This is a genomic window from Margalitia sp. FSL K6-0131, assembly GCF_038008735.1.
In the GTDB taxonomy this organism is placed as follows: Bacteria; Bacillota; Bacilli; order Bacillales; family Bacillaceae_C; genus Margalitia; species Margalitia shackletonii.
Genome location: NZ_JBBOZS010000001.1, coordinates 921,811 through 1,152,496, shown reverse-complemented (window position 1 = coordinate 1,152,496; position 230,686 = coordinate 921,811). Strand labels below are relative to the sequence as shown.

Genomic DNA, 230,686 nt, shown 5'->3' with positions numbered 1-230,686 from the left:
GGTCAGACCATCCTGTATCTTCTTTAATCATATCCGTTAAATCTAAGGCTTTTCCCGCTCGGGCAAAATTATAGGCAAATTCACCGCTCCAGGAGAAGAAAATGTCAGGAGGATTGCTAGATCCTAATACAACACGAATCTTTTCTTTATAGGAATCATTCAACACAGCTTCCGTCTTGATCTTAATATTAGGATGCTGCTTTTCAAATTCTTTAACAGCTTTCTCAAAGAAAGCCTTTTTGGGCTGTGTTGGCCAGCGATGAAAGAAATTGAGCTGGATTACCTTCCCATCCTTTGAAGATGATGTGGAAGAAGAACATCCAACTAATACGGAGATACATAAAACAAATACAGTAAAGACAGTAAGTATTTTCTTCATTCTTTCTCCCCCTTTTTCACCTATTAAAGACTAGCGGAAAAGTGGTCTCCCACTTTTCCGAAAAAATGAAAGATTAATATTCTACTTTCCACATATAGCGACGTAAGGATAAAGGATGATTCCGAATTTCAGCCAACTTATCGGCATACTGGCGCAATACATAATTAAGTACTAACGGTGCAATATATCCTTTTACCTCATCATCAATATCCGATAGATCATATTCTTTTGCATCAAGTACCGTTAATTTTTCTCCATATTTCTTGGAGAAAGATAAAGCTCTCTCTTCAAGATGTCGTGTTTCATCGAGACCGAGCAAGATGATAAATGGAGTTTCTTTATCCAAAATTTCAAATGGTCCGTGGAAATATTCACCAGCATGAATAGCATGGGAATGAATCCATTGCATTTCCATTAAAATACAGATAGCAAAGGAATACGCAACACCATAATTTGCCCCGCTTGCCATTGTATAAATAATTTTTTCATCTTTATGCTTTTCTGCAAATTGGGTTGCAGCAGCTGCTGTTTGCTCTGCAGCTTTATGGTAAGTAGCTTGCAGCTTTTCAAGATTTTTCTCTATTAGCTCATATTTTTCGTTACCTTCTAGCAAGTTCAAAACACCAAAGACAAGCTGGTACATAACAGAATAATTAGTAGCAAAAGCATCTGCCTCTTTGCCCCATTCATACTTCAAATAAACATCAGATTCCTTCGCTAATGGAGATTCTGGCTCATTTGTTAATGAAATTGCCAGAGCTCCTTTGGAACGGGCAAATTTTGCTGACTCTACTGTTTCAGGAGTTGTACCAGAATGAGAGCAAAGAATAACAAGAGAGTTTTTGCCGAGTTTAACAGGATTACGGTAGATAAATTCATTGGAACTATAAAGATATGAATCTACCCCTTTTGCTTCACGATCCATCACATATTTACTTGGATACATGAGTGCTGAAGATCCACCACATGCTACAAAGAAAACATTTTTAATATCTCTTTTATTAACCTCTGCCAATGCTGCTTTTATTTGCGATTTTACACCTACGTTAATTTCCGTCGTCATAAAACATCCTCCTTATTTTTTATGTAGAAAGGTCTATTACAAAGAGAACCTCCCTTCTGAAATAACGTTATGCAATTTAATATAACATTATATATCGTTATATTAAATTCTATCTTACGACCACATCATAAGGTTGTCAATATATTTTTCTGATAATTTAAATTAAAAGGAATAGACAAAATAATTGGTTGAGAGGGTTGTTTTTTCGACATACACAAATTTTAAATCATCATCTAGCTAAACCTCTCTTTTTTATGTTAAAATAAGATAAATATTCGTACTATGGTTAGAGATTAAGAGAGACCATACAATGTTCTGGAGTTTACTCCAAAATATTTGTATTGGTCTCTTTTTATTTTTTCCTTCCACACATAAGTATATAAAGATGGAGAATTAAGGAGAGGAATCTGCATGAGCGTACAATTTTCAGGAAGTACAAGAGCAAACATTTTAGAGGCGATGTCACAAAAACAATATGATGTATTGATTATCGGTGGAGGCATTACTGGTGCAGGAATTGCTTTGGATGCAGTTACACGTGGGCTGAAGGTTGCTCTTGTGGAGATGCAGGATTTTGCGGGCGGCACCTCAAGTAGATCCACTAAATTAGTACACGGAGGACTCCGTTATTTAAAGCAATTCGAAATTAATGTCGTGGCAGAAGTTGGCAGAGAAAGGGAAATCGTTTATCGAAATGGTCCACATGTTACCACACCAGAATGGATGCTGCTCCCCATTCATGAGGGCGGGACTTTTGGACGTTTCACTACCTCCATTGGTCTGCGTGTTTATGATTTTTTAGCAAGAGTAAAAAAAGAAGAAAGGCGAACGATGCTAAGTGCTGCAGATACACTTGTGAAAGAACCTTTAATTAAACAAGATGGATTAAAAGGCGGCGGTTATTACGTGGAATATCGCACCGATGATGCCCGCTTAACCATTGAAGTGTTAAAAGCAGCAGGAGAAGCAGGAGCTGACATCATTAATTACACAAAGGCGGAAACATTTTTATATGATTCTGCTAGAAAGGTTAACGGATTAATTGTCAAAGATACACTTTCCGCCCAGTGCTACACCATTCATGGAAAGAAAATCGTCAATGCTGCCGGCCCATGGGTGGATGATATCCGCGGAAAGGATTTTTCTAAAAATAACAAGCAGCTCCGCTTAACAAAAGGTGTTCATATTGTCATTGACCAAAGTGTCTTTCCTTTAAAACAATCTGTCTATTTTGATACTCCTGATAAACGGATGGTATTCGCTATCCCACGAGACGGAAAGACATATGTCGGCACTACTGACACCTTCTATGATCAGGATATTCAGCATCCAAGGATGACTGCAGCTGATCGGGAATACCTAGTTAATGCCATTCACTATATGTTCCCGAATGTTGCTATTTCCGAAGACGATGTGGAATCGAGCTGGGCGGGGGTTAGACCGCTTATTTATGAAGAAGGCAAGGATCCTTCCGAAATTTCGAGAAAGGATGAAATATGGGAATCCGAAAGCGGTCTGATTACGATTGCTGGCGGTAAATTAACAGGATATCGAAAAATGGCAGAAAATGTCGTTGATCTTATTGCCAATCGATTGGCTGCAACAGATGAAATGACCTTTAAGCCTTGTCAAACCATTCATTATCCTATTTCAGGAGGAAACATCGGTCATTATGAGGATTTTGTTAATAAAAAATCCAAAGAAGCCCTGCAATATGGTTTAACTGAAGTGGAAGGGAACAAGTTGGCAAAGAAATATGGGGCGAATGTTGATCACTTATTTCAATATGCAATGGAAACGGACGGCCGCTTGCCTCCTTTTGTCTATGCCCAATTAATCTATAGCATCGAACACGAAATGGTTGTGAAACCAGTCGACTTTTTTATCAGAAGAACCGGCAGCCTTTACTTCGACATCCATTGGGTACACGAATGGAAGAATCAGGTGGTGGAAGTAATGCAAGAACGGATGAATTGGACCGTTGAAGAAGCGGAATTTATGAAAAAGGAATTGGAGCAGGAATTGCACTATGCGGTATCTCCGCAAGATTGAAGCTCAGATCCCTTTTTTTACCTGATTCCAACTTTTTTGAAAAAAATAAAATTGGATCGGTGAGATTTGGGGCAGTACACATCTAGGACTAAATACCCAATTCGGGCAGTTTATGCACATTTTCGGGCCATTGCTTTAGAGTTTTGGGCGGTTTCTTAAGGGTTTTGGTCCGTTCATTACACGTTTCGGACCATTGCTCGCAAATGAAGGTCGGTTTAGTAAATCAGTGGGACAAAGGGTCCGGTCCCCTGTCCCACAAATTTAACGATGGAAGGAGGAAATTTCATTTCGATTGTCGAAACAGGAATATATACCCGAACTGACAAGGAGATGCATCTGATGAATATAGTCGATCTAGTTCAGTCACAAGTAATCGCATCTATTAAAAATGAAGAGGATATCGATAAGGCGATTACAAGCAATTCTAATATTGTATTTCTTTTAACAGGTAATCTGCTAAATATGACAGACCATCTGAACAGATTAAAGAAGGCAAAAAAGCAGATATTTATTCATATTGATTTTATAGAAGGCCTTTCCAATACAAAGAGTGCCATCAAATATATAGCGCAATGCTGGAAACCGACCGGGATCATTACAACGAAAAATTCGTTAATTAAATACGCAAAAGAGGAAAAGCTGATGACGATTCAGCGTATATTTTTAATTGATAAAACTGCGATACAAAAAGGGATTGATATGTGCAAAACATGCCATCCCGATGCGATTGAAGTGTTGCCGGGATTAATGCCAAGTATCATTGACCAGCTTACTACACGAATAAATCTGCCAATCATTGCCGGCGGATTAATAAGTTCAAAAGAGGAAATTTTACAAGGATTAGAAGCGGGAGCTCTAGCGATTTCTTCCGGCGACCCCGCTCTTTGGAATTTGGATATTTAGAAAAAGCGAACCATCTTGCATAAGGAGATGGTTCGTTTTTTTATCCGCTAATTTCCGTTCGATAAATCTTATTAATTTGAGATACTCCGTCATAAATAGCGGAAGTGCTTTTACGATAGCTTACTCTAACCTTTAATTCTAGCAAATAAGTTTGGTCTTCCATTTCTTTAATATGGACATGATCCATCGTCATCTCTTTTTCCTGTAAGGCTTTAATAACGTCTTTAATATCTTCCCGATTCTTTAAAATGAGTTTTAACAAAACTTCCTTAGAATGAAGCTTTTTAAAACCGATTAATTTGATGAGACTAGGAATTAGTTCCACACTGATCATTAATAAAACGACGCCGGCAATCGCTTCAATATAAAATCCGGCACCTGTTGCAATGCCGATACCAGCAGCTCCCCAAACCATTGCGGCAGTTGTAAGGCCAGAAATGGTATCGTCCTCTTTCCTAAGGATCACTCCTGCTCCCAAAAATCCGATTCCGGAAACAATTTGTGCGGCCAATCGAAGGGGATCCATTTGAATCTTCATCACATCAGATGAAGGAAAGGAGTAAGCAGCTTGAATGGAGACAATCGTTAACAAACAACTAACGATGGATATAACTAAACTTGTTTTTAACCCTAATGGTTTTCTTTTCAATTCCCGTTCAAGGCCAATGGCCAGACCAAGAATAGCAGATATCAGAAGCTTGATAAGCATTTCTAAATCAAAGTGTTCCAAAACTACCTGCATCTCCATCCCCCTTTATCATTAAATAGGACTTGATACAATTTCTTGTAAATGCGGAATATCCTTTATGCTCTCTAGGATATAAGTCGGTTTCATTGCTGAAGCTTTCACCATATCAATTGTGGTAATCCCTGTTAAAACCAAAATAGTATTTAATCCATTTTCCTTACCCATTCGAATATCCGTTTCTAAACGGTCCCCTATCATAAAGCATTTTTCTGGGTTTAATTGTAAAATCTCATTGACTACCATTTCCGCCGCAAGTTTAGAAGGCTTCCCCATGATAAGATCAATGGCTACTCCTGTTGCCCCTTCTAATGCACCAATCATGGAGGCGCAATCAGGAAGCTGGCCACCTGCAACAGGACATGTACGGTCAGGATTAGTTGCCACTATAACCGCATTATTCTTTACCCATGCTTGATATGCATTATTCAATTTTTCATAGGTAAATGCACGGTCCCAACCAAGGACAATATAAGTTGCCTCATTTGAATCCATGGTAATTCGGATGCCTTCCTCTTTTAATTCCTCCAATAATGCCTTTTCCCCAATCACATATGCAGCATCAGAGCTAATCATATGCTGTTTTAAATACTTTGCTGTAATAAAATTGGAATTTACTATATCATCGATTGTTGCCTCAATTCCAAGGTCATTTAATTTTTTCACATAATCCTGGCGTGTCGAGATGGACTTGTTGGTAAAAAAAACGACCTTATGTCCGTTCTCACGTAAATACCGAATCGTCTCGATACTCCCTTCAATGATATGATTATCCAAGTACACCGTTCCATCTAAATCAAAGATAAAGCCTTTTGTCACTCTAATACCTCCAATAAAAAATAAAATCCTCGAGCTTAATTAGGCCTAAAAAGTTAGGCCTGTAAAAAGCTTGAGGATTTCTCTTAAGTCTCTTTCCTATCGCTATTCTTTTTTATACATTTACCTTTGCAATGTGGTTTAAGATATCCTGTAAAGAATATTTATAAGGATTAATTTCATAAACGACTGGCCCTGAAAAATCAATATTTTTTAAATAATCGTGTAAACCTTTAGAAAGATTATTTCCTTCACCTGGAAGCTGATGGAGATCCGCCTTCCCGTCATTGTCTGATAAATGAACAGCACCTAAAGAACTGCCCAGTTTCCCAATCGTCTCTTCCAAATCATTCCCCATAACTGCCAAGTGTCCGATATCCAAGCAGGCTTTTATGTTGGCGAATTGGATTAAATCCAACCATTCCTCTACATTCGATGCAATGTGGTGACAGTAGTTTAATTTGTCCGGGATGAGGTTTTCCAATAATAAGTCTATTCCATACTGCTTTGCCTTTTCATCCAGCTGCAGCAATCGTTTTTTTACACGAACTAGCGTTTCATCCCGTTCCTCTGAGGACCAGGCATATCCGCCATGGAAGGTTGCATGCTGTCCCCCATATTCAGCTAGTGTTTCTAACCATTCTGTTAAAACATTCAACGTTCTTTCATATACAACAGAATCGGGAGTTGCCAAATTTAAATCATGAAACGGAAGATGGATTCCAATTTTTAATTCCATTTGTTTTGCATAATCTAAATATTCCTTCGATCGATATTGCTCTGCCCATATTTCAATGCCATCAAAACCGGCATTTTTAATAGCCTGAAAATCACTTAATGTACCTTCTTGACCTATCGACCAAAGACTAAGCCATTTTTCCATGATTGCCTCCTATGTTTGCCTTGTTGTTCAGTGCTGAAGTTACATCTTGATTTAGTTCCTCTAAATTTTTACCTTTCGTTTCAGGTGCTAAAATGGCTGAGATAATCAAGCCTGCTAACCCAGCAACGGCAAAGAGCCATAATGCTTTGCTATTTCCCCAAGCTGCTACAAGCTGCGGAAATACTAATATACCTAAAATAGAACCAATCCTGCTCACACCAGTTGCCAAACCGGATGCACTTGCGCGAATACCTGTAGGGAATAACTCTGTTGGATACACAAAGTTCAGTATTCCTCCACCCATATTCGCGAATAAAACAGCAAGACTGAATAAAATAACTAGAAATGCCATCGTCGGGCTAGGGTTAAGCGCTAAAATAATTAGGGCGATCGATAATCCTGTAAAAGAAGTAATAATAAGCGGTCTTCTTCCGATTTTCTCTACAATATTCATACCGATAATGGCTCCCAATAGTCCCAGCACACTAACAGTACCGGAGCCGATATACGCCATCATTTGTGACCCATGCGTGAATGGTTTTAGAATAGTTGGTGAATACATGGAGATACCGTAATATGCAACCGCGTAACAGAACCAAAACCCGCAAACGAAGAATGTACGACGGAATAAAGTTTTGGAAAAGAGATCCCCTATTTTTTGCTTTTTATCCGTATTTGGTTTGATAACAACCTTTTTACCAGTAATTTTAAACATAATTTCTTCCGCTTCCTTCTCACGGCCTCTAGAGGCAAGCCACCTCGGAGATTCAGGAAGTGTTACCCTAAAATAGAAAACAATAAGTGCAAATACAGCTCCTACTAATAACATATATCTCCACGCGCTTGGTCCAAGCGGTTCCAATATAATTCCGAAAATATAAGCAACAACGGCCCCTACAAACCACATTGCTCCTAAAGAGGTACTATGCTTACCGCGGCTTTTCGTTGAACTAAATTCGGAAACGAGGGTTGCTGAAATCGGGTAATCTGCTCCAATTCCGATTCCCAGTAAGAAACGGAATAGTATAAGCTGCCATGGTGCTTGAGCAAAAGCGGTAAGGGCTGCAAACACAACAAAGGCTAATAAATCAATGACATACATCGCTTTGCGGCCATATTTATCCGTCAAATTTCCAAGCCATAACGCTCCAATCAAAGAACCGATAACGGCAGATGATGTGATCAACCCTTGCAGTCCTGGCCCGATATCCCACTGATTCAAAATTAAGGGCATCGCAACAGCAATAACCGTTAAATCAAAGCCATCCAGAAAAGTACCCGCAGCAGATAATAGCGTTATCTTTCGCTGAAAGCGCTTTAACTGCGGTGAATCCAAATGCTCAAAACTCATCAAAATCCCCCCTGAATTTTCATTTATAGTACAAGAATAAGATAATACTAAGGTGTTAATGTGGTATTAATAGATTGTTAAAGGTTTATTAATGTTCGATTCATAAAGAGAGATCACATGATAGTAAGATTTCCCCTTCCCCACTTATGAGTAATCAAATAGCATGAAGAAACAACAAAAGCCATAGTCAAAAAAACACATGAAACATGTTTTTCCTGACTATGGCATCTCTTCATCTCCGGCCATAAAATTACTCAAAATTATAGTTTGATAAATTATTTATATAATATTTAAATTAGTCTGTCAACTATTTTTGTGAGACAGAGTTTGGGAGCTGTCTACTCATTTCCTTTCTTCTTTTTCCATATCTCTATCATCTTTCATTAAAGTTTTCATATCTATCTTTAGCATGCGATCTCTTGGATATGTGCCGGTGTAACGATATTTGTTGGCTCCGGATTCGAATGAGACATAGAGGTCGCTTTTGACCAGAACTGCACCTTCATTCATTGGGATAGACACTATACTTTCCCTTGGCTTAGTTGTCTGTCCATCAAGGAACCAGAGTGGCACTTCTTTTTCCCCTATTTTCACATGCGTATGGGGCTCTTCTTTTAGCGGGGCTTCATAACGATAAAGTACGCTATCATTAGCTCTTCCATAAGAAGTAACTAAAGATATTCCCTTCTTCTGAACAATTGCCCCTTGAACCTTCCCAATCGTGGATAAAACATAATCAGGAGTTGCCGGCATACCAGACTCTTTATTCCATTGATCACTGGAAAGCATGTCTAAATTGCTCTTCAGCTTATAACCTACCATCCACGCATATTGCATTTCCCCAGCTCGATTCACCAAATGGTGGGATGGATCAGTTGGATAACTGTTTGGTTCGTAAAATTCACCGACCCACAGAATTCCATTATCATCATCATATACATCGTAAGCGGCTTCTACTGGAACCGGAATTTGATTGGTAAATTGCAGTTCATCGTTATTTTGAGCTGACACTAAATCACTTATATTTAATGTAAATAAGTAATTCTCAGATGAAATCCAAACATGGTCTTTACTAACTGCTACTCCACCTGCGTGTCCTGTGTATGGCGTACCATCTTCGTTATATAACTCAACAGATTTAATCAATTTTTCCGTTGTTGCATCAATCACACATAATGTCCCTGGTCTGCCATCATCCAGATAATTAATGGTAAGCAGCCAATTCTTTTTCTTATAGTATCCCAGCCCTTGCGGAACAAGATCCTGAACTAATCCGGGAATGACCGGCCCATCCTTGCTTATATCCCACAAGCCTTGATATTTAGGATCACGATCGTTCGAAGATCTTTCTTCCTGTGTAATTATTTGATGCTCTGGTGTAACCGTTATTGGTGAGGATTTTTCGGATTCATTCCCCGATGTATCAACCGCAGTCACTTGCAGCGTAACATCCCGATTCCCAATAAGAGAGTAAAGTGTAAAATCATGTTTGGATGGAGATACCGAGAACTCCAGTGCCCCATTTTTATACACATTATAACGGTAGAGGTCTGTTTCTGGATTCTGATCCCATGTTAATGATACTTCCCCGTTTCCTGCATTTGCTTTAATATTTGCTGGTACTTTGGGTGCGATTTCATCTTGTTTTGGTCTTGGTGGTGCCTGATTAGGATCTATCCAGCCTGGTGTTGGCTTTTGATTACCGGAAAGAATTTTCATCTGTGTGCTGCCATCCTGTGGATAGGTGAATGTAATAGATTTATTCAAGAAAAAGTCATTGCCCGTATACTTTGCCCGAACGACTTCCTTACCATTAGGATCAAAAACAGACACGGTCTGCGTATTGCTATTAACCAGCCCACCAATATTATCTAAGGTCTTTAATTTGCCTTCATCTACATATTTACTTTGGTAAGATGCGAAGTAATTATGATTGAAAGCTTCTAAGGTAATAGGCTGAATTTCTTGCCTTCTCGTCCAAAAAAGCTTCGTATCCCACGGTGCAATTTTAGTGGAGGTTTCCAATTCTACATTCCATGATCCGGATTGTATATGGTATCCTTTTAAGTCTATCTCTTGACTGCTGTTATTATAGATTTCGACATACTCAAACGCATCATAGCCGGCATAATTATCTGTATCTGGCACCACCTCTGTAATTAGTAAATTAGGAACAGAGGGAATCTCGGTTGCATTTGATTTAGAAGTATGAAAAATGAATACATTTCCCAATGTCAAAACAAAAGAAGTAACAAAAATGAACCACTTGTAAGACCTAGCTTTCCCCATTCTTTATCCTCCCCTATTCGAAACATGGGAACGTTTCTTGCGTTTCTATGAAACAGGAGAAACGTCCCAGTGTTTCTCTTCATCACAAATAATTGTAAAAGCAGCATCATTTAGGATAAAAGAAACACAAAACCCTATGAATCCTAAAATGTACTACAAAAATGTAATACAGATTAATCATCATAGGGTTCTCTTAGCATCTCTACCCAAAAGATAAAATCCGCGTTTATAATTATCTGATTATTTTTAATGGTACAAGGCTGTTTAAGAGTTAGCAAGGGGCTTTTTGCATGGGGCTAGGGACGGAGGATCCGGTCCCGCACCCACTTTAGTAATTAATTGAAATTAGAACCTATCCCCTTATCGTGGCTCGAATGAGAAACGGAATGGTTTCCAATTTAAAATTTGAAGAAAAAAACTAGGACGAGGAACACGATCCCTCATCCCACTATTTCAACATCCTATTTACCTCTTCAATATCAAACTCTCGTTCTCCCTGCGTTCTTGCCCAATTGATCGTGTGATCATAATCAGGGTGATTAGGATTTTCTATTGTAGCGAGAAATGCTGCATACCCATATTTTCCTCCAACATCTTCAGGTGGTGTTTTTCCTTCCCCATCGAGGCAAGTAGGATAAGGCAAATCATAATCTTCAATGATTTGTTCTACTTCAATAACATGCTGCCAATCATCACCAAAATCATAGCGATACATTAAGTTTTTATATAAAGGAATGTACTCTGACAGCGGTATTCCTTTTTCCAGCCTCATTGGTATCTTACTTGGAAATTCAAACGCCTCTTCATCACATACGAGATTCGCGATAGGTTTATCCGAAGATGCTTGGTCATAGATATAAAATTCATGAAGGTGGTAATTATTCCAGCCAAAGGCTGTCTGAAGTATGTCATGGAAATTTTCGAATGTCCTATTAATTGGTACGATAAGTCTACGCCAAACATGATGTTTTTCAAGTTGTAAGGTAACTTTTAATTGAACGGCAACAGCAGAGAATATTGGTTCGCCAGCAAAAGTTTCAAGATTCTCATACAATGTTTCATTCGGCTTAACATAACTATTTTTCCCATCCCCTACCAAGAGGCTGCTGATTCGTGTACTTAAATCTGATTGAAAAACTGCTCCATCATCCAAATAGTCGCTAAAATATTCTACATTTTCACAAGCCTTATTCAGCCTTGCTACAAGAGTACGATTCTTAGTCTTCGAAAAGGTAGTTCCTTTTGAGTGAAATAGATATTTTTCAATAAGTTCTTCTTTTATCCCTTCTTTTCGGAATACTTCCTTAATTCCTTGTAAAAATAGCTCGTCCAACTTTTTGAAATCCTTTGCCTTAAGGCCATGCAAAATCATCACATACCGGTTTAGATCATTAGTAAACACAACCGTTTTCTTTCGGTTAACCGTAATCAAATTAGCATGCCAAGAAAAAAGCGCCTCTTCTTCACCAGACTCTGGTTTTACTCCAAGCTGCTCTAAAAGTTTCTTCGTACAATGAATAAACATATTTGAAAACCTCCTTCATATGAAACTACCTTTAATTGAGAAGTAAGGATAAACGAACGAAGATAGCAAACGTGGCCCGGTGGATCAGTTCCCTCATCCCTACTCCCCAAAAACATCCTCCAACACCAGCGCAGCTGCCCCCATTATGATAGATCGTTCTTTTAATTTTCCTGGAATAATAGACAGCTTCTTTTGAAATACTTCAAACGCTCGATTTCTGGCAATTCCCGCTGATAATTCAATCATTCTCTCATATTTTTCAGGGAGTTTGCCGCCGATAATGATGAGATCAGGGTTAAAATTATTGATAACGTTGGTTAAACCAATGCCTAAATAGTTGGCGGCTTCATCTACTATTTTTAAAGTAAAGGGATCATTGCTTTCAATTGCCTTCAAAACATTGGAGAAGGAAATTTGTTCGCTTTTTGGATACGGATAATTGGATGGATAACCTAGCTGCAGTCCTTCCTTGACCTTTTTCACAATCGCTAGTCCGGAAGCTTTTAATTCTAAGCATCCATAGTTTCCGCAATTGCAGCGTGGGCCGGCACTGTCAATGGTGCAATGTCCAATTTCACTATTCCCCATTAATGTTCCATTTAAAATAACCCCGCTGCCGATTCCTTCTCCTACGAATAAATAGACTAAATTGTTAACCTCTTTTCCCGCTCCGAACCATTTCTCGCCCAACGCAGATAGATTGGCGTCCTTTTCAATTTTAATAGGAATATGAAGTTCTTTTTCTAGCATTCTCTTTAATGGAACATTTCTCCAAAGAGGCAAATTAGGCGGGGAAACAACCTCTCCAGTTGTTGTATTAATTGGACCCGGAATCGAAACCCCTATCCCTAAAATTTTTTGGTAATCGATTTTTTCATGATCAACAAGGGTCTTCAAACCATTTTTAATTATCTTAATATATTCATCGGGACCTTTTACCGCAGGTGGATCCATACATAATTCATATACTAAAACAGTATCGAACGTAAATAAGCCAAATCTTATCTGTTCGTCAATGGACACATCAATACCTACAACATATAATGCTTCGGAATTTAATTCATAAAGAAGTGGCTTTCTGCCGCCGCTTGATGCCCCTTCCCCACATTCTTTAATCATTCCCGCCTTCATTAATCCATTGATTATATTGGAGATAGCTGCAAAAGTGAGGTTTGTTTCTTCCGCTAATTCAGCCTTTGTCACTTTGCTCTTTTTTCGTATAAAATCAAGGGTTTTTGTTGTATTTCCATTTTTCAAGTTTTGTTCTACATATTCTTTCATCGTTCATACCTCTTACGTGTACTGGTTATTTATGATCATACCACAAGAAACGCAGGGACGGTTCTGCTACTTCCATTTACTTGAAGCACCAAAACCGTCCCCTTTTTGAGTTCTTATTTTCTATTTCATAAGGTTCGTCTAGCTTAAATGGGGAGAGGCACGCAAATAAAACTGTTTCTAGGAGAATGGTAATAAAAAAACTGTTCAAATCTTTTGTTAAACCATAAAAGGATCATACAAGGAATTGGATTGTTCCAATTGTCCTTTTTGCAGCTACTTACAGACAGTACACGGGGGTTGTTCCTTCCATTTGGTCTCTTGAGTCCTTATAAGGACATTGGACTCGGCTTTTTTACAGCTCTTGGTCTTTTGATCCTTTATAAAGGACATTGGGCTTCGATTTTTTCTTCCTCTTGGCCTTTTGAACCCTTATAAAGGACATTGGACTTGGCTTTTTTCCCGCTCTTGGTCTTTTGATCCTTTATAAAGGACATTGGGCTTCGATTTTTTCTTCCTCTTGGCCTTTTGAACCTTTATAAAGACAGCGCGGCGAATTTTATCATTTATGGACCGATCAGTGTATCAATCAAAGACGCGACTCTTTTGTTTTTCAGCGATAGTGTCCTTCATCTCACTTATGAAGGACATCTGTACTTATTTTTCCTTCCAACTTGTCCTTCATTAGAGTAATGAAGGACAACTTTCCTGTTATTTTAAGCCAAGCTGTCCTTCATCAAGTCCTTCTCTTAATAATAAAAGCCTCCAAACAGTTTTTTACAAACATACATTACCGATTGAAAGAAAGGTCATCTCCACTTTTGAACTATTCCTTTTCAAAAAAGACGGAAGAACCAGCCTGCCTTCCCACGCAAAACTGGCTCTTCTTCCTAACGCAAACTCTTTATTCCCGATTTAGTAAAACAATCAACTGATTAGCATCTGCAGATAAAACCTTCTTTGCTTTTGCAGAGATACTGTCCTGTAAGCCTTTGTTATTCAAGTGTTTGATGAAATCATCAAGGTGTTTGATAGCCTGATCTTTATGCTCTTTTTTATAATGATCAAGCGAGCTCTTTAGACTGTTGGTTAGTTGGACAACCATTGGTCCTGTGATTTCTTTTTCTGATTTCAAGTCGTCGATTAATTTTTGCACTGAGTCATAGCTAGCTGTTAGATCGTCATAACCAAGCAGCTCTAATTCTGCTAATGAAGTGCTGTCCGCTCCGCCGTTTTCCTTAACTTCGAGTTTATAATAAGCGTATTTCCCAGGATTTTTGATCACAAATGCTCTAGTATATAAGCGCCATTGGAAGGTCTCATTTTTCCGATCATCTAGTACGGTCCAGTTCTCTCCATCATTGGACCCTTTTAATACCCATGATTTCGGATCCTTCTCTGCCCCCGAACTGGAAGACGTTACGGTATACATTTTCACCAACTGTTTGCCTTCCTTAAATTCATAATCTACTGTCGGCGTTTTGCTATCCAATGTCACCTGGGTATTAGAATTATTATCAAACAATAACTCACCCTTGTCAGATACTTTCCCCTTGCCATCCGCTAACAAATGATCCGTCATGTCTCTTAATGGAAGTGCTTTTAGCGTTGTTCCATCCGTCAATCCGGAAGTAATGGATTGAGGAACATCATGATCTCCACTGCCCCATTTCGATGGCTTTGGTCCCATATCAAAATCAATGACAGCACCCTTCACAAGGTCCGCATGTAAGATGGAAGTTTTATCGTACGCTTTTCCATTTACCTTCACACCTTGCACATACTTGTTCTCCTTGCTATTGTTTGGTGCATTAATCACGATCGATTTTCCATTTTCAAGATGAACGGTAGCCTTTTTAAATAAAGGTGCACCAATCGCATATTCCGGAGTTCCCATCTGCAAAGGATAGAAACCTAGTGAACTGAAGATATACCATGCGGACATTTCTCCGTTATCTTCATCCCCTGCATACCCTTGGCCGATTTCACTTCCAATATACAAGCGATCGAGAACTTCCCGAACTAATTCCTGTGTCTTCCATGGCTGACCAGCATAATCATACATGTAAATAATATGGTGTGCAGGCTGATTGCTGTGGCCGTACATGCCCATGCGGACATCACGTGCTTCTCTCATTTCATGAATGGTTCCACCATAGGATCCCGGATATAGTCCGGTTTCCGGTGTGTTAAAAAATTCATCAAGTTTACCAGCCAATGCTTCTTTTCCACCATATAAATTAGCTAGCCCCTGTCCGTCTTGCGGCACATGGAACGCCATATTCCATGCATTGGTTTCAGTATAATCATAGCCCCAAACTGCCGGATTAAAATTATCTGCAGTGGATCTCCATGCTCCATTTGCTGTTCGACCGTTGAAAAATCCAATTGCCGGATTAAACATATTCACATAGTTTTGGGCACGATTGATAAAATATTGATAATCTGCTGCATAGTTCGCTTGGTACGGATCGTTCTTATCGCCTTTTTCGCTTAGTGCCTTTGCTAAATTGGCAATACCGAAATCATTGATATAGCCATCCATTGCCCATGCCAAGCCTTCACCTGTTGAAGTATTGGTGTAACCGTCAAATATGGAGGTTGTTAATCCTTTTCGCCCTGTACCCGCATTTGGACTCACCACTTCAGCATTTTTAATGGCAGATTGATAAAAACTCTTCACATCAAAATTGGTAACACCTTTTAAATAAGCATCTGCAAACGCGATATCCGAGCTAGTTCCCGGCATTAAATTTGCATAACCTGGTGAAGACCATCGAGCAATCCAGCCACCATCCCGATATTGCTGAACAAATCCGTCAATCAATTCCCCGGCAATGGTCGGAGTTAACAACGAATAAGCTGGCCAAGCAGTTCGATAAGTATCCCAAAAACCGTTATTTACATAGGTCTTTCCATCAACAATCTTGGCGCCAGTCTTCGCCTCCGTATTTTGTCCAGTCGCTGCTGAATATGGACTTGCGTATTTATACTCTGGATTGTCATTAGTACCTACATTTTCAAAGGCTGAGTTTGGATACAAGAATAAGCGATACATATTAGAGTAAAGGGTTACTAACTGATCCTCCGTTGCCCCTTCCACTTCAATAGTGCTTAACTGTTGATCCCATTGTTTTTGCGCTCTGTCTTTTACACTATTAAATGTATCATTTGGACCAATTTCCTGTTCCAGGTTTTTCTTAGCCTGATCGACACTAATTAAGGAAGTAGCAATTTTCATCGTTACCACTTTGTCCTTAGCAGAATCAAAGCGAACAAATCCAGTCACATTGTTTCCGCCGCCACCTGTCAGCTTTCCGCTTTTTACAATAGGTTTATCAAATGTAGCATATACGAAAAGCCTTGTAGCTCCCGTTGATAAACCGCTTTTTACATCGGAGTAGCCAGTGACTTCACCCGTTTCCTGATTAATCGTGAGACCGCCATTATTGTTCACATTGTCAAAAATAAGATTGGAGGTGTCTCCAGTAAAAGTAAATTTAAACATCGCTGCATGATCTGTCGGTGTCATTTCCGTCTGAATTCCGTTTTCAAATTTGACGCTATAATAATGAGGCTTAGCAATTTCATTTGAATGTTTAAAAGCCAATGCACGTGCCGAACGGCTAGCATTTGGTTTATCTGCACTAGAATCGGATGGCATCACCTGAAAGGTTTGGCGATTCCCCATCCATGGGCTTGGCTCATGGCTAAGGGCAAAAGCTTGAATTTGCGGAAGATTATCCGCATTATTACTTTCATTGTATTGATAGATCCAATCTGATCCTGCATTCGTAGTCGGTGTCCAGAAGTTAAACCCATGCGGAACCGCTACGGCTGGGAAGTTATTTCCGCGTGAGAAAGTACCGTTCGATTGTGTCCCTCTAAGGATATTGACATAATCAGAAACTGCGTCATATTTTTTTGCAACCGGATTCCCTTCAATTTTTACATCGTCGATACTTCCTCTGAAAGCACCAGGTCCTTTCGGGTTATCGTAAGCAACAAGAATTCTTTTAATCGTTTTGCCCGCTGCTACATCGCCAATCTTGGATTTGATAAAATTCCATTGGTTCACATATAAATATTTTGAATCTCCTTGGTCTTTCGGGTTTAGTCCTACCCCATGCTCGTCTGTGGCTTTTAAATCATGAAGATAGGTTCCATCTGAGAATGCTAAATCTATGGATGCGTATGTGCTGGAGTAGTCATTATGATTTTTATCTGTAAATTCTGGGGCGATATAATAGGAGAGCTCTGAATTTTTCGTTACTGGGATGTCGACATCATATATTTTGTTATAAGAATAGGCTCTGCCTTTTGTAAGATGGGTTCCGGAATACATTAGTGCTCCTAATCCTGTCCATCCTACATTTGTTTTAGCCGTATAGGAGGATGTCGGTCCTTTGCCTATCTGTGACTTCATATCTCCTGGCGGCGGATCTGGAACCTCGATTCCATTTGAAAAAGCAACCTCCGCAAGCTGTGTAATACTGTCACCGGAGTTCTTGGTGATGTCCACTTTGTAATATTGGTAAGCAGTTGTATTGGAAAAATCATAAATTTTTCGTTGGAAACGATCCTTAAAATCTTCCCCTTTTCTTGAATCTAAGGAAGTCCAGGTAGATCCATCCTTAGAACCATAAAGAGTCCAATCTTGAGGATCTCTTCCTTCAAAATCGTTCGCAGATGTTAAAGCATATTTCACAACGGTTACTGGTTCCGAAAACTTAAACACGATATTTGCCGTTTTCTCGAATGCCAGCCATTTTGTTGTCGGATCCCCATCAATTAATTTCGTATCTACTTCGTTTGGCGGATTGTTAGCGCTTGCATTTACTTCCACGACCTTATCTGTAATATCTCCAAGAATGGAATCGCGCTTTACATTTCCATCAATTCCTTCGGTCATTTTCTTCCCATTTTGATCCGTTTCCACGGTATTCACCCAATCAAGCTGCGGTTCTGATTTCTCAAAAGAGGAAAAGAAATCTGTTTTCGTTGCATCATTGCCAGCCGCATGTACAGCTGTTTTTGGCATGATGGGAACACTCGTCATCAATACAAGCGATAATGCACTTAAAAGAATTTTTTTCATTGGCTTTCTTTTCATATCCCCTGCCCCTTTCACCTTTTTCAAGTAACTTTAAAAAGTACTCAACTTAACCGACTGAATTCACCTCCCTAATGCCATAAAAGGATGGTTTCAAGATGATTGAAAATCGTATAAAGTATTCACCACTTTTTAAAATGACTTTAATAAGCTACACCAAGAGCATATTATATTCAGAAATATCTGTCTACAATAAGAAGAAGGGGATTGTAAAATTCATACAAAACTCCTAGTTGAGAGTAGGCATTTGGAAATAGTGTACTTGTTAATTGTGCAGTTTCCTTTAAAAGTCATGCAGTTCCTCGCAGATCTGGTGCAGTTGAGGTGCCAATTCATGCAGTTCCACCCTGTTTTCATGCAGTTCTCATAATCAGGGGAAGTTCCAAATAAAAAATAGGGAAGCAAGTGCAGTTCCACTTGTCTTCCCTATTTCGCACGATGTACGGTCAATGTAACTCTATTGGTTTCACACATAAAAGTAGAAAGGTGAACAGGCTCATCGTTAGAATCAAAGGCAATCTTTAAAATTCGAAAAAGATTTGCCCCAATATCGCATTCTAATAACTTAGCATATTCAGGAGTTGCTCCGATTACGTCAATGATTTTGTCATTGCTAACGATTTCTGTACCATATTCTTCATGAAGTATCTTATAGGTTGATTCATCTCCCGCGATTTTCTTTTCCAAATTCGGAAAGTGAATTAACGAGTAATGGGCAATATCGTAGAAAAGGGGCCGATCGTTTACATACATAAGTCGTTCCAGTTCGAGAATGGGACTTCCCTCTTCTACTTTCAATCGTTCAGCAACTTCTTTCGTCGCAGGGATTACGTCACTGCGTAAAATGCGTGAATTTGGGATCATCCCTAATTGATGACTAAACTCCGAGAAACCGCTTACAGATAGCAATTCATTTTGAAACTTATTAGTAGCAACAAAAGTTCCTCTTCGTGGAATACGTGTCAGTGTACCATCCTTCACCAGTTCTTCTATAGCCTTACGAATGGTGATACGGCTTACATTATAAATTTCACAAAGTTCTGCTTCTGTAGGAATCTGTTCTTCCGGTTGATATGTCCCATTTTGAATATCATTTTTTAACATTTGCCGAATCTGCATGTATAATGGCTGGGGTGTTGAAGGATTTAATTTCATCTAAAATTCGTCCTTTTCCATCAAGGTATATACACCATTATACATTGATTTCCAATATTCGTCACCATGCCCCAAAATATCTTATCGTTTTTGCAGCAGTCTCTGAACCTAATTTCAAGCACTCTTGAATAGAATATCCCTTATGTGTTCCAAAAATGAAACCGGCAATAAAAGAATCCCCTGCCCCCATCGTATCGACAACATTCGTTTCCAACACCCCACATGTAAAAAATTGCTCCCCATCATACGCTAGGGACCCATTTTCTCCTAATGTTGCCACGGCTACTTTGGAACCTAACGCATGCACTTCTTTTAAAAAGCTTCTAATATACGCATCATCTTTTGTATAAGAAAAAAATGGGTAGTCAACGAAAGCTGGCAGTGTTTTTACAAGACTATGATTCAATTGATCGGAAAAATCAAAGAATGTAAGCATTCCTTTTTCTTTAAAAATAGGGTAATACTCCTCTGTATGCCCCCAAATACCGGCATGTACAGAATCGAAGGTTTGAATAAAATCAAGATCTTCTTTCGTTAAGGAAAAAGAAGCCATAACACCCTCATCATAGTCCCCAAAGCGACGATCATTATCTACTAATTCAACAAAGGTAACGGCTGTTTTTCCTTCTTTTATTGTGATACGAGAAGGATCCACCCCTTTACTTTGAATCGCTTGGATCATGGTATCGCCATATTGATCGGATCCGACCCAACCGACATATGCTGTTTCAGCCCCAAGATTTTTTAAATATACACTGACATTTACAGGGTTCCCACCAGGATATGCCTCCCCGCTAGTTTGATAGACATCCATACAGTTATCTCCTACTGTTACAACTCTCATTCCATGGCCTCCCTTTTTTACAGAAACAAGCACTACAAAGTAGTGCTCATCGTTCCATTAATATTCCATTTTTCGATAATATCTGCGAAGGTCTAATGAATGGTTTCTTTCTCTCTCAAGGTACACACTAATACGGCTTAGAACCGACCAGTTAATGCTAACGGCAAAGTGCTTTCTAAATTCTTCGCTGATGCCTTCCATAGCAAAGTCTTTCGTATCGATAATGGTCAGCTGTTTGGTGATTTTTTCAGCAAATCTCTCCACTCGGTCCATTAGCGGTCTTGTTTCATCTTCCCCTTTTAATAAAATCACGCTTGTATCTTCTACCACCATTTCAAGCGTACCATGGAAAAATTCCGCAGCATGAATCGATTTGGCATGAATCCATTGCATTTCCTCTAAAATACACATTGCATAGGAATACGTGTTACCCCACAAATTCCCTGACCCAACCATCATATGGTAGTCCGTATCTTTATGTTTGATCGCAAATTCTTCTGCTTTTTTATCAAAGGCTTTTACTGCACTTAAGATGGCTCTTGGCAGCAACGAAACTTCCTTCGTAAATTGCTCGTATTGAGGAAATTCATTACGGTTGTACATGAAACGGAAGACAAACATATACAACAGCATGAAGAACGTATCAAAGGAATGCTTTTCGGAACCGGTTGTGATGCAATAATCTACCATTTTAGTTAATGGTGTATCCGGTTCTGCCACTAGCGCAATGGTGGTAGCTCCTTTTTCCTTACAGAATTCTGCGGCCTCTAACGTTTCTTTCGTAGTCCCTGAAACAGATGCAAAAATACACACAGAATCCTTACTAAAATGTTTATGATTCATCACCAAGAATTCTGCGGCAATTTCCGCATGAACATCAATAGTAGAATTGGATTTTAATATGTATTCATACGGATACATCATCGCAATTGTTCCACCGGCACCGATCATAAATATATTGCTATATCCCTTTTTGGAAATAGTATCGACTATTTCTTCAATTTGCCCTCTAAATTGAAGACCTTCTTTTTCTACTAATCTAAGAAATAATTCCTCATCAAATTTTAGCATAGATGCTTCCTCCTTGTAGGACATAGGGTCTGATTCCTCGTCCTAATATTCGTTTTTCACTTTACTTGGAAGTATATTTGTTATGTCTTGTATTGTAACAAACTGATACATCAAATACAATTATTTTTTAATTCTAGGGAAGTGTCCCTCTACTAAGCTATTAATTGATCATCATCCTTATTCCGGCCATATTTCTTTTGCCAGTAAAAGTAGACTGGAAGACCAGTGGCAATTACAATTAACGCTGCCAGCATTCCTTGCCAAGGTGCCCAGGTGAAAGTTCCCCACGCAAGCCATGAAGCACCAAGGATCGCTAAAATGGTGGTAATTTTCCAAAACGGCATCCGGTAAATTGGGTTATAGTCATCTCTTTTACGGCATTTATATACGGCCACAAAATCCAAAATATTGATGACGAGCTGAATAAGGGTAAAATAGCCAAGCAATGCTGTTAAACTACTGGAAAATACCAGAATACATGCATATGTAACTTGTATAATAATGGAGAAGCTTGGTGTTTCGTATTTAGGATGGACCTTTGCAAAGCGTTTAAAGAATAGGCCATCCTTCGCCATCGCATACTCTAACCGCGGTTGAAACATAACACACGAGCTTAATGACCCTAAGATTACGATGATGGCTGTTATCCCTACAAAAGTAGAAGCAATATGTGACAGACCCGGTATAAATTTCACGGCATCCGATACTGCTGCTTGAGAATGCAGTAATTTATCAAAAGGCATTAGACCAATTACACAAACTGCTAAAAGGGTATACAAGCCCATTACAATAAATACGGAACTAATAAGCGCACGCGGAAGAATTTTTCCAGGGTTTTTAAATTCACCTGCCATAAAACAAATTGCCGCCATTCCTGTATAGGCCCAAGTAGTCGCAGAAACGCCGCCTATTAAACTTGTTTTTACTGCTCCATGTGTAGGAGTATAAGAAAAGTTTCCCACCTTCATATACATGAACCCCAAAATAATTACTATAAGGAAAGGTATGATTTTAACAGCTGTAATAATGACTTGGAAAAGTCCGCCTTCCTTCACACTCCGGTAATGAATAGAGGTAATGACAAGAATAATTGCGACCCCCAGCAACTTTCCTGCAATACCCGTAAAGAATGGAAAAAAGCTTGCTACATAAGAGACGATAGCCAATGCCATAATGGAGATAGAGGGTGGATCTAGAGCCCAGAACGTAGCCCATCCATATAAAAAGGCAAGGGGTCTCCATCCTGCTTTATTCAGATAGACGTAACCGCTTCCATTTTCAGGGTAAGCAGTAGATAATTCCGCCAACACCATCACTTGCGGGATTGCAATGATTCCTCCAATGATCCAGGCTAGAATGGAAATGGACGGAGTTCCCGCTGCTTTTGCAACATCACCAGATGAAACGAAAATACCTGATCCAACTGTAGTGCCTACCGCGATGGCTAATGCGGACCAAAAACCGAGTTTTCGTGTAAGTGTGCTATTCCCCATAAGAGTTCCTCCACATTCAGATTATTCAATTCCCAATTCTTTTATTTTCTCGTACGATTTCCGGACTGCTTGTTGTGGATCTTGATAATAACTAGAACCCATAATTTCTAAGGTGCAGGCTCCTTGATAATGATGATTTTGAAGACTCTTTATATATTCCCGCCACGGTAAAATTCCATCATCCATTCCCAAATGGGCATCTGAATGACCATCCCCATCCATTAAATGAAAATGGCTTAATTCAGGCAGAATAGAAAAATAATCATCCGGCGTTTCACCAGCTAATTGCATTGCTACCGTATCAGTCATTCCCTTTATGGAAGAAGATTGTATTTCTTCTATCATTCTTTTTACCCCTTGCGTATCCATGACTAGATTTGATTCAAATTTCGTTAAAGGTTCTAAGGCAAGCGTCATTCCTTCCCTTTCCGCAACCTTCGATAATTGATAAATAGAGTCACATGAATACTTCCAAGATTCCTCCTGCGGCAGAGAAAAATCCCCAATTCCAGAAGTGATCAACATCATATTCGTTTCTAACTCCATGGCCGCATACATGTTTTCAATAAAATAATCCATGCTCGTTTTTCTCCATTGAGAATCCGCGGCAGCAATATTGTATGGATAGACACATTGTTCGGGAGTATAGCAAATAATATCCATATTTCTGGATTTCACTTCTTTTTTGATACTCCTAATACTTTCCAATGCATTTCGATAAACATATAAATGCGGCTCCCCTGCCCATAGTTCAATGCTGGTTATTCCGAGCTGTTCCATACTGTTTAAAAAATACGAAAACGGAAAATGCTTAAACGTAATATTCATCCCTGCAACTTTCATTCATATCACCTCCATAGCTTTGAAAGCGTTTTTATTTGTTATATCTTGTATTATAATTAACAGATACAAAACTTGCAATCTATTTTTTTGTATGTCTGCTCCTGAAGTTCCTTTTCCCACATAGAAAAAGGACAATTCCACTGCGTTAATTAAGCAGTGGAGCTGTCCTATTTTCATATCATTTCTTTTAATTCTTCATATATACTACTAGAAAGCCCATCTATTTGATTTAAATCCTTATCCCAAAATAGATCATTTCCCAAAAATTGCTTAATCAAATTCTGAAGTGAAAGCTCGTTCTTTTTAAATTGAGACCATCGTTCACACATAAAAGAAAGTACTTGTTCATGATCTTTTACGACATATGAATCCCCGTTGAATTGAAATCCAATATAACCATCTTCCATTTTTTCTATTTGATAAAAGCGAATAAGCGCTGCAAATGCACGTATTAAATTATCCGGCAGTTTTTGATTCTTTTCATAATAGGACTCGATGGTAGGGAGAAGACGAACTTTAAATTTAGAGATGCTATTTAATGAAATATCCGCTAAACGGTGTTGAACAAATGGATTCATAAAACGCTCAAACACACTTTCTGCATATTCCATTATCTCTTTACGGTCAAATGCTAGAGTTGGAATAATCTCATTATCCACCGTTTCACGCAGAAATTGATTACTTTCTGATTGTGACACCCACTCCCCAACCGTATCCATTCCAGATAAAATTCCAAGAAGAGCCATTAAAGTATGAGAACCATTTAAGATACGCACTTTCCTGATTTGATAGGGAGCTAAATCCTTCACCCATTGCACGTTTAAACCTGATTTTCTTAATGGAAGCTTCTTCTCTAATTCAGGATTACCTTCTATTGCCCAAAAATGATACGGTTCAGCAGTGTTCAGCAATAAATCTCGATATCCCCATTTAGAAAATAAACATTCCGCCTCCTTTTCAGGAAAACCCGTGACTATCCTATCAACAAGAGAATTAAGAAATAGATTATCCCGCTCTACCCATTCCATAAAGGTCAGTGGCAACCCCCAGTCTTTACTGTGCTGAAGGACATATCGCTTCAAAATGTCACCGTTTTTTTCCAAAAGCTCACACGGAAGCATAATGAGACCTTTTTTCGGATCCCCATTAAAGTGCACATAACGTCTATATAAAAAAGCAGTAAGTTTACCCGGAAATGATTCTATTGGTTCCCCATCTTTCCAAGGTAATGTTTGATAGGAAAGTCCCGCTTCCGTGGTATTGGATACGATAAATTCTAATGTTGGGCTGCATGCTAATGCCAAGAATTCTTTCCACTCTTCATATGGATTTAGTGCTCCTGCAAAAACAGGAATAATCTCCTTTTGTTCTATCTTTGCCCCGTTCTGTAACCCACGTATCATCAATGTATATAGACAATCTTGATTGGCCAATTTTTCAATCATGCCTTTTCCAGATGGCCGTGGTTGGGTAACCACAATACTCCCTTGGAAATTCCCTTGTTTATTACATTCATGTATCATCCAATCAAAGAATCCACGGAGGAAATTTCCCTCTCCGATTTGCAGAACCTTTACTGGATAATCCTGTCCCCTATAATTTCTTTTTATGGTTTCTGTCTGTTCATTTAGAAGGTTTGATGACGAGTGAATATTGTTCATTCTACAATATCCTTTCTATTTTAACTTTAGCACTGCCGTTCCATTCATCTTTATCACTGGTAAAATCCCCTATTTGTTGGGTTATCAACGCTCCTTAAAGCTCCACAATCGCTTTGATCACTTTTGCCTCAGGATTCAACCATCCCTCAAACTGTTCTATCATGTGATCGAAATGGGTGCGATGAGTAATATATTTCCTTAAATCTACTAATCCTTCGTTTAGTGCATTCACTACATACTGAAAATCCTCACGAGTTGCGTTACGGCTCCCCATCAAAGTTAGCTCCTTTGCATGAAAATCAGGGTCATGAAAGGTAATATCCGTTTTTACTAAACCGACAAAAATTAATTTTCCGCCGTGAGCAGGATAGTTAAAAGCGTCTGTCATGGACTTTGCGTTTCCTGTTGCATCAAAAACAACGGTTGGCATTTCCCCATTCGTCAGCTCCGCCAATTTTTCCAAAGGTTGTTCCAGTACATTGACTGTTTCATCAATATTTGCCCACTCACGAGCAAATGCAAGTCGTTCATTATTCACATCCATGGCAATTACTTTTGCCCCCTGGTTCTTTGCAAATGCCATGACACCTAAACCAATCGGACCAGCCCCAATCACTAGTGCGTATTCTCCTTTTTGAATAGCTGCCCTTCTTACTGCGTGAGCACCTATACTCAAGGGTTCAATCATCGCAGATTGATCAAGTGTCAGCCCTTCCGTTTTTACTAAATGGTCAGCAGGAACAGTCATCCACTCACTCATTCCGCCATCAATATGTACACCCTTTACCTTCATATTCGTACAGCAATTTGGTTTTCCGTTCTTACAAGCAATACATTCCCCACACTCCATGTATGGAATAATGGAAACTTGATCGCCAACCCTTAATCCTGATGCATTATCTGGAATAGATTCAATAATCCCCGACAATTCATGCCCAAGTACACGTGGGTACGTGAAAAATGGCTGATTGCCTCCATATGCGTGAATATCCGTTCCGCAAATCCCAATACGTTGAACCCGAATGAGCGCTTCGCCTTCTTGAGGAACAGAACGTTCTGCTTCCACCATTTTAAATTGCTTTGGTTTTTCACAAACAATTTTTTTCATAAAAATTCCGCTCCTTTTTTTATCTGCAAGTTTTGTACATTCTTTGTTCTTTTCAAATTTCCAGGTTTCTTGATAAGTTGAATTGGCGGTACACGGGACCTGGCCCCCTAATCCCACCTAAAGAATTACTCCATCTTTAAAAATACTAATCTCTTTAAATCCGAATTGTTCGTTATTGGTGCGTTTTTGTCCGGAGGCTAGTGAAAGAATATATTCATATAAATCTTGTTTTAAGCTTTCCATTGTTTGGCCTTCCAATAGCTGCCCAGCATTGTAGTCAATCCAGTGTTTCTTGCGTTTAGCCAATTCTGAGTTCGTTGCTATTTTCACTGTAGGAACCGGCCCTCCAAACGGCGTTCCTCTACCTGTTGTAAACAAAACAATATGGGCACCAGCCGCCGCAAGGGCTGTCACGGAAACTAAATCATTTCCAGGGGCATTCACCAAATTCAACCCGTTCCTTGTCACTCTTTCCCCATAAGGAATAACATCTACCACTGGTGCGTGCCCGCCCTTTTGCGTACAGCCAAGTGATTTTTCCTCTAGCGTACTGATACCACCTGCTTTATTGCCGGGGGATGGATTTTCATAGATTTCTTGATCGTGACGGATAAAATATTCCTTAAAATTATTGATTAACTGTACGATTTTATGAAAGGTTTCTTCATCCTTTGCCCGATTCATCAAAATAGTTTCGGCACCAAACATTTCCGGAACCTCTGTTAAAATCGTTGTTCCGCCTTCCCCTACAATGAGATCGGACACAGCTCCCACTAATGGATTTGCCGTTATACCGGAAAATCCATCTGAACCGCCGCATTTAAGCCCTACTTTAAGCTTCGATACCGGAATAGGCTGACGTGCAAATTGTTCCGCATACTCCACTAATTCTTCTATTAAGCTCATTCCAATTTCCAGCTCATCCTCAACATCCTGAGCCCTCAAGAACTTTATGCGATTCGGAGAAAAATCACCGATTACCTTTTTGAATGCTTCAATTTGATTATTTTCACATCCTAATCCCACAATTAAAACACCAGCAGCATTTGGATGCTGAGCTAAGGAAGCTAATAGTTTTTGCGTATTAGAAAGGTCATCCCCCAATTGGGAACAGCCATAAGGATGCGGAAAATGATAAACTCCATCTATGTTACGATCTTTAAATTGTTCATTCCCCATTTTAGCCAGGATTTCGCAAGTCTTATTAATACATCCAACCGTATTAATAATCCATATTTCATTTCGGATTCCTGCTTCTCCGTTCTCCCTTAGGTATCCTTGAAAAGTATGTTGTACATTTTCCGTTGGAAACTTATGATTAGTAGGTTGATAGGAATAATCTAAAATCCCCTTTAACCCTGATTCCAAATTATGTGTGTGAACCCATTCCCCAACCGTTAAATCTCTTTTGGCTTTTCCTATCGAATAGCCAAACTTTAATACATCTTCTCCGGATTTTACTGGATTTACTAAAATCTTATGCCCTTTTGGAATATCCTCTGAGACCTCCACTTTTTTCCCCGTACTTGGAATCTCGAGAATTTCCCCTTTGTTCATATCCTGTAGGCAAATTACCACATCATCACTGGAATGTAATTGTACTATTTTACTCATATCGGTCCCTCCTTAAATGATGAAAGGGACGGTTCTTCCGTTTCCATGGAACAGGAGAACCGTCCCTTCGTTCCCTGTAAGCCCTTTCAATTCATAACTCTATTTTATCATCAAGAAATGAAATACAAATGGCATATTTTGCTGTAATTGTGCTCATTTTTGATATAATAAATACAAGGTGATAAACGGATGAAAAATATTCAAAAAGTGTCAAATCAAAACTTGCTGTTCCCTTTTTCCTTTGTCTTCCGAGATACAAAGAGCCCACAAAGGGAACTGTCTAACCATGTGCACGATTATTATGAAATTGTATATGTTTATAGCGGCCAAGGAACTTTCTTTATTGGTGATGTATTTTATCGAATGCAGCAAGGTGATGTATTTCTGATTCCAAATAATACAATTCACAGAGCAATGCCCGATAAGGATAATCCCGTTACATCAACCATTATCTTTTTTAGCCCAACCCTGCTATATAATAATCCAGTAGACGAATTTTTTTCCTATATACATTTATTTGAGGAAACAAAGAAGTTTAATATCTATCAAATATCTTTGCCATCCGAAGCACAACAAAAAATAGAAAAACAACTATTAACGATTCAACAGGAAATAACGAACGAGGAGCTTGGGGCAAAGCATGCTTCATTGATCATACTCCACCAAATAATTCTCGATTTATATCGCATTCGCATAAAAAGCAACGCGAAAAGTAGAATATACAACTCGGATTGGATAACCGATATCTTGGCATATATAAATGAACATTTAGGGGAATCTTTATCCTTAACAGAGCTTGCCAATAAATCTTTAGTGAGCACCTCCCATTTCAGCAGAATATTTAAACAAAAAACAGGAATTGGATTAATCGAATATTTGAACACCAAAAGGATCATTAAGGCAAAAGAGCTTTTATTAACTACTACTTACACGGTGTCACAAATAGCTGAAAAATGCGGCTTCGAAAGCGTGTCCCATTTTCATCGTATTTTTAAAAAATATCTAAAAATGACTCCAGCAAGCTATCGAAAAAGTGATAAAAAGACCAGAAACACATGATGAATTTCGATGTCTCTGGTCTTTTCTTTTCTATTTACTCTTACGTTGTATGAAACAGGAGAACCGTCCCCATGCTCCCATTACGCCTCTTTCACAATCGGACGAACAAATCGAATAACTGCCAGAGAAGCAACTACTGCTAAAGCACCGGCAAGAATAAATGCAGCAGTAAAAGTTCCTGACTTATCAACAAGGTAGCCAGTTAAGGTTGGCCCAATAATTCCTGCTGTATTCGCTAAAAAGTGCATGAAACCGCCAACAGATCCAACATTGTTTTGATCGACAACATCATTGATGATTGCCCAGTAGATTGCACCTGTTAAATATAAGAAGAAAACAGAGAGCGCTACCAAAGTTACGGCACCAACGGTCGTCGTTACCACGCCGGCAAAGCCGATACAAACTGCTGATAAGAACAGACATGTAACAAGGACGAGCTTTCTGGAGAACAAGACTCCCTTTTTGATGAATTTCTTGTAGAAGAAATCGGATACAATTCCGCCTAAAGCGAGACCTAAAAAGCCTAGTATCCACGGAATAACCGTTACCACACTCATATCCTTAACACTTAATCCGCGGGCATCTACCAAATAGCTTGGGAACCAAGTTAAAAAGAAAAATAGAATATAGTTGTAAGCAAAGAATGCAAAGGCTGTAAATAATACGGTTTTTTGTTTTAGATAAAAAGTCAGACTGTATTTTTTACCAGATTGATCCCTTTCTTTTGCCGCAGCAATTTCCAATTCTGCAGAAGTCGAATCCGATGGTTTTTCTTTTACAAACTTCCACCAGAACAGTGCCCAAATTAGACCAATTAACATAATCGCAATAAAGGAATATCTCCATCCAAATGAAATAGCAATAAAACCAACGATTGGTCCTGAAATGGCACCGCCGAGTGGAGTCCCACTGTTTGTTAACCCAACCACTGATGCACGATTACTCGGCGGAAACCAGTTATTGACCATTTTATTAATCGTTGCTGAAAGCGGACCTTCGCCCATTCCAAACAATACGCGAATGACAATCATGCTGACAAAACCAACAGCAAGCACGATAGCTCCGCTGAAAAGCGACCAAACAATCATTGCAACAAATAGGGTAAGTTTGGCGCCAAATCGATCCGATGCCATCCCTCCCAAAAAGTTAAAAATCGCATATCCAACAGAGAAACTACTGAAAATAATTCCCATTTGTGTATCTGTTAAGGTTAAATCATGTCTAATAAATGGAGCCCCAACGGATAATGCAGAACGGTCTAAATAATTGACCACTCCAGCTAAAAACAAGAATAGAATTACAACTCCTCTTCCTTTAGAAAACATCCATACTCCCCCTGGAATAAATTTTATATTTCTCTGAATACAGAAAGCGTTTCCATTTAATAACAGAAACATGTTAGTAGTTTATATTTTTGAAAAATGGATAATAAACCGATTTAGTTTTTCAAAAAACGAAAGATTCTAATTTAACAGGAAAATCTTGGGATTAATGTTGGTTTAAAACGATGTACACCTGTATCGATAACCCTTTCTTGTTTAATCTGACTAAGAAGCTGTTCTGCAGCTAAATGAGCCATTTCTACAGTCGGCTGTTTAACAGTGGTAATCGTTGGAGTATAGAAATCAGCAAATGGCACCTCATCAATCCCAATTACCGCAACATCATTAGGAATCTTTAAATTACGGTTTTTGATAAATCTTAACACTTCGTTTAGGACAATATCATTCCCAGCTAATACAGCTTCAGGAGGTGTATCTAACGAAAATAACTCCGTTAATGCCTCTGAAATTTCTTCCGCTGGAGCTGTCTTAATATATTCTTCCTTAACAGGGAATCCATACGATTCAAGCGCCTCTCTGTATCCTTGAATACGTTCCACACGCGGACTAATATTCCGGATAATAGAAGTGGTCACTATCGCAATATTCCGATATCCTTTTTCAACAAAATGATCAACAGCCAGTTTTGCAGCCAGATGATTATCGAGCATAACCGTTGTAATATCCAACTCTGCAATCGTCCTATCCATAAACACAATCGGAAACTGATCGCGAATCATTTGCTGATACAAATCAAGATTATCCCCTGTTGGAAAAATGATAATTCCATCTACTTGCTTTGCCCTCAGCATTTCAATATAATTCTTTTCCTTTTGCGGCTCATCATCCGCATTACACACAATTATATGAAACCCTTGTTGATAAAAATATCCTTCGATTGCGCGAATGATATTTGTGGAAAAAGTGTGGACATTATTAGCCACGACCACGCCGATCGTAAAAGTAGATTTCTGCTTTAAGCTTCTTGCTAATATGTTAGGTTGATAGTTTAACTCATCAATAGTATCTTTAATTTTCTTTCGTGTTTTTTCACTCATATATTCAAATCGTTCATTCAAATATTGTGAAACGGTACTTTTGGATACATTGGCATGTTTTGCAACATCCGCAATGGTTATTTTCTTCATCAATTTGTTCATTCCTTTTGTGTAAACCGTGTGATAATTTTATATTTATAAAAACGGTCCCATTATAATTAAAGATAATTCTATTATAATTGGAACCGCTTTACAATTTATTTTCAGACTCATTTAACACATTATCCACGGAAACAATGGGTAGGAAGCCCCTTAATATCAAGCTTCATTTTAAATAATGCACCCGCTAATGGTTCTTCTTTTAATTGATCATCATCCATGCCAATTCTTGCAGTTGTTATATATAGTTCATTCAAATCTTTTCCACCAAAAACACATGAAGTCACGCGAGAAACCGGGACTGGTATACTGTCAATTTTGGATCCTGTTTGAGGATTCCATCGCGACACTTGATGCCCGCCCCAATGAGCGATCCAAAGCATGCCTTCTTCATCAACTGTCATGCCATCCGGATTAGCATGTTGACCATGGAAATCGATAACCACTCTTCGGTTACTAATACTTCCGGTTTCTAGATCATAATCAAAGGCATATATCTCTCTTTTAGGTGAGTCGATATAATACATAACTTTATTATCTGGGCTCCATCCCAATCCATTAGAAACGGTAATATTCCCTAATGTTTCTTTTACGGAAAGATCTTGGCCAAGACAATATAATTTGGCATTATTTCTTTCTTCAAAAAAGGAAGTAGTTCCTGCCCAAAACCTTCCTTTCTCATCGCATTTGCCATCATTAAAACGAAACGTAAATGGATCATAATTTGGCGGTTGAGCAAGTAATGTAAATACAGCATCGCCATTATCCAATGTGTAGAAACCATCCTGCATTGCTAAAGCAATCCCCCCACCTTCCTTTGGAACGATGCAGCCAACATATTTTTTTGTATTGATCTCATGAACAGACCCTGTTTCTGGATAATAGGTATATATCTTTCTTCCTACAATATCTACCCAGTATAGGCAATTATTTTTTGAATCCCAGCTTGGCCCTTCTCCTATTAGTGATTTCACATCAGCAATTAGTTCTAATTCTCGAGACAATTTTTGTTCTCTCCTTTTTCTATTTATTCCGCTTTAATGGAAGCCTTTTCTCCAGCAGTTTCTCGAATTAAATAAATAGGAATTAACGCTAACAAACTAAAAGCTGAAAGCATAATATAGTTCCATGTCCAACCAAAATGTTCGATAAAATACCCTGCAACTGGAGTAACTAAAGCACCTGAAAGACCTAAACTAACCCCTATTAATATACCCAATCCGGCACCAGCGGATTTTTTAGAGGAGTCAACTGCAAGTGAAAATACGACTGGATAAGGTGAATTACGAAAAATTCCCCAGATAATAAGAATAACCCATGCAAATGTAGCGCTATGAATAAAAATACATCCTAAAACACTTACAGCAGAACCAACAGCTAAAATACTTAATGAAAATTTTCTACCTAAATGATCACTCACTGTACCCCATACAATTTGACCAATCCATCCCGTAATACCAGATGCACCAGATATTACTGCCGCGTGTGCTAAAGACAGACCAACATTGGAAGTAAGCTGTAAAGTTAAGAATGTCGCTGCTCCCATTTCCGTCCATAAGAACAAAAAGTTAATAGACATGCCTAACATAACGTTCCTATTTTTAATTGCTTCTAATGCGTTTTTAAACGGATTTTTTGTAACAGTTACATGAGTGTCTCGAGGTAACGTTAAATTCTTTTGATTAATCCAATTATAAACTCTTTGCTCATTCTTTTTTGTACCAACGAAAACTTGTAATAGCATAATAACTATCCCGATAATAGGTATCCATAAAAATGTGGTTCTCCAAGTACCTACTGCTAAAATAACTCCGATAAGTACCGGGCCTACAAATTGTCCAATTGGAAGACCGGTATGATGTGTACCGATTGCAAATCCTCTATTTTCTTTATGCCAGAAATCACTTACAAGAGCAACGTTAACTGGCTCCATTGCACCTGTACCAAATCCCATAATAAATCTCCAAAATTGTAATCCACCGACTCCCTTTGAGAAAAAGGTAGCTATTCCTGCAACAGCGGTGATAATACATGTTCCCATCCAGGACCATGCACGCCTATATCCTCCTCCTAAACTATCAGCAAGTACGCCAACAAGAATAGCTCCGATAAAAGAACCAATAAAGTTTAATGAATTCAAAAATCCTGCTTCTACAGAATTTAACTTGTAATCTTTCATTATATCAGGTAATACAGTAGGAAGTATTTGTCGGTCAATGGAACAAAGTAACATTGCTAATGTTGTTACAAGAAGCATTAGCCATGATACCGGGTGTGCTTTTGGAACCCAACTTCTTTTTCGTAGATCTTGACTAAAAGGTCTTTCATTTACATGTTGTACCTTCTCCATTTCATTTCTTCCTTTCATTCAACCTAAAAAATTTCTCCTATACAATGGGTTTATTCAGAGGTATTTATACCCCTGAATAAGCCATAAACCCTCCATCAACAGGCACCGTAACACCTGTCACAAATCCCGAATATGATTCATCCAAAAGCCAAAGCATTGTTCCAAGTAGATCCTCTGGTTGTCCAAATCGTTTCATCGGTGTTCCTGTTATAATTTTCTGTGAACGCGGAGTATAGCTTCCGTCTTCGTTTAGCAGCAAATCGCGGTTCTGCTTGGTTAAGAAGAACCCTGGAGCGACCGCATTTACACGTAAGCCTGCTTCCGCAAAATGGACCGCCATCCACATCGTGAAATTATTAATAGAAGCTTTTGCGGCACTATAAGCCGGCACCTTTGTCATTGGAGCATAGGAACTCATAGAAGAAAAGTTTAAGATAACAGGTGCTTTCGCTTGTAATAACAATTTTCCAAAAACTTGGCTTACTAAAAATGTGCCGGTGAAGTTGCTGGCGAAAACAGTTGAAAATCCGCGTTCATCCAAATCAAAAAATGATTTCCCTTCAGCATCTTCCTCATAGGTTTCAGGCCCTGTGATAGCATCCGGATGGTTGCCGCCTGCACCATTAATTAAGATATCAACTCCGCCAAACTCTTCTACGATTCGTTCTTTGGCTTTTTCTAAAGAACTTCGATCCAATACATCCGCTACAATGGAAATAGCCGTTCCACCGGACTCTTTAATTTGATCGACTACTAGTTTTCCACTTTCAGCTGTTCTATTTAAAATGGCGATTTTCACTCCATGGCGAGCTAATTCACTCGCCATTTTGGAACATAGAACACCGCTGCCACCTGTGATAACTGCCACTCTGCCTTCTAAGTTTTCATGAATTGGAATCATGCTTTATTACCTGCCTTTTTAGCCTCATATGCATCCCATAAACCTAGTAAATACATAATTCCTAAAGCACGGTCGTATAATCCATAACCTGGGCGGCAAACCTCTCCCCAGATATGGCGGCCGTGGTCAGGTCTGACGTAGCCATTATAATCTTGATTATGTAACGCCTCGACGACCCCTTTTACATCAATGGAACCATCTTGTGTATAATGAGAAGTCTCTTCAAAATCCCCATTTTCATAGATTTTCACATTCCGAATATGTGCGAAAGGAGAGCGATTAGCATATTCTTTAGCTATTTCCACCATATTATTGTTAGGATTTGCCCCCATAGAGCCTGTACATAATGTAAAACCATTCAATGGTGAATCAGAAATTTCCATTAGCTTTTCATAGCTTTCTTTGCCGGTGATAATGCGTGGTAATCCAAAGATAGACCATGGTGGATCGTCCGGATGGATGGCCATTTTAATATCACAAGCCTCTGCTACAGGTAAAATTTCGTTAAGGAAGAAAGCTAGATTCTCCCAAAGTTTTTCTTCATCGACGGTTTTATAAGCATCAAATAGTTCAGAAATACGCTCAAGCCTTTCCGGTTCCCAGCCTGGCAATGTTAGATTAGACGACTTTGCGACTGTTTGAATAAGTTCCTGCGGGTCAATTTGATCTACTTTTGCTTTTTCATAGAATAGTGCCGTCGATCCATCTTTTAAAGGATGGAACATTTCTGTACGTGTCCAATCAAACACTGGCATGAAATTATAACAAATAACTTTTACTCCAAATTCTGCTAGATTTCGAATAGTTTCCTTGTAATTCTCGATATATTTCATGCGGTTTTCATTGCCTAGTTTAATAGATTCATGAACATTAACACTTTCTACGACATCGGTATGAAAACCAAATGATTGGATATATTCAATTTCCTCTTTAATTTCTGCCTTTTCCCAAACTTCTCCGGCTGGTTTTTGGTGTAATGCCCAAACAATTCCTTTGACTCCTGGGATTTGTTTTATTTGTTCTAATGTAACGGTATCATTCTCTCTGCCATACCATCTGAATGTAATATTCATCATGACACCTCCACTTTTTCTTCACTTTTTTGGATATAATTTCGGCTTAATTCTACAACAGCATCGTAGCCGCCGCTTTGATAAGCTTTGTTTAAATCACTGCCGATCCCCACTGCTACCGCTCCCGCATCCAGCCAATTTTTTAAATTGGATAAATTAATTCCACCCGTAGGCATAATTCGTACATTTGGAAGCGGTCCATTTACAGATTTTATAAAGGACGGTTCAAAATGATTAGCCGGGAATAATTTCAGTACATCACATCCAGCTTCCAACGCCATTGCCATTTCCCGAATTGTCATACAGCCTGGCATGTACGGGATACCGTAACGGTTGCAAAGAATCGCAACTTCTTCGTTAAAATATGGACTAACAATGAATTTAGCGCCATTTAACATTGCATGCCTAGCAGTTTCGGCATCTAATACAGATCCTGCACCAATTAGTGCATCCGTATGTTGAAGAACCTTAAATGCCTTTTCGATTTGAGGAGTGGTATAAGTTAACTCAATTACTTGAATACCGCCATCTATTGCCGCTTTCGACAATTGGCCAGCTTCTTCTCCAGACTTGCCCCGAATGACTGCTACTACTTTCTTCTCTACTAATTGTTGAGTGATAGTTTCTTTATTCATCAAATCATAACCTCCTTACTCGAATTCGATAAGGGCTTTGCGTACTTGTTCCGGATGTTGTTCTATAAAGTCAAAAGCTTTTTGAACATCTTCTAATTTGTAAGTATGAGTAACGAGTCCGTTATGACGAAGCTTTCCTTCATTTAATAGCTTCACGACCTTCGGGAACTGGTAAGTTTGTAATCTTGAACCTACTATCGTCACTTCCCCTTTTGTAATTGGAAGTTGTGAAATAGCAGCTTTTCGTTCATCAAACCCAAGCACAACCACTCTTCCGGCAGGAGAAACAACATCAATCCCCAATTCGAATGTCATTGGCAAGCAAACGGCATCAATTACAACATTTGCCCCTTCGCCATTTGTCCACTCCTCTACACGTTTTCGAACGTCTTCACTTCCGGCATTCACTGTTACATCAGCGCCATTTTCCTTAGCGAAAGTTAATCGTTCCTCACTTAGATCCGTGATCATCACCGTTGCACCCAGCAACTTAGCCATTTTTAAAACACAAATTCCAATTGGACCTGCTCCTTGAATTAACACGGTATCTCCTTCTTCAACATCGCCTCTCCATGTCGCTTGTGCACCAATCGTATAAGGTTCTGCGAGAACAATTTCTTCCCAAGGTAAAGAGGAATCTACCACATGAAGTTGTTTTTCAGGTAAAACGAGCCATTCCCTCATTCCGCCATCTTCATGTACACCAAATACGGATAAATTTTCACAAACATTCGGACGACCTTTTCGGCACGAATAACATTCGCCGCAATATCGGATTGGTTCCACTACCACATGGTCGCCAACTTTTATTCCCTTCACTTCTTGGCCAACCTCTTCTACTTCCCCGGCAACCTCATGACCAATTACTCGCGGTAAAGTAGCGAGCGGATTCGTTCCATGATAGATATGCATATCTGAACCGCAAATCCCCACACGTTTTACTTTTACAAGAACGTCTGTTGTATGTACAATCTGTGGTTTTTCGATTTCATTAATGATAAGTTCATGTGCTTTTCTAACTTGAACCGCTTTCATTTATTGCACCTTCTTTGTTAAAAATTCATATACGCTTGAAGCGATGGTAATCCCTTGCTCAAGATTTCTTGCTTCATGCAATTGTTCAATTTCCCCAGGCACATATACCCGATCAAATCCCGGTGCAGGCGGTACCTGTTGTAATTCTTCCATCATCCGGTCCATTTGCTCTAAAAAGACGTCTGGATCCGTGAAGAAAGCAGGGTTTATCGCACAGAAGTAATGTCCCAGTTTTCTTTTCTTATCAAGATCATCGTACATTTTTCCAATGTGCGGACCGAATGCCGCACCTGCTAATAGTCCGGAGAAAATGTCTACTATCACGGCCAAACCGTACCCTTTAGGTCCTCCAAATGGGGTAAGAGAAGCGACTTTGTTTGGATCCGTTACGGGAGCTCCATTTTCATCTACCGCCCAGCCTTCCGGTATTTCTTTTCCTTCCTCACGAGCTTGGAGAATTTTCCCTAAAGCTACGTTCGATGTCGCCATATCAAGGATAAATGGCTGCTTCGTCTTGGCCGGAACCCCATATGCAATCGGATTAGTACCGAGAAATTGTGTTTTCCCTCCAAACGGAACGACAATTTTATCCGTATGTGTCATGGCAATTCCTATTAGCTTTTCCTCTGCAGCCTTTTGAACAAAATAGCTTAAAGCCCCGCAATGGCTGCTGTTCATTGCCGTTACCATCCCAACTCCACTTGACTTTGCCATTTCAATTGCATGATCCATCGCAATATCTGCAACTACATGACCAAAGCCATCATCTCCATCTACAATGCCTGTTACAGGTCCGGTAGATTGAAAAGTGATGTTTGCGTCAGGTTTAATCCCCCCTGCTTTCAAACGATTGATATAATGTTCTGTTCGCAAAACACCGTGGGAATTTACATTTCTTAAATCCGCATGGACTAAAACGTCCGCTATTTTCATAGCATGTTGATCATTTAACCCTGCTTCTTGTAATTTCTGAATGACTAGCTGCTTTGCTTCCTCTGCTTTTATGGTTACAGTCGCCATGCTTCCATCTCCTTACTTTAGAAACTATAAAAACGCTTCCAATCAGTTCATTACAATTATTGGTATTTATCTTTCTATCACTGCTTCGTTTCGTATAAAAGACCAAACTTCCTCTAAATAAGGTAAGCCTTCGTTATCTCCCGAGACAGTCGTCACTAATGCACCGACCCCATTTGCAAATGCTAATCGTTCTTCCATATGTAAATCATATAAATACCCATAAATATAGCCCGCATCAAAACCATCGCCGGCTCCAACCGTGTCTACTGGTTTAACCGCAAAAGCTTCTTTTTGAAACCATATTCCACGATAAAAAACCCTTGATCCGTTTGCACCATCTTTTATAACAAGCTGATCAATGTTATAGCGTTTTGCCAAGTTCACAAAATCTTCTTCTGATGAAGAATCTAATATTAGCTTGATCTCATCTAGACCTGTCAGCAAGATATCCACGTATGGTAACAGTTCAAAATAAGCTTTTCTTGCCTCCTCGATGGTCCATAATTTCAAACGAATATTAGGATCCATAGAAACAGTTATGTGCTTTTGCTTCGCTAGTTCTAAAACTCGCTTCACAATTTCGATATTTTTAGGGTCTACCGCTAAAAAAACACCCGTAATATGGACCAGATTGATACCATCTAACATATCCTCTGTTATATCATCCGGAGTTAACGTTAATATGGGAGATTGATAGCGGTAATAAAAGGTTTTTCCCGAACCATCCTCCCGAATCTCTTTAAAATTCAATGAAGTTGGATATCCTTCCACAAACTGGACATCTTCGGTATTCACCCCTTCGCCACGTACGAAATTATAAATATATCGTCCAAATTCGTCCTTTCCTAAACGACTTACCCACTTTGAACGTAACCCGAGACGAGAACAGCCGATAGCAAAATTAAGCTCAGCTCCTCCCACTTTTCGTTCAAACTGAGGGACGTATCGCATTGGTCCGGTTTGGGACGGATTAAAGGTGATCAAAGCATCCCCTATCGTAAAAACACTAAAACTTGGTGGCATTTTAATACCTCCTTCTTTCGTTTCCTTCTAAGTTGATTAGATAAACCGGTTTAGTATCGAGCAAAAAATAAAAGATTTATAAATCGGTTTAGTTACCAAATAAAAAATAAATCGATTTAATAATTCTATGTAACTTGCCATACTAATCTAAGAAACTAGTATGCAAAAATTTAAAATAATTAGTAAATCGGTTTAGTAAGAGTATATCTGAAACCCTTTTCATTTTCAATAATAATTTGAAAGTTTTTTTAGTTTGTGAGGATTGTTCCCATGTTTCCACCTCTGGTTTAAATAAGTGAAATGTAAGAACCGTCTTATTATTAACCATTATAAAGGACAGTGGACTTGGATTTTTTCTTTCTCTTGGTCTTTTGATTCCCTATAAAGGACATTGCACTCGGATTTTTCCTTTCTCTTGGCCTTTTGATTACCTATAAAGGACATTGCACTCGGATTTTTTCTTCCTCTTGGCCTTTTGAACCCCCTATAAAGGACATTGCACTCGTTTTTTTTTCCTCTTGGTCTTTTGATCCGGTCCCTCTTCTCACAAAAAAAGGGTGTAGTGTTGTTAGTAATTTTGAGAAAAGAGAACCGCCCCCCAAACCCAATCGAGTAGGAGGGGGTGACTAACCCCCGACCTCTCACACCACCGTACGTACCGTTCGGTATACGGCGGTTCACTTAAGTATGACGCAAATGGTTGTATCTATCTAACAGACTTTTAAGCTTTTGATTTCTCCAAAACTTTAGATTTAGTGTTGTGTGTAAGATAGGACTATTCGAAATGCGCCAATATTTCTTACGAGAATTTCCCCATTCATGGGCCTTCTCTCTTGGAACGCCAAGGGATATGAGCCTTTTAATTTTTGTTTTGGGTAGTTTCCATTGTTTCCAAAGGCACATTCGGAGTCTTCTTCGAATATGTTCATCCAGTTGTTTAAAGGGAGTTGGCGTGTCTGCCAGCGCAAAATATCCGCACCAACCAACAAGGTATTCATTTAGTTTCTCAATACGCAATTCCAATGGAATGGGTTTTGACCTTGATGTTAGTTCTTTTATTCTACTTTTAGCTCTCTTTATACTTTCTTTTGCGATACGGATTTTTGGATTACGGTTTGATGTGAAGCTGAATCCAAGAAACTTTCGTTTCCACGGTCTGTCCACCGCACTTTTCTCTTCATTTACTTTTAGTTTAAGCTTCTTTTCAATGAAAGTAGTGATAGAACTCTTGACGCGTAAACCTGCCTTCTTGGTTTTTACGTAAATATTACAATCATCTGCGTAGCGGACAAATTTGTGTCCTCTTTCCTCTAGTTCCTTATCTAATTCATCTAACATGATATTGGAAAGTAGTGGACTTAATGGTCCACCCTGAGGAACACCTTCTTCGCTGATAGTTTCCACACCGTTTATCATAATCCCCGACTCTAAGTATTTTCTAATTAACTTTAGAATCGTCTTATCCTTGACTCTTTTTGCTAGGAGTCCCATAAGCATATCGTGATTTACCTTGTCGAAGAACTTTTCTAAGTCCATATCTATTACCCATCTGTAGCCCTCTTCTATATATTGCCTTGCTTCCCTAACGGCATCATGTGCCCTTCTTCTGGGTCTAAACCCATAGCTATGTTCGGAAAAGGTTGGGTCATAGATTGGGGTTAATATTTGGGCAATCGCTTGTTGGACAAAACGGTCTGTCACGGTAGGAATACCTAATAAACGAACGCCGCCATTTGGTTTCGGGATTTCGACTCGTCTGACTGGCATAGGCTCATAGGTTCCGTCCTTTATTGAATTTCGGATTTCTTGCCAATTTTGTAGAATATGCGCTCGTAGGGATTTTACAGGCATTTCATCTACTCCATGGCTACCCTTATTCTTTTCGACACGTTTCAATGCCGAAAGTAGATTGTCCCGTGACAGTATTCGTTCCATCATTTCGATACATCCTTTCACGTGAATATACGTGCTATTTGTGCCATTGTTTATTCCACCCTCTTAAAGTCCCCTGTGGAATTCACCACTTCCTCCTTTAAGTAAGTCCAATTGGATTGTCTGTATCATCATAAACAATGAACGCCTAGTGTATATTCTCCTTAAATGTTCAGTCCTTCCCTAACCATCTTAAGCTAGTCAGGTACTATGACCTCTGCTGACTTCTGGCTGTTCAATTACCCTTCACAAAGTAAGTTACCGAGTGTGCTCGGCATTTCAGCCAGACCTCCCCAGGTAAGAGTACAGTCTTTCTCCCCATCTATCTGCTTCATTTACTCTGTATCATCTTTGGCAGAAAGGACTTCGTTTTGTTTGGCAAACTCATCCAATGATACCTAGCCTTATATGAAGTTCGTGTCCCTCAGACCGGAGATTTGCCGCCCGCTTCCTTCAGATTCTGCGTCACCACAGACACCCTTGCGTTTAGCTACTGCTACTTCTGCCTTCACAGTTCGGGACTTTCACCCTATAGACTGCACCCATGCTGGGCGCACCAAGAAAAAACAGGGGCTTGCAACCCCTGTTCTCCTTACAATTTAAATTGCGATATTACTTCTTCCAGTTCCATTGCCATTTTGGCGAGTTCTTGTGCCGCGGAAGATACTTCGTTCATGGATGCACTCATTTCTTCGGAGGATGCGGCAACGTTTTGGGAGTGTTCATTTACACCCATTGACGTTTTAAAGACTTTTTCAAAATGGGTAAAAACTTCTTCTATACTTGCTTTCATTTTGTTCATAGATCCGCTGACTTCAGCGATACTTTTGGTTACGTTCACAACGGAATTATTAATATTTTCGAAGGCAGTACCGCTTTTATTCACTAAATCGAGACCTTCTTTAGTGGAATCGGAACCTTTGTCCACCAGTTCCATAGATTCATTGATTCCTTCTTTAATGTCCGTAATGATTTCACTAATTTGCGATGCAGATTGGCTTGATTGTTCTGCCAGTTTTCGAACCTCATCGGCTACAACAGCGAAGCCTTTTCCTTGTTCTCCTGCTCTTGCCGCTTCAATGGCTGCATTAAGCGCCAAAAGATTCGTTTGTTCGGAAATGGATTGAATCATAAGGCTTATTTGGCTAATTTCATTAGATTTTTCTTTTAGTTCATTTATTTTTTCTGCAGAAGATGCAACATTTTGATCGATTTCCGCCATTTGTTGGACAGTTTGATTTACTACCTCGCTACCGAGACTAGCGGTTTCTGCAGATAGATTAATAGATTTGTGGACATTTTCCATGCTTGTTGTTACTACTTCCACATTTTCTAATACTTCTCTCATAATGTTAACCGCATCATTCATTTCTGCATTTTGTTCATCCGTGCCTGAAGCCACACTCTGAATGGATTCGGATATTTGCGTAGATGCTTTTAGGTTTTCTTCAGAGCTTGCAGCTAGTTCCTCTGATGTAGCGGATAGTTGCTGGGACCCATCGGAAACCTTTGTAATCATTTCTTTTAAATTATGAGCCATCAGATTAAAATTAGATCCTGTTTCGCCAATTTCATCGTTCGATTTGATATCCACCTGCTGGGTCAAATCACCTTTTGACATGGATAAGGATAGAGCACTTAACTTCTTAATATCACGTGTAATCCTTGAACTCATAAAGAACGACACGATGATCGCTAAAATAGCGACGATTGTACCTAATAGAAGAAGAATATTCGTGATATGTTTCGCAGATGCTAGAAACTCACTTTTTTCCACAACGGATATGTAATTCCAGCCTTTTATTTTAGAGGAAATGGTTGTGAACACATAATCCTTTCCGTTAAGCTTTGCTTCAATACTAGTATCTTTGTTCAATTTTTTTAACTCTGGAACTTTTAATGTAGATATCGGTTTGAAATTTAGCTTTGGATTTTTCGGATCGGCAAGAATCGTTCCATTATCCTCCGCTAAAATAACATAGCCATTTTTCCCAATTTTAATTTGCTTGATGATGCTAGTTAATCCATTTAAGTCAACATCTAATCCAAGTACACCTTTTTGTTGTCCATTTTGTTCAATGGTAACAACATTACTTACAATGATCGAATCCGATCCATTTGCGGCATAGGCACTTGTCATATTAACTTTACCAGGATTTGCTGTCGCCGTTTGATACCAAGGACGTTCACGCGGATCAAAGCCTGCCGTTGTAGGACCTTCAGGATATTGAATATAGCCGCCATCAGGAGTTCCCATATATACATAAGCTGCATTTGGGTGTGAAGCGCCAAACTGGGCAAAAATATCAAATATTTCTTTTTCCTTTTTGCTGTTTTTGGAAGGGGTCATATCAACAGATTGACCCGAATCCACACCCTTTACTTTCATATAAGATGTAATGGATTTGTCCGCGCCTATGACAGAAGGATTGGTCGCTAATAATTTGGCATTTTCATGAATCGTATCAAAATATAAGGAGATCGCATTATCGACTTGATTAATTTCCTTTTTACTAGATTCTGTATAAGCATTTTGAGTGGTTTTACGTACTTCATTATTGATAAAAAAGGAAACGATAAAAATAGGAATAATGGATAACAATAAAGAATAGACTATAAGCTTAGTTTTAAATGAACCTCTTTTTTTCTTCATATAAAAACCTTTATAAAGCAAGAAAGGCATATTTCTATGCCGTAACTTGCTTTCCTTTCTCTTATTCTTGAATTAATGGAACAAAATATGGTGTTCTTCTAGAGAGAAGCAATTTATCTTGGTTAAACCACCAGTCATTTTGTAATGTTTCATATTTCACGACCAATGCTTCCTCTTTATCACTTGGTGCTACAACAGGCTGATCTAAACCATACAATGGATCAAGCGTGTACAAGCTGCTGCCGCCTAAATAATGTTGATCGCTTCCGACATAGTTAGCAACAACCGTATATGCTTGTGCACCAATTGCTACGGCATCCCAAGTAACCATGGCGTCATCCGGATATTTATTGACAGACATTTTTTTGCTGATTTCCATCTTTCCTCCGTATTGTCCATTCCAAGCGGAAGGAATGGCAATTGTATCAGCTCGTTCCACTGCTAAAACTCCTGAAGCTTCCGGAAATTGAGCATCTTCGCCTATTAAAATACCGATTTTACCTAATTCCTTTGTTTCAAACACTGGTAAAGAAGAGCCTGGTGTTGCCCATTTTTTATCCATTTTGCTTAGATGAGTTTTTTCATATTTCCCTGCAATGCTGCCATCTGGAGAAATGAAGAAGGCTGAATTAAATAAGTTATTATTTTCTTTTTCAATTAGTCCTGCTACGATTGAAACTTGGTATTTCTTTGCAAGATCAGCGAAAAATTGCGTTGTTTCCCCATCAGCACTTTCAGCGAAGCTTGCTGCATCTTTTTTATTATCAACCGGACCTGTTAAAGATAATTCAGGAAGAACAACTAAATTTAAATTACCATCTTGTTTCTTTGCGTCTTCTAATAGAGAAACAATTTTTTCTTTATTTTTTGCTTTATCACCCAATACAGGCTCATATTGAAGAGCAGCTGCTACAATTTTGTGAGGTGTTGTATTTTTCGTATAATCCCATGGCTCTACATATTGCATAAGCTCTTTATAAAGCTCTGGTCTTCTTTCCTTCAATGCTTCTTTATTTTTATTATCGTATTGCTTTGGATCAATGGTTGCATATGTAATCGTCGGTTCATCGACATCTTCTTTTTCTGTCATGACAACAGGAGCTTCCGCAAGCTTATGTCCTTCCGGAGACCAAACGGCACTTCCGCCAATCATATGAAAGCCATGCTCTGTATTGGAACGGTTTGCACTGACAATATACATTCCATTTTGTTGTGCACGAGCAGGAAGAGCAGAAATCGCTTGAGCAGATGAATTCGTTGGGAATGCTAGAATGTCTGCACCTTGAATACCTGCTAATCTTGCAGTCTCAAAATAAGCAGAGTCCATACAGATGTTAATAGCAATTTTACCTAATTCTGTATCAAAAACAGGTACGCCTAAGTCTCCCCAAGCTCCCCAATGTGTTTCTGTTTCCCACATTTGTGTTTTGCGATACTTGCCAACGTATCCATCAGGACCTACCATTGCTGCTGAGTTATAATATAGGTTTGTTTTTTTATCAACTTCCGGCATACCAAATACAATGTAAGCATCGTATTTTTTCGTTAATTTCGCGAATACATCCGTCGTTTTACCAGGAATCGTATCAACAAATGGCTCAATAGACTTACGATTAGCATAGTAATATCCAGTAGTAGACATTTCAGGAGCTACAACAAGCTTTGCTCCATTTTTAAATGCTTTTTCCGTTAACTTTGCTAATGCCTCTACGTTCTTATCTCTTTCATTTAAAATTGGATTAAACTCGATAGATGCTACCCTAAAAGGCTTTGTAACTTTTTTGATTTTCGTTTCCTTTGCATGAACAGGTGTGTCATTTTGTGTATATGGATACACACCAGCTGTTATTAAAGCTAAAATAAGTACAATTCCAAATACAATCTTCTTTGCTGACATTTCATTCTTCCTTTCTTGATGTTGATTTTACATATTAAGTGCAGGATGTTTATTTCTACATTTCCCCTTTCGATGTGTTACATTTTTTCATCCCAAATGAACAGCAGAAACTGTTTCTAAAGCATCTAATGTTGAAAATAGCTTTTCGATATTCAAGATGGATATCATACGGTTGTCTATTAAGGCAACTCCTTTAAAAATTTCGGAAGTGGCGTTAATGGAATCAATCGGTTTTATTTCCGCTTCATCGATACTCAAAATTTCATTTGTCTTCGAAACCATCAGAGCAATATCAGATTGATGAATGTCTAAAAGAAGAAATCTTGTACTTTCATCTATTTCAATAGATTGATTGAATAGTAATGTGGCAGCATCAATGACTCCTTTCATTTGCCCCCTTATATTGGTAATCCCTTTGATATAATCAGGCATTTGCGGAAGACAGGTGATCTCCGTTACCTTTTCAATGGAAATGACGTATTGGATTTCGATACCAAAGTCATTATCTCCAACACGAAAAATGACATAGTTTGATTTCACTTTCATCCCCCTATCTTATTTTTGTCATTCGTTGATATTTTCTTTGAACGCTCGTTTTTGTCCTCGACAGCCTCTTCGCTACCTCGGAATAGGAATACCCTGATAGCACCATCATTTCTAACACTCTTTCTTCTTTTACACTCCACACTTTATAATGTTCTTCTTTCCGGCAATTTCTTTCATGTCTTACCCATTCGGGTTCAGGAGCGATAGTATTGCATTCTATCTTTGAAAAATCTATTTTTTCGCGGTTTCTTTCTGCCCATTTCCAAAAATCTATTGGATCGATAAAATAAAAACTCTTGGTGGTACGTGTAACCTTTTTGGTGAATTTTAGGCCGTGTCTTTTCATCCAACCGATAATCGTATTTCGATCAACGGAGAGTAATTCGGCTAATTGATACGTGGATAAATGTCCAGTTTGATTTTTGGTATAAGCAATACCCAGTCTCTTCATTTTGCTAATAACAGACCCTTGTGATCTATTTAACTTTTGGGAAACCGTTTCGATTTTCATCTTACCCACGTTTTCTTTTAAAAATAGAATTTCCTCATCTGTCCAATTTCTTCTGTTCATAACATTACTCATTTCCTTTACAACGTTTCATAAGCGATGCGGCTTTGCAATAAAGTATCCCTGCAGTAAAGGCACACCCAGTTGCTTTGCTACTACTAAATCATCATTCGTTTCAATCCCTTCTAAGACCACGACCATTTCCTTAAAAGTATCAGAAACAAAATATTCGACGTGCTCCTGCTTTTCTAAAGAATCCGCTAAATTTTGAGAACACGATCGATCTAATTTCGTAAAATCCGGAACATAGTGATGAATTTTCCTTATGGATGACTGGGTATAGGTTAAATCATCATAAGCAATAAAAAATCCCTTATCCCTAAGGAATGACAAGCGATTTTTAAAATGGGGTTCTTCCCAATAATGATCTTCTGCAGGATCCTCATTTATTTCAAACACTACTCTGTGTTTGATTTCTTCATAGTTCCGTAATAGTCCATTAATAAAGGCAGGGAAATCTGGGTGAATAATCGTAGAAGGAAAAACATTTACGAAAAGTAAATATTTATCTAAATGGCCGTATGGATATTCTTTAACGGCATTCGATATGGATGCAGTATCTAATTCGTAAAGGACTCCCATATTACGCGCTTGATAAAAAAGTTCCAAAGGATCTGTAAACGGGTTTGTCCTAATAAATGCCTCATAGGCAAATATAGTATTTTCCGAGGTATTCCAAAGAGGTTGAAACTCGTTGTAAAATAAGCGATCTTTAATTAAATCATGTAGATTAAGATGCTTAGTATCCATTCGTTTTTAACTCCTTTGTCATTATCTATCAGAAACAAATTTGTTTCTGTATAAAAATACTTTTTTTAAAATTCCTTTTTACAAGAATACAACAACAATAAAAGAGACTATTTTACTATTAAAAAAGGAATACTTAAAAAGAATTTTTTTACATACAAAGAAGATTATAACAACCAAAATGAAATTTTCAACATTTTTAGACAAAAAAATAGTAAAAATTTTATTTTTGTATTTTTTTGTCGATATTGTCAACCTATTCATAGTTTTTACTTATATGGTAAAATATACCCAGAAAAATATAGGAAGAAGGAAACAACATGAAACGACAAATACCAAGACATAATGCAATTGGAAAAAAAATAAGAGCAGCCAGAAAATCAAGAGGAATGACCTTAGAGGAATTAGCAAAAGGGATTTGCTCTTTAGGGAAAATGAGTCAAATTGAGAATGGACATCGCCCGGTCACGAATGAAGAGTTAGAAAAATTGAGTGAACGGTTAGATTTCCCGATTAGCCACTTTTCAGACCCAGACATAGACGAAAAGATTAAAGAATTAGATAATAGGAAACAAAAAATAGGTGATTTAATTGGATTACATCATTGGAAGGCAGTAAAAGGCGAATTAACTCAATTTAAAAACAAAATAGAAGAATATGAAGTTACCACACGAATGATTGATTATTATTATTTATCGGGTAATTATTCTTTAAGATTATCTCATTATGATGAAGCAAATACTTTTTTTAACAAAGTCCTCCACGAGCCCGAAAACAAATATAATTTAAAACTAAAAATGAAATCATACAATGCTTTAGCCAGCATGTCTTTTGCAAGAAAAAAGGGAATGAAAAGTATTGATTTATTAAATAGAGCATTAGAAATCTCCAAAGAAAATCCAACTAACCTGAAGGAAGAAAGAGATAATATTCATTTTAATCTTTCTATTTTATATTTATATATTGGATCATTTAACCAATCATTGTTCCATATCAATCAAGTTAACCATCATATTATTCATCCCATGGAAACGGATTATATCAAACTTCTTATTCAATTTTCAGATGGAGATGCCGATAATTCTCTTCATAATGGACTTTTGACATTAAGGGAAAAACTCCATCAAACAAAGGATCAGGAAGGCATTCTGCGAGGATGGGCACTTACCATTTACTCTTTATTAAGATCACAACCAAATCAAGAACACCTTAATAATTTAAAAGATAATTTTTTATATGATATTGATACCATTGCGGAAGTTCCACAGCTTCAAAAACAAGCTTTAGCAATCTATCAATTAGCAATTCAATGCTGCATGTCCACAAATGTCGAAGATTCTTTTATTGAAAGGCTTTTAGACAAAACCAAATCACTTTTACCTACGGTTTCCAACAACTTTTTACATGCGAGAAATTTATATTTAGAAGGGAAATATCACTCCCACGCTGATCAAATTTCACTCGCTCTCTTCGAGGAGGCGCTTTCCTTGCTAGAACCAGACTACGAAGGGCTCCTAAAAGCGGATATTCTTTATGAAATAAGTAAACGAAAAGAACCGGAAAGTCGAACCTCTTCAGCACAGGCTTTGGAAATTTATCACCAACACCAAAAAAGAAATTACCTATTCAGCCAATTCTATGAACTAATTTTGCCTTGTTTTAGATATTAACAGTACGAATGGGTCCCTCTCTCCTAGTACTGGGGCTTTACATCCAAAATCAAAGGGTAGACTCACTGCTTATATGAAGCAGGAGAACCGCCCCTTCCAAACAGATGTAATAGTCTTTATATATGGCGAATTTGAGAAGAGGAATCCTACTATGTCTTTAAAATGAAAACAGAGCAAGAAAAATTCTAACGGTTTTACTTATGAGGTGCAAAAAGGTAAATCGAAGACTAAATCAAATAGCAAATCACATAAACTCCATAGCATAATTCACAGTCAAAAAGGCTTAGAGATGCAAATATCTCAAAGCCTTTTTTTTACGAAGTCATCCGTAAGTTGTACAAGTACCATTAGATGCTAAAGAGTATTGAAAAATAAGCGGAGAAATTTCTCTTAATGAGGAAATAGCACTGAAAATAGCTTAAAATAGACGGAAAGATTCCGACTATTGACTCAAAAAAACATGAAAATAGGTAATTTTCCTTTGCTTAATCGGAAAATCTCCGCTTATATACCACGAACCGGGTTCTATTCTGCAGTCTAACCGGAAAATCTCCGCTTATTTTAACGATCACTGGTTACTCCATTAAGAATATGTCTTCTTATGTTTCAAAAAACCAAGTGAACCTTATTTAGATGCGATGCGGGGAGCATTCACAATGGCATCTGCGGGGTCGGTCTCTTCAGCCCCACTAATCCTGAATGTGTCTGCATGCATATGAAAGTTACCCATTAAAATTAAATCCAACACAACAGTTCCATCATCGCTTAAGGGTGATTTTCTTTTCCGTGATAAAGTGTGTACTGCTGTTAACTTCTACTAGGATTCGGTTCAAATCGGCGAGTATGCTGGCAATGTCTCTTAGTACGGTGAGGTCATCCAATTGATGAATAATATGTAAGCATTTATTTTGGTAGCTTTTTGCTTGTTCAATGGAAAATGCTAATTTTTCTTTAAGTTCCGCTGAAGGGGTTATTTCCCGTTCGGCAAAAAGTCCAACACATATAGCCGTATCGCTTATTGCCTTTATTAACTCTTCCATTGGGCTGTTTCTTCTATCAAGATCAACGAGTCCGCGCGCAATCCCACGAATTTGAACGGTGATGAGTTCATACCTGCCAATAACTTTGGCTAAAGCAAGAAATTGCGAGCGCCTCTTTTGCAAAATGGGACTGAATCGTAAACTTTGCTGTGCAAATTGAACTGCTTGATAGGACTTTTCCGTTTCACTAACTAATTCCTGAACATATGGCATATCAATCGGTTTCAAACATTGCTCTCGGTAAGCAATCGCTAAATTTTTGAGAACGTTACTGGCATGTTTGCTTAAGTCTAAAACACGTTTCTCTGCCTCTGGGATTGGGTTCGGAGGAATGAGGAAAATATTCAATAACACAGCAATGATACAGCCAATAAAAGTCTCCAGAATTCGATCAACGGAATAGCCGGGTTGTCCACCAAACGCAAGAACAAGTATGGAGCTGACACCTACCTGAGAAATAATTTGCGAATTTAATCGGAACGCAGTAAAAATGGCCATTCCAACGAGTACCACTAAGGTAATGGATCCAGCATTTAAAGGGAGGAATTCCCTAATAATGACACTAACAAATACTCCTCCAATAATACCCACGACACGGTAAACTCCCTTATTAATTGAATCTACGACTGTCACCTGGACAGTAAGAATACCGCCTAATGCTGCAAAATAAGGAAATTGGTTATGTGAGATTAGCGATGCTGCATACCATGCCAGCCCTGCTGCCAATGCTGTCTTTATAACATAAAGCGTCAAACCAAATCGATTGAAAATTCGCCAATTCATCTAAGCTTTCTCCTTGTAAAAATCCCGTACGACATTTTTATTGTATTTGACCTACCGTATAATTCTGTCCTCCTTTACTTCTCCTATACTCACCATCCAGGTGTACAAACCAGATCAGGTTCTAAGAGTCTGTATCTTTTGCTTTTTTCAATCTTTCTAAAGCCACCATAATGTTTTTTGTCGGGCACGGTAAATTCATACGCTCAAATTCAATGCCTTCTTCACCAAATATATATCCTTCAAAAAGAATAATTCAGACTCGTGCATTTGTTTTTCAAGTTTCGTCTTTATCTAAACCAAGTCCATTAAAGTCCATCCACTGTAAATAGGTTCCCTGAATGTTAATTTCAGATATTATTATTTCGATGTAATTTTTTAATAAAATTTAAAAAAGCGAACACCTTTCAAATGTTCGCCCTAGCCCTAACGTACAGTTGTGTATTTATACCAATGCAATTGAGAACCCTTTACATTTTCTAATTTTATTCCTTATTGCTGGTACTTCCCCCCGTAAGATTAAACAAGCAACTTAATTTTCATTCTCCATCTACAAAAATATCTTTCCATTCTTCTTTTTTAGCAAGCAATTCACGAGCAAGCTCCTGCGCCCCTTCAAGGCTGTGACTTGCAGCCCAACCGCATTGTACTTCATTGCAAGCCGGAACTTCTTTAGCAGCTAATACGTCATTCAATGTTTTTTCCAGTGCAACCAGAATTCCATCATAATCATCATGGTTAAGGACGGCTAAATAAAAGCCAGTTTGACAACCCATAGGGCTTAAGTCGACAACATGATCAAGATGATTGCGGACATTTTCTGCAAGTAAATGTTCAAGGGAATGAAGAGCAGGCATTTTCATATGCTCTTTATTGGGCTGTTTTACTCGAATATCATACTTATGAATAACATCTCCATTTTTCCCGTGAGTGACGCCAGCTAATCGGACATAAGGTGCTTTTACTTTCGTATGATCGAGATTAAAGCTTTCTACATTCATTTTTTGTACCATTTGATTTCACTCCTAAATAATATTTTTTTGCCTGAAACTTAGAAACAAAAATTTTCTCTCCTATTAACTATCATAAAGATTTTTCTTCTAAAGAAGGATTTGCCTTACTATTTATTCCTTTTTCTTTGCTTTGTAGCTTTGGATATCCAATTAAAATGGCTACTATCCCACAAATCCCCATTAATATTGGATAGAACGAGTAAGGAATAATGCTAACAGGTGAGATGGAAGCTAAACCTGCTGCAGCTAGCAACTGCCCACCATATGGAACTATCCCTTGCCAGCAGCTGGAGAACAGATCGAGTATACTAGCTGACTTTCTTAAATCGATATGGTATTCATCTGCAATATTTTTCGCTAAAGGGCCTGTAATGACAATGGAAATCGTATTATTAGCCGTCGCAATATCAGCCACACTAACCAAGCCTGCAATCCCAAATTCAGCACCCTTTTTAGATTTAATTTTACTAGTTACGAAATTTAATAGAAAATCAATTCCGCCATTATATTTAATAAGTTCAACTACCCCGCCTATCATAATAGCTACAATGGCAAGATCCTCCATACTCATGACACCTTTGGCAACGGTTTGCAAAAAGCCGAGCAAATCATAAGATCCATAGGCCATACCAATTATGCCAGCAAATATCGTTCCTCCAAGTAATACGATTAAAACATTCACTCCTACAAGAGCTGCTATAAGGACAGCAACATAAGGAAGAACCTTAATGATTTCATAAGGATGTTCCCCACCTATATTTGCATGATTACCAAGTGTGATAATTCCAAGAATGATTGCAGTTAGAATGGCCCCAGGCAGCACAATAAAGAAATTGACTTTGAATTTGTCCTTCATTTGCGTGTTTTGAGTTCTTACTGCTGCAATCGTTGTATCTGAAATCATTGATAGGTTATCACCAAACATTGCTCCTCCAATAACAGTAGCCATCGCCAATGCCATCGAAATATCTGTTTGTCCTGCAATTCCTATCCCAATAGGAGCAAGTGCAACAACTGTGCCCATTGAGGTTCCCATCGAGGTGGAAATAAAGCAGGCGATAACAAATAGTCCCACCATTAATAAATTTGCGGGAAGAAAGGACAATCCAAGATTAACCGTTGATTCTACAGCACCCATTTCCTTAGCAACACCTGCAAAAGCTCCGGCCAAAATAAAGATTATTACCATTAAGATAATATTTGGGTGCCCAGCCCCTTTACAAAAGATATCAACCTTTTTCGATAACGTCTCTTTCCTATTCATTAAAAGTGCAATCGCACCTGCAACAATAATCGCGACACTTAATGGCATTTTTGAAAAGTCTTTTGAAAGTAGCCCTGTACCGATAAAAAGCAATACAAAGATTAGCAAGGGCAAAAGAGCAAGTGCACTTCCTTTATTTTCTTTTTGTATAGTAGGCATTTCTATTCCCTCCAGTTTATGGATCATTAGTGCATTGTCATACCACCTGTTACATTAATCCCTTGGCCTGTCATATAATCGGAGTATTTTGATGCTAGGAAAACAACGACATTGGCAATATCTTGAGGTGTTGCTGTTCTTCCTAATGGTACTTGTGAAATATCCTCATCTTTAATAGCTTCTGCATTTAATCCTCTCAACTTACCTCCTATAACTCTTTCATTTCTTTTCATATCTGTTTCAACGATTCCAGGACATACGGCGTTAACATTTATTTGATCTTTTGCTAATTCGATGGCCATAACCTTTGTAAAACCTAATACAGCATGTTTAGAAGCTACATAGCTCCCCATTAATCGATAGCCATTTTTACCTGCTTGCGAAGAAATATTAATAATTTTTCCTCCTTCACCTTGTTCTTTTAAGTAACGTGCGACGGCTTGACTGCATAAGTAAACTCCCTTTGCATTCACATCCATTACACGATCCCAATCACTCTCTTTAATATCGACGGCATAATCCAAGGAAGAAACTCCGGCATTATTGACTAAAATATCTACCCTTCCAAAAGTTTTGGTCACCGTTTGCACCATTTCTTCGACTTGTTCACTTTTTGCAACATTCGCCTGAAGATAGAGCAAATGATTAGTTGTTTGTTGTGGGTCAACGTTTATATCGATTGCTGCTACCTTTGCTCCACAGTCTAAAAGAGCATCGACAATTGCTTTACCGATTCCTTGTGCTCCGCCAGTTACAATGGCTACTTTCCCAGTTAGGTCCATACAATACATAATAATTCTCCTTTAAAAGCATTAAACATATTGGAATAATCGGATTAAAATGTGGTTAAATTTTGTTTTTTTACCTTCTTTTTATAGACGATATGCCTTATTTAATGAAGAAGGAATTAGTAAAAAGGAGCATCATTAATCCAAAAGTTAAAAAGAAAAGGCCGCTCATAAATAGAGAGGCCTTGGATTAACAAGTAGGTACGTCCTCTCTTATCTTTCAAAACTAATGTTTTGCAGGATTTAGCACCAATTCATGTTAAACATGAAAGGTTGCCGAGCTTCATAGGGCCAGTCCCTCCACTACTCTTTATAAGAGATACAATATGAAATTAAATTTACATCCTATTTGTATAGGATACACAATGGTTTCAGAAAAGTCAATTTTATTTTTATTGTGAAAATATTTTTTTTGGATTAATGGCATGCTCTTTTTTATTCAAATATTTATAGTTAGATAATTGTCGTTAGGTGACATGGCTGTGCTTTAGTAAATTATTTCACAATCTTATCGCATATCATAAATTATGATTAATAGACTCTTCCATTCGATCCAACCATTCATTTACTAAATGATTAAAAAGGTGTGGTTGTTCAATTTGCAAATTGTGACCAGCTCTATCCAATATAGCAAATGTACCTCGTGGATACTTGTTTAATAAACCAAGTGCATCTTTGTATCCAACTGAAGAGTCTTGTCTTCCTAAAAGGAATACACTAGGTTTATTAAAAACAGATTGATCAATCTCAAAAGTAAATCCATATTTATTCTTAACCTTATCTAAAAACTTTTCATCTCCAATTTTACAGCCACTTAAAATCTCTTGGTTGTATCTTAACCAAGTGTATTCATCAAGCACAACATTATTATTTCTAAAATCCTCTAATTCTTCCTTTGATAATTTTTCAATAAATCTTTCATCTGTTTTCAATATTTTATGTTTCTCAACTGTTCTTCCTTCTGAAAAAGGAATGATAACAGGACAAATAAATGCTGCACCTAGTACCTTTTCTTTTTGCTTTTGAATAACGCCCCTAGCTAAGTAACCACCATATGATTCTCCTGCGATTATGTACTCTTGATTAGGAATTATCGTTTGAATAAATTCTAAAACAGCATCCAACATTTCATCAGAACTACTTATGACATGATAATTTTTTGTTAAACCCATACCTGGCAGATCAATATAAATACGTCTCCATCCATCTCTCTTTGTAAATATAGGTTCCATACATCCAGTCATTAATCGATGGTCGGGTGTATAACCGTGTATCATAATAATTGGTTTCCCTTCCCCAAATTCTTCATAGTGTATTTCTGCTTGACGAACTTTGCAATATGCCATATCCTATCCCTCTTTTTTAATAAAATTCTTAACTAAAATTATATAATAGAATACTGCCAACCCCTTCTTGAAGATTCCCAATCTTAATTTGAACATCCAACTCCCTTTCTTTTTCGCTACACTCTTCTACTAAATTCACCATTGCTTCATAAGGAGCGATGAACAGCACTTTTACTTTCATTATCTTTTCCACCCATATCTTATAAATTCTAATTCAGTCATAGCATACATCCTAATGGAATGCAATTATGAGAAATGATGTCGGGTTGCTCATCCTAGATTAATTATTTTTAAAACAACCTTCCTATTATACGAATTAGTAATGAATTATCCCTTTATGCAGCAAGCGAGCTTTTCCCTATATCCAATATATAAATTGGTATTGGACATTCCTTTGAGATAACATAATAATTTGAATTATATAAACAGGAGGTGATAGGATGCGTGCACTTGCAAAAGTTAATCCTGGCCCTGGTGCCACCATACAACATAGGGAAATTCCCATCCCTAAGGATAATGAAGTATTGCTTTCTATTAAAATAGCAGCGATTTGCGGTACTGACTTGCATATTTATGACTGGAACCCTTGGGCTGCTAATGCAAACATCCAGATTCCAGGAATTATGGGACATGAATGTGTTGGAGAAGTAGTGGATATTGGAAGAAAAGTTACCTCTTTATCGAAGGGAGACCGTGTAAGCGTCGAGACACACATCCCATGTGGTCATTGTCAGCTTTGTTTGAGTGGGAATCCCCATATTTGTGAGAACCTACAATTATTTGGCTTGCAAACAAACGGTTGTTTTGCAGAATATGCAACAGTTCCGGCGATTTGCGTCAGAAAAATCCCTTCCAGTATTCCGGATGAAATTGCCTCTGTATTAGAACCATTAGGAGTAGGGGTTCATGCTGCTCAGAAAGCGGATATTACAGGGAAACGAGTGGCTGTTCTCGGAGCCGGTCCTATTGGAATATTTTCAGCATGTTCTTGTATGGCACTTGGAGCGGAATCCGTTTCAATTAGCGACATCCAGCCAAATCGCTTGAAGATAGCTTCTGAATGCGCGGATGTTACAGCTTGGAATCCCCTTACATCAAAGAGTACCGATGTATTAACTGGCACTAATATTCCAGATGTCATCATAGAGACCACCGGGAATGAACGGGCACTTCAAGAAGCACTGCCTCATTTGCGAAAGGGTGGGCAGGTCGTACTAGCAGGTCTATTTCCTGGCAATGTTTCTCTTAATCTATCAAATGATCTTGTTTTTAAAGAGGCAACTCTTTATGGAATACATGGACGAAGAATGTGGAGCACTTGGGACTTGATGGAAGACTTAATTTCGAGTAAAAAGCTCAACATACAGCCTGCCTTAACTCACCACTTACCACTAGAGGACTATAAAGAAGCTTTTCAAATTTCCCATAGTGGCGAAGGGGTAAAAGTTCTCCTAACACCTTAAAAATAGTATATCGAGGAGGTTTTTCAATTGAATCGTAACAAAATTGCATTGATCACAGGAGCTGCACAAGGACTTGGTTTTGCCATTACAGATGTACTATCCTCATCCGGGTACAAGGTTATTTTGTTAGACCGAAATGAGGAGCAGCTCCAAGTGGCCACTAACAAACTTGTTAATGAAGGAAAAGATGCCCACGGGATAAACCTAGATTTGAGCTTCACAGAAGATATCAGTCGGATTGTAACAAAAATTCATGAAGACTTTGGAGATTTTCATGTACTAGTCAATAATGCGGGTGTTAATTTCGTTAAACCAGTTGAAACCGTGACGGAAAAAGATTGGGATTTTGTGATGAATATTAATTTGAAAGCAGCCTTCTTTATGATTCAATCAGTAGCTCCATATATCTCTAATGGAGGATCTATCATTAATATTTCCTCTATTGCTGCAAGTAGTCCTCGTCCACTATCGGTAGCTTATGCAGCATCAAAAGCTGGAATAATCAGTTTGACCAAAACAGCCTCTATTGTCCTTGCTCCCCGGAAAATTAGAGTAAATGCCGTATGCCCTGGTGCAATGGAAACGGATCTTCTTGCAAAAATGGCTGTGGATATGAGTGACCTTGCCAGTGTTACACCAGAGGAATCGATGAAAAATTACTTAGGAGACATTCCGCTTGGTCGTATCAGTTCACCAGAAGATGTTGCAAAAACAGTGGGATTTCTTGCCTCTGAGGATGCCTCTTATATTACAGGGCAAGCACTTAATGTGTGTGGTGGATTAACAGTCAAATAGGGATAGGAGCTTTTCATGTATGATACGTTTTTTGCAAATTTTGATTACGAGGTTTCTGCCGCTTTGGATAATTTGTTGTGCTTATATTGGGTATACATTTCCCGAATGGTTTACTGGGATAAAAAATTGGACTTCATTTGCCCTAGCTTTTATCCTCTTTATCATGGGACTCACCTTATCAAGAGATAGCCTGAAGCGGATTATGACACATCCTAAGAATGCCATTATCGGTGTCATTGGGAAATGGATAGTCACTACTGGAATTTCTTTTTTCCTTGCCTGTCTTTTTTTTAGTCATCAGAATGATCTTAAGGCTGGCGTTATTCTTGCCGGCTCCGTTCCAAGTGGAACCTCTGCTAACCTATATTCAATGATGGCAAATGGAAATGTTGCACTAAGTGTCATGATGTCTTCCTTAGATACATTTGTCAGTCCGTTCTTCACTCCCGTCATTATGAAAGCGGCAGTAGGGAGTGTAGTGTACGTTGCCATTACACCTCTTGTTTTAAAAATGGTATATGTTGTATTGTTGCCCATTTCACTAGGACTGTTGGTTCAATGGAAGTTCCAAGAAAAAATCACTGCTATTCGGAGCATCATTCCAGTTTTATCCTCAATCGCATTGCTGATTGTAGACTTGTCCGTCGTTTCAAATGCTCATAATATGCTCCACGATAATATGAATCAATTACCCAAGTTATTTTTATGTGTCTTTTTACAAATCACCATTCCGATGATTCTTGGTTATCTCTATAGTGCCCTATTTAAAATGGAAGAGCCGGAAAGACGTTCCATGGTCTATGAATTTGGCATATGCAATACGGCATTGGCAGCCCTGCTTGCAATGGTGAGCATTAGTCCTATAGCTGCCGTACCTGCTGTGACCAATATGATCGTCAATACATCATTGGGAGCTTTAATCGCTATATTATGGGAACCCGCTCATTCAAAATGGAAAAACCTATTTCATTCTCATAGAAAAAACAAGTTAAAGGTAAGTTAATTCAAAGAAATGGCCCCTGCTATCGGCATTGGGCCATTTTCTATTTATGAAAAAACAGCTTCCTGAATCCCTTCCACAATAGAAGGGTGTGGAAATACCATATTCTTTATTTCATCTATGGTAGATTCTAATGAGAGACCCAGAGTTGCGTGAGAGATGATTTCCGTTGCATTTGGGCATAATAGATGAATTCCAAGAATTTGTCCATATCTTTTATCCGATATCACCTTTATGAATCCTGTAGATTCCCCTTCAATCAATGCCCTTCCGCTTGCTCTTAGGGAAAAGTATCCCTCGTTCACATGAAATCCTCTCTTTTCTGCTTCTTCTTTTGTTAATCCGACCATTGCTGCTTCTGGATGAGAATAAATACATTGCGGAACTAAATCATATTGAATCGGATGTGGGGCAAATCCAAGTGCATGTTCTGCTGCTACTTTTCCTTCTGCCATTGCGACATGAGCAAGCATAATTGGACTTGAACAATCTCCAATGGCGTATATTCCATTTACATTAGTTTGTTGAAAGGTGTTTACTTTTACTTTATTCCCTTCTTTTACAACTCCAACTCTTTCTAGATGGAGCTGATCTCCAACTGCTTCTCTGCCAACTGCAACCAACACTACTTCAGCTTGAATGGAAGCATATTCAGATAACCTAAGGGTCACGCTATTTGATTCTCTTTCAAGCTTTTTTATTTTTTGGGAAAGACAGAAGGAAACCCCCTTTTTTTCTAAATGTGATTGGATATTGAAGGAAATATCCTTATCCATATTGGGTAGGATTCGATTCGCCGCTTCTACTACATGTACTTTTACCCCTAACTCCGTATAGATGGTGGCAAACTCAATCCCAATGACACCGCCGCCAATGATTGCTAGACTCTCTGGCAAAGTTTTTTGGGTTAGTAGTCCGTCACTTGTGAATACCCCTTCTGAATTAATCCCTTTGATCCTAGGTAAAACAGGACGACTTCCGGTGGCAATAATAATTGCATCCGCCGCAAATTCATAAGTTTCCTTTCCTTCTACTAAAACTTTCTTATCACATGTGAAGGAAGCAATTCCATTTAAAACATTAATTTTTCCTTTTCTTAAAAGTCCTTCTACCCCTTTTCTTAACTGGAGCACCGCTTCGTTTTTTCGAGAAAATATAGAATTCCATGGTACCCCTCCCATTACATTTTCGGGAAACATCGTCTTGCTTTTATGCCATATATGAGAGGATTCCAGTAAACTTTTTGTAGGAATGCATCCTTGATTTAAACAAGTACCGCCTAAATTATCTTTTTCTATCAACGTCACTTCGGCACCTAATTCACTTGCACGCAGCGCAGCCGTATATCCGCCTGGGCCACCGCCAATCACAACTACCTTCACGCTATTTTCCCCTCGCTTTCATCAGTAAACGAATGGGTTCTTGTATATAAAATTCGACGGTTTGGAGAAAGTTTGCTGCTTCAGCACCGTCTAAGGCACGATGATCAAAGGAAAGTGAAAAGGACATAAACGAGCGGCGGACAATGCCATCACCGATAAAGACTGGTTTCTCTATTATTCTGCCAACCCCTAAAATCCCAGTTTCCGGAGGGTTTATGATAGGGGTAAATTGCTCTACTCCCATCATTCCAAGATTGCTAATGGTAAAGGTTCCTCCTTGTGTCTCATCTAAGCGAAGCTTTTGTTCTTTGGCTCTGGATGTTATATCAGACATTAACTCTGCGATTTCAAGAATATCCATTTGATCCACTCGCTTTAAAACCGGAACAAGCAGGCCTTCAGGAACAGAAACTGCTATTCCCATATTTACCTCGTGGTGATAAAGGATCTCCTTATCTTGAAACCAAGCATTTAAAACAGGATGTTTTTGCAATGCCGCAGCGATAATTTTAATTAAGAAATGGGTGATGGATATTTTGAAATTTTTATCTAAGACCGCTTTTGCCGACAATAACGGAGTAACATCCACTTCCCTTGAGATCGTTACATGAGGTATTTGCTGCCAACTATTGCTCATCCGTTCAGCTATTACCTTGCGCATTCCCGTTATTGGCTTAACAGTTGCTGCAGGCATATCGATCGCTGCTGCAACTGCAGCTGATCCTTCCAGTTCCTTTTTGATCACATCCGGCAGCATAATCCTTCGTCCTTGTTCTATTTGTTGCCATTCAATCTCTTGTTCTTCTGCATATTTCTTTGCGAGCGGGGAAATTGCAGGAGAAACAGATTTTTTCATGACATCATGAGAAAGGATTATTCCTCTCGGCCCTGATGCCTCAACATCCTGCATAGAGATCCCTTGCTCTCTAGCAAGTTTTTTTGCATAAGGCGTCGCTCTCGTATAAGTATCAGAATAGACTTCCTCCACAACATTCTGCGCACCTTTTTCTTCTACCAGTCCATTACTTTTAGATTCTTCTTCTGGACCTTGCAAATCTAGTAATTCTGTTATATCTTCCGATTCCTCTGCAATAATGGCGAGAGGCGCGCCAACTTGAACGGTCTGTCCAACCTCTGTAAAAATATATCGAATTACGCCTTCCTGTGGCGCCTCAATCTCATTCGTAATTTTATCTGTTTCCACTTCATAAAGTGGTTCTCCTTGCTCCACTCGTTCCCCAACGGATTTATTCCAGTGGGATAAAGTTCCTTCTGTCATGGTTAAACCAAATTTCGGCATAGTAATGATGGATGCCATTTCAGATCCTCCTCTCTTTTAAGCACTTTATCTATTACCACTTTGCTTTTAACACTGCTTCCACGACACTTTCTACTTGTGGAATAACATGCTTCTCTAGTGGCGGGCTAAAAGGAATCGGTGTAAAGGCTGCCCCCACCCTTATAATCGGTGCATCTAAATACTCAAGAATGTTTTCACTGACTTGTGCAGCGATTTCTCCTCCTACACCACCCGACTTAACTGCTTCATGGGCAATGACAAGTCTATGAGTCTTTTTTACAGATTCGTATATTGTTTCCATATCCATCGGGACAATGGTTCTTAAATCGATTACTTCCGCACTAATACCATCTTGATCTTGTAATTGCTCTGCAGCCTCTAAACATTTTCCAAGCATGGCGGAGTAAGAAACAATGGTAATATCTTTTCCTTCTCTCACCACTGCTGCTTTTCCAATTGGGGTGACATAATCGTCGTCTGGAACCGATCCTTTTTGGCTAAACAAATTCTTATGTTCAAAAAAGATGACAGGATTTTGATCCCGAATGGCTGCTTTCAAAAGTCCTTTGGCATCTGCAGGATTCGATGGAATTACCACTTTTAGGCCAGGAATATGAAGAAACCACGCTTCAAGGGATTGAGAATGCTGAGCGGCAGCTGATTGGGTTACTCCATCTGGTGCCCGTAATACAAGGGGCATAGTTGCTTGGCCGCCAAACATATAGCGAATCTTTGCCATTTGATTCAGCACCTCGTCCATCGTTACCCCAATAAAATCAGCAAAATGCATATCAACAACCGGAACCGCTCCAGCTAGTGCCGCACCAATACCAGCACCAACTAAAGCAGTTTCTGAAATAGGAGTATCACGAACGCGATCGAGCCCAAATTCCTTTGGTAAACCTTTAAATTGACCGAATATACCGCCTTGGCTGGCGATATCTTCCCCCATAATAAAGATTCGTTCATCCCTGCGCATTTCTTCTTGCATCGCTTCCAGTGTAGCTTGGGAAAAGGTAATATTACGCATGACTCATGACCTCCTCTACGTATAAATCTTCGAATGCTTCTTCCGGTTTCGGGAATGGGCTTTCTTCCGCAAACTTCACTGCCTCTTCTATATCAATGGCTACTTGCTCTTCTATATCCTTTAATTGGATTTCATCTAATAAATTTTCACCCAGCACCCGTTCTAAGAACTTTTTCAACGGGTCATTGGATTCCATTTGTGCCATTACCTCTTCTCTAGTCCGATACTGCTCCGGATCCCCAACAAAATGTCCTTTTACTCTATAAGTTTTGCATTCTATTAAAGTTGGACCTTCGCCTCTTCTCGCTCTATCCACAGCCTTTACTGCCGCTTCATATACAGCAAAGACATCATTTCCATCCACCATTTCACTTGGCATTGCATAAGAGGTCGAGCGAACTGATATATCCGTAACCGCTGTCGCTTCATGAAGAGGAGTAGTGGAAGCCCATTGGTTATTTTCACAGACAAATATAACTGGGAGGTTCCAAACAGATGCCATATTCAGGCCTTCATGAAAAGTCCCACGGTTGCTTGCACCGTCTCCAAAAAAGCAAACTGCAACCCCGTCATCATTCTTCCTTAATTGAATGGCTAGTGCGGCTCCGACTGCCAAGTTGAATCCTCCTCCAACCACGCCGTTTGCCCCCAACATACCAATTCCAAAGTCGGCTATATGCATGGAACCTCCTTTTCCTTTACAATACCCTGTCCTTTTTCCATAAAGCTCTGCCATGCAACGTTTGACATCGGCACCTTTTGCAATAGTATGTCCATGCCCTCTATGTGTACTTGTAATATAATCCGATTTTCTCAACGTGGAGCATACTCCTACTCCTGTTGCTTCTTCACCAATATAAAGATGAACAAATCCTGGGATATCCCCAGCTAAAAACTTTTCGTTAATCACTTCTTCGAACCGTCTTATTAAAAGCATTTTATAGTACCAATGTTTGATGAGCTCCTTAGAGATACCTTTATTTCCCATATTAACCCTCCATTTGGTTCATGATTTTTCTTTTCATATCAATGGTAAGAAAAATTAAAACGCTTTCATATAACCAATATTAAAATTGGTATTCTTTATATTCCAAAATGGTATGATGAAGTAGCTTAATCCCCTTTTTCAACCATTCAAGTGAAGGGTGTGTATAAGCAAGGCGAATATAGTTTTCAAACATGCCAACCCCGCTCATCCAGTTCCCCGGAACAAAGGTAAAACCATTTTTCACCGCAAACTCTAATAATCGGTCTGTCGGTATTTCCTTCGGTACTTTACACCAAAGAAAGACTCCACCTTCTGGCAATTTGCAATGAATATAGGGACCTTCGTTCAATAGTTCCTTCATCAGGTGAAGGCGCTCCAAGTAAGCGCTCTTCAACTTCCAAATATGATTTTCTAGATTTCCTTCTGAGATATAGGCATGTAAGGCAATTTGCGTTAAATTATTGCTATGTAAATCTACCCTTTGTTTCACTTTCGATAGATTATGAATAATGCCTTCATTAGCAACTAAAACAGCTAAGCGAATCCCTGGATATAGATATTTGGAAAAGGATTGAATATAAATGACATTATCCGATCCTAATGATTTTATAGGAGGAGCCGGCTTGTCTTCAAAATAAAGCAAGCTAAACGGATCGTCTTCCACAATAAGCACTCCATATTTAGAACATAGCTCCAAAAGCTTCTTCCTTCGTTTTAAGGACATCGTGACGCCAGTTGGATTTTGGTAGGTCGGATTCACATAAATAAATTTAATAGGAAATTGCATTAACATATTCTCTAAACTATCCAAGCGAATTCCTTCCTCATCAAGAGTGATCCTTAGAATTTTCGCTCCAGTAGCCTTGAAAGCGTCAGCTGCTCCCAAAAATCCCGGCTCCTCCATTACCACATAATCACCTGGTTTTAAAAACAAACGACTGATTAAATCCAGTCCTTGCATAGCACCGGAAACAATCATAATTTCATTCAGCTTTACCTCGATTTTCACTTTTTTTAGCCACGATATCATTTCCAATCGCAGAGGCTCATATCCCTGTGTAGGGGAGGGTAATTGAAGTAAGATGGGATTCTTTCGCAAATGCTCGGAAAAGCATTGGCTAAGTTCAATTCCCGGATGTACTTCCGGAGCAGTACCTACTCCTGCAAGGTTAATGAGATGGGTATTTTCCCCGTGTCTCATGATTTCATCCATTCCTTGATTAATTTCACCAGTTGGATAGGCAAACTCCACTGGAAGGTCTAAATCCCTTTCCACTTCTTTAGCCCTTGGTCCACGCAATATAAAGGTTCCGCTTCCTTGATGGCTGCGAACCATTCCCCTTGCTTTCATTTCTTCATTGGCTAAGGTAATCGTCATTCTACTAACATTCAGTAATTTAGCCATTTTTCTTTCCGATGGCAACCGGGTACCTGGTTTTAATCTCCCATCATGAACCATTCCTTCTACTTGATGAATGATTTGTTTATAAAGAGGCATCTTATCCTTCGCATTAATTGCGAATTCTTCCCAAATGTTTTTCGTCATTGTTATCCCTCCCAAGCATGAAATTCTTTTTACCAAGATACTTTTAATAATATTTTAAATATACTGAATACTAATCGAAAGAAAAGGAGCTATTCTCTCATTTACAAAGAATAGCCCCACTTTTATCAATAGATTTCTGCTTTCACTCTTATGCTATTTTGTTACTAATTGCTTGCTATTTTGATGAGCATCCAAATTTTTCACTCTCGATTTATTTAGTGCTGCAAAGGTAAGAACAATAATGGACCCTAAAATGAGGAAGAATCCTAAAACATAGAAGCCTTCTAATAAATTTTTCCCTTGTGCAACCGCCCCAACGATAATCGGTCCGACAATCCCACCAAAATTACCAACTAAATTAATTAAACCATTTGCCGTACCAGCTTGGTTATTTGGTACAAATGACATCGCCCATGCCCACCATGGGCCAAATGCAGCATAGATCCCAATACCTGCGATGATTAGCATAATAAGATTAGTCGTAAGGTTTACACCGAAAATATGCTGAAGAACTAATGCCAGACCGCCAATCAATAATGGAATGGCAATAAAGAAGGAGCGTTTACTAGTATGAGAATCAGACCATTTTGCATTAAAATACATCGCAATAGCAGCTAATACAAACGGAATAGCTGTTAACCATCCGACCGTACCAATACCTGTACTGCTTAATTCCTTCATTAAACTAGGCATCCATAACCCGAAACTATACAATCCAGTAATCCAAAGAAAGTACACAACACAGAATACCCAAACACGATAATTGCCAATGACTTCAAGAAAAGATCCCTTTTCTTTTAACTCTGCAGTACGATTCTGTTTGATATAATCTAGCTCTTCTTTTGAAACATAGCGATCTTTTTCAGGAGAGTCTGAAGCAAACCAAGCAAAGAAAATAGCCAATACGATAGGTAAACTTCCTTGTAAGATAAACATGACATGATAATTCCAATTTTCAATCATCCATCCTGCTAGAGGGGCCATAATAATAGAAGAGATTGGCAGAGACATTTCGGAAAAATTTATCGCTCTTGCTCTTTCTGAATTGGCATACCAATTAATAAAATAAATGGCAAAAGCTGGCCATAATACTCCTTCAGCAAGACCCATTATAAAACGAACTACTAACAGCCCATCGTAACTCTTCACAACACCTGTTAAAATACCGGTTATCCCTAATAGTACTAGAGAACCGACAATAATTTTTTTCGCACTATACTTACTTGCTAATAGGCCACTTGGTATTTGGGTAATGACATATCCCCAAAAAAATGCAGATAATAAAACACCTGTCGTAGTAGAAGAAAGTCCAAGAGATTTAACCATTAATGGTGCAGCCATCCCAATATTGGACCTATCCACAAATGCCACTAGATAGGTTAGAAATAATAACAATCCAATCCTATACCATCTTGCCTTTGGAATACTCATTTTTTTCTCTCCTTTACCCCTAAATAATTTTGTCTCATAAATATTGCCTAAAGAAATAATATAACCCCTCTAATTTTTTGGCAGCGCTTACTTTCATTTATTTTAGAATAATCAAAATTTCCACCTCTAAACATAACCACTTTCAAAATTGGATATATAGAGATTACGAGACGGGGCCATTTCTTACAATCGGAACCCAAACACTTTATAAATACTAGAAATAGGTGCTTTTGCTTTCCCCTTGAGATGCCCCTATCAAATTACAGTAATTTTTTTTAATCACATTGTTATACTTCTTAATTTGCTAGTAATCGTTTTTTAATAATTCTTTATTATCATTATTTACAAATCCATATAAGAAGGTGATCCCCATGAAAAAGTTAAGAGCAATAGTTTGTTATATCCGTGGATTTCATAAATATAACTATTATTCTGGTGAATGTATAAAGTGTGGGAGAAAAGCATTTAAAGAAGAAATAAAAGATAAAGAATAAGTTTCAAACATCATTTTGAAATTCCCATATTTCAGGTAAAAAGAAATAGACTAGACAATCAATTTGCCTAGCCTTATCATTTATCCCGCTCATGAAGCAGGGCTGAAAAATTTAATTTATTTTTCGGAAGATTCATAGGAAATGTGCCGGTTATGAATGTTGAGTAGGCCATGTCGAGGACTCCGTCTCCTGACATTTATTATGAAACAGTGAATTGTTTTTCATAAACGGTATATTTTTTTACTTTTTCCTTATCTACGGTATAGCCTATTCCATTCCCGCTTGGCAGTTGAACAATGCCGTTCTTTACTTCTACCTCCGGCTGAATGATATCCTCATGCCAATATTGCTGAGATGGGCCTGTGTCTCCCGGAATAAGGAATTGACTTAATGATGTAATAGCAATATTATGAGCACGCCCTATTCCAGCTTCTAACATTCCGCCGCACCATACTGGAATGTTATGTTCTTTACATAGATTGTGAATTTTAATCGATTCAGAATGTCCTCCAACACGTCCTATTTTGATATTAATAATTTTGCAGCTTCCTAATTCAATTGCATTTTTGGCATCTTCATAGGAGCAAATGCTTTCATCCAGGCATATTGGAGTTTCGATTTGCTTTTGAAGCTTACTATGATGAATAATATCATCGTGCTCCAAAGGTTGTTCGATCATTAAAAGATTAAATTGATCCAGTTGCTTAAGAAGGTCGATATCCTTTAAGGTGTAGGCGGAATTAGCGTCTGCCATTAATGGAATATCCGGAAAAACCTTTCTTATTTCCCGAATAACCTCCACATCTTTTCCAGGCTTAATTTTGACTTTAATTTTATGGAATCCTTTATCCATTTTTTCCTCAATAGTTTCTAATAATTCTTTAATAGAATCTTTAATCCCAATACTTACTCCTACTTTAATATCCTTCTTTTCCCCGCCCAGCACTTTATACAATGGAACACCATTGTTTTTTGCATACAAGTCCCAGATGGCTGTTTCCACTGTTGATTTTGCCATGCGATTACGGCGGATGTACGAAATCTGCTGGTTAAATTGGTCGGGATGATCATACGAATTTCCTAAAATAGAAGGAATTAAAAAGTCCTCTAATATATGCTGATTGGTTATCGTGGTTTCTTCATTATAGCCTGGGAAAGTAAGCGCTCCTGATTCCCCCCAGCCGATATTTCCATTCTTATCTTCTACTTCTAAAATGCAAAACTCTTTTTCCGTTTGAGTGCCAAAGCTAGTCGTAAATGGTTGTTTTAATTTCATTTGTAGTTTGCGCAAAGTAATCTTCTTTGGCTGAATAGGTTTCATAGTCATATCATTCTTCCCCACTTTCTTTGGAAAATGTCCTTAATACGGCAGTTGTTAATATATCAATCCCTGAAAGAATAGCATTCCTGTCAAATGTCATATGTGGATGATGGAGTCCAGGCTCCAATCCGCAGCCAAGGCCAAGCATGGTTGCATGGATGTGCGGCCGGTTTAATTTATAATAATGAAAGTCTTCCCCGCCAGTTGTCACAAGGGCATCATCGAGGTTTTCACTTCCCAGTACCTCTGCAATAGAACTCGCCATAATGTTTTCCGCGACAGGATCTATCGTTGCCGCAGCTAAACTTCCTGGGATATCCAAATCTATTTTCACTTTATGAAATTCTGCAATGGAATCGACCGCAGCCTTAACATGCTCCTCTAAAGTATCCATTGCTTCATTTGTTTGTGCCCGAAGATCCAGGCTGAAGGATGCTTGACCAGGAATAATATTGGAGCTTTCCCCTCCTGCATGAAGCTTCGTCATTTTCACAGAATAAGGAATCATTGGATCAATATGAATAAAGCCAAGTTCATGGATTATCGAAGCAGCTACTTCAATAGCATTGGTTCCAAGATGCGGTCTTGCACCATGTGCATCTTCTCCAATAATCGTGCCGCTGATATGCTGGCTTGCTCCATGTAAAATTGCCGGAGCCGCCCTGCCGTTTAAGGTTTCTTGGATTGGCCGTACATGAACGCCGTACAAGTAATCAACGTCATCCACTACTCCCTTTTTCAGCATCGTTTTCGCCCCCAGCCCAATCTCTTCAGCTGGTTGAAAAATAAATCGAATGGTTCCGGATGGTAATGTTTTTTGCCTTTTTAGAAGCATAGCGGTTCCAAGCGCCATCGTCATGTGTGAATCATGGCCACAGGAATGATTCGCTTTAAACTTCCCATCTACCTCTTGCCACAAAGCATCCATATCCGCACGAACAGCAACAACAGGCGAGCCTTCCCCCAATTCCCCTATTACACCTGGGCAATCATCGAAGGTCTTCGTTCTGTACCCAAGCTCATCTAGTTTCGCCTTAATAAATTGTGTCGTGTTATATTCTTTCATGCTTAATTCCGGATGTTCGTGCAGGTAATGAAAAATATCCAATACCTCATCTTTTATCTCTCGTATATTGCTAGTTAAAGTTTTCATGAACATATTCCTTTCTAAAGTTGTCAAAATTACTGTACAAAAAAGTCCATTATTTTATCCTCTTCTTTAAAATCTATATTGGCGTTGCTTTTTACAGAAATACCGGAAAGCAATGCATTCATCATGGAAAAAGTAACAGGTGCAAACTGCAGGATGGATCTCGTTGGTATTTCCAAAGTAAATACAATATCAGCATATTCCGTAATCGGTGAGATGGTGGTATCTGTAAAGGCAATGACAAATAACCCTTTTTCCTTTGCCTTTTCTGCCAGTCGAATAGGGTGCAAAGAATAGCGATAATAAGAGAAAACAACTAAAACACTTTGGTCTGTAAAAGCGCCTAAATGCGTCGAAAACTCCGGTCGGTAAAGATGACAATTCTTTTTTAATAGATCCAGTGCAAAGGTAAACCAATGTGCCATCGGAAACGCTGCGTGAAGACCCGCCACTAATACTGCATCGGCATCTACTATTTTGGAGATTGCTGCATCCATATCCTCTGGATTCATATGATTTGCCGTATTCTCAATGTTGGTTTGATCCCAGCGCATAATTTGCTTGAAAGAATACGGAGATTGATCACTCTCTTTTCCATCATTACTCCATTTAGCCGTGCGTATATCATAGATTACTTCCCTAATCTCCTGCTGTAGCTCACTATACCCTTGGTAGCCGAGAGCATTGCAAAAGCGAATAATCATCGTTTCACTTACACCAATCGACTCGCCAACTGTTTTAGCAGAACGGGCTGCAAATGCAGTGGGGTCAGCTAATAACAAATCTGCTACTCTTTTCATTCCCTTCGTTAATTGATCGTATTTTTCTTGTACTTTCTTTTGAAAATGAAACAGTTGACATCACCTCGAAGGATTTTTTGCAAAATGTATTGATTTGAAGGAAAACCTTTAATATAATCTAACACATACCCTAAATATTCGCAATATTCCGTTATGAATGTTTATTCCAAACCTTTCTAAAAATCATCTCAGCACAAAGGAGGAAATTGAATGAGCTTACAAGCCGAAACAAAAAAACCTATGCAGCATAAATCGAAGTTTAAGATGCCTGATGCATATGTATTACTTTTCTTAGTGGCATTAATTTGTGCGATTGCTACGTATTTTGTTCCTGCAGGAGAATTTAACAGGGTAATGAAAGGAACCATCTCCACCACCATTCCGGGAAGCTACCATACGGTTGCTCAATCACCTGTTAGTTTTGTGAACTTTTTCTCATCCATTGGACAAGGAATGTCAGCCGCATCTTCCATCATCTTTTTAATTCTTTTCACCGGTGGTACCATCGCCATCCTGGAAAAAACAGGGGCAATCAACGGATTAATTTATCACGTCATTAACAAGTTTCGAACACGCCAACTTCTATTCGTTTGTATCGTTGCTGCATTATTTTCTATTTTAGGAACAACAGGAATTGTGGTGAACTCGGTAATCGGCTTTATTCCCATCGGAATCATCGTTGCCCGTACCTTAAAATGGGATGCTGTTGTAGGTGCAGCAATTATTTATTTAGGTGCCTACGCCGGATTTAATGCCACCATTTTATCGCCATCGCCATTAGGGATTTCACAAACGATTGCGGAGCTGCCTATGTTTTCAGGCATGGGCTTGCGAATTGCCATTTATGTCTGCTTCCTGATCGCAACCATTATTTATATTTACCTTTATACAAAACGACTTAAGAATCCGAATAAAGGGAGCGTTCTCGGTAAGGATTGGTTTCCAAGCAAGGCTCTTCTAAGTGATGAAAAAACGAATGAAAGTGCCGTTTCTTGGACCATTCGTCATAAGCTCATTTTACTTATCACAGCGTTATCGTTGATTGGATTTTTAGCGGGAGCCCTTTGGTTAAAATGGGGCGATATCGAAATGACTGGAACATTTATTTTCATCGCTATCGCTGCTGGAATTATCGGAGGATTAAAAGCAAATGATATCGCTTCTACCTTTTTACAAGGTTGCCAACGACTAGTTTACGGTTCTTTAATTGTCGGAATGGCCCGCTGTATATCAGTTATTTTAGAAAACGGAAAATTATTGGATACTATCGTAAACGGCTTAGCTCACTTATTACAAGGACATAGCCCGCTCTTTGGTGCAATCGGCATGTACTTAAGCAGTGCAGCCCTGCATTTCCTGATTTCCTCTGGAACAGGGGAATCTGTCGTCTTTATTCCAATTCTTGCTCCATTATCTGACTTAATGCATATTACAAGACAAGTGGCGGTCGAAGCAGTCATGCTCGGAGAAGGAGTTGTGAACTGCCTGAATCCAACATCCGGAGTTCTCATGGGGGTTCTTGCCGCAAGTGGCATTCCTTATGGAAAATGGCTGCGTTTCATGGCTCCATTAGCACTCATTTGGTTTTTAATTGGACTTATCTTCCTCATCGTTGGTGTCTTGATTCATTGGGGACCTTATTAAGAGGAAATTTTTATAGGCGATTTACCTGTTAGAAAAGGTAAATCGCCTTTTTGATTGAAAAGGTCGGCTTCGATTCATTCAATCATTCATTCGAGGTTTTATATTGTGAAAAGGCATCATATTTTTATATAAATATGAAAGGAGAGGGATACATGAATTCTAACGAACAGCAGGATCCACAATGGGATGATCTAGATGAATTAGATAATCTTCGTCCCCTCCAAAAAAATTATAAAACGCTAACGGAGATCGTACATTCCAAACTTGATTTTAAATTATCAAAAAAAGTAAAAACGAACGGAACCGTTAATAAAATTTTGGACCTTAATTGGTCCATCCACCCTGTAAAATACCAAATCAACTTTTCTGCAAACCATCTCTGGATCTCCGGCAAACTTATTGGAGAAATTACTTATACAAAAGGAAAAGATACTCAAGTACATTTTCAAATGATTAAGTTACCTTGGAAAACAACATCCAAATTGGAGTATTTGTCCCCTCCGTTTTATACACAAAGTAATCAAAAAAGGCAATACGAGTTTACGGAAAAAGAAAATAATCAGGAAACCATTCATTATGAGCAAATTATTTATAACAATGAAAGCCCCCAGTTCGAAGTCATTAAAACAAAAGTGATTACTTCTCAATCAATGAATAAAAAAGAAAAAAATGCATACCTCTTACTGGATATACATTGTGAAATGGAATATCGAATTCTCCAATACCAAATCCATCCTTTTGAATCCTAAACAAGCCTATATCATCGATAAATGTGCTAATCCTTCGGTCACTTTGTCCAAGCTTTATGTCATTTTCATCATACACTGAAATGGAAACCAACAAATTATTTGAAAGGAGAAAAAATATGTCCCGGTACAAATCGAAGGGTAGCCATAAAAAGGTAGTGAAGTCATCCGTACAACAGGAAGCAAGCAATCGGCCGGTTGAGCCACGTGTTATTAATTCACACCCCTATATGAAAGTACCTGTTGTTTTAGGTGAACAAACGGTTCAAATTGATTTGGACTCTGTTATTGAATTCCCAGAACCAGTTCTGGAAATTAAAAGGATCAAAAAGAATTTAAAATTGGTACAGTGCCGCTTATTATTGCCTACTAATAAACTATTTTTAAAGGGGTTTGTTCGCAAAAATATTCAGTATGCGACACCAAAACGCGGCGGAAAAGATTATGTTTCCTCTGCTATTCATTCTTTAACGGTAGATGTACCTTTCCAAGTTGTGACAAGAATTGATCTCATTAGCGAGCCTGACTTTAGATCTACTCCACCAGAAAAAGAATTCAATTATTTTAGATCCTCTCATCTTCCAAAAGGATTTTCACAAAAAGAACACTTACTTTCAGGTGATTTCACAGAACACAATCAAATAAGTGAAGAAATCTTAAATGAACTGCCATATTGCGAACTACTCTCCAGCAGATTTATTGAATACGATGAAGTCCTAGATAGGGAGATGGGTATTGTAAAGGGCCATTCTGGAAAAAGAATGTCCGCCCCATTTGAAGAAGGAACCTTTAGGAAAATAGAGGAAAAAATGGTTGTTGAAATAACGTTTAAAGTCTTGCAAAATCAACAAGTATTATTACACAATTATAATAAGAAAGACGAGGATGATTGGGAGTCTTCATAATAGGTAAGGATACTTGATAAGACGTTTTTAAAGTTAGTGGGGACAGATTCCTTGGCATTGGGATGAGGGACTTGTCCCATCATCCCTCTTAATTACCGAACATTAGCCGTCTGATGCCGGCTTTTTTTATTTTATCCAATGTTTCGAGTTTTATGGTGTAACATTTTTCATGGATATTTTATTTGGATATGCACATTATAGTAGCACACCAAAATGTTAGGAGTGCAGTTCCAGTGAGAGATGAGAAAAGGGAAGAAAAAACATTTGCAGACCTCTTTGGGGTTGATGCGGATATGAGCTTGCAGTCAGTTCATTTTGCTGCAACTTCTGAGAATCGATATTTGAATGAGCATGTTCAGGAGGAGAAGGAGTAACAATAGTGAAATTTCGTGTTGCTCCCAGATCTTTTAATAAGTTTAGAACATAATTTTTGGATAAACTCGCTAATTGTAGAAAAGAATGGGCACATTGAAGTAGCGAACGTGACCGTTGACAATTTTGAATGTTCCCTTCCTTCAATAAGTATCCGCGGTGAAACCAGCGGATACTTACTTTTGTAAAGAAACCGAGAAAGGTTATTTCCTCTGAAAATGTATTTTTCTTTTATTCATGTATATCGTAATAATCACCGTAATAACTAAAAAATAACAAGCATAAATTCCAATAGAAAGGATTTTATTATGTTCAAATAAACTGCCAGCGAATGTTGAAATTACGATATTAGGAAGCTTCCCAATTATGGTTGCTGCCAGAAACGTTATCCATGAAACTTTGCTTACCCCGCTTAAAACATTTAATAATGGCGATGGAATAACAGGAACTAATCTCAGAAATAATATACCCAGAAATGCATTCTTCTCAAAATATGTTTCATATTCCTTTGATCTCGGAAACTTTTGAATTGTCCTTTGTACCCATTGCTGGAATCCATATCTCGCCATTAAAAACATGGTAAAGGTTCCCACCATTACCCCGAGGAGGGAAATGAAGATTCCCTGCCAAACTCCGAATACCGATCCAATTAAGCCTGCCACTAGAGGGTAAGGCATGACTGGGAAGAAGACTAGGAGGGCTACGAATAGGATGCTGATAAGGAATGCAGAGGTGTGGCCGGTATGAATTTCGTGTAGAATGGTTTCTTTTTGGGTAAATGCCAAAACTATAATCACTATTGCTGTCAAAAGCATCGCCAATTGTTTCATTTTCTCAATACCTCATTTTTAATAAAAATAAAAACGTATCCAACTAGAATACGTAATTATAATAAGTTTAGTTTCATTTTATATCAACTGCTCTTTTTCTTTTAAACAAGTAAAACGAACTTCCTCCAATTATTAATATAATTCCTCCTGCCATAGCATTTAAAACATTGGACCCTGTATTAGACAAAAGACTTTTGTCTGCTGGTAAAATTCCGCCTAATGTACCTTCTACATATAATTTTATGGTAAATTTGCAGGTTAACCCTTGATATTCATTTCCCACTTCGGTAGGAACGTCTACTCGAAAGGTTAAAGTCTCTTCATCTGCTTTTGCCAACTTTCGATAATCCAATTTATTAAAATCCGCTAATTTCCCGCTGTATAATTCACCTTTTTTATCACTAACCTTTAATTTAAGTGCTTTAAAGAATAGTTTGGACCCGGATTCAAAATGAATAGATGTGGTATATTTAAAATCTTGTTTTCCTAAGTTTTGCACATGTAAGTCCCGAGTTGCCCAATCACCAGGCTTTAAATTGTCTACATCAAATAAAACCTTATGAGGAGAAGTCGCGATATCGATTTCATTTGTATTTGACGCTGCCCATATCTTTCCTATAGGACTGATAATGATAAAAATCACCGTTAAAACAAGTGGCAACGATATGATCCTTTTTTTCATCCACTTTCCACCCTTTGTAATCATATATAAAAGATGGGATACCCCATCTTTTATTAAACTGATTTCTCTATTGATTCTGGAGGATTTTTCGTTTTATCATCAATTTCTGCAATTGCTTTCCAGATCGAAAACACTGCATAGCCAAGTAATAGAATCCCAGGTAATATCAGTAATAAAGCACTGCCATTTTTCGTTTGAGTAAAGTTTATAAAATAACCTAAGTAAGGAATAGTAAACCCTGTATACTTTGCGATAACATTTTGTGAAAGAACTGGGTTCAAATCGGCGGTTTTGTTATTATCTCCTTTTGTACGATACAACACTTGGCCACCACTTTTTTCTACCTTCACAATTCTATGAGTGACAATCATTTTCTCGTCTGCTTTAAAAGTTATAATGTCACCTTTTTTAAAGTCTGCCTTATCCTTTGCGGGCTTTACCGCAATGATAGATCCTGTTTTAAATGTTGGCTCCATGGAACCAGATAGAACGGTTTTTAACTCGTAACCGAGGAATTTTGGTGACCCTCCGGATGCTTTCGAAGAGATTACAACAAAAATCATGAATATTAATACAAGAAATAAAATGATGGATGTAAAGTTACTTATCCATTTTACTATTTTGGAAGACTTCATTTATTTGCACCATCCTTGTTTGCATTCTGTGAATTGTCATTTGCCTGTTGATTGGCATTTTCTGCAGATTCAACTTTTTCTGCATTATTTTTACTTGAACTAGTATCAGATTGGTTATCTGCATTATTTTGCTTATCTGATTGTTTTGACTCTGTATTCTGCTGGGAATCTAAATTGGATTGATCGGAATCAGTTTTGTTTGGATTATCTTGATTCTTATCAGTATCCTTTCCATCATTTGTAGAAGATGCATCACTTTGTTTATCACAGGTTATGGAAATAGTTTGACTCCACAACTCTCCCTGTCCAGGATGACCAGGGCGTTGATATGCCTTGAATTTGTAGTTTCCAGGTTTTTCAGCATCATAGGAGAGACTTATTGAATCATTGGAAGAAATAGCTAGTATTGTCCCTTCCCCTACCTTAACACCTTTTTTAGGATTACCATTTTCAGCATAATAGACTTCATAACTTGCTTGCCCTTCCATATTGTTCCCTGAGTTCTTAATATCTACAGAAATATTCGTAGTACTGCAACTATTAATTGTTTGATCATTACCATTAAAGCTTAATGAACTTTTATCCCAAGGGCCGTTATCAGGGTTTTCCTTCTCCCAAGTACCAGCTTGGAGGACACCGTTAACTTCAGATGTACTACTAAAATAGGCACTGGTGTTTGACGACAAGTAGCTGCCCGTAAAAATGGCGATATACCAAATAGCCAAGATTTTTATCATAAGTAATAGTTTCTTATTTTTGCGTTTGAATTTATTTAGACGTGAGGCTCTAATTCTAATTACCTCCTTTATGACTTCTTGAATAACTTATTCCTTTAACCAACCATTAAATATTTATATTACTCTTCTAAACATTAATGACTCGTTAAAAGAATAATTAAACAGGACAGAAGGTGGTGCTTCCACCTTCCATCTTTTCTTATTATTTGCTTTGACCAGCAGTTTGTTTTGCATCGAAATTCCAAGTTAATTTAAGCTGATCTCCTTGGAACTTATTTTGGTCTTTTCCATTATCATTAAAAGTAAATCTAACGCTAAAGCTATCTGTATCTCCCGCTTTTAATCCGGAATTTTCTCCACCGAGAATCCATCCAAGTACATCTCTTTCCGTTACATCAGTAGTAGAAAGTTTATCTAATGTAGTTTTATAAACCTCTGTTGTTTTTTTATCTTTATTCACTAAGAATGCTACTTCAATATATTTTCCAAAATCTTCTCCCGCATTATCACCTTTTGCATCAATTACTTGATAACTGGAAGTTAATAAAACTTTTGAAATATCTAGTGAACCATCATTTTTCAATGTAAACTCACGATCCATCCAGTCACCAGGTTTAATATCCTTTACATCAATGATGGTTGTTGGTTTTGCAGTCAAATTTAATGTTCCAGCAGCAAATGAATTATTGGTTGTTTCTACATCATTAAAGTACGCATATGTACCTCCCCCAATTAATGACAATCCTAGTGCAGCTGATGCTATCCCCATACCTAGTTTCTTTTTAAGACTCATTTCTTTTCCTCCTCTTTTTTCCCTTTAATATTTTTTTATTTTGAACCCTTATGTTGTTCATAAGGAGTTGCAAACTTCATTAAATCTTGTAGATTGAAGCGTTCGTTTTAACGAATCCTACGACCTGAGTATAGGCCAAATAGATTATTTTGAAAAATCTTAAAAATAGGCAAATATTCGTTAAAAAGAACATTTATTGTTCATTATCTCGTTTTATCTCTTTTTTTCTTACTTTTTTATAATTTTATAAAGAACATATTGTTCATTATAATGAACATATAAATTTACAATAGACTTGGGGAGAGAGTGATGATTGGACAAAGAATAAAAGAACTAAGAAGGGGAAAAGGATATTCCATTTCAAAATTAGCCCTTCTGGCAGGAGTGTCAAAATCCTATTTGAGCTACATTGAACGAGGGCTACGGAATAATCCTTCGCTGGATTTTTTGTCAAGGATTGCTGAACCACTTGATACAACAGTTGATTTCCTATTAAATGAACAGGTTAAAACATTATTCCAAGACACTAATATAGATGAAGAATGGAAAATTCTCCTTAATAAGGCTATTGATAACGGGATGACCAAGGAGGATTTTCTAACACTGCAAAACTTTATTGAATTTAAAAATTGGAAAATCCAAAATAGTTAACAAGGAAATAAAATTTGATGAAAAAGATGAATATTACTAGAAACAAAGAAATATTGGGACTATCGTCCGATGAAATAAGGAGCTTTTTATATTTGCTCAGACGTGAAGCATAAAGACGGTTCTTTTTGAAAAAACACAAGAACCGCCCACTGGCTTCCATTGAGGATTTCTTCTTTGGCCATCGTGAGGATTAAAAAAAGATCCCCCATTTTTGGCAGAATCCTTTACATCTATCATCTTGCACTTTTCACCAGCTTGGTTTGATCCGATTTATATCCCTTACCAACAATCTCATGAACACTGTGCACCGTTACATACGCATTTTCATCAAGAGTGTTTATGATATTTTTTAACCGAACAACCTCTTGCTTACTAATAACAACATACAGTACTTCCTTATTCCTGCCACTGTATCCCCCACGGCCTTCAAGCACTGTAATACCTCTCAACATTTTGGTGGTAATTTCATTCAAGACGACATCCGGAAAGTTGGAAATTATGAAGACACCAACTCTCTCATCCAATCGTTCACCAATAAAATCAATGGCTTTTGCACCAACATAAACGACAATTAGCGTATACATTGCTTTTTCCAGCCCAATGATGAAGACAGAACCGGCAACGACAATTATATCAATCAGCAGCATGGCGCTTCCGATACTCCAGCCAAAGTATTGATTTGCCATTCTAGCAATTATGGTAGTGCCGCCGGAGGTTCCACCCGCTCGGAAAATAATCCCTAAGCCTGCCCCCACTAATAAACCAGCAAATATAGACGCCAACAATGTATTGTCGGTAATGGTTTTGCCTGTATTCTCCGTTAAATATAAAAACCCAGAGCAAGACGCTATCGATAAAAGTGTATAAACAATCGTTCTTTTTTCAAAAAATTTATAGCCTACCAGTAAGAGTGCCATATTTAAGACAAAGTTCACCACACCTGGTGACCAATGAAATAAATAGTGTGCAATAACCGTCAGGCCAATAATTCCGCCTTCTGATAAATGATTGGGGATCGTAAAATAATTAATCCCAACGGCAAAAATAAGTGCGCCAATTAAAATGAATATAATGTCTCTAATGGTTTGTTTCATGATAGGACTTCCTTAAATTTATATTGCTAACCAAGTATGCTATTAAACTATAATAATCCAACAAACAAAAAGAGAAAACCCTTTTTTGTTTGTTGGTTTCATTCATTTCTTGCGTTTGGATAGGATTGAGGGGCAGGTCGCTTGTCCTCATAATGGTATCGAACAGACGCCATAATAAAATGGATGAGGATGGCGCCCACACATCCCCCAGGAATTCAGTCATTTCATTTTTTATATTTTTCTACTCATATTTGCACCACACAAAATGTCCACCTATGACGAACAAACCACCTATTTTGTCTACGAATGGTGCCTGACATCACAACCTAGTTGTTTATTCCAGCCATTTTTAGTAATAATCCCACGAATTTGATTACTAATTCCGTAAAATTAGAGATATTCACGCGAGTTTGACCACTAATTCCACAAAATTAGAGATATTCCCGCGAATTTGACCAATAATCCCGCCAAATTTTGAGATATTCCCGCGAATTTGACCAATAATCCCGCCAAATTTTGAGATATTCCCGCGAATTTGACCAGTAATTCCGCTAATCAAAATTCGACATTCCACATCTGTTTTAACAACCTCATTTTGTCCACCCACCACGCACAAACCACCCATTTTGTCCACGAGTAGTGCCTGATACCACACTATTATGACAACACATTAGAGAAAGCTGGAAATGCAACAGTAAAGGTACTGCCGCTGCCTAGCTTGGATTTGACGGAGACTTTACCGCCATGGAACTTTACAATTTCTTGGACGATGGATAGACCAAGACCCGTTCCGCCTATTTTTCTTCTGTCGGAATTATCGACTCGGTAAAATTTCGTAAATAGTTTGTCCATTGCTTCTTGTGGAATACCTAAACCGTCATCAATGATGTCAACTTTAACCTGTTCATCAGTTCCCGTAACCTTTACCTTTATCGATCCGCCTTCGGGAGAATATTTTACGGCATTATGGATTAAGTTAGTAAAAACTTGTTCCATTTTCGCTTCATCGCCTAGAATAGCAGGAATAGATCCACGATGATCAAGTATAAAGTGATGTAGACTTGTATTAATTTGCTGGGCATCGATTATTTTTCTTAAAATTGGCAGCAAATCTATATATTTTTTCTCATAAGTTTGCTTGCCGGATTCCATTCTCTGTACATCGAGAAAATCATTAATTAAAGCAGTTAAACGCTTAGATTCATTCCAAATAGTAGTTAAATATTTTTTCTGCCTGTCTGGATTTAATTCACGGTTGATCATTAATTCGGTAAAACCAAGAATGCTGGAAAGCGGTGTCCGTAATTCATGACTTACCGTGCTGACAAACTCTGATTTCATTTGATCGACTTCGTACTCTTTTGTAATATCCCTGTGAACCAAAACCGTTCCTATCCTTACATCATTATGGTACAGTTCTTTGCTGTAAACTTTTATTACTTTCTTAGAGCGCTCCAATGTATAGATAAAGGTTTCCAATTCATTGTTATTCTTTGCACGCACCGCATTTTCTAAGTAATCGGCAATTTGTTCTTCTTTTACTTTCCCTTTCATAAAGGAAATCCATTCATCCCATTCCATCCCGACAAGGGTAGAATTTTCACATTCTAATATATCGATTAATAGGTTGTTGATGTGCAAAGTCCTTCCATTCGTATCAATTAATTGTACACCTTCTTGAAGTGTATTAAGGATATCCTGATTTTGTTTCCTTTCCTTTTCTGACTTTTGGAAAAGAGAGATTTTCTCCAGACTGATTCCAATACTTTTTGAAAGGGCCTGAAACTCTTCCATTTGAGACTCCTGAAAAGGCTCGCCATACCTAGTGAAAATCATAATAGCAATGACCTCTTCATCAGATGCAAGAACCGGCAAGTAGAGATCATATCCAAATAGTGTTCCCTCGTGGTAGCCTTTTTCGGATAATTCCAGCCGTCTTTTCAGGGTGTATGGCATTTTGGTTATCTTCAACTTTTCACACAATCTGCTTTTCATATGATGCAAAAATTGATTTACGGCAGAGGGGGATATTCCGTATGAAGCACATAATGGATTATCGACCATCGCAATAATTCCTTTATCCGCTTGGATAATTTCACACATATTCAATACACTGCTATTCAAGAGATCATGTATATTGATTGTATTGGAAAGCTGATTGACTAATTTATTTCTATTTTTTAATTTTTCCCCGTTAGCATTTAGTGTCTGTAAAGCATTTTCCAGTTCTTCCTGTTGAGCTTGAAGCTCCTCCTGCTGGGCAATTAATTCTTCATTATGTGCCAACAAATCCTGCTCTTTTTCGATTACCTTTTCCATCATGCTTTGAAATGATTTTGACAGTATCCCAATTTCATCTTCCCTTTTTGTATCTAGTGAAATAGAGACCTCTCTTCCACTGGCCATTTCATTTGCCGCAATAGATAAATCGGATAAAGGCTTCCCTAATTGCCGGAACATATAAGACATAATTCCTAAAAGAATAAAAAAGACGATAATGACGAAAATAAGAAAACCGATTTGAATACTAGTTTGCAAGGTAATGAGCTTTTGATAATGGGCTTCCAGATTATCATCAATCCCCTGAATATAGGTTTTCATCTGTTTTTGAAAAGAAGTAACCCGTGACGTAGCCTGCTCATTTGCCATTTTAACGATGGCATTTTTATTACCAGATTTATAGTCCGCTATTACAGTCGGCAACGTAACATCAAAGTAATAAGAAATAAATTCATGCAAATCATATAAAAAATTTTGGTCGTCATCTGTGGTAGCCATAGATGCGTATCGCTTTTCGAGCTTTTTTATTTTCAATTCCTGGGCAAGCGCATTTTCCGCAAATTTTGCGTTTCCAATCGCTATATATCCTCGCGCGTCAAAAAATGCCTGATTGAAATCATCATTGATAGCCTGGGCTATCTTTTCCTTCTTATCTAGTTCACTTCTCTCTTTGAAATTTGCTGCATTCAATAAATGATGCATCATCAATAGAGTTGCTGATCCCAGCACAAAGAAAATAAAAAATGCGCCAAATAAAAAGGTAAACTTTCTTGAAAAACTCTTCTTATTAAAATAACTATTCATTTTCATGGAGGATACCCTCTATTTTAGTTAATAACTCCATAGGACTAAAAGGCTTGGCGATAAAATAATTGGCCCCTGCCTCTAATACCTTCTCCTGTTCAAACTGCTGACTTTTCGCAGATAACATGAGAATTTTGACCTCGTGATTGTGGAGGCTTCCCCTTATATGCTTTATTAGTTCCAAACCTGTAATTTCAGGCATCATGTAATCTAAAATTAACAAATCATACTCGTTTTTTTCTATATAATGTAATGCTTCTTGTCCGTCTGAAGCTTCATGAATCAAATAATCTTGCTCCTCAAGTGTATCTACGATGAGCATTCTTAACACTTCTTCGTCTTCTGCTAATAAGATTTTTTTCATTTAGACCACCTTATTTATATCAAATATTCATTTCTTCCTTTGAATAAGTCGCATAATCCTCTCTTGAAGGTCGTTCATATGAAAAGGCTTCGTCATATAATCATCTGCCCCTAATTCTAATGCCTTCGCGATATCATCCTCACTATTTCTTCCGGTCAACATGATAACGCTAACGTTATTCCGTTCTGTTTGTTTTACCTTTTGCAATACTTCTATTCCATCCATAATAGGCATAACCCCGTCTAAAATTAGGAAATGTTCTCCCGGATATTCTAGTATTCCAGACTGAAAGAAGGATGGCCCATTTTCAAATGTATGGATATTGGATACATAATGATTAAATTCTGCTTCTTGTAATCTACTTTTCAACATCGATCGAATAATAGGGTCATCATCAATAACGGAAATAAACAACTTCTTTTGTTCCATCAATGACTGATTAAAGCATTCAACCCTTGATCTGCCCAAATTCTTTGCTGTATATAATGCTTGATCCGCAGCATTTATAGCTGAATCCATTGTTGTTTCCTTAGAGCAAATGCCAGTAATTCCAGCGGAAAAGGTAACGAAGAAGACTTCTCCATTAGCCTCAAAACATTTTGTAGTGAAATCTGCCAATAGTCTTGAAACAATTTCATAAGCTTTATGATAATCTGTATTTTGAAATAAGATGATAAACTCTTCTCCGCCATATCTAAATACTAAATCGTTACTTCTTGTATTCTCCGCCAAAAATAATGCAAATGTTGAGAGGACTAAGTCACCTGTAACATGACCATAACGATCATTAATCTTTTTAAAATAATCAATATCCAAGATCGCTATACTAAATTGTTGATTGTTCCGTTTCCATTCTTCCATGCTCCGGTCATATACAACCTTTAAATACCTGCGGTTATACAGGTTTGTTAGTTCATCAAGTAAAACAGATTGGTCATATATTTGTTTTCTCTGGAGATGGCGCTCAATACGGACTGCGAATTCCTCTAAGTCAATTGGCTTCTGGATAAAATCATCCGCTCCCATTTTAAAAGCTTTTATACGAGTATTTCGATCGTTGAATACGCTAATCATCACAATGGGAACGAAGTGTTTATTACTATGAATTTGTAAATCCTCAATAATTTCAAAGCCATTTTTGTTTGGCAAATTCACATCAATCACAACACAGTCGGGCTGTAAATCAAAGTATTGAGATACAGCTTTATTCGAAGTGGAATTCGTAATGACCATCCAACCTTTCTTTTCAAGGAAATCCTTCAAAAGAATAAGGATGGAAATATCATCATCAATGATTTGGATCAGTGGGACGTCCCCATTTCTAGACTGCTGTTTCTTCATCTCCACTTCTTCAAAATGGCCATAACTATAGGTAAGCTCCATTAATTCAGAAAGAAACTCTCTCAATTCCTGTCCTTTCCATTCTTTTTTATGGAAGCTGCTTAATTGTTCTAACAATGTTTCTGAAATAAGATGAATGCCTTCCAATTCTAAAGTTCCAGACGTCCCTTTAATAGAGTGTAAGAAACGATGTACCTCAGAATTAGAAATCATTATTTCGGCATCCGATTTACACCATTCAGCAACTTGCTCCATTATTTTTTTTATAAGCAAGTTTCTATATTTAGATAAATCCATTTTCTCACTCCGACCTTTGATTTCCACGCAAAAAAAAAGAAAAGACTAGTAAAAGGCCCTTTCGATTTTCCTTTTATCCTTTGTATTATCGGTGGGAAATCCAAAATATTTACTGATATTTATTGTTTCGCTAGAGATTTCTACAATAATCGACAATTTCCATTCTAAATTGTTGAAGTATTTTGTTAAAACGCCTCAAAAAAATGTAATATGAATGTCATGCATCCAGTAGCACTTAAAAAGATTAATAAAATGAAAGGGATTCTTTAACAGGGGTGTTTATTTAAACTGGAGAAAGTGAAATTATCTGCAAAACCGTTTAGAAGGTTGTCACTGTCATTTTGTTGCAGCTTTTGACCAACAACACCTTTATAACACATAAAATACAATAACTAAAATGAATCCATTTTGAAATAGAATGATCAAAATGGATTCTTCTCTTCAAAATCGTAAGCTTCATTAAAATAAAAACCTAACAGTAGCCATACATATTATTCCCACTATTACTGTAACGGACAAACTCTTGGTCCATATTGCGATAATTAGTGTCGGTATAATAGCAGCAAGAACACTCCAATTAATCGAGATTAATGCTGATTGATCTTTGCTGATAAAACTATCAACGATAAGTGCAGTAAAAATACAAATAGGGATAAATGAAAGCCATTTGACGACAATTTTCGGGAGCTTCATATTTCTTATCACTATAAATGGAATAATTCTTGGAATAAAGGTTACCATAGCACAGCCTAAAATGATTAGTAATATAGATAAATTAATACTCATTTGTCTTTAACCACTCCAATCGTTGCAACAATTATTGTTGATAAGATAATTGCTATATACGAAGGAACAAACATACATAGAACCAACATTAATATAACTACATACACAATTAATGATAGATAAAACTTCAATTTACCATTATCAATATTTTGTAATTGCAAAACAAGCAATGCTAAAAACATAGCTGTTAAAGAAAAATCTAATCCAAATACTTCAGGATTTGAAATCCATTTGCCAAAGATGGAACCCAACAAACAAGATAAAATCCAAAATATATAAGCTGTTACATTCAACCCATTCATCCATTGCGCATTAATATTCTCTTTTTTAGCAATTTTATTAATGGCAACACCAAATGACTCATCTGTTACAAGAGCTCCGATCCCAATATTTCTCATTAAAGAGTATTTTGTAAAGTGGGGAGCCAATGCCATACTTAATAAAAAATTCCGTAAATTCACGATAAAAGTAGTAAATACAATGACTGACAAAGGACTTCCTGATACTAGCAGTGCACAAATAATAAACTGTGATGCACCAGCATAAACTAATGCGGCTAAAAGAGTAATCTCTACAATACTTAGATTAGAGGAAACTCCAACAATCCCCATAGCGATACCAATACTGATGTAACCAATTAAAGTTGGAATGCAATCTTTTACGCCTTGAGAAAATGTAGAAAGATTTTTTTCTCTAGGCATTTCGTGAGATAATTCATTCATTGTTTCCCCACCTTTTTGTCTGTTATATTGTTTATATGTATGCTATAATAAACACAAAAAAGAGTCAAGGAGATTTTTTATGGAGTTCATTCAAGAGGTTATAGCCAATAATCTTGCCAAAATGAGAAAAAAGCGAGGATTGAGCTTAGATAGCGTAGCGGAACTGTCTGGAGTCAGTAAGGCAATGTTAGCTCAAATTGAAAATGGAAAATCTAATCCGACTGTCACCACTCTCTGGAAAATTGCAAATGGATTACAAGTATCTTTTTCTGCTTTTTTAAAGGAAACAGATAAGCCGCAAATTGAAAAAATAAACATCAATCAACTGAACCCATTGATTGATGATGATGGCAATTATCTTGTATACTCCGTTTTCCCATTTCATCCGGAAAAAAAGTTTGAAATTTTCACTGTAGACCTCAAACCTGGGTTTAGTCATATATCTGAAAAGCATCTAGGTGAGGAATATGTACTTATACAACACGGTGTACTTACACTCGAGGTGCAAGGTGAGAAGCTTGAATTAACCAATGATGAGACTATTAAATTTAACGCAAATATTGAACACATGTATATAAATTCTTCTGATGAAACGGTAAGATTCTATGTCATTATCTCTTATCCCGACTAATATCTATGTCTATTTTCTAGGTTAAATGAAATAAAAGTTGCGTAAACGGTACGCAACTTCTGTTCATCCTTCTCTGTACTGCAACAAGAAAAAAATATAATTATAGTACAAATATATATTTCTATTACCTCAAAAAAATGAAAATTCACACTGAAACCATTAAATATATGTTTTCCCTTTCCAAATTTGTCGTGGTTAAATGTTGCATTATTTACTTCCTTGAAAATGGACAAATCAAGTCCTATCGTTTTATTAGATCCATTCCTACGACTAATTCAGTTGGATTAGCCGTAGGGAGAAAAAGCACGTTCCATCATGAGTAAATAGATATATCGTCAATGAAATAGTCCGCCATTTTTTACGGTTTGGTAATCATCCACGTAACACCGAATTTATCTACAACTTCTCCATAGTATGCACCCCATGGCTGCAAAGCAAAAGGATACTTGGCTTCTCCACCCTCACTAAGCTTGGCATAAGCTTCTCTTGCTTCAGATTCATTATCATAGGTTAAAGCAAGACTGATGTTACGGCTGCCGGTTACTGGTTCAAAAGAATCGGATATCATCAGCATATTCTGTCCAGCTACCATCAAAGCAAGATGCATGACTTTGTCCTTCATCGCTTCCGGTGTACGTGGAGCCTCACTGAATGTTTTAAGTGATAGAATTTCTCCGCCAAGTGACTCTGCATAAAAATTAGCCTGACTTCTTGCATCCTCTGACATCAAATAAGCGTTTAATTGTGCTCCCATATTTTTAACAACCTTTCCTATTTAAATTTGCCTTTCTATCAATACGACGAATATAAGATGATGAAATCGACAAAGAAAAAAATTTTTTTTATAAAATTTTTGATCAACGCCCTGTTAGCCATCCATGAAGCAGAGCTTCACCGTAGAAAATGCAAGATGACTATGTTCTTACTTGGTTGTACTCTATATAAATTTACGAACGAAATGAAAGGACAGAATTTAATCATTTATAGTTAGATCCTGGGCTTGAGCCTGTTACAATACCATATTCAAGCCTAAAAGGATTACTTTTTAATAGAAATTCTTGCTCAACTAAAGCACCAGTTTGTTTAAGTGTAGTTCTTCACAATCTTTTGAAGAAAAAGCGACCCCATAAATTGAAAGTCACTTCAAATCCAATGATTAGTTTTAATTTCAAATAAAATCTAGTTAATAAAATTAAGCTTAATTCAACTACTAATTATTAAAAGAAATCGAATCAGCAACTTTAATTAAATCATCACTACTTTTTCCACCCGAAATATAATAAATATATTTACTGGTCACAATAAATAGCTGTGGTTCACTATTTTTATCTTGAGGTTTGGACAGAAGAGCAAGATGATTAACAAAACTCATTGCTACCCCAGAATTAGGGTACAACTTAACCAATGAGTCGTATGCCTGTTTCTCAGACCCTTGTTCATTCATAGTAGTATGAATGGTAATAAAATCATTTCCTTGTATCGGATAAAAAACATTTACTTGTGACAGATTATTATTTCTATTGGTTGAAATTATTGGTTTACCAACTATAGAAGATATAGCATGATTTAATTCTAAAGGAATCATTGTTTCCTCAGTTAATACTAATGAACGAATTCCATTATTAGTTACAATTTTATACTTTTCATCTTGCTTTTGTTGAGCTTTATTCTGTTCTGAAATCGTCTGTTGGAATCCGTCATTGTTCAAAGACCCCGAAGAGACTCGTTTTAATTGAAAATTACCAGATTTAATAATATTAAAAGTCAATATACTACATAAGGCTACCAAGACACATATCTTAATAGAATAACTAAATAACTTCTTAAATTTAGATTTATGTTCAAGTTTATTTAGATCATTTAATAATTTATATTTTAATTCTTCATTATTAGCCTTTTTCCATAATATATTCCTTTCTAAATTATCTAACTCTATATCATATATACTTTTTGGATACTGGTCTTTCATTAAAATACCCCTCCTTTAATAGTTGCTTTTCTAAAGCGGGAATAGCTCTGAACAATGTTGACTTTACTTTACTTTCAGACCAGTTTAAAACCTTCGAAGTCTCTTCTATAGAAAGTCCCTTTATTCTTCTTAATATTATTACCTTCCTATAGGATTCTTTTATCTTTGACAATGCTTTATAAAGTTCATATGAACTTTCCTTAATTTGAATTGCTTCATCAGGCAATGGACTTTCGTCTTTCTTTAAATTAAAAACCTCTTTAAACAACATTATAGGTCTTCGTTTCCTTATATAATCGATTGTTAAATTATGAGCTATACTAAGTAGCCAAGTTTTAGCATTGCCATCATGTCTAAATGAATCATAATTAATGAAAGCTCTAACAAAGGTCTCATGTCTTAAATCTTCCGCTTGTTGATAATCTTGAATCATCATAAAGATGAATTTAAAAATTGATTCATTATACTCTTCATACCATTTTATAATTTCTCTATTTTTGCTATCAGGCAATCTAATCCCCTTCTCTGTTAGGTGTTCAATATTTAAACGTTTGAGCTTAAGAAAAGTTTTACTTTTATAACCCATTTGTAAAATAAATATCATTCAAATAAAAAAGATCCATTTTAAGGACCTTTTTACTAATAATCATTCTCTCTTCAGAGAAGTTAGAATTATGTTTTTACTTGTTGAACTAACCTGCCCTTTACTTCAATAAGAAACATACATGATTTTACACTCACACCCCGGCATGAAAATTATTTCAATGCTGGGGTTTTTATTTTTGTCCATTTTTCCATACTGGTTAATGCTATGGAAAGTAATCTTTACGTGGCTTTTTGTGGTGGTTCAACCCTGTATAAGAAACTGTTTGGAATTTGCCTTGTGTACACCCCTATGTCGACTCTTCAACTCTTGAAGATGATCACGTACAGAAAAATGCTGTTTGACCAAGCTTATTCCACTTTCCATAGACATTATTTTGGAGGTTTTTCCTTATGGACATTTTATTAACTCATTGTGCTGGAATGGATGTTCATCAAAAAGAAATTGTTGTTTGTGCCTTAACAGGCTCTAATGATGAAGTCATCCAAAAAGAAATCAAGACCTTTTCAACCCTAACCAAAAGTCTTTTTGAATTATTGAAATGGTTAGAGGAAAGAGAAATCACTCACATTGCTATGGAAAGTACGGGCATCTATTGGAAACCTGTCTTTAATATCCTTGAAGGATATTTTGACATTACCATTGCCAATGCCCAACGAATCAAAAATGTTCCTGGTCGTAAGACTGATGTTTCCGATGCAGAATGGATTGCCAAACTTCTTCGTCATGGTTTAATTGAGAAAAGTTTTGTTCCCTCACAAGATCTTAGAGAGTTACGTGATTTAACTCGATTACGAAAGAAATGGATTGGTAACTTAACTGCGGAAAAAAATAGAATCTCGAAAGTACTTGAGTGTTCTAACATAAAACTTGGCTCCGTTATCTCTGATATCTTTGGAGTCTCAGGTCGTAAACTTTTAAATCAGCTGGTGGAAAAAGGGTATCTTGATAAAACAGATATCGATAATAATATACATCATTCACTTCGAAAAAAAGCAGATACTATATCTGAATCCCTTTTTGGAACGCTAAATGAACATCAAATGTTTATGATCAAAAGCTCATGGAGTCATATAGAGTACATGGAAAAATCTATACAAGAACTGGAAACCCGCATGGAGAAAATTCTAAGTTCTTACCAAGGAGAAAAAGAAATTCTATTATCTATACCTGGAGTTAAAGACCATACGGCAGCTTGTATTATTGCTGAAATTGGAACAGACATGAGCCAATTTCCTTCGTCTAGACATTTAGCTTCTTGGGCTGGTGTTTCACCCGGAAATAATGAAAGTGCTGGTAAAAAAAAAGTTCTAAAAGTGTGCCGGGAAATCCACATATAAAATCAGCCTTATGTGAGGTCGCATGGGCAATATCAAGGTCGAAAAATACTTCAATGGCAAATGTTTTTTGGTCTCTTTCTGCAAGGCGGGGTAAGAAAAAAGCTTTACAGGCAATAGCACACAAAATTCTAAGAATTATTTATACCTTATTTCTCAATAAGCAACACTTCTCTGAACCATCTATAGCCAGTTAGTCATCCAACAATACAATACTCCTCAAGGTTATGATCTTTTAAAAAAAGTAGAGATCCTACCCTCTATTTAGTGTTGTCTTTTTTCTAAAAAATCACGTTTACAAGCCCCAAATCTCATGTTCGCCAATTTAAATTGCACATGTGTCGTATCTATTCAAAACCCTTTGCCAGTGCTCGCCCATTTTATTTTCACAGAAAAAAAGCATCCCTTATTTAAGGAATGCCCGTTAGTTCGATAGATGTATGTTCCGCAATCTCGAATACATTTCCAAAGGGATCTTGAAAGGCTGCATACTTATCTTCAGTAGGTATTTTTCGTGTAAAAATGAGCAGTTCTGTTTATTTCATTATCTCTTGTTTATCGAGATCCCTTAACGCCCATGTTAAAATATTATTTGCGTAAAGTCCTACATCGTCTGGTGAAATTTCAACAAATTTACCATCAATAAATGCAGCCCAATGGATGTTTTCTGTAGGTTTTTCAACCAATCCATTGATTCCTGTAATCATACCGTTAGTTTCCGTCACATCAAAGTTGTTCTTGGTTATGTCGTATATATTGTCTCCCTCTTCAAATGTTATATTTTTCTTTACTATAACTTTATTGTTTTGATCCATAATCTGAACAACGCCAGTTACTTCAACTGCATATGCTGGATTTACAAGCAATAAAGCAAACAAAAAGGGGAGTGCAAAAGCAAGTTTGTACATAATATATCCTCCTCATTTTTTCTTATTTTTTCCTAATGTCATCTAATTATGTCAATAAAAACACCTAACAAGTTGTTAGGTGTAATTTCAAATATATATAGAATTTACTAAACAAATTTGTTTGCCGGATATATGCAGTTAAAAATTATTATGAAAGCATCCTTGGATATTCCACAATTTAGTATAGTACCCTTAAGGATTGGATAATAGAGTTTAGAGTTTCGTGGATTCCCTACTTCTACGATTCTTCCGAGGCATTTAGCCTTATTTAACTAACTGCCCCGTTGAATATGGTTTTAGATATAACCCAAAATTTAGCGATTAATAGTGTCAGTAGAAACACAAAGCAGAAAAATGGGTTTACAGTTGTAAATCCGTCTTTTCCTGATGGTATCCTTATTGATTTTTTATTGTTTTTCTAGTTTTGTTCAAGAACAAAGAGACTGTCCCCTTACTCCTTCACCCATTAACTTCCCGATGAAATCCCCTTTTCCTTTGGGGGCCAAATAAAATAAGTAATCGCAATCAGCAGATCTATCCCTAAAACCAGCGACCAAATTTTTGCTATTCCGCTTAACGCTTCTGTTCTTGATGTATCATTGATCCAAAAGATCAATCCAGCTAATATTCCGACACCGATTATATAAGCTACAAGATGTCTGATCCAACCTTTAAAGTAGTGCTTTGAGTATTCGATTCCGTAACGTTTTCTAGGTTTTTCCCCTTGTTTTGTTACATAATATTGAAAGCGTTGATCTGCCCACCCAATCATACTTTTACCGAATGCAATGGATACACCTATATAAACAGCAGCAATTGCATGTGCTTTGGTCGCGGCTTCACCTCGGTATAAATCAATTCCTGCTGTAATTAATAAAATTACATCAACTAACGGAGTCAGTGCTAAAAGAATCATTCCTAACCGTTTTTGCTTGAAGATATATCGAGCCACCAACCCTAAAATAATGACAACCCAAAACGCAATTTCACAAAAGACAATCATCCAACCAACAATGCTCAAAAAAACACCCCTTTTTTTAATACATCCGTATTATTTAAGGAAAGTATACCACTCCCGTTTAAATAATACAATTGTATTATTTAAACTAATATTTGTGTTAAAATAGGGTTATGCCTAAAATAGTTGATCATGATTTAAGAAAAAAACAAATTGCAGAAGCTTCATGGAGAGTCATTCTAAAACAGGGAATGGAAGGAGCAACAGTTAGGAATATAGCAAACGAGGCTGGTCTCTCATTAGGTGCTTTGCGTCATTATTTTTCTACTCAGGATGAGTTACTGGAATATGCTATGAATCTTGTTATTGAAAGAGTAACAGAACGAATTAAAAAAATTGCCCTGAAAGAATTGCCTCCAAAAGAAAAAATTTTACAAATCCTACTGGAGTTTGTCCCAACTGACTCTGAAAAGATGGCGGAAATGGAAGTATGGTTTACGTTTGTAGGTTATATTAGACATAAAAAAGATGTTTTTGATGCACAATATGACGGAATTTATCATGGTCTCCGTAATTTAATACACTATATGGACCAAGAGAAACTATTGCGGAAAAACCTTAATACAGAACTTGAAATTGAAAGATTATATTCGTTGGTTGATGGTACCGCTATGCATGCATTATTAGACCCTGATAGGTTAGAAAAGGATCGAATCTATCAGTTATTTGTTTATCATTTAAATTCAATCTGTATTGATGAGATTTAAAAGTCGTTTTAAACCACAGGCATTTCCTGCGGTTTAAAACGACTAATAAAAGGCTGCATTGTAGCAGCCAAATCTTTAGTATTAGTAAAAGTAAGAAGATAAAATAATTATTCTGGTGCATTCGCTAATTCCCAGCTAATTGTTTGCTGAATTCCCTCTTCAAAAGGAACGATTTCCTTATATCCAAGCTCATCTCGAATTTTCTTTGAACTGATGACCAGATGCTGTTCCGGATTGAAGCCATCCAAAACAACTGCAGCTTCGTCAACAATGATTTGACCGTCCCATTTGTAGTGCTCCTTAATCGTTTTTACCCATTCTAATTCAGTAAACGCAAAATCTTCAGCAACATTATAAATTTGGTTTGCAGCCTTAGGATCAACAATGGCCAGTGTAATGGCATGGGCTACATTTTCAACAAATCCGCGTGATGTTCTCCACTTTGCTTCCGTTGAATGTAAGGTTATTTCATTGCTAGTTTTCATTGTCTTTAAATACTGGGATAAACGGAATTGACGGTCATTAGGGCCATATATCATAGGCAGTCTCAATACCGTCGATGGTACAGAAGTATTCCTCATAAACTGCTGTTCCACTAGGATCTTATCATAGTGATATTGCCAATCATCTTCCTTTGAAATACTTCTGTATGGATAAATAACAGTCCGAACGGGAGATTCCTCTGTCATGATATCTGTCGTAAATTCACCCTTTTCAATACCAATCAATCTGCCATATGCCTGATAAACATCAACACTGCTTAAAGCAACGAATCTTTTGGTAACATCTGAAAAAGATGCTATGACATCAATCGCATCCTGTTCCGAATATGGGAACATATCAACCAACACATCGATGGAAAGATGCTGAATTTGTTGACGCAGGTCTTTCAAGTTATTGCGGTCTCCGATAATCTCATTCACTGAATCTGGTAATGTACAATTTGTTTGGCCACGATGAAAAATCGTTACATTATGTCCCAATTCCACCAACTGTTTCGTCACATAAGGACCTAAAAATCGTGTACCGCCAATTATCAATACATTCATCTTCTCACCTCTAAAAATGGTTGATTTCTCTGTGTAAAGAGATTATATAAACGTCAAAAATGTTACCCATACCGAACCAGCATTTCATTATTTTCTATATTATAAGATTAAATTGATAAATCAGTTTATTTTAATCATAAAGGGAGATTTACCGGTTTTCAAGATATTTTTCTATCTTACTTAAGGGGATATATTGGTTCTTTTCGCAAAGATAGGAGATTTGGGAACGGTTATAGTAGGGGTGCCGCCCTTAATAACCGTTGGAGTCCTCTTTCATTCTGTTCACATGTATTTACTGAATGACTATTATTTTATGATGAAACACCCTGAATACGATTCTGCAAAGATTAAAACAAAAAAGAGCCGCGAAGCAGCCCTTTCTTCAACTAAAGCGTCTGTATGTGGAATAGCCAATAACCATTCTTATATCTTTTTTACTTTTCGCCAGTATTGCTTCGTTTCTTCATCACGTACGATATACCCAAGTTTTATTAATTCATTTCGAAGGTCTTTTATATCTTTAACGTCCCTTTTTTGCATTGCAATTTCTCTCGCCCTTAGTAAAGCATTGGCAGTTGGTGACATATCGGGCGTATCCTCCACCCATCTTCTATACTCATCATTAAACGGATCCCCCTCAGATGACCAGGAGTAACCATGTTTCTTGAAGCTATCAACGACTTTTTTAGGGGATTCATCAATTTTTTCCCGTGCAAGTTCATATCCTGATTTCCCGAGGATCACCAGTTGTTTTCCATCTAAGAAAACAATGTCAATCTCTTTTTGTCCGATTGTCTGTTTGTGTCCATCTTTATCGAGTTGCACTGCTTCATCGCTTATCGTGACAACAAGAATCTCCTTCACTGCGATTGAGGCAATCACTAGCCCTACTATTAAGCCTACAAGTGCTATAATCATATCCACCCAGAAACCATTAAATGAATGGATTAGTTTCAATGGCCCCTCAAACGGCACCCATGGAAGTTTTAAAGCCCACGTTGCTATTCGCGGTAAGAAATAGCCCAGTAAAAGCCCTAGTGCTCCAAACCCTGCATACAGGACGAATCCTGTAGTTGCAGAAAATCCGATGACTGTTTTTGGACTAGTTGACGAATTCGTCATCTAGTTCACGCTCCCTTTGTTTAAGGTTTCCTTTTTCTCAGTGTTAAGGACGGCCTTCTCAACAATATTTACGAGTTCACTACTATATGTTTCCAGATCAACCTTCTTTGTGATCGCAGTGTTAAGCATATACTCTCCAATTGCACCTTGAATCAGATTACACATAACATCTACATTAAAATCCCCAAAGACTCCTTGTTTCTGACCATCACGCAGTATTTGTTGAAGTTCATGCATGACTGGGTCTTCTTCCTCATCACTAAGCTTATAGTACGGAATGTTATCAGGTGTTCTTGCATTAAAAACAATTTCTAATAATGCTATGTTATGTTCGTGATGGGTTCCTTGATAAGCCAAACTTGCTGAAATAAATGCATTGAGTTTATTTCTTGGAGTATCTTCTTTATTTACCCTTTCCAAGATATAGGAACTAGACCTTTCTATAAGTTTGATTAGTAATTGGTTCATCAAATCGTTTTTATCGGAAAAGTGGTAAGAAATAAGTCCTGTACTTATTCTTGCCTTCTTAGCAATCTGAGCAAGGCTAGCTTTTACATAACCGATTTCATCAAGTGTATGAATCGCTGCATCAATAATTTGTTCACGTCTTGCTTCAGCGATAAACGATTGCTTTCTTTCCTCATTGTTATCTTTCTTCAATAAAATCACTCCTAAAGAAAATTGATTGAATGACCATTTTTTTATTTGATTAATCAATCAAATTTTATCATAAAAAAATTTGAAGTCAATTCATTATGTTCATAATATTTTCCAGTTTCTTTGAAAGTTAAATCACAATCTCGGGGCCATTTTATCCTTATTAAGCTGTCCCGCCATGTTAGTACAAGAAAAAGGTTGATACGCAGTGTCTTTGTTATGGGACTCGGCCGGTTTTTCACTCCCTACATCCAATTTAATGTGACCCCTTCGCAAGGCCATTTGCTCTCTCCACATATTCTTTCGAACTGCGTATCAACATGTCAATAAAAAAGTTCTAGATGATTCATATTCCCTTCTCAATATAGACATCACAGTAAGGGACTCATAAGCTTTTCCATTCCAGATGCATTCTCTTAAAGTACCCTCAACATGAAACCCCTGCTTTTTATATGCCCTTGACCATGGAATGATGAATGAAGCATTTTCCTCTTTGTTTTCTAAGTTGCAAACGAAATCAAGATCTGCTATTGTTGTATAATCTAATCTTATTACCTCTGACTCTTGAAACACCGTAATCACCTCTATTATTACTCTCTAATCCTATTTTATTTTTTCATTTATATATGTACACTTCAGAAGTGCTCTTTATTTCATAATCAATTGTGAAGCTAAACAGTTCAGCTTTATATATTATTCCTCATTTTATCACTCTTTTTTTAGCCTTTGTTTGCTATTGAAAGAACATCACCTTTATTTTCAAAGTGATTTTTTGGTATTGAAGTTGTTTGCAATCTGTGTAATATTATAGTTAATTGTATATTTAAAAGTTTTCTAGGGTTCCGCAACTCAGAGTTGGTCTGGTCCGAGAGAAAACTCACAGCATTGCTGTGTCACGGAGGGATAAAAGCCTGGGAGATACTGTTTACAGTTGTCTCCTGGGCTTTTTTGTTTTTTGCTAAAAATAACATTGGAGGTGCTTTTTATATGAACAAAAACTGGGTTAAAGTATTGGTTGCTGCATTTTTTGAGGTTTTTTGGGTTATTGGATTAAAACATGCGTATGACTTTTGGACATGGAGCGAAACAGTTATTTCCATTATCATCAGTTTTTATGCCATGATCATGGCCGGAAGGAAACTTCCCGTGGGAACTGTTTATGCCGTTTTTGTGGGATTAGGTACTGCGGGAACTGTTTTTTCGGATATTGTTTTCTTTGGAGAACCATTTAAGCCAGCAAAAATCATATTGATTTTGGTTTTATTAGCAGGGGTAATTGGATTGAAATTAGTTACGAGTGACAAGGTTGAAAAAGGAGTTGATTCTTAATGGCGTGGATTTCTTTAATTGCGGCTGGTTTATTTGAAATGTTTGGAGTTACCATGATAAATAAGTTGCATAGAGATCGTAATTGGAAAGCATTCATACTGCTAATTCTTGGATTTGGAGCAAGTTTTCTTTTTTTGGCATTTGCAATGAAAACTTTACCAATGGGTACTGCATATGCCATTTGGACTGGAATTGGTGCATCTGGTGGAGCAATATTAGGAATGATTTTTTATGGTGAGTCAAAAAATTGGAAAAGAATCATTTTTATTGCAATGGTTTTAGGATCAGCCATTGGTTTAAAGCTAGTCTCATAAATGGATTTCTTATCGGGAGAGAAGAAAATTAAAAGGTTATTTTTAACATCACAAATAGAATTGTAGATTTTATTCTGTTCAATAGATGCTTATTATTGTAAAACAATTAATAAAAATAGCACCAAAAAGGTTCCTTGATGAAGGAACCTTTTTTATATAGTTCTAGATATGAAAGTGCAGATCGTGAGAGGAGAGCAAGAACAAATATGGTTGGCCACTCAACTCCCTCCCACCAAGTAAAAAACTTATTTCGACTATAGCGTCTTATTTAACTGTATAAGCCTTTTTCAGTAGCTCCATAACCTCTTCTATTGTGAGACCAAAGGATTTATAGTAGGAGATGTCGTTAACCATTTGCTTCAAGACCATTTCGTTGCGTATTCGCAGCATCTCATCGGATGAGAATTCGGCTACAAAGCACCCTTTACCGGTAATGGTGTTTATCAAACCGCATCGTTCGAGCTCTTCCCAAGCTTTCTTAACGGTAATGATACTGACACGAAGTTCTTTAGCTGCTTGTCGAATTGGTGGTAAGCAGTAGCCGCCTTCTAACTCGCCTTTGAGAATTTGGGCACTGATTTGTTCGAACAGCTGCTGATAAATCGGTTTTTCAGATGAATTCGAAATCGCTACGTTCATTATATCTCCACTTTGAGGAATCGTTTGACCGCAATTTGATAACCAATTACTGTGAAGGCAATAAATATCAAGATTCCTACAATCATTATGGATGTTTGAAGCACCACATTGTCAGCACCGCTGCCATTGAAAATGTCGGATACAAAAGAATTCTGGATTCCGAGCCATTGTGCAGCTACGGCAAAAAGCATAGCGGCTGTTATCGATACAAGCGTTGCTTTCCCAAATGTATATGAAGTCTTATAATACATGGATATAAAGAGGATGTTGAAGATTGCTAACATAATGAAAACTAATCCCCAAAAACCCATGTGAGGCGCAAAGAAATGGTAGTGCATATTGGGGTATAAGCGAAGTGTTATCATACCAAAGATCATGGCAATCACAATATGCAATAATTCCAGGATGACAATAACGGTGACCCTTGCCCTCACAATGTCTTTCTTCGTTACAGGCATCATAGTGGTAAATATCAAATCGTTCTGAGCTTTATATGCGCCAAACACATTCGGTATCGTGACCCAATAAAAATACATAGGGACGATAAAAGAAAAGACCGTTCTCAGATATTAGGGGTCTGGAAAAATAGAAGAGCAGCTCTTCAACTAATTATCTTTGGCTTAGTTGGTATGCTTGGGGTTCAGTATCCCTACATGGCATCCATCAAAAATGGAAATGCAGCAGTGGCAACGCTATTACAATATTTGGCACCGGTAATGATTATTGTTTACTTAATATTAAGCAGACAATCTGTTCTAACACGAAAAGATTTGTTGACTGTTTCGCTTGCATTAATTGGCTGCTTTTTCCTATTAACCAACGGGTCTTTCTCACAACTCTCTGTGCCGCCACTTGCAGCTGTTCTAACAACAGTCTTTTGGTTAAAAGAACCTTTTGGAATGTTCCAATGGATTGGTACAACTTGTATCATTATCATGATTTTCTTGTTGGCTTTTAATAAAAGTTCTTCTTCAAAGACTAATCAATTTTCTAAAAATGAAAAGCCCCTCCGAATTAGCTAGTTTTGCTAAAGAGGGGCTTCTTACTAAAGAAAATCGCCCGATTGCGGGATAATGAAAAATTCAAAAAAGCTTTCCCTTTTTCTATTCTTTAGTCCTCTAATTTGTTCCATACCTTTTAGCTGCTCTGATACGAGCACGCTCAGCTTCGACCTCACGATTGCGTGGCTCGGTATTGGTTACCAGTGAGTTCAATAGATCTCTACTAACCATTGCAATCTCATTAACTGCACGATTAAACGCCTCCTCGTTCGCCTTTGAGGGCTTGTTATAACCCGTTATCTTTCTTACATACTGAAGAGATGCTGCGCGAATCTCTTCATCGGTAGCTGGTGGGTCAAAATTAAATAATGTTCGAATGTTTCGGCACATAACTTACTCCTTTTTGTTTTTATTAAACGCTCTTTTTTCCAATAATACTTTACAAGACTATTTCGGAAATGATTGGTTCATCTTGAGAAATTTCATTACAGGGATTGGACCCTGAACGTGTATTATACATTGGTTCATTCAGCAAAATCTTATCACCCGCTCTCAGAATGGGATATTTGATTCTACCTATACAGCTCATTGAACAGTGCCGGAAGCTAAAATGGTTTTCGGATCTGCATACGCCTTCTTTAGATCAGCTTATCCTTGCACGTTTTATAAAGGAAGGCCATTTGAAACGGCATATTTCAAGAATGAAGAAGACTTATAAATGCCGGAGAGATTTTCTTATCAATTGTTTAAAAACAACATTTTCGAATAAGATCAATATTTTGGGTGACTCCACAGGCTTACACCTCATGGTTGAATTTAAGGCACAACATTTTTCAAAAGAATTACTTGAAGAAATTGAACAATTTGGAGTTAAAATTTATCCAGTTGAAGAACATGCAATTGAAAAGGGAAAATATCCCAATCAAATTATTTTGGGTTATGGACATCTAAACAATGACGAAATTGAAGAAGGTATAACTAGACTGTTTCAAGCAATAAATAAGGGTAATACTTAAAAAATAAAAGTCGATTGATCCTGAACGTAAAGGAAATCGACTTTTTTATGAGATCAGGTACTTAGCGTACGATTTTTTTAAAACGGGACCCCAATCTGTGGAACAATCTTGTGAAACAAGAAAATTCGAGGAGTGACAGGCACCCTTTCTAATTGAACCAGGTGTTGTAAAGAACCGAGATCCCCTTTTCGATTTGATCAATCGACATTCCTCCAAAACCAATTAAAAAGACGGGATGCTTAAATGGGTTGTTCTCTTTTCTGTACCAATAATCACTTAAGCTATCTAGGTGAATGTTCGCATCCCTTGCCTTTTGAAGTAAAACTTGCTCACTTTGATTTATGATTACCTGCATCACAATATGTAGACCCGTTTGGCCATTTAGCACAATCGCTTTTTCTTTGAAACACTTTTTAATCGTTTTTAAGGTAACTTTGTATTTTTTCTTATATATTTCTTTCATCCGGAATCGATGTTGTTCCCAGTGCCCGTCCCTCATGAATAATTCAAGTGTTTTTTGTGCGATTCTCGATGTTGTTTGCTGTAATTCAAATTGACTATGATGATATTTTGCAAGTAAATGCTTTGGCAAAACGATATAACCTATATTTATGGCTGGCAGTATTGTGCCATGGAAGGTGCCCATATAAATGACACGTTCGTGTTGATCCAAATTTTGCAAAGAAGGGATTAACTCGCCTGAGTACCGATACTCTGACAAGTAATCGTCTTCAACGATATAAGCGTTGTGCTGAACTGCCCATTTAAGTAAATGAATCCGCTTTTGAATTTTCATAATGTTGCCAAACGGGAATTGAAAAGAAGGCGAAGTGAATACAAGACTTGCTCCTGACCTTTTCAAATCTTCTTCATTCATCCCATCACCTTCAATGACAGTAGGTGCAATGTTGCATTCAAAGCTTTCAAAGATATTGGTAGCGTGAGGATATCCTGGCTCGCCAACTGCAACCGTCTTTCCGCGAAGACCAATAAGATTGCAAATCATCCAAAGTAAAATTTGCGAATGTGACCCAATAATAATTTGCTCCTCAGAACAACGAACCCCTCTTGAATTCCTGACATACGATGCAATTTCCCTTCTTAACCCAAGCTCACCTTGTGGATTTCCTGTATTAAAAATATGATTCGTTCCATAACTCAAGACTTCATTTGTTAGTCTTTTCCACGTTGATATTGGAAAATTTTCTACATCGACATGATCTATATTAAAATCATATTTATAATTACTCTCAACCTTTTTTTCTACTGTTAAGACTTCATTGCCTTCATGTGTATTAAAATACCCTATATCTATCTCTTTGACGTAATGTCCGCTTCGTGGCTTGCTTTCAATTAACCCTTCTATAATAAGCTGGTCATACGCTGCTTCAAGTGTGGTCTTATTAACCTGCAATTGCTCTGACATTTTTCTAATAGAAGGCAGTGACGTATTCGTTAGTATGTTTCCTTCTATAATTTCTTTTTTGATGCCTTTGTAAATTTGAACGTATAAAGGCTCTCGAGAATTACGATTTATAGTTATGAACAACTCATTCATGTTTTTCTCCTACTTTCTCCTTTCGAATAATGAGCATAAAAAATAGAGAAAGGCTGCATATGAGCAATATCGAAATAGCCATGATCACAAAACTAAAATGAATTCCCGTCCAATCAATCATAAACGCTGCCAATAGGCTAGCTCCCGCTTCGCCAATAAAAGCGATTGTTGATAATGCACTAAACACTTTTCCCAGCTGTTCTTCGGGTGTATATTTCTGAATCATTAACACCATGGGAAGGTCTATAAAGGCTTCCGCTACTCCAGTGAATAATGCGATAATTGCTGCAATCAAAATGGTTGGTGAAAGTCCGACACCCATTAAGCCAAATCCCCATAGGATGCAACCAACCATGATAAATTGCGGATAATTCGATTTTATTTCCAATTTTCCTAATAGAATAGCTCCAGTTGCATTTCCAGCCGCAAAAAGTGTCAGAATCAACGAAAATCCTTTCGCTCCCATTTGCCACTGTTGGTCGGAAATAATAGGGAGTCCGAGACGTTCCATACCAGTAAAAAATAGCAATACAACGCCAAATGAGACAATAGACAGAAACATCATTCTTTTTGTCTGTAATAACGTGAACATCTCTTGCAATTCCTTTAAAACACGAATTTTTTTAGAGTTTTTCTCCCGCTCTACTTTCAAAGATATCACAAATATGAGTGGGATGAGAGATAAAATGCAAATGAAAAAGAATATCCATTCCATTGAAAAAGATACTATTAAAATACCCCCAATAACAGGGGCTAGCGACCTTGATAACTGAAGAATTAATTGAAAAATAGAATTCCCTTTTAGCCATAACGACTCTGGCAGTGTGATTGATACAAGACTTCTGATCGCAGGGCTGTAGAAGCAGCGAAACGCAACGATTAGAAACGATGCTACTGCTATATACCAAATAGATTCAATATGAAGCATATAAGAAATAAGAATGGTAAATAAAATGAATCCAGTGCCAACTTGATTCCAAATAATAATTTTTTTCTTGTTCCAGTTATCCGCATACACACCCCCAATGAGACCAAACAATAAATACGGAACCGCACTACTTTGAACGACAATGGCAGCTTGTAAAGTCGAATCTGACATTTTATATGCTAGCCAATAAAGTACAACTTGAAATATAACGAAACCAAATCCCGACAACATGTTTAGAACCAATACAAATAAATAATTATGATATTTAAGCAATTCTTTATAGCCAGTATCCTTCATCTAACCCTTCCTCTCTTCATATCCACTTTAAATAAAGTTGAACACCGAGAAGCGGTTCACTTTTTGATTTTTTTACCGGGTCAGATTCCAATGTTTACTTGAAATTTTTTTTTTCCAATTGATATCGATGCAGTTAGTGATTTAGCACTGTTTGGGATACTAGTAAGTCAATATGAGTCTATTTGCCTCGGTTTATTGTTTATTGGAGTAGAAAACCCTGCTTTCACAACTGGACTATCATGCCATAACTTGGATTTAGACATTGTTTATCAATACTAAATTTTATTTGCTATTTTCGTTTTTGTTTGGATACAGCTTCACGCTGCAGATGGAATCAGTGGTTAGTAGATGGGTGCGGTTCGCCCCACGTATTATTCGCAGGATGATCGGACTATTTATTCTTGGAACCGTGCATGCTTTACTTTTTTCCATAGCGATATCTTAAGACTTTATGCTGTACTAGGTCTAATTCTTCTCATGCTTCAGAGATTACGGCCGCGTACTGCACTTATCTTGGCTGATGTGTTCATTGGCAGTACTGCCATTCTCATTACTGGAAAGAGAAATTCTTCAATCCATTTATCCGTCATTTCATCCTCCAAGGGACACTCTAAACCCTTCACATTTGCTTTCTCAATGACCTCCGTTACCTTTGGGCGAGAGTTACCCGTACTTGCGGCGATGCCTCTCAGACTGATGTTGTCATGATGTAATTCCAATATCCTTTGATAATGAATCAAATAAAAAAACTCCTATAGGGGTACCGTCAGGAAAATGCGGATTTACAACGCTAAGCACATTTTCGGGACGATTCCCCCTTTTTTAACAACGTTAAGAAAATTTCAATGGTCTTAAAGAATCTAATGAGACTATTTTCTCGGGATTAAAATGGTATTCTCCTAGCTAATTAATATGTTCCCAACCTAGAGGCCACATATGGTGCAATAATTCTTCATTAAAACTACCAGCCTGTTTTTGATATTCAACTGCCTTTGTTAGATGTAAGGTATTCCATATACTGATGGCATTAATGATAATGTTTAAGGCACTGGCCCTTTGCAATTGATGCTGTATGGTTCGTTCCCTAAGCTCACCTTGTTTTCCAAAGAAAATGGCTCTTGCCGATCCCCCCACTCATGATCACTTTATTGTAGTGATAACATACTAATAATCGTTTTTAATACAGCGTCTTCCTCATTTGAACGGGTAATAAAATTTGCTGCATCTTTTAATTCTTGCACTGCATTTCGGACAGCAAAACTGAATTTACCGCAAGCCATTAGCTCTAAATCGTTATAGCCATCACCGAATACCATTGTTTCCTCAGAAGTAATATTTAATAAACGCTGTAGGTGTTCAACCGTAGTACCTTTATGAACATTGGCATTCGCTATATCAATCCAAGCAGCATCCGAAGCAACAATATAAGCAGATTCAAAAAACGGAGATAATTTTTCTCTGGTTTCAAAACAATGAAACGAAGGATCATGAATAGTAATCTTAACAAAGTCACCTACTATTTCATTAAAATCAGAAACTTGCCTTACTTGAGCATAAGACATCCTGACAATAGCTGCTTCCTCTTGAGGGATAGTATCTTTTATTACTGCACCATTTCTAGTACATGCAATAATAGTATGTTCCAAGCTTATTTCCTCAAGTAAACGGATAATTTCGAGTCCTAACTTATTACTTAGCAGAGATTCATAGACGAATTCTCCGTTATGCTTGATTCGAGCTGCACTATCACCTAAAATCCATAAATCATTGGCATCGTCACCAAATAACTCTTCTACTCGTTCACATTGCTTGCCAGTAACTGGAGCAAAAGCAACTCCTTTTTCAGTCATTATCTTTTTAACCTCCTTGTATAAATCCCTATTAAAGTCACCGCTGTTTTTCAAGAAAGTTCCGTCCATATCCGTTAACACTAATTTAATCATGAGATTCTCCCCCCAATGTTAAAAAATCTATAACGATTATCTATACTATAACTGGATTAGGAAAGTCGGAAAATACTCTTAGAGCATGCTGTTTTTAATACCAAAGGAAGTCACCTGTTACAAAAATGTAACGGCATGTAACTTAGTGTGAATTGTGTTAAAATGAGGTTAATAATCTTCTAGATACAAGGAGAATGGACATACTATGTTTTCAAGCGAAGTGATTAGTTCTTTCAATGAGTTAGAAACTTCAATATACCATTTTATTTGTCAAAACAGCGATAAAGTAGCTTATATGCGAATTCGTGAATTAGCAGATGAGACCCATGTATCGACAGCAACAATATTACGTTTTTGTAAAAAAGTAAATTGCGAAGGTTTTTCTGAATTTAAAATAAAACTGAAAATGCATTTGGGCGAGAATAAAAAGCAGATAATAAAAAGTGCTCAACATTCACTCGTTGAATTCTTTGAGCGGACCTTAAAAGGGGATATAAACGAAAAAATTAAGGATGCGGCAATTCAGGTTGCCAAAGCAGATAATGTCATTTTTATTGGAATCGGCAGTTCTGGTATTCTCGCGGAATATGGAGCAAGGTATTTTTCTAGCTTAGGGAAATTTTCGATGTATATTAAAGATCCTCTCTTTCCTATTCAATCTAAACTTATGTTTAATAGTGTCACCATTGCATTGTCTGTATCAGGAGAAAACAGTTTTACAGTGACACATCTTAACCAACTTAAACAAAAGGGAAGTAAAATTATTAGTATTACCAACAATAAACTTTCTACCATTGCAAAAATCTCCGATATTAATATTCCCTATTTTGTAACCGAGGAATTTAATGAAGGAGCAAATATTACTACACAAGTACCTGTTGTCTATATTCTGGAATCTATGGGCCGTGAAATACATAAACTTAAACAATAACTTACCATTCAGAATGAAAAACGCTTTTGCCTAGAAGAAAAAGTTCCACAACTGCAATAAGATTTGAATCTGCATTTTCACCGATTACAAAATAGCATCAAACCTTCTTCTAGGCTTAATGCTATTATTTACTTAATTTCTTATATCCACTCTTTTCCATATTCATTCCCTTTTTTAAATACTAAAGCATTTGAAATCTCGTTTTTTTCTATAAAACGCCACCCGTTTACTAAATATCCGTAAATCCCATTTACTTCCTCTGTTCCTTTTACCTCATCTATTTCTTTATTTTGAAAAATCATTTTAGACATAGCTACAGCTAACGGAATGGGGTTTCCTTCTTAAAAAATCACATCTTTTTTTAAACTATAAAGATAGATAATAGGAATAACATTGGTATTGTTATAATAATGACCTTTGATTTTAACATATCATCTCCCCTTTTTTATCAGCTGAAATGTAAATCTACGCCATACTGCCTTAGACGTAGTTTTCTCGCAACAGTTTGAGATGAAAGATTATTCCAAGCTGTACTATAAAGAGCAATTCGTCCCTGACTTTGCACCTCGGCAGCCCACGCAGTACAAACCTCCAAGGCGTACCCCTTCCCACGAAAATTCTGAGCAGTATGCAAACTCGCTTCAGCAGCATCTGAAGTTTGTCTTGCGCTGCAACACAATGATACTGCAACTTGATTTTGGACAACTGCGAACATTGGCTGCCCATTTTCGACGTCATCGAAGTAGTCAGGAAAATGATGTCCTAATAATCCGATATTTTCATGCGTAATCCTTACTGCTTGCGTAGAAGCTCCTCTCAAGTCAGGGAATATATATGCAGGTCCTGTATAGACATTCTCTATTGGTCTATCTTTACTTAAAGCGTTAATAATTTCAGCCAAGTTTACTCTATTAGGCGCATCCACCCATGGGGATTTTGCAACAATCCGTTTTAACTCGTCTTTAACATCTTCATGAAGTGCCTGATGATATCTTTCGACAGTACCTTGGTTTGTGATGCCGAGGAAGATTCGAGGTGCACTCTTAGTTCCAGGTTCGTTAATCCATGTCATCCCACCGAATTCATCGTGGTTAAACAGAACGTTTACTTGGAGTTCCATTAATTCATAATCAGAAAGCATAAAATACCTCCATATCACTTTGATGTGCCAACATCTTCAAGCTTATTCTTTGTTAAACTAAATTTTCCCTTTAGCCAAATAGAAAAAGAGCTGCAAACATAGTCGATTGCAGTTCTAGCCGCTGTTTATTGAATAAATTTTTAGTCGTTATTTTTAATTAAAATTTGATTGTTAATATGATGTTCCATTGTTCAAAGTAGTCGTTTATAAATATTTCTCTAAAAACCTTAATTTCCCTTCTTCTCACTAAACTGCTCGTTCGGGGATTAATAACATAAACCTTTTAAAAAAATCTATATCTATTTACTTATGTCGTAATTAAATAGATTCATAATATTTCTAAGATGCAGTGTCGATAACATATTAACTCAAGTGTAAATCTATATTACTCAGATGCATTGATTCTTTTGAAGACTAGACTTTGTCTTTTTGCATGTTTTTCAGTATTTAGAAGCAAACTCCCTAAGATTCGGCTTTGCGGTCTTAGTACCCATGAAGCGATGTTGAGTGCAGCATATGAAAGCGGAAGAATAATATTAAACCCATAATCACCATAATCATGAGCAAACACATGAGATAAAGCCGCACCAGTCATTAAAAAGAAGATTCCAGCGTGAACCCATTCTTTCAGCCGTGGAAAGCCTGGCACTACAAGTGCGATGGCTCCGAGTACTTTCCATATCCCGAGAATAGTCAAGATGTATAATGGGTAACCAATATTCGTCACTAACTCCACGTTTCCTCCATATTGCATGAGTTGCCCGATACCACTTAACAAAATAGCAAATACAAGTAGTGAGGTGACTGTCCAGTAAGCAATCTTTTTCCCTTTTGTTTTCATCCTTGATCCCATCCTTTAATCATTAATTTAAAAATGAATTACCATCTGTTCTTACAATTCTTCACATGCTTGAAAAGCTATTCTTCCATTTGACAACAAATAGTATCCTGTTTATCTATTTTTTTAGATATTTGACAAGTTAGCAAAAAAAGTAACCAACGAAAATCACTGCATCCATTGCGTTTGCAAGCTAGTGAAAGCTATTTTTTACCTAGCGAGAAAATAGCTTTCACTAATTTCAATGATGAAAAGGCACTCTGGATTTAATATTCTCCTTTAATCACAAAATACGATCCCCGAATGGTTCCAGCTAGTTTTGACTTCTGCCTAGCAAACTTAAACTTCCCGTCTAACTCCTTCGGTACCTCCATCCCCTCAGAAAGCTTAAAACCAACAGCTCGCTTCTTAGGGTCATCCACCGTATACATAACGTTGACCGAAAGACCATCCTCATAAAAGACATAGGCTATTTTTATATTTTCTACTTGAAAACGTGACGTTTCTAAAGGTTTTGCCGCAAACTCAATATCACGTTCTTCTTTCAAAATTCGGTTCACATAATCAAGGGTCTCCTGACTTTCGTTAGCTGGCACAACCGTGAATTCATGCTTGTATTTGTTCATAAAGTAACGGGCTTCATTAGCTCGTAAACCAGCAAGCGCTTCTGCTACAGGTGAAGTCTCTAAACCAACCGTAGACACATTTTTAAAATCAACAATATAGGACAATTCCGTCTCTCCTTTTATCATTTTATTTCCTCACAACAGGAATCCACATTTCACCATATACTAAGCCGTTTCTCTGCCCCATCTCCACCGTTGTATTTGGCCCGCCAACATAGGCAAAATCCTTTGCTTCCGGCAAGACTTGACCAAAGGCAATTCCAGCAAGCTTATTACTTAACTCATCTGCTGTGTTCCCTTCCCCTTTCACAACTAAGTATTCCCCCTTAGGAAACTGGATAATTCTCGATGCTTCTGGTAATGATTCCTCTGTCATAACGCCAGCATAATGCATCATCTTGTTATTCACCGCCTCGTTCACAGCAAAAATGTAGTCATTTGTTGCTACGGCTTTTAAAGTGTCTAGTGTTCCATCTTGGCTGACGGTCTGCCAAAAGTCTGCCTTTTCCTTATTTATGCCTGCATAATCTGTGTAATGGCTCTTAAGCTCCATTCCAATACCTAAAATGGTAAAGCTGTCTTTTTCTTCTAATGTATAATTTGTCATATTCAAAACCTTCCTCTTTTTTTAATTTATCAAATGACTTTTCTCCTTCACTTGATGGTTATATCATAACCTTTAATCATGTCAAAAAATGATACTGTTTAGGAGCCTTATGAAAAAAGCATATCCTGTAACTCGCCGTAACCTTGTGTCTAACTTTTTGGGTCCCTTCATCTTTGATCAACGCAATCTTTTTATTAAATAGGCTCTGTTAAATTTTAATGGTGATTTTTCCATAAAAAAATGGGAGACGCTTGTTTAGGGCGTTTCCCTTAAATAATTCAATTAAATACCTTATCAATTTCAGGTCTGTCATAGTCTAAAATCCAATCATTGTGTTTATTATAAATATCTTTTATTGTAGCGGGGGAAGTTGCCAATAAATCACAACCTCTGTCATCGTAAACGTGAAAGATAGTTTTCCTATTGATATTGATGAAGTAAACTCTGTGAAAAATTCTCGGTTTCAAACCCAAGTCTTGATTACAGATTGCCTTTAACAACGGAACATATTTAAAATCTGATGTTTTGCATTTTAGAGTAAATCTGTGAGTTTTGTATGTGCCTTCTTCATCATCTTCTGGAAAAATATAAGGCAATGCTTGATGTTTCAATTTAAATTGCATTGATTTATTTACATATTTAGGAAAATTATTTAACTGATGTTTAAGGTTTTTCCCTTTATCAAAATCATTGACATCCATCACGACAAAAATATCCTCAGTTGGAGAATGTAGGGATTCAAATAAAGTAATTGCCCTCTTATAACACCCCAATACATATGGGTTGTTTGGATAATCATATTCTCTTTTCCACTCTACACCAAGTTCAAAACGAATCCCAATATCCCAACTATAAAATAAAGGTGGTTTAAGCTCTAAATTGGGGTAATTTTCGTGCATAAAGTCATTTAACTGCATTTCAACACCTCATAGTTACTATTTATCGGCTCAACTGACCTGAAATTTGGACTGACGTAAACTATCATAAGTCTCTGTCATTTCAAATACAAATGATGTTAGCAGAAGTTCTTTAATGTGTTGCTTTGTGCTTTCGTTACTACGAATATCTATAAACAAGAACCCAGCAAGGTAATTGTCGAGATATTTTGTAGCGACACCTTTAAAACGGTCAAGCAATTTTTTCATTCGAGAATGAAAGCTGTTCACGTTTTGAATATGATATAAGCCTTTAATAACGTACTTTCCATCATCTGACTTAATTCGGTAATTCTCCAATCCTTTTTCTTTCGCATAGGTTTTGTAGGCTCTCCAAGCATTAGTTACAAGCACATTGTCGGATGATAGTTTAGAACCAATGATTTTTTCAACTTTTGGCTTCACAATACGACCCATGCAAGAAACTTTGGAGACAGTTGCTTTTGTACGGTCTCTTGCGACAAGAACGCAAACTTGTTCGTGGCTGATTCCTCTGTGTTTGGATTTTCCTCCACGTTTACGAGGCTTCCGTTCTGTAATGCCACGTTGCCCTTTTTGCGAGTAAAAGAAATAGGTCTCGTCAACTTCAACGATACCCTCAAAATGGTCAAAATCCATTTGTTTCAATGCGGATAGCAGTTTATGTCGCCAGTAAAAAAGCGTAACCCAAGTAACCTCTACAATTTCAGGCGATTTTCGCAAGGAATAACCTTTGAACATACAATCCACAAATGTAATCCATTCATCACCTTTTCTGGTGCGATAAAGGACAGTATTAGTAGTATCGGTAAAAGTTTTACGGCAACTTTTACAACGATAGCGTTGACGACCTTTTACCTTGCCGAACCGAACAACGTGTTCAGAAGAACAATGTGGACACTCAAACCCATCTTTAAAACGAGTTTCCCGCATTTCGTTAATTAGCCGACCACCGACAGAAGAGGTAGGGTCAACATAGCGTTTAACCCATTGATATATTCGTTCTTTTTTAGTATGGGGTAATTTGTCGATATACTTAACAAGTTACTAAACGCTTTGTCCATTTCAAATCTATTCTCGAACGTTTGTTCTTATGTTGATTATATCAAGGTTTTGGACAATCATCAAATATCAACATTTATCTTTAACAGAGCAATTAAATAAAAAAACTGCCTATTATGGCAGCAGATTTAAAAAGCTTATATTTTTGTTGCTTTGAAATAATGTTGATCCAAAATATCTCGTAAATCTAAAAGAAGCCATTTTGAAAAAAGATTGAGCAAAATAGCACTTTATAAAAGTTAATCATTTTGCACCTATGTTGTTCGATAACTCCACCCTTTTTTTGAAAAATCCCCAAGATGCATATCCTTTAGATAAAAAATAAGCAATGATTGTCAGGACAGCCAGGCTGCCATCAATCAATCCAATAAATCCTGCCCCTTCGGCATTGTCTTTCATAAGAACTAAAGCAGAGACCGCCATGGCAAGTTTATGAAATATTACCAGTTCCCATATTCCAACATAACGGGTCGGGTTAAAAGCTAATAATGTAAAAATACCTGCAAAGACAATAAACCCAAGCAATCTCCACAGTTCAACAATCTTTTGATTAGTTGAGGCTGCGACAACATTTTCAAAACCGCTGATGAAAGCAATGATTGCACTCAAAGCACAAAACAACATGATCCATCGTGCAATTTTTACTGCCATTGAACGACCTCCTTTTTAAATCAAATACCATGCATAAATCTAAATTCAACTTCCGTCCTAAAACGCTCGGTTTTATTCAACAATCTAACTCTTAACGAAATAATGAAATAACCCTACTGTTACACAACACTTTCATAATCTATTTACCGAGGATAAGGTATTCTTTTCCTTTTCAATATATATTCACTTCATTAAGTATCTATATCCAAATGGTAGTAGAACAGTATAATTTATTAACTTGCTACTTTACGGTTTAGTAATCATCCATGTAACACCGAATTTATCTACAACTTCTCCATAGTATGCGCCCCATGGCTGTAAAGCAAAAGGATACTTGGCTTCTCCCCCCTCACTAAGCTTGGTATAAGCCTCTCTTGCTTCAGATTCATTATCGTAGGTCAAAGCAAGACTGATACTTCGGCTGCCGGATACCGGTACAAAAGAATCGGAGATCATCAGCATATTGCTTCCAGCTACCGTCAAAGCAAGATGCATGACTTTATCCTTCATCGCCTCCGGTGTACCTGGAGCCTCACTAAATGTTCTAAGTGATTGAATTTCTCCTCCAAGTGACTCTACATAAAAATTAGCTTGATTCCTTGCATCCTCCGACATCAAATAAGCGTTTAATTGTGCTCCCATATTTTTAACAACCTTTCTATTTAAAATTGCCTTTCTATCAATACAACGAATATATATTGATGAAATCGACAAGGAAAAAATTTATTTTTAAAATTTTTTACTTCTTGAGTTGGTCCTCTAAATAAGCGCTCATAACCAATATTCTAAGTTCTTATGAGAATCCGTCCTTCGATCTTATCCTCTTTACTATCCATGGACATCATCCTTAACCCTTTTGAGCATGGTTAGTGTTCCCTGGGACCTGGTTATTTTAATTAACTGTTAGAAGTCCGACTAAATCTTTCTTGCATGCGTGTCGGATATTCATCGGGCAGACGGCTGACGTGATCCAAATGCTCCCACTGTTCCTTGGTTAACGCCCAACCAACGGCACCCATATTCTGTTCGAGTTGAGAAAGGGAGCTTGCGCCAACGATTGGGGATGTGATTCCCTCTTTACCCAACAACCAATTTAATGCCACTTGTGAAGGAAATTTTTCCGTTTGACGCGCAATGTCATTTACCGCTTCTACAATTTTGAAATTTCTCGGAGTAAACTTGTTATTGATAGCAAATTCGCCATTTAACTCCAATGAGAACCGGCCGAAATCAGGCTTGTCCAGAGAACTGTATTTGCCCGTTAGTAAACCTCCGCCCAGTGGACCCCATGCGATAATACCAACATTTTCATCGAGGCATAGTGATATGTGTTCACGATCCATCTCTCGATTCACTAAACTATATTGTTGTTGGATGGAAATGAATCGGATATAATTTTTCGCATCACTGTATGCAAGTGATTTCATCAGTTGCCATGCGAGATAATTGCTGCATCCAATGTATCTGACTTTGCCGGACGCAACGAGATCATCCAAAGTCCTTAACGTTTCTTCAATCGGTGTCAATTGATCCCAGACATGCAACTGATATAAGTCAATATAATCGGTATTCAACCGTTTAAGACTTGCATCAACGGAGTCTAAAATGTGCTTTCTGGAATTGCCTCTATCATTAGGGCTACTGCCTGTGCTCAATCCAGCCTTGGTTGCAAGAATGACCTCCGACCTTCGTCCTTGAATGGCCTTACCGACAATTGTTTCAGCATTACCATAAACATCCGCCGTGTCGATGAAGTTACCGCCTGCATCCAGAAAATGATGCACCATTCGAATCGATTCCTCTTCGCTGGCTGGATCTCCAAACATCATCGTACCTAAACACAATTCCGATACAAGCAGTCCACTATTACCTAATTTTCTATATTTCATATCATTTTCCTCCTTTAATAGTTCAAAAGCGCTTTCCCTTTTCCTAACATAGTTATAATTTTATATTGTAAAAGAGGAATAAAAAGGGTAGGATTTAATCAGAAATTTCACCTTTTTTAAAAAGGAGGGGGAAAAGATGATATCCTCCGAACAGTATTTAAGCATATTGTTATCACTGCCGACACTTCCGAAAAAAGGCGAGACTATTTCAGTCACCATCGGCGAATTGGCGAATGTTCTGTACTGCACCCCACGAAATGTCAAACTGATATTGCGCAAATTAGCAGAGGACGGATATATTCAGTGGCGAGGCGGGGTTGGTCGAGGACATCCCTCACAGATGACGCCTTTAAGGGATTTTAATGAAGTAGCAGTCGGGCACTTTCAGGATTTATTGGTGAAAGATAAAATAAAAGAAGCCATGAACATCCTCTACCTTAAAGATCTTCCCCTGCCTTTACGTCACAAGCTCCACCGTTTCCTTGAGAACCGATTTGGATTTCAGGTGGAACGCGCTAATGCCACTACAGTCGATGTGTTAAGGGTCACCATGAGACGTAAACCGGACTCTCTGGACCCAGCATTTGTATCCACCTCGACAGAAGCCTTTTTGCTTCAACAAATATGTGACACATTGCTGGTGTTCAACCCAAAGGAAAAAACATTCATACCGGGACTTGCACATTCATGGGAAAGCAATGACGATGGGAGCCAGTGGACGTTTTATTTGCGAAAAGGGGTCCGCTTTCATAACGGAAAGCTTCTGACATCCAAGGATGTATTATATACATTTCAAAGACTTCAGGAATTGCAATCTCCGTCACGGTGGCAGTATGAAGAAGTGATCCATGTTGAAATACCATCAGACTTTATCATAACCTTTCATTTACGGCAGCCTAATTTATTGTTTCTCCATTTTCTCAGTTCCTTCTATATGTACGTCCTTCCTCATGACGTCACTTTCTCTTCAAGTGGCATCATTGGAACAGGGCCGTTTCGAATGACTGAATTTACAAATCAAGTGCTTGTCCTGGAGGCATATGAGGATTATTTTCGAGAGCGGGCGTTGCTTGACCGGGTTGAGTTGTGGTTTGTTCCTGAAGACATCCAGGATGATCTTTATCAGCTTCCCGATTGGAGCGGGCAAGGAGAGAAAAAGGCAGCCGAAATTGAATATTTAATGGATGGCAGTCAATTTGTGGTATTCAATTTCAGAAAAAAAGGAATCCATCACAACCGATATTTTCGAAAAGCGATGAGACTAATTTTTGATCGGTTATCGATCATCGAAGAATTGGCAGAGAATCGCATCTCCCCGGCGAACAGCTTTTTGCCCGTTAAAAGTAAACAGGCCGACTATGAGCGGTCACCGATTGACTTGGCAAAGAACTATCTTAGGGAAAGCGGGTATTCCGGCGAAACATTAAAACTGTATTATTTGGACAAAAAGGAATTCGTAGATGATGCCCGGTGGCTGCAACAGCGCTGTGAAGCTGCCGGATTGACTATAACCCTACACCCCATTTCCTTTGATAATTACTATTTAACAAATGCGGATGAAGAAGCCGATTTGCTGATCATTTGTGAATCGCTTGAAGATGATACGGAGTGGGGTTATCTCAATTTGTTTCAGAATGAATCGAGCTTCTTGCGAAGATTTTTGAGTGATAAGCAACATTCGTGGCTGGATGAATTGCTTCTCCAGTTTGTTCAAACACCTTCCGCGGAGGAGCGAGATAAAATTATTGATAAAGTTGAACAGAAAATTCTGGATGAGGAATGGCTTTTATTTGGCTATCACATGAATAAGATTTCTCGGTATCACCCTGCACTCAATGGCGTATCATTTGATTCTTTTGGGTGGATCAATTTTTCAAAGTTATGGATTAGGAAAGACATGCAGGGATAACACTGAGCCAGGGACGTGGAAATCACAGAAGAAATTGATGATACTTTAGAAATTTTTACGAACAATAGTTTACCAATCTATTAAATTGTAATTAAAATCCTAGGCTTGGGTTTGGTACAATACCATATTCAAGCCTAAAAGGGTTACTTTTTAAAAGATATGATTGTTCAACTAAAACCCCGTTTAGTTGAATAAGACCTTTTAATCTTTAAAAGATTATCAGTTCAAGGCCCCCATATTACACGTATTCCAATGAGTTAAAATTCATAAGGATAATCTTTTGGCGGAATAATAGCAGGTTTACCTTTAAAATCAACAAATTTGTTCTTTGATTGAAAATAAACCACTTTGGCACCGATAAAATTATCTTGGTCGTTTGAGGTCACTTGCCCTCCGTAAATAATTACCCTTTTTTGATTCAGATCCATAGACATAGAAGGCATTGTTTTTATAATAAAGGAGTATATTTTTCCGATTTTGTATGGGTTTTTCGCTCCAGATGCTGAATTTTGAAATGCTTTCTCTACAAGTAAATTTAATACTTTTTTTCCGTCTCTATTCTTTTTAATCCCTTTAACAGTTCCTTGTAGATAATATAATCTTGCTCCCAGTTGAACCCATTTCCCATCTTTTCTAAGAGGCAGCTTGGATGCCCCATTCGATTTATTATGGCTAGTCTTAGTGGTGGTATTATTATTGATTGAAACCTTGGATTTGCTTTTTTCCTTGTTTGCCTTAATGTTATCATTCGACATATTGCTTGAACTACAACCCACTAAAGCAAAAACTAAAATTACGGACATCACCAAAATTTTTCTCAACAATTAGCCTCCTTTAATAATCATTTTATATATATATATTTTACCATATACTAACAAATGTCCTGTTTTATATAATAGTTATTTCGATGTATTTGAGCTTTCCCACTAGTTCCCCATCTATTTCCCTTCTTCAACAAACCTGCCGCGGTTGCTTATTAATAAAAGGCTCTATTATTTTTCATTGTTGATTTTCGTTTAGGTATGAGAATTCATAGGCGGAGAATTTCCGGCTAATGCATATAAGGGAGGCTTAAGAAGCAGATATAAGCGGAAATATTCCGATTAACTTCTCTAAAATAGGACAAAATCCAAGGATTTGGATAAGATAACCGGAAAACCTCCCCTTATTTTTAGGGAAATAGGAGTATTTCCAAATTTAAACGGAATTTTTCCGTTTATTTTTCAAACAGGTAAAATCAACATTCAGTTATAACAGACCCTAACAAAAAAAAGGATTGCCGCAGCAACCCTGATTCTTTGACTCTTGCACCCTTTAGTCTAACAAGAACTCATAGTGAAAAGATATTCCCTAATTTTTCACAGATCCTTATCTTAAAATATCCTCAATTCGAGCGAGTGTTTCATCATTTAACTTTACACCTGATGCTTTTACATTTTCCTCTATTTGTTCAGGGCGGCTCGCCCCTACAAGAGCACTGGAGACATTTTGTTGTCGCAAAATCCACGATAGTGCGAGGGTGACAAGTGACATGTCATTGTCGTTGGCGACCTCTTTTAGTAATTCCACTTTATCGAGATTCTCCTCCGTTAGTAATCCAAAAAGATTACTGTATTTTTCTTGTGATGCACGGCTTCCTGCAGGTGCCTGAGAACCCTTCTGATATTTACCAGTTAAAAGACCTTGGGCAAGAGGAGACCAAACGACTTGGCCAATACCATGTTTTTCACATACTGGGATGATGTCCTTTTCAATATACCTTTCAAGCATGCTGTATTGTGGCTGATTCACTACAATTCGGTCAAGGAGCTTTTTGTCTGCAAGATGCACCGCTTCTGTAATTTGCTCAGCTGTCCATTCACTAACCCCGATATATAATACTTTTCCTTGGCGCACAAGGTCATCTAAAGCCCGCAATGTTTCATCGAGTGGCGTTTCCTGATCAAAACGATGACAATAATAAATATCCACATAATCGGTGTTCAAACGTTTTAGACTCGCATGACATTGTTCCATTACATGTTTTCGGGATAACCCACGATCATTCGGCCCATCACCCATTGGCCAGAATACCTTTGTGGCTAAAACGTAGGAATCGCGTACGTACTTCTTTAGGGCTTTTCCGACTACAATTTCTGCTCCCCCTTGCATATAAACATTGGCAGTATCAAAAAAATTTATCCCAAGGTCATAGGCCTTATCGATAGAAGCTGTAGCATTTTCTTCCTCCACATACCCACCATATGTAAGCCAGCTCCCTAAACTTATTTCACTCACTTTTAGTCCTGTTCTTCCTAAACGACGGTATTCCATGTTCATCCCTCCAAATAATTTCGTGACACAAAATAAAAATACTATATGTTTTGTCTTATACACTTCCATCCAAACAGTTAGCTCTTTTCCATTTTTAGTTTTCAGCGTTACCGTTTATAAATAGAAAATTTCCCCATCCTAATGTCATCCCAATTTATATCCACGGCTTTTATTCCCAATCTTTTTGGTGGAGATTGCAAACACAAAGCTGTATAATCTGTGGATTTCCCAGTTGTTTATATTGGCTGTTGGAATGTATATGCAAAACAAATGATAAGTAAAACTAAAATACTATTCACTATCGTATAAAAATGCAATACGACAACATCTCTAAAAATCCTGCTTTGGATGTGGAAAATCTGCGGGCAGACGATCACCCGAAAAACACAGACTAGTTAGACTAATATAAAGTTCACAAACATGTCACTTATGCGAAAAAAATTGAACCTATATAATTACATTATTCTCTGAAAGAAAGGATGTTTTAATTGCCAAGTAATAAAAAAGAGGGCATAATTTTCGGGTTATTTATGTGTTTTGGAATGGTTCTTATTATGTCTGTTTACAATACAATTTTACACGGAGTTTCATCTTTTACAGTTGGTAGAGGAATTGTTCAATTTGTCATAATATTCCTCCTTGCTTTTGTCACGGAATCATTAGTAGAACCGAGAGCACGCAAAATTGCATTATCTCTCCCTTATGAAAAATCTAAAGAACTCAACTTTATTGTGGCGCTTGCTTTTTGCATGGTCCCTATGATGGTTCTTATTATGTCGATATATGGACTTATTTTAACGGCTATTATGACAGGAATTGAAGGTTCCGTTTTCAGCGCATACATTAAAACTGTTGGTTTAAACTCTATCGTGGCTCTTCCATCGCAATTACTAATTGTTGGACCAATATCACGTTGGCTTTTGACTAAATACATTAAACCATCTACGCAACATCTCAATACCTAAAAACAAGCAAGCTACTTTTTCGTAGCGTGCTTGTTTTTAGGTAAAACTTAATACACATTCATATGCTATGGATTAGTCCATTATTTCCTGTTTAAAAACTAACCTGAGGACGTTCGTATAATCAAGGTATCCGGGGTAGAACGTACCTGCCCGCAGGACAAAGATCTCGTCGAGCAAAATACGCCTTTCTTTAATACATTAAGCAGTTTTTTTGTTTCTTACTTTCACTCCCTCGGTAGGATACGAATATCACTCGTGTGCTCTCTTATTCGCAGAAATTCTCATAACCCTTGAAATTGTTTTTTTATTAATGATAATCCCCCTATTAATGCTTACCAGGAAAAATTAATCTACTAAAAAAGCTGCCTCCAAGGCCCCAGTATCTTCAAAACCACGGAAATACTTAATCTTGCCATCTTGCACTTCGCAAACCACGGCCCAATAGCTTTCAAACATTTTTCCGGTAGGACGGATCAGATGCTTAAATCTTCCCCAAGCTAAAGCTGTGGTTTCATCAGCAAGTACCTTATTGATTTCGAATTCCTGGGTATCTAGATCTTTCTGGAACTTGGATAATAGCGTCCTTACACCCTCTACCCCGTAATAAGTCCCATAAAAATGGTGTCTATCCGACTCCTTCTCGAATGCAGCGATAAACGTGGCGTCTTTGTGTACATAACTGAGGGCCTTATCCATATCCACTAAATTGTGGAAGTATTGAAGTAGCACTTGATCCGGTTTCATATAGCATCAATCTCCTTTTTTAGAGCTGGCATGTTATTACCTTTATTGGACTGCTTTAAGCTGGCTCGAAATAACCCCAAGATGTATAGCCTCATGCATCAGTGCGAAGTTAAACAACTCGCCGGAAGACACGAACTGGAATGGGCCCATGATAAAAGGCGATTCCAGGTTCATATCGAGCATTTCGGGCGTTAGCTCTGAGAAACGGATAAGCTGAGCCTTTAATTGTTCAAGCAGCTCTTCTTTCGAGGGTGGCGTAGTAGTCCATTCCGAAGGTTTGGTTCCGGACCCAAATAGCATTTCGTATTCAGTTGGAATGTCAGATTTAAGTCCGAATGATAACTGCGAGTATTTATCCATCCAGTACACTATGTGACCTATATTCCAGCGAATCGTGTTATTGAAACCTTTCGCTTGAATATCAAATTGATTTTCCGAAATGTTTTGAAGCTGACCAATCAAGATTTGACGTAGAACCTTTCCAGTAGTAATAATCGATTTTTCCATAATTAAAATTCCTCCCGTTAAATTGTTTTGCTTTCACATCTAAAGTGTAACTTTCTCTTCCACAAGCAACAATCACGAGATTCCGATTTAATTAATCGGTTTCAGTAATGATTCACTGGAATAAAATAGGTCATCTATTATAATAAAGAATGAAGATCAATTATTAAAAAGGGGAAGGGGAAGTAGGGGATGGAATTTAGACAGCTTGAGTATTTTGCCGCAGTTTGTAAGGAATTGCATTTCACAAGGGCGGCCGAGAACCTATGCACGACACAGTCTAATTTGAGTCAGCAGATTAAATTTTTGGAAAATGAGCTCGGGATGCCCTTGTTCGACCGTATTGGCAAGCGGATTGCATTGACAGAAGCAGGAAAGATCTTGCTGGAGCAAAGTGAAATCATTTTCGATCGTATCGACTATATAAAGGGAGCGATTACCGATCTGAAGAGAATGGAAGGCGGCATGCTAGACATTGGGATTCTTCCAGGAGACGGAGATTTGCTTTTTGATACATTGTTGATCAATTTCCACCGTACGTATCCCAAACTTTCCATTAGCGTTACGGAAACCGTGGATGTGTATGAACAGGTTGTCAACGGAACAAGGGATCTAGGAGTTACCATTGTCCCTACGAATCCTGATCCTCGTATCTCAATCATCCCTTTGTTCCATGAGGAGTTTGCTCTGGCAATTCATTCAGATCACCCCGTTGCGAAGTCAAAGGCGATCCCCTTTGAACAATTACAGCAACTTAAACTAGTAATGTTCGGTCCCGAACACCAGATTTCAAGGGTAGTTCATTCTAGTTGTAAAGAAAAAGGGATTACTATAGACAATTCTATTGTAACCTCAACGTTATCAACACTTCTGTCTTTAGTTGAACAAGGAATAGGAGCGGCAATTCTTCCGCGACTGCTGCTTGATTACCTGAAACGTGATAACATTTCTGCCGTATCGCTACTCAATCCTACACCAAGTCAGGATATTTGCATCATCTATCGAACGGACAAATTTATGGGGAAAGCTGCAAAAATATTTATAGACGAATTACAGTCTTTCATACAAAGTGTAGAGGATCTTTCTAATCGATCGTTGGGGTAATAATATGTAGAGCAGGGGCATGTTGAGATAGTAATGTGTTTTATTGCAAGTAAATCCCTTTTCAACTCCCCTGCCCTTTTAACGAGTACATTACTTCACTACAACCCAAAACTCGTGCTATTTACTAATTAAAGTAAACAAAAGATATACTGCTGCCCCTCACATTACTAGGGCTGATATTTTATTTAATATCAACAAAAATTTTCCGGATTTATCAAGTTCTCCACTTATTCGACCAATCAGTGCAAGCCCCAAAAACCAAATCCATGAAACCAATATACAAGCAAAAGCAAAGATTACTTTATCTTCCCCTTGGTATCTTAATGAACTTGTTCCGATTACACCTACAGTGTCCATGATGGCATGAGGGTTGAGTAAGGAAACTGAAGCTGCAAACAATACTTGTTTCTTTAAAGAAAATTTATTCGCACTTACTTCCCTTTCACTACTTGGTTTACTATTCCATGTGGTCCATCCCATATAGATTAAAAAAATACAACCTGCCCCAATTAAAATCATCTTTATCCAGTACGAGCCTAAAATAACAAATGAAACACCCAAAACAGATACTAGGATTAAGAGAGTATCACACAAAGAAGCTGTTATGATGACTGGTAGCGCATGAGCAAAACGTCGCTGAAGTACCCCTTGATTAAAAACAAAAACATTTTGGACACCAAGAGGAAGAATCAGCCCTAATGCAAGAATAAAACCATGAAAAAATGCTTCTAACATCTATGTTCTCCCTTTCTTATATAGGATTCAACGAATCTTATTTTATTTTGAAGTTTTGCTTTTGTCTCCAACCAATTGGATGGAATCCAAACCAACCAAGTAATATAATAATTAAAAAAGGAGAACCATCTTGATGTTTAAAAGCGATTGGAAGCCAAATAAGTCATCGTCAGTACCATTACATAAACAAATAACTGATTATATTAAAGAAAAAATATCCAATGGAGAGTGGACCTTAGGATATAAACTCCCACCCCAACGTACTTTAGCAAAAGTTTTAGAAGTTAATAGAAGTACAGTTGTAACTGCATATGAAGAATTAATAGCTGAAGGACTCATTGAGGGAAAAAGCGGCAGTGGAACAAAAGTAGTAAATAATACTTGGAACCTGCTAGCTACTACCCCTCCCCCTGATTGGAATTCATATGTAAGTTTCGGAACGCACAAGCCAAATTTGCCAACGATTCATGAAATAAATCAAGCGGAATTTTCCCCTAACATCATTCGTTTGGGAACCGGTGAATTATCGCCACATCTGATTCCTAGTACATCTATGAAAAAAGTATTCCATCAATTGTCGAATAAAGAAATTTCTTATGGCTATGAAGAGCCAAAAGGGTTGCTGCCATTAAGAGAACAGATAGCTAACTATTTAAAAACAATAGGAATTCCTGCTTCACCATCATCCATTTTAATCGTATCAGGTGCATTACAAGCTCTACAGCTTATTAGTGTTGGTTTATTGCATAGGGGTTCTACCGTATTAACAGAAAAGCCATCGTATCTTCATTCATTAAATGTCTTTCAATCAGCAGGTATGCATCTAGTGGGCATCCCTTTGGATAAAGAAGGAATTCAAGCCAATCTGATTCAACAATATAAAAAACAGCAAAAAGCTGCTTTACTCTATACCATCCCTTCCTTTCATAATCCTACTGGAACTTTAATGACATTGGAAAGACGCAAACAATTACTAGATATTTGTCATCAAGAACAACTACCTTTGATTGAAGATGATGTATACAGAGAATTATGGTTTGATGAAAATCCGCCAAAACCAATAAAGGCTTTTGACAAACATGGACTTGTACTTTATTTGGGGAGTTTATCTAAATCTTTAAGTCCTGGTTTTCGTATCGGTTGGATTGTTGGTCCAGAACCAGTAGTGGAGCACTTAGCGGATATTAAAATGCAAACGGATTACGGTTCCAGCTCTTTATCTCAGTGGGCTGCAGTAGAATGGCTTTCCAGCGGACTTTACTATGAACATCTTCACGAAGTAAGACAACAACTGAAAACTCGCAGAGACTTTACTTTAGATACTTTGAACAAGTATTTTTCTGACATTGCAGTTTGGGAAAAACCAACTGGAGGATTTTATATTTGGTTGCGTTTGTTACCGTCGCTCTCAATGAGAAGATTATTTGAAATGGCACTTACAGAAGGAATATTACTGAATCCGGGAAATGTTTATGATAACCAAGCTGATCAATATCTCCGGATATCCTATTCATTTGCCTCTCTTTCGAATATAGAGAATGGTCTTAAACGTTTATCGAAAATTGTAAAAATGATCTCCAAATAATGGCTTTAACGGAAGCTTGGAAGTTAACAGCTCGGGTAACAATACAACTAAGATTTTGATTTAAAGTGAATGGTTTCATGGTCTCCTTCTTGGCGTTGAAATAAAGTTTGAGCAAAAATGCCTTGCAAACTACATATTACAATAAATAATAGCAATCCATTTTGAAAATAGGATTGATCAAAATGGATTGTTATCTAGCAGGAATATGAATTACCTTTTTCTACCTAATTTCACATAAAGTGTCTTATGGTATTTAATAAGTTATACATTACAATGGTAAGAGCTTTCCTTTCATTGCATTATTAGGAACTTGGAGATTAATGGACCAGCACACGTATAAAAGTTTGGATATATTCCGCATACTTTTTAGCCTCTTGCTCAAGATATTCATCCGTGCATTCGTTTGCACTATAGGTGACGAATGCAGGAAGATAAATTCCATTACATTTGGTAATCGTTCTTTGGATAGGTTTTAAAAATTCACTGATCGTGAACCAATTGTCTCCGCCTGCTCGATAGCAATTTTCGGAACCTCCCGTCGTTGTAGCAATGATAAACTCTTTGCCTTTCAAACTATCTCCTCCTGGTCCATATGCCCAACCAAACGTCAATACATCATCGAACCACTTTTTTAAAAGAGGAGGGCAACTATACCAATAGAACGGGAACTGAAACACAACCCGGTCATATTGAAGCAGCAATTGTTGTTCTCTTTCCACATCAATATTCCAATTGGGGTACTCCTGATAAAGGTCGCGAATATAAATATTAGTTTGATTTTTCAGCTCTCGTACTAACGCCCGATTGGCACGGGAATTATTTAGATTGGGATGTGCAGTGATAACCATAATTTTCATAACGATCATCCTTTCTCATTTTTCGTAGCATCATGAACTACACCCCTATTATTGTGCGGAATTTCAGTTTTGCAAAGTACGCTTTTTTTACAGACTAAGTCCTATGAAACGTACCATAGACGACGTCTGAGTCGGCAGGTAGTATGGTAAAACGTACTAAGTATGATAAATCATCGTACTGTTTTCATTCTGGATACTCTGATAAAATTACAACTAACAAGGTAAAGATCATGTGATTGGGAGATGGTAAGATGCAAGAGGAGATTCGCGATTCTTATAAGACACAGGGAATATTAGCCACTCTGCAGGTGATAGGAGGAAAATGGAAGCCACTCATTTTGTTTATTTTACTGCATCAAGGTACAAAGAGATTCGGGGAATTGAGACGTCTGCTTCCGAATGTCACGCAAGGAATGCTCACTAATCAGCTTCGTGAGATGGAAAGAGACGAACTCATCATACGCCGAGTGTATAAAGAGATTCCACCCAAAGTGGAATATTTTTTGTCCGATCACGGTAGAACGTTAGGTTCCGTCTTGACCGAAATGTGCGAATGGGGATTTAAACATATCGAATTTATGGAAAATGCGAATGAGGACGACGCGAATACCCTTTGATCTCAATGAAAAAAACTCTGATGAAGAAATCTTTTTTCGTTCCCGTAAATACCCATTTTATTTCGAACTTTTTTATCAGAAATCAGCATAACTTCTTTCCCAAGCTTTTTATTACAAAGCTTAAAGTTCACATTATCGTAATGAACTGCAAATCCTGACATTGCATCAACACTAAATAAAAGTTATTATTTTTTAATGAAAAAACTCCAATCCGCTGATGGGAATGGAGTAGAGATAAGATCATTTTATCATTGTTGTTGATTTATGAAAAAATCGAGGTAAACCATGCTAGCAAACCCTAAATAATCGATATACGGTTCCATATTCCTCCACTTACTTGAATAAAGTATATACATAACATTCTCTCCTATCTTTCTTCTTTATTCACTGATACTAGGGTAGGTGAGTTTGGCGGATTGCAATAATTTCCCAATCATCATATCAAAGTGGATCTGAACGTTGAGGCAACCATTCTTCCAGATAATCTGGAAGTTTGTTATTTTTTACAAATAAATGAGTGTGACCGGCTTGGAGAAGTTTATACGTTTTATCCTGACTTGAAACGAAATCTAAAATAGGCATGCTTTGTTCCTTTGGGACAAGATGATCTAAATTGGAGGAAACAACAAGAAGGTTTGCCTTAATATTGTTTAGATTAACCTTTTTCTCCCGTATCATAAGTTCCCCTTTGATCAACTTATTTTCCTTTACAAAATCATTGATTAATTGTTTCATTGCACCCCCAGCAAACGGAATATGTTCTTTTGTCCACTTATTAAAAAGTTTCCACCTAAGTACATAGTTTGGATCATCAGATCGGTTTAATAAAGATAGATAATGACTGAAATAAACGGGTGATGTAAGTAATCTTACCCCAAACTTTACAAATTCCGCTGGGATGATTCCATAAGCGTCAATAAAATCATCTGCATTTATAGTACCCGCTCTTAACGCTTCAACCCATTGGTCATATGAAGGAAAATACTGAAAATCAATAGGAGTAACCATTAAAATTAAATTTTCGATTGGTTCGTTAGATATTGCCGTATATACTGCTGCTAAAGTTCCTCCAAGACAATAACCAACAATACTTATTTTTTCAGCATTAGAGTGACGAAGTGCCCTAATTACTCCTCGCTTGATATAATCTACTATATAATGGTCGACAGTAATATCACTATCTTCCTCTCTAGGAATCCCAAAATCTAATAGATAAACATCGAAGCCATTTTCAGTAAATGATTGTATAACACTCTCATTAGGTAATAAATCTAATATAAATGGTTGGTTCACTAGGGAATAGATTAAAAATAATGGAGTTTTATATTTCTTCTGTGAGGAAGGATAGTACCATAATGTAGCCTTGTTTTTTTTCCAGATTGCCTCCCTTGGTGTAGGTTGTTGCGTTAATTCACTGTCTGTCCAATGGTTGATAAAGCCTTTCCACCTTGAAAATTCTTTCCTTAAATTAATATTTGCATTTACTAAATCAGTTGTCCTCGTATTCAAGCTATTTGGATAATCATCCTTTTTATCCACAGGTTACTTCATCTCCTTTATGATAAAACAAGTAGTCCCCTACCCATTTTTCAAACTCTCTACTTGTTGCTGAAGTGAAATTACCTGATCTTCCACCTTATCTATTTTTTCTTCCACTTGTAACACCAATTTACCTATATTCGTAACCTCTTTTTTCGATGGAATATTTAAATGTAACAACAAATTCCCCATCCTATTTTGAACGCATTTCATTGCATGGACATAATACTTGCCGGCAATGTTTGTTCCTTGCACAAAATTCTTGTGATTAAGCTGATCTTTAATCCAATTATTTACTTCTTGCTCCACTTTAAAACCAGCTAATTTTAAAGCTTTATAGAGTTCTACTTGCTCGTTATTCTCCACTGCTTTTTTCTCCTTTCTTACTAGACTAAACTACTTATTCCTCCATCTATGACTAAAACATGTCCAATCATATAATCGGATGCGCTTGAGGCTAAGAAGACAGTTGCTCCGTGTAAGTCTTCTGCCTTTCCGAATCTTCTTGACGGTATTTGACTTAGAATATATGAGTTAGCTTTATCTATTACCTTTTGACTTATTTTAGTAGGAAAGAATCCTGGTGCGATGGCATTTACTTGAATATTATGACGTGCTAATTTAATGGCCAAATCTTTTGTGAATGTCATAACGGCACCTTTACTCGTATTGTAGGCTATCGTATCTAATAATTCTGGTTGTGTGCCACCAAATCCAGTAACAGATGCGATATTAATAATTTTTCCGCTCCCTTGCTTTATCATTTCCTTTGCTACAGCCTGACTAAAAAGAAATACTCCCTTTACATTCACATCCATGACTTTGTCCCATTTTTCCTCAGGCAATTCTAAAGCAGGCCCAATCCACGAAGTTCCACTATTATTAATTAAAATATCTATCTTTCCAAACTCTTTGATCGTTTCCCTGACTACATTTTCAATTTCTTTTTGGTCAGTTACATCGCATTTAAAAGCTAATGAGCCAACACCACATTTTTTTAACTGATCAGCAACTAATTGGCATGCTTCTAAATCTCGTGAACATACAACAACATTTGCTCCAGCGCTAGCAAGTGCACTAGCCATTTCTGCACCTAAACCCTTTCCTCCGCCTGTAACAATAGCTGTTTTACCAGATAGACTAAAAAGATCATTTATCCCCACATACATCATCTCCTTATACAAAGAATTACAAGAATGCTTTAAACACAGAATCTTTTCCGTCATATTTTAAATTCTTTATATTATAGTAAAGTTGAATGAAGGTGGTGCACGAAATGATATTTCTGTCTTAAGCATATTTTTCATTGCATAAGAACATAGACTAAACCATTTTTAGTTGTATGTTTTGAATGAAGATAAGAGAATACACCCATGGGGCAACAGTTAGTGGGAGAAAAGATATAAGTGTTTTATGTTTCTTGGTGTTTCCCTATATGTAGAAGATGGAGCAACTTTATGACTGACCATAATTTGGAGGAATAACCGCCAATCGAAATCAACTGGTTAAAGGGAATCTTTAGACCTCTTATAAAATGAATGGCAAAGTAATAACTACAAAAGATGACCTCTGTCCAATACTGAAAAACAGGGGTCATCTTCATAACGCTAACTAGATAAATCACTCTTTAAGAGCAATTGTGTTAAAAGATTGATTGCTGCCTGCACTACCACTTCTACCTGTACTTCCGTTTGTGTAACTTTAATGCCTTCTGAATTTTCTATAACTATCGTTTGATACTGCTTTTGAGCTGCTTCTAAATTTTGAGCCACTTTTTGCAGCTGCTTAACATCTTTGTCTTCACTGCCCAATACAAGGATAGAGGCTTCAAGAGTTGCCTGAAGTGCTGCTTGAACGAGTATTAAACCTTGTATCTCCGTTTGTGTTACCTGAATATTGTGTGAATCACGTATAAATAACCCCTGCAATCCTTTTTGCTTGGTATCTATATTATTTAAAATTTTTTGTTTGTATTTTTCCCGGTCTTTTTTCCTGTCTCTGTCTCTGTCCTTACTTCTGTGTTTTTCTTTATGGTGTGATGACATTCTTACATCTCCTTATCAATCAATTTCCTATTAGGGTATGCATAGGATGGATAGGGAGTTGGACAAAACAATCAGCATATTTGCGGAATTTGACAAATCTCTTTTCAATAAAATTAATCAAGCTTTATTATGAATTACAAGATAAAAAGATAGAAAACCATCAAAAAGAGGATTCCAACTAAGAATCCTCTTTTTCAGACTTACTCTGTAAATTACACATAAGGTTGGTTCTGTTACCTTCTATACGAGTTTTTCATGACTTCTGCCATTTGATGCGAATGTAAATCCTCTTCCTCATTCAGCTTATCAATAATGTTGCGGTAGTCCTCTTCATTTCGATTTTGACTTAATTTATATGCTGCTTGAACTTCTTGTATTTTAATTTTAAACCCAACAATCCCTTTTATTTGTTTCTTCGTTTGTGGAGAAAGATTTTCCCATAGAGCAGCATTCTTACGATGACGTTCGTATTTTTGCAATAATAAAATAAGATCCTCTTCCAACTCTTGTTCACTCATAATACTGGGTGTTCCATATACATGGACAGATTGGTAATTCCATGTCGGTACATTTTCATGATTATACCAAGATGATGAAATGTACGCATGTGGGCCTTGATACATAACAAGGACATTTTCATTCTCACCCTCGAACGTTTTCCATTGAGGGTTCGCATAAGCCATATGCCCCGTAATATAGTAATCATCACCTTTTTTATTTAACTGCAAAGGCAAATGAGTGGCAATTGGTTTCCCTTGTTCTGTTGTGACTATCGTGCCAAAAGAGTTTTTTTGAACAAAGTCCCAAATTTCATCCACATTTGTGACCTGAAAATATTTTGGAATATACATAATAACCACCTTTCAAAAAAATTATAGGAGTGTTTTGGTCATGATAAGGTCCGTTTGTTCTTCATCCCCCATATAAAAAGAGTGGGCTCCAGTTTGAACAAACCCCATTTTCTTATAAAATGCAATAGCATTATCATTTTTTTCCCATACGCCTAGCCAGATCTTCTTTTTATTACCTTCCATCGCAATTTCCGTCGCTTTATTTAGCAGATATTTACCAAGCCCATGCTTTTGAAATTGGTTCTTTATATAAATTCTCTCAATTTCAAGCGATTCATCACCCATTTCTTCTGACTGAGCATCATTGGTGTTAACCTTTAAATATCCAGCAACTTCATTATGAAAATAAACAAAAAAGAATTGCGAAGAAATATTGGATAATTCTTTTTCTAACTGTTTTACGTTAAATGCCTTTTCCAAATAGGCATTCATATTTTCAGCTGAATTCTGATGCTTAAATGTCTCATAAAATGTTTCAGAACTGATTTTTTGAAGTGTGCGTAAATCTTCAAGGGTACACTTTTTAATATTTATAGTCATGTATGTCGCTCCTTTATATAATCAATAATTTCTCTTGTTTCCCTTTTTCACAAATTCCCAGTCTTTTTCTATATTTTTTCTTACTCTCTGAAGAAGATCGAAAATGGTTTCTGTTTCTTTTTCGGAAAATCCCTCTAATGCAACGGCATTCGAATAATCATTTTCTCTCTTTATAAAAGGATAAACATTTTTTCCTTTCTCTGTTGGAAAGAGTCTTTTAATTTTTTTGTTCTGTTCATCTTCTTTCTTTTCAATAAATCCATTTATTTCAAGTTTTTTAATTGCACGAGATGCTGTTGTTCGATCTACTTTAATCATCTCTGCTACCTTTTCTTGAATGATTCCAGGGTTTTCACATATTCGCACAAGGTACAAATACTGCCCTTTTGTCAGATCATATTCTTTGAATTCTATATTGCTTATAGAATCTAATGCCCTTGCTATCATTCCAATTTCACGAAGAATTTCCTTCATCATTAACTCCTTAATACTTATTTTTGTTGCAAATGCAATAAAAATACTATGCATTAAATTTAACTTAAATTTGTTGCATTTGCAACAAAAAATCAAAAAGAGGTCGGGTAAAGTGATACAATCAGATCTTGGAACTTAACCATTTGATGCACTTTTGGTAGGACTGTCCGTAAAGGTGGGGCTAACTGTAGGAAGTTGGGAAATAATAATAGCTTTAATATTATGCTCTGTTATAACTGAATGTTGATTATTACCTGTTTGAAAAATAAACGGAAAAATTCCGTTTAAATTTAGAAATACTCCTATTTCTCTAAAAATAAGGGGAGGTTTTCCGTTTATCTTATCCAAATCCTTGGATTTTGCCCTATTTAGAGCAGTTAATCGGAATATCTCCGCTTATATCTACTTCTTAACCCTCCCTTATTTACATTAGCCGGAAATTCTCCGCCTAAGAATTCTCATACCTAATCGAAAATCAACAACGAAAAATAAGTCTAATATTAATATGTTGTAATTCATTTTAAAAAAGACAAAGGCCAGAAATTTTGGGGTTGTTAACGACATTTATAACGGGGATTGGTATTGATATGTGGATTTTCTTATTGCACTTTTTTATAACACCTGAACTTTGGTACAGCAAATTTGTTTGTTTTGGAATCGGCATAGTTGTTATAGGACTAGGAACTGCAACATATTTACACACTAATTTTGCACTGATTCCAGTTGACCGTTTAACATTAATCCTACAAGAATTAACTAAAACGAATATATATTTTTCGAGAACATTGATTTACATCGTATTCTTGGTAATCGCAATGATTTTAAATGGACCAATTGGCGTTGGAACTTTATTAACCGTTTGTTTAGGAGGGCTAATACTTAATTACTTTATGCCAATTACTAAAAAAGTATTAGATCGCATATTCACACCATCTAGTACATTACCAAACGATGATAATGATAAAAACCATTCTAATTGTGGTTAGCTGTTTATATTAAAAGGACCGAACATACTAGAGCTCTATAAAATGTCGGTCCGGTTTTTATATCTCCTTTTTACTTACAAACGTAACTTCAATTAACCTGCTTTTATACCAAATGCTATCCATCTTCCATCTATATCTTCAACAACAAATTCTTTATTATTGTAATCAGTTTTATCTAATGAGCGTACTATTTTAACATTCGAATTGATGAACTCTGCTTGAAGTTCTTCTTGATTTTTTGTGATAAAGTAAGCATCATACCCATATCCATATAAATCTCTATTAGGTATAACTTTTTGTCCGTTAGTCTTAGTTAGGATAATTTCTGTCGTATCCCGATATAAACATATATGTGGTTCTTTTGCATCCATAAACTGTACCGCTTTAAATCCCATCTTTTGTTTATAAAAATTGGCGGTATTAATTATATCTGGTGTCGGGAATATACAGTGCGATTCTATTAATAAGTTGTTCATTTTACTTACTCCCCTTAAACATTCATTTTAGGTTCCGTATTAAATTTCTATTCTCGCTGCATTCTATAAAAATTCAAACAATAGAGTATAATTGCTGAAAGTTATTAATTATATAGTCAGCATTATTATTTTTTTCGTTTCCTTCAGTAAAATAGCATGCACTTATCCCTGCATTTTTCCCTGATAATAAATCTAAATCTCTATCGCCAATCATTATAGCTTCTGAGTGAATAATATTATATTTATTAATAAGGTAATTAATTGCATCTGGACTGGGCTTTCTCTCAAAACCTTGTTTGGATGTAATAAAATCTGAAAAATATCCATATAAACCATATTTTTTGAGTAACTCAATCGAGGATTCCCCACGATGCGTAAGTAAATAATTATTTCTATTAGTTGAATGAATGTATTTACAAATCTCCTCAATCGCATCAAATGGTTTGGATAGTTCTAATTCTGCCTCATTCTTTCGTTTTTGATATTTTGCTATAAATTCTTTATCAATTTGATACTTTTTTTCATAGTATATTAATGCTGATGATGCAGATACCTTCATTTGTTTTATAATTTCTTCTATTGGTTCTTCTATTTTTTGTTCTTTAAGTACTTCCTTAAATATTTTTGCCATCACTGGGTAGGTATCAAAAAGGGTACCATCAAAATCCCATATTATATGCTTGTACAATTTAACTCCCCCAATTAAGAATTGCTTATGCTTTTCACTCTTTTGAATGGTAGCTTTCTAAATACTTCAATACTTTTGTTTATATTTTACTATTGTTTAAAATATTTTACTTTATATTAAGAAACATACATGATTTTACACTCACACCCCGGCATGAAAATTATTTCAATGCTGGGGTTTTTATTTTTGTCCATTTTTCCATACTGGTTAATGCTATGGAAAGTAATCTTTACGTGGCTTTTTGTGGTGGTTCAACCCTGTATAAGAAACTGTTTGGAATTTGCCTTGTGTACACCCCTATGTCGACTCTTCAACTCTTGAAGATGATCACGTACAGAAAAATGCTGTTTGACCAAGCTTATTCCACTTTCCATAGACATTATTTTGGAGGTTTTTCCTTATGGACATTTTATTAACTCATTGTGCTGGAATGGATGTTCATCAAAAAGAAATTGTTGTTTGTGCCTTAACAGGCTCTAATGATGAAGTCATCCAAAAAGAAATCAAGACCTTTTCAACCCTAACCAAAAGTCTTTTTGAATTATTGAAATGGTTAGAGGAAAGAGAAATCACTCACATTGCTATGGAAAGTACGGGCATCTATTGGAAACCTGTCTTTAATATCCTTGAAGGATATTTTGACATTACCATTGCCAATGCCCAACGAATCAAAAATGTTCCTGGTCGTAAGACTGATGTTTCCGATGCAGAATGGATTGCCAAACTTCTTCGTCATGGTTTAATTGAGAAAAGTTTTGTTCCCTCACAAGATCTTAGAGAGTTACGTGATTTAACTCGATTACGAAAGAAATGGATTGGTAACTTAACTGCGGAAAAAAATAGAATCTCGAAAGTACTTGAGTGTTCTAACATAAAACTTGGCTCCGTTATCTCTGATATCTTTGGAGTCTCAGGTCGTAAACTTTTAAATCAGCTGGTGGAAAAAGGGTATCTTGATAAAACAGATATCGATAATAATATACATCATTCACTTCGAAAAAAAGCAGATACTATATCTGAATCCCTTTTTGGAACGCTAAATGAACATCAAATGTTTATGATCAAAAGCTCATGGAGTCATATAGAGTACATGGAAAAATCTATACAAGAACTGGAAACCCGCATGGAGAAAATTCTAAGTTCTTACCAAGGAGAAAAAGAAATTCTATTATCTATACCTGGAGTTAAAGACCATACGGCAGCTTGTATTATTGCTGAAATTGGAACAGACATGAGCCAATTTCCTTCGTCTAGACATTTAGCTTCTTGGGCTGGTGTTTCACCCGGAAATAATGAAAGTGCTGGTAAAAAAAAAGTTCTAAAAGTGTGCCGGGAAATCCACATATAAAATCAGCCTTATGTGAGGTCGCATGGGCAATATCAAGGTCGAAAAATACTTCAATGGCAAATGTTTTTTGGTCTCTTTCTGCAAGGCGGGGTAAGAAAAAAGCTTTACAGGCAATAGCACACAAAATTCTAAGAATTATTTATACCTTATTTCTCAATAAGCAACACTTCTCTGAACCATCTATAGCCAGTTAGTCATCCAACAATACAATACTCCTCAAGGTTATGATCTTTTAAAAAAAGTAGAGATCCTACCCTCTATTTAGTGTTGTCTTTTTTCTAAAAAATCACGTTTACAAGCCCCAAATCTCATGTTCGCCAATTTAAATTGCACATGTGTCGTATCTATTCAAAACCCTTTGCCAGTGCTCGCCCATTTTATTTTCACAGAAAAAAGCTGCAATCGTAATGGATCTACAGCTCTAGTTCCTTTAGCATAAGTGAATTTTTAATTACTTAGAAGTTTTTCAACAGATCATCAAACTTTTCAATCACCCAATCATATTCACTTACTTGTCCAAATCCATACTTCGCATAAACGAATGGAATTCCAGCATATCTGGCTGCATTTAAATCTCCTTCTGTATCCCCTACATAAATGGGAGCAGTTAAATTATTTCTCCTGATAATTAAGTTAATATTCTCCCCTTTTGAAAGGCCGGTTCTTCCGGGATTTTCATAATCCAAAAAGTATTTCTCCAGGTTATGATACTCATAAAAAGTTTCAATGTATCCGTCTTGACAGTTGCTTACGATAAAGAGCTTGTATTTCTTAGATAAAACGTTCAATACATTCTCGACATTCCGGTAAAGTTTGCCTCCTTGTTTCTTCAAATACCCCAGTTCTAAATCACAACACTCAGTTATCACTTTCATACTGAATTCCTCGCTTAAATAAGGAAACAACTTTTTGCCAATATCGTTCAACTGTAATCCCATTATTCCTTCGAGATCAGTACGAGTTAATTCTCCTTTTATTTCACCGTGTTTTTTGATACAACTGTTCCACGCATTAAGAACCGTGTCTATCGGATCCCAGATAGTCCCGTCTAAATCAAAAATTATACTATCCAGTACCTTTTCAGCTCTATATTCCTCCATAAAATCCTCCTATTATCAAATATGTAATTTAAAGAAATCTTTATTCATGACCCTACAAGATTTTTGATTTTCTTTAATTCCATTATATAGATATTCATCGTTTTCATTGTTGTGCTAAATCTGCTCTTTACTTCATTGAGAAAAAACATCCCTTATTAAAGGAGTGCTCCTGTTACTATTAAGTACATCTCTTCACAAAATTAGTATATTACATTTCAATGCTAACTTCTAAGATTTGTAGCTAATCAATATAAAAGGAAAAAAGGATGTCCTAGAAACTGCATCTCGGACATCCTCGAAAATATCATTGAAATTTATCATTACACAACTCACATTGTACTGATGTCAATCACGAATCGATACTTGACATCAGAAGCTAAGACACGTTCATAGGCTTCGTCAATTTGGTCAGCAGAAATTATTTCGATCTTAGGAACAATGTTATGCTTTGCACAGAAATCCAACATTTCTTGAGTTTCACGGATACCTCCGATCATGGAACCTGCAAATGAACGACGATGACCAATGAGAGACATCACGTTTAGGGACAACGGCTCTCCAGGAGCACCGACATTAACCAACGTGCCATCAAGGGTAAGCAATGAGAAATATGCATCCATATCGATTTTTGCACTTACTGTGTTAATGATTAGGTCAAAGTATCCAGCAAGTTTCTCGAAGGTTTCTGGTTCTCTTGTGGCATAGTAATGGTCTGCGCCAAGTTGCAATCCGTCCTCCTTTTTATTCAATGTCTGGGAAAGAACCGTAACCTCGGCACCCATGGCATGTGCAATTTGGACAGCCATATGTCCAAGACCGCCCATCCCTACAACCGCTACCTTCTTACCTGTACCGGCTCCCCAATGGTTTAGCGGTGAATAGGTCGTAATACCTGCGCATAGTAATGGTGCTGCGACGTCAAGCTCAATGCTATCAGGAATTCTGACGACGAAATCCTCCGTTACAACAATGTGGGTAGAATAGCCACCTTGGGTAGGTTCACCGTATTTATCAATACCAGCGTAAGTAGGAATATTTCCTTTGAGACAGTATTGTTCTTCTCCTTTAAGGCAGTTCTCACATTCGCCACAGGAGTCAACCATACATCCGACCCCTACCCGGTCACCCACCTTGTACTTTGTGACCTTTGCTCCAACATCCGTGACAATTCCAGCAATCTCATGTCCAGGTACAAGTGGATAGTTTACTGGACCCCATTCTCCGTGAGCAGTATGGATGTCAGAATGGCATATGCCGGCATATTTAATTTCAATTAACACATCATGTAAATCAAGGTCACGTCTTTTAATTTCAGCTGAACGAAACGGTTTGTCTGGACCGTCGACAGCTCGTGCTTTAGCAGTTATCATTTGGTTAAACCTCCAATAAATTGATATTTCAAGAGAATTGACCTGTATCAGTTCGCCCTACTTTCTCTTGCAAAACTAGAATAATCCCTATAGTTAACTCTAGGTCAAGTGAAAATATGCTGAATTACAACTCAATCTAATTAAAGTTGACATTATGTATTTAGCATTATAAAATGCTACCAAAACATAGAGCTAGCTCGAAGTCTATATCAAAAAAAGGAGATAAAGACGGTGACATATTCTATCAGCGAAGTTGCAAAAGAATTAGATCTCACAGTATATACCTTACGTTACTACGACAAAGAGGGCCTAATGCCTTTTGTAGAACGTACTCCTAGTGGAACCCGCTTGTTTAAAGACTCCGATATTGAAGCATTAAAAGTTATTCAATGTCTAAAATCCACCGGGATGCCTATTAAGGAAATTAAGGATTTCATTTCATGGTGTTCGGATGGCGATTCCACCTTGCAGCAAAGATATGACATGTTCTTGGAGCGAAAAGCTGCTGTAGAAGCACAATTGGAAGAACTAAATAAGACAATGGAACTCATAAATCATAAATGCAAATATTACAAAGTTGCATTGGATGCAGGAACGGAAGATATTCATAAAAACAATAAAATAGGGGATTTTTAAATAAACAGGAAGCTACCTGTCCTTCAAGGTTAATCTGAAGGATAGGTGGCTCTATTAATATTATTTCCAGTCATAAATCTAATTTTTTATAAGGGTTGCTTATTGTTAACCACTTGTATCTTCTTTTCTACGTCTCTTAGTTCTTGTTCACTAATACCACTTATGCATCATAATAATAAGTTTTTCTGCAATTTCCTCTATATGACAATTTCAATGTGACTTACAAATTAGCGCTAACTATAAACGATAAGCCAATGAAAATACCTCCAGTTTCTTTTTTTGAATTTCCCCCTTGAACTAGAGTCCACTCTAACCTTTATACTTACTCAAGTAAATAACGACAGTTTGGATAGTTCTTGTTGATTTATAAAAAAAGAAATGATGTCGCAAGGTAAGCATTAATTTTTCGTACCTTCAATAGAACGAACTTACTGTTTAATTGGACATAATGGAAGATAGGAGTTGTTATTTTTGGCTAAACGAAATAATTTGTTGATTTTCATATTAACCATAGGGGTCTTCGGCATTTTAAATACGGAAATGGGGGTTATTGGGATATTGCCTTCGATTTCTGAACACTTTCATGTCAGTATATCAAAAGCAGGATGGCTGGTGAGTTTTTTTGCCCTTATTGTTGCAGTATCTGGTCCAACGATGCCTCTTTTGTTTTCGGGTATAAATCGGAAAATGGTCATGTTGCTTGTACTAGGTGTTTTCGTTTTAGGGAATATCATATCGATATTTACATCTAACTTTACCATTCTTTTAATTGCCCGAGTAATTCCAGCCTTTTTTCATCCAATTTATTGTTCTTTGGCATTTACAGTAGCTGCTGCCTCGGTTAGCGAGGAAGAAGCTCCAAAAGCTGTTTCTAAAATTTTTATTGGTGTATCTGCCGGTATGGTAGTCGGTGTGCCAATCGCAAGTTTTATAGATAGTACTGTTTCGTTTGAAATGGCGATGGCATTCTTTACTATTGTTAATGCTATTGTATTTATTGCTACATTAATTTTTGTACCATCTATGCCTGTTAAAGAAAGACTATCTTATGGTACACAATTTTCCGTATTAAAAAAATCTATTACATGGCTTTCCATTGTGACTGTCATTTTATTAAACTCAGCCATATTCGGCGTTTATAGTTATCTTGCTGATTATTTGAAAACTGTTACGAATGTGTCTTCGAACACCATTAGCATCATATTATTCGTATACGGCGGCGCCAATATTATTGGTAATATAGTGGCAGGGAAATTACTAACTAAGAATGCGAATATTTTTGTCGTATCTTTTCCTTTTACATTAGTGGTGGTTTACATCCTATTATTCTTATTTGGACAATTTACCTTACCTATGGCTTTCATTACCTTAATTTGGGGAATATTAGGTGGAGTAGGAGGTAACATAAACCAATATTGGATTGCATCTTCAGCTCCTGAAGCGCCTGATTTTGCCAATGGATTATTTTTATCGTCCTGTAATATAGGAACAACACTTGGTGCAGCCTTAGGAGGGTTATTTATATCAGAAATGGGTACACAATACGTTGTATTAGTAGGATTTCTATCATTGATACTAAGTTTGGTAACTATTTTACTAAGAAACTATTTGTATAGTCCTACAAAACAACTTTCTAGATAAGGAATAAATTCAACTTCTTTTTGATTTTTGTTCCTACTTTCTTTTATTAATTTCTATGGTGTATAAGAGTTTAGAAGCTTTCTCTAACCACTGTGATGAAGCAAATGATTTTGATCTGCACGAACCAGGGTGTTGGGCCCATCGGCTAACTTCAAGACACTTTTCAAGTAGATTCTCAACTTGCTTATCATTTAACTATTTATGAAATCCAGTAATCATGTAAATTTTAGGAAAGATTAAGCTTGATTTTTTTGTTTTAGAAATTTTATAGCTTATTTAATAATGACTAGTATTGATCTTTTAAACTGTACTCTACGGGATAACTGCAGCAATTGTATATAATTGGTTCTATTGCCTGTAACCACATCCCTTTTCCGCAATCAGCTCAGAATAAGGTTAAACACTGTGAAATGATACCATAAAGTCGCAAGTAAAAGGATACTTGCAACTTTATGGTACTTAATGTTTTAAGGGTATTGTAAGGTTTACATTAAAATAGTGTAAGGTTAGGTCGCTATATTAATTTTATAATAGAACCTACGTATTAAAGGGAGTAATTATAGTATGAATCCATCCATTACACAAAAGGAAAGAATCATTTCCTTAGATATCATCCGTGGTCTTGCCTTGTTCGGGATCTTGTTAATTAATGTTAAAGCATTTCAGGTTGTTACCGATGACGTTCAGCTGCCTGATTATAACGGTTTGAATGGAATGATAGAAACGTTCATTCAAATATTTGTCGAAAAAAAATTCTTTTCCATTTTTTCTTTTCTATTTGGTGTGGGGTTTTATATTTTTGCCTCGCGTGCAGAAAGTCGCGGTGATAAGCCACGCTGGCGTTTTGCCAGACGTTTATTAGCTCTATTGTTAATCGGTATTATTCATGGCTTGTTTTTTTGGGGTTCCATTCTTGCTGCATATGCCTTGATTGGCTTCCTACTTATTCCTTTTTATCGGGCAAAGGTTTCAACAATTAGTAAGTGGCTTGGTGGAATAATAACAGTATATATCATATCACAACTATTAAAAATACTTGTTCCAGATATGGGAGTCTTTTCAAACGTTATTGCCTTTCTTGGGAACGATACTATTACGGTTTTCATTATGTTTTTATCAGGATTTCTTGCAGCTAAAGCGAATTGGATTAGAAAAATAAGTGATTTGTCCCACTCAAATAAGATGGCTCCAAATCGTTACATTTCCATTGTTTATCGGTTTTTCTATTTGGATCTGGTTCGCCTCACAAAGCAATAATCAACATCTTCAAGAAATCATTGCTTTAGGCACAATCCCGACAACCTATTTATACTTATCTAGTCTATTTGTAATGTTAGAAAACAAACGTTTAGCGAAACTTCTGCAGCCGATTGCCCGTGTTGGTCAAATGGCGTTCACAAATTATTTGGCCCAAAGCTTTATCGGTCTCGCCATCATTTCAATATTGGAACTTGACGCTTTTGCGCCGTTAAACGTTATCATCATTTCAATCATCATTTTTACGATTCAAATCATTTATAGCGTCATTTGGTTTAAATTCTTTAAGATGGGACCATTAGAGAAAGTATGGCGATTCATGACGTATGGCAGGAATGCAGCATCCATTAGGAAGTAATTAAGCTATGAATGTATCGGTGTTTGTCAATATAGTTGTCGTATTTAATTACTTTAGTATTTTAATAGAATGTTATCAATCTCCGAGTTCAGTCAAGGCTACCGCGCTGCGCTTGCTGGCCTGGTGATTTGAATCGAAAGGAAAAGCATTTTCGATTCAAATCACCAGGAAAATGGGGAATATTATGATTTCCTCAATACCTCTGTTTGCCCCTCATCCCTCATTGGATTGAGCGCTACTTGTTCATTCGGTGCCCAATTTCTTGTGCCTCTTGACCACCGTTCTGGATGTCTAGCCTTCGCTTCTTTGTATACATTTTTCCGCTTTTCCAATATGGCTACGTGTTCCCCTGTATGACACTGTACAGGCGTCACAAAATTTAGTCCACTATGCAGGTGAATCTCGTTGTACCAATAGACAAATTGCTGTGCCCATTTTCGTGTTTCTTCGAGTGACGCAAAGCCTTTATGTGGGAAATCTGGTCGATATTTGAGTGTCCGAAACATCGCTTCTGAGTAAGGATTATCATTACTCACACGCGGTCTTGAAAAGGAACTTTGAATACCTAATTTTTCTAGTAAACTTAGGAATGTCTCAGCTTTCATCGGGCTACCATTATCTGAATGCAATACAAGTGGTGTCCCCTGTATTTTTTCATTGATAACTGCTTTTTTCACAAGCGTTTCAGCGTGTTTTGCCTCTTCTGTTTCCCAAACTTCCCAGCCTACTACTTTTCTACTAAATAAATCGAGAATTAAATAGAGTCGATAATACAAACCTTTCACAGGTCCGCCGAGCCACGTAATATCCCATGTCCACACCTGGTTTGGCGATGTTGCTAGATGACTCTCAGGAATTCTTCTCCCTGGCCTTTGACTACGACCACGATGATGTTGCATTTTTTCTTCACGTAACACACGATAAAATGTGGATTCTGACGCAATATAAGTTCCTTCGTCCGCAAGCTTCGGTACAATTTGTGTCGGCGGTAAATCGACGTATTCCTCTTGTTTGACAACCGTTAGTATTTCTTCTTTTTCTTTCTCAGACAACTTATTTTTCGGTACAGGTCTTTTCGTAAGTGGGCGCTGATCAACCTTCACATTACCCTCTGCCACCCAACGTTCATAGGTCCGAACGCTGAGATGAAGTTCCTCACAAGCCTTCGCTAATCGCGCACCATTTTGATTGGCTTCTTGGATAAGTTCGACTGCTAATGCGCGATTTGACGGGCTAATCATTCTTCCTCGTCGTCCCCCCAAATCGCTTGGGCCTTTTTTCGCAAAAGTAATAAAGCTGCAGCTTCGGCTAGTGCCTTTTCTTTCTTTTGTAGCTCCTTTTCTAATTGCTTTGCACGCTTCTGTTCTTCCTTCAATGCACCATTCAGCTGTTTTGCTTGATCGAACACCTGACCATTTGCCTGAAGACATACACTTTTCCATGCTTCAATCTGTTCACGGTAAAGCCCCTTTTTACGACAATACTCGGCAAGCTCCGATTCGTTCATCGCAAACGTCTCCATCACGATTAAAAACTTGTCTTGGCTACTCCATTTGTCGCTTGTTTGTCCATTGCCGGGCGTAGCCACACCAGCCGCGCGAGCTTCTTTACGCCACTTGTATAACGTAACATCTGAGATGCCTTCTTCTTTCGAAATCTTCGTCACGGATTCATTATTTGGGGGCATCATGCGTTTGGTAATCGCCTCTTTTTGTTCTTGCGAATATCGTAGTCCATTTTTTCCTGTCATATTGATCAACCTCCGTGTTATTTACTTAACTATAACACTAAAGTATCATACGACATCTATCCTAACAGAGGGGGGTATTGTATTCAATTAAACAATAATAAGGCAGACTAGTTGCGTATAATCAGCGCATTTCGTCTGCTTTTTAAATTCATTCCAAGTATAAGAGAGCAAATAGAGGTGTATTTATGTCTGTATATATCCTACCAATAAAGGTCGCTTTCATTATGTTTGGTGTATTGGGGTTTTTGCTTGTCATTCCGTGGATGGTCTATAGCTATAGAAAATATGGATATTTTAGTCTTTGGGCTTCCATTGTTGCTTACTCGTTTATTTTCTATATGTTATCAGCTCTATTTCTAGTTCTCTTGCCACTTCCGTCAACTAGGAATACTTGCGCTTTTCAATCACCAAATACCGTTTATTATTCATTGAAGCCATTTACCTTTATTCATGATATTTTTAAAAGCAGTTCGATTATTTGGTCACAACCGAGGACGTATGTTCAGATATTCAATCAAAGTGCCTTTTGGCAGGCGGCATTTAATTTTCTGTTATTACTCCCTTTTGGAGTATATTTGAGATATTTTTTCCAAGAAAAACGATTTTGGAAAAGGGCATTAGCTCTAGGATTTTCCCTGTCTCTCTTTTACGAAGTAACGCAGCTTACAGGAATTTACGGAATTTACAAATGTCCTTATCGTTTATTTGATGTTGACGATCTAATGTTAAATAGTACAGGGGCACTCTTTGGTTTTCTTATTGCTCCAGTCATACTAGCTTTATTTCCTTCTAGGGAAAAAATATTGGCGAAAGGGGAAAAAATACAGAAGAGCTATCCAGTATCGCCGTTGTCACAATTACTTGCTGTACTTATAGATTATATTTTCATTAAATTAACATTTTCTTTCACAGTCGGACTACTTACATCGAGTGGATTCGCCGAAATGATGTATATAACAGAGGGCTTTATGGTTGTGTACTTTGTCATACCTCTTCTATGGGGTGGAAAAACAATCGGAACAAGTATAATGCGATTTAAACTTTCAAATTTGAAGGGAGATGCACCTTCATGGCAAGCCTTACTTAAAAGAACCGTTTCCTTATATTTACCTTGGCTGGCATCTAAGTTAGACAGTCTTCTTTCACACATGAAGCTAGCAATAGAATCACATCTTTATTTCACTTATGTGTGGGTAACAGTGGCCATGCTCGCGTTTGTTAGCATCATGTGGCTGACTTTAAGCATTCATGCCGTTTTCGTTATGTTAAAAAAAGGGAAACGTACCTTCTACTTTGATCATGTTGCAGATATTGTTCCAAGAAAAAATGAAGCAAATTCTTAGTACAGGATTTGCTTCATTTTTTCTGGTTTATTCGCAGAACCAATACTAAATTAGCACAAAAAGGATCTGAACTAGGACAGGGCATGTCCATAGACAATGTCATTATTAAAGTACACAATGGGAATCATCTTCATAGGTTGACTATGGAACAACGATTGACATTCAAATTTGATTGATGGTGCGTCTTTAAACTTAACTAACTCATTGTAGAAAAGCGATTCTCTATAGATGAATGGCTTTTTGTATTGGTTACTTAAATAGAACTAAAAGAAGGGATAGAAGGGTTAAAAGGATAGAACCTCCTAAAATGGTCCCCACTACAATGGTATGACGTTTACGTTGCATCACAATGATGGCGATATATTCTCGAATCATTGCATTTGGCCAGTAGTAGAATGCAGTTTTTGAACCAATTCCTTGGCTCTTTAGGCCTGCCATTTTTGCATATAAGCTGGCCCTGAATAGATGGAAATTGTTTGTAGTAAAGATGCTGTTATATTGGTCTCCCTTTATGGAATCCATTATTTGTTTTGAGTAAAGCATATTCTGAAGCGTATTAACTGAACGAGTTTCTGTCAATGTATGCTCAGAAGGAATTCCTTTCTCTACAGCATACTTTAGCATGGCTTCCCCTTCAGGAAGGTTTTCATCCGGCCCTTGTCCGCCTGAGAAAAGTATGATTGGCGGAAAAGCGGCAGCGGCTTGTTTCCAATAAAATTCAATTGCCTTATTTATTCGACTAGCTAAGAGCGGCGGCACTTTATCGTTAATTAAACCACTGCCAAGTACGATGATAAAGTCTTGGTTAAATTTTGGCTTGTTAAATTGGTACAAAAAATAGGCAGTTAAAAAATTGGTTAAGTGTAAAAAGAAATAAACGATTATTAAAGTAGCCCCAGTGTATAAAGGGTGAAATTCAGTAGAAATAAAACGCTCAGTATTCATGATTCTAAATAAGAACAATACTAAAAGAAAGATCCCTAAAATGAGAGTTAAACTGTTAGAGAATCGCCTGCTTTCTTTTTTCATCAGGATTCGGCCATTTAAAAATAACCCTACACCTAGTGCAAATAATCCGAATGCTGAGATAAAAAGTAGAAATAAAACAGTCGGGATAAGAGCGATTAACTTAAAAGTAAAAATATCTGAGCTGAATCCTACATAACCACAAAAAAGAAGAAATGAACAAATAAACAGGTTAAATAGAAAGCCGTTTATCATTCGTCTAGGATCTGTTAAATAAAATGCAAGGAATAGAATGAATAAAACAAGTGTAATAATTCCAATAATGACCATTTTATACCTCGGTTTCTTAAAAGATTTTCCAATTCATTATAAATGCTAGTAGTTTCAGTTTATAGAGCCTTTTTTATTTTTTTTAGTATTCCATCAAAATAACTCCCCCATTACTGTCCAATGGTTTCGTTATACTTATAAATTCACCATATTCTTTTATCATTTGAAAGTGGTCAAATCGAAAAAGGAAATATTTATCACCTAGAAAAAGCAATACCCCTGTTTATTTATAGAAATCGTGCATAAAGTCACCATTTTGGTTCAACAACGAAATTACAGATCTTCTTACCTGGTAACCATCCACGAAGCACGAAAATCCATCTCCCTATCATAAAATTCATCACACAATGGTTCTGAAATTCTACCTACGAACGAAACGTAATTTTACCCAATTCTTATTAAAGCTCCTAGGTTTATTAATTTTTCTATGCCCGAACAAATTGATAAAACAAGCATTTAATATTGTATACCTTAGAAAGAAAGGAGCCTATTATGGATAATTTAAAAGTGTTTAATCTGGATGAAATGAATCAGACCCTTACTAAAAACTCTAGAATGGAGATTCGAAATAACCAAGTTTTCACCTTCGTTTGCGGAGCATTCCCACTTGTCACTTTTCCTATTATATTGCAAAGAGGTCAATTTGTAGAAATCACATGTATGTCTGGCCCCATCACCATCAGAATCGGATGCGGTAATCAGTTCAATGTTCGAATTGCTCATTTTAACTTAAGAGCCGGACAGGCAGTTCAAGTAACTTGTATTGGTTAACCCAATTCACCGGAACAGTCCCCTTATGAGGTACTGTTTTTACTTTATAAAATGCGTAACAGCTACACTTAGTATTAGTGCAAAATTCACAATGCCCATCGTTTAAAAATAAATATCCAATAAAAAAATCATCTTACCTCTAAGAAATTATAGAAGATAAGATGATTTAAAGTATTCCAATCAACTCTGTAGGTGTACATCCAGTCAGATGCCTTTGGGTTAGCAAAAAGTTAAACCGAAATTATTAAAGGAATGCACCCTATTGCTTTCATAATTGGAAGGTCTAAATTTGTCTTTTCTTAATCCGTTGATTGGATGGTCAAATCATATACTTTTTTCAAATTCGACTTAAAATATGTGGAAAAGTACCAATCTTTATAAGCATTTGGTATTAAAATATCATGAATACTTCTATTGCTTTGAACTGTTTCCTCGACCAATGTCACTATATCCTTTATGTAACCTTTAACCTCATGAAGTTCTTTCATTGAGCAAACTTCACCATGTCCCGGTATAATCGTTTCTATATTAAGAAGTTCTACTTGCTCTAAAATATTCAACCATTCCTGTGGATTTGCATTGTTCATTACAGGATGATGCTTCGAGAGCACTAAATCCCCCATAACGGCAATTTTCTGTTCAGGCAGGTACACAAATGCATCACTTTGTGTGTGACCGCCTCCATATGTAATAAGTTGCACTGATAGATCACTTCCATGAATACTCATTTGATGATCAAAGGTTATCTTTGGTAGAGTATAAACCAAATCAGCAGTATTTTCATATACTCACGATCACTAGCATTTTCCCATTGCATATCTCTCTTTAACTTTTCGTCTGTCTCATTTTGTATTTTCTTCTCTATTTCGTCGATAGCCTGATAAATCGGTTCGGGATTGGACAGTTGTTGTGATAACCTGTTCCTCCCAAATGTATCCATCATTTCACGTGTGGCAGACGTAGAAATTATTTGTGCTTTAGGAGCAAATACTTGATTTCCGCTTGTATGGTCACTGTGCCAATGTGTGTTGACCACATAGGAAACTGGTTTTCCCGTGAGATACATGGCGGCAGCCTTTAAGTCTTCCGCAGCCTGTATTGTCGTGAAGGTATCCACCACAATAGTGGCATCACCTAAATCAATGATTGCCGCATTCCCTAAAGAGCCGGTACCTGGAACTGAGATTGCAGCAAATACCCCCTTAGCCACTTGATTCAGCCGGAAATGCCTTGATCCCTCGAATGTTTCAATTTGATTTTTCATGTATTACCTCTCCTCCCAACCGAAATCATAGTTTTATAGTATCATGGAAATAGAACAAATACATTTTTCTTACAAAGTTTTAATGCATAAGAAAAACCCTAACAAAATAGGGTATTAATTCTTCTTGTGTCAATACACACATTTTATTGTTAAAACTTTAATATATCTTTGGTATTTATGTGTTTAATATTATTTATGTAATCTGTTTGGCCCTTGTTTATTAACATCTCATATAAACCGTCTGGCACAAGCTTAATGTTAGGGTTATCCTTAAAATCGGATATTCTCTTCCAAACGGCCAAATATTCCGTATCCCCTTCAATCCCATGAATGATTTCCCGTTCATAAGCATTGTTATAGAGAAACTTGGATTCATATATAAAATCAAACTCATGCCCCACTTCTCCATACCAAGGAAAGATATTTTCAATGATACCTAACAACGTTGGTTCAATAATATCTTGATTTATTTCTTCTTTGACTTCACGAATCACAGTTGCTTTACTGTCCTCACCATATTCAATGGTTCCTCCAACTGGTCGGAAGGTAACAATTCCTTCCTCTTCAGGGAACTGTTCTAACAATAAAAAATCATCCTTCCAGATTATACAAAGTGAACAAGCCCTATACCTTTGGCTAATTGTAATCAGTCCTCCTTACGTTATATGCAAACCTATAACTTCTTTCTTTTATTCTAAATTCCTTCTTTCCACATAAGTTAAAAAAAGTCTTAATCCTTGAAGGATAAACCCCTGCATTACTTCACAAACTTTTTAGTATTATAGAACTTCAAACAAAGGCTCAAGTTCAGCGGCTATGGGCCATCAAGCTACGAACAAGCCGGCAGGTGCATGGGTGGAAACTTTTGAGATGAAATTTATAAGGGTTATCATGTTACGCCTAGTCGCTATAAGTATATAGGTAATGGTAATTGGAAAGTTTGGGTTAAGGAAGTGGATACTGGACAAAATCCTTACGTAACGGTTAATCAAAATACGGGTGATTTTCACGGATAATGAATTCCCTTATAAAGTCAAAAAGCTTGTGATGCCCAATTTTTCCTAAACTAATATTTTAATAGTTCAAAAAGAGGAGGATAAATTTTATATGCTAAAAAAAGCAAAAAAATAATTTACCTCTAATCGGTTCATTATGTCTGCTTGTTATCACAGTAGTGAATTTTTCGTCACATAATAACATGCTAACTGGTTCCATTAACATGTTATTGTTTCTTTTAGTCTTAATTTTGTTTTTAGTAAGTCGGAAAGCGTAAAAAAGCCTTCCCCTTTCTTCATCCACTAATTGACTCATTAATTCCACAAAAGTGAATAGATTATGGAAGGGAGGGGAAATAAAATGAAGAAATCTGTAAAGTGGGGAGCTATTGTTGTAGTGGCAATAATCAGTGTATGGATTATATACAGCATTTTTAGTGGGTCTCATATATTCAAAAACGGTTGGTAAAGCTACCCTCAATGGGTATTTTTTTGACCTATTTTCTATCCCTGATACTTCTCGGTTAAGAGCTGTTGACCAAATCAGATATTGTTGCTGTAGCTTTTGATTATAAAAATTTTCGTTTATAGATAATCTTGTGTTAACGAATGAAATAAATATGGGTAACTTTAAAATAAAGATTGATAAAAAACTGTATTCAATCTCGTATACAATAACGTTCAATATTTATTTGATTTCCTCCGCCAACTCTAAAATAATGCCTTCTGGCCCACGAACATAGCATAATTTATAAGCGTTTTCGTAGTTTAATATCTCACCAAAAAGTTCTGCACCTTTCTGTTTCAATTTGGTAACAATGGCTTCAATATCTTCAACAGCAAATGCAATATGCCCGATACCCAAGGTATTTGCAAAAGATTGCTGGACACCTATTTGATCTGACGGCGTATGGAATTTGACCAGCTCCAAAGTTGCCTGGCCGTCTGGCATCCCTAACATGACAACTGTCTCTCTCACGTCATTAAGCCCAATAATCCGTTCCACCCACTCCCCTTTCACTTCTGCTTCCCCTAGCACTTTAAGACCAAGCACAAGAAAAAAGTCTATTGCAGCAGGAAGATCATTTACGATTACACCCACATGATCTATTCTATGGATCTTCATATCTCATACCTCCTATGTTCTTGTTTTTTGCAATTCCTATCATTAAATAATCTGGTCCTTATACGCAAAACAGGCACACTTCTTATCCTGTTCATTTGCCCGTATCTTAAACATCTAATAACTAATATTACAATGATTCAATTACATAAAAAGTACATTCTTTTATTTTTGAATTATTACGCGGACTAATGAATTTGTACACGTTACAGAAAGCATAAATCTTCTTATTCTCTAATATGAAAGTACCGTTTACAGAACCATCATAGCCGTGGGTAATAATATTACTAATATGTAGTTCTGTCACTTTATTATTCTGCATTTGTTTTAATGTTTCGACAAAACTGTCTTTCCCCTGGATAAGCTTTTTACCGACAATATTCCAATTAAAATCCTCTGTAATATTATCTATTATAAAAGCCAAATCGTTTTTAGCAAAAGCAATGCTTAATTCCTTAAGAAAATATTTTTTGGGTGCATTTCCACAATCGTCAGGGCAAATTATTTTTAAGTCATTATATTCCAATTTTTTAATCCCCTTTAATCCACCAATTTTTATTGATAACTTTAAAATTAGTATTGTCTGTTACTTATTATTGGATGCAGCAGTAACCTGTTTAAATGGTTAAATTACAATCCTTCACCATCTCATCTATATTTTAACATAGATATCCAGTACTATTTATGTTATTTTACCAAATAGTCGGATTATTTTTAAAAATATAATGACGATTGTTCAACTGCCCGTTAATTCAATAAGAAAAAAAACGACCCTTCGGTATTGAAGAAATCTACATGATAGTTTAAGAACAATATTAAAGTTTCACTTTCTCAAAATGTTCAACTGTAGGAAAGGGGTTATAAAAATGATGTAATTGCTTTTTCCACTCTTTATACTCGTTAGATTGTCTAAATCCAATTGTATGGTCTTCTAATGTTTCCCACTTTACCAGTAGTAAATATTGGCCCTCAACTTCAATACAACGCTGTAATTCGTGAGATATGTAACCTTTCATAGAGGATATAATTTTCGATGCACCACGGAATGCTTCTTCATATTCTGTTTCCATTCCTTTTTTAACTTGCAGTAAAACAGCTTCCAAAATCAACGAAACTCCCCCTTTTTGAAAGTATAACATTACTACGTTATTTATTGGCTATTATTCAACAATGCTGCCCTTTTGTTGAGTAAGAAAAAAGCGGGCATTGATAGCCAAATATTCAAGAAATGCACTCTGTTAGGCTAATAAGAGTTGAGTTATCTTTTATGTTAATGGCACCATTTTTATCTGCAAGTAAAGTATTCCGCCCCAACTTTCCTTCCTTTATTATAATGGGGATATGTGTAGTGGTCATACAATATATTTACCGTAAGCACTAAAAATAATGGATTTGGAACTAACGGAAAACAATAGTTCAATAAAAGACAAGTTTCATCAACAATCATAATCTTTCTATTAACCAAATTTATTTAAATAAATCTTTTTAAATATTGGTCAAATATTTTGTTCATAACTTTGGGTGTGTTTTCTAAATAAACATTAATTTGCTCAATGTTCGATTCGAATTTATCAGAGTTTCTTTCATCTGTTGGAAAATCAGATATTCCTTTAATGATGATACATTCAACATCATTCCTCTTACAGATATAAGCAATTGCACCCGCTTCTGTATCGGCTATTGTTATTTCGTTTTCTTTAAGTTCTAAATAGTCCTTCCACATAACCACTGCTTTATCAGCGGTGCCAATTGTTCCTGTATAAAAATCATTTCCATATTTTGATAAATCAATCTCTACTATGAAGGATTGTTTAATAAGAGGCTCAATTTCTTTTACTGTACAATCATATTGAACGGCTTTATCGGGTACAAAAATATCCAAATTACTGAACTTCTCATCTATTCCTGCACATGTTCCAGCAACGATTACTTTAGTTAAATTAAATTTAGAAATCATATACTGATTACCACCAACACCATTTACTTTTCTTACACCTGTACTATAAAAAACAAGTTCAGTATCATTAATTGTTCGTATGAAATACTCGCCATATGGATAACCGAAACGTTCATTATTTTTTATGCTAAAATACTCCAATGCCGCTTCATATTCCCACTTCGTTGCAATACTTATTCCTATCATCGACTTATCACCCTACAAATAAAATTTGTTACCATTGAATTCATTTTTTATCACTTAACTATCCTTCTTTACTCTGTTCATTAACAATTAGTTATTAATATGCAAATATCCTTTTTTACTAAACTGCCCCTTTTGTTCAATAAGAAAAGCCGCCGAAATAGCAGCTGAATCTTAAACTGTTGCACCGTTTGTTGAATTACTTATCTTTTAGTTTTGTTCCTAAATTGTCTTAGAAGTTCAATCAAGATTAAAACAAAAACAATTGCCATAATTGTGCCATTTATATATCTATGGTCAGTTAAATTCAAAATTGATACTATAAAAGATAAAACAGCTGATATAATTAGTGACATTCTTCCCATACTTTTGCCTCTTTTATTTTTGATTAGTTCTGTTTTTTACAGATAAAATGTCCAGCCTCTTCTTCAACTATTCTGCCCCTTTACTTCTATAAGAAGAAAGCTTCCTTATTACAGGAATGCCCCGTTAACTTAAGTAAATTCTTTCATAATGTACCCTTCTGATCTAAGGTCTGCCACTCTAAATGATTGATTTCTTCATAGCTTCTTACTCTCGACATCCACTCTATATTTGCTGCAAATGTTTCTGAGCACTTAAACTCGATTTGTTTTGTCTGCTTACAAAGGATACATTCAATAAATCCTGAGTAATCCCTAGTTTCATCGGGATTACGGGAAGAACCATAGAAAATTAAAAGTTTATAGAAATAGGTTAAATATGGTGTCTTGTCAAATACACGAGTAGAAAAAGCACTTTTTAAATTTACATAAGTTAAAGAATCCAATGCCCATCGTATGGTTATTACTCCGTCTGGATATGTGGCTTTAATTTTTGCGTATCTTCCCATATGATCCTTTGAAACTTCCTGGATTTCAAACTGCGGCAGCTCCCTATTACGTGTCATATTCATCCCTTAATATAACGAACTTAGCTTTAAAAGCTTGTTATTAAATATTCGACTTTATTTGAAAGTTACCCTTTTTAAAATAAACTGCTCCTTTAGCACAATTTAACAAAAAAGGCATCAATCCTTCTTGAATCAACGCCCTGATAGCAAATTAAGCTACCTAATAAATTTGATAATAAATACCCTGTTGTTCATTATTTGGAGAATCATACTCTTTCCGTAGGGAATCTTCATTATTGTCCATAAAAGATAAATATCTAATTAAATTTTTTTGAAACCCTTTTACATCACCTTTTAAGATTTCGTAATAAGTATTATCCCATAATTCAATAATATCCTGATCAACTTGTTCTATACTGCTTTTTCCTGTTTCACTAAGTAAAACTATATTTTTATCTTGGACTACACTAACTACCTTAATGGACAGAGAAAGCCAATATGCTTCCATAATTGACTCATCTGTAATATGAAATGGGCTGATCACAATATCATCTATGTAGTTAAGACGCTGTATTATCATTGGGAGATGTTTTATATCTTCTAAAGAAAAAAATATATCGTTAAAATAGTAATGTCCTCCATCCAATTTTTTTATCTCAATGGAACACTGCTTACTTAAGTTCACATTTTCACCTCTATTCAGTGCTATTCACTCTTTTATTAGCATTTTCTTATTGAACTCCCTCAGTTTAATACGATTTTCTCCCGAATACTCGCTTATTCGCAGGATTTCATAACCTTTGGTAAAGAGTTAACAATTAAATGAAATGATTTCAGATCATTTTGGCTAATGCTGCGCCTTTTGTTCAAAATGAAAAGCTGATTAACTTTTATTAATCAGCTCTAGCCCCTTTAATTGAATAAACTCCAATAAATTTTTGTGTATTCATCACAATAAAAGCCTTCTAATTGACATAAATCAACTATTTTTCCAACGGTCTCTTTATCTGAACATATTAAAGAAAAGTGGCTATCCCAGTGAGTAGTAATCAAAATTTTATTATCGTGAGTAAAAAGGTTGATTGGTTGGTTGCAAAATATATGTTCACTTTCGATTAAATCATCTATATACTCTAATTTTCGTTCCGTACAAAATTCATCTCCACACCATATCCATTCATACCCAATCTTTTTTATATTATAGAGAATGTTATTTATCAGAAACTCAGGAAAAGTTCCTTCTACAGGTGGTACAATCTGATTTTCTTCACAAGTCCTTTGAATTACTTCAGCTACATATTCATTTGCGAATTTTTTATTTAAACCCATAATAAGTGTTCTTAGCCCAATATCTAACTGTTTTAAATTTTTTATACCAGATATTTTTAAAAAATCCCCCCAACTCACCATTTCACAATTTTTTAATATTTCGTTTTTACTTGGAAATGTATCAGGATTAAAGAGTGCATAATCAATTGTTTTAGGTTTAATAAAAGGATGATAAAAAATAAAAATTTCTTGATATACTCCTTTGTAAAATTCCTTAATTGGTATATCTTCATTGGCACAAACTGCGTATTTATGTGGGGCAGGTAATTTCCTAGCATTTATCATTACAACCACCATTTCGCAAACAGTATTTATATATTTATATTCGGCTATGTTATTCAACTATCCTGCCCGTTAGCTCAATAAAAAAAGCATTAATCCTTAAAGGATCAACGCAACCGTTAGCTTAATTTTTAATATCTATTTTTTTATTTATTTCTAATATCCTCCAATAAAGAAATAACTTTTTTGTTCTGTTCAATAATTGTTTGATTTTGCTTTCTTAATGCTACAAAGTCAAATAAATACACTAATAAAATTGCTAATACAAGGAATTCCATAAGTAAAACTCTCCCCCTCCATCTTTCTCTACATTATACCATTTTTAACCAAAATATCCCCCATTCAATAAGAAAAGCCGCCGAAATGGCAGTTGAATCTTAAACTGTTGCACCCGCTACTTTAAAATCCACTTTTCACACTCTTTCCTATGTATTCTAAGAATAAGTTACTATGAAAAAATTTTTTCTTTTTTTTGTTGACTTAAACCTTCCTTTAAGTCGTATGATAGTTCTGTCGACGAAAGATAAAGATCAACTTTGGAGGTCTCCAAATGAAATACTATTCAATTAGCGAAGTCGCAGTCAGATTCAATATACCACAGTGAACGATACGTTATTATGAAAAACAGGGGTTACTACCACTTATCCAGCGTGATGAAGCCGGTAGACGGTTATTTTCAGAAGATCAAATTGCACTTTTTGAAACAGTGTTGTGTTTAAAAAACACGAATATGCCAATAAGTAGTATTAAGCAATATATTAATTGGGTGATTGAAGGTGACAGCACCATTGAACTTAGGCTTGAAATGATGAAAAATCACAAACGAGCGGTTCTAGAAGAAATTTCATTAATGAGGGAATCAATAAAGGGAATTGACTTCAAAATTGAACGTTATACAAAACAAATTCAAGAAAGAAAACAGGATGAGTGACAGTTTGTCTAAAAAAATATTAGAAAAGAGGTACTATAATGAAACTTTCAGGAAATACAATACTGATTACAGGCGGAAATGCTGGAATAGGACTTGCTTTCGCAGAACGCTTTATTAAGACTGGAAATAAAGTGATTGTATGCGGTCGGCGTAAAGAAGTACTGCAGAACGTGAAAGAAAAATTCCCGAGCCTGATTACTCGTGTATGTGATTTGGCTAATGAAGCCGAACGTGTTGCATTGTTTGATTGGGTAACATCTAACTACCCAGATGTAAATGTGTTGATTAACAACGCAGGGATCCAACAACGTTTTAATGTATTAAAAGCAGACGCGAAGAACGATTGGAGTTATTTTAATAAAGAAATCATAACCAACCTGGAAGCACCGCTCCAGCTTTCTATGTTATTCGCTCCATTTTTTGCAACCAAAGAAGAGGCCACTATTATAAATGTGACATCGGGATTAGCTTTTACTCCATTTGTGATTGCACCTATATATTCAGCAACGAAAGCAGCACTTCATTCCTTTACAATGAGTCTCAGACACCAACTTTCTGATACCTCTGTAGAAGTCATTGAAGTTGCTCCTCCAGCTGTGAATACCGATTTAGGCGGTGCGGGTCTGCATATGTCAGGAGAACCATTAGATGAATTTGCAGATGGTATTTTCAAAGGATTAGCAGAAGGTAAAACGGAAATTGGATATGGTACTTCTGTGGAACGCTTACGTATGTCACGGGACGAAATCGATGAATACGTAGAGAAAATGTACCAAGCAACGAAAAACTTAATTGAATAATCTTTTGCAGAAATCACCAAATTGTTCCTATTGGGAAATATAAAACAAAACTCGCCACAGTTATTTTTGGGCGAGTTTATTTTTTTTACCTTCTCCTACTTCCACTAAACTGCCCTTTGAAAGAAAGCTGACAAATAGTTAACGGGTTCTCTTAAAGGTGCAAAACAGTAAATCACACAATGCAAATAGGGTACGGCAGTGATTTTATTGTTGCTATCAATGTTTTGGGTAAATTAGCGATATAAAATAACATGATAAATCACATAGTAAGAAACAACTTGCGAATAGATATTCTCTGTCTGATAATTGAATTGTTAAGATTGATGCAAATTACTAATATATTGGACTATCAGACAAAGTTATTTGATTTTTGCTCTGTTATAACTGAATGTTGATTTTACCTGTTTGAAAAATAAACGGAGAATTTCCGTTTAAATTGGGAAATCCCCATATTTCCTTAAAAATAAAGGAAGTTTTTCCGTTTATCTTATTCTAACTCTTTGGATTTCGCCTTATTTAGAGAAGTTAATCGGAATATCTCCGCTTATATCTTCTTCTTAAGCCTCCCTTATATACATTAACCGGAAATTCTCCGTTTATGAATTCTCATACCTCCTAATATCGTAAGTATTTCAAGATACTTTATAATAACCGGACTAATTGGAAACTCTCCTTAAATCAAACAATTCCAAACGCCGCCACTTAATACTGTTTCAAATAACCAACCAGCCCTTTCCTATTGGCGTATTCTTTAAGTCTGTGTAAAATTACTTGGTGAAATAATGCTCACGTTAATTTATGTACATTCTTCACAAACTTTATAGTAATATATCCTTCTTTACTTAAAAAGTTTATCAATATTATCCTTACAGAAGGGACAAATCCAATCACCATACCTCTCATATAATGGGAGAAGGGTTTCCAAAGAATTAGATATGACTTCGCAGCCAGTATCATCGTGCATAAAGAATATTACATTTTTAGAGACATTTACGAAAAATACATCATAGTGCATTCCTAATTCATCTGAGAATCTTGGCTTTTAAGGAGGAAAATCTCTATTAGTTAATGCCTTTAAAATTAAGCGGGTCTGAATGTCACGTTTCATACACTTTATGGAATATTGAATTGTATAAGCGTTAATTGGTTCCTCCTCTTCTTCTTCAGGAAATGGGTAAGGAAAGGTACTTTGCTGTAAATGATATCTGACATTCTTATCGGAAATATATTTAAGGTATAATCCTAATTTTGATTTATATTTTAAGTCATTTTCCCTATAAACATTTACTAATAGGAAAACTTGATCATCATCTGAAAATATACTGTTAAAGATTGATGATGCTTGAAAAAACACTTTCTCAAAGTATTTTAGATTAATTTCATCTGAACCATCGATAAATTGATAAAGTTCTCTAGCGAACTCAAAGTGCAAATTAATTTTCCATTGGTCTATTAGACTTGGTCCTAGGGTAACTCCCGGAAATAAACCATTTAAATATTCATGAATAGTAGGCATTCTAAATTCCTTTCTTTACAAAACAATGTGATAATATACTAATTTCACTATCCTGCCCTTTTGTTCAATAAGAAAAGCCGCCGAAATGGCAGCTGGATCTTAAACAGTTTTAATTTCTACTGCCTGGAAGTTCAGAATAAATATCTAATAAATCCTTAATTATTTGTTTAGGTTCCTCTCCACCTTTTCCGTTTATTGCTGAATCTAATCTTGCATATATAATTAGTAAAAGACTTTTGGCATCAGATTCATCTAATAATTGAATCTTCCCCTTTACCTTTTCAATATCTAACAATAAAAACACTTCCTCACAAAATCATTTTCCTTATTTTAACTTATTTGTATTCAACTAAACTCCCCGTTTTTTAAATAAGATTTATTATTAGTTGTTCTTTTGCTAGTCCTTATCAATCTCTGTATTTTCCTGTTTTATTTCACCACCAAAAGACCATCCCTTTTGTTCGAGAAATTTAGTAAATTCATCTATAAATTCATTGATATGTACCGACCTCTTAAACCTACTATCTATAACATTTCCTTCTATTAATATTTGTGCTAGTTTGTTTTCATTGGGTTTTGCTTCCTTTTCCCAAACTGGTTTCCATAAAGGGTCTTTCTCGTAATTACTTTTTTTGCCCTTATCACCAAATATTTTTTCACTAGCACCATATCTAATAAAGTTTCTTTGAGCTTGCCTTAAACATACTCCGTTTGCACCGCCCCAGTAGTCCGGATTTTCATTCATTACATTATCATCTTCCCATTTGCAATTGTCACGAATATCAAACGTTCCAGATGGCTCTTCGTCAAAGGTCTTATATCCGCAACAAGGACACGTATATTTCTTCAAATAATTCACTCCCTAGTAGCATCTATTGCACTTAATTTTTTTCTATGTCTTGTTTTAACTAAACTCCCTTTAGCTCAAGAAGAAACTTCAACAAAAAAACGCAATCCGTAAGTGAAAGAAATAAATCTATGTCTAATCCACTACATTTAAAAGGACCTCACAATCACAAAATCCTCCTTGATTCCGCATAGCTTTTATGATTTTTGAAATTTTGCTTTTAGGAACGTTATTTTCTAGCCAACTCTTTGTTAATTTATGTGTATGGTCGCATCCTTCTGAATTTATCATCTCATCCAAAAACGCCCAAAGTGTTTCCAACTGATCTGGAGATAGATTTATTTCTTCCCACTTACCACCATATTCTTTTAACAATGCCAGTCTTTTTAAATCCTTACGTTCTCTGTGACCTAATTCCATTGTTTTCTCCTGACAGATGATAGCTTCTTTGTAATTCAACAAGCATTCTTCTGCCTGGGAAAGCAAACGCCAAGCCAAAGCATTATTCGAATTTTCAATAACAAATTCCTTTAAACCTTGCCGAGCACTCAATAATAAAGGGACGGCTTTTTTTGATGGAGCTCTCCTTTGTAGGGAACCTTGCATGGATAATTGTTGTCCTTTTATCAGAATATCTTTTAATTCATTTAATCTATCCATTAAACCACCTTATTCGATTTGCTTTACCCTATACTAGTGGGAATTATGAGAGGGTTAACCGATTAATATTATATCACCTGATTAAGCTAACCCGTTTTGTGAAAGAACAACTAATTACAAAGAAAAAACATCGAGCCATACTTAGTACTTCATAACAATGGATGAAATCCGTACGCCGTTCCAAATTTCTATGCTGTACATATTTTGTAATTACGAAAAGTGTGATCTGTAGAAGAAAGTGTTTGGGAAATAAGATAAATAAAAGGGGTAAAGTACATGATTAGAGTTTTATTTGTATGCCTGGGGAATATTTGCCGTTCACCGATGGCTGAAGCTTTGTTTCGCGACATGGTTAAGAAAGAAAAATTAAATGACAAAATCTTAGTTGATTCCGCTGCAACCAGTTCATGGCAAATCGGCTTGCCTCCTCACAAAGGAACTGTTGATATTCTAAAGAAATACAATATCTCTTCTAATGGGCTTGTTGGACGCCCACTAATAAAAGATGACTTTTGGAAGTTCGACTATATTATAGGTATGGACAAGAGTAACATAAAAAATATTTATAGTATAACCGGCAAACCTAATCATCCAAAGATTATTAGGTTGCTAGACCTGACCAAAGCCAGAAAAGATATACCCGATCCTTTTTACACAGGCGACTTTGAAGAAACTTATAGTCTTGTTTCAACTGGCTGTCGGGCGTTACTCAAGAAAATATGTAGGGAAGAAAACTTATCCTATTGAATGAATCTGCATCTTTCGTAAAAAAAGCCGCCAAAATGGCGACTGATTCTTTAGCTCAAGTTCCTTATTTACTATCTAATCAATTAATAACTAACTTCGATAAAATCCACCTTCCGAATGGATAACCTGCCCTGTTATCCAATTTGCCTCTTCACTAGCAAGAAATGCAATAATGCGTGCAGCATCTTCCGGCAGTCCAATACGTCCCATTAGGAATTTAGGTTGAAGATATTTTCTTATATCATCCGTCATCCAATTAGAATCTGTTGGTCCTGGGTTTACTGCATTTACTGTTATACCTAAAGGTGCAAGCTCAGCTGATAAAGAAAGTGTAAAGGCTGAGATTGCTCCTTTTGTTGCTACATACGCTAAATTTCCAGGCATAGGACCAAGGTCTTGACCAGATGTTAAATTAATGATTCGTCCCCACATTCTATTCATTTCTTGGAAACGACGAGCAAACTCTACAGAAAGAAGACAAGTTGCTCTAACATTTACATTGTAATGTTCATCTAATGTCTTTGTATCTAAATCCATATATCCCGAATCAACGGAATGTGCTACATTATTGATTAGTATAGAAGGAAACCCTAATTTTTTTGAAACTTCATCCAATAAGAATAGGTGAGAATCCATCTTAGATAAATCAATTTCTAATCCCTCACATCGAACTCCCCTTGCCGAAATCTCACGTTGAAATATATCTGCCCATTCAGAATCAGAATTCCAATAAGTAAAGAAAATATCTAAACCCTGAGAAGCTAGCTTGCGACATACAGCAGCACCTATTCCTCTTTGGTTACCCACACCTGTGATAATTGCAATTTTATCCTGTTTATTAGTCATTAAAATCCCTCCTAATAAAGGGAACGATGATTGTGTTATTAGAGATGTAGATTTCCTCCAAAAATAAAAAGCAGATACACAAAGGTAACTGCTTAGTGAATGGGGCGTTTATAACTCCACATCATGTATCCCTTGAATGATTAAAGATAGACAGACCACACCCATAATATTTATGGAAAAAGCATACTGTCTCTATCCAGTTAATTAATCATTACAAGGTTTTCCACATATGGAATCTAGATTCCCCTCTCTTTACATCTCTAATGTTGATATTAACAAACTACTAATGAAAATAAAAGCTGTAATCACCGTGATTAACAGCTTGTGTCCCACAGGTAAAATAAAAATTAAATCTTTAGATGCATTTATATCAAAGGAATATCCACATTAATGAAACAACCATGGAATTATTGAAAGATTACCTCATCTCCAACATTTACTTCACCATTACATTCAATCTTAGCCCAAACACCAAACGTTGCATCATGATTATTAACCAAGTTACGCAGTATCCGAACATCCTGTTTTAGTTCCTCCTGTGGTTGGTTCACCATTACACACCTTTGGAGTAGGGCCACAACTCTTATGATAACGTTCGGTCCAACTTTCATTAATCGGTCTACCCAATCATCTTCAAAGTATCCTGTTGATGCTGTATCAATTAAAATATTAGCTCGAAAACGACGAGGGTCTACTGGCTCTCCTATTTCTTGACTCAACTTATTTAACGCAGAAGTTGTAATGATACTTATTGGTCCTTCATCAAAATGAGATATTGATTCTTCACGTGCCAAGGTTACTGGAAAACCTAACCACTGCGTTAATGCCTCATTTACACCATTATGATCACCCCGATAATCCGTTCCATCAGGCATCGTTACAATTGGAGTAGTCCCCTCATATCTGGCTCTAAAATTAAATAATCCTTTCATCTGCTGGAAACGTCGTGTTGTCTTACCACTCCCAAACTTTCCATTCCCATTTTTTATTGCCCACAGACGGTCTCCAAAGAGACCTCGTTGATCAATGGAAACGGATGTTAAAGATTCCCCTAAGATTGATTTTACAGGAAACCGCCGGATTTCCTTGACTCTCCCTACAAGTTCATTCTTTTTATCCAAAGTTTCACATCCCTGTTTTTGATCTTTCCAAACTGTTGTTAAAAAGAAAAACAGTATTACTGATAATCCCTATTTTCGGCATCCTACCTCAGAATCCTTCTTTAACTTTCCTCTTGATGATAATACTCGGAATATTCCGTTTTTTAGTTTGTTTACACCAGTTTTTTAGGATCTTCCTCGCATATGCCCATGGCTTATTTTTCTCCACCGATCTGTGCATAGCCTCGATAACCATTTCACTGCTCAGGTCGTCCATCCACTTCGATAACTCTTCCATGATGAACGGAGTAATCATTCCAAAGCTTTGTTCATAGCAATCCTTCACTTTTATGTATTCATCATTCATTTGTTTTGTTTAAGAATGTTCGCGCTTTGTGTCGGATTCGTTGTCGAGTTTGCTGTCTGGGATGGTGTCGGATTTTCATCGGATGTCGGGATTATTGTCTGGGAAATTTTCTGGAATGGTGTCGGGCTTTCTGATGTGGAAGTTGTCGCAAATTCCGACTGAATTTTCTTTTCTTCCGCAAAAGGGATAAAAAAAATACCGTTGCCTTTGACCCCTGTTCCTTAAATCCAATTCTACCTTTTTCCTGAAGAAGCTTTCTTGCTGTATAATAGGCATCCTTTTTCAAAGTTGTTTTTGCTTCGATAAACGTTCGTGAAACCAAAAATTCCTTTTTCCAACCACATTTATTGTTGATATTCATTAACGTATGCCAAAGAATCATTGCTGCAGTTGAAATAGAATTAGTTTCGATTCAATCAAAAAATGAGTTCATTTCATAAATTTGTTCATGCTACTACTCCCCTTAATAAATTGTCTTCACTATGTATATAGGGAAAACCGATTCAAAGGTGTAGCAACCAAGTACCTTGACATCTACTTAGCCAGGTTTTTGTTTGTTGATAGTCGCAGTAACGAAAACACAAAGCACAATATTAAAGATTTTCTATTATCATCATTTGTTTTTGAAATGACAGATACCTACGATAGCTTACTCTTATCAAAATTGGCTGTACAGTGCTTCTCAACTATCAGCCAATTTAGTTTAACTCTGATATTAAATTAAATGAAAAAAAAGCGAGGTCCTCCCTCGCCTCGTTTATACTTTTGGAACATATTGATCACGATGCCGCAGTCCACGATCATCTTGCCGACCTTTCGGCACTAAATCGAGAAACTGATAAGTGATATTCATCATATCAATACCACGAGCGTAGGTCGAGTAAGTATGAAATATATTATTTCCTTCATCTTTGTAAAAAACGCTTACGCCCTCCCTGTCGGTACTCATAGGATTCTGCATTGTATAATTGTAAAATGCTTGTTCCTTCTCTACTTCTTCTTCGGTAAAAGATGCTTGAAAATCATAATTAAAATCCGTATGACCTGATGAATACCAAGGAAATGTCCAATCCATTCGTTTTTTGAATGCTTCCAACTTTTCTAATGGTGCACGGGATATACAGACAAAAGAGACATCACGGTGGTTTAGATGCGGAATCATCCCACTGTAATGATCCGCCCAAAAAGAACAATGTTTGCAGCCTTGATCCCAACTGGGATTGAACATAAAATGGTACACAACTAGTTGACTTCTTCCATCAAATAAGTCTGCGAGTGACATCTTACCATTGGGACCGTCAAATGTGTAAGACTTGCTGACAGCTTCCCACGGCAAATCTCGTCTCTGTTGCGTGAGTTCGTCCCGCAACTTCGTAAATTCTTTCTCTTTCTGTAGAAGTTCTTTTCTCGCTTCGATCCATTCATTCCTTGGTAAAACTTTATGTTCCATAGCAACACCTCATCATCTCACTTTTTCCCGCTTATTCTATCCATTCAATAACTTGATATACTTTTCATTTCTTTCATTAATCGGCAGATGCTTAAGATTTATAAGTTTGTTAAAAGATGTGCTTAAAGTAACGGGTACCGTTAGTCGGAAAAGAATGGGAGAGCTTAACGAATTTGTGAGGGTATCCTAATTACTATATAAAAATCAACATTTAAATTTAACAGAGCCATTTTTTAAAAAGAAGAATTTCCAAAAAAAAAGACAAGCTCTTTCAGAATAGGAGAGCTTGCCTTTTTCTAATCTACTTATTCCATCTATCAAACCGCAATCCATTAATATCCGTACTGTTATTCTGAGGATCACGACCAGGACCATGCACAGAATAATGGGTTAAACAATGGGCAGTTCTTTCTCTTTGCTTTATGTATGTGTTAAGAGAGCAATTTAGCTCTACTTTCATTCCATTTTTAAAAATAACATAGAGGTGATTATTTTCTATAATGTGGGTTTGTATATGGGCAGGAAAAATCCACCTGCACGTAAAGTCTTCCGGTGATTTAGTAGGAAACGCATATAAAAACAACTCAGGATAAATCATCAATGGGGTCCTTCTCCAATAAGAGAATATGTTACGAACGGTTTCAATTCGTCCTTGATAGGAGGCACCATATCTGTCACATGACTTCTTCAGGATCTCCTTCATCGTTTGTTTTGAGTAATAAATACCATTTAAATCATAAATTTTTGTGTTTAGTTCTGGATGATAGATTTCTGTTAGTGCTACCGTGTCAGTTGTCACGATGTAGTCTTTCAGTTCTATCAATCTCATAACCTCCCTTTCCCTTTTATGGGTATAGTATACTATAATTTTCCACTTAAATCCATATTTTTATATAAATTTTCCTAATTTTTTTAATAGATAAAAAAGGGCTATTATTTACGGTTGAATCGCTGGAAACTATCCATTTCTCTGCAAGAAAAGATCATTATCTCTTATTTTCAACATGGATTTTACCAAAATCTTGATTCGTACAGACAAATTTTTTCCGATATGGTGGACTTAACCCGGGAATACATGACAAAAGGCGCCTTTTGTGAAAGGTCTGTCGAATGGAAGATTTCCAAATGATAATGAAAGAATACGAAGCGATGATTCATCATATTTTGCATTCCTTACGAATTTACAAAAACTATGACGAATTTTTTCAAATAGGTTTGATTGCACTGTGGGAGGCGAAGGAAAAATTCGATCCGAGCAAAGGATCGTTTACAAGCTATGCCTATATGACGATGAAGGGGAGATTGTTAAGTGAAATAAAAAGATGCTCAAAAGTGGAGGAGAGACAATTTTATCCGAAAGAAGAGTTTTGGGACATTCAATTTGACGAAGGTGCTGTGAAGCCGTTAGAAAAAGATACCTTATTAGCGTATTGTGAGGGACTAACGAATAATCAGAAAAAGTGGGTTGTGGCTACATTTTACTTGGGGATGAATTCTGCTGAACTTGCGGCATATGAAAAAGTATCGCCATCTGCGGTGAAGAAGTGGAAAAAGGGAGCGTTGGAGAAGATTAGGATGACGGTACTTAGTGAATGTAAATAAAATCGAGTAGGAGGAGGTGACTAACCCCCGACCTCTCACACCACCGTACGTACGGTTCCGTATACGGCGGTTCCATTTATGTCTGACGTAGTTGAGAATATCTCACATAAAGACTCTTCAGCCCTCGCATCTCCCAATAGGAGTTTGTGAGGGTTTTCTGTAGGATTGGGCTTCTGGCTATTCTCCAATATTTCTTTCTAGAGTTTCCCCATTCGTATGCCTTCTCTTTTGGAATCCCTAATCCAATGAGTTTTCTTACTTTGGTTTTTGGTTTCTTCCATTCTTTCCATTGGCACATTCTGAGACGCCTTCTAATCCATTCGTCTAATTCTTTGAAAATAGTGGGTGTATCTGCTAATGCATAATATCCGCACCAGCCAATCAAATATTGATTCAGCTTCTCTATTCTATAATCCATTGGAATTGGTTTTGACCTTGAAGTTAATTCTCGTATCCGTTTCTTGACACGTTGAATACTTTGGTTTGACATCCGCACCTTCGGTTTCTTATGAAATGTGAAGCTAAAACCTAAAAACTTTCTTTTCCAAGGTCTGTCTACAGCTGACTTTTCTCGATTCACCTTTAGTTTTAGAGTAAATTCAATGAAAGTAGTAATCGAGTCCATTACTCGCTCTCCGGCTCTTCTCGATTTTACGTAGATATTACAATCATCTGCGTATCGGACAAACTTGTGCCCTCTCTTTTCTAACTCTTTGTCTAGTTCATCTAGAACGATATTGGAGAGTAAAGGACTTAATGGTCCACCTTGGGGCGTACCCTCCTCGGATTTCGTTATGACTCCATTAATCATAATGCCAGACTGTAGATACTTCCGAATTAGTGATAGGAGCGTTCTGTCTTGAATCCTTTTGGATAGAGTCCGCATTAATCTATCATGATTGACTTTATCAAAGAATTTCTCCAAGTCCATGTCGACTACCCATCGGTATCCCTCTTCGATATATTTCTTCGCTTGTCTAACACCGTCATGACCTCGTTTGTTTGGTCGAAAACCATAGCTCTGTGTTGAAAAAGTCGGGTCGAAGATAGGGGTTAAAATCTGAGTAATCGCCTGTTGGATGAAACGGTCTGTCACGGTTGGGATACCTAATAACCTTACTCCACCGTTCGGTTTTGGGATTTCAACCCGACGGACAGGAGAAGGTTGATAAGTACCCTCCATTAAGGATGTTTTAAGTGTATCCCACGTTTCGAGAATATGTCTTCGTAGGTCTTTTACGGACATATTGTCTACTCCATGACTTCCTTTGTTCTTTTCTACTCGCTTTAATGCCAATAAAAGATTTTCCCGTGACAGCATTCGTTCCATTAACATTGAGATTTATCCTTTCTACGTGAACAATACATTCTCATTAAGTGGGTTCTTTACTAAGCCCTCCCGAAGTCCCCCATGGAATTCACCATTTCTTCCTTTCAGGTAGGTTCCGTAAGAATTTTCTGCTTTCATACATAAAGAACCGTTTGCCGAGTGTTTGTTCTCCTAAAATGGTTCAGTCCTTCCTTGATTCTCTCGAGCAAACCAAGTACTACGACTTCGGCTGACTTCTGATTGTTCAGCTATCCATTACTAGATAGGTTACCAAGTGTACTTGGCGTATCAACCAGACCTCCCCGGGTAAGAGTGCAATCTTTCCTTCCATCTATCTGCTTCATTTACTTTGTATCACCTTCGGCAGAAAGGACTTTGTTTTGTATTGCAAACTCATCCAATGATACCTAGCCTTGTATGAAGTTCGTGTTCCTCAGACCGGAAGTTTGCCGCTCGCTTCCTTCAGATTCCGCGTCACCACGGACACCCTTGCGTTAAGCTAACTGCTACTTCTGCCTTCACAGTTCGGGACTTTCACCCTAGAGACTACACCCATGCCGGGCGCACAATCATAAAATCAACCTCGTTCCATTCGAGGTTGATTTTGTAAAAAAAGCATATTATTCTTTCGTTGATGTAAACACTGTCACTCACCCAGCAATTTTCTTTACTTCTTCTTCTGTCTTCTTATCTTCCATTTTACTAAAGATAAACGCTAGGATGGAGCCTGAAATATTATGCCATACACTGAAAATAGCACTTGGGACAGCTGCCAATGGGGAAAAACTTGCAGAGGCAATCGCAACCCCTAAACCGGAATTTTGCATCCCAACCTCCATGGCAACCGCTTTTTGTTTTGCTAAATCCATACCGCATAGACGGGAAAAGAAAAATCCTAAACAATACCCAAGAACATTATGTAAAACAACAACGGCAAAAATGAGTAAGCCCGTTTTCGCAATTTGCGCCTGGCTTCCAGCAACTACACCAGAAACAATCATGACAATTGCAATAACCGAAACAAGCGGCATTGCCTTCGTTCCCGCTTGAGCTTGTCTGCCAAAAAATTTCTTAATGATAAACCCTAAACATAAAGGAACAATAATAACTTGTACGATGGACAAAAACAAAGATCCAACACTAACATGTACCCATTTGCTGGCAAACAACAAAATAAGCAGCGGTGTCAAAATAGGTGCCAGAATGGTGGAAACGGATGCGATTGAAACAGCTAATGCTACGTTCCCCTTACCTAGAAACACCATCACGTTGGAGGAAGTTCCGCTTGGACAACATCCAACTAATATAACACCCACAGCTACCTCCTTCGGTAAATGTAATCCAACCGCTAATAAAAATGCTAATACCGGCATTATAATAAAATGCCCCGCAACTCCCAGTGCCACCTCTTTTGGTCTGCGAAATACCTCTTTAAAATCAGATGCCGAAAGAGTAAGCCCCATACCAAACATGACAATCCCCAGCAGCGGGACAACATATCCGCCTATCCATTTGAAATTTCCCGGAAACATATAAGCCAAAACGGCTACAATAATCACCCAAAATGTAAATGTCTTGCCTGCGAATCCACTTACTTTTTCTATTACCTTCATACTTTACCTCCTAGACTATCTCTAAATCTGGTTATGAGTTGGTGAATCTCCTTTAGTAGCTTTTAAGAGGGGAAAATCTAGCAACAAAGGAGAACACTAACACAAATTTTTAAAAGTAAATCCTATTTTACAATATAATTAGAATTATTCAACAATTTTTCTACAAAATTATCGAATATTAGTACAATTAATCTTGTATTTTTGCATTATTTGATGGAAAGTGATTTTTGGTGACCGTATTTTTGCTTCGGGTTTGGGGTTGGGGTTGGTCATCATATTGCCACTTTGGTGACCATTTTTTCCAGATTCGCACGGGGGTTCGGGCACGATACTCTCTCTATTGTTACCATATTCCTTCTTCGGGCTTGGGTTCGGGCACGATACTACTTCTATTGTTACCATATTCCTTCTTCGGGCTTGATTTCGGGCACGATACTACTTCTATTGTTACCATATTCCTTCTTCGGGCTTGATTTCGGGCACGATTCTCCCTCTATTGTTACCATATTCCTTCTTCGGGCTTGATTTCGGGCACGATACTACTTCTATTGTTACCATTTTCCTTCTTCGGGCTTGGGTTCGGGCACGATACTACTTCTATTGTTACCATATTCCTTCTTCGGGCTTGATTTCGGGCACGATACTACTTCTATTGTTACCATATTCCTTCTTCGGGCTTGATTTCGGGCACGATACTACTTCTATTGTTACCATATTCCTTCTTCGGGCTTGATTTCGGGCACGATACTACTTCTATTGTTACCATATTCCTTCTTCGGGCTTGATTTCGGGCACGATACTACTTCTATTGTTACCATATTCCTTCTTCGGGCTTGGGTTCGGGCACGATACTACTTCTATTGTTACCATATTCCTTCTTCGGGCTTGGGTTCGGGGACGATACTACTTCTATTGTTACCATATTCCTTCTTCGCGCTTGGGTTCGGGCACGATTCTCCCTCTATTGTTACCATATTCCTTCTTCGGCTTGGGTTCGGGCACGATACTACTTCTATTGTTACCATATTCCTTCTTCGGGCTTGATTTCGGGCACGATACTACTTCTATTGTTACCATATTCCTTCTTCGGGCTTGATTTCGGGCACGATACTACTTCTATTGTTACCGTTCAGGCTTAGTTTTCGGCACTTTCCCGTCCGAGTTTCACTTAGCGAATCTTCCAAACTATTTTCGTGAAAAGTTTATACCCCAGACATTTAATTCCGTCCACTTTTATAAATTTCTTATGTACTAGACTTTATCCTGCCTTGAATAAGATTAGGGGACTTTGAGTACCGTCCCCCGTTGTCCCCCCTATTGACTATATGTTCCTTGACCATGGTGAACGCCATAACCTGGATAGTATCCGGTTTGTCCATGATGATAACCTTGACCAGGAATATAGGTGCCATGTCCATGATGGTAACCTTGACCAGGGTGATAACTTCCATGCCCATGATGATAGCCTTGACCTGGGTAATAGGTACCGTGTCCATGATGGTAGCCTTGACCAGGTTTATATGTCCCATGTCCATGATGGTAGCCTTGACCTGGGTAATAGGTGCCATGCCCATGATGGTACCCTTGACCTGGGTGATAGGTTCCGTGTCCATGATGGTAGCCTTGATTTGGATAATTTCCATATTTCATTTGCCGTTCCATTCTATCCCTCCTTGTTATTCAAGTTAGTATATGTGCCTTTAGGTAAAATGGGACTAGGTTTATACACAAGTAAGATGAATTACCTGCAATGAAGTAACATGGAGGAAAAAAGATACACACCAGAAGCCTTCCTCAGTATTAAAAAGTATTAAGGGGGAATCGCCGCCTCTTTGTTCCTACTAAAAAAATACGCAAGCGCTGCAGCTAGTTTCAGGTTATCCACAGGGTTAAGTTTTATAATTTCCTCGACGATAAAAAAATAGCCCGGAAATCAATCCAAGCTATCTATTACCTTCCCCTACACCGTCTTCACATCACGCAAAAACCTTTTCGTTCGTTCTTCCTTTGGTGCGCTAAATATCTGATCGGACGTCCCTTCCTCTACGATTACTCCATCCGCCATAAATAGCACTCGATCAGCAACCTCTCGTGCAAATCCCATTTCATGAGTGACGACAACCATGGTCATCCCTTCCTTCGCGAGATCCTTCATCACCTGCAACACTTCTCGCACAAGCTCAGGATCTAATGCTGATGTGGGTTCATCATATAGCATCACCATCGGTTCCATGGATAGTGCCCGGGCAATCGCGACACGCTGTTGCTGACCTCCAGACAACTGGGATGGATAGTGATCACAGCGATCGGACAATCCTACCTTTTCGAGGAGGGAATAAGCAAAGGCCTTTGCTTTTTCCTTTGGCATCTTTTTGATAATAAGCGGGCCTTCCATTACATTTTCAATGGCTGTCTTATGCGGAAATAGATTAAATTGTTGAAAGACAAAACCCGTATTTTGGCGGATGCTTCGAATGAGTCTTTTCCGCTCACCATTCATCTTTTCTCCAGCTTTCATTTCCGTTTGACCGATACGAACGATACCTGAATTAGGCTCCTCCAGAAACGTCATGCATCGAAGGAGCGTCGACTTACCAGAGCCGCTTGGCCCCATAATAACGACAACCTCACTCTTATTCACTGTCAAATTTATCTGTTGTAGTACTTCATTGCTACCAAAGTTTTTCGTAATATTTTCGAGTTTAATAACCTCCAATCTACTTCCCTCCTCTATTGAACTACGTGTTTCGAAGTTCGTTTCTCCAATCGATCTAATAGGACAGTGAAGATTGTAATGACAACCCAGTAAATGGCCGCTGCAATTAAATAAATGGTGAGCGGCTCAAAGGTTTTGGCAATGATGAGGGAAGACATTTGCAGTAGTTCTGTCACCGTTATTACAGATACAAGTGACGTATCCTTTATCAAAATAATATAGGTATTTGACATCGTTGGAATCGCAATTCGAATGCTTTGCGGAATAATAATTCTTCGCATCATCTGACCGTATGTCATTCCTAAGGAAACGGCAGCTTCATGCTGGCCTCGATCCACGGAAATAAGCGCTGCCCGGAAGGATTCCGACAAATAGGCGCCTGCATTTAAGCTTAAAGCAAGAATTCCGGACGGTATCGGTTCTAACTGGATACCGATCTGCGGCAAACCATAATAAATCACGAATATTTGTACCAATAGAGGCGTTCCGCGGAAAATAGATACATAAATAGAAGCAATAGCTTTAAGTACTTTGATCTTAGAAATTCTGGCAAGTGCCGTAAAGAATCCTAGAACCAATGCAATAAGCATCGAGACCACAGCTAACACAATCGTCATGAGTGTGGCAGTCAATAATGGCGGCAATGATTCAGCTAGTAATGACATCCTATTTTCCCCTCCTCCTTATCATCTTCAATAGCACCATCACTTGCTCGTAAAAGTAAAATGAATTCCATACTCTGCTAATTCCTCGATAAAAGGGTGGAAACGTTCTCCAACAATGATGTTTTCAGGCGGTACAATACCACGCTCTCCTATCTTTCCTTCCGCGATCCACTTCGCCATCAGCATAGCAGGTATGGAAGTAGTCTTTGCCATCGAAGTTATATTGCGGTTATGGTCGTAAAAATCAACCATTTCCCATTCATACTCAGTTGGCTTCCCATTTTTTATTCCTTTCACCGTAACCCGAACAACGGTAATATCCTCATTGGACTTTCCTTTTAATTGAGGAGCTAAAATCGCCTCTGTCATTTTCCGCGGACTCACTTCGATTCCCTCTACCACGATTGGTTTCTCATCTAAAAACCCTAACTCTGCGAGCGTTTTCATTTTACTCCAATGCTCCGGATATCGAACGGTTTTTTCATATAGGTTGTTGACCTTTGTTCTTAACGTATAAGCGGTACTGTGGGCATCCGTAATGACCGCTTCACAATCACCCACAGGTTCTGGAAATGACAGTCGTTCCAATCCTGATAACGGTTCAAGTCTTATCAGCTCTCCATTTTCAACCGCCAATGCGGAACGTGTATAAAGCCCCATTACACTTTCCAATCGAAAGACAACCTGGTACCATAACGGCGGCAATGGATCTTTCGGAATTCCACCGCAAATCATGATAGCCTCGTCAGCCTCATCTAACATCTCGATCCCCTGTGCCGCAAGAAAATTGGTTATTCCGGGAGCAACCCCGCAGCCTGGTACGACCAGTACATTTGCCGCTTTCGCTTCTTCCTCTAATTCTAGCTTTCTTTCAAATTGCGAACCTACTAAATCGACAAGATGGCATTTAGCAGAAATAGCTGCTTTAACTGCAGATAAACTTAGTGAATGCGGTAGGCAAGCAATGGCCACATCCGCTCCTTTTAGTACCTCATAAATCGCTTCCTCTGAATGTAAATCCGCTACCTTTCCTTCAACCTTTTTGTTCTCCGCAATCTCAAGACATTTCGTGACACTCGATTCGATGGCATCCACAGCAATAACCTTGTGGATGACTGAACAACTCGCAAGCTCTTTCACAACGGTCGTACCAATCATACCGGTTCCTAACACAACTGCTAGCATTGTTTATCTCCTCATTTCTTCTTTACTGAATTCTATCTCACTCACTTAACGGATCCGTTCCGAACCATTTTTTATAAATCTTGTTATAGGTTCCATCTTTCTTCATGTCGGCTAATGCCTGATTTAATTCTTTCACGAAATCTTCATTCCCTTTTTTCACAGCCATCCCAATACTATCTTTATTGACGATATCACTGGCAATTTTAATCGGAAGCTTTTCTTTTTGAATGTTATAGCTCATCAATAGCTGGTCATTGATGATGACATCCAAACGTCCATTGATTAAATCCTGTATATATTCGTTCACCGTTTTATATAAATGAACATTGGCACCATTCACACTTCTGGCCACTTTTTCAAAGGTTGTTCCTCCGCCAACCCCTACGTTTTTGCCTTTAATTTGCTCAAGCTTGGAAATATCATTTTGATTCTTCCTAGTAATGAGGACCGATCCTGTCACAACGTATGGGTCTGTAAAATCCACACTTTTCTTTCGTTCGTCCGTAATAGACATTTGCCCAATAATGATGTCAAATTTATCCGCCTTCAAACCGCCAATCAGACCCTCCCATTTAGTAGCGATGAACTTTGCCTTCACCCCTAACCGACTGGCAATTTCATTCGATATGTCGACATCAAATCCATCATATTTATTATCATCATCTAAAAAGTTAAATGGTGGATATGTACCTTCAAATCCAACCCGCAGAACCTTTGAGTCTTTTACTCTTGAAAGCACCTTTTCCTTCGAATTCCCCTTTGCATCATCCTTGCCACAACCAGCAAGCAAACTGAATACAAGTACAGCAAATAAAGCGAGAATCGAAAATTTCCTCACAGCTATCCCTCCTCTATTTCAAAATGTAGAACAATTTTGTACTACAATTTTATTGATACGAGTCTTAAATTATACTAACTTTCATAATATTAAATAAAATTTTGTTGACACCATTTTAGAAAGGATGGTACATAGATTGACGATTGAAAAGTCTCTCTCCTTAAAACAAAGGGTATATCAGCATATAAAAGAAGCCATTTTCCAACGAAAAATGACTCCTGGATTCCAGCTTATAGAGACGGATATTTCCAAACAACTGCAGGTTAGCAGGACACCCATCCGAGAAGCCTTTCAGCAATTGGCCAAAGAAGGTTTAGTTGACATGATTCCATACCGGGGAGCGTATATCGCCAATCCATCGCATGAGGAAATAAAGGATATTTGCCACGCACGGGCAGTAATCGAAAGTGCAGCAGCGGAAATCGCCATTGGACACATAACACCAAAGGACATTATGCTTTTGCAGGAGCTCGTGGAGAAGGAAGAACTTGCATCCTATAAAAAAGACATAGAACAATATCTTTCTATTAACAAGCAATTTCATTTATCCATTGTCCAAAAAGCCAATAATCAGTATTTCAACGAATTTGCCGAAACACTACTAGACAAAACCAATATCTATTTAATCTTTTACGACCAATTTTTCGATCACGACAATAACCTCCAGATCGCCCAAAGTCCTAATGAACATCGGAGGATTATTCAATTACTAGAAAGTGGGGAGCAAGAAGAATTGCAATCTGAATTGGTTAGGCATGCACAGGTTAGTAAGTATATGGGATGGTAGATGGATGCAGTGGGGAACATGGAAATACACTTGCCGTAGCAAGAGTATTTCCATGTACATCCACTAATTTCAAGGTAATCATTTCTATAACTGAGAAACCCTTTACAATAAACACTGTACTTCGGTAAAGATGCAACTCGAGTTTGGAATTATTGTAACAAAGGTGATGTTCCAGAAAAGTTTACCGCCAACGGAAGAAAGGTAAAAGTTTCTTTTATTCAGTCTACTGGCCGTCTTTATTTTGAAGTAGGTAAGAAAAGGTAAAAAATGAAGCTGAATCATTTATTTCTTAAACGAAATAAGAGAATCAGCTTTTTTATTATTTAAAAGAGATTTCTCAAGTATATTGGAGACAGATTCAGCTAATTGGCAACGTTATCCTGTAGTTTATGGGGATGTCATCAGTATGTATTCACTATTACCTGCACTGATTTTTTTCTCCTAAGGATTTTCTAGTTCTTCATTCTCCCAAATTCCTTTTTCAATATTTCCTGAATCTAAAAATATCAAAACACCATACCCATTGTATACATCATTTTTAATGCACCCTTATAAATATATGGTGAAGCAAAAATATCATCTGAAGCTGGGTTAAAAGTTAACACTCCTTAACCCGAAAATACACCTTTAAATGAGGAAAATAATTCTCACTTCTGTTTTTTAGTTGATCATAGGGAATCTGATGACGAAAATATTGCCCAAACCCAAAGACATCTGCTTTATTTTCTTGAGATTGCTTCAATACATAATAAAATCGATCTTTGACAAGCTTCTCAAGCTTGTCTTTTATCTGACGGTTCGTAATTCAGGAGTCTAGTGCACCACTGTTTCAGTCAACTGCATTGATTTTTGTTCGAACTGCATCACTTTTACATGCAACTGCATCGATTTCAATTCGAACTGCATCACTTTTCGGCTGAACTGCATCTCTTCTTCAAATGAATATTATAGACTTATTTTTCTACTCGATTCAGATTCAATAAAAAAGAAAAACCCCGCAGAGATTTCTCTCCACAGAGCTTCCTTCATGTCATTCGACACATTTCGATTGGTGACAGTCACCAATCTTACCTAAATTTTTTTATGTACATAAAAATGAAGATGATTAGATCTATTATTAAAAAAAATAGGCCGATAACCAGAGTATAGGATTTAAAAAAGGCGTTTTGGGAATATCCGCCTACATAGGCTAAGTGCAAGAATAAAAAAATAAAACCTAATATCGCACAAGTTTTTTGGGATTTTGTCAAAGTTATGCCTCCTTTTAATCGGGGATTTTTGGAACTTTATATCCCCGAGTTCAGGCCATGGGACGAGGTTCCTGTCCCCTCGTCCCTTGCAACACTTTATTTATCAATTAGCTTTTTAAATTCCTCTAATGTAGTGGAAAAGCTTACTCTCACTCTTTGTAATTCATAGTGATTATTATTTGTATTTGCAATTCCTGGTTTCGTTGTGACAGCAAAGTCATAATATTTTTTTACTTCGTTCATAACTGTGTTGTTATAACTGCCATATGGATAAGCAATTGCAGAAACTTTCTTCCCGGTAATGTCTTCCAGTAACAATTTGATTTCTTTAATCTCTTTTACTAAATCAATGTTACCAGCGTTCTCGCCATCATTAAAAAACGGATGTGTCATGGTATGTGCTTGAATGGAGATAATTCCAGAACTGCTTATTTCTTTTATTTGTTCTAATGAAAGATAATTATTTTCATCCATTCTTGAGCCTATGATGAAAAATGTTGCTTTTGGATTATACGTTTCGTCTCTTAAATCTTTTAAAATATCGTATGCAACAATATTATCTTCAAATCCATCATCAAAGGTAATGATAATTGGTTTTTGAATATTTTTTATGTTTTCGATTTCATCGAAATTAATGGGTGTATATCCTGCTGCTTTTAAATATTCCATTTGTTCCTTGAAATTTTGTTCTGTAACATACCTACCATATTCATTAGGATGAGGATTATCCCCGATTTGGTGATACATTAAAATGGGAATATTATATCCAGGATCCTTTGTAACAGGAATTACCATAACATCATTTACATCTATATAGCCAGTTTCTTTCTTTCCATTGACATTAACTGTAGCTTGATACCAATTATCATCATAATGCGTTAGATTCAGAATGTCCCCTTTTTTATAACTCTTCAATACTAATGACTTTCTAGAAGTTTTACTATATACATATGTTGGGCTTTTTAGGGCAGTAGACTGTATACTTGGAGCGTATGTACTCACATCGCTAGTAGGAATATATCCGGTTTGGTTCGTCCCATTTACAATAACCGTTGCCATCAACCAATTTGAGTTATATGGCCGATATGCAAGTAATTTTCCTTTCTTGTAAACTTTTAATATATTTGAGTTCTCTGAAGTGTCACTATACACTATTGTTGGGTTTTTAGCGGCATATCCTTCTAGAACTTTATTTACATCGTTTTTAAATATATATCCAGTTTGTGCCTCCCCATTTATATAGACTTTTACTTCGTACCAATTCTTGGTAAATGTTCGATAACTCAAAAGTTGCCCAGCCTGATAGCTTTTGATTATATTTGCATCTAAGGATGGATTTGAGTACACCTTAGTAGACTCGATAACCCCGATTTCACCTTCAATAGGTTTATTCGTAATGGTTTCAACATTATTTGTTGGAATATATCCCGTATATTCTTTATCGTTATCATTTACTGTAACCATATACCAATCAGTATCGTAGCTTCGATATTCGATGATGCTTCCCTTTTCATAATTATTTAAGACGGGGGAATCGATACTTGTAGAACTGTAAACATTTGTATTATTTAATGTTATTCCTTTGACGCTTTGTGCCTCACTAATATTTCCGACATCATCCTTATTTATATAGCCTTTATACCTATTTCCATTAACAATTACTTCAACAATATACCAGTCGCTTGAATACGGTTGATAAACAAGAGGATGGTTATAATCATAGCTTTTTAGAATAGGTGCCTCTCTCGAAGTGCTGGCATAAACATTTACAGGCTCAACTAACGCATAACCATGTATGTTCTTATCAATTCCTTCATTGTCACTGGCTGTTACAATTGACTGAAGAAAAAATGAGAAAGTGAATATTACAACTAGAACAGTTAATAGTTTTTTAGATCTTAACATTATTTTTCCACCTCAGATGTGTAATTAATTTTAAAAATTATATATTAATTATTATATCATTTAGGATGGTATATTTTAACTATTAAATTACCATTTTGATGAGGAATAGTGTTTTATTTACTTGTATGTAAAGATTTTCTCAGGTGGCAGACATGAACGGTAAATGGTTTGAAGTGTATGTACAGATTTATTTCGGGTGGTGAGTGGCACCAGTCCTTACTCGATTCAGATTCAATCAAAAAAGAAAAGCCCACAGAGCTTTCCTCAATCATTGCCCATCATGATTAAAGGACTGGCTACAAAAAAACAAACTTCCACAAAAAGGGCATTTGAAAACTTACTATTTTGATAGTAAAATAATCGTATGCCTAAAATAGAATAGGTCTATTTTATTATGCGTGCCGTTGAGGCAATGGAGGGTCTAATGGAAAGATCAGATAAGAAAAAAGGAACGAAGAAAAAGAAACTGAAAATTTTTGGATTTAGTATTTTGGCGATTATTGTCATTCTTTTAGCGGTCGGTGGTTATGAGTATTATCAATTACAGCCTGCGAACCACTTTAAGAAGGTTCCTGTGGTTGCTTCTGGTGATGCTACTAAGGATGCTAGTAACCAAAAGGTTGACAGTAAATTAAGCAATTCCGCGTTTAATATATTATTACTTGGTTCGGACGAGCGAAAAGGAGATAGTGCTGGTCATTCTGATTCTATGATGATTGTTCATCTGGATTTAAAAAAGAATGAATACCACGCTCTTAGTATTCCACGTGATACGAGAGTACATATGGATGGCTATGGATATACGAAACTAACAAGTGTTCAATATATTACGCAATCAACTAAAGGAAAACAAGCAGGTGTAGAAGCTGCAGTTAAAGCAATTAGTGAATTAACTGGGATTCCGATTAATTACTATGTTGAAACCAATTACTGGGGACTACAAGGCATGGTGGATGCGGTTGGAAATGTTAATGTTGACGTACCATTTGACGTAAAACTAACGCATCCATGGTATAAAGAAAACAAAGGTAAAACCATTACTGCCGGAACTCATACGATGGATGGAAAAATGGTAACCGAACTAGTTCATGAACGCTACTCCTTAAAAAATGGAGAATATGGCAGACAACAATTACAAGAAGCTGCATTAAAAGGTATTGCAAAATCAGCTTTGAGCCCAAGTAATATTACGAACTTACCGTCACTCGCAAATTCCATTTCAGACTTCCTACTTGCAACAAATATGACCAAGTCCGATATGGCAAGCTTAGGATTAGCTGTGAAGGATATTGACTTAAACTCTATTCAATATCATCAACTACATGGAGAAGGCAAGACTATGTATAATGATGTTTTAAAGGCAAATGATTCAGAGATTGTATTAGATCCGCAGGAAGTTAAGGATATTGCGAATAAGTATTTTATAAATTAGAGTAAATTTACCCACCTTCTAAATAGGTGGGGTTATTTGTTTTATAGCTAATTAATTAGTTTGTCCTGGTCATACAGTGTCCCCGCTATCTCAATCTATTTAAAGTAGATTACCTGTGCACATTCAATGCAGATTTACTCCACAAGGTACGACTGCCAGTAGCACAACTAAAAGCCATACAAAAAATAGTATGGCTTCCTTAAAATTATTTATTTTCCCATTTTAAAGATAGAAGTAAAGAAACTATATAAAGCGTCACCAGCAATGAAACCTGCCGCCATAATGGTCATTGGTGTTTCTGCCTCTTTACCTTTCCACTTTAAGACAATAATTCTAATCAGAATACCCGCTAATACAGCCCAACCGGCAATAGGATTGACAATTAATAATCCAGTAGCAAATAATATCCCCATTTGTCTTTTGGACCCACCAATAAGTTGCAATAGTGCACCAGGTATTGCCCATATTAATAATTGAGTAGCAATATTACTAGATACCCCAGATTTAATGGTTGCTGCATAGACTTTATCAACTGGAGGAATTAATCCTTTTGAAAAGTAGCCATGATAAGTTAAAAATACAACGATAGCAGAAACAGCAAATCCTATAAGTCCAGCATAAAGTTGTTGTCGTCTTCCTTTTTTCTCAAAATCAATATCTTTCCCATTATCCCGTAGCATGTAGCCAGTTTTTAAGTCATATCCCATATCTGCGAATGCCACACCCGTGGAAGCACTAAACCCAACTAAGATGGCAAGAGCAGGAGCAGGAAAACCTATAAGTATTCCTATGATAAGGGTAATTAGGGCTACAGCAAAGGCAGGAAACCATCCTGCATGCATCGCCGAAATCCCAACAATCATCTCATGGGCCAGCGCTGCAAAAGCTGCAAAAACTAAAAATCCTATTAACATTCCAGTAGACATATGGGTTAAAAGACCACCAGTCAGCGCCAATAATATGGCAATAAGAAGATAAGCTATAAACCCAAAGCCAAACGCTTGTCCAATATCTTTTTCGTTTCTCGTATAGATAGGTTCCTCTATTGTTGCTGCTATTTCTGCATTGCTGCCATTAACAGGTTTTTCAGTTTTGTTTTTACGTAATATAAGAAATCCAACTTGTACCAAAGCTACGACTCCTGCACCAATCATAAATCCGTGAGGAACGTAATGTGTATCAAGATCGATTCCAAACAATGGGATGGAATATCCCCTTAATAATAACCCTATACCAAACATCGTAAGAGCCCAAATGTTACCGATGAAGGCAACCCCAAATGCAGACATTGGTATTTTCAATACAGATCCTATAAGACCAATTACGATACCAACACCTAATAATTTTGCCCGTTTTCCACCTTGGTCACCAGCCTTAATAGATTCGGCTGTGGCGATTCCCGGTGGCCATGCTTCTCTCGCAGGGAAAACTTTTGAATCATAAAATTTATAAAGTAAGAGAGCATCTGCAAACATTGCTAAGATTACCCCAATAAATAAAGGTAACACTAGTTCCTTCATCCCTAAAACATATGGAATTCCAATAGGCAAAAGCAAACTGCTTGCTGCCCCAAATGTTGCGGAGGAAATTCCCGTTTGAACTAGATTTTGCCTGTGTATGGATTTAAACTTAAGGAATGTTTTAATAGGAATTCGCGCTATGATCATAGCAAAAATGGCACCTATAATGGAGGTATTGGCTGAAATCCCTAGTGATGTGATTAACTGCACACCGATGATTGCCCCTATCACAGATGTGACCACAATCGTGATGATAACGATTGGATCAAAAACCGTTGGATGTTTTCTTTGTTCCATGTCCGTGTTCCTCATAACCATCCTCCTCTATAAATCAACCTTTTAAATTACTAAACATATCTACCGCTAAAGTTATAAAGATAGTTTTGTATTTTTGCCCCTGCATCTTGTAGTGGTTTTAGGATGTTATCCAAATGAATATCCTCTATACGATATTCAGGTCCCGCAATGGTTAACGAGGCAATAATCTCATTTTGCCTATTAAAAAGAGGAATACCTAGGCCAAATACGGCATCAGAATATTCACCAACCGAATAACACCATCCCTTTGCTTTAATTTCCTCTAAATTGGAGAGCAGCTTTTCCTCGTCCAAAATCGTGTTGTTTGTGAATTGCTGAAGCCCTTCATGGATAATTTCTAATTGTTGTTCTTTAGAAAGATACGCCATTATTACCTTACAGGATGCACCTACATAAAGAGGTGTTCTGGTACCTAAGGAAACAGCATATTTGATTTGCTGGGAACTTTCTGCAATTTCCACCGTTACTCCATCAAATTTATCCAACCATGTTAAAAATACGGATTCCTCCACTTCATTGGATAGCGCTTCCATTACAGGGTAAATGTAGTGCGAAAGTTTCATATCCTCTTTAACCATTTGCCCATATTCCAAAAAGCGAAATCCTAGTTTATATCTTTTGGAAATGGGATCTTGTATTAAGAAACCATATTGTTCAAATGTTGATAAGATCCTGTATACAATAGAATGGCTAATTCCTATTTCCTTGGCAAGCTCACGGACTCCCCATGAAGATCTGTCTCTAGTAAAATATTTAAGGATTTCTAAAGAATTTTCTAAAGTTTTTAATGACATATGAACCTCCGTTGTCTCTAAATAAGAACCAATGTTTCATAATTATGAAACTATTATACAACAACAAAAGTTTAGGACACAATAAAATTTTAAAAATTCACAAAATGATTCAGAAATAAAGAGCAGGGTACTAAATAAGCAAAAACCCTGCACTTAAAGTTTTAATGAAGATTTGTTCTTTCTTCCGTCTCACCCAATACCTCATAAGTTTTTGGGTCAATCATAACCCCGAATGTTTCATTGGCCTGTTCTACCGAAATATAACCATTTTTCACATCATTTTTAACCTTTTCAACGGAGCGTTTTAAAGGATTTCCAAACCCTCCTCCAGTTGCCGTTACCAGTTGTACAACATCTCCCTTATTTAATGGATATCTAGCCGTTACACCTACGGGACCTACAGTTTGACCATTTGCCTTAATAATTTTTGCATAGTTTGTAGATCCATCCTTTCCTCCATTCATTCCCCACGGAGAAAATTTATGACGGCCAAAGTTTATGGAAAGCTTTTGATCATCGCTTAATGCTTGATAAGAGCGAACTACCCCCGATCCACCGATAAACTCACCTGCCCCCGCTCCATCACAACGAAGACTATATTCTTCTACAAGAATCCCATATTTTGTTTCGGCAACCTCAATTGGAATATTGTAAGTTTCTCCATCTCCCATACAAAATTGCCCACTTTGTCCGTCCATTCCTTCGCCTGCTCCCCAACCTCCAACGGAAGGTTCTACAATTAAAAATGGCGCATTCGAATCAGGATGATTCCCAGATAATACGACAGAACAAACGGATAATAAATGCCCGGCAGTTAATCTATCTGGTAAATATGGTGCGAGCGCTTTCCAAATAAGGTCTGCACCGCCTATGCGGCCTTCAAAGTTCATCGAAACGGGTGCTGGGCGTTCGGCTGAAATAATGGATCCCCTATCCGTTATAATTTTTAATGGCGAAAATACACCTTCATTAATGTTTTGCGGCGGTCTGATAATGGCTAGGTACATGACACGTACACTCGAAAGTAACCCAAAATAGGAGCAATTTACTGGGTTCGTCACTTGCGGATGACTTCCACGAAAATCACAAATAAATTCATCATCTGTAATCGTAATTTTCACGTTTATAGGATACGGCCCGCCTTTTGTACTGTCCCCTTCAATATAATCTTGTGCGCTAAATGTTCCCTTAGGAAGTACTTTAAGTTCTTGTCTCGCAAATTGCCCCCCTTGATTTAATAGATTTTCAATAGCTGCAGCTACAAGCTCTTTAGAATGCTTTTTACATAATTCTATGAATCTTCTTCCACCAGTTCGTAATGCAGCTACTTGGGCCCACATGTCACCCAAAGATAGATCAGGAAGACGAACATTTGTAGAAATAATATCCACAATAGCTTGATTAACCTTTCCTTCTTCAAACAACTTAACACCCGGTAATTGAAGACCCTCTTGATAAATTTCAGTCGAATCACTGGTAAAGGACCCAGCATCTTTTCCCCCGACTTCTGTCCAGTGACCTTTATTTGCAGAGAATGCCACAAGTTCTCCATTAGAAAAGATAGGCATTACTAATCCTACATCAGATAAATGAGACCCGCCTCCGACATAGGGATCATTGATGATAATGATATCTCCATCCTTTAATTCCTTACCGCTATCATATTTTTCAATTACATGCTGAACCATAGGACTTAACATTCCGATGAAACTGGTAACTCCATTCCCCTGACTTATTAACCTTCCCTTCGCATCGGTTAATCCACATGCGTAATCAAGTACCTCATAAATAATCGGACTCATGGAAGTTCGAGCAAGTGCAAGGAACATTTCATCCCCGATGGACATTAAGGAATCTTTAATAACCTCTAAGGTAATTGGATTAACTTTCATTTTATTAGAAGTTACCATCTTGCTTCACCCCCGTATCGATAATTAAATTTCCATAAGAATCAACTATTAGAGACTGCCCTGAGTAAATAACAGTAGATGCCGACGTTTCCTCAATAATAGCTGGTCCATTAATATTCATTCCTGGCTCCAGTTCATTTCGATTATAGACTTCCGTATTTACCCATCCTTCCTCCTTATAGTAAACTGGGCGACATTCCTTTAGTGCGGAGTTCACTAATTTACCTGTGGTTATTAATGTATTTATTGTAGGCTTTTTCACTTTACCAAAACCTGTTAAATGAAGGCTTACTATTTCTGTTGAAGCATCTAAAAGTTTAAACGTATAGTTCTGTTCATGGAGATGATGAAACCTTGATATTATTTCTTCTACTGTATCACTTGTCCAAACACTGTTAGGTACCGGAACCTTTACAGTATGTTCTTGTCCTACATAACGCATATCTACAAAACAATGAAATAAAACCTGACCTTTATCTATTCCCTCATCTAAAAATTGATTAAATGCGTGATCCATCATTTCGTTCCATGTGCTATTGATTTCCGAAAGATCCATATCATTTAATTTTTTTATATAAGTTTGAATGTAATCATGACGTAAGTCTGTCATTAACATTCCCCATGCCGAAAATACGGAAGAAGCAACTGGAACAATGACCTTTTTGACCCCTAGCTCCTTGGCCAATGCTGCAGCATGCATGGAACCGCCTCCTCCAAAAGCAATCATCGAAAAATCTGCAGGATCATACCCCTTTCTAACAGAAATGAGTTTTAAGGCATTAAGCATATTGGAATTTGCTATTTCAATAATTCCAAGTGCCCCTTCTTCAACGGAAAGATCGTAATGGGAAGCTACCTTTTGGTCAATCGCATCTCTAACCTTTTCAAGATCAACCTCATAATCAAAGTTTTTCTTGGAAAGCCGTCCTGTAACTAAGTTCGCGTCCGTAGTGGTTGGCTCCAATCCTCCCTGTCCATATGCAACGGGTCCAGGTACAGATCCAGCCGATTGGGGACCAACTTTTAGTGAACCCGTGGCATCAATCCAAGCGATGGATCCTCCTCCGTTTCCTATTTCCACAATGTCAACTACTGGTACCTTTACTGGATATCCGGAAGTTTTATCGGTTTTCTCAATATAATAATCTGTCGTTACTTTTACTTCACCTTTGCTAATCAACGAACATTTAGCAGTAGTTCCACCAATATCAAAAGCAATGATATTCTCCTCACCTAAAATTTCACCTAAAACTGCAGCACCATAAATTCCAGCAACAGGACCGGATTCAACCATATGAATGGGTGACTGTTTTGCTCCTTCAAAAGTGGTTGAACCGCCATTTGACTGCATAATGTATGAATTTCCGTTTACTTTTCTATCAGTCAATCGTTTGCTTAAACGATCTATATAGGATGTGGCAGTTGGTTTTACATAGGAATTTAATACAGTGGTATTTGTTCGTTCATATTCCCTCCATTCCTTTGTAATCTCATGGGAAGCTGTAACAGCAATTTCTGGCCATAGTTGATGGATAAGATCGACCGTTCTTTTTTCATGAATTGGATTTTTGTAAGAATGTAAATAGCAAACAGCAATCGCCTCAACATTTTCCTTTTTAAAGAAGGATAATATATCCGGAATTTGCTCCTCATTAAGTGGGGTAAGGATTTCTCCCTTATAATTCAAACGTTCTTCCACTTCCAAACGTAAATATCGTTCTACAAATGGTGCAGGCTTTTGGTACCGAAAATTATATAAATCTGGTCGATTTCCCCTAGCAATTTCAAGAACATCCTTTGTTCCTTTTGTAGTAATTAATCCAACCTTTGCACCTTTTCTTTCAGTAAGAGCATTGATTACTACTGTAGATCCATGAATAAACATCTCAATGGATTCAGGGTTTATCCCGCTTGACTCCATTACATTTATCACCCCATTTTCGAATTGAGAGGGTGTTGTATGCGCTTTCGAAATTCCGAAATTTCCATTTTCGTCTACATAGACAAGATCCGTAAACGTTCCTCCAATATCCGTGGCAACTCTCATGTGAAATCACCTTTCTTCATTTAAGTAATCTAAAGTGTATCTATATTAGAACCAGTGGTTCCTATTTGATATCATTATATAAAATATATAGAAAATTATCAAGATTGGATAAAGTCAACATAATTTGGATGAGAACATTTACTTAAGCGTTTTAATCTAAAGTTTGTTTGAAGGCAAAAAAGTTCATTATTAGTTAAAAAAAGAAACCAAAACCAAAAGACGGGGGCCGCGACTTCATTCTTCTAGGGTTATCAAAAATTTTGCGCAGGTGGATTTATTACATAAAAACACTAAGGCACAGCTAGTACATACCACTAGCTGTGCCTTTTTTACGCGCAAAACTTCCGATTGTCCCTTGAAAGGACCGTCCCCTGTAATCAACAATCATAATTTAATAAAACATTCCCCAAGAACCTTATCTCCCCAGACTAAAGATAAATGGTCCCCGTCGGCAACTTGTCCAACACCCTCTGGCGTTCCGGTAAATATTATATCTCCCTCTCCTAATCCAAAGTGATGTGCAGTAAAATCGATGATTGTCTGTAAATCAAAAATCATATCTTTTATATTTCCTTGTTGTACTTTTACTTCATTTTTCAAAAGAGAAAAATCCGTTTTTTGCAATTCTTCCATTCCAGGAAAATCGATAAATTTACTTATGACAGCTGAATGTTGAAATCCTTTTGCCAGTAGCCATGGCTGTCCTTTCTTCTTAAGTTCACTTTGAACGTCTCTTAATGTAAAATCTAGACCGATTGCCATCCTATCAATCAAATCATCCACTTTTATTCCTTTTTCATAGTTTCTTCCAACTTTAATTACTAGTTCCGTTTCAAAATGGACTGATCCTTGATTTTCCGGTAATGATATCCAATTCCCACTTGCCTCGATCAGGGCATGTGTAGGCTTTAAAAATAGAAAAGGCGATTTGGGAATTTCATTATTTAACTCCTTTGCGTGGGCAGCATAGTTACGACCAACACAATAAATATTTTTAATATTATTCATAATCAAACCTACTTTCTTCATGATGAATGATTCAAGGGAGAAAAATCTGTCAGTATTTTTTCCATAAATTTCGGAAACACGAGAAACGTCTCCATGTTTTTCCCTTATACTTGGTGATACACTTGCTGATCTGTTTGGTCATTAAGGGATTTATTTGGGGTAAATTCTTTTTCCCACTTTGAAACTACGATACTTGCTAAACAATGTCCAGGAGTATTACATGCAGTTCGAGCCATATCTAATACACGGTCAATACCTGCAATAATGGCAACACCCTCCGCAGGTAGGCCTACAGCTGAGGCAGTAGCCAAAAGGACCACTAAAGAACCTGATGGAACCGCAGCAATTCCTTTAGATGTAGCAATTAAGACCGCCATTACAATTAATTGTTGGCTAAAGGTCATTGGCACTCCGAATGCCTGCGCTATAAAAATGGAGCAAACCGACAAGTATAATGTGGAGCCATCACAATTCAAAGATAATCCAGTCGGAATGACAAAGGAAACAACCCGTTTGGAACAACCGAATTTCTCCATTCGGTCCATTAACTGAGGTAGAATTGTTTCTGTACTGGTTGTTGAAAAGGCAATTAAAAATAAATCCCATACCATCCGAAAAACTTTAAAATAAGGTATTTTTAAGAACCAGGAAATCAGTGGGAATAAACCGAAAATAACGATAGCAAGTCCCAGATATACAACGCCTATCAACTTAGCCATTGGGATTAATAGACCTATGCCATATTGACCAACCGAAGCTGCCATCAGTGCAAGTACACCGATTGGTGCCGTTACCATAACCATTTGTGTAAGTCTAAACATAATTTTGGCAACTGAATCTATAAATTTAAGTGCGGGTTCTGAAGCTTTACCAATTGCACTGGCAGCAGCGCCAAATAATATTGCAAAGAAAATAACGGCTAATAAATCACTCTTTCCCATTGCATCAACAATGTTGGAAGGAATAATATTCACAATCATTGATTTAAAATCTACAACGGTAGAAACACTACCATTTAATGCATGAATATCTTGCTTAACAAGGTGTGAAAGGTCAAGACCATGACCAGGCTTTAAAAGATTAACAAGTATTAGTCCAATACCTAGAACTAAAGTAGTAATAAATTCAAACCAAATAATCGTTTTAAGGCCTAATGTTCCCATTTTTTTTATGTTTCCCTTGCTTCCTGAGGATCCAATAACAATCGTTGTAAAGACAATTGGTACAACGATCATTTTAATAAGATGGATAAACATATCGCCTATTGGCCTTAGACCCATTCCAAACTTAGGAAAAAAGTGCCCAATTATAGCACCAATAAATAATCCAATTAAAACTTGAAATGCAAAAAACTTTTTCATAGATTTTCCTCCCAAACGTTAAATTAAAAAAGTAATGGAAAACGAGAGTGGATTCAGGTTAAGTTAGAAAAAGCAAATATAATTGAGTTTATTCAAAATCTAGATATTTGCTATGATAACGTTTTCAAAACCAAGAAGCACAAAAGATTAACTCACAATATTAGAAGATAATCCTTTGCTATTTTTGAAATGAAATTGGTATATCGAAATTATTTTAGATGAAATGGAAAAAGCAAAAACTTATTCTGCTGTTTCTTTTGCGGTTTGAATATTCAGAAATAAATTTACCTAAACATTTATTTAGGCTTCTGCTTACTGTAATACAGAGAACTAATTAGCAAGAGCCGCTTAAATGTTATATCCACTTCGTAATTATATTATAATAATAAAACTATTCTATCATTTCAGAAAGCCTTAGTGAAATAGGAAAATACTATTAAGTTATAAGAAAAAATGATTAATCATTTTTAGTAGAGGAATTTCAAAAGGACTATCCATTTCTCTGGATAGTCCCTTTACTATGGCTTTTCGATATTTTTGATGGTGTATGAAGAATGATATCCTACGAAACCATTACGAAATGCAATAATATTAGTAATGAATATTTATAGTATAGTTTCCAAACCAGATGAATACCAGAGGGATCGTCCCCCTAGTCCTTCCTCTTTGCATTCGTATATTTAGTTTAAAAAATCTTCATATAAACGGCGTATCTCTTCCATATGTATAGATTCCAAAACATATGGTATAAGCGTGTGATCCTCGACCTCTTTTAATTCAGAACAAATACAATCCATGAGCGTTTTTCCGCACTTTTGCAGGATCTCTATCCCCCAGCTTTTAATCGCGATTTCCCTTGTTTTAGAATTGTAACGAATCAACTGATAATGTTCCTCGAATCGCTCCATTAACAAATGAACACTTTCCAACGAAACTCCCAAATCAAATGCCATTTCTTTCTTCGTAATTGGATAGATTCCAATGTGAGTAGTACGCGAATTCGTAAGCAGATAAAGGTAAAAATACTTATCCTCCGGGGTCATCTCCTTTAACACAATTGGATTCTTCCAAAAATCAGAACGCACCATTCTATATTTTTCCATTCTTCCTCCACAACCTTTCTTCATATAAATAGCCTTCCTATGTTTATATAGAGTTTTAGGAAGAAAAAGGGCACTATGCTTTTCAAAAAAATCAGGACATTTTTATGGCAATACCATTTATAGACTCTATTTATCCACGCACTTTAATGCGTCAAAAATTTCTCGAATCAGAGGGACTGTCCCCCTGATCTATTTTTTTTATTCAGGGTGTCCTTTTCACTTTTTAATCCCTATATAAGAAGTGAAAGGCTGGTGCAAAAGTATGAATTTAAAATCAGGCAGTATTGATCGTTTCGAACAGTATTCACAGTTCCATTCTCTACAGGAATTTAATAGTCATATAGGAATGTGGCTTTCATCATGTAAGAAAGAATTCACAAAAGGGGAAATCGTCGCTTTGAAACGACTTGTTCGTTTTTCAGCAAGAATCCCTGGAGTTTGCAATGCAAAAATTGGAACATTACTTAAAGCCATTCATGATGAATTTGATGGGAATGGGATATCCCGTTCTACTTTTAAGCGGATGACCGCTAAGGCAGCTCAATTAGGAATCATCACAATCTACAAAACAGAAAGAAAAAATGGTTCTCAATCCAGCAATCTATACGTTTTTAATTTTTTTCCTAACCATGAACCACCCAAAGAGGAAAAATTGGACCACCCTAATAAAACTAATAATCCTTCAAAAACTATTAATAATTTAAAAAAACGTAAAGAAAGCGAATTAGATTACACCTTTACAAATGATTCTGTACCACAATCATTTGTGCAATTTGCCAAATACTTTTTCTCAGATGCAAAAACAATTGAAGAGTATTGGAGAATGACCATGATTGCTGCCTATCGAAATAATCGTGAAAAAGAATATGATAAAGTCCTTGAATATTCTATCTCCGCGTTAAAGCAGTTAATACGCAAAATGAAATTAACGAAAAATGGTGTCAGAAATCCAATCGCTTATTTTTATGGAATATTAAATAAAAAATTAGAAGAACTTTATTTTGAAGAATTATTTGAGATGGGGTTTTGGTGATTTCATTTAATAGATAAGCACCTAGTACCACAAAGTGTTTTGTAATGTATAATGTCTATCCAGTCAATCGCTCAAAAATTGTGCATCATTCCTTTGACACAAGATTTTTTAGGACGTCACTGTGACCAGACCTATATATCCAAAAAACTTTTACGGTTTAAAGTAGTGGGGTTCACGCCCGAATCAGGGTGGTTCCTGGCACCTGATACCAAAAAATACTTGATTCTAGAAAAATTTAGGTCTATTATAAAAAAATAAATTTTATACAAATTCAAAATAGTATAAAATTTATCAAATCGCTTAGAAGGAGATCTTGCATAATGGTTAAGGCAGATTTGCAACACATAAGTTTGAAAGAAGTATATCAAGAGGCTATCGAATGGAGGCGTTATTTACATGCCCATCCGGAACTGTCCTTTCACGAAGTAAACACAGCTAAGTTTGTTTATGAAACCTTAAAGGCATTTGGGGGCATTGATGTTACTCGACCGACCAAGACAAGTGTGTTAGGGGTGTTAAAAGGCTCCTTACCTGGGAAAACCATCGCCATTCGGGCCGATATGGATGCACTGCCAATCGAAGAAAATAGCGGGGTGCCTTACTCCTCCCAAACGCCTGGTGTTATGCATGCTTGTGGACATGACGGTCATACAGCTATTCTCTTGGGGGCAGCCAAAATCTTATCACAATGTAAGGATGATATCGCTGGAGAAATACGTTTTATCTTTCAACACGCGGAAGAACTTTATCCCGGAGGTGCAGAGGAACTTGTCCAACATGGGGTGATGAATGGGGTAGATGTCGTAATTGGAACGCATTTATGGTCTCCACTTGAAATCGGGAAAATCGGCATCGTGTATGGACCGATGATGGCAGCTCCTGACACCTTTCAAATTTTTGTAAATGGCAAAGGCGGACACGCTGCAATGCCACAGGATACCGTGGACAGTATTGCGATTGCCAGTCAGGTTGTGACAAATCTGCAACATATTGTTTCAAGAAATATTGATCCTTTAAAGCCTGTTGTGATTTCTGTGGCGAAGTTTGTTGGTGGAACAACCCATAATGTGATCCCGGGATCTGTTGAAATCATGGGGACTGTACGAAGCTTCGATCCAGAAGTCCGCAAAGAAATTCCAAAGCATATGGAGAGAATTGTAAAAGGGATAACAAGTGCCCATGACGCGGATTATGCGTTTCGTTATGAATTCGGGTATCGTGCCGTTATTAATCATGAGGAAATCACAAAAGTAATGGAAGACACCGCGATTGAAGTGTATGGAAAAGAGGATGTAGTGCGAATGGATCCAACCATGGTGGGCGAAGATTTCTCCGCATATCAGCAAGCAGCAAAAGGCTGTTTCTTTTATATAGGTGCCGGAAATAAAGAACAGGGAATCATCTATCCACATCATCATGAACAATTTATGATTGATGAACGCTCCATTGAAAAAGGGATAAATCTATTTGTGCATGCAGTATTTAACTTTCTTTCTCAGTAATAGACAGGAGGGATCTCATGAATGCAGTAAAACTCTTGGCGCTTGTGCCTATCATTGGAATTTTTGTCGGAGCGATTTTCTTTAATCGGGTAACCCCCATCGTTCTCGGAATGCCGTTTTTATTATTTTGGTTAGTAATGTGTACTGTCCTCTCCTCCCCTATTATGTGGATCGTGTTCAAATTCGACCCCAAACGTAAGGAGGATGAATTACTATGAATATTGCCTTAATCATTATCTTTATTGTTCTGGTCCTCGCTATTCTATTAGGAATCCAAGCGAAAAAGGGAAAAGACATGGACCTAGAGCAATGGTCTGTTGGTGGACGAGGATTCGGTACCATTTTTGTCTTCTTATTAATGGCAGGTGAAATTTATACCACATTTACCTTTTTAGGAGGAAGTGGCTGGGCATATGGAAAAGGTGGACCAACCTATTACATCATTTCCTATAGTGCAGTAGCCTATATTATGTCCTATTTCCTTTTGCCAAGAATTTGGAAATATGCAAAGAAACATGATCTCATTTCTCAATCCGACTTTTTCGTACAAAAATATAACAGTCCCTACTTAGGCGTTTTCGTTTCATTAATTGGTGTAGTCGGAATGGTCCCTTATTTTATCACGCAATTAAAGGGCCTTGGGCTCATTGTTTCTCAGGCTTCTTATGGGAGTATTTCCCCTACATTAGCCATCTGGATTGGTGCCATAGCCGTTACAATCTATGTTATGGTCTCAGGGATTCACGGATCAGCTTGGACAGCCGTGGTGAAAGATATATTAATACTTGTTGTCGTCGTGTTTCTGGGAATTTATTTACCTATTCATTATTACGGTGGACTCGGGTCTATGTTTGAAGCGATCCATGCCAAGGATGCCAATTTCCTAGCATTGCCTGCTACAGGACAAAGCCCATCTTGGTTTATTTCAACCGTGTTACTGACCGCTTTTGGTTTTTATATGTGGCCACATACGTTTGGCTCCACCTATACGGCAAAAAATGCGAACACCTTTCGCAGAAATGCAATCATTATGCCTTTGTATTCCTTAGTTTTACTTTTTGTCTTTTTTGTGGGATTCGCCGCGATATTACAGGTTCCAGGACTAACAGGAAGCGATACCGACCTTGCCCTATTAAAAATCTCCATTGCGACCTTTGATCCATGGATTATTGGAATTATCGGGGCTGCCGGAGTTTTAACGGCATTAGTTCCAGGTTCATTGATTCTTATGTCATCGGCTACCCTTTTATCAAAGAATATCTTTAAGGTAATAAAACCGACAGCTACCGAGAAGCAAATTGAAAAAATAGCAAAATACATGGTACCCGTGGTTGCCTTAGTAACCGTGTATTATACGATTAACGGAGGGGAAACGATAGTGGCCTTACTGTTAATGGGATACAGCCTAGTTACCCAGCTCTTTCCAGCATTACTCTTTAGTCTAATGAAAAATAATTTTGTTACGAAATACGGTGCATTTGCTGGAATGGCAACTGGTGTCGCAACGGTAGCCTATGTAACTATAGCGAATAAATCCGTGGGAACTTTGCTTCCATTCTTACCACAAGTCATTAAAGATCTAAATGTCGGGATTGTAGCTTTGATTATCAATCTCTTCTTCTTAGTAATTGTAAGCATCCTGACTCGTTCCGTGACCGTATCCAAGCAGTCAACCGTACATTTAGAATAGTATTTTGGTGGTGCCAGGCACCCAATGCTTTATCAATGGGGACGATAGATGCCTGATACCAAATGTAATCATTAAGAGCCAACCGAACAAAAGCAATTAAAAAGCAAAAAGGAATGGACCCAGTTTCTAATCCATTCCTTTCCATTTTTTCCCGTTATTCACTCTTAATTCTGGGACGAAGATCCTGTCCCCGTATCCTTAGAAAGCAAATACGCGACTAAAATATATCGTTTTGGTGCTTGGCCAATAAAGTTAAAAGGATAGCAGGTTGTTACTGTTAAGGTTGCAGTTGGTCTTGGGACGATGACGGTCCGGTCATTCTGGTCTACTATTCTCACTTTATTCACTTTGTAGGTGAATTTACCGGCTGCTGTCCGGACAATGAGCAAATCTCCCTTGCCTACCTCGCCTAACTTTCTGAATACGGTATCCCGGTGACCGGCAAGTACGGAGTTATCTTTTTCCCCTGGGAGTACGCTGCCGGCATAATGTCCGACTCCCTTCGCTAGTTCATTTTCATCTGCACCCTCGAAAATGGGCAGAGTCGCATCTAGTTTTGGGATATATAACTCTCCGAAATTTTCGCCTTGCTTTGGTCGTTCAGGATATAGTACTTGTGTTGTTTGATGCAATTTCTTACCGCTCGTTTCAACTTTTTTAGACGGAGCTGCGTAAGCCTTGTTCATCTTATATAAAGCATAACCTCTAACAAATGTAAAAAGATTCGATGTTGAAAAAGCAACACCTAGAATGATTAAAAGGATGGAAACAAAAAGAACTATTTTTGTTTTTCTCTTTTTCATTTTAAGCAGCCTTTCGATAATAACGGATTCCAAATAGACCTGCTAACACAATAATAAGACCGATAAGTACATTCAGAACATAGTTTCCAGCAGTATTTGGCAGCTGACCGCCTTTTACTGTTTTTACAACAGGCTTCTGTACTGCTACTTTTTCTACTTTCTTTGCAGCGGTATCAATATTTTTTCCGATTTGTTTCACGGTTCCTGAATCGACCATGTCACCCGTAATAATAAGATCCGCCAGTAGATTGCCGTCTAAATCATAAATATTTGCCTTTAGTTTTGCGTTTACAAGGTTCTCCATTTTCAATAAATCTAATAATGATAGAGGTGTTTCCTTATTTCCCTTTACAAGAGAAAAATCGACCTTTAATTCTAACATGGAGAATAACTCATCATATATGGATAAAACTTCTTGAACATCTTTTGCTGTTAATTCATTAATGGTAGTAAATTGACTAAATGCTTCCATTCTTTGCGCAAGATTTTCCAACTTACTAACAGCCTCTGGTGTGGATAGCTTGTCACTTATTTTCATAAAATGATTTTTTAAATTTGTAATCTCTTGATCTGTTAAGCCAAATTCATCCTGGAATATTGGTAAAAGTTCCTTAATCATATCTTCATCGATTCCGGAATCCGAACCGTCATCAGGATTTAAATAAAAGTACACTGCTTCATCAAGATCATCAACGAACACATAATCATTGAGGTCTTCTCCATTTTCTTTCAATAGAGCTTTTAATTCATCTAACGTTATATCGTTTTCTTTTAAAATATCTGTTAGATTACTATAATCGGCTTTTATGACATCACCTAAAAATGATTTCAACCCATCTTCTCCATCCATGGTGTCAAAATCTGCTATTTCTTCATCATAGTTACTAAGGGATCTCTCTATATCTTCCTTTGTAACAGGCATGCCACGTGTTGCACTGATTTCCTTCAAGTAAGCATCCAAATCCGTATCAAAACTGGCAGACTGTGCAGCAAACGAAATGTTTGGCGCAACCGCTAACATTAATACGATAACAAATAAAACTTTCAACATTTTCCCCATTTTAACGTTTCCCCTCATTTATATAATTTTGCATAACTAGGTAATTATAATCTATGGATGAAATAAATGGTATGAGTAAATTTATCCAGAATCTGTTTCAATTATTGTCATTTTCAGATTCCTACTTTTTCCGTTTATATGAACAGTGATTTAAAAAACAACTTTGGAGTGGTAAAGGTAAAAGCAGAAAAAGTATCATATAGATAGACTTATATAGCGTCTACTCTATATGATACTTTTCACTAACTAACATGAAGCATTTAATTTCCCGTTACATTATCCTTCAACATCTTCGTAACTTTTGCCTTCTCCTTATCTGGAACGACTAAATAATAGATATTATTAATCATCTGACCTGTTCCCTTTACTTCATACTCAGAAATATTATTTCGGCAGTTACGATAGTTTTTTTGAATATTCATCATATCCTCAAAGGTCATATTGGTTTTTACATTTTTGCCAAGTGCATTAAGTATATCGTCAAAGCGAGTTACTGACTTGATACTAGCGGCTTTGTCAATGACTCCCGTGATGATTTTGCGTTGACGCTCGTTTCGCCCGAAGTCGCCATTTGGATCTTGATGACGCATTCGAACATATGCCAAAGCTTTTTTTCCATTTAACGGAACAGCACCCTTTTGAAAATGATATCCCGCTTCCGTAAAATCGATATTGTTTTGAACCGTTATCCCATCGACTGCATCTACTAAAGCAATTAATGCTTCCATATTTACTCGAATATAATAATTCAAAGGAATACCTGTAAACTTCTCTACCGTTTCCATGGACATCTTTGGTCCGCCAAAAGCATATGCATGATTAATTTTATCCACCGTTCCATGACCGACAATTTCTGTTCTTGTGTCACGAGGAATACTTACCATTTGCATTGAATTTTTTTCAGGATTAAGCGTCATTACAATGGTAGTGTCAGAACGGCCGACATCTCCTTTTCGTTCATCAACACCTAATAGTAAAATAGAGATAGGTTGTGCATTCTCTTTAGTCATGACTGGTTTTTTATGTGGAGCATCTAATTTTACGGGTTCATGTATTTTAATAGCAGTTTCTTTTACAGAATGATAGAGATAAAAAGCATAGCTTCCAATAGCAATCACTAAAACACCTATAATACTCAAAATTGTAATTAGTATCTTCTTTTTCATTGTTCTCTCACCTATGCCAATAGAATGAAAAACATAGAATGGATCAATGGTCATAAAACAAACTTGTGGTTTATCCTTATTTTATTTCAGCTAATAAGTGAATAGTCCTGTTACGGAAGGAAAAATAATTCCAACCCTATTTGGGATGGGGAGATTTTGAAATGAAGGATCATGCGGGCGATCCAATTGTATGGTGGCTTTCACACTGTCCATTGCAGCGCCTGACCAAAAAGAAAAAGAGACACAAGCGTGTCCCTATTGCCCTTAATTTTTCTTATAATATACTTGCAGTTGATCAAAATAAAGGGTGCCTTTATTTTTCAATTCCTGATGCGGTTGTGCTACATAGATTTGTTTGATTTTAATTGGCAACGGCATATTTTGAGGAATGTCAGCCTGTACAAATTTCCAGCCTTTCCAACTTAGTCCTTTATCTTTTGTAAAATCAACCGTATAACTTTTTCCATTGCCATCTACTAATTGCGTTCTTAGCCAATGGCTATTTCCGTCTCCATATACGTACAATCCGAGGTGATCAGGTCTGCTTGTAAAAACGAAATCCTTCTTGGCATTCAAATAGGCTGCAGCGGTGCCTGTTGTACTTGTTGTGAAATCATAGTTCAACTTCAATGCGGCTTTCCCATTATGAACTGGCTCGCCTTTTCCAGTAGCTTTAATGCTGGCAGTTGCTCTGATGGCAGAGGGTGTCCAATTAGCTGTAGTATCAAAGGTGTCTATTACATCCTGGCTAGGGCCAATTTTGACGGAAACAGTGGCTTTTATTTTTCCATAGGTTGCTGTAATGGTACCTGTACCTTTTGTCCCAGTTACAGTAAACTGGCCATCCTTTGAGACGGTGCCTATCTTTCCTGACACGGACCATTTAACGGAATTTGGACTAATGACAACTGTTCTGCCCTTACTGTCATAGCCTTTCAAAGAAAGCTTAACGCTATCCCCATTGCGGACTAACAGGTTACTCTGTGATATTTGTATTTTTGCCAGCTTGTCCACTACTTCAATTGGCAACGTTGCAGATGCTTGATTATATTGAACCTTTACCGTGCCTTTTCCTGTTTTCGTTGCTGTAAAAGTATTACCATTTCCTGTACCTAGATTACTGCTAAGTTTTAAATTCTTCACTGAGGCTTGGAGCGGATTATAATATTGATCCATCACGTAATCTATTAATACCTTCATCGACGATCCTTTTAAAAGAACGGCATTCGTTGATTTATGTACCTTTAGAGTTTTCGCTTCACCCACTGGAGCCGTTGAAATAGCCATTAATGTCGTAGCTACGGATCTTTCAAAACCATCGGATGGTAAGTTTGCTAATTTAACAGCATTATCTCCAGGATTTCTTACTGCCATTGCAGTCGAACCGCCGCCATCCATATTTAATGCTCGATAAGCGCCGATGCTTACTAAATACTGCGCGAACTCCGTTAAATTCATTCCGGTGCTATATCCTGGCTTCCCTCCATCGATCGTGACAAAGAAGACATTTTGTCCTGTTTTATCAATCGCAACTGCAGTGCGAGCTGCTCGTGCTCTTGCTTTTTCACTTTTTGGATCCATGGATAATGATACCTTACCATTATCTACAAGCATTGGTCCGCTTCCTAATATAAAGGAGGAATCTTTCCAAATATCATCAATATCTACGGACAGGGAAATACTATCACCGAGTTGAATCCCCTTTAATGCTGCTTTGCTCTTTCCCGTTGCCGACAATACAAAGCCGCCTTCCGGAATCTTCGTATTTGTCTCATCCCCATAGTCCCGTATCTGTGTTACCTCTCCCGTTACGGTAGAACCAAAGGTAAGATCGGGATATGCATCTAAGTTTTGTACGACAACTTCAATCCCCTTCGCACTTGTATTCGTATAAGCACTCGGATTTTCTTCTGTATAGAGAATGAGCTGATCTGTGGCTCTTGCTTTATTAGAGGCGGTAATTGGATAAGATACTCCATTATGGTCAAAATGAAGGTCTAAGTTATAGTGATCGATAATCCCTTTCCCATCCTTAAGTCCAAATGCAATCGGCTCATTTGCGTATTCCGTTTTTCCGATTGGCAGTTTCCCTGCGTTTACGAGTTGATTATTATTTGCTATTAAATAAACTGGCAAACCAGTTGGCCCGAAAAAGGAACCATTAACCGCCCCCACAACTTGATGCCCAGGTTTGGAGTTCGATAATGCCCTAGTCGTAACCTTTGATAATTTATTGAGAGGATTCGGAATCCCAACCTCTATATTCGTATATGGATCTTTCAAATTCACCTTCATGACTCTAGCAGCCTGCTTGCTGGTTGAGGTACTGATTCTATTATCCTGATAGGTTACACCCGCAGATACCTTAAATTGCTGATTCACAGTAGTCGCCGCGCTCGCAGGCTTTGACCATGAAAATACGGATGCAGTCAGCAAAACAACCAGTAGCACTCTCACGCTTTTTACCATTCGACCTCTCATTACAAAAATTTACCTCCACTCTTAAATAATGACAATCTACTACTATTATAGACTCATTATTTAGGTAAACCAAGGAAAGATTAGTAGAATTAATGAAATGTAGGAATATTTTTCTAAAATGTGGAGTTGCTAAAAAGAGTGTAAAAATGATTGTTATGAAGTGAGATTTTTATTTTTCCTTGACGAAATTAAGAATGAAAATTCAATAGAAATGGATAGCGCTACTTGTTAATAAGAAAGTTTTGTCTAACTGTGCTGCATACGATTAAGAGAATTAAAGTAAACTACCCTTTGAAACAAAATCGACCCCATAATTATCATTTTGAGGTCGATTATAAAAAATATGAAATTGGGTAATAGTAATTCAGAGGAAATATCTCGTGTGGTTTAAACTGAAGTTTAGTTCATTCCCATTGTATTTTGAATTCTGCGGGTATCTTTTCTATTGTTCCAGACGTCTTCTTTTAACATTTCAATGCTTGTCTCATGGCTTTCCAATTGTTCTTTCACTTCGCCAAAATCCTTCGCACTCTGAAGCTTCATCTCATTTAATTCTGCCTTAAGTGATTCTTGTCCAGTTTTAAGCGCACTTAACATCCTTGTATGCTCTTTTAAGGTCTCACCTTGGATTTTAAACATTTCACTATGGCTTTTTAGAATTACACTATGTTCTTTTAACATTTCACTGTGTTCTTTTAATATTCCACTGTGTTCCTTTAACATTTCACTATGACTTTCTAATATCTCACTATGAGAATCAAGCTTATCATTTATTTGCTGCAGTGCGGCTAGTATTTGTTTTTCGACGTTTGTTTCCATTTTTCTCACCTCCTTTTCTATCATTTTACAACGATGATAACCATATTACCATATGCACATTTTGAATGAACTGTTAAAGATAGGTGTACTTCTTTCTGCTATCGTTAAACTGTTATAGATTTGCTCTGGGTAACTAATATAAATCTCAGGCGCGGCCCTATCCATATTCATTATCGAAATAGTTTTCGTTTAAATGCTATGGTTTATAGCTTCGCTGTAAATGTATAGGCACCATTTTCTTTGATCAAAAAGTATGCCTGTGAACCAATAACTCTTGGTCCACGGAAGTACTATCCGTTTAATTGCATCGTTACCTGTTGCCATAATCATAGTGAAAATATCTTGACCCAATATAGATACTGGAATAAGTTACCTTATATTAAAATTTGAAATATTGTGCTAGTATATTTTCATTAGAAAAATAAGGGGAGATTAGGATTGAAGATTACACAGACAACGGTAGGGGTTATGTTTGAATTTTGGTGGCTAATTTTAGCTGTTTTCGGGTGGGCCACACTCATTATTCTGTGGAGAAGAGCAGCTAAAAAAGAGCGTTAAATTTATGTGAATCTATTAAAATGGCCTTTCCTGTAAAATGAGAAAGGCCCCTTGCGATATTGCAAAAAACGATCTAACTGGCCTATCAATTCTTTAATTTGGTGAAAAGCAGTTTTCGTAGTTTAATAGCTGAGGTTTTAATGAGGTTAACTTAATTGTCTTTTAATATTTCCGATTTCTCGTTCATTACGCGCAGTTTTCTCCCAAATGAAGTCCTGATCATTTTCAAGGGATTTGAAACGGTCTAGTATTTCTTTATGCCGCTCTTCTTGTTTGATATCTAAATTCTCTATTTGCGATTTCATACTTTTCAAATCTGCCTTCATTTCTTGTTGATCTATCTTGATACTTTGAAAATCAGCATTCATCTCATGCTGATCTGTCTTCATGATTTGAATTTCTGCCTTCATTTCTTGTTGAGTAGACTGGATAGATCCTACCATTCTGATTAATTGTGATAACATATTCTCGATTTTTTCACCGTTCATTTTTTCTCACCTCCTGTCATTTATTATATAACAAAGATTTATTAGTAGTAATCTCTACTATGATATTTATTAGAAATTGTCATCCATAAGCAGAAATGGAACAAATAAAAGATTTTTATTTTTCCTAATCATCTGTATTTGTTTCATTATCATTTTCCATATTATTGAAATAATTATGTACGTTGCTACTTTGATAAAAGAAAAAATTAACCATAAAACATGAATCAAAAATACATTACTGACGTCTACTATAAAAAGGGGGAAATCAGATGATAAAAATGTGGCTTGTCCTGTTATTACTGCTAACACTATCCGGCTGTTCAGCACCTCATGCTGTTATAGAATGGGTGGATTTCATTAAATGGGATGGCAAAATGTATGATGGAATAGGTACAGGGGTTTTAGCCGATGAAAAATATCTCGGTAAAAAGGTCGGGGAAGTCAAATTTAAAGTATCTGATAATGTAAATGATCCTTATTATAAAATGAAAGACGGAGATGCTGCTTTTCATCAAAAAGGCACACCGATATACGCAATTAAAGGCAATCCACAATTCTTAGCTGTAAAGGATTCTGATATGGTGCATGGATATCATATGTACTCTGTACAAACGAAAAATGATTCCAGCTGGCATTTCAAAGATATGCCTCTAGATAAAGTGAATCGTATTGAAATTTATGAAAGATATACTTCGAATGGTACAAAAAGTATAAACGAAATAAAAGACCACAGAAAAATTCAGCAGTTTCTTTCTATTTTAAAAAATAGCAGAGAACAGTCAAATTATAATCCAAATACGGAAAAAGGGGATCCCATTTTCTACGAAATGGTTTTCTACACGGATGAACCAATTGCTTATAAGTTTTGGTTACAATATGATAGGGTTCATTATTTCTGGGCTCCTTGGGATACCAACGTTTTGTCTAATGAAATAGGAAAGTTTATTATGGATTAGCGAAACACAAAGGTTGAGACTACAGGTTTTCGCAAACGATACCTTTTTTATAGCATTTATAAATACATTAAAGTAGACGAACCCAATGAAACCTATTGCTCTGTTGTTAGAAAAAGACAATAGAGCCACCCTCATGTTTGCTCAAAAAAATCCCCCACCTTGGCGACCATTAAGACAACACCGAAATGAGGGAATTTTCTTTTTTAAAACTCTTTTACTCGGAACTTTTTAATATGACTTTACTTTTTTTGCTTTACCAATATTACCTGCCCTATCCTTCGCATAAACCATATAGATGGTGCCTCTTTTTTGCTTTTTCGTTTTCACTTTAAAATTACCTTTGCGATCGGCTTTGGTGCTTCCTATTTGTTTTGAGTTGACTTTCACGATAACAGTGGAATAAGCTTCTGCTTTTCCGGTAAGATAGATGCTTTTACTAGATACTCGATTCACCATCGGTGCGGGAGGTGGCGTCTTATCTAATGCTACTTTCTTAACAGACTTGCTTATATTTCCTGCCTTATCCTTCGCTTTCGCCGTAAAGATTGTACCAGGAGCAGGCTTTGATATTTTTTGTTTAAAATGGCCAGCCTTATCGGCTACAGCAGTGGCGAAATATTTGGATTGTTTATATAGTAAAACACTTGCCCTTGCTTCCGTATTACCTGTGATGTAAGTGGATTCACTGGTCACATTGTTGATTACCGGTGTTTCAGGAGGTGTTTTATCCTCTACCGTCATAATCGTCGGCTTACTTTCAGCTCCCGATGCCCGGTCGATAACAGTGAAGTAAATCTTAATACCTGGAAGCTGTTTACCGATATGGGCTTTGAATGTACCATCTGCTTTTACAAAAATTGTTGTGTTATCTAGTAAATGATAATTGGGATCATCCGTTTTGAGATGAATTTCCGTATTGGGCTCCGCTTTTCCTGTGACGTATAGAGTTTGATCTGAAATAGGATCTATGGTTGGTTGGGCTGGCGGTGTCAATCTCGAAACGGGAATTTTACTAACATCGCTTGATACCCCGTCCCTCGAAACAGACCATAATTCAATCTCCTTTACTCCTTTTAAGTTTGGTAGTTCAATCGCAAAAAAGGGACTCTTCGTTAATGATTGTATTCCTACTATCTTTCCATTGATCCCTACCTTTATGGTATCACCGATATTTCCGCGTCCTTGCAACTGTTTCGATTGATCAGTAACATTGTGGTAAGGAGACACAGGATAAGGTTTATATATATCACTTGATACATCCATATCAAAGGAAAGGGATAGATATGGGCTTTTCGAACCCAATATAGAATACGTAATCTTGGCAGTTCCTTGCTTCTTCGCATATAAATTAACGCCATCAACGACTTCCACTACAGATGGGTCAGACGATGTGACAATAAGGTCATCGGGATTCAACGTTTTCGTCCAAAGTCCTGCCTCCTCAACATAGTCTGGTTCACTCCCCTCTCCAATTCTCATGGTATATGGTTTAGGTGGGATTAAAGTATATTGTGCACCTTGACTAAATGCTTTCGGATTTTCCCGATTAGTATCATCAATAAAATTATAGCTAGACTCCACAGCAGTGAGAGCAGGAAGCAATGCTAGATCCTTTACAGAAAAAACATAATTTGTTCCGATATCTAAATGTGCTAGATTAGGAAAAAGATTTGCGTGTACACCTAATGTATTCACATCAATAATTTTGTTTTCAAAAAGATTGATGTCTTTCAGCTGCGAAAACGGAGTATCCGTATTCACCAAATTCGAAAGATCTTTAATTTCATTTTGGCTTAAGTCTAACGATTGTAATGACGGAAATAGACTTGAGAATCTTTCAGCACCTGCTATCGTTTTGAGTTTATCGGCATAAAGTGAAAGATTCGTCAATTTCGTTAATGGACTGGTTACTTCATGGAATAACGGTTCTGGTAGATTCGTCCGTTTTATTGTCAACTGTTCAAGGTTTGGCGTATCGTTCATAAAGTTATAACCGTCCAAGGAAATACCAAATAAAGAAAGTTTCCTTAGATTTGGCATCTTCAGCCACTCGTTTTTTATGCTTAAAGGTTTAGAAGTAATGAGCACCAAGGATTCTAAATTTTTTAAGGCCGAAAGAAATCCTATATTCTCCTTTACTTCATTGATCCCTAACCCTTTCAACTGTGGAGCATTCATTAACAAATCATAATTTGAAATCCCCGTATTTTCTAAATCTACATATTGCAGCTGAGGCATTTTCTCAATCCCTAACAAAGAGTTTATTCTCCCCCCGCTAAGGGTTACTTTTTGAAGACCTTTTATTTGGTATAAAGTCTGAAAAGGCTGCTTTACGCTGGTATCAAGATATAGCTCCTGAAGATTTTTTAATGATAAAAGAGGAGTCAGATCATCCGCTTTTATGGACTCCAAATGAAGTGACTCAAGAGTTTTGAACCCTGATATTGGTGAAAGATCAATCGACTGATTTCCGTCTGGCATAGAATCGACAAACACTAGCTTTTTGATAGGCAAATTCGCCAGCTGCTGTAGACCCTCAAGAGATTGATAGAAATACCTAGCATGGTAATCACCTAAAGTCATTACACCCTCGTTTTTTACCAGGCAGGAAGAAATCCTTTGGTAAGTAACCGTCCGATCCGATAATCGATCACACGATTTAACATAATCTAATAAACTATTCTGCAGAGCAGGATCCTTTACCGTAATGGTTTCCGACCCATCTGTCGTGTCGATCGCATACGTTGAATATGGATATAACAGAAGAATGCAAACGAGAAAAAGTATAGAATAACGAAATTTTGTATGTATGTTAAACCCCTCCCAAAAATAAATAGCACTATTATCATAATATATAAATACATGGAAATAACATGGCAAAATACGGGAATTTCCTCCTATTCCTCTGCAACAAGCAGGACTATTCATCAAAAAACAACTACCGGATATCACACTCAAAACGTATGAGGGGGGAGAAAATAAGAATCGTACGAAATTTTGCCTGTATTATTGTAATGAATATTTCCGGAAATCCCGGTGTTTTGAACACCGATTTTAGTCTATAAAATCCCCTCTAATTGATATCTCCTTGCTTTTCCTTCACCAGAACCTGGCAAATGCAGCGATTTTATAATACTGGACATAACCATCCTGGAATCAAGTTGGAGAAAGTTTTGAAGATCACGTTTGGTGGATGTGGTATTGACGAGGAGTGCGTAATCTCTCAAGGTATCTAAATGAGCCGTTTTGGAGGTATAGGAACACGCTGCACACACCCAATTTCCGGTAACTCTTTTCATCGGCATGGTGAAGCATCTTGGGCAATGAACGCCAGTTAATATTTCACTTACATCAATATTGAAATTTTTCAATGCATCGTACTCTTCAGGGGTATGTTTCTTAATGAGAAGCTTGGACAATTTTGTTATTTCTTTTTTCGATAAAATTTCTTTTTTGTACCTTTGCTCAAAATGTTGGAATTCAAATACAAGTTTGGCACTGCGTATGATCCATTGGTATTCTTTGAAATGACCAATGGTCTCTACAATCGTAGATGGATTGCTGATGGTAATTAACGGGAGGATTGGAATTTCCGGAAATTTGTAGTGTTTTAGCATTTCTCTCAGTTGCAGTTTATGCCGCTTTACTTGAATAATTGGATCTTCGTATGCTCTTTTTTTGTCGCCATATAGTTGTATTAACTGCTGCAATTGGTGGTCGAATATGAGGGTTCCTTTGTGGCTTTTCACTTCTATCATTGCGATGAATGAGGAGGTAATGATGAATGTGTCGATTTGAAAATGATGGTTTTGGTTGTTTCGTAGTCTCAAGGTATGCAAAATATGATACTTTTTATCATCTAAAAAACTCAAGTGATAATCTATAGACTCTTCCCCCTTGTACCCTGATCTTCTTCTGGCCAATTTATTAAGAATATCCGGCATTTTCGGATGAAAATGAGGGATTCTTCTTTGCAAAGCCTCTAATTTTTTTATTTGTATGGGAAAATCTCGCTCTTTTACAATCATTTATTCAACTCCTTTAGTGTGATATTGACTAAATTCTACTAAAATATTGAAATTCCTTCTTAAACTGGATGAAATTATTGGGGAACTGCATCACTTTGGCGAGCAACTGCATGGGTTCAGGTGTGAACTGCATCACTTTTTGGATCAACTGCATATAAAGTTATTACCAAATGGGTAATATTAGAAAACATAAAATGAAGAAAAACAAAGTAAAGTTATACGACGAGCGTTGTCATTTCTGTTACACCGATTCAAGTAGTTGGCAGTCTTCAGAACAAATATTTTTATAAAGGTCAATTAATGCACTTAATCTTAATTTTTCATTTGTTCGAAAATAAAAAACTGACCCAAAAGTCATCCTCCAACGACTTTTTGAATCAGCCTATTATCTCATTCGACTATACTTATAGAGATACTTCTTTCATAACCTGTTCTATGGGACATCTGTACTAAAGGGCTCATCCAGAATTTTAATAAATTTGAAGCTTCTTCCCCTACCATACTTCAATATTTTATTTATACAAACAGGATTAAATAATCTTAACTATATTTCCATTGATTATGAAATTATCACCAAGATTAATAGTATCAACAGCAACAGTTTTATTCGTACTTAGTAGAGATGGATCACCAGAAAGATGTTCATTTTCTATTATATACACTCTTCCATCGTTCGCTGTTACTTTTATTACTGCTTTTGTAGGTACATCGATGATAGATTCTTGCCATTTTCCATAATTCCATGAATCATCTGAACCATCGAATGTTCCATTAATATTAAATGGCGTTGATAAGGATTGTGCTTCTTTGTATTGTGTCAATACATCTTTACTTGTATTGGTTGCTAATAATGTATCGTTCTTATACAAACTCACTTCTACAGAAGTAATATCACTTGCTTTTGTTGTACCTTGTAAGCCAAATCCAACAGTGTATCCATTCACTCCTGATGACTGCATCACTCCAAAGTCTTCTGGTTGTACAAAATTTAGTGCTTCCTCACCTGTTTTTGTGTAAATAGATGATGGATTACCTGTTAAGTGTTCATTTTCTATAATGTATACTTTTCCATCCTGCGCTGTTACTTTTATTACGGCTTTTGTCGGTACATCGCTGATAGATCCTTGCCATTCCCCATAATTCCATGAATCATCCGATCCAGCAAATGTTCCATCCACATCAAATGGTGTTGATAAGGATTTTGCTTCTGGGTATTGTGTCAATACCTCTTTACTTGTATTGGTTGCTAATAGTCTTTCTCCCTTATACAAGCTTACCTCTATGGATGTAATATCTTTTGCTTGTGTCGTGCCTTGTAAGGCAAACCCTACATTGTATCCATTTACTCCTGATAACTGCATCACACCAAAGTCTTCTGGTTGTACAAATCTTTCTGCTTCCTCACCTGTTACAATTGTTACTGGTGGCGTCACTGGAGGTGTTACTGGTGGAGTTACCGGCGGAGTCACTGGTGGATTCTTTGACACCTCTACTCCTGTTGTTTTATTAATCGTACCTTTATTTTCAATCGTTATCGTACCAGTTACACTACTATCCTTCGTTACTTCTTTAACAGTTGTGTTTTCTCCCACTGTAATATTCGCATTTGCATTTCGTACATTAACTGTTGTATTGGATAAATCACCATTTAGGGTAATGTTTTGGCCTGGTTTGCTAGCTGCAAGATTCACAGATTGAACATTTGCACCAGTTGATGCTGATAGTGTTGCAGCAGTATTTACATTGATTTCTTTTACTGTCGTATCCTTATCAACATTTACCTTCGAACCTTCGCCAGTTACTGACACGCTAGATTCAGAGAAATCACCTTTAAGATTTGTACCTTCGGACTTTGCAGTTCCTTTTGCAGCTAATAATACAGTACCATATGTTCCTTTTTCCTGAGATTCAAGATTAATTTGACCCGAAGCTCCGGCATTTTCCGTTACAACAACTGAATTGATTCTCGTTCCATTACCAGCAATAATGTTTGCACCATTTACGTCCGTTACTTTTAACTGTTCAGCTGTGACATTTTCTTGATGCAAGCTGTGGTCTGCAACGTCTTCGACAACAATAGTTCCACCAACACCCTTTATCCTGTTTACTTTTACGTTTTCAAGGTAAACAGTTCCAGCGCCTGTTTTGTCGCCTTTTATGATGATGTCTCCATTTACCACTGCATTGGCTAGCTTAATATATTTGTCTTTTCCTGCAACAAGCACGATCGGACCATTGTACGTTTTTATTTGATCATTTTGACTTCCTACTAATGTGGGTTTGTCTGAATATTCCGAATTCGAAATATAGACGAATGAATGAAAGCTTGCTTTTTGATTTGTATATGTTTTAGATAACCCAGCATATAGCTTTGATTTAGTGTTTAATTTTCCAGACTTCTTGGCATCAGCAAATAGTTGATCAAGTTTATTCGTGTATTCAATGGACTTGTCTGCATCTTTTGCCTTTAATGCTTTATCAAGAAGTGTTTCATAGTTTTTAATGGAGATTGCTAGATTAGCAGTATCTGCAACTTTATTAGCAGATGTTACATAATTTTCTGTCAAACCATTGCGCATTGATTTTTCATAGACCTTTTTAATAGCATCTTGGTTCTTTTTCAATGCCGCTGCTAAATCCTTATATTCTTTCGAAGTTGTGGAATCTACTAACCCTTTATCTAATCTTGCCTTTAAAGATTTTGTTTTAGTAGCAACGTCTTTACCCGCTTTTACTGCAGATATGTATGCACGAGCGTGATCATAATGCGATTTTACATTCTTTGTAAGTCTTTCCTCTAATGCTTTTTTCTCTTTACTTTTAAGTTTGTTAACAGCTTTTTGAGCAGTTTTTAAAGCGCTTTCTGTTTGAACAAAGAGTGCCATGTTAGGATAATCAAATGCTGTTTTCTTTGTTTGAATTCTGTGTTGGTAAGAAATATCTAGCCTCAGAGATTTTGCCAATCCTTCAGCCTTTTGTACTAGTTGACTAGGGCTTAGTGAAGCAGCTTGGTCATGTGCTGGATTCACTGTTGCCACAACACCTATTACGGAGGCGGTAGATAGCATTAGTAGTTTACTAGTATTGCATTTTTTCTTTTTCGACATTAAACAACAACCCTCTTCCCAAATGTAAAATTTTCATCAATTTACTACATTTTCCATATAAAGTTTATTACATTATAGGTAAATAAGTCTAGTTAAATATCCAATATTTTAAAAATATTCACAAAAATAGTCCTATTAATATTTTTAAAGCTTTACTCGAACTCTTTAAATCTACTAACTAAGCTTTTTAAATTACTTATGGAAACTAGAAATCCTTTTTGTTGACTACCATGGGAATCTAAAAGCTTTCGAGAAGTGGCAGTCACCTTTAACCTGGCACCAATTTTTATAACAGACCTACGTCAAAGGCTAATTGGAAGGATTCAAGCGATTCCAATATTAGCTGTGATCACTAATCTTGGATAATTCACATAATCATCCGAATGTACAAATCGAGTAGGAGGGGGTGACTAACCCCCGACCTCTCACACCACCGTACGTACCGTTCGGTATACGGCGGTTCACTTAAGTATGACGCAAATGGTTGTATCTATCTAACAGACTTTTAAGCTTTTGATTTCTCCAAAACTTTAGATTTAGTGTTGTGTGTAAGATAGGACTATTCGAAATGCGCCAATATTTCTTACGAGAATTTCCCCATTCATGGGCCTTCTCTCTTGGAACGCCAAGGGATATGAGCCTTTTAATTTTTGTTTTGGGTAGTTTCCATTGTTTCCAAAGGCACATTCGGAGTCTTCTTCGAATATGTTCATCCAGTTGTTTAAAGGGAGTTGGCGTGTCTGCCAGCGCAAAATATCCGCACCAACCAACAAGGTATTCATTTAGTTTCTCAATACGCAATTCCAATGGAATGGGTTTTGACCTTGATGTTAGTTCTTTTATTCTACTTTTAGCTCTCTTTATACTTTCTTTTGCGATACGGATTTTTGGATTACGGTTTGATGTGAAGCTGAATCCAAGAAACTTTCGTTTCCACGGTCTGTCCACCGCACTTTTCTCTTCATTTACTTTTAGTTTAAGCTTCTTTTCAATGAAAGTAGTGATAGAACTCTTGACGCGTAAACCTGCCTTCTTGGTTTTTACGTAAATATTACAATCATCTGCGTAGCGGACAAATTTGTGTCCTCTTTCCTCTAGTTCCTTATCTAATTCATCTAACATGATATTGGAAAGTAGTGGACTTAATGGTCCACCCTGAGGAACACCTTCTTCGCTGATAGTTTCCACACCGTTTATCATAATCCCCGACTCTAAGTATTTTCTAATTAACTTTAGAATCGTCTTATCCTTGACTCTTTTTGCTAGGAGTCCCATAAGCATATCGTGATTTACCTTGTCGAAGAACTTTTCTAAGTCCATATCTATTACCCATCTGTAGCCCTCTTCTATATATTGCCTTGCTTCCCTAACGGCATCATGTGCCCTTCTTCTGGGTCTAAACCCATAGCTATGTTCGGAAAAGGTTGGGTCATAGATTGGGGTTAATATTTGGGCAATCGCTTGTTGGACAAAACGGTCTGTCACGGTAGGAATACCTAATAAACGAACGCCGCCATTTGGTTTCGGGATTTCGACTCGTCTGACTGGCATAGGCTCATAGGTTCCGTCCTTTATTGAATTTCGGATTTCTTGCCAATTTTGTAGAATATGCGCTCGTAGGGATTTTACAGGCATTTCATCTACTCCATGGCTACCCTTATTCTTTTCGACACGTTTCAATGCCGAAAGTAGATTGTCCCGTGACAGTATTCGTTCCATCATTTCGATACATCCTTTCACGTGAATATACGTGCTATTTGTGCCATTGTTTATTCCACCCTCTTAAAGTCCCCTGTGGAATTCACCACTTCCTCCTTTAAGTAAGTCCAATTGGATTGTCTGTATCATCATAAACAATGAACGCCTAGTGTATATTCTCCTTAAATGTTCAGTCCTTCCCTAACCATCTTAAGCTAGTCAGGTACTATGACCTCTGCTGACTTCTGGCTGTTCAATTACCCTTCACAAAGTAAGTTACCGAGTGTGCTCGGCATTTCAGCCAGACCTCCCCAGGTAAGAGTACAGTCTTTCTCCCCATCTATCTGCTTCATTTACTCTGTATCATCTTTGGCAGAAAGGACTTCGTTTTGTTTGGCAAACTCATCCAATGATACCTAGCCTTATATGAAGTTCGTGTCCCTCAGACCGGAGATTTGCCGCCCGCTTCCTTCAGATTCTGCGTCACCACAGACACCCTTGCGTTTAGCTACTGCTACTTCTGCCTTCACAGTTCGGGACTTTCACCCTATAGACTGCACCCATGCTGGGCGCACCAAAAAAAGAACCTACTTTTTGAGTAAGTTCTTTTTTGTTGTACATAAATTAGGAATGGTCGTGCAGTGGCCGTTGACTACAATTTATTAATTGTTACTTTTATTTTTAAGTCCTTCACAGAACATCTTTATTTTTAATGCTCTCTCTTGACGCATCTTTGAAAAGTTGACGGAATATATGTTTGTCCCACTAATACTTGAATAAATCTTGTTTTTGGTAATGTATTTAGAAAGTAGGATACTGTGATACTCAAGGCATTAATAGAATTTCCTTAAGCAGAATTGTTTACCTTTCATCAAGTTGCAAAGCTACTCATTTCCCTTCTTGGTAAACATTCAATGTCAAAAATAGGATGAATTGTATACGATTTCACTATAGTATTGCACGTTATTATAATTAATGAGATATAGGGAGCCCTAGAGAACATAATCGGTTAAAGTAAATATAACTTCCTCTGAAACTTATTGTAATATTATGTCGTATTATTATATACAACAAGATTATTCACCTTAGAAAATTTTATTTCTGAGGGGGTTATTTATGTTTACATCTAATCATTACATGCCCATTATTAGGTGGAGAAGAGGGGAACAAAAGGCTTTAGAGTTACTAGATCCAACATTAAAAGAATCTATGACGCCACTTGTTGAAATTCCACCAATTCCATGGGATTTTGAAAACGAGGCACCAAAAAGAACCATCGATGATCATCTAAAAAATATAGGCATTCAATTGAAGAAATCTTGGAATCACAATGGTCCTGTATTTATAGATGCTTATCAAATATGCATAGAGGACGATGAAGTAATGTCCAATGGCCAGCATCCTTTGGAGTTTATCATTGATGAATTCCAAAATGAAAATATACAAGCTATACCTGTTACAGGAAATCATAGGGGAACAAACTATCAAGCGGCTGTGAGGTCTATCAATCAGAAGTATAGAAACGGATATTGTTTACGGCTGGTGGATGATGACTTGGATGAAATTAATCAAATCATTGATTGGACAGCTAAATTTTTTAATGAAAAGCCAGAAAATGTAGATCTAATTTTGGATTATAAATACATTAATCCTAAGTACGAGTCCCGTATGTTGAGGCTAATTGTTGGTTCAATCTCAGCAATTCCAGACTTAAATAAATGGAGGACCCTTACATTCTGCGGGACTGCTATTCCGGAAAGTCTTGGGGATATTCAAACTGGTACTGATGGTAATATCCCTCGCTCAGAATGGTCAATTTACAAAAAAATCTTAAATACTCACCTAGATCGATATCCTTCATTCGGTGATTATATTATTTCAAATCCTGAGTATACAGAGATTGACCCACGACTTATGCAAATGTCGGCCAATATTAGGTATTCCGTGGACGAGGAATTTTTAATTTTCCGGGGATACTCAGTAAGAAGTAAAAAGTACAATGGATGGGGTCAAGCATTAGGACTATCTCAAAGAATTGTTTCACATAGTAAATACCTTGGGAGAAGTTATTCATTTGGAGATGAATACATTTATAACTGCTCAATTGGAAAAGAAAGTACTGGTAATGCCGAAACATGGAGAAGGGTTGGAACAAATCATCATTTAACGTTAGTCATTAATGAGCTTTCCAACCTTCACGCTGCTTCAACCGTTCATTTATCATAATCTTTAATTCTGTTATATTTATGTTATTAGCTAACCTTTGATATAACAAATAGCGGGGCTTACTCAAAAAACCTTTGTGTAGCCCTTTTTCTTTAAGAATTTCAATCGCTTCATTTCTCCAAAGTAAGTGGCTTAGGCTATCTGGATCAACATTTCTATTGAATTTTCCTTTTCTGATTTCTCTAATGTGAAGCTCGCCTCTATATTTAGTTACGAGCCAAACCCCCCACCATTTAGGAATAATATTTCGAGCTTCATTTAAATGTTGTCGTTGAATTACTATAGTCATTCGGTCAAAAACTCTATTGTAGTCTTCCATTTGGGAAGGCAAACGTTCTAATGTATCACTCTCGCTTTTGATCTCAAAGCCATGCAAAATGCCGTTTATTACGGCAATATCAACTCGGGATTGACCATGTAAAATTCCCATTTCATTCACTATTCTAGTGTCAGAATCAAAAGTATAATAATCATGAAGCTTCTGAATTAATACCTCACGAATATCCTTATCTTTTAATTTTTTCATAGCTTATCACCATCCACATAAATTCAAGAAAACATTATCATAAATACTATTATAAATAAATATACTAAAAATAATGTCATTTGGTTACTATTTAGCAAGAAAACTTTGTAATTTCTACCCCATCTTGGATAACAGTAGTTTTAACGCGTAATTTCCCAACATTGTGATATCTTCCAGAAGTAATTCACATACTATAGGCTGGATAAGTATTTTAATAAATAAAGTAATCGAGTAGGAGGAGGTGACTAACCCCCGACCTCTCACACCACCGTACGTACGGTTCCGTATACGGCGGTTCCATTTATGTCTGACGTAGTTGAGAATATCTCACATAAAGACTCTTCAGCCCTCGCATCTCCCAATAGGAGTTTGTGAGGGTTTTCTGTAGGATTGGGCTTCTGGCTATTCTCCAATATTTCTTTCTAGAGTTTCCCCATTCGTATGCCTTCTCTTTTGGAATCCCTAATCCAATGAGTTTTCTTACTTTGGTTTTTGGTTTCTTCCATTCTTTCCATTGGCACATTCTGAGACGCCTTCTAATCCATTCGTCTAATTCTTTGAAAATAGTGGGTGTATCTGCTAATGCATAATATCCGCACCAGCCAATCAAATATTGATTCAGCTTCTCTATTCTATAATCCATTGGAATTGGTTTTGACCTTGAAGTTAATTCTCGTATCCGTTTCTTGACACGTTGAATACTTTGGTTTGACATCCGCACCTTCGGTTTCTTATGAAATGTGAAGCTAAAACCTAAAAACTTTCTTTTCCAAGGTCTGTCTACAGCTGACTTTTCTCGATTCACCTTTAGTTTTAGAGTAAATTCAATGAAAGTAGTAATCGAGTCCATTACTCGCTCTCCGGCTCTTCTCGATTTTACGTAGATATTACAATCATCTGCGTATCGGACAAACTTGTGCCCTCTCTTTTCTAACTCTTTGTCTAGTTCATCTAGAACGATATTGGAGAGTAAAGGACTTAATGGTCCACCTTGGGGCGTACCCTCCTCGGATTTCGTTATGACTCCATTAATCATAATGCCAGACTGTAGATACTTCCGAATTAGTGATAGGAGCGTTCTGTCTTGAATCCTTTTGGATAGAGTCCGCATTAATCTATCATGATTGACTTTATCAAAGAATTTCTCCAAGTCCATGTCGACTACCCATCGGTATCCCTCTTCGATATATTTCTTCGCTTGTCTAACACCGTCATGACCTCGTTTGTTTGGTCGAAAACCATAGCTCTGTGTTGAAAAAGTCGGGTCGAAGATAGGGGTTAAAATCTGAGTAATCGCCTGTTGGATGAAACGGTCTGTCACGGTTGGGATACCTAATAACCTTACTCCACCGTTCGGTTTTGGGATTTCAACCCGACGGACAGGAGAAGGTTGATAAGTACCCTCCATTAAGGATGTTTTAAGTGTATCCCACGTTTCGAGAATATGTCTTCGTAGGTCTTTTACGGACATATTGTCTACTCCATGACTTCCTTTGTTCTTTTCTACTCGCTTTAATGCCAATAAAAGATTTTCCCGTGACAACATTCGTTCCATTAACATTGAGATTTATCCTTTCTACGTGAACAATACATTCTCATTAAGTGGGTTCTTTACTAAGCCCTCCCGAAGTCCCCCATGGAATTCACCATTTCTTCCTTTCAGGTAGGTTCCGTAAGAATTTTCTGCTTTCATACATAAAGAACCGTTTGCCGAGTGTTTGTTCTCCTAAAATGGTTCAGTCCTTCCTTGATTCTCTCGAGCAAACCAAGTACTACGACTTCGGCTGACTTCTGATTGTTCAGCTATCCATTACTAGATAGGTTACCAAGTGTACTTGGCGTATCAACCAGACCTCCCCGGGTAAGAGTGCAATCTTTCCTTCCATCTATCTGCTTCATTTACTTTGTATCACCTTCGGCAGAAAGGACTTTGTTTTGTATTGCAAACTCATCCAATGATACCTAGCCTTGTATGAAGTTCGTGTTCCTCAGACCGGAAGTTTGCCGCTCGCTTCCTTCAGATTCCGCGTCACCACGGACACCCTTGCGTTAAGCTAACTGCTACTTCTGCCTTCACAGTTCGGGACTTTCACCCTAGAGATTATACCCATGCCGGGCGCACAGTCAAAACGGTCATCCTAATTTGATGACCGTTTATTAATTTTCCTGATCACAACAGGTGGTTTATTAAATGAATTTCAGTACGAACATAATTTGAGCATAATACAAAATATGTGAAGTTCTATACTTTTTTTGTATGGTATTTGTTAATTGTTTGAATGTAGCATAACCTATACTATTTCCCCTACTTTAATTCTATTCTTAGTTTTTATTTTGTATCTTGTCAAATAACTCCCGCTCTATTTCATTAATCAAAGTTGAGGTTTTTTCTCCTCGGTACACTATCGATGATTCATAGTTATGGAATTTATGGTCTTTTTTGCGAATTGCTGACAACCAATTAAATGATCCTTCTACTAAAACTGAATCGTCCATCCACAATGTTTTATTATGTATATTGGGAAGAAAAGTTACCTTAGCTTTTGTTAACATTAAGTCATTAATGGGGGATTCCGCACTTTTAATAGGGATACCGTCTAAAAAATTAAAGTTTGTATTAGCATAAATATTTACTTCGATCCCTCTTGAAACTGCATTCTTAATTGATTGCAGCAAAAATTTTTCACTTGCTGCATATCGAATAAACGGTGATGTAATGGAAACACTCCTTTTAGCTTTTTGCAAAACATCACATAACAGTGCATCATGAGCTTCATGAGTATTTAAATGTTCTATTTCATCTTGTATTTCGTTTCTTTTTATTACTGGTAGATCAATTAATTCATTTTCTTCACTTGAAAACAAATATCTGGCTAGTAAATTGGAAGGTTTATCACCTTCTAATTTAAAAATATCCATATTCCCAAATACTAAGAAAGATTGCTTTGCTCTAGATAATGCAACGTTAAGCATATTCACACCCATATCAAAGAAATAGGAGGAATCGCTAGAGTAAACCGAAGAAAAGATTATTACCTCTCTTTCAGATCCTTGTAAAGCATGAACCGTACCTACTGTTATATTCTTGTACTTTTCTCCTAATGCCTCTTTAATTACCTTTTTTTGCAGTGTAAACGGTGTAATCACAGCAATAGTATCTTCAAGTGTTTTTTTACTTGCCGTTGTCAATCTATCTTCATTTTTCTTTATCCACTCAGCTATTACATATGCCTCATTCTTGTTACAACGGCTACCACCTTGTTTCGTTTCCATTCCATGAACATGTGCATATCCTATACGTGGAAGAAAATGAAAATCATTTTTATACTCTGTCATAGGTGAAAGTTTTCCATGATAAGCCAAGTCGTTACAATAGCTAATTATCTCATTTTGACATCGCCTATGTTCTGAAAGAAACATCCCCCTTATACCATCCATCATTTGAAATTGACTAGCCTTTTGGGCAGTCTTTATCAAAGATGTACCTGTAGTTGCAATTCCTATTCTTTTTAATTGATGATAATCTTTTACTATCGTTTCTTTCTTTGCAAGATCGCTACGTATCATATTCATTTGATCGATTGATACTGGTAAATTCCAAACCGGTTCAATTTGGACTTCATCCCCGACAACCAGTGCTGATTTTGCTAATGCAAATGCGGGGCCACCAATTTCCGGGGAAACTTGTCCAGCTTCGTCAATAATGAGAAGATCAATAGCATTATAAAGTGGCTCTACCATAGAACCTTTCCACTTTCCAAATAATTTCGGTAAAGTATACAAAGTTGACACATGACAAGGAAATAATTGCGCAGAGTCTTTCCACTCATCCAATAAATGTATTGGCTTGTCCGCTTCTTTGGTTTGTTTCTTTTTATTAATTAAATACATTGCTTCCCAATAATGTACTGACAATTTAAATGCTATATATCTTTGATAACTATCTAAATGTTCAAGAATACTTTTTTCTTTTCTTGAACCAAATGTTGATACATATTTATGATTTTTATAGAACTTTTTCTTATAATGGCTTAATTTAAACCCTATAGCTGCTTTTTTCAAAACGGAGAATATAGCTATTAGCTGTTTTAAAATATTCCCTCCATTATTTTCTATATTGGACTTTAACTCTTTCTCTAATAAAGAAATTTTTTTATCCAAATCTATTACATTAGTTAAATTATCAACTGTTTCCAGCACTTTTTTCTTCAGCCATTGAGCCGCTTCCTCTATAGATAGGTTATTCATTCCGGAATAATCCGCAAAATGCTTTAGAAAGATCCTTTCTTGTTCTACTAACGATATCTTATTATACTCCTTTATAAATCCTTCCCCGTCAGGGCTCTTCATATGGAACTTTGAATCTTCCTTTAGCTCTTTTTCGAATCTTGATTTCGATGGACAATATAAACCATAGCTTTCTATCTCATTTATCCAACGCCCTACCAAATACTTTTTGTCCGGATCATCTGCTGTCTCAGCCGTTTTTCCAAAACTATCGATGATATTTGTTACAGCTTGGTTATTGGTAGAAGAAGCTACAATAATAGGAGGGCTTTCCGCATTTACAATAACTGATTCTACTAACTTCGTTGCTACAACAGATTGAAGTAAAGTTGTCTTCCCCGTACCTGGTGGTCCATTTACAGCTAAAATCTCTCCATCCCTATTTGTCATAAATTTATGTAATGTTTCGCGCTGTGAAGGAGATAAAGGATACTCGTCACTCATTTGTCCTAAATGACCCTTTGATAATTCAAACTCATCAAGTTCTATATTTTTCTGTTTATTTTCCGATAACTCAACATAAGCATCTAGGAGCGGAACGTTCGGCTTATCCTTTTCTAATTGATTATAAAAATTTAATATGGTTTTAATAGCATAATCATTACCTTTTGGCTCTAAAAAAAGACAACATTCCTTCCCTATTATAAATTCATGTTCTGTATAATGAAGGACAGCTGCCTCTAATTCTTTTATGTACCTTATTAAATCATTCCAACTATTTGGTTCTAGTAATCCTTTTTCCGCTAAAAAGCTTTCATAATCAAATACAGTACCAAAAGTTCGTACAAATGAACTATTTTGTGGTTCTAAAATATTCCTCGGAATCCATGGTTGCTGTGTAGAATCAAAATATATGGTTAAATCTCCACTGATTTTAACAGGGATTAACATTGGATAAACGAATTGTTGTTCATTGTAATAGCTTCGTTTTGGTTTTAAGATGATGGGAGCTAAGATACATTCAATATCGGAACCTTCCATTACTTTAAGTTCCTTTAAAGCTTTTAAATATGTATCATATGTAATTTTTCCTTCATTAAATTCGCTCATAGAAAAAGTAATATGTTTTGATTTTTTTGTATCCATACTTACTCTTAATGAGTCAGTTAGACAAAATCGCCAATATGCTAACACCCTATTTCTTATTTCCAAATTGTACTTCCTCCTTTCTCGAATCTACTAAGACTTTAATTGTTCAGAGTCGTAATCACTAATACTTTTAAAGTAATAATACTTTCTATACATCATTTATAGCACTATTTATTACTTCTACAATCTTTTTAATCAATCTGTTATTTATCTCCTTTGATAAATCTTCATATTCAGAAAAGTCGTTTTCATATTCGGCACGGGCAATTTCATTTCGGTAAAAAGTAAACATGTCTAAGATGGAAATAAGCATTCCTGTTTATTCAATTGTCCTTTAGAAATTATTTTAAATAAACTTATCTTTTATTAAAGAGAATTATTCAGGTAAGTCAATTCAAAAAACCATCTATCAAGCTGTCAAACCACTAATTTTATTTGAAATATCCGCCGTATTAATAATCCCCTATTCCACTAATATTAAGTTTAGCAAGTGCATTTTCGGTGTTTGTCAATATAGTTGTCGTATTTAATTACTTTAGTATTTTAATAGAATGTTATCGATCTCCGAGTTCAGTCAAGGCTACCGCGCTGCGCTTGCTTTCCTGGTGATTTGAATCGAAAGGAGAAGCATTTTCGATTCAAATCACCAGGAAAATGGGGAATATTATGATTTCCTCAATCCCTCGGTTTGCCCCCATCTCTCATTGGATTGAGAGCTACTTGTTCATTCGGTGCCCAATTTCTTGTACCTCTTGACCACCGTTCTGGATGTCTAGCTTTCGCTTCTTCGTATACCTTTTTCCGCTTTTCCAAAATGGCTACGTGTTCACTGGTATGACACTGTACAGGCGTCACAAAATTTAGTCCACTATGTAGGTGAATCTCGTTGTACCAATAGACAAATTGCTGTGCCCATTTTCGTGCTTCTTCGAGTGACGCAAAACCTTTGTGTGGGAAATCTGGTCGATATTTGAGTGTCCGAAACATCGCTTCTGAGTAAGGATTATCATTACTCACACGCGGTCTTGAAAAGGAACTTTGAATACCCAATTTCTCTAATAAACTTAGGAATGTTTCAGCTTTCATCGGGCTACCATTATCCGAATGCAACACAAGTGGCGCCCCCTGTATTTTTTCATTGATAACTGCTTTTTTTACAAGCGTTTCAGCGTGTTTTGCCTCTTCTGTTTCCCAAACTTCCCAGCCAACTACTTTTCTACTAAATAAATCGAGAATTAAATAGAGTCGATAATACAACCCTTTCACAGGTCCACCAAGCCACGTAATATCCCATGTCCACACCTGGTTTGGCGATGTTGCTAGATGACTCTCAAGGATTCTTCTCCCAGGCTTTTGACTACGACCACGATGATGTTGCATTTTTTCTTCACGTAACACACGATAAAATGTGGATTCTGACGCAATATAAGTTCCTTCGTCCGCAAGCTTCGGTACAATTTGTGTCGGCGGTAAATCGACGTACTCCTCTTGTTTGACAACCGTTAGTAGTTCTTCTTTTTCTTTCTCAGACAACTTATTTTTCGGTACGGGTCTTTTCGTAAGTGGGCGCTGATCAACCTTCACATTACCGTCTGCCACCCAACGTTCATAGGTCCGAACGCTGATATGAAGCTCCTCACAAGCCTTCGCTAATCGCGCACCATTTTGATTGGCTTCTTGGATAAGTTCGACTGCTAATGCGCAATTTGACGGGCTAATCATTCTTCCTCGTCGTCCCCCCAAATCGCTTGGGCCTTTTTTCTCAAAAGTAATAAAGCCGCCTGCTTCGGCTAGTGCCTTTTCTTTCTTTTGTAGTTCTTTTTCTAATTGCTTGGCACGCTTCTGTTCTTCCTTCAATGCACCATTCAACTGTTTTGCTTGGTCGAATGCATGACCATTTGCCTGAAGGCATACACTTTTCCATGCTTCAATCTGTTCACGGTAAAGCCCCTTTTTACGACAATACTCGGCAAGCTCCGATTCGTTCAACGCAAACGTCTCCATCACGATTAAAAACTTGTCTTGACTACTCCATTTGTCGCTTGTTTGTCCATTACCGGGCGTAGCCACACCAGCCGCGCGAGCTTCTTTACGCCACTTGTACAACGTAACCTCTGAGATGCCTTCTTCTTTCGAAATCTTCGGCACGGATTCATTATTTGGGGGCATCATGCGTTTGGTAATTGCCTCTTTTTGTTCTTGCGAATATCGTAGTCCATTTTTTCCTGTCATATTGATCAACCTCCGTGTTATTTACTTAACTATAACACTAAAGTATCATACGACATCTATCCTAACAGAGGGGGATACCGCGATTATGTTTTTGTAAACACAGATTGTTCAATAGGAATGAATTTTATAAGTGTCTACAATTAGTGTAGCATCATAGTAGATATATAATAAAGAACCTCAAAAAAGGTGTTTCCACCTAATTTGAGGTTCTTATACTAAGCTTACTTAAATTAAGTATATTACTTAGAAACTGTAACTGTATTTCCACCAACTACTACGTTTCCAACTAAATCTGTAGTTGCTGAAGTACCAGATAATTTAACTGTGATAGTTTTAGAGAATTGGTCTACAGATAACTCTTTTCCAAGTGTTAATACTAACTTATTATCGTTAGCAGTAGTACCAGTATTAAATGGAGTAGTTCCATCAAGACTAGTTGTTCCACCATCAACCGAAACAGTATAATCAGAGCCAGTTACTGTACTATCCTTAATTGCTTCGCTAAATGTTAATTCAATGTTCTTACCATCTAGTAATTTTGCACTTACTAATGATGGTTTAACATTTTCATTTAGAGTTACAGCCTGAGTGTAAGGTTTAATTGCAACATTATTTTCACCAGTTACACTGCTTGCAATAGAGAAGTTGCGATCTCCAGAAAGTGTTAAAGCACCATCTTTAAGAGTTAACTTCACTAATGTTTTATCTCCAACAAATACTGCTTTATCAAATACACTTACACCATCTACTTTGTAGTTTACAGTGTTTAATGCACTTGCTGACATTGTTTTTGAGTATTTAACATAAACAGTGTTCAACGGAACAGATTTTTCCCCGCCAACTGAAGATGCGTCATTGCCAGGTACAAATACATTTTGAATAGAAGGAACAGAAGTATCTGCTGTAGTACCTAATGTAAATTTAACAGTTACATCATTTGCAGATTGAGTAGTTCCATCAGTTACATTCGCAGCTGGTAATACTAAAGTATAAGAACCTGCATCGAAACCAGTTACTTTAAATAATGCTTTTGGAGCTTTAGCATCAGAAGTGTCTACTGAAATATCTGAAGCTTTAATATCAGCTGATTTTAAGATGTTATCAGGTGTTAAGTAGCTTACTTTATAACCAGCATCTTTGATTTTTGTTTCATCTGGAGCTTTATCAAATGTAACTGCTACAAAAGTATCATTACCTTTTTTAATTACTTCTGTTTTTTGTACAGCAGGAGCTGAATTAGAGAAAGTATATGCCTTGCTAAATGTTGCTCCAGCATTTCCAGCATAGTCCTTGTATCCAGATATTTCTACACCATATACTCCATCAGCAGCTACAAGTCCAGATTTTGTAATTGTTAATGTATTTGTAGTTGTATCAAATGATTGTGTTTCACCTGTTACAGATGCTCCACCAATTTTAACATTTGCATACTTACCTGTACTAATTGTATCAATTCCTTCAGTAAATTGTACTTTAACAGTATTTAAACCTGAAGTTGTAACTGAAGAAATTTGTGGTGCAACTACATCAGAGATAGTATTTTTTACAGTAATATCTACTGGATTAGTAATTAAGTTAGATGATTGGTCTTTAGCACCAACTACAACTACATGATATTCAACATTTGGTTTAAGACCAGTTAATGTAATTGAGTCATCACCAGGTGTGAAAGTAGCTTTACTAACGTCAGTTGATTCTGCCGTACCTTCATAAATTTTAACTGTTCCATCTGTACTTAATGCTTCAGAGAAGTTTAAAACAGCAACTCCAGAACGTGGGTAAGTAACATTAACAAATTTCGGAGCAACAGTATCACTAAAAGTTAAAGTTTGTGTATACTTAGGTGTTTTAACTTCAGAATCAGCTTTTGTAGCGATTTCTGCTACAGTTACTACAAAAGTAGTATCATTCGGAATTGCAGTATCTAAGTCTAAAAGAACTGTTTTGTTGTCACTTTGTAATTCAGGTGTAACTTTTGTACCTGAAGGTAGACCTACAAATGAGTAGTTATTAATATTTTCAGCATCAGATTTTGAAACTTCTTTACTGAATTTCACTTCTAGTAGTTTAGCGTTAATCGCACTTACACTTGTAACTGCTGGATCAACAGAATTAAGAGTCACAGTAATTACACGATCTAATTTTGCTGGAGCATGAGCAGCATGAACTGTTACTTTGTAATCGCCAGCTTTGTCAAAATCAACTTTGCTTAGATCATAAGTTGCTTCGTTAAGTTGAGTTTTACCACTTGCTAATTTTACTTTTACTTTCGCAGGTAATTTAGCAAGTAATTCTGCTTTAGTAATACCTTGGTCAACTTTTACGTTTTGTTGGTTGTTTACGTAAGCAACAGAGTCAACTTTTACGTTAACATCAACTTTAGCTTTTGTTTTAGTACCAGATACAGTACCATAAACGCGCTTAGTACCAGCTTTAGTGAAATTAACGTTTTCCCACTTAACAGATACCCAAGCAGTTTTTCCGTCTTTGTATTTCACTTTCACTGTTTTTTGGATTTTAGCATCTTTTGTGCTTTGACCTTTGTAAGCAGTTACACTTGCTGCTTGATATACTTTTACAATAGCGCCGTGTGAAGCAGCACTTGATGCTACTGGAGCCACTGCACTCGCTACTAAAGCTGCAGATGCTACACCAGTAATGAATTTACGACTAGACTTTGGTTGATAAGCCATTTCTCGTATTTCCTCCCTTTTCTTCCATCTTTATTATTTTTCTAATTCCAGAGACATAGTTTAGAAGTCCTATAGAAAAGCAGATTAATAACGAAAACTGTCGAACTTTTTTCTATATTATGTACTTTCTAACTCATATGTCGTCTCACAGAACTAGTAAAATACGATTAAGTAAATTAATACCATCATAAATATTAGTATAGACTAACTAAAATTAGTAAGTCAACCATTATATTCATGTATTTCATAAATCTTTATGAATTGGATTAATTTACTCTCTATACATCATTTTACCTGATATCTGACAAATTACAAGATTTTTCACCAATGTAGAATTTACCAATTTTGCGATTTTTGAAGTATTATTATATACCCATCTATTATTTCGGCTATTTTTTTATTAAGTTAATAGTCTTTAAAAATTTTTTTGGTGCTTTTATCCTCTGGATGATATCTTTGGTCAAATATTCTAGGAAAAACCACTGTAAGAAATATATTCTAGTTGTTTTAATTTTATGACACAAATAATATTTTTTCTACATTTATATTTCACTCATTTTAAAAAATTTGCAAATTTATTATGTGATTCTTTAGGTGGCTTATATAGGCAAAAATAAAAAGGGCATCTCAGCCCTTTTCCAATTTACTTTCCTATATATTTATAAAAATCTAAAACTCCCTGATAAATCGATTGTGCAGCCAGATCCTTATATTGAGAGGATGCTAGCTTTTGTGCATCGCTTTTGTTTGATAAGAATCCTAGCTCGACCAATACTGCTGGGAGCGGGTTATATTTAATAACCTGAAAGTCCGCGTCTTTGATTCCACGATTTGTGGTTTCAATTGCATTGGAGAGACGTTTTTGAATATAGTCGGCAAGCACTTTGCTATCCGCTGCCCGTTGTTTGTCTCCGCCGGAATTATAATATGTTTCCGTTCCTTTAGCACTGGTGGCTGAAGCAACATTACAGTGAATGCTGATGAATCCATCTGCATTGGATTTCGCTGCGATATCATTTCGATCGCTCAAGGTTGGATACGTATCTCCTGTACGTGTCATAACTACTTTTATTCCTGCTTTTTCCAAAAGCTTTTGAACACGTTTGGCTACATCGAGCGTAACATTCTTTTCGACTAATCCATTCCCGCTTGCGCCAGGATCCTTGCCGCCGTGGCCAGCGTCAATAACAATAATCTTGTCTTTATTTGGAACGACTGCTTTCAAGTAAGCCGTACTTACATAGCCTTTGATTGAGCCATATGTAATGGACGCCCAACCATTTTTGATTTCATATACCGTTACTTTGTAGTTTTTATTTAACAGACCAACTTTTGCATAGTCAGCTCCTGGTCCTTTGCGAACATTTAAGGACGTTGCGGTCACGAGATATTGACCAAGTGGTTTGACTTCCGATGGGTCCGTTCCAGGATTTTGTTGGTCTCCTGGTTTTGTTGGATCAGTGATGTCGCCAGGTTGAGTTTCAGGTGGACCCGCAGGATCGGTTCCAGGATTGTCCGGATTCGTTACTGGTTGGTCCGTATTTGAACCGTTATCCGATGCTTGGACTAGTTTCAAATAGGTTGTGCTTACATATCCTTTGATATTGCCGCTTTGCATGTAAGCCCAGCCGTTTTTCATTTCATATACATCCATCTTTGCATTTTTGTTTAACGTTGCAACAGAAGGATAATATACGCTTGGTCCTTTTCGGACATTAAGAGCCGTTGCATTAACAGTGTATTGTCCCGTTGGCTTCATTTTAGAAATGTCAGGCAGTACGACAGGTGGAACACGATAGGTTGGATTTTTGGCACGTGCGACAAAAACAGTGAAGTCTTGTCTTGATAATGCGGAACTTGGATGGAAATATCCGTCAGAACCTACGTACATTATCCCTGCTGTGAGTGCTTTGTTGACTTCTGTGTAGAATGCGCTTGACTTGGATACATCTCTTAAGGAGAGATTGCTAGTAGTCTTAAGGGAAAACGCCTTGTTAATTAAAGTGGTTGCGTCTGCTTTTGTAATTCTCGCTTTTGGTTTGAAGGAATTGTCCTTGTACCCTTTAATCAATCCCTTTTTGTATGCTGCTTGAATATAGCCGGAGGCAGCTGAATTGGAACTGACATCTTTAAAGCTTGTTTTTACTTTTGCTCCGCTAAGGCCAATTGCTCGTCCCACCATTATAACGGCATCTTCTCTTGTAATGGATTCCTTCGGGCGAAAGCTATCTCCAGATTTTCCGGTCAAAATATTCTTTTCTATTAAATAATTAATCTCGGTTTTGTACTTTGTCGGAATATCTTTCAATGTTGTCGCGGCATAATCTTTATTGTTTGCAGTCGTTAAGATCACAACTAAAGTCATGAACATTAGCAAAATATTGCGTAACTTTAACATTTTTCGATACCCCCTCCTTTCTTTTTTGTCTTATCATGTCATAGTTTATCATATTTTTAGGGTTAATTTTGGTAAAATCTATAAATTATACAAATTTTTTTAGAATGTTGGTGAAACTGGCTAATTTACCCTATTGGAAAAGCGGAAGCGCCTTGCTCATCGGCGTACGGATTTCGTAGTCTACGATTGAGATAAAGGAAACACAGTGAGGTAGTTCACGAGCTGATGTGGACTTATCGTAGGGAGGAGACGGAGAAATCCGCTAGCCGATAGGCGCTGGAGCTAGACAGAGATTACATTTGTATTTAATAAAAAAACTAGACTAGTTCAAAGACATAGCCTAGTTGAAATTCTCTTTTATGAGAGGTATTTTATATGGTCGTTCATTAGGATCTCTAAAGGATAATGATGAAAAACAGTAGCATCTATATTTTCCGGAGATTCCAAAAGTTATATGGTTTCATGGTATTGGTTAACAGTTTTAATTCATAACCATTGTCTTTTAGATATTTTAAAACGGCGGGCAGTCCGTCTGCGGTAGTCGGTTTATCGTGGAAGAGAATTATCGGTGATATTCCGCGTCTTTGTAAATTCTTGATTTGCTGGATGGTGTAATTTGCTGTTTTCGAACCATTTAACCATTTCCAATCCAGACTATCCACATTCCAGTCCCACATTTTGTATCCATAGTGATCCATTTCTTTTCGGTAAGGTGCGGTCATGTATGGCTTGCTTCCGTAGGGAACCCGAATCATGATAGAGGTTGTTTTTGTTATCTTTTTTAAGGTTGCCAAACATGTTTTCATTTCATTTGCAGCACTTGTGGGAGATTTATAGAATTTATTTTTATCATGGGTGACACCGTGGCAGGCAACACCGTGGCCATTAGCTACCATTTTTTTCACTGAGGATTGGTGAAGCTTCATATTATTATTCAACATGAAAAAGGTTGCTTTCGCATGATATTTATCTAGAATGCTAAGGATTCTTTCTACACTGCTGTTCGGCCCGTCATCAAAGGTAAGATAGGCTACTCTGTGCGGTGGCTTTGGAGCTTCTTTTGCATCGGATTGCTGTGATAAGAGAAAGCTGCTAAGAAAACCGATAATCAGGAGTGTAATACTTACTTTCCTTTTCATTTGAAGTTTCCCCCTTTCTTCCTATATATAAGGAAACTATGCAAAAGGGAAGTGATTGATGTATTGTCCGGAAATATAAATGTGGGGTGCATAGCACCCCACTCGTTATTGGATCATTACCGGTATTTTTAATGTATCGCGGTCAAATACATTGTACTCTTCATTAATGCGGATGAATGACTCTGTTGTATGAGATACTTTATTGGTGTTAAAGGACTTGGATATTTGCATCACTTAATTTGTTATATGTAATTGGATATTGCGAACCCGGGCCATCATTTTTCCATGGCATGAATTGGATTGGCCTTGCCGCTTTTTCGATAATATTATTTTGGATCATCGGATTGGTTGCACCGCTTACAAGAATACCACGGTAGGTACGGCAATAATCGCAATTCCATCCTTCATATATTTCATATCTACTTTAGCGGTTCCTTCCCCGATAAAGGAGATATTTTTCTCATCATTGTAACCGCCGTACACACCTTTTTTTCCTCCTTTTGATGGGCGGATCAATTGAAACATGGAGGTGGCGGGGGTGAATTTACTTGTACCTGTCTTGGTTCCTTTCACTAACGTGACATCGTTTTGAACAAATACTAGAGACGCTTCCCCTTAAAATCTATGATTTAGTGGGGGTTAGGTTCTTATTTCTTTTCCTTTCCTAAGTTTCCTAATACTTTTTTATTATTTCTACTTTTGCTCCTCCGGTAGTTAAAACCATATAACTTCTAATCCAAAAATAAGGTTTCAAATAATATCATTTTGGTTCCTCCACAAATTTTTTCAGATATGTATAGAAGTTACCATTTTATAACCATTCATGGTGTTGGATAAATTAATTTGCGGTGAAGTATGATCTTCTTCCTCATTTATTTCCATTACTTTGCTTTTTTTATAAAAGGGAAAATATGCTATCTTTTTAGTCCCTGTAAGATTTCATTTGTCATACATTTTTGTCCAGGTTATAACCTCAGCTAAATGGGAGTTTAATGTAAAAGCGGTAGTATTTAATTTTCATTACATTCAGGCACTCTCCATAATTCTATACAACTAGCAATTTAAATGATATACTTTATAATATATAGGAACATACTTTCGGTAAGGGGATTTGATGATGAAGATGATGAAAACGTTACGTCATAAAATTACCAACCATTCCACTATCTTTCATCGCACTCTAGATATTTTTAACGAGGCATTAACGTTCATTATGAATGTCTTGGATAAAGAGTTCGCTGATATTGATACGTTTGAGGTGAAAACAATCGTTCCCGCAGTGGAAAAGCTAATTCATATCACGAAATCAAATCCTCATCCGAAATACAAAGAATTCGATTCTCATTTTTATAAATTCCCTTCTTACTTCAGAAGAAGTGCCATTGCTTCCGCTTTTGGAAAGGTCAAAAGTTATCGCTCCAATCTAAAAAATTGGAAAAAGGAGAAGGATATGGCTCTTTCGGAAGGGAAGACCTTTAAGAAAAAACCTCCTAGACTGCAATTGGAACATAAAGAGTTTCCAGTATTCTATCAAGGAAACATGTTTGAAAAGACATCTGATAGTACCGCTAGAATAAAAGTATTTCATCAAAATGATTGGGTCTGGGTCGATATCCAATTTAAACAGCAAGACCAATATAAACGTGGGGTGTGGAATTGGAAAGAAAACAATCCACAGCTCGTTAAAGTGGGGAAAAAGTTTTTTTTACATATTAGTTATGAATCAAAGGCAACCTTAAGCACAACTAACATACAAGACCAAAAAATATGTGCAGTAGATCTAGGTATTAATAACTCTGCTGTTTGTTCTGTGATGGATGCGAAAGGAACTGTCTTGGCTCGAAAGTTTATTAATCAGCCAATAGAAAAAGACCGATTGTATACCATCACAAACAAATTAAGAAAAGCTCAATCTGTTTCAGGTAACATTACAGCATCAAATTTTTGGAGAAGAATAAATGGGCTACAAAAGCACATTGTCCATCATACTTCGCATGAAATAGTAAAGTTTGCAAAAGAACATAGGTGTGATGTTATTGTATTTGAGTACCTTGATCAAATGAAAATACCAAAGGGATTTTGGGGTGCCAAGAAGCTTCGTTTCAAATTGCGATATTGGCGGAAAAAAGGGATCCAAAATAAAGTGGAAGAAATGGCACATTATCTAGATATGCGAATGTCGAAAGTAAACGCCAGAAATACAAGTGCATTGGCTTTTGACGGCTCTGGGAAAGTGGAACGAAATCCTAAAAAAACCCTCGCAACGTTTCGGACAGGAAAGGTGTATCACGCCGATTTATCGGCGACCTATAATATTGGTGCGCGCTATTTTATACGTGACATTCAAAAATCCACTTCTGAAAAGAAATGGTTGGCTCTTCAGGCAAAAGTACCTGAGTTGTCAAAAAGAACAGAACAAACCTTGTCTTCATTTATTAGTCTTAATGATGCACTTGAGACACTAAAGGTGTCTTAACCGCAAATTTTGTACCGTATTTAAGATAAGGGATGCTCCATCAAAATCTATGATTTAGTTGGAGAGGTTCACAGCGGATTGTGACATTAGATGGAACATACAGAACGTTTGAAATCGTGTAGGTACCTTTTTTCAGGATAAGTGCACCTCCACCAGTATGCTCTAGTTTTTCAAGATAAGATCTAATGACATAGTACTGTTTTGTGTATTTGTTATAGGTAGTGAATTTAGTCATGGTTTTATCGCAAGGTGCAGTTGTAGGAGAAATAGTGTAAACAGCTGCCTTTGCGAATGATTTCATCTGCATAACCAGACTAATTAGTAGTATGAATGCTACTAACATTTTTGCGTAGGCCTTTTGCATTTTTTTGACGCTCCTGTTGTTTTTGTGTATGAATGTAAAATAGTTTAATATAAAATTTGCTTTCAATCTACTAGTTTTTGGTATTAATATGGCATCTGGGTTGTTCTATATGAAAATATCGCTTTTTTCATTGGATTTGCATCATTTTTTTGCGCTTAAATTCGGGAATTTGGTTACAAAGTTATGAGGTTTCTGTCCCTTAGCGTTTGGCATTCGGCCAACTGCATAAAGATGGTTCTGAACTGCATGAAAAGGATATTGAACCGCATGGAAAATATACTTAACTGCATGAAACTTGGTTCGAACTGCATAAACTGTGATAAAGGGGTACATACTAGTGTAAAATAATAAAGCACCCTACTGGATGCCTTTTGAATTAATTAATAATCACGTTTGCAAAATCAATTGTCTCACTATAAATACCGTTAAATTTCGAACGCACTTCCAACTTTTTCACTTTTGAAACATCAAAATCGATATTTAGTGGAAGCCCACCTTTCTCAAGCTTGTAAGTAGCAATCAATTCATTATCTCCATAAATTAGAACATCAAGACCACTGTTATTTGAACTATCATCAATTCCTAGAATTCCTGTAATATGTGAATACTTTCCTCCAAGATTAATAGCATACCCAGAATCTCCATACCATGAAAAATCCATGCTATAACCCTTTGTATAAGTTTGACCTCCCATTGTCATTGACTTATTAATATCAACAGTATTTGTTGAATAATAAGGTTTCAGAATATCCGACATATAACTCCCACTTGGTTGAACTCCAAAGAAAACAGTATTTTTAGAACTATTAAATATAGCTTTATTATTTAGTAAATTACCAACTAATTCAACTGGTGTATACTTAACACCTCTATATTCAAGCATAACAGGTACCGATGAATTGCCTACTTGATATACTCCACCCAAAACATTTCCTTGAAAAGCCACATTAGTCTTTGACGGTGTTGCAGCATACGATTTATAAAGTTTTATATCTTTATCTTTCTTTGTAATTGTTTTCTTTAGATCTGATATTTGTTTATCTTTCGATGCCAATTGTGCCTTCAGAGATTTTATTTGTTTTTGTAAACTAGCGATAGATACACTTGCACTTGCAGAATGTGAAAATAATGTTCCTGCAAAAAAAGCAACTACTAATAAGACTACTAAACTTCTTTTCTT

The 230,686-nt window shown here is 37.0% G+C and carries 202 protein-coding genes, 13 pseudogenes and 2 riboswitches (2 of these 217 running past the window's edge); of the genes and pseudogenes, 49 read left to right on the top strand and 166 right to left on the bottom strand.

Annotation, left to right across the window (positions count from 1 at the left end; all coding sequences use genetic code 11):
• Together NSQ59_RS05625 and NSQ59_RS05620 are read right to left on the bottom strand one after the other, a co-directional pair.
• On the bottom strand, nucleotides 1-379 hold the 5' portion of the coding sequence (locus tag NSQ59_RS05625) for an ABC transporter substrate-binding protein (RefSeq protein WP_340829971.1). Its footprint begins 914 nt before the window's first position; 379 of the gene's 1,293 nt are visible here — the first part of the coding sequence; the start codon lies at nucleotides 377-379; its stop codon lies beyond the left edge, outside the window.
• Nucleotides 380-452: 73 nt separating this feature from the next.
• On the bottom strand, nucleotides 453-1,442 hold the full coding sequence (locus NSQ59_RS05620) for an SIS domain-containing protein (RefSeq protein ID WP_055738538.1): 990 nt from the start codon (nucleotides 1,440-1,442) through the stop codon (nucleotides 453-455).
• A 411-nt stretch (nucleotides 1,443-1,853) separates the two neighbouring features.
• Between NSQ59_RS05620 and NSQ59_RS05615 the strand changes: the two genes are divergently transcribed.
• A complete protein-coding gene (locus tag NSQ59_RS05615) occupies nucleotides 1,854-3,494 on the top strand; it encodes a glycerol-3-phosphate dehydrogenase/oxidase (RefSeq protein WP_340829969.1) in 1,641 nt (546 codons plus the stop codon).
• A gap of 339 nt (nucleotides 3,495-3,833) precedes the next feature.
• Nucleotides 3,834-4,397, top strand: a complete 564-nt coding sequence (locus NSQ59_RS05610) for a glycerol-3-phosphate responsive antiterminator (protein WP_340829967.1) — start codon at nucleotides 3,834-3,836, stop codon at nucleotides 4,395-4,397.
• A gap of 40 nt (nucleotides 4,398-4,437) precedes the next feature.
• Here NSQ59_RS05610 and NSQ59_RS05605 read toward each other — a convergent pair whose 3' ends face one another.
• From NSQ59_RS05605 to NSQ59_RS05530, 16 genes are all read right to left on the bottom strand, one after another.
• Entirely contained in the window at nucleotides 4,438-5,127 is a 690-nt protein-coding gene (locus tag NSQ59_RS05605) for an MgtC/SapB family protein (RefSeq protein ID WP_340833141.1), read from the bottom strand.
• A gap of 30 nt (nucleotides 5,128-5,157) precedes the next feature.
• A complete protein-coding gene (locus NSQ59_RS05600; protein ID WP_340829965.1) occupies nucleotides 5,158-5,961 on the bottom strand; it encodes an HAD-IIA family hydrolase in 804 nt (267 codons plus the stop codon).
• A gap of 112 nt (nucleotides 5,962-6,073) precedes the next feature.
• Complete coding sequence (locus tag NSQ59_RS05595) at nucleotides 6,074-6,841, bottom strand: sugar phosphate isomerase/epimerase family protein (RefSeq protein ID WP_340829963.1); 768 nt, start codon at nucleotides 6,839-6,841, stop codon at nucleotides 6,074-6,076.
• Nucleotides 6,825-8,192, bottom strand: a complete 1,368-nt coding sequence (locus NSQ59_RS05590; protein ID WP_340829961.1) for an MFS transporter — start codon at nucleotides 8,190-8,192, stop codon at nucleotides 6,825-6,827. The genes NSQ59_RS05595 and NSQ59_RS05590 overlap by 17 nt, the downstream gene beginning before the upstream one ends.
• Nucleotides 8,193-8,534: 342 nt before the next feature.
• The gene (locus tag NSQ59_RS05585) at nucleotides 8,535-10,481 is read right to left on the bottom strand and encodes a lamin tail domain-containing protein (RefSeq protein ID WP_340829959.1); all 1,947 of its coding nucleotides are present in this window, start codon (nucleotides 10,479-10,481) and stop codon (nucleotides 8,535-8,537) included.
• 448 nt (nucleotides 10,482-10,929) lie between these two features.
• Nucleotides 10,930-12,006 (bottom strand): plasmid pRiA4b ORF-3 family protein, encoded by a 1,077-nt coding sequence (locus NSQ59_RS05580; RefSeq protein WP_340829957.1) that lies wholly within the window; start codon nucleotides 12,004-12,006, stop codon nucleotides 10,930-10,932.
• Between the two features lie 99 nt (nucleotides 12,007-12,105).
• Nucleotides 12,106-13,287, bottom strand: coding sequence for an ROK family transcriptional regulator (locus NSQ59_RS05575; RefSeq protein WP_340829955.1), 1,182 nt, complete (start codon nucleotides 13,285-13,287; stop codon nucleotides 12,106-12,108).
• 901 nt (nucleotides 13,288-14,188) lie between these two features.
• Nucleotides 14,189-18,397 carry a GH92 family glycosyl hydrolase gene (locus NSQ59_RS05570; RefSeq protein WP_340829953.1) on the bottom strand — a complete coding sequence of 1,403 codons (4,209 nt, stop codon included), beginning with the start codon at nucleotides 18,395-18,397 and terminating at the stop codon, nucleotides 14,189-14,191.
• Between the two features lie 426 nt (nucleotides 18,398-18,823).
• A complete protein-coding gene (locus tag NSQ59_RS05565; protein WP_055738528.1) occupies nucleotides 18,824-19,552 on the bottom strand; it encodes a GntR family transcriptional regulator in 729 nt (242 codons plus the stop codon).
• Nucleotides 19,553-19,613: 61 nt separating this feature from the next.
• The gene (gene frlD / locus NSQ59_RS05560) at nucleotides 19,614-20,396 is read right to left on the bottom strand and encodes a fructoselysine 6-kinase (protein ID WP_340829949.1); all 783 of its coding nucleotides are present in this window, start codon (nucleotides 20,394-20,396) and stop codon (nucleotides 19,614-19,616) included.
• Between the two features lie 57 nt (nucleotides 20,397-20,453).
• The gene (locus tag NSQ59_RS05555; protein WP_055738526.1) at nucleotides 20,454-21,467 is read right to left on the bottom strand and encodes an SIS domain-containing protein; all 1,014 of its coding nucleotides are present in this window, start codon (nucleotides 21,465-21,467) and stop codon (nucleotides 20,454-20,456) included.
• A gap of 152 nt (nucleotides 21,468-21,619) precedes the next feature.
• A complete protein-coding gene (locus tag NSQ59_RS05550) occupies nucleotides 21,620-22,960 on the bottom strand; it encodes an amino acid permease (RefSeq protein WP_340829947.1) in 1,341 nt (446 codons plus the stop codon).
• Between the two features lie 21 nt (nucleotides 22,961-22,981).
• Nucleotides 22,982-23,803 (bottom strand): TIM barrel protein, encoded by an 822-nt coding sequence (locus tag NSQ59_RS05545; protein ID WP_340829944.1) that lies wholly within the window; start codon nucleotides 23,801-23,803, stop codon nucleotides 22,982-22,984.
• 173 nt (nucleotides 23,804-23,976) lie between these two features.
• Nucleotides 23,977-25,464, bottom strand: a complete 1,488-nt coding sequence (locus NSQ59_RS05540; protein WP_340829942.1) for a tagaturonate reductase — start codon at nucleotides 25,462-25,464, stop codon at nucleotides 23,977-23,979.
• 94 nt (nucleotides 25,465-25,558) lie between these two features.
• Nucleotides 25,559-26,572, bottom strand: a complete 1,014-nt coding sequence (locus NSQ59_RS05535; RefSeq protein WP_340829939.1) for a zinc-binding alcohol dehydrogenase family protein — start codon at nucleotides 26,570-26,572, stop codon at nucleotides 25,559-25,561.
• Between the two features lie 117 nt (nucleotides 26,573-26,689).
• Nucleotides 26,690-28,186 carry a UxaA family hydrolase gene (locus NSQ59_RS05530; RefSeq protein ID WP_340829938.1) on the bottom strand — a complete coding sequence of 499 codons (1,497 nt, stop codon included), beginning with the start codon at nucleotides 28,184-28,186 and terminating at the stop codon, nucleotides 26,690-26,692.
• 189 nt (nucleotides 28,187-28,375) lie between these two features.
• Here NSQ59_RS05530 and NSQ59_RS05525 point away from each other — a divergent pair, with 189 nt between their 5' ends.
• Complete coding sequence (locus NSQ59_RS05525) at nucleotides 28,376-29,245, top strand: AraC family transcriptional regulator (RefSeq protein ID WP_340829936.1); 870 nt, start codon at nucleotides 28,376-28,378, stop codon at nucleotides 29,243-29,245.
• 80 nt (nucleotides 29,246-29,325) lie between these two features.
• Here NSQ59_RS05525 and NSQ59_RS05520 read toward each other — a convergent pair whose 3' ends face one another.
• The 16 genes from NSQ59_RS05520 to NSQ59_RS05445 all read right to left on the bottom strand — a co-directional run bounded on the left by NSQ59_RS05520 (nucleotide 29,326) and on the right by NSQ59_RS05445 (nucleotide 48,107).
• Complete coding sequence (locus NSQ59_RS05520) at nucleotides 29,326-30,570, bottom strand: MFS transporter (protein ID WP_340829934.1); 1,245 nt, start codon at nucleotides 30,568-30,570, stop codon at nucleotides 29,326-29,328.
• 143 nt (nucleotides 30,571-30,713) lie between these two features.
• Nucleotides 30,714-31,715 (bottom strand): LacI family DNA-binding transcriptional regulator, encoded by a 1,002-nt coding sequence (locus tag NSQ59_RS05515; RefSeq protein WP_340833140.1) that lies wholly within the window; start codon nucleotides 31,713-31,715, stop codon nucleotides 30,714-30,716.
• Between the two features lie 131 nt (nucleotides 31,716-31,846).
• Complete coding sequence (locus NSQ59_RS05510) at nucleotides 31,847-32,728, bottom strand: SMP-30/gluconolactonase/LRE family protein (RefSeq protein ID WP_340829932.1); 882 nt, start codon at nucleotides 32,726-32,728, stop codon at nucleotides 31,847-31,849.
• A gap of 23 nt (nucleotides 32,729-32,751) precedes the next feature.
• Nucleotides 32,752-34,074, bottom strand: coding sequence for an MFS transporter (locus NSQ59_RS05505; RefSeq protein WP_340829930.1), 1,323 nt, complete (start codon nucleotides 34,072-34,074; stop codon nucleotides 32,752-32,754).
• A gap of 64 nt (nucleotides 34,075-34,138) precedes the next feature.
• Nucleotides 34,139-34,975, bottom strand: coding sequence for an SDR family oxidoreductase (locus NSQ59_RS05500; RefSeq protein ID WP_340829927.1), 837 nt, complete (start codon nucleotides 34,973-34,975; stop codon nucleotides 34,139-34,141).
• Nucleotides 34,972-36,048, bottom strand: coding sequence for a mannonate dehydratase (gene uxuA, locus NSQ59_RS05495; protein WP_340829925.1), 1,077 nt, complete (start codon nucleotides 36,046-36,048; stop codon nucleotides 34,972-34,974). The genes NSQ59_RS05500 and uxuA overlap by 4 nt, the downstream gene beginning before the upstream one ends.
• The gene (locus NSQ59_RS05490; RefSeq protein WP_340829923.1) at nucleotides 36,048-36,683 is read right to left on the bottom strand and encodes a bifunctional 2-keto-4-hydroxyglutarate aldolase/2-keto-3-deoxy-6-phosphogluconate aldolase; all 636 of its coding nucleotides are present in this window, start codon (nucleotides 36,681-36,683) and stop codon (nucleotides 36,048-36,050) included. The genes uxuA and NSQ59_RS05490 overlap by 1 nt, the downstream gene beginning before the upstream one ends.
• A gap of 15 nt (nucleotides 36,684-36,698) precedes the next feature.
• On the bottom strand, nucleotides 36,699-37,718 hold the full coding sequence (locus tag NSQ59_RS05485) for a zinc-binding alcohol dehydrogenase family protein (RefSeq protein ID WP_340829920.1): 1,020 nt from the start codon (nucleotides 37,716-37,718) through the stop codon (nucleotides 36,699-36,701).
• A complete protein-coding gene (gene allD / locus NSQ59_RS05480; RefSeq protein WP_126649040.1) occupies nucleotides 37,719-38,738 on the bottom strand; it encodes an ureidoglycolate dehydrogenase in 1,020 nt (339 codons plus the stop codon). It lies immediately after the preceding gene.
• Between the two features lie 66 nt (nucleotides 38,739-38,804).
• The gene (locus NSQ59_RS05475) at nucleotides 38,805-39,761 is read right to left on the bottom strand and encodes a sugar kinase (protein WP_340829918.1); all 957 of its coding nucleotides are present in this window, start codon (nucleotides 39,759-39,761) and stop codon (nucleotides 38,805-38,807) included.
• 681 nt (nucleotides 39,762-40,442) lie between these two features.
• Nucleotides 40,443-41,699 carry a group II intron reverse transcriptase/maturase gene (gene ltrA, locus NSQ59_RS05470; protein ID WP_340828527.1) on the bottom strand — a complete coding sequence of 419 codons (1,257 nt, stop codon included), beginning with the start codon at nucleotides 41,697-41,699 and terminating at the stop codon, nucleotides 40,443-40,445.
• 586 nt (nucleotides 41,700-42,285) lie between these two features.
• On the bottom strand, nucleotides 42,286-44,346 hold the full coding sequence (locus tag NSQ59_RS05465) for a methyl-accepting chemotaxis protein (RefSeq protein WP_340829916.1): 2,061 nt from the start codon (nucleotides 44,344-44,346) through the stop codon (nucleotides 42,286-42,288).
• Between the two features lie 61 nt (nucleotides 44,347-44,407).
• Nucleotides 44,408-46,243, bottom strand: coding sequence for a nitrilase-related carbon-nitrogen hydrolase (locus NSQ59_RS05460; RefSeq protein ID WP_340829915.1), 1,836 nt, complete (start codon nucleotides 46,241-46,243; stop codon nucleotides 44,408-44,410).
• Between the two features lie 87 nt (nucleotides 46,244-46,330).
• The gene (locus tag NSQ59_RS05455) at nucleotides 46,331-46,783 is read right to left on the bottom strand and encodes a chemotaxis protein CheW (protein WP_340829913.1); all 453 of its coding nucleotides are present in this window, start codon (nucleotides 46,781-46,783) and stop codon (nucleotides 46,331-46,333) included.
• A gap of 10 nt (nucleotides 46,784-46,793) precedes the next feature.
• A complete protein-coding gene (locus NSQ59_RS05450) occupies nucleotides 46,794-47,360 on the bottom strand; it encodes a DNA-binding protein (protein WP_340829912.1) in 567 nt (188 codons plus the stop codon).
• A 27-nt stretch (nucleotides 47,361-47,387) separates the two neighbouring features.
• Complete coding sequence (locus NSQ59_RS05445; RefSeq protein ID WP_340829910.1) at nucleotides 47,388-48,107, bottom strand: EAL domain-containing protein; 720 nt, start codon at nucleotides 48,105-48,107, stop codon at nucleotides 47,388-47,390.
• Nucleotides 48,108-48,424: 317 nt separating this feature from the next.
• On the opposite strand from NSQ59_RS05445, the gene NSQ59_RS05440 reads away from it, so the two are divergent.
• A complete protein-coding gene (locus NSQ59_RS05440; RefSeq protein ID WP_340829908.1) occupies nucleotides 48,425-49,774 on the top strand; it encodes a helix-turn-helix transcriptional regulator in 1,350 nt (449 codons plus the stop codon).
• A gap of 758 nt (nucleotides 49,775-50,532) precedes the next feature.
• On the opposite strand, the gene NSQ59_RS05435 is transcribed toward NSQ59_RS05440, so the two are convergent.
• From NSQ59_RS05435 to NSQ59_RS05410, 6 genes are all read right to left on the bottom strand, one after another.
• On the bottom strand, nucleotides 50,533-51,597 hold the full coding sequence (locus NSQ59_RS05435) for an FUSC family protein (RefSeq protein WP_340829906.1): 1,065 nt from the start codon (nucleotides 51,595-51,597) through the stop codon (nucleotides 50,533-50,535).
• Between the two features lie 536 nt (nucleotides 51,598-52,133).
• Nucleotides 52,134-52,607, bottom strand: a complete 474-nt coding sequence (locus tag NSQ59_RS05430) for an S-ribosylhomocysteine lyase (RefSeq protein ID WP_055738506.1) — start codon at nucleotides 52,605-52,607, stop codon at nucleotides 52,134-52,136.
• Nucleotides 52,608-52,677: 70 nt separating this feature from the next.
• The gene (locus NSQ59_RS05425; protein WP_340829903.1) at nucleotides 52,678-54,030 is read right to left on the bottom strand and encodes a Na+/H+ antiporter NhaC family protein; all 1,353 of its coding nucleotides are present in this window, start codon (nucleotides 54,028-54,030) and stop codon (nucleotides 52,678-52,680) included.
• Nucleotides 54,031-54,056: 26 nt separating this feature from the next.
• On the bottom strand, nucleotides 54,057-54,821 hold the full coding sequence (locus tag NSQ59_RS05420) for an SDR family NAD(P)-dependent oxidoreductase (RefSeq protein ID WP_126648822.1): 765 nt from the start codon (nucleotides 54,819-54,821) through the stop codon (nucleotides 54,057-54,059).
• 207 nt (nucleotides 54,822-55,028) lie between these two features.
• Nucleotides 55,029-55,137: riboswitch (SAM riboswitch) on the bottom strand.
• Nucleotides 55,138-55,336: 199 nt separating this feature from the next.
• Entirely contained in the window at nucleotides 55,337-56,164 is an 828-nt protein-coding gene (locus NSQ59_RS05415) for an alpha/beta fold hydrolase (RefSeq protein ID WP_055738504.1), read from the bottom strand.
• 28 nt (nucleotides 56,165-56,192) lie between these two features.
• Complete coding sequence (locus tag NSQ59_RS05410) at nucleotides 56,193-56,345, bottom strand: hypothetical protein (RefSeq protein WP_161809207.1); 153 nt, start codon at nucleotides 56,343-56,345, stop codon at nucleotides 56,193-56,195.
• A gap of 259 nt (nucleotides 56,346-56,604) precedes the next feature.
• On the opposite strand from NSQ59_RS05410, the gene NSQ59_RS05405 reads away from it, so the two are divergent.
• From NSQ59_RS05405 to NSQ59_RS05395, 3 genes are read left to right on the top strand one after another with little or no spacing between them, the layout of a single operon-like run.
• Entirely contained in the window at nucleotides 56,605-57,627 is a 1,023-nt protein-coding gene (locus tag NSQ59_RS05405; protein ID WP_126648821.1) for an alcohol dehydrogenase catalytic domain-containing protein, read from the top strand.
• Nucleotides 57,628-57,654: 27 nt separating this feature from the next.
• Entirely contained in the window at nucleotides 57,655-58,422 is a 768-nt protein-coding gene (locus NSQ59_RS05400; RefSeq protein ID WP_055738502.1) for an SDR family NAD(P)-dependent oxidoreductase, read from the top strand.
• A 19-nt stretch (nucleotides 58,423-58,441) separates the two neighbouring features.
• On the top strand, nucleotides 58,442-59,425 hold the full coding sequence (locus tag NSQ59_RS05395) for a bile acid:sodium symporter family protein (RefSeq protein WP_055738501.1): 984 nt from the start codon (nucleotides 58,442-58,444) through the stop codon (nucleotides 59,423-59,425).
• Between the two features lie 68 nt (nucleotides 59,426-59,493).
• Here the strand turns inward: NSQ59_RS05395 and lpdA are convergent.
• From lpdA to NSQ59_RS05365, 6 genes and pseudogenes are all read right to left on the bottom strand, one after another.
• Nucleotides 59,494-60,804, bottom strand: a pseudogene (gene lpdA, locus NSQ59_RS05390) (dihydrolipoyl dehydrogenase); the annotation flags it as partial.
• Between the two features lies 1 nt (nucleotide 60,805).
• Nucleotides 60,806-62,122 (bottom strand): dihydrolipoamide acetyltransferase family protein, encoded by a 1,317-nt coding sequence (locus tag NSQ59_RS05385; protein WP_340829895.1) that lies wholly within the window; start codon nucleotides 62,120-62,122, stop codon nucleotides 60,806-60,808.
• A 34-nt stretch (nucleotides 62,123-62,156) separates the two neighbouring features.
• Nucleotides 62,157-63,134 (bottom strand): alpha-ketoacid dehydrogenase subunit beta, encoded by a 978-nt coding sequence (locus NSQ59_RS05380; protein ID WP_055738498.1) that lies wholly within the window; start codon nucleotides 63,132-63,134, stop codon nucleotides 62,157-62,159.
• On the bottom strand, nucleotides 63,127-64,122 hold the full coding sequence (locus tag NSQ59_RS05375) for a thiamine pyrophosphate-dependent dehydrogenase E1 component subunit alpha (protein ID WP_340829892.1): 996 nt from the start codon (nucleotides 64,120-64,122) through the stop codon (nucleotides 63,127-63,129). Before NSQ59_RS05375 ends, NSQ59_RS05380 begins: the two co-directional genes overlap by 8 nt.
• Before the next feature lie 79 nt (nucleotides 64,123-64,201).
• Nucleotides 64,202-65,668 (bottom strand): aminotransferase-like domain-containing protein, encoded by a 1,467-nt coding sequence (locus NSQ59_RS05370; RefSeq protein ID WP_055738496.1) that lies wholly within the window; start codon nucleotides 65,666-65,668, stop codon nucleotides 64,202-64,204.
• 153 nt (nucleotides 65,669-65,821) lie between these two features.
• On the bottom strand, nucleotides 65,822-67,099 hold the full coding sequence (locus tag NSQ59_RS05365; RefSeq protein WP_055738495.1) for an MFS transporter: 1,278 nt from the start codon (nucleotides 67,097-67,099) through the stop codon (nucleotides 65,822-65,824).
• A 371-nt stretch (nucleotides 67,100-67,470) separates the two neighbouring features.
• Between NSQ59_RS05365 and NSQ59_RS05360 the strand changes: the two genes are divergently transcribed.
• A complete protein-coding gene (locus NSQ59_RS05360; RefSeq protein ID WP_340829889.1) occupies nucleotides 67,471-67,593 on the top strand; it encodes a hypothetical protein in 123 nt (40 codons plus the stop codon).
• A gap of 199 nt (nucleotides 67,594-67,792) precedes the next feature.
• Here NSQ59_RS05360 and menC read toward each other — a convergent pair whose 3' ends face one another.
• From menC to NSQ59_RS05345, 3 genes are read right to left on the bottom strand one after another with little or no spacing between them, the layout of a single operon-like run.
• Nucleotides 67,793-68,920 (bottom strand): o-succinylbenzoate synthase, encoded by a 1,128-nt coding sequence (menC, locus tag NSQ59_RS05355; protein ID WP_445669201.1) that lies wholly within the window; start codon nucleotides 68,918-68,920, stop codon nucleotides 67,793-67,795.
• 1 nt (nucleotide 68,921) lies between these two features.
• Nucleotides 68,922-70,067: a M20 peptidase aminoacylase family protein gene (locus NSQ59_RS05350; RefSeq protein ID WP_055738494.1), complete on the bottom strand. Its 1,146-nt coding sequence runs from the start codon at nucleotides 70,065-70,067 to the stop codon at nucleotides 68,922-68,924.
• Nucleotides 70,068-70,096: 29 nt separating this feature from the next.
• Entirely contained in the window at nucleotides 70,097-70,918 is an 822-nt protein-coding gene (locus NSQ59_RS05345; RefSeq protein WP_268888394.1) for a MurR/RpiR family transcriptional regulator, read from the bottom strand.
• A gap of 156 nt (nucleotides 70,919-71,074) precedes the next feature.
• On the opposite strand from NSQ59_RS05345, the gene NSQ59_RS05340 reads away from it, so the two are divergent.
• The 4 genes from NSQ59_RS05340 (at nucleotide 71,075) to NSQ59_RS05325 (ending at nucleotide 74,533) form a co-directional block, all read left to right on the top strand.
• A complete protein-coding gene (locus NSQ59_RS05340; RefSeq protein WP_055738492.1) occupies nucleotides 71,075-72,508 on the top strand; it encodes a YfcC family protein in 1,434 nt (477 codons plus the stop codon).
• Nucleotides 72,509-72,660: 152 nt separating this feature from the next.
• The gene (locus NSQ59_RS05335; protein WP_055738491.1) at nucleotides 72,661-73,257 is read left to right on the top strand and encodes a hypothetical protein; all 597 of its coding nucleotides are present in this window, start codon (nucleotides 72,661-72,663) and stop codon (nucleotides 73,255-73,257) included.
• A 116-nt stretch (nucleotides 73,258-73,373) separates the two neighbouring features.
• Nucleotides 73,374-74,159 carry a CsxC family protein gene (locus NSQ59_RS05330; protein WP_055738490.1) on the top strand — a complete coding sequence of 262 codons (786 nt, stop codon included), beginning with the start codon at nucleotides 73,374-73,376 and terminating at the stop codon, nucleotides 74,157-74,159.
• 233 nt (nucleotides 74,160-74,392) lie between these two features.
• The gene (locus NSQ59_RS05325) at nucleotides 74,393-74,533 is read left to right on the top strand and encodes a hypothetical protein (protein WP_163258597.1); all 141 of its coding nucleotides are present in this window, start codon (nucleotides 74,393-74,395) and stop codon (nucleotides 74,531-74,533) included.
• Nucleotides 74,534-74,734: 201 nt separating this feature from the next.
• Here NSQ59_RS05325 and NSQ59_RS05320 read toward each other — a convergent pair whose 3' ends face one another.
• The 5 genes from NSQ59_RS05320 to NSQ59_RS05300 form a co-directional block, all read right to left on the bottom strand.
• A complete protein-coding gene (locus NSQ59_RS05320) occupies nucleotides 74,735-75,361 on the bottom strand; it encodes a TVP38/TMEM64 family protein (RefSeq protein ID WP_055738489.1) in 627 nt (208 codons plus the stop codon).
• A gap of 73 nt (nucleotides 75,362-75,434) precedes the next feature.
• Nucleotides 75,435-76,043 (bottom strand): TasA family protein, encoded by a 609-nt coding sequence (locus NSQ59_RS05315; protein ID WP_055738488.1) that lies wholly within the window; start codon nucleotides 76,041-76,043, stop codon nucleotides 75,435-75,437.
• Nucleotides 76,044-76,096: 53 nt separating this feature from the next.
• Nucleotides 76,097-76,678: a signal peptidase I SipW gene (gene sipW, locus NSQ59_RS05310; protein ID WP_055738487.1), complete on the bottom strand. Its 582-nt coding sequence runs from the start codon at nucleotides 76,676-76,678 to the stop codon at nucleotides 76,097-76,099.
• Nucleotides 76,675-77,469, bottom strand: coding sequence for an amyloid fiber anchoring/assembly protein TapA (tapA, locus tag NSQ59_RS05305; RefSeq protein WP_280513077.1), 795 nt, complete (start codon nucleotides 77,467-77,469; stop codon nucleotides 76,675-76,677). Before tapA ends, sipW begins: the two co-directional genes overlap by 4 nt.
• A gap of 148 nt (nucleotides 77,470-77,617) precedes the next feature.
• A complete protein-coding gene (locus NSQ59_RS05300; protein ID WP_340829880.1) occupies nucleotides 77,618-78,208 on the bottom strand; it encodes a CalY family protein in 591 nt (196 codons plus the stop codon).
• A gap of 309 nt (nucleotides 78,209-78,517) precedes the next feature.
• Here NSQ59_RS05300 and NSQ59_RS05295 point away from each other — a divergent pair, with 309 nt between their 5' ends.
• Complete coding sequence (locus tag NSQ59_RS05295; RefSeq protein ID WP_055738484.1) at nucleotides 78,518-78,859, top strand: helix-turn-helix domain-containing protein; 342 nt, start codon at nucleotides 78,518-78,520, stop codon at nucleotides 78,857-78,859.
• Between the two features lie 233 nt (nucleotides 78,860-79,092).
• Here the strand turns inward: NSQ59_RS05295 and NSQ59_RS05290 are convergent, their stop codons facing one another.
• The 7 genes from NSQ59_RS05290 to NSQ59_RS05260 all read right to left on the bottom strand — a co-directional run bounded on the left by NSQ59_RS05290 (nucleotide 79,093) and on the right by NSQ59_RS05260 (nucleotide 86,547).
• Nucleotides 79,093-79,956 carry a YitT family protein gene (locus NSQ59_RS05290; protein WP_340833139.1) on the bottom strand — a complete coding sequence of 288 codons (864 nt, stop codon included), beginning with the start codon at nucleotides 79,954-79,956 and terminating at the stop codon, nucleotides 79,093-79,095.
• Between the two features lie 397 nt (nucleotides 79,957-80,353).
• Nucleotides 80,354-80,563 (bottom strand): hypothetical protein, encoded by a 210-nt coding sequence (locus NSQ59_RS05285; RefSeq protein WP_340829877.1) that lies wholly within the window; start codon nucleotides 80,561-80,563, stop codon nucleotides 80,354-80,356.
• 47 nt (nucleotides 80,564-80,610) lie between these two features.
• Nucleotides 80,611-83,043: a sensor histidine kinase gene (locus NSQ59_RS05280; RefSeq protein WP_340829875.1), complete on the bottom strand. Its 2,433-nt coding sequence runs from the start codon at nucleotides 83,041-83,043 to the stop codon at nucleotides 80,611-80,613.
• Nucleotides 83,030-83,401 carry a response regulator transcription factor gene (locus tag NSQ59_RS05275; protein WP_126648806.1) on the bottom strand — a complete coding sequence of 124 codons (372 nt, stop codon included), beginning with the start codon at nucleotides 83,399-83,401 and terminating at the stop codon, nucleotides 83,030-83,032. Before NSQ59_RS05275 ends, NSQ59_RS05280 begins: the two co-directional genes overlap by 14 nt.
• Before the next feature lie 27 nt (nucleotides 83,402-83,428).
• On the bottom strand, nucleotides 83,429-85,039 hold the full coding sequence (locus tag NSQ59_RS05270) for a diguanylate cyclase (protein ID WP_340829873.1): 1,611 nt from the start codon (nucleotides 85,037-85,039) through the stop codon (nucleotides 83,429-83,431).
• Between the two features lie 459 nt (nucleotides 85,040-85,498).
• The gene (locus NSQ59_RS05265) at nucleotides 85,499-85,825 is read right to left on the bottom strand and encodes an AzlD domain-containing protein (RefSeq protein ID WP_055738478.1); all 327 of its coding nucleotides are present in this window, start codon (nucleotides 85,823-85,825) and stop codon (nucleotides 85,499-85,501) included.
• Nucleotides 85,822-86,547 carry an AzlC family ABC transporter permease gene (locus NSQ59_RS05260; RefSeq protein WP_055738477.1) on the bottom strand — a complete coding sequence of 242 codons (726 nt, stop codon included), beginning with the start codon at nucleotides 86,545-86,547 and terminating at the stop codon, nucleotides 85,822-85,824. Before NSQ59_RS05260 ends, NSQ59_RS05265 begins: the two co-directional genes overlap by 4 nt.
• Before the next feature lie 79 nt (nucleotides 86,548-86,626).
• On the opposite strand from NSQ59_RS05260, the gene NSQ59_RS05255 reads away from it, so the two are divergent.
• Nucleotides 86,627-87,178, top strand: a complete 552-nt coding sequence (locus tag NSQ59_RS05255; protein ID WP_340829870.1) for a helix-turn-helix domain-containing protein — start codon at nucleotides 86,627-86,629, stop codon at nucleotides 87,176-87,178.
• 358 nt (nucleotides 87,179-87,536) lie between these two features.
• Here NSQ59_RS05255 and NSQ59_RS05250 read toward each other — a convergent pair whose 3' ends face one another.
• The 3 genes from NSQ59_RS05250 to NSQ59_RS05240 all read right to left on the bottom strand — a co-directional run bounded on the left by NSQ59_RS05250 (nucleotide 87,537) and on the right by NSQ59_RS05240 (nucleotide 89,658).
• Nucleotides 87,537-87,932: a VOC family protein gene (locus NSQ59_RS05250; protein ID WP_340829868.1), complete on the bottom strand. Its 396-nt coding sequence runs from the start codon at nucleotides 87,930-87,932 to the stop codon at nucleotides 87,537-87,539.
• Nucleotides 87,933-88,388: 456 nt separating this feature from the next.
• Complete coding sequence (locus tag NSQ59_RS05245; RefSeq protein WP_340829866.1) at nucleotides 88,389-89,147, bottom strand: hypothetical protein; 759 nt, start codon at nucleotides 89,145-89,147, stop codon at nucleotides 88,389-88,391.
• The gene (locus NSQ59_RS05240; protein ID WP_340829864.1) at nucleotides 89,116-89,658 is read right to left on the bottom strand and encodes an RNA polymerase sigma factor; all 543 of its coding nucleotides are present in this window, start codon (nucleotides 89,656-89,658) and stop codon (nucleotides 89,116-89,118) included. The genes NSQ59_RS05245 and NSQ59_RS05240 overlap by 32 nt, the downstream gene beginning before the upstream one ends.
• A gap of 485 nt (nucleotides 89,659-90,143) precedes the next feature.
• On the opposite strand from NSQ59_RS05240, the pseudogene NSQ59_RS05235 reads away from it, so the two are divergent.
• A pseudogene (locus NSQ59_RS05235) lies at nucleotides 90,144-91,285 on the top strand (IS110 family transposase).
• Nucleotides 91,286-91,624: 339 nt separating this feature from the next.
• On the opposite strand, the gene NSQ59_RS05230 reads toward NSQ59_RS05235, so the two are convergent.
• Entirely contained in the window at nucleotides 91,625-91,996 is a 372-nt protein-coding gene (locus NSQ59_RS05230) for a DUF4430 domain-containing protein (RefSeq protein WP_126648799.1), read from the bottom strand.
• A gap of 466 nt (nucleotides 91,997-92,462) precedes the next feature.
• Nucleotides 92,463-92,999 (bottom strand): hypothetical protein, encoded by a 537-nt coding sequence (locus tag NSQ59_RS05225; protein ID WP_437177108.1) that lies wholly within the window; start codon nucleotides 92,997-92,999, stop codon nucleotides 92,463-92,465.
• 128 nt (nucleotides 93,000-93,127) lie between these two features.
• Between NSQ59_RS05225 and NSQ59_RS05220 the strand changes: the two genes are divergently transcribed.
• Nucleotides 93,128-93,721 carry a TetR/AcrR family transcriptional regulator gene (locus NSQ59_RS05220; RefSeq protein ID WP_340829860.1) on the top strand — a complete coding sequence of 198 codons (594 nt, stop codon included), beginning with the start codon at nucleotides 93,128-93,130 and terminating at the stop codon, nucleotides 93,719-93,721.
• Nucleotides 93,722-93,828: 107 nt separating this feature from the next.
• Here NSQ59_RS05220 and NSQ59_RS05215 read toward each other — a convergent pair whose 3' ends face one another.
• The 4 genes from NSQ59_RS05215 to NSQ59_RS05200 form a co-directional block, all read right to left on the bottom strand.
• The gene (locus tag NSQ59_RS05215) at nucleotides 93,829-94,770 is read right to left on the bottom strand and encodes an NAD-dependent epimerase/dehydratase family protein (RefSeq protein WP_340829859.1); all 942 of its coding nucleotides are present in this window, start codon (nucleotides 94,768-94,770) and stop codon (nucleotides 93,829-93,831) included.
• A gap of 423 nt (nucleotides 94,771-95,193) precedes the next feature.
• Nucleotides 95,194-95,892 carry a YqeB family protein gene (locus tag NSQ59_RS05210; RefSeq protein ID WP_055738462.1) on the bottom strand — a complete coding sequence of 233 codons (699 nt, stop codon included), beginning with the start codon at nucleotides 95,890-95,892 and terminating at the stop codon, nucleotides 95,194-95,196.
• Complete coding sequence (locus tag NSQ59_RS05205) at nucleotides 95,893-96,552, bottom strand: TetR/AcrR family transcriptional regulator (RefSeq protein ID WP_126648795.1); 660 nt, start codon at nucleotides 96,550-96,552, stop codon at nucleotides 95,893-95,895.
• Nucleotides 96,553-96,864: 312 nt separating this feature from the next.
• On the bottom strand, nucleotides 96,865-97,122 hold the full coding sequence (locus NSQ59_RS05200; protein WP_340829853.1) for a hypothetical protein: 258 nt from the start codon (nucleotides 97,120-97,122) through the stop codon (nucleotides 96,865-96,867).
• Between the two features lie 250 nt (nucleotides 97,123-97,372).
• A riboswitch (guanidine-I (ykkC/yxkD leader) is annotated at nucleotides 97,373-97,469 on the top strand.
• 67 nt (nucleotides 97,470-97,536) lie between these two features.
• Between NSQ59_RS05200 and NSQ59_RS05195 the strand changes: the two genes are divergently transcribed.
• Together NSQ59_RS05195 and NSQ59_RS05190 are read left to right on the top strand one after the other, a co-directional pair.
• Nucleotides 97,537-97,878: a DMT family transporter gene (locus NSQ59_RS05195; RefSeq protein WP_340829851.1), complete on the top strand. Its 342-nt coding sequence runs from the start codon at nucleotides 97,537-97,539 to the stop codon at nucleotides 97,876-97,878.
• Nucleotides 97,878-98,192, top strand: a complete 315-nt coding sequence (locus NSQ59_RS05190) for a DMT family transporter (RefSeq protein ID WP_055738458.1) — start codon at nucleotides 97,878-97,880, stop codon at nucleotides 98,190-98,192. The genes NSQ59_RS05195 and NSQ59_RS05190 overlap by 1 nt, the downstream gene beginning before the upstream one ends.
• Nucleotides 98,193-98,456: 264 nt before the next feature.
• Here NSQ59_RS05190 and NSQ59_RS05185 read toward each other — a convergent pair whose 3' ends face one another.
• Both NSQ59_RS05185 and NSQ59_RS05180 read right to left on the bottom strand, forming a co-directional pair.
• The gene (locus tag NSQ59_RS05185; protein WP_340829849.1) at nucleotides 98,457-98,831 is read right to left on the bottom strand and encodes a GntR family transcriptional regulator; all 375 of its coding nucleotides are present in this window, start codon (nucleotides 98,829-98,831) and stop codon (nucleotides 98,457-98,459) included.
• On the bottom strand, nucleotides 98,831-99,367 hold the full coding sequence (locus NSQ59_RS05180; RefSeq protein WP_340829847.1) for an ABC-2 transporter permease: 537 nt from the start codon (nucleotides 99,365-99,367) through the stop codon (nucleotides 98,831-98,833). The genes NSQ59_RS05185 and NSQ59_RS05180 overlap by 1 nt, the downstream gene beginning before the upstream one ends.
• A 15-nt stretch (nucleotides 99,368-99,382) precedes the next feature.
• Here NSQ59_RS05180 and NSQ59_RS05175 point away from each other — a divergent pair.
• Nucleotides 99,383-99,853, top strand: a pseudogene (locus NSQ59_RS05175) (EamA family transporter); the annotation flags it as partial.
• A 96-nt stretch (nucleotides 99,854-99,949) separates the two neighbouring features.
• On the opposite strand, the gene NSQ59_RS05170 reads toward NSQ59_RS05175, so the two are convergent.
• Nucleotides 99,950-100,222, bottom strand: a complete 273-nt coding sequence (locus NSQ59_RS05170) for a DUF2277 domain-containing protein (protein WP_340829846.1) — start codon at nucleotides 100,220-100,222, stop codon at nucleotides 99,950-99,952.
• Nucleotides 100,223-100,314: 92 nt separating this feature from the next.
• Here NSQ59_RS05170 and NSQ59_RS05165 point away from each other — a divergent pair.
• Nucleotides 100,315-100,848, top strand: a pseudogene (locus tag NSQ59_RS05165) (aminotransferase class I/II-fold pyridoxal phosphate-dependent enzyme); the annotation flags it as partial.
• Nucleotides 100,849-100,996: 148 nt separating this feature from the next.
• Here the strand turns inward: NSQ59_RS05165 and pdxR (NSQ59_RS05160) are convergent.
• From pdxR (NSQ59_RS05160) to NSQ59_RS05140, 5 genes and pseudogenes are all read right to left on the bottom strand, one after another.
• Nucleotides 100,997-102,406 (bottom strand): MocR-like pyridoxine biosynthesis transcription factor PdxR, encoded by a 1,410-nt coding sequence (gene pdxR / locus NSQ59_RS05160; protein WP_340829843.1) that lies wholly within the window; start codon nucleotides 102,404-102,406, stop codon nucleotides 100,997-100,999.
• On the bottom strand, nucleotides 102,399-103,631 hold the full coding sequence (locus NSQ59_RS05155) for an MFS transporter (protein WP_340829842.1): 1,233 nt from the start codon (nucleotides 103,629-103,631) through the stop codon (nucleotides 102,399-102,401). Before NSQ59_RS05155 ends, pdxR (NSQ59_RS05160) begins: the two co-directional genes overlap by 8 nt.
• Nucleotides 103,632-104,113: 482 nt before the next feature.
• A complete protein-coding gene (locus NSQ59_RS05150; protein ID WP_340829840.1) occupies nucleotides 104,114-104,371 on the bottom strand; it encodes a hypothetical protein in 258 nt (85 codons plus the stop codon).
• Between the two features lie 91 nt (nucleotides 104,372-104,462).
• Nucleotides 104,463-104,765: pseudogene (locus NSQ59_RS05145) on the bottom strand (Tn3 family transposase); the annotation flags it as partial.
• 11 nt (nucleotides 104,766-104,776) lie between these two features.
• Nucleotides 104,777-105,574, bottom strand: a complete 798-nt coding sequence (locus tag NSQ59_RS05140) for an HAD family hydrolase (RefSeq protein ID WP_340829838.1) — start codon at nucleotides 105,572-105,574, stop codon at nucleotides 104,777-104,779.
• A gap of 205 nt (nucleotides 105,575-105,779) precedes the next feature.
• On the opposite strand from NSQ59_RS05140, the gene NSQ59_RS05135 reads away from it, so the two are divergent.
• Nucleotides 105,780-106,505 (top strand): MurR/RpiR family transcriptional regulator, encoded by a 726-nt coding sequence (locus NSQ59_RS05135; protein ID WP_055738449.1) that lies wholly within the window; start codon nucleotides 105,780-105,782, stop codon nucleotides 106,503-106,505.
• A 140-nt stretch (nucleotides 106,506-106,645) separates the two neighbouring features.
• Here NSQ59_RS05135 and NSQ59_RS27895 read toward each other — a convergent pair.
• The 10 genes and pseudogenes from NSQ59_RS27895 to NSQ59_RS05085 form a co-directional block, all read right to left on the bottom strand.
• Nucleotides 106,646-106,935: pseudogene (locus tag NSQ59_RS27895) on the bottom strand (hypothetical protein).
• An 18-nt stretch (nucleotides 106,936-106,953) separates the two neighbouring features.
• Nucleotides 106,954-107,664, bottom strand: a complete 711-nt coding sequence (locus NSQ59_RS05125) for a GNAT family N-acetyltransferase (RefSeq protein ID WP_340829831.1) — start codon at nucleotides 107,662-107,664, stop codon at nucleotides 106,954-106,956.
• A 445-nt stretch (nucleotides 107,665-108,109) separates the two neighbouring features.
• Nucleotides 108,110-108,499: pseudogene (locus tag NSQ59_RS05120) on the bottom strand (DoxX family protein); the annotation flags it as partial.
• Nucleotides 108,500-108,750: 251 nt separating this feature from the next.
• Nucleotides 108,751-109,215, bottom strand: a complete 465-nt coding sequence (locus NSQ59_RS05115; RefSeq protein WP_340833138.1) for a phage tail protein — start codon at nucleotides 109,213-109,215, stop codon at nucleotides 108,751-108,753.
• Between the two features lie 22 nt (nucleotides 109,216-109,237).
• On the bottom strand, nucleotides 109,238-109,717 hold the full coding sequence (locus tag NSQ59_RS05110) for a GyrI-like domain-containing protein (protein ID WP_340829829.1): 480 nt from the start codon (nucleotides 109,715-109,717) through the stop codon (nucleotides 109,238-109,240).
• A gap of 278 nt (nucleotides 109,718-109,995) precedes the next feature.
• On the bottom strand, nucleotides 109,996-110,634 hold the full coding sequence (locus NSQ59_RS05105) for a DUF3885 domain-containing protein (RefSeq protein WP_340829827.1): 639 nt from the start codon (nucleotides 110,632-110,634) through the stop codon (nucleotides 109,996-109,998).
• 30 nt (nucleotides 110,635-110,664) lie between these two features.
• A pseudogene (locus tag NSQ59_RS05100) lies at nucleotides 110,665-111,695 on the bottom strand (IS1595 family transposase).
• A 241-nt stretch (nucleotides 111,696-111,936) separates the two neighbouring features.
• Nucleotides 111,937-112,344 (bottom strand): hypothetical protein, encoded by a 408-nt coding sequence (locus NSQ59_RS05095; RefSeq protein WP_340829824.1) that lies wholly within the window; start codon nucleotides 112,342-112,344, stop codon nucleotides 111,937-111,939.
• 246 nt (nucleotides 112,345-112,590) lie between these two features.
• Nucleotides 112,591-112,986: a VOC family protein gene (locus NSQ59_RS05090; RefSeq protein ID WP_055738443.1), complete on the bottom strand. Its 396-nt coding sequence runs from the start codon at nucleotides 112,984-112,986 to the stop codon at nucleotides 112,591-112,593.
• A gap of 254 nt (nucleotides 112,987-113,240) precedes the next feature.
• On the bottom strand, nucleotides 113,241-114,233 hold the full coding sequence (locus tag NSQ59_RS05085) for an aldo/keto reductase (protein ID WP_340829821.1): 993 nt from the start codon (nucleotides 114,231-114,233) through the stop codon (nucleotides 113,241-113,243).
• A 136-nt stretch (nucleotides 114,234-114,369) separates the two neighbouring features.
• On the opposite strand from NSQ59_RS05085, the gene NSQ59_RS05080 reads away from it, so the two are divergent.
• On the top strand, nucleotides 114,370-116,142 hold the full coding sequence (locus NSQ59_RS05080) for an SgrR family transcriptional regulator (protein ID WP_340829819.1): 1,773 nt from the start codon (nucleotides 114,370-114,372) through the stop codon (nucleotides 116,140-116,142).
• Between the two features lie 257 nt (nucleotides 116,143-116,399).
• On the opposite strand, the gene NSQ59_RS05075 is transcribed toward NSQ59_RS05080, so the two are convergent.
• Together NSQ59_RS05075 and NSQ59_RS05070 are read right to left on the bottom strand one after the other, a co-directional pair.
• Nucleotides 116,400-116,963 carry a hypothetical protein gene (locus NSQ59_RS05075; protein WP_340829817.1) on the bottom strand — a complete coding sequence of 188 codons (564 nt, stop codon included), beginning with the start codon at nucleotides 116,961-116,963 and terminating at the stop codon, nucleotides 116,400-116,402.
• Nucleotides 116,964-117,510: 547 nt separating this feature from the next.
• A complete protein-coding gene (locus NSQ59_RS05070) occupies nucleotides 117,511-118,455 on the bottom strand; it encodes an aldo/keto reductase family protein (RefSeq protein WP_055738439.1) in 945 nt (314 codons plus the stop codon).
• Nucleotides 118,456-118,943: 488 nt separating this feature from the next.
• Between NSQ59_RS05070 and NSQ59_RS05065 the strand changes: the two genes are divergently transcribed.
• On the top strand, nucleotides 118,944-119,420 hold the full coding sequence (locus NSQ59_RS05065) for a DUF2798 domain-containing protein (RefSeq protein ID WP_340829812.1): 477 nt from the start codon (nucleotides 118,944-118,946) through the stop codon (nucleotides 119,418-119,420).
• A 345-nt stretch (nucleotides 119,421-119,765) separates the two neighbouring features.
• On the opposite strand, the gene NSQ59_RS05060 is transcribed toward NSQ59_RS05065, so the two are convergent.
• Both NSQ59_RS05060 and NSQ59_RS05055 read right to left on the bottom strand, forming a co-directional pair.
• Entirely contained in the window at nucleotides 119,766-120,164 is a 399-nt protein-coding gene (locus NSQ59_RS05060) for a nuclear transport factor 2 family protein (RefSeq protein WP_340829810.1), read from the bottom strand.
• A gap of 42 nt (nucleotides 120,165-120,206) precedes the next feature.
• Nucleotides 120,207-120,671: a DinB family protein gene (locus NSQ59_RS05055; protein WP_340829807.1), complete on the bottom strand. Its 465-nt coding sequence runs from the start codon at nucleotides 120,669-120,671 to the stop codon at nucleotides 120,207-120,209.
• 189 nt (nucleotides 120,672-120,860) lie between these two features.
• Here NSQ59_RS05055 and NSQ59_RS05050 point away from each other — a divergent pair, with 189 nt between their 5' ends.
• Nucleotides 120,861-121,772 (top strand): LysR family transcriptional regulator, encoded by a 912-nt coding sequence (locus NSQ59_RS05050; protein WP_055738435.1) that lies wholly within the window; start codon nucleotides 120,861-120,863, stop codon nucleotides 121,770-121,772.
• 159 nt (nucleotides 121,773-121,931) lie between these two features.
• Here the strand turns inward: NSQ59_RS05050 and NSQ59_RS05045 are convergent, their stop codons facing one another.
• Entirely contained in the window at nucleotides 121,932-122,507 is a 576-nt protein-coding gene (locus NSQ59_RS05045) for a LysE/ArgO family amino acid transporter (protein ID WP_340829805.1), read from the bottom strand.
• Between the two features lie 133 nt (nucleotides 122,508-122,640).
• Between NSQ59_RS05045 and pdxR (NSQ59_RS05040) the strand changes: the two genes are divergently transcribed.
• On the top strand, nucleotides 122,641-124,092 hold the full coding sequence (gene pdxR, locus NSQ59_RS05040) for a MocR-like pyridoxine biosynthesis transcription factor PdxR (RefSeq protein WP_340829802.1): 1,452 nt from the start codon (nucleotides 122,641-122,643) through the stop codon (nucleotides 124,090-124,092).
• Between the two features lie 317 nt (nucleotides 124,093-124,409).
• Here pdxR (NSQ59_RS05040) and NSQ59_RS05035 read toward each other — a convergent pair whose 3' ends face one another.
• Nucleotides 124,410-124,949 carry an NAD(P)H-dependent oxidoreductase gene (locus NSQ59_RS05035; RefSeq protein ID WP_340829800.1) on the bottom strand — a complete coding sequence of 180 codons (540 nt, stop codon included), beginning with the start codon at nucleotides 124,947-124,949 and terminating at the stop codon, nucleotides 124,410-124,412.
• Between the two features lie 251 nt (nucleotides 124,950-125,200).
• Here NSQ59_RS05035 and NSQ59_RS05030 point away from each other — a divergent pair, with 251 nt between their 5' ends.
• Nucleotides 125,201-125,566, top strand: a complete 366-nt coding sequence (locus NSQ59_RS05030; RefSeq protein ID WP_055738431.1) for a winged helix-turn-helix transcriptional regulator — start codon at nucleotides 125,201-125,203, stop codon at nucleotides 125,564-125,566.
• Between the two features lie 441 nt (nucleotides 125,567-126,007).
• Here the strand turns inward: NSQ59_RS05030 and NSQ59_RS05025 are convergent, their stop codons facing one another.
• The 7 genes from NSQ59_RS05025 to NSQ59_RS04995 form a co-directional block, all read right to left on the bottom strand.
• Nucleotides 126,008-127,105 carry an alpha/beta fold hydrolase gene (locus NSQ59_RS05025; protein ID WP_340829798.1) on the bottom strand — a complete coding sequence of 366 codons (1,098 nt, stop codon included), beginning with the start codon at nucleotides 127,103-127,105 and terminating at the stop codon, nucleotides 126,008-126,010.
• A gap of 39 nt (nucleotides 127,106-127,144) precedes the next feature.
• Nucleotides 127,145-127,471 (bottom strand): hypothetical protein, encoded by a 327-nt coding sequence (locus NSQ59_RS05020; RefSeq protein WP_340829796.1) that lies wholly within the window; start codon nucleotides 127,469-127,471, stop codon nucleotides 127,145-127,147.
• A 20-nt stretch (nucleotides 127,472-127,491) separates the two neighbouring features.
• Nucleotides 127,492-128,268 carry an SDR family oxidoreductase gene (locus tag NSQ59_RS05015; protein WP_340829794.1) on the bottom strand — a complete coding sequence of 259 codons (777 nt, stop codon included), beginning with the start codon at nucleotides 128,266-128,268 and terminating at the stop codon, nucleotides 127,492-127,494.
• Between the two features lie 444 nt (nucleotides 128,269-128,712).
• Nucleotides 128,713-129,150 carry a spore coat protein gene (locus NSQ59_RS05010; protein WP_340829792.1) on the bottom strand — a complete coding sequence of 146 codons (438 nt, stop codon included), beginning with the start codon at nucleotides 129,148-129,150 and terminating at the stop codon, nucleotides 128,713-128,715.
• A gap of 233 nt (nucleotides 129,151-129,383) precedes the next feature.
• Nucleotides 129,384-130,001, bottom strand: a complete 618-nt coding sequence (locus NSQ59_RS05005; RefSeq protein WP_126649687.1) for an FMN-binding negative transcriptional regulator — start codon at nucleotides 129,999-130,001, stop codon at nucleotides 129,384-129,386.
• A 21-nt stretch (nucleotides 130,002-130,022) separates the two neighbouring features.
• On the bottom strand, nucleotides 130,023-130,541 hold the full coding sequence (locus NSQ59_RS05000; protein WP_340829789.1) for a GNAT family N-acetyltransferase: 519 nt from the start codon (nucleotides 130,539-130,541) through the stop codon (nucleotides 130,023-130,025).
• 21 nt (nucleotides 130,542-130,562) lie between these two features.
• On the bottom strand, nucleotides 130,563-131,015 hold the full coding sequence (locus tag NSQ59_RS04995; RefSeq protein ID WP_055738425.1) for a MarR family winged helix-turn-helix transcriptional regulator: 453 nt from the start codon (nucleotides 131,013-131,015) through the stop codon (nucleotides 130,563-130,565).
• Nucleotides 131,016-131,503: 488 nt separating this feature from the next.
• Between NSQ59_RS04995 and NSQ59_RS04990 the strand changes: the two are divergent.
• Nucleotides 131,504-132,001 (top strand): annotated as a pseudogene (locus tag NSQ59_RS04990) (YczE/YyaS/YitT family protein); the annotation flags it as partial.
• A gap of 92 nt (nucleotides 132,002-132,093) precedes the next feature.
• Here NSQ59_RS04990 and NSQ59_RS04985 read toward each other — a convergent pair.
• On the bottom strand, nucleotides 132,094-132,477 hold the full coding sequence (locus NSQ59_RS04985; RefSeq protein ID WP_340829787.1) for a VOC family protein: 384 nt from the start codon (nucleotides 132,475-132,477) through the stop codon (nucleotides 132,094-132,096).
• Nucleotides 132,478-132,550: 73 nt separating this feature from the next.
• The gene (locus NSQ59_RS04980) at nucleotides 132,551-133,165 is read right to left on the bottom strand and encodes an HAD-IA family hydrolase (RefSeq protein WP_340829785.1); all 615 of its coding nucleotides are present in this window, start codon (nucleotides 133,163-133,165) and stop codon (nucleotides 132,551-132,553) included.
• A 400-nt stretch (nucleotides 133,166-133,565) separates the two neighbouring features.
• Here NSQ59_RS04980 and NSQ59_RS04975 point away from each other — a divergent pair.
• Nucleotides 133,566-134,707: pseudogene (locus NSQ59_RS04975) on the top strand (IS110 family transposase).
• A 261-nt stretch (nucleotides 134,708-134,968) separates the two neighbouring features.
• On the opposite strand, the gene NSQ59_RS04970 reads toward NSQ59_RS04975, so the two are convergent.
• Both NSQ59_RS04970 and NSQ59_RS04965 read right to left on the bottom strand, forming a co-directional pair.
• The gene (locus tag NSQ59_RS04970) at nucleotides 134,969-135,586 is read right to left on the bottom strand and encodes an HAD family hydrolase (protein ID WP_340833137.1); all 618 of its coding nucleotides are present in this window, start codon (nucleotides 135,584-135,586) and stop codon (nucleotides 134,969-134,971) included.
• Nucleotides 135,587-135,942: 356 nt separating this feature from the next.
• Nucleotides 135,943-136,983, bottom strand: coding sequence for an NAD(P)-dependent alcohol dehydrogenase (locus tag NSQ59_RS04965; RefSeq protein WP_340829784.1), 1,041 nt, complete (start codon nucleotides 136,981-136,983; stop codon nucleotides 135,943-135,945).
• Nucleotides 136,984-137,214: 231 nt separating this feature from the next.
• Here NSQ59_RS04965 and NSQ59_RS04960 point away from each other — a divergent pair, with 231 nt between their 5' ends.
• The 4 genes from NSQ59_RS04960 (at nucleotide 137,215) to NSQ59_RS04945 (ending at nucleotide 140,875) form a co-directional block, all read left to right on the top strand.
• Complete coding sequence (locus tag NSQ59_RS04960; RefSeq protein ID WP_340829782.1) at nucleotides 137,215-137,619, top strand: MerR family transcriptional regulator; 405 nt, start codon at nucleotides 137,215-137,217, stop codon at nucleotides 137,617-137,619.
• Between the two features lie 471 nt (nucleotides 137,620-138,090).
• A complete protein-coding gene (locus tag NSQ59_RS04955; RefSeq protein ID WP_340829780.1) occupies nucleotides 138,091-139,260 on the top strand; it encodes an MFS transporter in 1,170 nt (389 codons plus the stop codon).
• Nucleotides 139,261-139,824: 564 nt separating this feature from the next.
• Entirely contained in the window at nucleotides 139,825-140,517 is a 693-nt protein-coding gene (locus tag NSQ59_RS04950) for a DUF418 domain-containing protein (protein ID WP_340829778.1), read from the top strand.
• Nucleotides 140,468-140,875: a DUF418 domain-containing protein gene (locus tag NSQ59_RS04945; RefSeq protein WP_340829776.1), complete on the top strand. Its 408-nt coding sequence runs from the start codon at nucleotides 140,468-140,470 to the stop codon at nucleotides 140,873-140,875. Before NSQ59_RS04950 ends, NSQ59_RS04945 begins: the two co-directional genes overlap by 50 nt.
• Before the next feature lie 182 nt (nucleotides 140,876-141,057).
• Here the strand turns inward: NSQ59_RS04945 and NSQ59_RS04940 are convergent.
• Nucleotides 141,058-142,625 (bottom strand): IS3 family transposase gene (locus NSQ59_RS04940; protein WP_445669200.1). Its coding sequence is split into 2 segments (ribosomal slippage): nucleotides 141,058-142,142 and nucleotides 142,142-142,625, totalling 1,569 coding nucleotides; the frame shifts between segments, so codons are not numbered across the junction.
• A gap of 185 nt (nucleotides 142,626-142,810) precedes the next feature.
• Here NSQ59_RS04940 and NSQ59_RS04935 point away from each other — a divergent pair.
• Nucleotides 142,811-143,968: a VanZ family protein gene (locus NSQ59_RS04935; RefSeq protein WP_340829771.1), complete on the top strand. Its 1,158-nt coding sequence runs from the start codon at nucleotides 142,811-142,813 to the stop codon at nucleotides 143,966-143,968.
• A 249-nt stretch (nucleotides 143,969-144,217) separates the two neighbouring features.
• Here NSQ59_RS04935 and NSQ59_RS04930 read toward each other — a convergent pair whose 3' ends face one another.
• Nucleotides 144,218-145,264, bottom strand: coding sequence for a YdcF family protein (locus tag NSQ59_RS04930; RefSeq protein ID WP_340829769.1), 1,047 nt, complete (start codon nucleotides 145,262-145,264; stop codon nucleotides 144,218-144,220).
• A 492-nt stretch (nucleotides 145,265-145,756) separates the two neighbouring features.
• On the opposite strand from NSQ59_RS04930, the gene NSQ59_RS04925 reads away from it, so the two are divergent.
• Nucleotides 145,757-146,035, top strand: a complete 279-nt coding sequence (locus NSQ59_RS04925) for a hypothetical protein (RefSeq protein WP_340829768.1) — start codon at nucleotides 145,757-145,759, stop codon at nucleotides 146,033-146,035.
• A 299-nt stretch (nucleotides 146,036-146,334) separates the two neighbouring features.
• Here the strand turns inward: NSQ59_RS04925 and NSQ59_RS04920 are convergent, their stop codons facing one another.
• From NSQ59_RS04920 to NSQ59_RS04870, 11 genes are all read right to left on the bottom strand, one after another.
• Nucleotides 146,335-146,736 (bottom strand): MBL fold metallo-hydrolase, encoded by a 402-nt coding sequence (locus NSQ59_RS04920; RefSeq protein WP_340829765.1) that lies wholly within the window; start codon nucleotides 146,734-146,736, stop codon nucleotides 146,335-146,337.
• 41 nt (nucleotides 146,737-146,777) lie between these two features.
• The gene (locus tag NSQ59_RS04915) at nucleotides 146,778-147,299 is read right to left on the bottom strand and encodes an MBL fold metallo-hydrolase (protein WP_340829763.1); all 522 of its coding nucleotides are present in this window, start codon (nucleotides 147,297-147,299) and stop codon (nucleotides 146,778-146,780) included.
• Nucleotides 147,300-147,448: 149 nt separating this feature from the next.
• On the bottom strand, nucleotides 147,449-147,940 hold the full coding sequence (locus NSQ59_RS04910) for an NUDIX hydrolase (RefSeq protein WP_445669235.1): 492 nt from the start codon (nucleotides 147,938-147,940) through the stop codon (nucleotides 147,449-147,451).
• 1,042 nt (nucleotides 147,941-148,982) lie between these two features.
• The gene (locus tag NSQ59_RS04905; RefSeq protein WP_055738418.1) at nucleotides 148,983-149,420 is read right to left on the bottom strand and encodes a VOC family protein; all 438 of its coding nucleotides are present in this window, start codon (nucleotides 149,418-149,420) and stop codon (nucleotides 148,983-148,985) included.
• Between the two features lie 127 nt (nucleotides 149,421-149,547).
• Nucleotides 149,548-149,943: a hypothetical protein gene (locus NSQ59_RS04900; protein ID WP_340829759.1), complete on the bottom strand. Its 396-nt coding sequence runs from the start codon at nucleotides 149,941-149,943 to the stop codon at nucleotides 149,548-149,550.
• 289 nt (nucleotides 149,944-150,232) lie between these two features.
• On the bottom strand, nucleotides 150,233-150,526 hold the full coding sequence (locus NSQ59_RS04895; protein ID WP_340829757.1) for an antibiotic biosynthesis monooxygenase family protein: 294 nt from the start codon (nucleotides 150,524-150,526) through the stop codon (nucleotides 150,233-150,235).
• Nucleotides 150,527-150,888: 362 nt separating this feature from the next.
• Nucleotides 150,889-151,560 (bottom strand): 5'-methylthioadenosine/S-adenosylhomocysteine nucleosidase family protein, encoded by a 672-nt coding sequence (locus tag NSQ59_RS04890; protein WP_340829754.1) that lies wholly within the window; start codon nucleotides 151,558-151,560, stop codon nucleotides 150,889-150,891.
• Nucleotides 151,561-152,065: 505 nt separating this feature from the next.
• A complete protein-coding gene (locus tag NSQ59_RS04885) occupies nucleotides 152,066-152,485 on the bottom strand; it encodes a hypothetical protein (protein WP_340829753.1) in 420 nt (139 codons plus the stop codon).
• A 163-nt stretch (nucleotides 152,486-152,648) separates the two neighbouring features.
• Nucleotides 152,649-153,113: a hypothetical protein gene (locus NSQ59_RS04880; RefSeq protein WP_126649886.1), complete on the bottom strand. Its 465-nt coding sequence runs from the start codon at nucleotides 153,111-153,113 to the stop codon at nucleotides 152,649-152,651.
• Nucleotides 153,114-153,340: 227 nt separating this feature from the next.
• Nucleotides 153,341-154,042, bottom strand: coding sequence for a DUF2711 family protein (locus tag NSQ59_RS04875; protein ID WP_340829749.1), 702 nt, complete (start codon nucleotides 154,040-154,042; stop codon nucleotides 153,341-153,343).
• A gap of 143 nt (nucleotides 154,043-154,185) precedes the next feature.
• Nucleotides 154,186-154,317 (bottom strand): hypothetical protein, encoded by a 132-nt coding sequence (locus NSQ59_RS04870; RefSeq protein ID WP_268888429.1) that lies wholly within the window; start codon nucleotides 154,315-154,317, stop codon nucleotides 154,186-154,188.
• 329 nt (nucleotides 154,318-154,646) lie between these two features.
• On the opposite strand from NSQ59_RS04870, the gene NSQ59_RS04865 reads away from it, so the two are divergent.
• Both NSQ59_RS04865 and NSQ59_RS04860 read left to right on the top strand, forming a co-directional pair.
• Nucleotides 154,647-154,970: a MerR family transcriptional regulator gene (locus tag NSQ59_RS04865; RefSeq protein ID WP_340833135.1), complete on the top strand. Its 324-nt coding sequence runs from the start codon at nucleotides 154,647-154,649 to the stop codon at nucleotides 154,968-154,970.
• A 38-nt stretch (nucleotides 154,971-155,008) separates the two neighbouring features.
• Nucleotides 155,009-155,770, top strand: a complete 762-nt coding sequence (locus tag NSQ59_RS04860; protein WP_340829746.1) for an SDR family oxidoreductase — start codon at nucleotides 155,009-155,011, stop codon at nucleotides 155,768-155,770.
• 838 nt (nucleotides 155,771-156,608) lie between these two features.
• Here the strand turns inward: NSQ59_RS04860 and NSQ59_RS04855 are convergent.
• The 4 genes and pseudogenes from NSQ59_RS04855 to NSQ59_RS04840 all read right to left on the bottom strand — a co-directional run bounded on the left by NSQ59_RS04855 (nucleotide 156,609) and on the right by NSQ59_RS04840 (nucleotide 158,793).
• Nucleotides 156,609-157,286: pseudogene (locus tag NSQ59_RS04855) on the bottom strand (DUF3885 domain-containing protein).
• A 109-nt stretch (nucleotides 157,287-157,395) separates the two neighbouring features.
• Entirely contained in the window at nucleotides 157,396-157,581 is a 186-nt protein-coding gene (locus NSQ59_RS04850) for a hypothetical protein (RefSeq protein ID WP_340829742.1), read from the bottom strand.
• Between the two features lie 297 nt (nucleotides 157,582-157,878).
• Nucleotides 157,879-158,136: pseudogene (locus NSQ59_RS04845) on the bottom strand (CPCC family cysteine-rich protein); the annotation flags it as partial.
• 132 nt (nucleotides 158,137-158,268) lie between these two features.
• The gene (locus NSQ59_RS04840) at nucleotides 158,269-158,793 is read right to left on the bottom strand and encodes a DUF2695 domain-containing protein (protein WP_340829741.1); all 525 of its coding nucleotides are present in this window, start codon (nucleotides 158,791-158,793) and stop codon (nucleotides 158,269-158,271) included.
• A 276-nt stretch (nucleotides 158,794-159,069) separates the two neighbouring features.
• Between NSQ59_RS04840 and NSQ59_RS04835 the strand changes: the two genes are divergently transcribed.
• Nucleotides 159,070-159,540: a low molecular weight protein-tyrosine-phosphatase gene (locus tag NSQ59_RS04835; RefSeq protein ID WP_340829738.1), complete on the top strand. Its 471-nt coding sequence runs from the start codon at nucleotides 159,070-159,072 to the stop codon at nucleotides 159,538-159,540.
• 90 nt (nucleotides 159,541-159,630) lie between these two features.
• Here the strand turns inward: NSQ59_RS04835 and NSQ59_RS04830 are convergent, their stop codons facing one another.
• The 3 genes from NSQ59_RS04830 to NSQ59_RS27890 all read right to left on the bottom strand — a co-directional run bounded on the left by NSQ59_RS04830 (nucleotide 159,631) and on the right by NSQ59_RS27890 (nucleotide 161,784).
• Nucleotides 159,631-160,386 (bottom strand): SDR family oxidoreductase, encoded by a 756-nt coding sequence (locus NSQ59_RS04830; protein ID WP_340829736.1) that lies wholly within the window; start codon nucleotides 160,384-160,386, stop codon nucleotides 159,631-159,633.
• Between the two features lie 407 nt (nucleotides 160,387-160,793).
• Nucleotides 160,794-161,507, bottom strand: a complete 714-nt coding sequence (locus tag NSQ59_RS04825) for an MOSC domain-containing protein (RefSeq protein ID WP_340829734.1) — start codon at nucleotides 161,505-161,507, stop codon at nucleotides 160,794-160,796.
• An 88-nt stretch (nucleotides 161,508-161,595) separates the two neighbouring features.
• A complete protein-coding gene (locus NSQ59_RS27890) occupies nucleotides 161,596-161,784 on the bottom strand; it encodes a DnaD domain protein (RefSeq protein ID WP_445669234.1) in 189 nt (62 codons plus the stop codon).
• A gap of 27 nt (nucleotides 161,785-161,811) precedes the next feature.
• On the opposite strand from NSQ59_RS27890, the gene NSQ59_RS04820 reads away from it, so the two are divergent.
• Together NSQ59_RS04820 and NSQ59_RS04815 are read left to right on the top strand one after the other, a co-directional pair.
• Nucleotides 161,812-162,015 (top strand): hypothetical protein, encoded by a 204-nt coding sequence (locus tag NSQ59_RS04820; protein ID WP_340829733.1) that lies wholly within the window; start codon nucleotides 161,812-161,814, stop codon nucleotides 162,013-162,015.
• Between the two features lie 334 nt (nucleotides 162,016-162,349).
• Nucleotides 162,350-162,577: pseudogene (locus NSQ59_RS04815) on the top strand (hypothetical protein); the annotation flags it as partial.
• Between the two features lie 33 nt (nucleotides 162,578-162,610).
• On the opposite strand, the gene NSQ59_RS04810 reads toward NSQ59_RS04815, so the two are convergent.
• Entirely contained in the window at nucleotides 162,611-163,303 is a 693-nt protein-coding gene (locus tag NSQ59_RS04810; protein ID WP_340829731.1) for a DUF899 domain-containing protein, read from the bottom strand.
• A gap of 301 nt (nucleotides 163,304-163,604) precedes the next feature.
• A complete protein-coding gene (locus NSQ59_RS04805) occupies nucleotides 163,605-164,126 on the bottom strand; it encodes a competence protein ComK (protein ID WP_340829729.1) in 522 nt (173 codons plus the stop codon).
• A gap of 302 nt (nucleotides 164,127-164,428) precedes the next feature.
• Between NSQ59_RS04805 and NSQ59_RS04800 the strand changes: the two genes are divergently transcribed.
• Nucleotides 164,429-164,905, top strand: a complete 477-nt coding sequence (locus NSQ59_RS04800) for a sigma-70 family RNA polymerase sigma factor (RefSeq protein WP_235950811.1) — start codon at nucleotides 164,429-164,431, stop codon at nucleotides 164,903-164,905.
• Nucleotides 164,906-164,981: 76 nt separating this feature from the next.
• On the opposite strand, the gene ltrA (NSQ59_RS04795) is transcribed toward NSQ59_RS04800, so the two are convergent.
• The 7 genes from ltrA (NSQ59_RS04795) to NSQ59_RS04765 all read right to left on the bottom strand — a co-directional run bounded on the left by ltrA (NSQ59_RS04795) (nucleotide 164,982) and on the right by NSQ59_RS04765 (nucleotide 173,252).
• Nucleotides 164,982-166,241: a group II intron reverse transcriptase/maturase gene (gene ltrA, locus NSQ59_RS04795; protein WP_055737770.1), complete on the bottom strand. Its 1,260-nt coding sequence runs from the start codon at nucleotides 166,239-166,241 to the stop codon at nucleotides 164,982-164,984.
• Nucleotides 166,242-166,885: 644 nt separating this feature from the next.
• The gene (locus NSQ59_RS04790) at nucleotides 166,886-167,848 is read right to left on the bottom strand and encodes a bile acid:sodium symporter family protein (RefSeq protein ID WP_340829725.1); all 963 of its coding nucleotides are present in this window, start codon (nucleotides 167,846-167,848) and stop codon (nucleotides 166,886-166,888) included.
• 1,314 nt (nucleotides 167,849-169,162) lie between these two features.
• On the bottom strand, nucleotides 169,163-169,510 hold the full coding sequence (locus NSQ59_RS04785) for a hypothetical protein (protein ID WP_340829723.1): 348 nt from the start codon (nucleotides 169,508-169,510) through the stop codon (nucleotides 169,163-169,165).
• A gap of 298 nt (nucleotides 169,511-169,808) precedes the next feature.
• Nucleotides 169,809-170,564, bottom strand: coding sequence for an amino acid ABC transporter ATP-binding protein (locus tag NSQ59_RS04780; RefSeq protein ID WP_055738405.1), 756 nt, complete (start codon nucleotides 170,562-170,564; stop codon nucleotides 169,809-169,811).
• A gap of 14 nt (nucleotides 170,565-170,578) precedes the next feature.
• Nucleotides 170,579-171,229 carry an amino acid ABC transporter permease gene (locus NSQ59_RS04775; protein WP_055738404.1) on the bottom strand — a complete coding sequence of 217 codons (651 nt, stop codon included), beginning with the start codon at nucleotides 171,227-171,229 and terminating at the stop codon, nucleotides 170,579-170,581.
• 39 nt (nucleotides 171,230-171,268) lie between these two features.
• On the bottom strand, nucleotides 171,269-172,414 hold the full coding sequence (locus NSQ59_RS04770; RefSeq protein ID WP_340829720.1) for a saccharopine dehydrogenase family protein: 1,146 nt from the start codon (nucleotides 172,412-172,414) through the stop codon (nucleotides 171,269-171,271).
• Between the two features lie 37 nt (nucleotides 172,415-172,451).
• Nucleotides 172,452-173,252, bottom strand: a complete 801-nt coding sequence (locus NSQ59_RS04765; protein ID WP_340829718.1) for a transporter substrate-binding domain-containing protein — start codon at nucleotides 173,250-173,252, stop codon at nucleotides 172,452-172,454.
• 136 nt (nucleotides 173,253-173,388) lie between these two features.
• Here NSQ59_RS04765 and NSQ59_RS04760 point away from each other — a divergent pair, with 136 nt between their 5' ends.
• Nucleotides 173,389-174,039 (top strand): GntR family transcriptional regulator, encoded by a 651-nt coding sequence (locus NSQ59_RS04760; RefSeq protein ID WP_340829716.1) that lies wholly within the window; start codon nucleotides 173,389-173,391, stop codon nucleotides 174,037-174,039.
• Between the two features lie 598 nt (nucleotides 174,040-174,637).
• On the opposite strand, the gene NSQ59_RS27885 is transcribed toward NSQ59_RS04760, so the two are convergent.
• Together NSQ59_RS27885 and NSQ59_RS04755 are read right to left on the bottom strand one after the other, a co-directional pair.
• Nucleotides 174,638-174,829, bottom strand: a complete 192-nt coding sequence (locus NSQ59_RS27885) for a Ger(x)C family spore germination C-terminal domain-containing protein (protein ID WP_445669233.1) — start codon at nucleotides 174,827-174,829, stop codon at nucleotides 174,638-174,640.
• Nucleotides 174,830-175,385: 556 nt separating this feature from the next.
• Nucleotides 175,386-177,194: a polysaccharide deacetylase family protein gene (locus NSQ59_RS04755; protein ID WP_340829714.1), complete on the bottom strand. Its 1,809-nt coding sequence runs from the start codon at nucleotides 177,192-177,194 to the stop codon at nucleotides 175,386-175,388.
• Between the two features lie 424 nt (nucleotides 177,195-177,618).
• On the opposite strand from NSQ59_RS04755, the gene NSQ59_RS04750 reads away from it, so the two are divergent.
• A complete protein-coding gene (locus NSQ59_RS04750) occupies nucleotides 177,619-178,626 on the top strand; it encodes an LCP family protein (protein WP_340829712.1) in 1,008 nt (335 codons plus the stop codon).
• A 209-nt stretch (nucleotides 178,627-178,835) separates the two neighbouring features.
• Here NSQ59_RS04750 and NSQ59_RS04745 read toward each other — a convergent pair whose 3' ends face one another.
• The 7 genes from NSQ59_RS04745 to NSQ59_RS04715 form a co-directional block, all read right to left on the bottom strand.
• Nucleotides 178,836-180,458, bottom strand: a complete 1,623-nt coding sequence (locus tag NSQ59_RS04745; protein ID WP_445669199.1) for an OPT/YSL family transporter — start codon at nucleotides 180,456-180,458, stop codon at nucleotides 178,836-178,838.
• A 35-nt stretch (nucleotides 180,459-180,493) separates the two neighbouring features.
• A complete protein-coding gene (locus tag NSQ59_RS04740) occupies nucleotides 180,494-181,258 on the bottom strand; it encodes an IclR family transcriptional regulator (RefSeq protein WP_055738395.1) in 765 nt (254 codons plus the stop codon).
• A 161-nt stretch (nucleotides 181,259-181,419) separates the two neighbouring features.
• Nucleotides 181,420-183,168, bottom strand: coding sequence for a hydantoinase B/oxoprolinase family protein (locus NSQ59_RS04735; RefSeq protein ID WP_055738394.1), 1,749 nt, complete (start codon nucleotides 183,166-183,168; stop codon nucleotides 181,420-181,422).
• Nucleotides 183,155-185,215, bottom strand: a complete 2,061-nt coding sequence (locus tag NSQ59_RS04730) for a hydantoinase/oxoprolinase family protein (RefSeq protein WP_340829708.1) — start codon at nucleotides 185,213-185,215, stop codon at nucleotides 183,155-183,157. The genes NSQ59_RS04735 and NSQ59_RS04730 overlap by 14 nt, the downstream gene beginning before the upstream one ends.
• 384 nt (nucleotides 185,216-185,599) lie before the next feature.
• Entirely contained in the window at nucleotides 185,600-186,223 is a 624-nt protein-coding gene (locus NSQ59_RS04725) for a fumarylacetoacetate hydrolase family protein (protein ID WP_340829706.1), read from the bottom strand.
• Between the two features lie 104 nt (nucleotides 186,224-186,327).
• On the bottom strand, nucleotides 186,328-187,584 hold the full coding sequence (locus NSQ59_RS04720) for a dicarboxylate/amino acid:cation symporter (RefSeq protein WP_340829704.1): 1,257 nt from the start codon (nucleotides 187,582-187,584) through the stop codon (nucleotides 186,328-186,330).
• A 680-nt stretch (nucleotides 187,585-188,264) separates the two neighbouring features.
• A complete protein-coding gene (locus NSQ59_RS04715) occupies nucleotides 188,265-188,687 on the bottom strand; it encodes a hypothetical protein (protein ID WP_340829702.1) in 423 nt (140 codons plus the stop codon).
• A 262-nt stretch (nucleotides 188,688-188,949) separates the two neighbouring features.
• Between NSQ59_RS04715 and NSQ59_RS04710 the strand changes: the two genes are divergently transcribed.
• The 4 genes from NSQ59_RS04710 (at nucleotide 188,950) to NSQ59_RS04695 (ending at nucleotide 192,912) form a co-directional block, all read left to right on the top strand.
• Nucleotides 188,950-189,720, top strand: coding sequence for a hypothetical protein (locus NSQ59_RS04710; RefSeq protein WP_340829700.1), 771 nt, complete (start codon nucleotides 188,950-188,952; stop codon nucleotides 189,718-189,720).
• A gap of 320 nt (nucleotides 189,721-190,040) precedes the next feature.
• Nucleotides 190,041-191,222 carry an amidohydrolase gene (locus NSQ59_RS04705; RefSeq protein ID WP_340829698.1) on the top strand — a complete coding sequence of 394 codons (1,182 nt, stop codon included), beginning with the start codon at nucleotides 190,041-190,043 and terminating at the stop codon, nucleotides 191,220-191,222.
• A 17-nt stretch (nucleotides 191,223-191,239) separates the two neighbouring features.
• Nucleotides 191,240-191,440: a DUF3311 domain-containing protein gene (locus tag NSQ59_RS04700; RefSeq protein WP_126649443.1), complete on the top strand. Its 201-nt coding sequence runs from the start codon at nucleotides 191,240-191,242 to the stop codon at nucleotides 191,438-191,440.
• On the top strand, nucleotides 191,437-192,912 hold the full coding sequence (locus NSQ59_RS04695; protein ID WP_340829696.1) for a sodium:solute symporter family protein: 1,476 nt from the start codon (nucleotides 191,437-191,439) through the stop codon (nucleotides 192,910-192,912). Before NSQ59_RS04700 ends, NSQ59_RS04695 begins: the two co-directional genes overlap by 4 nt.
• A gap of 164 nt (nucleotides 192,913-193,076) precedes the next feature.
• Here the strand turns inward: NSQ59_RS04695 and NSQ59_RS04690 are convergent, their stop codons facing one another.
• From NSQ59_RS04690 to NSQ59_RS04665, 6 genes are all read right to left on the bottom strand, one after another.
• Entirely contained in the window at nucleotides 193,077-193,715 is a 639-nt protein-coding gene (locus tag NSQ59_RS04690) for a class D sortase (RefSeq protein WP_340829694.1), read from the bottom strand.
• A gap of 1 nt (nucleotide 193,716) precedes the next feature.
• The gene (locus NSQ59_RS04685; protein WP_340829692.1) at nucleotides 193,717-194,775 is read right to left on the bottom strand and encodes a processed acidic surface protein; all 1,059 of its coding nucleotides are present in this window, start codon (nucleotides 194,773-194,775) and stop codon (nucleotides 193,717-193,719) included.
• A 260-nt stretch (nucleotides 194,776-195,035) separates the two neighbouring features.
• A complete protein-coding gene (locus tag NSQ59_RS04680; protein ID WP_340829690.1) occupies nucleotides 195,036-195,941 on the bottom strand; it encodes an LCP family glycopolymer transferase in 906 nt (301 codons plus the stop codon).
• A gap of 264 nt (nucleotides 195,942-196,205) precedes the next feature.
• The gene (locus tag NSQ59_RS04675) at nucleotides 196,206-198,422 is read right to left on the bottom strand and encodes a phosphodiester glycosidase family protein (protein ID WP_340829689.1); all 2,217 of its coding nucleotides are present in this window, start codon (nucleotides 198,420-198,422) and stop codon (nucleotides 196,206-196,208) included.
• Nucleotides 198,423-198,821: 399 nt separating this feature from the next.
• Complete coding sequence (locus tag NSQ59_RS04670) at nucleotides 198,822-199,241, bottom strand: hypothetical protein (RefSeq protein WP_340829687.1); 420 nt, start codon at nucleotides 199,239-199,241, stop codon at nucleotides 198,822-198,824.
• Nucleotides 199,242-199,945: 704 nt separating this feature from the next.
• Nucleotides 199,946-200,287 (bottom strand): hypothetical protein, encoded by a 342-nt coding sequence (locus tag NSQ59_RS04665; protein WP_340829685.1) that lies wholly within the window; start codon nucleotides 200,285-200,287, stop codon nucleotides 199,946-199,948.
• Between the two features lie 269 nt (nucleotides 200,288-200,556).
• On the opposite strand from NSQ59_RS04665, the gene NSQ59_RS04660 reads away from it, so the two are divergent.
• The gene (locus tag NSQ59_RS04660) at nucleotides 200,557-201,243 is read left to right on the top strand and encodes a hypothetical protein (protein WP_340829683.1); all 687 of its coding nucleotides are present in this window, start codon (nucleotides 200,557-200,559) and stop codon (nucleotides 201,241-201,243) included.
• A gap of 228 nt (nucleotides 201,244-201,471) precedes the next feature.
• Here the strand turns inward: NSQ59_RS04660 and NSQ59_RS04655 are convergent, their stop codons facing one another.
• The 4 genes from NSQ59_RS04655 to ltrA (NSQ59_RS04640) form a co-directional block, all read right to left on the bottom strand.
• Nucleotides 201,472-203,826, bottom strand: a complete 2,355-nt coding sequence (locus NSQ59_RS04655) for an Ig-like domain-containing protein (protein ID WP_340829680.1) — start codon at nucleotides 203,824-203,826, stop codon at nucleotides 201,472-201,474.
• Nucleotides 203,827-204,302: 476 nt separating this feature from the next.
• Complete coding sequence (locus NSQ59_RS04650) at nucleotides 204,303-205,271, bottom strand: nuclease-related domain-containing protein (protein WP_340829677.1); 969 nt, start codon at nucleotides 205,269-205,271, stop codon at nucleotides 204,303-204,305.
• 530 nt (nucleotides 205,272-205,801) lie between these two features.
• The gene (locus tag NSQ59_RS04645) at nucleotides 205,802-208,378 is read right to left on the bottom strand and encodes a hypothetical protein (RefSeq protein WP_340829674.1); all 2,577 of its coding nucleotides are present in this window, start codon (nucleotides 208,376-208,378) and stop codon (nucleotides 205,802-205,804) included.
• A 465-nt stretch (nucleotides 208,379-208,843) separates the two neighbouring features.
• Entirely contained in the window at nucleotides 208,844-210,100 is a 1,257-nt protein-coding gene (gene ltrA / locus NSQ59_RS04640; RefSeq protein WP_340828527.1) for a group II intron reverse transcriptase/maturase, read from the bottom strand.
• Nucleotides 210,101-211,192: 1,092 nt separating this feature from the next.
• On the opposite strand from ltrA (NSQ59_RS04640), the gene NSQ59_RS04635 reads away from it, so the two are divergent.
• A complete protein-coding gene (locus NSQ59_RS04635) occupies nucleotides 211,193-212,302 on the top strand; it encodes a beta family protein (RefSeq protein WP_340829671.1) in 1,110 nt (369 codons plus the stop codon).
• Here NSQ59_RS04635 and NSQ59_RS04630 read toward each other — a convergent pair.
• The 11 genes from NSQ59_RS04630 to NSQ59_RS27880 all read right to left on the bottom strand — a co-directional run bounded on the left by NSQ59_RS04630 (nucleotide 212,253) and on the right by NSQ59_RS27880 (nucleotide 227,420).
• Nucleotides 212,253-212,828 carry a sce7726 family protein gene (locus NSQ59_RS04630; RefSeq protein ID WP_340829667.1) on the bottom strand — a complete coding sequence of 192 codons (576 nt, stop codon included), beginning with the start codon at nucleotides 212,826-212,828 and terminating at the stop codon, nucleotides 212,253-212,255. The genes NSQ59_RS04635 and NSQ59_RS04630 overlap by 50 nt on opposite strands.
• A gap of 301 nt (nucleotides 212,829-213,129) precedes the next feature.
• Nucleotides 213,130-214,389: a group II intron reverse transcriptase/maturase gene (ltrA, locus tag NSQ59_RS04625; protein ID WP_055737770.1), complete on the bottom strand. Its 1,260-nt coding sequence runs from the start codon at nucleotides 214,387-214,389 to the stop codon at nucleotides 213,130-213,132.
• A 761-nt stretch (nucleotides 214,390-215,150) separates the two neighbouring features.
• Nucleotides 215,151-218,267, bottom strand: a complete 3,117-nt coding sequence (locus NSQ59_RS04620) for an AAA domain-containing protein (protein ID WP_340829664.1) — start codon at nucleotides 218,265-218,267, stop codon at nucleotides 215,151-215,153.
• Between the two features lie 85 nt (nucleotides 218,268-218,352).
• Nucleotides 218,353-218,517, bottom strand: a complete 165-nt coding sequence (locus NSQ59_RS04615; RefSeq protein WP_340829662.1) for a hypothetical protein — start codon at nucleotides 218,515-218,517, stop codon at nucleotides 218,353-218,355.
• 362 nt (nucleotides 218,518-218,879) lie between these two features.
• Entirely contained in the window at nucleotides 218,880-220,436 is a 1,557-nt protein-coding gene (locus NSQ59_RS04610; RefSeq protein ID WP_340829660.1) for an IS3 family transposase, read from the bottom strand.
• A 239-nt stretch (nucleotides 220,437-220,675) separates the two neighbouring features.
• Entirely contained in the window at nucleotides 220,676-223,129 is a 2,454-nt protein-coding gene (locus NSQ59_RS04605; protein ID WP_340829657.1) for an Ig-like domain-containing protein, read from the bottom strand.
• Between the two features lie 643 nt (nucleotides 223,130-223,772).
• Nucleotides 223,773-225,527: an N-acetylmuramoyl-L-alanine amidase gene (locus NSQ59_RS04600; protein WP_340829655.1), complete on the bottom strand. Its 1,755-nt coding sequence runs from the start codon at nucleotides 225,525-225,527 to the stop codon at nucleotides 223,773-223,775.
• 425 nt (nucleotides 225,528-225,952) lie between these two features.
• Nucleotides 225,953-226,666, bottom strand: coding sequence for a polysaccharide deacetylase family protein (locus NSQ59_RS04595; protein WP_126649014.1), 714 nt, complete (start codon nucleotides 226,664-226,666; stop codon nucleotides 225,953-225,955).
• Nucleotides 226,667-226,874: 208 nt separating this feature from the next.
• On the bottom strand, nucleotides 226,875-227,006 hold the full coding sequence (locus NSQ59_RS04590; protein ID WP_340829649.1) for a hypothetical protein: 132 nt from the start codon (nucleotides 227,004-227,006) through the stop codon (nucleotides 226,875-226,877).
• A gap of 17 nt (nucleotides 227,007-227,023) precedes the next feature.
• On the bottom strand, nucleotides 227,024-227,239 hold the full coding sequence (locus tag NSQ59_RS04585; protein WP_340829646.1) for a hypothetical protein: 216 nt from the start codon (nucleotides 227,237-227,239) through the stop codon (nucleotides 227,024-227,026).
• 100 nt (nucleotides 227,240-227,339) lie between these two features.
• Complete coding sequence (locus NSQ59_RS27880) at nucleotides 227,340-227,420, bottom strand: hypothetical protein (RefSeq protein WP_445669232.1); 81 nt, start codon at nucleotides 227,418-227,420, stop codon at nucleotides 227,340-227,342.
• 363 nt (nucleotides 227,421-227,783) lie between these two features.
• Between NSQ59_RS27880 and NSQ59_RS04580 the strand changes: the two genes are divergently transcribed.
• Nucleotides 227,784-229,142, top strand: coding sequence for a transposase (locus tag NSQ59_RS04580; protein WP_340829644.1), 1,359 nt, complete (start codon nucleotides 227,784-227,786; stop codon nucleotides 229,140-229,142).
• A gap of 40 nt (nucleotides 229,143-229,182) precedes the next feature.
• On the opposite strand, the gene NSQ59_RS04575 is transcribed toward NSQ59_RS04580, so the two are convergent.
• The gene (locus NSQ59_RS04575; protein ID WP_340829642.1) at nucleotides 229,183-229,506 is read right to left on the bottom strand and encodes a hypothetical protein; all 324 of its coding nucleotides are present in this window, start codon (nucleotides 229,504-229,506) and stop codon (nucleotides 229,183-229,185) included.
• Nucleotides 229,507-229,882: 376 nt separating this feature from the next.
• Nucleotides 229,883-230,686 carry the 3' portion of an NPCBM/NEW2 domain-containing protein gene (locus NSQ59_RS04570; protein WP_340829640.1) on the bottom strand. The gene runs 3 nt beyond the window's last position, so 804 of the gene's 807 nt are visible here — the last part of the coding sequence; the start codon falls outside the window, past its right edge; it ends in the stop codon at nucleotides 229,883-229,885.

What these genes read in the sequence shown, in the direction of transcription:
- NSQ59_RS05620 (WP_055738538.1), bottom strand. Translation starts at nt 1,442, where the DNA reads ATGACGACGGAAATTAACGTAGGTGTAAAATCGCAAATAAAAGCAGCA.
- NSQ59_RS05615 (WP_340829969.1), top strand. Translation starts at nt 1,854, where the DNA reads ATGAGCGTACAATTTTCAGGAAGTACAAGAGCAAACATTTTAGAGGCG.
- NSQ59_RS05610 (WP_340829967.1), top strand. Translation starts at nt 3,834, where the DNA reads ATGAATATAGTCGATCTAGTTCAGTCACAAGTAATCGCATCTATTAAA.
- NSQ59_RS05595 (WP_340829963.1), bottom strand. Translation starts at nt 6,841, where the DNA reads ATGGAAAAATGGCTTAGTCTTTGGTCGATAGGTCAAGAAGGTACATTA.
- NSQ59_RS05590 (WP_340829961.1), bottom strand. Translation starts at nt 8,192, where the DNA reads ATGAGTTTTGAGCATTTGGATTCACCGCAGTTAAAGCGCTTTCAGCGA.
- NSQ59_RS05585 (WP_340829959.1), bottom strand. Translation starts at nt 10,481, where the DNA reads ATGGGGAAAGCTAGGTCTTACAAGTGGTTCATTTTTGTTACTTCTTTT.
- NSQ59_RS05580 (WP_340829957.1), bottom strand. Translation starts at nt 12,006, where the DNA reads ATGTTTATTCATTGTACGAAGAAACTTTTAGAGCAGCTTGGAGTAAAA.
- NSQ59_RS05575 (WP_340829955.1), bottom strand. Translation starts at nt 13,287, where the DNA reads ATGAAAGAATATGTAGAACAAAACTTGAAAAATGGAAATACAACAAAA.
- NSQ59_RS05570 (WP_340829953.1), bottom strand. Translation starts at nt 18,397, where the DNA reads ATGAAAAGAAAGCCAATGAAAAAAATTCTTTTAAGTGCATTATCGCTT.
- NSQ59_RS05565 (WP_055738528.1), bottom strand. Translation starts at nt 19,552, where the DNA reads ATGAAATTAAATCCTTCAACACCCCAGCCATTATACATGCAGATTCGG.
- frlD (WP_340829949.1), bottom strand. Translation starts at nt 20,396, where the DNA reads ATGAGAGTTGTAACAGTAGGAGATAACTGTATGGATGTCTATCAAACT.
- NSQ59_RS05555 (WP_055738526.1), bottom strand. Translation starts at nt 21,467, where the DNA reads ATGCTAAAATTTGATGAGGAATTATTTCTTAGATTAGTAGAAAAAGAA.
- NSQ59_RS05550 (WP_340829947.1), bottom strand. Translation starts at nt 22,960, where the DNA reads ATGGGGAATAGCACACTTACACGAAAACTCGGTTTTTGGTCCGCATTA.
- NSQ59_RS05545 (WP_340829944.1), bottom strand. Translation starts at nt 23,803, where the DNA reads ATGAAAGTTGCAGGGATGAATATTACGTTTAAGCATTTTCCGTTTTCG.
- NSQ59_RS05540 (WP_340829942.1), bottom strand. Translation starts at nt 25,464, where the DNA reads ATGAACAATATTCACTCGTCATCAAACCTTCTAAATGAACAGACAGAA.
- NSQ59_RS05535 (WP_340829939.1), bottom strand. Translation starts at nt 26,572, where the DNA reads ATGAAAAAAATTGTTTGTGAAAAACCAAAGCAATTTAAAATGGTGGAA.
- NSQ59_RS05530 (WP_340829938.1), bottom strand. Translation starts at nt 28,186, where the DNA reads ATGAGTAAAATAGTACAATTACATTCCAGTGATGATGTGGTAATTTGC.
- NSQ59_RS05525 (WP_340829936.1), top strand. Translation starts at nt 28,376, where the DNA reads ATGAAAAATATTCAAAAAGTGTCAAATCAAAACTTGCTGTTCCCTTTT.
- NSQ59_RS05520 (WP_340829934.1), bottom strand. Translation starts at nt 30,570, where the DNA reads ATGTTTTCTAAAGGAAGAGGAGTTGTAATTCTATTCTTGTTTTTAGCT.
- NSQ59_RS05515 (WP_340833140.1), bottom strand. Translation starts at nt 31,715, where the DNA reads ATGAAGAAAATAACCATTGCGGATGTTGCAAAACATGCCAATGTATCC.
- NSQ59_RS05505 (WP_340829930.1), bottom strand. Translation starts at nt 34,074, where the DNA reads ATGGAGAAGGTACAACATGTAAATGAAAGACCTTTTAGTCAAGATCTA.
- NSQ59_RS05500 (WP_340829927.1), bottom strand. Translation starts at nt 34,975, where the DNA reads ATGATTCCAATTCATGAAAACTTAGAAGGCAGAGTGGCAGTTATCACA.
- uxuA (WP_340829925.1), bottom strand. Translation starts at nt 36,048, where the DNA reads ATGAATATTACATTCAGATGGTATGGCAGAGAGAATGATACCGTTACA.
- NSQ59_RS05490 (WP_340829923.1), bottom strand. Translation starts at nt 36,683, where the DNA reads ATGAATAAAGAAACTATCACTCAACAATTAGTAGAGAAGAAAGTAGTA.
- NSQ59_RS05485 (WP_340829920.1), bottom strand. Translation starts at nt 37,718, where the DNA reads ATGAAAGCGGTTCAAGTTAGAAAAGCACATGAACTTATCATTAATGAA.
- allD (WP_126649040.1), bottom strand. Translation starts at nt 38,738, where the DNA reads ATGGCGACTGTAACCATAAAAGCAGAGGAAGCAAAGCAGCTAGTCATT.
- NSQ59_RS05475 (WP_340829918.1), bottom strand. Translation starts at nt 39,761, where the DNA reads ATGCCACCAAGTTTTAGTGTTTTTACGATAGGGGATGCTTTGATCACC.
- ltrA (WP_340828527.1), bottom strand. Translation starts at nt 41,699, where the DNA reads ATGATGGAACGAATACTGTCACGGGACAATCTACTTTCGGCATTGAAA.
- NSQ59_RS05465 (WP_340829916.1), bottom strand. Translation starts at nt 44,346, where the DNA reads ATGAAGAAAAAAAGAGGTTCATTTAAAACTAAGCTTATAGTCTATTCT.
- NSQ59_RS05460 (WP_340829915.1), bottom strand. Translation starts at nt 46,243, where the DNA reads ATGTCAGCAAAGAAGATTGTATTTGGAATTGTACTTATTTTAGCTTTA.
- NSQ59_RS05450 (WP_340829912.1), bottom strand. Translation starts at nt 47,360, where the DNA reads ATGAACAGAAGAAATTGGACAGATGAGGAAATTCTATTTTTAAAAGAA.
- NSQ59_RS05445 (WP_340829910.1), bottom strand. Translation starts at nt 48,107, where the DNA reads ATGGATACTAAGCATCTTAATCTACATGATTTAATTAAAGATCGCTTA.
- NSQ59_RS05440 (WP_340829908.1), top strand. Translation starts at nt 48,425, where the DNA reads ATGAAACGACAAATACCAAGACATAATGCAATTGGAAAAAAAATAAGA.
- NSQ59_RS05435 (WP_340829906.1), bottom strand. Translation starts at nt 51,597, where the DNA reads ATGAATTGGCGAATTTTCAATCGATTTGGTTTGACGCTTTATGTTATA.
- NSQ59_RS05430 (WP_055738506.1), bottom strand. Translation starts at nt 52,607, where the DNA reads ATGGTACAAAAAATGAATGTAGAAAGCTTTAATCTCGATCATACGAAA.
- NSQ59_RS05425 (WP_340829903.1), bottom strand. Translation starts at nt 54,030, where the DNA reads ATGCCTACTATACAAAAAGAAAATAAAGGAAGTGCACTTGCTCTTTTG.
- NSQ59_RS05420 (WP_126648822.1), bottom strand. Translation starts at nt 54,821, where the DNA reads ATGTATTGTATGGACCTAACTGGGAAAGTAGCCATTGTAACTGGCGGA.
- NSQ59_RS05415 (WP_055738504.1), bottom strand. Translation starts at nt 56,164, where the DNA reads ATGGCATATTGCAAAGTTCGTCAAGCAGAAATACACTATGAAGAATTT.
- NSQ59_RS05410 (WP_161809207.1), bottom strand. Translation starts at nt 56,345, where the DNA reads ATGAAAGTAAAAGTGCTGTTCATCGCTCCTTATGAAGCAATGGTGAAT.
- NSQ59_RS05405 (WP_126648821.1), top strand. Translation starts at nt 56,605, where the DNA reads ATGCGTGCACTTGCAAAAGTTAATCCTGGCCCTGGTGCCACCATACAA.
- NSQ59_RS05395 (WP_055738501.1), top strand. Translation starts at nt 58,442, where the DNA reads ATGATACGTTTTTTGCAAATTTTGATTACGAGGTTTCTGCCGCTTTGG.
- NSQ59_RS05385 (WP_340829895.1), bottom strand. Translation starts at nt 62,122, where the DNA reads ATGGCATCCATCATTACTATGCCGAAATTTGGTTTAACCATGACAGAA.
- NSQ59_RS05380 (WP_055738498.1), bottom strand. Translation starts at nt 63,134, where the DNA reads ATGCGTAATATTACCTTTTCCCAAGCTACACTGGAAGCGATGCAAGAA.
- NSQ59_RS05375 (WP_340829892.1), bottom strand. Translation starts at nt 64,122, where the DNA reads ATGGGAAATAAAGGTATCTCTAAGGAGCTCATCAAACATTGGTACTAT.
- NSQ59_RS05370 (WP_055738496.1), bottom strand. Translation starts at nt 65,668, where the DNA reads ATGACGAAAAACATTTGGGAAGAATTCGCAATTAATGCGAAGGATAAG.
- NSQ59_RS05365 (WP_055738495.1), bottom strand. Translation starts at nt 67,099, where the DNA reads ATGAGTATTCCAAAGGCAAGATGGTATAGGATTGGATTGTTATTATTT.
- NSQ59_RS05360 (WP_340829889.1), top strand. Translation starts at nt 67,471, where the DNA reads ATGAAAAAGTTAAGAGCAATAGTTTGTTATATCCGTGGATTTCATAAA.
- menC (WP_445669201.1), bottom strand. Translation starts at nt 68,920, where the DNA reads ATGACTATGAAACCTATTCAGCCAAAGAAGATTACTTTGCGCAAACTA.
- NSQ59_RS05350 (WP_055738494.1), bottom strand. Translation starts at nt 70,067, where the DNA reads ATGAAAACTTTAACTAGCAATATACGAGAGATAAAAGATGAGGTATTG.
- NSQ59_RS05340 (WP_055738492.1), top strand. Translation starts at nt 71,075, where the DNA reads ATGAGCTTACAAGCCGAAACAAAAAAACCTATGCAGCATAAATCGAAG.
- NSQ59_RS05335 (WP_055738491.1), top strand. Translation starts at nt 72,661, where the DNA reads ATGAATTCTAACGAACAGCAGGATCCACAATGGGATGATCTAGATGAA.
- NSQ59_RS05330 (WP_055738490.1), top strand. Translation starts at nt 73,374, where the DNA reads ATGTCCCGGTACAAATCGAAGGGTAGCCATAAAAAGGTAGTGAAGTCA.
- NSQ59_RS05320 (WP_055738489.1), bottom strand. Translation starts at nt 75,361, where the DNA reads ATGAAACAATTGGCGATGCTTTTGACAGCAATAGTGATTATAGTTTTG.
- NSQ59_RS05315 (WP_055738488.1), bottom strand. Translation starts at nt 76,043, where the DNA reads ATGAAAAAAAGGATCATATCGTTGCCACTTGTTTTAACGGTGATTTTT.
- sipW (WP_055738487.1), bottom strand. Translation starts at nt 76,678, where the DNA reads ATGAAGTCTTCCAAAATAGTAAAATGGATAAGTAACTTTACATCCATC.
- NSQ59_RS05300 (WP_340829880.1), bottom strand. Translation starts at nt 78,208, where the DNA reads ATGAGTCTTAAAAAGAAACTAGGTATGGGGATAGCATCAGCTGCACTA.
- NSQ59_RS05295 (WP_055738484.1), top strand. Translation starts at nt 78,518, where the DNA reads ATGATTGGACAAAGAATAAAAGAACTAAGAAGGGGAAAAGGATATTCC.
- NSQ59_RS05280 (WP_340829875.1), bottom strand. Translation starts at nt 83,043, where the DNA reads ATGAAAATGAATAGTTATTTTAATAAGAAGAGTTTTTCAAGAAAGTTT.
- NSQ59_RS05275 (WP_126648806.1), bottom strand. Translation starts at nt 83,401, where the DNA reads ATGAAAAAAATCTTATTAGCAGAAGACGAAGAAGTGTTAAGAATGCTC.
- NSQ59_RS05270 (WP_340829873.1), bottom strand. Translation starts at nt 85,039, where the DNA reads ATGGATTTATCTAAATATAGAAACTTGCTTATAAAAAAAATAATGGAG.
- NSQ59_RS05265 (WP_055738478.1), bottom strand. Translation starts at nt 85,825, where the DNA reads ATGAGTATTAATTTATCTATATTACTAATCATTTTAGGCTGTGCTATG.
- NSQ59_RS05260 (WP_055738477.1), bottom strand. Translation starts at nt 86,547, where the DNA reads ATGAATGAATTATCTCACGAAATGCCTAGAGAAAAAAATCTTTCTACA.
- NSQ59_RS05255 (WP_340829870.1), top strand. Translation starts at nt 86,627, where the DNA reads ATGGAGTTCATTCAAGAGGTTATAGCCAATAATCTTGCCAAAATGAGA.
- NSQ59_RS05250 (WP_340829868.1), bottom strand. Translation starts at nt 87,932, where the DNA reads ATGGGAGCACAATTAAACGCTTATTTGATGTCAGAGGATGCAAGAAGT.
- NSQ59_RS05245 (WP_340829866.1), bottom strand. Translation starts at nt 89,147, where the DNA reads ATGAAAGACCAGTATCCAAAAAGTATATATGATATAGAGTTAGATAAT.
- NSQ59_RS05230 (WP_126648799.1), bottom strand. Translation starts at nt 91,996, where the DNA reads ATGTACAAACTTGCTTTTGCACTCCCCTTTTTGTTTGCTTTATTGCTT.
- NSQ59_RS05225 (WP_437177108.1), bottom strand. Translation starts at nt 92,999, where the DNA reads ATGATTGTCTTTTGTGAAATTGCGTTTTGGGTTGTCATTATTTTAGGG.
- NSQ59_RS05220 (WP_340829860.1), top strand. Translation starts at nt 93,128, where the DNA reads ATGCCTAAAATAGTTGATCATGATTTAAGAAAAAAACAAATTGCAGAA.
- NSQ59_RS05215 (WP_340829859.1), bottom strand. Translation starts at nt 94,770, where the DNA reads ATGAATGTATTGATAATTGGCGGTACACGATTTTTAGGTCCTTATGTG.
- NSQ59_RS05210 (WP_055738462.1), bottom strand. Translation starts at nt 95,892, where the DNA reads ATGACGAATTCGTCAACTAGTCCAAAAACAGTCATCGGATTTTCTGCA.
- NSQ59_RS05195 (WP_340829851.1), top strand. Translation starts at nt 97,537, where the DNA reads ATGAACAAAAACTGGGTTAAAGTATTGGTTGCTGCATTTTTTGAGGTT.
- NSQ59_RS05190 (WP_055738458.1), top strand. Translation starts at nt 97,878, where the DNA reads ATGGCGTGGATTTCTTTAATTGCGGCTGGTTTATTTGAAATGTTTGGA.
- NSQ59_RS05185 (WP_340829849.1), bottom strand. Translation starts at nt 98,831, where the DNA reads ATGAACGTAGCGATTTCGAATTCATCTGAAAAACCGATTTATCAGCAG.
- NSQ59_RS05180 (WP_340829847.1), bottom strand. Translation starts at nt 99,367, where the DNA reads ATGTATTTTTATTGGGTCACGATACCGAATGTGTTTGGCGCATATAAA.
- NSQ59_RS05170 (WP_340829846.1), bottom strand. Translation starts at nt 100,222, where the DNA reads ATGTGCCGAAACATTCGAACATTATTTAATTTTGACCCACCAGCTACC.
- pdxR (WP_340829843.1), bottom strand. Translation starts at nt 102,406, where the DNA reads ATGAATGAGTTGTTCATAACTATAAATCGTAATTCTCGAGAGCCTTTA.
- NSQ59_RS05155 (WP_340829842.1), bottom strand. Translation starts at nt 103,631, where the DNA reads ATGAAGGATACTGGCTATAAAGAATTGCTTAAATATCATAATTATTTA.
- NSQ59_RS05140 (WP_340829838.1), bottom strand. Translation starts at nt 105,574, where the DNA reads ATGATTAAATTAGTGTTAACGGATATGGACGGAACTTTCTTGAAAAAC.
- NSQ59_RS05135 (WP_055738449.1), top strand. Translation starts at nt 105,780, where the DNA reads ATGTTTTCAAGCGAAGTGATTAGTTCTTTCAATGAGTTAGAAACTTCA.
- NSQ59_RS05110 (WP_340829829.1), bottom strand. Translation starts at nt 109,717, where the DNA reads ATGACAAATTATACATTAGAAGAAAAAGACAGCTTTACCATTTTAGGT.
- NSQ59_RS05105 (WP_340829827.1), bottom strand. Translation starts at nt 110,634, where the DNA reads ATGCAGTTAAATGACTTTATGCACGAAAATTACCCCAATTTAGAGCTT.
- NSQ59_RS05095 (WP_340829824.1), bottom strand. Translation starts at nt 112,344, where the DNA reads ATGGCAGTAAAAATTGCACGATGGATCATGTTGTTTTGTGCTTTGAGT.
- NSQ59_RS05090 (WP_055738443.1), bottom strand. Translation starts at nt 112,986, where the DNA reads ATGGGAGCACAATTAAACGCTTATTTGATGTCGGAGGATGCAAGGAAT.
- NSQ59_RS05085 (WP_340829821.1), bottom strand. Translation starts at nt 114,233, where the DNA reads ATGAAATATAGAAAATTAGGTAATAGTGGACTGCTTGTATCGGAATTG.
- NSQ59_RS05080 (WP_340829819.1), top strand. Translation starts at nt 114,370, where the DNA reads ATGATATCCTCCGAACAGTATTTAAGCATATTGTTATCACTGCCGACA.
- NSQ59_RS05070 (WP_055738439.1), bottom strand. Translation starts at nt 118,455, where the DNA reads ATGGAATACCGTCGTTTAGGAAGAACAGGACTAAAAGTGAGTGAAATA.
- NSQ59_RS05060 (WP_340829810.1), bottom strand. Translation starts at nt 120,164, where the DNA reads ATGAAACCGGATCAAGTGCTACTTCAATACTTCCACAATTTAGTGGAT.
- NSQ59_RS05055 (WP_340829807.1), bottom strand. Translation starts at nt 120,671, where the DNA reads ATGGAAAAATCGATTATTACTACTGGAAAGGTTCTACGTCAAATCTTG.
- NSQ59_RS05050 (WP_055738435.1), top strand. Translation starts at nt 120,861, where the DNA reads ATGGAATTTAGACAGCTTGAGTATTTTGCCGCAGTTTGTAAGGAATTG.
- NSQ59_RS05045 (WP_340829805.1), bottom strand. Translation starts at nt 122,507, where the DNA reads ATGTTAGAAGCATTTTTTCATGGTTTTATTCTTGCATTAGGGCTGATT.
- pdxR (WP_340829802.1), top strand. Translation starts at nt 122,641, where the DNA reads ATGTTTAAAAGCGATTGGAAGCCAAATAAGTCATCGTCAGTACCATTA.
- NSQ59_RS05035 (WP_340829800.1), bottom strand. Translation starts at nt 124,949, where the DNA reads ATGAAAATTATGGTTATCACTGCACATCCCAATCTAAATAATTCCCGT.
- NSQ59_RS05030 (WP_055738431.1), top strand. Translation starts at nt 125,201, where the DNA reads ATGCAAGAGGAGATTCGCGATTCTTATAAGACACAGGGAATATTAGCC.
- NSQ59_RS05010 (WP_340829792.1), bottom strand. Translation starts at nt 129,150, where the DNA reads ATGTCATCACACCATAAAGAAAAACACAGAAGTAAGGACAGAGACAGA.
- NSQ59_RS05005 (WP_126649687.1), bottom strand. Translation starts at nt 130,001, where the DNA reads ATGTATATTCCAAAATATTTTCAGGTCACAAATGTGGATGAAATTTGG.
- NSQ59_RS05000 (WP_340829789.1), bottom strand. Translation starts at nt 130,541, where the DNA reads ATGACTATAAATATTAAAAAGTGTACCCTTGAAGATTTACGCACACTT.
- NSQ59_RS04995 (WP_055738425.1), bottom strand. Translation starts at nt 131,015, where the DNA reads ATGAAGGAAATTCTTCGTGAAATTGGAATGATAGCAAGGGCATTAGAT.
- NSQ59_RS04985 (WP_340829787.1), bottom strand. Translation starts at nt 132,477, where the DNA reads ATGAACAACTTATTAATAGAATCGCACTGTATATTCCCGACACCAGAT.
- NSQ59_RS04965 (WP_340829784.1), bottom strand. Translation starts at nt 136,983, where the DNA reads ATGATAACTGCTAAAGCACGAGCTGTCGACGGTCCAGACAAACCGTTT.
- NSQ59_RS04950 (WP_340829778.1), top strand. Translation starts at nt 139,825, where the DNA reads ATGAATCCATCCATTACACAAAAGGAAAGAATCATTTCCTTAGATATC.
- NSQ59_RS04935 (WP_340829771.1), top strand. Translation starts at nt 142,811, where the DNA reads ATGTCTGTATATATCCTACCAATAAAGGTCGCTTTCATTATGTTTGGT.
- NSQ59_RS04930 (WP_340829769.1), bottom strand. Translation starts at nt 145,264, where the DNA reads ATGGTCATTATTGGAATTATTACACTTGTTTTATTCATTCTATTCCTT.
- NSQ59_RS04925 (WP_340829768.1), top strand. Translation starts at nt 145,757, where the DNA reads ATGGATAATTTAAAAGTGTTTAATCTGGATGAAATGAATCAGACCCTT.
- NSQ59_RS04915 (WP_340829763.1), bottom strand. Translation starts at nt 147,299, where the DNA reads ATGAAAAATCAAATTGAAACATTCGAGGGATCAAGGCATTTCCGGCTG.
- NSQ59_RS04905 (WP_055738418.1), bottom strand. Translation starts at nt 149,420, where the DNA reads ATGAAGATCCATAGAATAGATCATGTGGGTGTAATCGTAAATGATCTT.
- NSQ59_RS04890 (WP_340829754.1), bottom strand. Translation starts at nt 151,560, where the DNA reads ATGATAGGAATAAGTATTGCAACGAAGTGGGAATATGAAGCGGCATTG.
- NSQ59_RS04885 (WP_340829753.1), bottom strand. Translation starts at nt 152,485, where the DNA reads ATGACACGTAATAGGGAGCTGCCGCAGTTTGAAATCCAGGAAGTTTCA.
- NSQ59_RS04875 (WP_340829749.1), bottom strand. Translation starts at nt 154,042, where the DNA reads ATGATAAATGCTAGGAAATTACCTGCCCCACATAAATACGCAGTTTGT.
- NSQ59_RS04870 (WP_268888429.1), bottom strand. Translation starts at nt 154,317, where the DNA reads ATGGAATTCCTTGTATTAGCAATTTTATTAGTGTATTTATTTGACTTT.
- NSQ59_RS04860 (WP_340829746.1), top strand. Translation starts at nt 155,009, where the DNA reads ATGAAACTTTCAGGAAATACAATACTGATTACAGGCGGAAATGCTGGA.
- NSQ59_RS04840 (WP_340829741.1), bottom strand. Translation starts at nt 158,793, where the DNA reads ATGGATAGATTAAATGAATTAAAAGATATTCTGATAAAAGGACAACAA.
- NSQ59_RS04835 (WP_340829738.1), top strand. Translation starts at nt 159,070, where the DNA reads ATGATTAGAGTTTTATTTGTATGCCTGGGGAATATTTGCCGTTCACCG.
- NSQ59_RS04830 (WP_340829736.1), bottom strand. Translation starts at nt 160,386, where the DNA reads ATGACTAATAAACAGGATAAAATTGCAATTATCACAGGTGTGGGTAAC.
- NSQ59_RS27890 (WP_445669234.1), bottom strand. Translation starts at nt 161,784, where the DNA reads ATGGAAGAGTTATCGAAGTGGATGGACGACCTGAGCAGTGAAATGGTT.
- NSQ59_RS04810 (WP_340829731.1), bottom strand. Translation starts at nt 163,303, where the DNA reads ATGGAACATAAAGTTTTACCAAGGAATGAATGGATCGAAGCGAGAAAA.
- NSQ59_RS04800 (WP_235950811.1), top strand. Translation starts at nt 164,429, where the DNA reads ATGATAATGAAAGAATACGAAGCGATGATTCATCATATTTTGCATTCC.
- ltrA (WP_055737770.1), bottom strand. Translation starts at nt 166,241, where the DNA reads ATGTTAATGGAACGAATGCTGTCACGGGAAAATCTTTTATTGGCATTA.
- NSQ59_RS04790 (WP_340829725.1), bottom strand. Translation starts at nt 167,848, where the DNA reads ATGAAGGTAATAGAAAAAGTAAGTGGATTCGCAGGCAAGACATTTACA.
- NSQ59_RS04785 (WP_340829723.1), bottom strand. Translation starts at nt 169,510, where the DNA reads ATGGAACGGCAAATGAAATATGGAAATTATCCAAATCAAGGCTACCAT.
- NSQ59_RS04775 (WP_055738404.1), bottom strand. Translation starts at nt 171,229, where the DNA reads ATGTCATTACTAGCTGAATCATTGCCGCCATTATTGACTGCCACACTC.
- NSQ59_RS04770 (WP_340829720.1), bottom strand. Translation starts at nt 172,414, where the DNA reads ATGCTAGCAGTTGTGTTAGGAACCGGTATGATTGGTACGACCGTTGTG.
- NSQ59_RS04755 (WP_340829714.1), bottom strand. Translation starts at nt 177,194, where the DNA reads ATGTTAAGATCTAAAAAACTATTAACTGTTCTAGTTGTAATATTCACT.
- NSQ59_RS04750 (WP_340829712.1), top strand. Translation starts at nt 177,619, where the DNA reads ATGGAAAGATCAGATAAGAAAAAAGGAACGAAGAAAAAGAAACTGAAA.
- NSQ59_RS04745 (WP_445669199.1), bottom strand. Translation starts at nt 180,458, where the DNA reads ATGAGGAACACGGACATGGAACAAAGAAAACATCCAACGGTTTTTGAT.
- NSQ59_RS04740 (WP_055738395.1), bottom strand. Translation starts at nt 181,258, where the DNA reads ATGTCATTAAAAACTTTAGAAAATTCTTTAGAAATCCTTAAATATTTT.
- NSQ59_RS04735 (WP_055738394.1), bottom strand. Translation starts at nt 183,168, where the DNA reads ATGGTAACTTCTAATAAAATGAAAGTTAATCCAATTACCTTAGAGGTT.
- NSQ59_RS04730 (WP_340829708.1), bottom strand. Translation starts at nt 185,215, where the DNA reads ATGAGAGTTGCCACGGATATTGGAGGAACGTTTACGGATCTTGTCTAT.
- NSQ59_RS04725 (WP_340829706.1), bottom strand. Translation starts at nt 186,223, where the DNA reads ATGAATAATATTAAAAATATTTATTGTGTTGGTCGTAACTATGCTGCC.
- NSQ59_RS04720 (WP_340829704.1), bottom strand. Translation starts at nt 187,584, where the DNA reads ATGAAAAAGTTTTTTGCATTTCAAGTTTTAATTGGATTATTTATTGGT.
- NSQ59_RS04715 (WP_340829702.1), bottom strand. Translation starts at nt 188,687, where the DNA reads ATGGAAAAATATAGAATGGTGCGTTCTGATTTTTGGAAGAATCCAATT.
- NSQ59_RS04710 (WP_340829700.1), top strand. Translation starts at nt 188,950, where the DNA reads ATGAATTTAAAATCAGGCAGTATTGATCGTTTCGAACAGTATTCACAG.
- NSQ59_RS04705 (WP_340829698.1), top strand. Translation starts at nt 190,041, where the DNA reads ATGGTTAAGGCAGATTTGCAACACATAAGTTTGAAAGAAGTATATCAA.
- NSQ59_RS04700 (WP_126649443.1), top strand. Translation starts at nt 191,240, where the DNA reads ATGAATGCAGTAAAACTCTTGGCGCTTGTGCCTATCATTGGAATTTTT.
- NSQ59_RS04695 (WP_340829696.1), top strand. Translation starts at nt 191,437, where the DNA reads ATGAATATTGCCTTAATCATTATCTTTATTGTTCTGGTCCTCGCTATT.
- NSQ59_RS04690 (WP_340829694.1), bottom strand. Translation starts at nt 193,715, where the DNA reads ATGAAAAAGAGAAAAACAAAAATAGTTCTTTTTGTTTCCATCCTTTTA.
- NSQ59_RS04685 (WP_340829692.1), bottom strand. Translation starts at nt 194,775, where the DNA reads ATGGGGAAAATGTTGAAAGTTTTATTTGTTATCGTATTAATGTTAGCG.
- NSQ59_RS04680 (WP_340829690.1), bottom strand. Translation starts at nt 195,941, where the DNA reads ATGAAAAAGAAGATACTAATTACAATTTTGAGTATTATAGGTGTTTTA.
- NSQ59_RS04675 (WP_340829689.1), bottom strand. Translation starts at nt 198,422, where the DNA reads ATGAGAGGTCGAATGGTAAAAAGCGTGAGAGTGCTACTGGTTGTTTTG.
- NSQ59_RS04670 (WP_340829687.1), bottom strand. Translation starts at nt 199,241, where the DNA reads ATGGAAACAAACGTCGAAAAACAAATACTAGCCGCACTGCAGCAAATA.
- NSQ59_RS04665 (WP_340829685.1), bottom strand. Translation starts at nt 200,287, where the DNA reads ATGAACGGTGAAAAAATCGAGAATATGTTATCACAATTAATCAGAATG.
- NSQ59_RS04660 (WP_340829683.1), top strand. Translation starts at nt 200,557, where the DNA reads ATGATAAAAATGTGGCTTGTCCTGTTATTACTGCTAACACTATCCGGC.
- NSQ59_RS04655 (WP_340829680.1), bottom strand. Translation starts at nt 203,826, where the DNA reads ATGACTTTAGGTGATTACCATGCTAGGTATTTCTATCAATCTCTTGAG.
- NSQ59_RS04650 (WP_340829677.1), bottom strand. Translation starts at nt 205,271, where the DNA reads ATGATTGTAAAAGAGCGAGATTTTCCCATACAAATAAAAAAATTAGAG.
- NSQ59_RS04645 (WP_340829674.1), bottom strand. Translation starts at nt 208,378, where the DNA reads ATGTCGAAAAAGAAAAAATGCAATACTAGTAAACTACTAATGCTATCT.
- ltrA (WP_340828527.1), bottom strand. Translation starts at nt 210,100, where the DNA reads ATGATGGAACGAATACTGTCACGGGACAATCTACTTTCGGCATTGAAA.
- NSQ59_RS04635 (WP_340829671.1), top strand. Translation starts at nt 211,193, where the DNA reads ATGTTTACATCTAATCATTACATGCCCATTATTAGGTGGAGAAGAGGG.
- NSQ59_RS04630 (WP_340829667.1), bottom strand. Translation starts at nt 212,828, where the DNA reads ATGAAAAAATTAAAAGATAAGGATATTCGTGAGGTATTAATTCAGAAG.
- ltrA (WP_055737770.1), bottom strand. Translation starts at nt 214,389, where the DNA reads ATGTTAATGGAACGAATGTTGTCACGGGAAAATCTTTTATTGGCATTA.
- NSQ59_RS04615 (WP_340829662.1), bottom strand. Translation starts at nt 218,517, where the DNA reads ATGCTTATTTCCATCTTAGACATGTTTACTTTTTACCGAAATGAAATT.
- NSQ59_RS04610 (WP_340829660.1), bottom strand. Translation starts at nt 220,436, where the DNA reads ATGACAGGAAAAAATGGACTACGATATTCGCAAGAACAAAAAGAGGCA.
- NSQ59_RS04605 (WP_340829657.1), bottom strand. Translation starts at nt 223,129, where the DNA reads ATGGCTTATCAACCAAAGTCTAGTCGTAAATTCATTACTGGTGTAGCA.
- NSQ59_RS04600 (WP_340829655.1), bottom strand. Translation starts at nt 225,527, where the DNA reads ATGTTAAAGTTACGCAATATTTTGCTAATGTTCATGACTTTAGTTGTG.
- NSQ59_RS04595 (WP_126649014.1), bottom strand. Translation starts at nt 226,666, where the DNA reads ATGAAAAGGAAAGTAAGTATTACACTCCTGATTATCGGTTTTCTTAGC.
- NSQ59_RS04590 (WP_340829649.1), bottom strand. Translation starts at nt 227,006, where the DNA reads ATGATCCAAAATAATATTATCGAAAAAGCGGCAAGGCCAATCCAATTC.
- NSQ59_RS04580 (WP_340829644.1), top strand. Translation starts at nt 227,784, where the DNA reads ATGAAGATGATGAAAACGTTACGTCATAAAATTACCAACCATTCCACT.
- NSQ59_RS04575 (WP_340829642.1), bottom strand. Translation starts at nt 229,506, where the DNA reads ATGCAAAAGGCCTACGCAAAAATGTTAGTAGCATTCATACTACTAATT.